213 protein-coding genes, 3 tRNA genes, 2 pseudogenes and 1 riboswitch (1 of these 219 only partly in view) are annotated in these 230,102 nt (G+C 59.2%); of the genes and pseudogenes, 123 read left to right on the top strand and 95 right to left on the bottom strand.

Annotation, left to right across the window (positions count from 1 at the left end; genetic code table 11):
• A partial coding sequence (locus tag C8265_RS19500; protein WP_108484163.1) for a metallophosphoesterase family protein occupies positions 1–776 on the top strand: 776 nt, incomplete at its 5' end.
• 12 nt (positions 777–788) lie between these two features.
• Here the strand turns inward: C8265_RS19500 and C8265_RS20050 are convergent.
• Both C8265_RS20050 and C8265_RS19750 read right to left on the bottom strand, forming a co-directional pair.
• Entirely contained in the window at positions 789–1,181 is a 393-nt protein-coding gene (locus C8265_RS20050; RefSeq protein ID WP_164512317.1) for a hypothetical protein, read from the bottom strand.
• A 62-nt stretch (positions 1,182–1,243) separates the two neighbouring features.
• Positions 1,244–1,474: pseudogene (locus C8265_RS19750) on the bottom strand (DNA methylase); the annotation flags it as partial.
• A gap of 20 nt (positions 1,475–1,494) precedes the next feature.
• Between C8265_RS19750 and C8265_RS11600 the strand changes: the two are divergent.
• The gene (locus tag C8265_RS11600; RefSeq protein ID WP_108484160.1) at positions 1,495–2,172 is read left to right on the top strand and encodes an ankyrin repeat domain-containing protein; all 678 of its coding nucleotides are present in this window, start codon (positions 1,495–1,497) and stop codon (positions 2,170–2,172) included.
• A 104-nt stretch (positions 2,173–2,276) separates the two neighbouring features.
• On the opposite strand, the gene C8265_RS11595 is transcribed toward C8265_RS11600, so the two are convergent.
• The 3 genes from C8265_RS11595 to C8265_RS11585 are packed head-to-tail and all read right to left on the bottom strand — an operon-like array spanning position 2,277 to position 4,648.
• Complete coding sequence (locus C8265_RS11595; RefSeq protein ID WP_108484159.1) at positions 2,277–3,482, bottom strand: cyanate transporter; 1,206 nt, start codon at positions 3,480–3,482, stop codon at positions 2,277–2,279.
• Between the two features lie 6 nt (positions 3,483–3,488).
• Complete coding sequence (locus tag C8265_RS11590; RefSeq protein WP_108484158.1) at positions 3,489–3,962, bottom strand: nucleoside deaminase; 474 nt, start codon at positions 3,960–3,962, stop codon at positions 3,489–3,491.
• On the bottom strand, positions 3,959–4,648 hold the full coding sequence (locus tag C8265_RS11585; protein WP_108484157.1) for an ankyrin repeat domain-containing protein: 690 nt from the start codon (positions 4,646–4,648) through the stop codon (positions 3,959–3,961). Before C8265_RS11585 ends, C8265_RS11590 begins: the two co-directional genes overlap by 4 nt.
• A gap of 383 nt (positions 4,649–5,031) precedes the next feature.
• Between C8265_RS11585 and C8265_RS11580 the strand changes: the two genes are divergently transcribed.
• Positions 5,032–5,979 (top strand): cation diffusion facilitator family transporter, encoded by a 948-nt coding sequence (locus C8265_RS11580; RefSeq protein WP_338065785.1) that lies wholly within the window; start codon positions 5,032–5,034, stop codon positions 5,977–5,979.
• Between the two features lie 289 nt (positions 5,980–6,268).
• Here the strand turns inward: C8265_RS11580 and C8265_RS11575 are convergent, their stop codons facing one another.
• Genes C8265_RS11575 through thiD form a run of 10 tightly spaced genes read right to left on the bottom strand, consistent with a single transcriptional unit; the run spans position 6,269 to position 13,692 of the window.
• Entirely contained in the window at positions 6,269–7,024 is a 756-nt protein-coding gene (locus tag C8265_RS11575; RefSeq protein ID WP_108484192.1) for an ABC transporter permease, read from the bottom strand.
• The gene (locus C8265_RS11570; protein WP_240611052.1) at positions 7,024–7,740 is read right to left on the bottom strand and encodes an ABC transporter ATP-binding protein; all 717 of its coding nucleotides are present in this window, start codon (positions 7,738–7,740) and stop codon (positions 7,024–7,026) included. The genes C8265_RS11575 and C8265_RS11570 overlap by 1 nt, the downstream gene beginning before the upstream one ends.
• Positions 7,741–7,757: 17 nt before the next feature.
• Entirely contained in the window at positions 7,758–8,441 is a 684-nt protein-coding gene (locus tag C8265_RS11565; protein WP_108484155.1) for a TenA family protein, read from the bottom strand.
• The gene (locus tag C8265_RS11560; protein WP_108484154.1) at positions 8,438–9,385 is read right to left on the bottom strand and encodes an ABC transporter substrate-binding protein; all 948 of its coding nucleotides are present in this window, start codon (positions 9,383–9,385) and stop codon (positions 8,438–8,440) included. The genes C8265_RS11565 and C8265_RS11560 overlap by 4 nt, the downstream gene beginning before the upstream one ends.
• Positions 9,386–9,410: 25 nt before the next feature.
• Positions 9,411–10,373 carry a HesA/MoeB/ThiF family protein gene (locus tag C8265_RS11555; RefSeq protein WP_108484153.1) on the bottom strand — a complete coding sequence of 321 codons (963 nt, stop codon included), beginning with the start codon at positions 10,371–10,373 and terminating at the stop codon, positions 9,411–9,413.
• Complete coding sequence (locus C8265_RS11550; protein ID WP_108484152.1) at positions 10,370–10,966, bottom strand: thiamine phosphate synthase; 597 nt, start codon at positions 10,964–10,966, stop codon at positions 10,370–10,372. Before C8265_RS11550 ends, C8265_RS11555 begins: the two co-directional genes overlap by 4 nt.
• On the bottom strand, positions 10,963–11,724 hold the full coding sequence (locus C8265_RS11545) for a thiazole synthase (RefSeq protein WP_108484151.1): 762 nt from the start codon (positions 11,722–11,724) through the stop codon (positions 10,963–10,965). The genes C8265_RS11550 and C8265_RS11545 overlap by 4 nt, the downstream gene beginning before the upstream one ends.
• 3 nt (positions 11,725–11,727) lie before the next feature.
• On the bottom strand, positions 11,728–11,925 hold the full coding sequence (thiS, locus tag C8265_RS11540) for a sulfur carrier protein ThiS (RefSeq protein ID WP_108484150.1): 198 nt from the start codon (positions 11,923–11,925) through the stop codon (positions 11,728–11,730).
• Entirely contained in the window at positions 11,922–12,896 is a 975-nt protein-coding gene (locus tag C8265_RS11535; RefSeq protein ID WP_108484191.1) for an FAD-dependent oxidoreductase, read from the bottom strand. The genes thiS and C8265_RS11535 overlap by 4 nt, the downstream gene beginning before the upstream one ends.
• On the bottom strand, positions 12,889–13,692 hold the full coding sequence (gene thiD, locus C8265_RS11530) for a bifunctional hydroxymethylpyrimidine kinase/phosphomethylpyrimidine kinase (RefSeq protein WP_108484149.1): 804 nt from the start codon (positions 13,690–13,692) through the stop codon (positions 12,889–12,891). The genes C8265_RS11535 and thiD overlap by 8 nt, the downstream gene beginning before the upstream one ends.
• A 66-nt stretch (positions 13,693–13,758) precedes the next feature.
• Positions 13,759–13,856: riboswitch (TPP riboswitch) on the bottom strand.
• A gap of 1,012 nt (positions 13,857–14,868) precedes the next feature.
• Here thiD and C8265_RS11525 point away from each other — a divergent pair.
• Positions 14,869–15,051: pseudogene (locus C8265_RS11525) on the top strand (YcbK family protein); the annotation flags it as partial.
• Between the two features lie 181 nt (positions 15,052–15,232).
• Positions 15,233–16,657, top strand: a complete 1,425-nt coding sequence (locus C8265_RS11520; RefSeq protein WP_108484148.1) for a mannose-1-phosphate guanylyltransferase/mannose-6-phosphate isomerase — start codon at positions 15,233–15,235, stop codon at positions 16,655–16,657.
• 82 nt (positions 16,658–16,739) lie between these two features.
• On the opposite strand, the gene C8265_RS11515 is transcribed toward C8265_RS11520, so the two are convergent.
• Both C8265_RS11515 and C8265_RS11510 read right to left on the bottom strand, forming a co-directional pair.
• Entirely contained in the window at positions 16,740–17,387 is a 648-nt protein-coding gene (locus tag C8265_RS11515; protein ID WP_108484147.1) for a LuxR C-terminal-related transcriptional regulator, read from the bottom strand.
• Positions 17,384–19,603 carry a sensor histidine kinase gene (locus C8265_RS11510; protein WP_206050330.1) on the bottom strand — a complete coding sequence of 740 codons (2,220 nt, stop codon included), beginning with the start codon at positions 19,601–19,603 and terminating at the stop codon, positions 17,384–17,386. Before C8265_RS11510 ends, C8265_RS11515 begins: the two co-directional genes overlap by 4 nt.
• A 260-nt stretch (positions 19,604–19,863) precedes the next feature.
• On the opposite strand from C8265_RS11510, the gene C8265_RS11500 reads away from it, so the two are divergent.
• The 7 genes from C8265_RS11500 (at position 19,864) to C8265_RS11470 (ending at position 26,769) form a co-directional block, all read left to right on the top strand.
• Positions 19,864–20,550, top strand: a complete 687-nt coding sequence (locus C8265_RS11500; protein WP_108484145.1) for a hypothetical protein — start codon at positions 19,864–19,866, stop codon at positions 20,548–20,550.
• A gap of 78 nt (positions 20,551–20,628) precedes the next feature.
• Positions 20,629–21,927, top strand: a complete 1,299-nt coding sequence (locus tag C8265_RS11495) for a surface lipoprotein assembly modifier (protein WP_108484144.1) — start codon at positions 20,629–20,631, stop codon at positions 21,925–21,927.
• Positions 21,928–22,099: 172 nt separating this feature from the next.
• Positions 22,100–22,849, top strand: a complete 750-nt coding sequence (locus tag C8265_RS11490; RefSeq protein WP_108484143.1) for an ABC transporter ATP-binding protein — start codon at positions 22,100–22,102, stop codon at positions 22,847–22,849.
• The gene (locus C8265_RS11485) at positions 22,842–23,546 is read left to right on the top strand and encodes an ABC transporter ATP-binding protein (RefSeq protein WP_108484142.1); all 705 of its coding nucleotides are present in this window, start codon (positions 22,842–22,844) and stop codon (positions 23,544–23,546) included. The genes C8265_RS11490 and C8265_RS11485 overlap by 8 nt, the downstream gene beginning before the upstream one ends.
• 71 nt (positions 23,547–23,617) lie before the next feature.
• The gene (locus C8265_RS11480; protein WP_108484141.1) at positions 23,618–24,826 is read left to right on the top strand and encodes an ABC transporter substrate-binding protein; all 1,209 of its coding nucleotides are present in this window, start codon (positions 23,618–23,620) and stop codon (positions 24,824–24,826) included.
• A gap of 102 nt (positions 24,827–24,928) precedes the next feature.
• Complete coding sequence (locus C8265_RS11475) at positions 24,929–25,816, top strand: branched-chain amino acid ABC transporter permease (protein ID WP_108484190.1); 888 nt, start codon at positions 24,929–24,931, stop codon at positions 25,814–25,816.
• The gene (locus tag C8265_RS11470) at positions 25,816–26,769 is read left to right on the top strand and encodes a branched-chain amino acid ABC transporter permease (protein ID WP_108484140.1); all 954 of its coding nucleotides are present in this window, start codon (positions 25,816–25,818) and stop codon (positions 26,767–26,769) included. Before C8265_RS11475 ends, C8265_RS11470 begins: the two co-directional genes overlap by 1 nt.
• Before the next feature lie 51 nt (positions 26,770–26,820).
• Here C8265_RS11470 and C8265_RS11465 read toward each other — a convergent pair whose 3' ends face one another.
• Positions 26,821–27,558 (bottom strand): GntR family transcriptional regulator, encoded by a 738-nt coding sequence (locus C8265_RS11465; protein WP_164512316.1) that lies wholly within the window; start codon positions 27,556–27,558, stop codon positions 26,821–26,823.
• A gap of 202 nt (positions 27,559–27,760) precedes the next feature.
• Between C8265_RS11465 and C8265_RS11460 the strand changes: the two genes are divergently transcribed.
• The 7 genes from C8265_RS11460 (at position 27,761) to C8265_RS11430 (ending at position 35,805) form a co-directional block, all read left to right on the top strand.
• Positions 27,761–28,705, top strand: coding sequence for an ABC transporter permease (locus C8265_RS11460; protein WP_108484138.1), 945 nt, complete (start codon positions 27,761–27,763; stop codon positions 28,703–28,705).
• 3 nt (positions 28,706–28,708) lie between these two features.
• On the top strand, positions 28,709–29,590 hold the full coding sequence (locus C8265_RS11455) for an ABC transporter permease (RefSeq protein WP_108484137.1): 882 nt from the start codon (positions 28,709–28,711) through the stop codon (positions 29,588–29,590).
• On the top strand, positions 29,587–30,561 hold the full coding sequence (locus C8265_RS11450; protein ID WP_108484136.1) for an ABC transporter ATP-binding protein: 975 nt from the start codon (positions 29,587–29,589) through the stop codon (positions 30,559–30,561). The genes C8265_RS11455 and C8265_RS11450 overlap by 4 nt, the downstream gene beginning before the upstream one ends.
• On the top strand, positions 30,558–31,568 hold the full coding sequence (locus C8265_RS11445; RefSeq protein WP_108484135.1) for an ABC transporter ATP-binding protein: 1,011 nt from the start codon (positions 30,558–30,560) through the stop codon (positions 31,566–31,568). Before C8265_RS11450 ends, C8265_RS11445 begins: the two co-directional genes overlap by 4 nt.
• Positions 31,565–33,121, top strand: a complete 1,557-nt coding sequence (locus C8265_RS11440) for an ABC transporter substrate-binding protein (RefSeq protein ID WP_108484134.1) — start codon at positions 31,565–31,567, stop codon at positions 33,119–33,121. Before C8265_RS11445 ends, C8265_RS11440 begins: the two co-directional genes overlap by 4 nt.
• A gap of 64 nt (positions 33,122–33,185) precedes the next feature.
• Complete coding sequence (locus C8265_RS11435) at positions 33,186–35,180, top strand: CocE/NonD family hydrolase (protein WP_108484133.1); 1,995 nt, start codon at positions 33,186–33,188, stop codon at positions 35,178–35,180.
• Positions 35,181–35,190: 10 nt separating this feature from the next.
• Positions 35,191–35,805 (top strand): DUF1989 domain-containing protein, encoded by a 615-nt coding sequence (locus C8265_RS11430; RefSeq protein WP_108484132.1) that lies wholly within the window; start codon positions 35,191–35,193, stop codon positions 35,803–35,805.
• 12 nt (positions 35,806–35,817) lie between these two features.
• Here the strand turns inward: C8265_RS11430 and mnhG are convergent, their stop codons facing one another.
• From mnhG to C8265_RS11400, 6 genes are read right to left on the bottom strand one after another with little or no spacing between them, the layout of a single operon-like run.
• A complete protein-coding gene (gene mnhG / locus C8265_RS11425) occupies positions 35,818–36,183 on the bottom strand; it encodes a monovalent cation/H(+) antiporter subunit G (protein WP_108484131.1) in 366 nt (121 codons plus the stop codon).
• Positions 36,180–36,467 carry a K+/H+ antiporter subunit F gene (locus C8265_RS11420; protein WP_108484130.1) on the bottom strand — a complete coding sequence of 96 codons (288 nt, stop codon included), beginning with the start codon at positions 36,465–36,467 and terminating at the stop codon, positions 36,180–36,182. The genes mnhG and C8265_RS11420 overlap by 4 nt, the downstream gene beginning before the upstream one ends.
• The gene (locus C8265_RS11415; RefSeq protein ID WP_108484129.1) at positions 36,464–36,964 is read right to left on the bottom strand and encodes a Na+/H+ antiporter subunit E; all 501 of its coding nucleotides are present in this window, start codon (positions 36,962–36,964) and stop codon (positions 36,464–36,466) included. Before C8265_RS11415 ends, C8265_RS11420 begins: the two co-directional genes overlap by 4 nt.
• A gap of 1 nt (position 36,965) precedes the next feature.
• On the bottom strand, positions 36,966–38,507 hold the full coding sequence (locus C8265_RS11410; RefSeq protein ID WP_108484128.1) for a monovalent cation/H+ antiporter subunit D: 1,542 nt from the start codon (positions 38,505–38,507) through the stop codon (positions 36,966–36,968).
• Entirely contained in the window at positions 38,504–38,851 is a 348-nt protein-coding gene (locus C8265_RS11405; RefSeq protein WP_108484127.1) for a Na+/H+ antiporter subunit C, read from the bottom strand. The genes C8265_RS11410 and C8265_RS11405 overlap by 4 nt, the downstream gene beginning before the upstream one ends.
• A gap of 1 nt (position 38,852) precedes the next feature.
• Positions 38,853–41,732: a monovalent cation/H+ antiporter subunit A gene (locus tag C8265_RS11400; RefSeq protein ID WP_108484126.1), complete on the bottom strand. Its 2,880-nt coding sequence runs from the start codon at positions 41,730–41,732 to the stop codon at positions 38,853–38,855.
• Positions 41,733–42,018: 286 nt separating this feature from the next.
• On the opposite strand from C8265_RS11400, the gene alaS reads away from it, so the two are divergent.
• The gene (gene alaS, locus C8265_RS11395; protein ID WP_108484125.1) at positions 42,019–44,679 is read left to right on the top strand and encodes an alanine--tRNA ligase; all 2,661 of its coding nucleotides are present in this window, start codon (positions 42,019–42,021) and stop codon (positions 44,677–44,679) included.
• Between the two features lie 3 nt (positions 44,680–44,682).
• The gene (locus tag C8265_RS11390) at positions 44,683–44,973 is read left to right on the top strand and encodes a DUF1330 domain-containing protein (protein ID WP_108484124.1); all 291 of its coding nucleotides are present in this window, start codon (positions 44,683–44,685) and stop codon (positions 44,971–44,973) included.
• Between the two features lie 136 nt (positions 44,974–45,109).
• On the opposite strand, the gene typA is transcribed toward C8265_RS11390, so the two are convergent.
• The 4 genes from typA to C8265_RS11370 form a co-directional block, all read right to left on the bottom strand.
• Entirely contained in the window at positions 45,110–46,930 is a 1,821-nt protein-coding gene (typA, locus tag C8265_RS11385) for a translational GTPase TypA (protein ID WP_108484123.1), read from the bottom strand.
• A 75-nt stretch (positions 46,931–47,005) separates the two neighbouring features.
• On the bottom strand, positions 47,006–47,911 hold the full coding sequence (locus C8265_RS11380; protein WP_108484122.1) for a mechanosensitive ion channel family protein: 906 nt from the start codon (positions 47,909–47,911) through the stop codon (positions 47,006–47,008).
• A gap of 32 nt (positions 47,912–47,943) precedes the next feature.
• Positions 47,944–48,279, bottom strand: a complete 336-nt coding sequence (locus C8265_RS11375; RefSeq protein ID WP_108484121.1) for a DMT family transporter — start codon at positions 48,277–48,279, stop codon at positions 47,944–47,946.
• Between the two features lie 665 nt (positions 48,280–48,944).
• The gene (locus tag C8265_RS11370; RefSeq protein WP_108484120.1) at positions 48,945–49,598 is read right to left on the bottom strand and encodes an alpha/beta hydrolase; all 654 of its coding nucleotides are present in this window, start codon (positions 49,596–49,598) and stop codon (positions 48,945–48,947) included.
• Positions 49,599–49,763: 165 nt separating this feature from the next.
• On the opposite strand from C8265_RS11370, the gene iscR reads away from it, so the two are divergent.
• The 9 genes from iscR (at position 49,764) to C8265_RS11325 (ending at position 57,675) form a co-directional block, all read left to right on the top strand.
• The gene (gene iscR / locus C8265_RS11365; protein WP_108484119.1) at positions 49,764–50,225 is read left to right on the top strand and encodes a Fe-S cluster assembly transcriptional regulator IscR; all 462 of its coding nucleotides are present in this window, start codon (positions 49,764–49,766) and stop codon (positions 50,223–50,225) included.
• On the top strand, positions 50,222–51,265 hold the full coding sequence (locus C8265_RS11360) for a cysteine desulfurase family protein (RefSeq protein ID WP_108484118.1): 1,044 nt from the start codon (positions 50,222–50,224) through the stop codon (positions 51,263–51,265). The genes iscR and C8265_RS11360 overlap by 4 nt, the downstream gene beginning before the upstream one ends.
• A 12-nt stretch (positions 51,266–51,277) precedes the next feature.
• Complete coding sequence (sufB, locus tag C8265_RS11355; RefSeq protein ID WP_108484117.1) at positions 51,278–52,795, top strand: Fe-S cluster assembly protein SufB; 1,518 nt, start codon at positions 51,278–51,280, stop codon at positions 52,793–52,795.
• 108 nt (positions 52,796–52,903) lie between these two features.
• The gene (gene sufC, locus C8265_RS11350; RefSeq protein ID WP_108484189.1) at positions 52,904–53,659 is read left to right on the top strand and encodes a Fe-S cluster assembly ATPase SufC; all 756 of its coding nucleotides are present in this window, start codon (positions 52,904–52,906) and stop codon (positions 53,657–53,659) included.
• Positions 53,659–54,945, top strand: coding sequence for a Fe-S cluster assembly protein SufD (gene sufD, locus C8265_RS11345; RefSeq protein ID WP_108484116.1), 1,287 nt, complete (start codon positions 53,659–53,661; stop codon positions 54,943–54,945). Before sufC ends, sufD begins: the two co-directional genes overlap by 1 nt.
• A 3-nt stretch (positions 54,946–54,948) precedes the next feature.
• Positions 54,949–55,437 (top strand): YIP1 family protein, encoded by a 489-nt coding sequence (locus C8265_RS11340; protein ID WP_108484115.1) that lies wholly within the window; start codon positions 54,949–54,951, stop codon positions 55,435–55,437.
• A gap of 2 nt (positions 55,438–55,439) precedes the next feature.
• The gene (locus tag C8265_RS11335; RefSeq protein ID WP_108484114.1) at positions 55,440–56,036 is read left to right on the top strand and encodes a Yip1 family protein; all 597 of its coding nucleotides are present in this window, start codon (positions 55,440–55,442) and stop codon (positions 56,034–56,036) included.
• A gap of 3 nt (positions 56,037–56,039) precedes the next feature.
• Positions 56,040–57,260, top strand: a complete 1,221-nt coding sequence (locus C8265_RS11330) for a cysteine desulfurase (RefSeq protein ID WP_108484113.1) — start codon at positions 56,040–56,042, stop codon at positions 57,258–57,260.
• A 338-nt stretch (positions 57,261–57,598) separates the two neighbouring features.
• Positions 57,599–57,675 (top strand) — tRNA-Arg (locus tag C8265_RS11325).
• Positions 57,676–57,816: 141 nt separating this feature from the next.
• Here the strand turns inward: C8265_RS11325 and C8265_RS11320 are convergent.
• Together C8265_RS11320 and C8265_RS11315 are read right to left on the bottom strand one after the other, a co-directional pair.
• Positions 57,817–58,116, bottom strand: coding sequence for a hypothetical protein (locus C8265_RS11320; RefSeq protein ID WP_108484112.1), 300 nt, complete (start codon positions 58,114–58,116; stop codon positions 57,817–57,819).
• Between the two features lie 68 nt (positions 58,117–58,184).
• Positions 58,185–58,397 (bottom strand): hypothetical protein, encoded by a 213-nt coding sequence (locus tag C8265_RS11315; RefSeq protein WP_108484111.1) that lies wholly within the window; start codon positions 58,395–58,397, stop codon positions 58,185–58,187.
• A 637-nt stretch (positions 58,398–59,034) separates the two neighbouring features.
• On the opposite strand from C8265_RS11315, the gene C8265_RS11310 reads away from it, so the two are divergent.
• From C8265_RS11310 to C8265_RS11300, 3 genes are all read left to right on the top strand, one after another.
• On the top strand, positions 59,035–59,805 hold the full coding sequence (locus C8265_RS11310) for a restriction endonuclease subunit S (protein ID WP_108484110.1): 771 nt from the start codon (positions 59,035–59,037) through the stop codon (positions 59,803–59,805).
• A 93-nt stretch (positions 59,806–59,898) separates the two neighbouring features.
• The gene (locus C8265_RS11305) at positions 59,899–61,200 is read left to right on the top strand and encodes a hypothetical protein (RefSeq protein WP_108484109.1); all 1,302 of its coding nucleotides are present in this window, start codon (positions 59,899–59,901) and stop codon (positions 61,198–61,200) included.
• Positions 61,197–64,592, top strand: coding sequence for a DEAD/DEAH box helicase family protein (locus C8265_RS11300; protein WP_108484108.1), 3,396 nt, complete (start codon positions 61,197–61,199; stop codon positions 64,590–64,592). Before C8265_RS11305 ends, C8265_RS11300 begins: the two co-directional genes overlap by 4 nt.
• Before the next feature lie 62 nt (positions 64,593–64,654).
• On the opposite strand, the gene C8265_RS11295 is transcribed toward C8265_RS11300, so the two are convergent.
• Positions 64,655–65,032 (bottom strand): DUF6538 domain-containing protein, encoded by a 378-nt coding sequence (locus C8265_RS11295; protein WP_206050332.1) that lies wholly within the window; start codon positions 65,030–65,032, stop codon positions 64,655–64,657.
• A 138-nt stretch (positions 65,033–65,170) separates the two neighbouring features.
• Positions 65,171–65,260, bottom strand: a tRNA-Ser gene (locus tag C8265_RS11290).
• A 169-nt stretch (positions 65,261–65,429) separates the two neighbouring features.
• Between C8265_RS11290 and C8265_RS11285 the strand changes: the two genes are divergently transcribed.
• The 10 genes from C8265_RS11285 (at position 65,430) to C8265_RS11240 (ending at position 74,431) form a co-directional block, all read left to right on the top strand.
• Positions 65,430–66,254, top strand: coding sequence for a DUF2059 domain-containing protein (locus tag C8265_RS11285; protein ID WP_164512315.1), 825 nt, complete (start codon positions 65,430–65,432; stop codon positions 66,252–66,254).
• 53 nt (positions 66,255–66,307) lie between these two features.
• Positions 66,308–67,405, top strand: a complete 1,098-nt coding sequence (locus tag C8265_RS11280; protein WP_108484106.1) for a hypothetical protein — start codon at positions 66,308–66,310, stop codon at positions 67,403–67,405.
• A gap of 165 nt (positions 67,406–67,570) precedes the next feature.
• A complete protein-coding gene (locus tag C8265_RS11275) occupies positions 67,571–68,305 on the top strand; it encodes a 50S ribosomal protein L21 (RefSeq protein ID WP_108484105.1) in 735 nt (244 codons plus the stop codon).
• A 6-nt stretch (positions 68,306–68,311) separates the two neighbouring features.
• Positions 68,312–68,581, top strand: coding sequence for a 50S ribosomal protein L27 (gene rpmA / locus C8265_RS11270; protein ID WP_108484104.1), 270 nt, complete (start codon positions 68,312–68,314; stop codon positions 68,579–68,581).
• 133 nt (positions 68,582–68,714) lie between these two features.
• Positions 68,715–69,320 (top strand): LysE family translocator, encoded by a 606-nt coding sequence (locus tag C8265_RS11265; protein WP_108484188.1) that lies wholly within the window; start codon positions 68,715–68,717, stop codon positions 69,318–69,320.
• Positions 69,317–69,856 (top strand): GNAT family N-acetyltransferase, encoded by a 540-nt coding sequence (locus C8265_RS11260; RefSeq protein ID WP_108484103.1) that lies wholly within the window; start codon positions 69,317–69,319, stop codon positions 69,854–69,856. Before C8265_RS11265 ends, C8265_RS11260 begins: the two co-directional genes overlap by 4 nt.
• A 12-nt stretch (positions 69,857–69,868) precedes the next feature.
• Positions 69,869–70,894 (top strand): GNAT family N-acetyltransferase, encoded by a 1,026-nt coding sequence (locus C8265_RS11255; protein WP_108484102.1) that lies wholly within the window; start codon positions 69,869–69,871, stop codon positions 70,892–70,894.
• A gap of 68 nt (positions 70,895–70,962) precedes the next feature.
• On the top strand, positions 70,963–71,985 hold the full coding sequence (gene obgE / locus C8265_RS11250) for a GTPase ObgE (RefSeq protein WP_108484101.1): 1,023 nt from the start codon (positions 70,963–70,965) through the stop codon (positions 71,983–71,985).
• Complete coding sequence (gene proB / locus C8265_RS11245) at positions 71,973–73,109, top strand: glutamate 5-kinase (protein WP_108484100.1); 1,137 nt, start codon at positions 71,973–71,975, stop codon at positions 73,107–73,109. The genes obgE and proB overlap by 13 nt, the downstream gene beginning before the upstream one ends.
• Positions 73,110–73,165: 56 nt before the next feature.
• Positions 73,166–74,431: a glutamate-5-semialdehyde dehydrogenase gene (locus C8265_RS11240; RefSeq protein ID WP_108484099.1), complete on the top strand. Its 1,266-nt coding sequence runs from the start codon at positions 73,166–73,168 to the stop codon at positions 74,429–74,431.
• Here C8265_RS11240 and C8265_RS11235 read toward each other — a convergent pair.
• A complete protein-coding gene (locus C8265_RS11235; RefSeq protein ID WP_108484098.1) occupies positions 74,421–75,017 on the bottom strand; it encodes a histidine phosphotransferase family protein in 597 nt (198 codons plus the stop codon). The genes C8265_RS11240 and C8265_RS11235 overlap by 11 nt on opposite strands.
• A 39-nt stretch (positions 75,018–75,056) precedes the next feature.
• On the opposite strand from C8265_RS11235, the gene C8265_RS11230 reads away from it, so the two are divergent.
• The 3 genes from C8265_RS11230 to olsA all read left to right on the top strand — a co-directional run bounded on the left by C8265_RS11230 (position 75,057) and on the right by olsA (position 76,964).
• A complete protein-coding gene (locus tag C8265_RS11230) occupies positions 75,057–75,230 on the top strand; it encodes a DUF3553 domain-containing protein (RefSeq protein WP_420818867.1) in 174 nt (57 codons plus the stop codon).
• Positions 75,231–75,375: 145 nt separating this feature from the next.
• Positions 75,376–76,152: an L-ornithine N(alpha)-acyltransferase gene (gene olsB / locus C8265_RS11225; protein WP_108484187.1), complete on the top strand. Its 777-nt coding sequence runs from the start codon at positions 75,376–75,378 to the stop codon at positions 76,150–76,152.
• On the top strand, positions 76,149–76,964 hold the full coding sequence (gene olsA / locus C8265_RS11220; protein ID WP_108484096.1) for a lyso-ornithine lipid O-acyltransferase: 816 nt from the start codon (positions 76,149–76,151) through the stop codon (positions 76,962–76,964). The genes olsB and olsA overlap by 4 nt, the downstream gene beginning before the upstream one ends.
• 13 nt (positions 76,965–76,977) lie before the next feature.
• Here olsA and C8265_RS11215 read toward each other — a convergent pair whose 3' ends face one another.
• Entirely contained in the window at positions 76,978–77,598 is a 621-nt protein-coding gene (locus C8265_RS11215) for a thiamine phosphate synthase (RefSeq protein ID WP_108484095.1), read from the bottom strand.
• Positions 77,599–77,724: 126 nt separating this feature from the next.
• Between C8265_RS11215 and C8265_RS11210 the strand changes: the two genes are divergently transcribed.
• The 3 genes from C8265_RS11210 to C8265_RS11200 are packed head-to-tail and all read left to right on the top strand — an operon-like array spanning position 77,725 to position 81,145.
• Positions 77,725–78,468 (top strand): RNA methyltransferase, encoded by a 744-nt coding sequence (locus tag C8265_RS11210; RefSeq protein ID WP_108484094.1) that lies wholly within the window; start codon positions 77,725–77,727, stop codon positions 78,466–78,468.
• 43 nt (positions 78,469–78,511) lie between these two features.
• On the top strand, positions 78,512–79,651 hold the full coding sequence (gene ctaA / locus C8265_RS11205; protein WP_108484093.1) for a heme A synthase: 1,140 nt from the start codon (positions 78,512–78,514) through the stop codon (positions 79,649–79,651).
• A gap of 42 nt (positions 79,652–79,693) precedes the next feature.
• Complete coding sequence (locus C8265_RS11200) at positions 79,694–81,145, top strand: carboxypeptidase M32 (protein WP_164512319.1); 1,452 nt, start codon at positions 79,694–79,696, stop codon at positions 81,143–81,145.
• 81 nt (positions 81,146–81,226) lie between these two features.
• Here C8265_RS11200 and C8265_RS11195 read toward each other — a convergent pair whose 3' ends face one another.
• From C8265_RS11195 to C8265_RS19490, 4 genes are all read right to left on the bottom strand, one after another.
• Entirely contained in the window at positions 81,227–82,534 is a 1,308-nt protein-coding gene (locus C8265_RS11195) for an HlyC/CorC family transporter (protein WP_108484091.1), read from the bottom strand.
• Between the two features lie 118 nt (positions 82,535–82,652).
• Positions 82,653–83,576, bottom strand: a complete 924-nt coding sequence (locus C8265_RS11190; protein WP_240611050.1) for a site-specific tyrosine recombinase XerD — start codon at positions 83,574–83,576, stop codon at positions 82,653–82,655.
• An 8-nt stretch (positions 83,577–83,584) separates the two neighbouring features.
• The gene (locus tag C8265_RS11185; RefSeq protein WP_126623168.1) at positions 83,585–85,135 is read right to left on the bottom strand and encodes a hypothetical protein; all 1,551 of its coding nucleotides are present in this window, start codon (positions 85,133–85,135) and stop codon (positions 83,585–83,587) included.
• On the bottom strand, positions 85,125–85,262 hold the full coding sequence (locus C8265_RS19490) for a hypothetical protein (RefSeq protein WP_164512314.1): 138 nt from the start codon (positions 85,260–85,262) through the stop codon (positions 85,125–85,127). Before C8265_RS19490 ends, C8265_RS11185 begins: the two co-directional genes overlap by 11 nt.
• 102 nt (positions 85,263–85,364) lie before the next feature.
• Here C8265_RS19490 and C8265_RS11180 point away from each other — a divergent pair, with 102 nt between their 5' ends.
• From C8265_RS11180 to tig, 8 genes are all read left to right on the top strand, one after another.
• A complete protein-coding gene (locus tag C8265_RS11180) occupies positions 85,365–85,940 on the top strand; it encodes a shikimate kinase (RefSeq protein ID WP_108484186.1) in 576 nt (191 codons plus the stop codon).
• Positions 85,937–87,052 (top strand): 3-dehydroquinate synthase, encoded by a 1,116-nt coding sequence (gene aroB / locus C8265_RS11175; protein ID WP_108484088.1) that lies wholly within the window; start codon positions 85,937–85,939, stop codon positions 87,050–87,052. The genes C8265_RS11180 and aroB overlap by 4 nt, the downstream gene beginning before the upstream one ends.
• 315 nt (positions 87,053–87,367) lie before the next feature.
• Positions 87,368–89,182 (top strand): SLC13 family permease, encoded by a 1,815-nt coding sequence (locus C8265_RS11170; protein ID WP_420818866.1) that lies wholly within the window; start codon positions 87,368–87,370, stop codon positions 89,180–89,182.
• A 197-nt stretch (positions 89,183–89,379) separates the two neighbouring features.
• The gene (locus C8265_RS11165; protein ID WP_108484087.1) at positions 89,380–89,871 is read left to right on the top strand and encodes an acyloxyacyl hydrolase; all 492 of its coding nucleotides are present in this window, start codon (positions 89,380–89,382) and stop codon (positions 89,869–89,871) included.
• A gap of 209 nt (positions 89,872–90,080) precedes the next feature.
• Positions 90,081–90,494, top strand: coding sequence for a hypothetical protein (locus tag C8265_RS11160; protein ID WP_126623167.1), 414 nt, complete (start codon positions 90,081–90,083; stop codon positions 90,492–90,494).
• Between the two features lie 9 nt (positions 90,495–90,503).
• Positions 90,504–91,817: a DUF1513 domain-containing protein gene (locus C8265_RS11155; protein WP_108484085.1), complete on the top strand. Its 1,314-nt coding sequence runs from the start codon at positions 90,504–90,506 to the stop codon at positions 91,815–91,817.
• 168 nt (positions 91,818–91,985) lie between these two features.
• Positions 91,986–92,720, top strand: a complete 735-nt coding sequence (locus C8265_RS11150; RefSeq protein WP_108484084.1) for a 16S rRNA pseudouridine(516) synthase — start codon at positions 91,986–91,988, stop codon at positions 92,718–92,720.
• A gap of 231 nt (positions 92,721–92,951) precedes the next feature.
• Positions 92,952–94,292, top strand: coding sequence for a trigger factor (tig, locus tag C8265_RS11145; protein WP_108484184.1), 1,341 nt, complete (start codon positions 92,952–92,954; stop codon positions 94,290–94,292).
• A 158-nt stretch (positions 94,293–94,450) separates the two neighbouring features.
• Here the strand turns inward: tig and rplI are convergent, their stop codons facing one another.
• From rplI to rpsF, 3 genes are read right to left on the bottom strand one after another with little or no spacing between them, the layout of a single operon-like run.
• Entirely contained in the window at positions 94,451–95,068 is a 618-nt protein-coding gene (gene rplI, locus C8265_RS11140) for a 50S ribosomal protein L9 (RefSeq protein ID WP_108484083.1), read from the bottom strand.
• A 10-nt stretch (positions 95,069–95,078) separates the two neighbouring features.
• Positions 95,079–95,306: a 30S ribosomal protein S18 gene (gene rpsR / locus C8265_RS11135; protein ID WP_099823931.1), complete on the bottom strand. Its 228-nt coding sequence runs from the start codon at positions 95,304–95,306 to the stop codon at positions 95,079–95,081.
• Between the two features lie 19 nt (positions 95,307–95,325).
• Positions 95,326–95,685, bottom strand: coding sequence for a 30S ribosomal protein S6 (rpsF, locus tag C8265_RS11130; protein WP_108484183.1), 360 nt, complete (start codon positions 95,683–95,685; stop codon positions 95,326–95,328).
• Between the two features lie 244 nt (positions 95,686–95,929).
• On the opposite strand from rpsF, the gene C8265_RS11125 reads away from it, so the two are divergent.
• The 24 genes from C8265_RS11125 (at position 95,930) to cysE (ending at position 116,848) form a co-directional block, all read left to right on the top strand.
• Positions 95,930–96,547, top strand: a complete 618-nt coding sequence (locus tag C8265_RS11125) for a hypothetical protein (RefSeq protein WP_108484082.1) — start codon at positions 95,930–95,932, stop codon at positions 96,545–96,547.
• Between the two features lie 237 nt (positions 96,548–96,784).
• Positions 96,785–97,711: an ACP S-malonyltransferase gene (gene fabD / locus C8265_RS11120; RefSeq protein WP_108484081.1), complete on the top strand. Its 927-nt coding sequence runs from the start codon at positions 96,785–96,787 to the stop codon at positions 97,709–97,711.
• A 76-nt stretch (positions 97,712–97,787) separates the two neighbouring features.
• Positions 97,788–98,525: a 3-oxoacyl-[acyl-carrier-protein] reductase gene (gene fabG / locus C8265_RS11115; RefSeq protein ID WP_108484080.1), complete on the top strand. Its 738-nt coding sequence runs from the start codon at positions 97,788–97,790 to the stop codon at positions 98,523–98,525.
• 310 nt (positions 98,526–98,835) lie between these two features.
• Positions 98,836–99,072 (top strand): acyl carrier protein, encoded by a 237-nt coding sequence (locus tag C8265_RS11110; protein WP_108484079.1) that lies wholly within the window; start codon positions 98,836–98,838, stop codon positions 99,070–99,072.
• 179 nt (positions 99,073–99,251) lie between these two features.
• Positions 99,252–100,514: a beta-ketoacyl-ACP synthase II gene (gene fabF, locus C8265_RS11105; RefSeq protein WP_108484182.1), complete on the top strand. Its 1,263-nt coding sequence runs from the start codon at positions 99,252–99,254 to the stop codon at positions 100,512–100,514.
• Positions 100,514–101,668: an endolytic transglycosylase MltG gene (gene mltG, locus C8265_RS11100; protein WP_108484078.1), complete on the top strand. Its 1,155-nt coding sequence runs from the start codon at positions 100,514–100,516 to the stop codon at positions 101,666–101,668. The genes fabF and mltG overlap by 1 nt, the downstream gene beginning before the upstream one ends.
• A 190-nt stretch (positions 101,669–101,858) precedes the next feature.
• Entirely contained in the window at positions 101,859–102,209 is a 351-nt protein-coding gene (locus tag C8265_RS19485) for a hypothetical protein (protein ID WP_164512313.1), read from the top strand.
• Positions 102,109–103,482, top strand: a complete 1,374-nt coding sequence (locus C8265_RS11095) for a DNA-packaging protein (RefSeq protein WP_108484077.1) — start codon at positions 102,109–102,111, stop codon at positions 103,480–103,482. The genes C8265_RS19485 and C8265_RS11095 overlap by 101 nt, the downstream gene beginning before the upstream one ends.
• 175 nt (positions 103,483–103,657) lie before the next feature.
• Positions 103,658–104,827, top strand: coding sequence for a phage portal protein (locus C8265_RS11090; protein ID WP_108484076.1), 1,170 nt, complete (start codon positions 103,658–103,660; stop codon positions 104,825–104,827).
• A gap of 2 nt (positions 104,828–104,829) precedes the next feature.
• The gene (locus tag C8265_RS11085) at positions 104,830–105,378 is read left to right on the top strand and encodes an HK97 family phage prohead protease (protein WP_108484075.1); all 549 of its coding nucleotides are present in this window, start codon (positions 104,830–104,832) and stop codon (positions 105,376–105,378) included.
• A gap of 73 nt (positions 105,379–105,451) precedes the next feature.
• Complete coding sequence (locus tag C8265_RS11080) at positions 105,452–106,630, top strand: phage major capsid protein (RefSeq protein WP_108484074.1); 1,179 nt, start codon at positions 105,452–105,454, stop codon at positions 106,628–106,630.
• A gap of 189 nt (positions 106,631–106,819) precedes the next feature.
• Positions 106,820–107,407, top strand: coding sequence for a head-tail connector protein (locus C8265_RS11075; RefSeq protein WP_108484073.1), 588 nt, complete (start codon positions 106,820–106,822; stop codon positions 107,405–107,407).
• Positions 107,404–107,742, top strand: a complete 339-nt coding sequence (locus tag C8265_RS11070) for a head-tail adaptor protein (RefSeq protein WP_108484072.1) — start codon at positions 107,404–107,406, stop codon at positions 107,740–107,742. Before C8265_RS11075 ends, C8265_RS11070 begins: the two co-directional genes overlap by 4 nt.
• Positions 107,739–108,149, top strand: a complete 411-nt coding sequence (locus C8265_RS11065) for a DUF3168 domain-containing protein (protein WP_108484071.1) — start codon at positions 107,739–107,741, stop codon at positions 108,147–108,149. Before C8265_RS11070 ends, C8265_RS11065 begins: the two co-directional genes overlap by 4 nt.
• A gap of 24 nt (positions 108,150–108,173) precedes the next feature.
• Positions 108,174–108,587, top strand: coding sequence for a phage major tail protein, TP901-1 family (locus tag C8265_RS11060; protein ID WP_108484070.1), 414 nt, complete (start codon positions 108,174–108,176; stop codon positions 108,585–108,587).
• Complete coding sequence (locus tag C8265_RS11055) at positions 108,587–108,913, top strand: gene transfer agent family protein (RefSeq protein WP_108484069.1); 327 nt, start codon at positions 108,587–108,589, stop codon at positions 108,911–108,913. Before C8265_RS11060 ends, C8265_RS11055 begins: the two co-directional genes overlap by 1 nt.
• Positions 108,906–109,130 (top strand): rcc01693 family protein, encoded by a 225-nt coding sequence (locus C8265_RS11050; RefSeq protein WP_420818865.1) that lies wholly within the window; start codon positions 108,906–108,908, stop codon positions 109,128–109,130. Before C8265_RS11055 ends, C8265_RS11050 begins: the two co-directional genes overlap by 8 nt.
• Positions 109,111–109,770: a phage tail tape measure protein gene (locus C8265_RS11045; RefSeq protein WP_108484067.1), complete on the top strand. Its 660-nt coding sequence runs from the start codon at positions 109,111–109,113 to the stop codon at positions 109,768–109,770. The genes C8265_RS11050 and C8265_RS11045 overlap by 20 nt, the downstream gene beginning before the upstream one ends.
• 10 nt (positions 109,771–109,780) lie before the next feature.
• Positions 109,781–110,413: a DUF2460 domain-containing protein gene (locus C8265_RS11040; RefSeq protein WP_108484066.1), complete on the top strand. Its 633-nt coding sequence runs from the start codon at positions 109,781–109,783 to the stop codon at positions 110,411–110,413.
• A complete protein-coding gene (locus C8265_RS11035) occupies positions 110,410–111,345 on the top strand; it encodes a DUF2163 domain-containing protein (RefSeq protein WP_108484065.1) in 936 nt (311 codons plus the stop codon). The genes C8265_RS11040 and C8265_RS11035 overlap by 4 nt, the downstream gene beginning before the upstream one ends.
• A complete protein-coding gene (locus tag C8265_RS11030) occupies positions 111,342–111,788 on the top strand; it encodes an NlpC/P60 family protein (RefSeq protein ID WP_108484064.1) in 447 nt (148 codons plus the stop codon). Before C8265_RS11035 ends, C8265_RS11030 begins: the two co-directional genes overlap by 4 nt.
• Complete coding sequence (locus C8265_RS11025; protein WP_108484063.1) at positions 111,788–115,699, top strand: baseplate multidomain protein megatron; 3,912 nt, start codon at positions 111,788–111,790, stop codon at positions 115,697–115,699. The genes C8265_RS11030 and C8265_RS11025 overlap by 1 nt, the downstream gene beginning before the upstream one ends.
• Complete coding sequence (locus C8265_RS11020) at positions 115,687–116,070, top strand: DUF7742 family protein (protein WP_108484062.1); 384 nt, start codon at positions 115,687–115,689, stop codon at positions 116,068–116,070. The genes C8265_RS11025 and C8265_RS11020 overlap by 13 nt, the downstream gene beginning before the upstream one ends.
• Positions 116,036–116,848, top strand: coding sequence for a serine O-acetyltransferase (gene cysE / locus C8265_RS11015; protein ID WP_108484061.1), 813 nt, complete (start codon positions 116,036–116,038; stop codon positions 116,846–116,848). Before C8265_RS11020 ends, cysE begins: the two co-directional genes overlap by 35 nt.
• Here cysE and C8265_RS11010 read toward each other — a convergent pair.
• The 7 genes from C8265_RS11010 to C8265_RS10980 form a co-directional block, all read right to left on the bottom strand.
• Complete coding sequence (locus C8265_RS11010; protein ID WP_108484060.1) at positions 116,845–118,152, bottom strand: pyruvate dehydrogenase complex dihydrolipoamide acetyltransferase; 1,308 nt, start codon at positions 118,150–118,152, stop codon at positions 116,845–116,847. The two genes, cysE and C8265_RS11010, sit on opposite strands and share 4 nt — an antisense overlap.
• 62 nt (positions 118,153–118,214) lie before the next feature.
• On the bottom strand, positions 118,215–119,573 hold the full coding sequence (locus C8265_RS11005) for a pyruvate dehydrogenase complex E1 component subunit beta (protein WP_108484059.1): 1,359 nt from the start codon (positions 119,571–119,573) through the stop codon (positions 118,215–118,217).
• Between the two features lie 3 nt (positions 119,574–119,576).
• A complete protein-coding gene (pdhA, locus tag C8265_RS11000; protein WP_108484058.1) occupies positions 119,577–120,572 on the bottom strand; it encodes a pyruvate dehydrogenase (acetyl-transferring) E1 component subunit alpha in 996 nt (331 codons plus the stop codon).
• Positions 120,573–120,658: 86 nt separating this feature from the next.
• Positions 120,659–120,961 (bottom strand): FtsB family cell division protein, encoded by a 303-nt coding sequence (locus tag C8265_RS10995; RefSeq protein ID WP_108484057.1) that lies wholly within the window; start codon positions 120,959–120,961, stop codon positions 120,659–120,661.
• A gap of 175 nt (positions 120,962–121,136) precedes the next feature.
• Positions 121,137–122,066 (bottom strand): class I fructose-bisphosphate aldolase, encoded by a 930-nt coding sequence (locus C8265_RS10990; protein ID WP_108484056.1) that lies wholly within the window; start codon positions 122,064–122,066, stop codon positions 121,137–121,139.
• A gap of 161 nt (positions 122,067–122,227) precedes the next feature.
• Entirely contained in the window at positions 122,228–123,847 is a 1,620-nt protein-coding gene (locus C8265_RS10985; protein WP_108484055.1) for an SEL1-like repeat protein, read from the bottom strand.
• A gap of 72 nt (positions 123,848–123,919) precedes the next feature.
• Positions 123,920–125,110 carry a phosphoglycerate kinase gene (locus C8265_RS10980; RefSeq protein ID WP_108484054.1) on the bottom strand — a complete coding sequence of 397 codons (1,191 nt, stop codon included), beginning with the start codon at positions 125,108–125,110 and terminating at the stop codon, positions 123,920–123,922.
• Between the two features lie 141 nt (positions 125,111–125,251).
• On the opposite strand from C8265_RS10980, the gene C8265_RS10975 reads away from it, so the two are divergent.
• Positions 125,252–125,758, top strand: a complete 507-nt coding sequence (locus C8265_RS10975; protein WP_108484053.1) for a peptidylprolyl isomerase — start codon at positions 125,252–125,254, stop codon at positions 125,756–125,758.
• Positions 125,751–126,299, top strand: coding sequence for a peptidylprolyl isomerase (locus C8265_RS10970; RefSeq protein WP_108484052.1), 549 nt, complete (start codon positions 125,751–125,753; stop codon positions 126,297–126,299). Before C8265_RS10975 ends, C8265_RS10970 begins: the two co-directional genes overlap by 8 nt.
• Positions 126,300–126,434: 135 nt before the next feature.
• Here C8265_RS10970 and C8265_RS10965 read toward each other — a convergent pair whose 3' ends face one another.
• The 4 genes from C8265_RS10965 to C8265_RS10950 all read right to left on the bottom strand — a co-directional run bounded on the left by C8265_RS10965 (position 126,435) and on the right by C8265_RS10950 (position 130,806).
• Positions 126,435–127,859: a protein adenylyltransferase SelO gene (locus C8265_RS10965; protein ID WP_108484051.1), complete on the bottom strand. Its 1,425-nt coding sequence runs from the start codon at positions 127,857–127,859 to the stop codon at positions 126,435–126,437.
• A 150-nt stretch (positions 127,860–128,009) separates the two neighbouring features.
• Positions 128,010–128,453, bottom strand: coding sequence for a GNAT family N-acetyltransferase (locus C8265_RS10960; protein ID WP_108484050.1), 444 nt, complete (start codon positions 128,451–128,453; stop codon positions 128,010–128,012).
• Complete coding sequence (locus C8265_RS10955; protein WP_108484049.1) at positions 128,450–129,391, bottom strand: nucleoside hydrolase; 942 nt, start codon at positions 129,389–129,391, stop codon at positions 128,450–128,452. Before C8265_RS10955 ends, C8265_RS10960 begins: the two co-directional genes overlap by 4 nt.
• Positions 129,392–129,420: 29 nt before the next feature.
• A complete protein-coding gene (locus C8265_RS10950) occupies positions 129,421–130,806 on the bottom strand; it encodes a M20/M25/M40 family metallo-hydrolase (RefSeq protein WP_108484048.1) in 1,386 nt (461 codons plus the stop codon).
• Positions 130,807–130,942: 136 nt separating this feature from the next.
• Between C8265_RS10950 and C8265_RS10945 the strand changes: the two genes are divergently transcribed.
• The 3 genes from C8265_RS10945 to ispG all read left to right on the top strand — a co-directional run bounded on the left by C8265_RS10945 (position 130,943) and on the right by ispG (position 134,280).
• On the top strand, positions 130,943–131,527 hold the full coding sequence (locus C8265_RS10945) for a 5-aminolevulic acid synthase (protein ID WP_108484047.1): 585 nt from the start codon (positions 130,943–130,945) through the stop codon (positions 131,525–131,527).
• Between the two features lie 317 nt (positions 131,528–131,844).
• Complete coding sequence (locus tag C8265_RS10935; RefSeq protein ID WP_108484045.1) at positions 131,845–133,074, top strand: helix-turn-helix domain-containing protein; 1,230 nt, start codon at positions 131,845–131,847, stop codon at positions 133,072–133,074.
• A gap of 72 nt (positions 133,075–133,146) precedes the next feature.
• Positions 133,147–134,280 carry a flavodoxin-dependent (E)-4-hydroxy-3-methylbut-2-enyl-diphosphate synthase gene (gene ispG, locus C8265_RS10930; RefSeq protein WP_108484044.1) on the top strand — a complete coding sequence of 378 codons (1,134 nt, stop codon included), beginning with the start codon at positions 133,147–133,149 and terminating at the stop codon, positions 134,278–134,280.
• A gap of 104 nt (positions 134,281–134,384) precedes the next feature.
• Here the strand turns inward: ispG and C8265_RS10925 are convergent, their stop codons facing one another.
• Positions 134,385–135,125 (bottom strand): DsbA family protein, encoded by a 741-nt coding sequence (locus C8265_RS10925; protein WP_108484181.1) that lies wholly within the window; start codon positions 135,123–135,125, stop codon positions 134,385–134,387.
• Between the two features lie 146 nt (positions 135,126–135,271).
• Here C8265_RS10925 and C8265_RS10920 point away from each other — a divergent pair, with 146 nt between their 5' ends.
• Positions 135,272–136,414 carry a pyridoxal phosphate-dependent aminotransferase gene (locus tag C8265_RS10920; RefSeq protein ID WP_108484043.1) on the top strand — a complete coding sequence of 381 codons (1,143 nt, stop codon included), beginning with the start codon at positions 135,272–135,274 and terminating at the stop codon, positions 136,412–136,414.
• On the opposite strand, the gene C8265_RS10915 is transcribed toward C8265_RS10920, so the two are convergent.
• Positions 136,408–137,073: a D-lyxose/D-mannose family sugar isomerase gene (locus C8265_RS10915; RefSeq protein ID WP_108484042.1), complete on the bottom strand. Its 666-nt coding sequence runs from the start codon at positions 137,071–137,073 to the stop codon at positions 136,408–136,410. The genes C8265_RS10920 and C8265_RS10915 overlap by 7 nt on opposite strands.
• Positions 137,074–137,601: 528 nt before the next feature.
• Here C8265_RS10915 and C8265_RS10910 point away from each other — a divergent pair.
• The 3 genes from C8265_RS10910 to C8265_RS10900 all read left to right on the top strand — a co-directional run bounded on the left by C8265_RS10910 (position 137,602) and on the right by C8265_RS10900 (position 140,888).
• Entirely contained in the window at positions 137,602–138,384 is a 783-nt protein-coding gene (locus tag C8265_RS10910) for a sugar transferase (protein ID WP_240611048.1), read from the top strand.
• 134 nt (positions 138,385–138,518) lie between these two features.
• The gene (locus tag C8265_RS10905) at positions 138,519–139,484 is read left to right on the top strand and encodes a P-loop NTPase family protein (RefSeq protein WP_108484041.1); all 966 of its coding nucleotides are present in this window, start codon (positions 138,519–138,521) and stop codon (positions 139,482–139,484) included.
• 96 nt (positions 139,485–139,580) lie between these two features.
• Positions 139,581–140,888: a GumC domain-containing protein gene (locus C8265_RS10900; protein ID WP_206050329.1), complete on the top strand. Its 1,308-nt coding sequence runs from the start codon at positions 139,581–139,583 to the stop codon at positions 140,886–140,888.
• Positions 140,889–140,894: 6 nt separating this feature from the next.
• Here C8265_RS10900 and C8265_RS10895 read toward each other — a convergent pair whose 3' ends face one another.
• Positions 140,895–142,256: an oligosaccharide flippase family protein gene (locus C8265_RS10895; protein WP_240611047.1), complete on the bottom strand. Its 1,362-nt coding sequence runs from the start codon at positions 142,254–142,256 to the stop codon at positions 140,895–140,897.
• 187 nt (positions 142,257–142,443) lie between these two features.
• Between C8265_RS10895 and C8265_RS10890 the strand changes: the two genes are divergently transcribed.
• Positions 142,444–143,649: a glycosyltransferase family 4 protein gene (locus tag C8265_RS10890; protein WP_108484040.1), complete on the top strand. Its 1,206-nt coding sequence runs from the start codon at positions 142,444–142,446 to the stop codon at positions 143,647–143,649.
• Here the strand turns inward: C8265_RS10890 and C8265_RS10885 are convergent.
• The 8 genes from C8265_RS10885 to C8265_RS10850 all read right to left on the bottom strand — a co-directional run bounded on the left by C8265_RS10885 (position 143,646) and on the right by C8265_RS10850 (position 162,136).
• Positions 143,646–144,473: a glycosyltransferase family 2 protein gene (locus tag C8265_RS10885; protein WP_108484039.1), complete on the bottom strand. Its 828-nt coding sequence runs from the start codon at positions 144,471–144,473 to the stop codon at positions 143,646–143,648. The genes C8265_RS10890 and C8265_RS10885 overlap by 4 nt on opposite strands.
• Positions 144,470–146,833, bottom strand: coding sequence for a hypothetical protein (locus tag C8265_RS10880; protein WP_108484038.1), 2,364 nt, complete (start codon positions 146,831–146,833; stop codon positions 144,470–144,472). The genes C8265_RS10885 and C8265_RS10880 overlap by 4 nt, the downstream gene beginning before the upstream one ends.
• A complete protein-coding gene (locus C8265_RS10875) occupies positions 146,830–147,798 on the bottom strand; it encodes a hypothetical protein (protein ID WP_108484037.1) in 969 nt (322 codons plus the stop codon). The genes C8265_RS10880 and C8265_RS10875 overlap by 4 nt, the downstream gene beginning before the upstream one ends.
• On the bottom strand, positions 147,798–148,520 hold the full coding sequence (locus tag C8265_RS10870; protein WP_240611046.1) for a 4'-phosphopantetheinyl transferase family protein: 723 nt from the start codon (positions 148,518–148,520) through the stop codon (positions 147,798–147,800). The genes C8265_RS10875 and C8265_RS10870 overlap by 1 nt, the downstream gene beginning before the upstream one ends.
• Positions 148,517–153,022: a MupA/Atu3671 family FMN-dependent luciferase-like monooxygenase gene (locus C8265_RS10865; RefSeq protein WP_108484036.1), complete on the bottom strand. Its 4,506-nt coding sequence runs from the start codon at positions 153,020–153,022 to the stop codon at positions 148,517–148,519. The genes C8265_RS10870 and C8265_RS10865 overlap by 4 nt, the downstream gene beginning before the upstream one ends.
• The gene (locus tag C8265_RS10860) at positions 153,019–154,020 is read right to left on the bottom strand and encodes a glycosyltransferase family 2 protein (RefSeq protein WP_108484035.1); all 1,002 of its coding nucleotides are present in this window, start codon (positions 154,018–154,020) and stop codon (positions 153,019–153,021) included. The genes C8265_RS10865 and C8265_RS10860 overlap by 4 nt, the downstream gene beginning before the upstream one ends.
• Before the next feature lie 3 nt (positions 154,021–154,023).
• Entirely contained in the window at positions 154,024–160,419 is a 6,396-nt protein-coding gene (locus C8265_RS10855; protein WP_108484034.1) for a type I polyketide synthase, read from the bottom strand.
• 268 nt (positions 160,420–160,687) lie between these two features.
• On the bottom strand, positions 160,688–162,136 hold the full coding sequence (locus tag C8265_RS10850; RefSeq protein ID WP_108484033.1) for a hypothetical protein: 1,449 nt from the start codon (positions 162,134–162,136) through the stop codon (positions 160,688–160,690).
• A gap of 190 nt (positions 162,137–162,326) precedes the next feature.
• Between C8265_RS10850 and C8265_RS10845 the strand changes: the two genes are divergently transcribed.
• Complete coding sequence (locus C8265_RS10845; protein WP_420818864.1) at positions 162,327–163,079, top strand: WecB/TagA/CpsF family glycosyltransferase; 753 nt, start codon at positions 162,327–162,329, stop codon at positions 163,077–163,079.
• 5 nt (positions 163,080–163,084) lie between these two features.
• Here C8265_RS10845 and C8265_RS10840 read toward each other — a convergent pair whose 3' ends face one another.
• Both C8265_RS10840 and C8265_RS10835 read right to left on the bottom strand, forming a co-directional pair.
• On the bottom strand, positions 163,085–164,056 hold the full coding sequence (locus C8265_RS10840) for a glycosyltransferase family 2 protein (protein WP_108484031.1): 972 nt from the start codon (positions 164,054–164,056) through the stop codon (positions 163,085–163,087).
• 1 nt (position 164,057) lies between these two features.
• Complete coding sequence (locus tag C8265_RS10835) at positions 164,058–165,107, bottom strand: glycosyltransferase family 2 protein (protein WP_108484030.1); 1,050 nt, start codon at positions 165,105–165,107, stop codon at positions 164,058–164,060.
• Between the two features lie 258 nt (positions 165,108–165,365).
• On the opposite strand from C8265_RS10835, the gene glpD reads away from it, so the two are divergent.
• Both glpD and glpK read left to right on the top strand, forming a co-directional pair.
• The gene (gene glpD / locus C8265_RS10830) at positions 165,366–166,982 is read left to right on the top strand and encodes a glycerol-3-phosphate dehydrogenase (RefSeq protein WP_108484177.1); all 1,617 of its coding nucleotides are present in this window, start codon (positions 165,366–165,368) and stop codon (positions 166,980–166,982) included.
• Between the two features lie 24 nt (positions 166,983–167,006).
• On the top strand, positions 167,007–168,491 hold the full coding sequence (glpK, locus tag C8265_RS10825) for a glycerol kinase GlpK (RefSeq protein ID WP_108484029.1): 1,485 nt from the start codon (positions 167,007–167,009) through the stop codon (positions 168,489–168,491).
• On the opposite strand, the gene C8265_RS10820 is transcribed toward glpK, so the two are convergent.
• Complete coding sequence (locus C8265_RS10820; protein WP_108484028.1) at positions 168,481–169,647, bottom strand: FAD-binding domain-containing protein; 1,167 nt, start codon at positions 169,645–169,647, stop codon at positions 168,481–168,483. The genes glpK and C8265_RS10820 overlap by 11 nt on opposite strands.
• 141 nt (positions 169,648–169,788) lie before the next feature.
• On the opposite strand from C8265_RS10820, the gene C8265_RS10815 reads away from it, so the two are divergent.
• From C8265_RS10815 to C8265_RS10795, 5 genes are all read left to right on the top strand, one after another.
• Positions 169,789–170,418 (top strand): ATP-dependent Clp protease proteolytic subunit, encoded by a 630-nt coding sequence (locus C8265_RS10815; RefSeq protein ID WP_108484027.1) that lies wholly within the window; start codon positions 169,789–169,791, stop codon positions 170,416–170,418.
• Positions 170,419–170,549: 131 nt separating this feature from the next.
• Positions 170,550–171,815 (top strand): ATP-dependent Clp protease ATP-binding subunit ClpX, encoded by a 1,266-nt coding sequence (clpX, locus tag C8265_RS10810; RefSeq protein ID WP_108484026.1) that lies wholly within the window; start codon positions 170,550–170,552, stop codon positions 171,813–171,815.
• A gap of 227 nt (positions 171,816–172,042) precedes the next feature.
• Entirely contained in the window at positions 172,043–172,426 is a 384-nt protein-coding gene (locus C8265_RS10805; protein ID WP_108484025.1) for an NADH:ubiquinone oxidoreductase subunit NDUFA12, read from the top strand.
• Positions 172,427–172,432: 6 nt separating this feature from the next.
• Entirely contained in the window at positions 172,433–172,879 is a 447-nt protein-coding gene (gene mlaD, locus C8265_RS10800) for an outer membrane lipid asymmetry maintenance protein MlaD (RefSeq protein ID WP_108484024.1), read from the top strand.
• The gene (locus C8265_RS10795) at positions 172,879–173,268 is read left to right on the top strand and encodes a DUF2155 domain-containing protein (protein ID WP_108484023.1); all 390 of its coding nucleotides are present in this window, start codon (positions 172,879–172,881) and stop codon (positions 173,266–173,268) included. The genes mlaD and C8265_RS10795 overlap by 1 nt, the downstream gene beginning before the upstream one ends.
• Here C8265_RS10795 and aat read toward each other — a convergent pair.
• The 3 genes from aat to accB are packed head-to-tail and all read right to left on the bottom strand — an operon-like array spanning position 173,235 to position 175,729.
• On the bottom strand, positions 173,235–173,888 hold the full coding sequence (gene aat, locus C8265_RS10790; protein WP_108484022.1) for a leucyl/phenylalanyl-tRNA--protein transferase: 654 nt from the start codon (positions 173,886–173,888) through the stop codon (positions 173,235–173,237). The two genes, C8265_RS10795 and aat, sit on opposite strands and share 34 nt — an antisense overlap.
• Positions 173,889–175,235 (bottom strand): acetyl-CoA carboxylase biotin carboxylase subunit, encoded by a 1,347-nt coding sequence (accC, locus tag C8265_RS10785; RefSeq protein ID WP_108484021.1) that lies wholly within the window; start codon positions 175,233–175,235, stop codon positions 173,889–173,891. It lies immediately after the preceding gene.
• 8 nt (positions 175,236–175,243) lie between these two features.
• On the bottom strand, positions 175,244–175,729 hold the full coding sequence (gene accB, locus C8265_RS10780; RefSeq protein WP_108484020.1) for an acetyl-CoA carboxylase biotin carboxyl carrier protein: 486 nt from the start codon (positions 175,727–175,729) through the stop codon (positions 175,244–175,246).
• A gap of 229 nt (positions 175,730–175,958) precedes the next feature.
• On the opposite strand from accB, the gene C8265_RS10775 reads away from it, so the two are divergent.
• Positions 175,959–177,290 (top strand): NAD(P)-dependent oxidoreductase, encoded by a 1,332-nt coding sequence (locus tag C8265_RS10775; protein WP_108484176.1) that lies wholly within the window; start codon positions 175,959–175,961, stop codon positions 177,288–177,290.
• Complete coding sequence (preA, locus tag C8265_RS10770; protein ID WP_108484019.1) at positions 177,291–178,595, top strand: NAD-dependent dihydropyrimidine dehydrogenase subunit PreA; 1,305 nt, start codon at positions 177,291–177,293, stop codon at positions 178,593–178,595. It begins immediately after the preceding gene.
• Here preA and C8265_RS10765 read toward each other — a convergent pair whose 3' ends face one another.
• From C8265_RS10765 to C8265_RS10735, 7 genes are all read right to left on the bottom strand, one after another.
• The gene (locus tag C8265_RS10765) at positions 178,596–179,150 is read right to left on the bottom strand and encodes a pyridoxamine 5'-phosphate oxidase family protein (protein WP_108484018.1); all 555 of its coding nucleotides are present in this window, start codon (positions 179,148–179,150) and stop codon (positions 178,596–178,598) included.
• Entirely contained in the window at positions 179,143–180,258 is a 1,116-nt protein-coding gene (locus C8265_RS10760; RefSeq protein WP_420818863.1) for a lipocalin-like domain-containing protein, read from the bottom strand. Before C8265_RS10760 ends, C8265_RS10765 begins: the two co-directional genes overlap by 8 nt.
• Positions 180,248–182,653: an ABC transporter permease gene (locus C8265_RS10755; protein ID WP_108484017.1), complete on the bottom strand. Its 2,406-nt coding sequence runs from the start codon at positions 182,651–182,653 to the stop codon at positions 180,248–180,250. Before C8265_RS10755 ends, C8265_RS10760 begins: the two co-directional genes overlap by 11 nt.
• The gene (locus C8265_RS10750) at positions 182,650–183,306 is read right to left on the bottom strand and encodes an ABC transporter ATP-binding protein (protein WP_420818862.1); all 657 of its coding nucleotides are present in this window, start codon (positions 183,304–183,306) and stop codon (positions 182,650–182,652) included. Before C8265_RS10750 ends, C8265_RS10755 begins: the two co-directional genes overlap by 4 nt.
• 79 nt (positions 183,307–183,385) lie before the next feature.
• Positions 183,386–183,880, bottom strand: a complete 495-nt coding sequence (locus C8265_RS10745; protein ID WP_108484015.1) for a flavin reductase family protein — start codon at positions 183,878–183,880, stop codon at positions 183,386–183,388.
• A 3-nt stretch (positions 183,881–183,883) separates the two neighbouring features.
• Positions 183,884–184,777: an aldo/keto reductase gene (locus tag C8265_RS10740; protein WP_108484174.1), complete on the bottom strand. Its 894-nt coding sequence runs from the start codon at positions 184,775–184,777 to the stop codon at positions 183,884–183,886.
• Entirely contained in the window at positions 184,777–185,931 is a 1,155-nt protein-coding gene (locus C8265_RS10735; protein ID WP_108484014.1) for an LLM class flavin-dependent oxidoreductase, read from the bottom strand. Before C8265_RS10735 ends, C8265_RS10740 begins: the two co-directional genes overlap by 1 nt.
• Before the next feature lie 90 nt (positions 185,932–186,021).
• Here C8265_RS10735 and C8265_RS10730 point away from each other — a divergent pair, with 90 nt between their 5' ends.
• Both C8265_RS10730 and C8265_RS10725 read left to right on the top strand, forming a co-directional pair.
• A complete protein-coding gene (locus C8265_RS10730) occupies positions 186,022–186,714 on the top strand; it encodes a GntR family transcriptional regulator (protein ID WP_108484013.1) in 693 nt (230 codons plus the stop codon).
• Positions 186,715–186,721: 7 nt separating this feature from the next.
• The gene (locus C8265_RS10725; protein WP_108484012.1) at positions 186,722–187,813 is read left to right on the top strand and encodes a Gfo/Idh/MocA family protein; all 1,092 of its coding nucleotides are present in this window, start codon (positions 186,722–186,724) and stop codon (positions 187,811–187,813) included.
• 61 nt (positions 187,814–187,874) lie between these two features.
• Here the strand turns inward: C8265_RS10725 and C8265_RS10720 are convergent, their stop codons facing one another.
• From C8265_RS10720 to C8265_RS10705, 4 genes are all read right to left on the bottom strand, one after another.
• Positions 187,875–188,477 (bottom strand): nucleoside/nucleotide kinase family protein, encoded by a 603-nt coding sequence (locus C8265_RS10720; protein ID WP_108484011.1) that lies wholly within the window; start codon positions 188,475–188,477, stop codon positions 187,875–187,877.
• Positions 188,474–189,241: an ATP-binding cassette domain-containing protein gene (locus C8265_RS10715; RefSeq protein ID WP_206050328.1), complete on the bottom strand. Its 768-nt coding sequence runs from the start codon at positions 189,239–189,241 to the stop codon at positions 188,474–188,476. The genes C8265_RS10720 and C8265_RS10715 overlap by 4 nt, the downstream gene beginning before the upstream one ends.
• The gene (locus C8265_RS10710) at positions 189,241–190,314 is read right to left on the bottom strand and encodes an ABC transporter permease (protein ID WP_108484009.1); all 1,074 of its coding nucleotides are present in this window, start codon (positions 190,312–190,314) and stop codon (positions 189,241–189,243) included. The genes C8265_RS10715 and C8265_RS10710 overlap by 1 nt, the downstream gene beginning before the upstream one ends.
• A gap of 146 nt (positions 190,315–190,460) precedes the next feature.
• Positions 190,461–191,480, bottom strand: coding sequence for a sugar ABC transporter substrate-binding protein (locus tag C8265_RS10705; RefSeq protein WP_108484008.1), 1,020 nt, complete (start codon positions 191,478–191,480; stop codon positions 190,461–190,463).
• Between the two features lie 181 nt (positions 191,481–191,661).
• On the opposite strand from C8265_RS10705, the gene C8265_RS10700 reads away from it, so the two are divergent.
• The 5 genes from C8265_RS10700 (at position 191,662) to C8265_RS10680 (ending at position 198,975) form a co-directional block, all read left to right on the top strand.
• Positions 191,662–192,858: an ROK family transcriptional regulator gene (locus C8265_RS10700; protein WP_240611045.1), complete on the top strand. Its 1,197-nt coding sequence runs from the start codon at positions 191,662–191,664 to the stop codon at positions 192,856–192,858.
• A gap of 106 nt (positions 192,859–192,964) precedes the next feature.
• A complete protein-coding gene (locus tag C8265_RS10695) occupies positions 192,965–194,197 on the top strand; it encodes an N-acetylmuramoyl-L-alanine amidase (protein ID WP_108484006.1) in 1,233 nt (410 codons plus the stop codon).
• 118 nt (positions 194,198–194,315) lie between these two features.
• On the top strand, positions 194,316–196,871 hold the full coding sequence (locus tag C8265_RS10690; RefSeq protein WP_108484005.1) for a penicillin-binding protein 1A: 2,556 nt from the start codon (positions 194,316–194,318) through the stop codon (positions 196,869–196,871).
• 71 nt (positions 196,872–196,942) lie between these two features.
• Positions 196,943–198,070: a peptide chain release factor 2 gene (gene prfB / locus C8265_RS10685; protein WP_108484004.1), complete on the top strand. Its 1,128-nt coding sequence runs from the start codon at positions 196,943–196,945 to the stop codon at positions 198,068–198,070.
• A gap of 131 nt (positions 198,071–198,201) precedes the next feature.
• Entirely contained in the window at positions 198,202–198,975 is a 774-nt protein-coding gene (locus tag C8265_RS10680) for a DUF2189 domain-containing protein (protein WP_108484003.1), read from the top strand.
• Between the two features lie 105 nt (positions 198,976–199,080).
• Here C8265_RS10680 and C8265_RS10675 read toward each other — a convergent pair whose 3' ends face one another.
• The 4 genes from C8265_RS10675 to bcp form a co-directional block, all read right to left on the bottom strand.
• Entirely contained in the window at positions 199,081–199,602 is a 522-nt protein-coding gene (locus C8265_RS10675; protein WP_108484002.1) for a bactofilin family protein, read from the bottom strand.
• Complete coding sequence (locus C8265_RS10670) at positions 199,592–200,911, bottom strand: M23 family metallopeptidase (protein ID WP_240611044.1); 1,320 nt, start codon at positions 200,909–200,911, stop codon at positions 199,592–199,594. The genes C8265_RS10675 and C8265_RS10670 overlap by 11 nt, the downstream gene beginning before the upstream one ends.
• Before the next feature lie 169 nt (positions 200,912–201,080).
• A complete protein-coding gene (locus C8265_RS10665; protein WP_108484000.1) occupies positions 201,081–201,914 on the bottom strand; it encodes a ferritin-like domain-containing protein in 834 nt (277 codons plus the stop codon).
• A 70-nt stretch (positions 201,915–201,984) separates the two neighbouring features.
• A complete protein-coding gene (gene bcp, locus C8265_RS10660; RefSeq protein WP_108483999.1) occupies positions 201,985–202,455 on the bottom strand; it encodes a thioredoxin-dependent thiol peroxidase in 471 nt (156 codons plus the stop codon).
• A 69-nt stretch (positions 202,456–202,524) separates the two neighbouring features.
• Between bcp and C8265_RS10655 the strand changes: the two genes are divergently transcribed.
• The 7 genes from C8265_RS10655 to uvrA all read left to right on the top strand — a co-directional run bounded on the left by C8265_RS10655 (position 202,525) and on the right by uvrA (position 214,549).
• On the top strand, positions 202,525–205,845 hold the full coding sequence (locus C8265_RS10655) for a hypothetical protein (RefSeq protein ID WP_108483998.1): 3,321 nt from the start codon (positions 202,525–202,527) through the stop codon (positions 205,843–205,845).
• A 44-nt stretch (positions 205,846–205,889) separates the two neighbouring features.
• Complete coding sequence (gene queA / locus C8265_RS10650) at positions 205,890–206,960, top strand: tRNA preQ1(34) S-adenosylmethionine ribosyltransferase-isomerase QueA (protein WP_108483997.1); 1,071 nt, start codon at positions 205,890–205,892, stop codon at positions 206,958–206,960.
• Positions 206,961–207,029: 69 nt separating this feature from the next.
• Positions 207,030–208,295 carry an MFS transporter gene (locus C8265_RS10645; RefSeq protein ID WP_108483996.1) on the top strand — a complete coding sequence of 422 codons (1,266 nt, stop codon included), beginning with the start codon at positions 207,030–207,032 and terminating at the stop codon, positions 208,293–208,295.
• Between the two features lie 62 nt (positions 208,296–208,357).
• A complete protein-coding gene (locus tag C8265_RS10640) occupies positions 208,358–208,933 on the top strand; it encodes a DUF924 family protein (protein ID WP_108483995.1) in 576 nt (191 codons plus the stop codon).
• Positions 208,934–208,999: 66 nt separating this feature from the next.
• Complete coding sequence (gene lpdA, locus C8265_RS10635; protein WP_108483994.1) at positions 209,000–210,394, top strand: dihydrolipoyl dehydrogenase; 1,395 nt, start codon at positions 209,000–209,002, stop codon at positions 210,392–210,394.
• 37 nt (positions 210,395–210,431) lie between these two features.
• Entirely contained in the window at positions 210,432–211,577 is a 1,146-nt protein-coding gene (locus C8265_RS10630; RefSeq protein ID WP_108483993.1) for an MFS transporter, read from the top strand.
• Positions 211,578–211,690: 113 nt separating this feature from the next.
• Positions 211,691–214,549 (top strand): excinuclease ABC subunit UvrA, encoded by a 2,859-nt coding sequence (gene uvrA, locus C8265_RS10625; RefSeq protein WP_108483992.1) that lies wholly within the window; start codon positions 211,691–211,693, stop codon positions 214,547–214,549.
• Positions 214,550–214,576: 27 nt separating this feature from the next.
• Here uvrA and xth read toward each other — a convergent pair whose 3' ends face one another.
• Positions 214,577–215,356, bottom strand: coding sequence for an exodeoxyribonuclease III (xth, locus tag C8265_RS10620; RefSeq protein WP_108483991.1), 780 nt, complete (start codon positions 215,354–215,356; stop codon positions 214,577–214,579).
• Positions 215,357–215,408: 52 nt separating this feature from the next.
• A complete protein-coding gene (locus C8265_RS10615) occupies positions 215,409–215,735 on the bottom strand; it encodes a HesB/IscA family protein (protein WP_108483990.1) in 327 nt (108 codons plus the stop codon).
• 80 nt (positions 215,736–215,815) lie between these two features.
• On the opposite strand from C8265_RS10615, the gene C8265_RS10610 reads away from it, so the two are divergent.
• Together C8265_RS10610 and C8265_RS10605 are read left to right on the top strand one after the other, a co-directional pair.
• Complete coding sequence (locus C8265_RS10610) at positions 215,816–216,955, top strand: deoxyguanosinetriphosphate triphosphohydrolase (protein WP_108483989.1); 1,140 nt, start codon at positions 215,816–215,818, stop codon at positions 216,953–216,955.
• Positions 216,956–216,973: 18 nt separating this feature from the next.
• Positions 216,974–218,917 carry a cation:proton antiporter gene (locus C8265_RS10605; RefSeq protein WP_108483988.1) on the top strand — a complete coding sequence of 648 codons (1,944 nt, stop codon included), beginning with the start codon at positions 216,974–216,976 and terminating at the stop codon, positions 218,915–218,917.
• A gap of 4 nt (positions 218,918–218,921) precedes the next feature.
• On the opposite strand, the gene C8265_RS10600 is transcribed toward C8265_RS10605, so the two are convergent.
• Positions 218,922–219,578: an HD domain-containing protein gene (locus tag C8265_RS10600; protein ID WP_108483987.1), complete on the bottom strand. Its 657-nt coding sequence runs from the start codon at positions 219,576–219,578 to the stop codon at positions 218,922–218,924.
• 71 nt (positions 219,579–219,649) lie between these two features.
• On the opposite strand from C8265_RS10600, the gene argS reads away from it, so the two are divergent.
• From argS to C8265_RS10570, 6 genes are all read left to right on the top strand, one after another.
• A complete protein-coding gene (gene argS, locus C8265_RS10595; protein WP_108483986.1) occupies positions 219,650–221,371 on the top strand; it encodes an arginine--tRNA ligase in 1,722 nt (573 codons plus the stop codon).
• 96 nt (positions 221,372–221,467) lie between these two features.
• Entirely contained in the window at positions 221,468–222,445 is a 978-nt protein-coding gene (locus C8265_RS10590; protein WP_108483985.1) for an SPOR domain-containing protein, read from the top strand.
• 3 nt (positions 222,446–222,448) lie between these two features.
• The gene (gene nagZ / locus C8265_RS10585) at positions 222,449–223,450 is read left to right on the top strand and encodes a beta-N-acetylhexosaminidase (protein WP_108483984.1); all 1,002 of its coding nucleotides are present in this window, start codon (positions 222,449–222,451) and stop codon (positions 223,448–223,450) included.
• On the top strand, positions 223,443–224,240 hold the full coding sequence (locus C8265_RS10580; protein WP_108484173.1) for a segregation and condensation protein A: 798 nt from the start codon (positions 223,443–223,445) through the stop codon (positions 224,238–224,240). Before nagZ ends, C8265_RS10580 begins: the two co-directional genes overlap by 8 nt.
• Positions 224,233–224,874: an SMC-Scp complex subunit ScpB gene (gene scpB, locus C8265_RS10575; protein WP_108483983.1), complete on the top strand. Its 642-nt coding sequence runs from the start codon at positions 224,233–224,235 to the stop codon at positions 224,872–224,874. Before C8265_RS10580 ends, scpB begins: the two co-directional genes overlap by 8 nt.
• Entirely contained in the window at positions 224,871–225,056 is a 186-nt protein-coding gene (locus C8265_RS10570) for a hypothetical protein (RefSeq protein WP_108483982.1), read from the top strand. Before scpB ends, C8265_RS10570 begins: the two co-directional genes overlap by 4 nt.
• Positions 225,057–225,063: 7 nt before the next feature.
• Here C8265_RS10570 and C8265_RS10565 read toward each other — a convergent pair whose 3' ends face one another.
• From C8265_RS10565 to C8265_RS10530, 8 genes are all read right to left on the bottom strand, one after another.
• Entirely contained in the window at positions 225,064–226,137 is a 1,074-nt protein-coding gene (locus C8265_RS10565) for a 2'-deoxycytidine 5'-triphosphate deaminase (RefSeq protein ID WP_108483981.1), read from the bottom strand.
• 37 nt (positions 226,138–226,174) lie between these two features.
• Positions 226,175–226,251, bottom strand: a tRNA-Pro gene (locus tag C8265_RS10560).
• Positions 226,252–226,322: 71 nt separating this feature from the next.
• On the bottom strand, positions 226,323–227,009 hold the full coding sequence (locus C8265_RS10555) for a MerR family transcriptional regulator (protein ID WP_108483980.1): 687 nt from the start codon (positions 227,007–227,009) through the stop codon (positions 226,323–226,325).
• Between the two features lie 6 nt (positions 227,010–227,015).
• Entirely contained in the window at positions 227,016–227,318 is a 303-nt protein-coding gene (gene ihfA / locus C8265_RS10550) for an integration host factor subunit alpha (RefSeq protein WP_108483979.1), read from the bottom strand.
• Positions 227,319–227,428: 110 nt separating this feature from the next.
• Entirely contained in the window at positions 227,429–228,400 is a 972-nt protein-coding gene (locus C8265_RS10545; protein WP_108483978.1) for a beta-ketoacyl-ACP synthase III, read from the bottom strand.
• Positions 228,397–229,527 carry a phosphate acyltransferase PlsX gene (gene plsX, locus C8265_RS10540; RefSeq protein WP_108483977.1) on the bottom strand — a complete coding sequence of 377 codons (1,131 nt, stop codon included), beginning with the start codon at positions 229,525–229,527 and terminating at the stop codon, positions 228,397–228,399. The genes C8265_RS10545 and plsX overlap by 4 nt, the downstream gene beginning before the upstream one ends.
• 15 nt (positions 229,528–229,542) lie before the next feature.
• Positions 229,543–229,749, bottom strand: a complete 207-nt coding sequence (gene rpmF / locus C8265_RS10535; RefSeq protein ID WP_108483976.1) for a 50S ribosomal protein L32 — start codon at positions 229,747–229,749, stop codon at positions 229,543–229,545.
• 179 nt (positions 229,750–229,928) lie between these two features.
• Positions 229,929–230,102 carry the 3' end of a YceD family protein gene (locus tag C8265_RS10530; RefSeq protein WP_108483975.1) on the bottom strand. 384 nt of this gene lie beyond the right edge of the window, so 174 of the gene's 558 nt are visible here — the last part of the coding sequence; its start codon lies beyond the right edge, outside the window; it ends in the stop codon at positions 229,929–229,931.

Genomic DNA, 230,102 nt, shown 5'->3' with positions numbered 1-230,102 from the left:
CTGTTCTCAAGACCGTCCGCGAACTCGTCGATGCAGGCAAGGCCAAGGCGATCATGGGCAATCACGAACTCAACGCTCTGCACTTCCACACGATGCACCCCGATGATGGCCAGCCGCTTCGTGCGCATTCGCCAAAAAACATCCGGCAGCACCGGACGTTCCTGGACCAGTTCCCGCCCGGTGATCCACAGACGCGCGACGTTCTGGACTGGATGCGCAGCCTGCCCCTGTTTCTGGAGGAGGACGGGTTTCGTGCCGTGCACGCCTGCTGGATTGACGCCTCAGTTGACCGGCTCAAGGCGCTGACCGGGAATGGCGTATTGACCGAGGAACAGCTGATCCGAGCTGCAGATCGCAATGAGGCCGACGAGATGTTCATATTGGCTGAGCAGATTACGAAGGGGCCGGAGCATCGGTTGCCTGATGGCTGGTCGTTCTCGGACAAGGACAGGACGGAGCGGGATCATGTGCGCCTGCAATGGTGGAACGCGGCCGCTCGCACCTGGCGCGACATCGCGATCTCTGTGCCGTCAATTGAGGACCTGCCTGACGAAAACTTGCCGGAGACGCTTTCGGCACAGACCTATCCAGCCACTGCGCGACCGGTGTTCTTCGGGCATTACTGGTTGAGTGGCGAGCCGGTCCTACAGGCACAGAATGCGCTTTGCCTCGACTATTCTGCTGGCAAGGACGGGCCACTGGTCTCTTATGATATGTCCTACCCGGCCGGACCGCTTTCGAAGGACAAGATCCGGGTACACCGGGCGATCAGCTAGAACGGGCGGCCATCAGTCAAACACCTTTTCCGGCTGCTCGACCCACGGAAGCTCCGCCACTCCGCATAGGTCGAAGATCGACAGCACCGTGGGTTCGCGTCGCAGGACCAGCCGCTCCAGCACGGTGGGTGCAAGCCACGCCAGCCGGATCACGCGGCAGACGTAGCGGTCGGAGATGCCTTCCTCTCTGGCGAGATCGGCGATGGTGGTGACGTCGCCGCGCTCCATCGTCGCAGCCCCGACGATGTGAAGCGCGATGGCTGGCAGGAGCAAGGCCTGCTGGCCGTGGCCATCGACGATCACCGCCTGACCTGGCCGGAACGAGAGTTGGTCCGGCAACTCGGCGAGAAGCTGTACGGGCAATGCCCGCGAGATCGGGAGGTGTCGCAATGACAGACTGGACACCCGACCTCGTGGAGGAACGGCTGGCCGAGGCCGCCTTCGTCTTGAAGCGCCTGCCTGAACCGCGCAGGCAGGGTTTCCTCGGCAACCTTTGGCGGGCGGTTGGGTCGACGCCAGCTTATAAAACAGGGCTCGTGCTTCCAGAGGTAGTGGGACCGGGTCAGAACACCGCGGTCCTTTACCCAGATGATCTGCTGGTGGACGAAGGCCCCGGCTTTTTCCCAGCAGGCTTCCAGCATCGCCTGACGCCGCGAGGCGTGCCAGCAATACCAGGCGGCATTCTCGGCGATGGCCGCCCTGAAAGAGGATCGAACCCATGCTGCGCACTCTCCTGTGCCTTTTCCTGCTCGCGCTCGCCACAACGGCGCAGGCACAAACAGCTCCCTCGGCGTCGCAGATCGCGGGGTATGACGGGCTGCATCGTGCCGCGCATGAGGGTGACGTCGAAACCATTCGGCACCTTGCCGCCGCAGGGGCCGATATCGATGCGCGGGACCAGGCGGGCCGGACCCCGGCGCATGTCGCCGCCTTCGCGTCGAACGATGCCGCGATGCGGGCTCTGGCCGAGGCCGGTGCCGACATGAACGCGCTCGAAGGACGGGCTTATGACGTGCTGACCATTGCGGCTGTCGCGGACGATCCGGATATGGTTTCTCTGGCGATTGAGCTGGGCAACCGCGCGGATCTGATCACCAGCGTCTATGACGGCACCGCTCTTATCGCCGCGGCGCATCTGGGCCATGCCGAGGTGGTCCGCCGTCTGATCTCAGGCGGCGCGCCGCTCGATCACGTCAACAATCTGGGCTGGACCGCGCTCATGGAGGCCGTCGTGCTGGGCGATGGTGGTCCCGACCACATCGCCACGGTGCGTGCCTTGGTGGAAGCCGACGCGGACATCGCCATTGCCGACCGCGACGGCGTCACGCCGCTGCAACATGCCAGAGCGCGAGGCTATGATGAGATCGCCGCTATCATCCGGGCAGCGGGCAATTGATGATAGAAGGCTCGTGTACGCCAACCGCAAAGTTGAAATGTTGACCACACGCTTCTGCACCGCTGCATTCACCTCCGGCTTGACGCGTTTCCAAGTCCGTGAGTTTACCCGGCAAGTTCTGGCCCCATGGCCTCCGGATAGTGCTCTGGCGCGAAGCGGTTGACGAGGATGGCAGCCACGGCGATCCAGCCCAGATGCATGAACCAGCCGCCGGCAAAGCTCTCGGTCGCGGCATGAATGCGTGCAAGGATAAGGGGCGGGATGGCCGCAAGGATGAATCCTCCGCCCTGCATGAGCGCGGCCAGCGGACCGGCGCGGGCGGGATCGGGCAGGTGATCGAGCGCCAGGATGAGGCAGAGCGCGAAGCTCCCCGCAAGCCCGACGCTGCAGATCATCACCCAGAACACCGGCGCAAGGGTGGGAGCAAACGACAATCCGGCGAACCCCGTGGCTTGCATTGCCGCGCAGGCCCAGAGCCAGGGGCGGCGGTCAGTGCCGTTACGCGCCAGCAGCGGCAGGATGACGGCGCCGACCGCCTGAGTGACCGCCATGATCGCTATCAGCAGGCCGCTTTCACTGCTGCTCCAGCCGTGCGCCTGATAATAGGGCGCAAGCCAGGCGATCAGCGACGAGTAGCCGCCATTGATCAGGCCGAACACCGCCATCAGGTTCCAGGCTCTGCGCCGGCCAAGAAGTTGGGCGACCAACCCTCGCTCGGGGCGAACAAACCGCGTTTCCGCAAGGAGCCCGGCGGTAGAGACGGCGGCCAGCAGCACCGGCAGAGCGAGAACCGCGAGCGCCACGGTCCAGGACCGGCCAGCCTCCACCAGAACTGGTGTCAATTGCGCGCCCAACGCGCCGCCCGTCATGATCATGGCGGAATAGAGCCCGGTCATGCCTGCAACGCTGGTCGCGAATTTTTCCTTGATCAACCCCGGAATGGCCGATTGGATGAAGGCAACGCTCGCACCGCACAGAACCGCCGTCAGGATCAGGACCGTCCCGTTGTCTGCGAACAGCCGGAGCGCATTGCCGAGCATCAGGAACGCAAGCGCCAGCAGCAGCCCGCGTCTTGTGCCGATTGTCGCCTGGATCGGGGGCGACGCGAAAGCGCCGATCCCCATAAGCATCATCGGCAACAGGGTCAGCAGCGACAGAGTGCCATAGCTCAACCCCGTGTCTTGGGCGATCTGGGCCAGGATCGGCCCCGGCGCTGCCAGGAAGGGCCGCAGGTTGAGCGCGATCACCACGATAAGAATTGTCAGTGCAATCGGACGAGACGCGCGCGCCTTCGCTCCGCGCGTCACCATTCCTGCTTACGCCTTCTTCGCGGATTGCGCGGACCATGCTCGGTAGATTTCGGGCGCGGCAGCGTCGTCGGGCGGAAGATAACGGATCGTTGCCCAGTCTTGTTGATCAAGCGGCTGCGACAATTCCGCCGCGGCGTCAGCCGAGCCCAGACCGTAAGGCGCGCCGTTTTCGTTGCTATAGCCAATGACAATCTCGGAGATCCCGGCGATCCGCATTGCGGCAAGGCACATCGGGCAGGGCTGACCACTGGCGTAGACGGTGCAGCCGTCGAGCCGCGTGGTCGCCAGCGCCGCCCCCGCTTCACGGAGTGCCATCAGTTCCGCATGCGCGGTCGGGTCGTTCTCGGCCTCCATTCGGTTCACCGCCCGCGCGATGACCTTGCCGTCCTTGACCAGCACAGCGCCGAAGGGCTGGCCGCCATCTGCGACGTTTTCGCGGGCGAGCTCGACCGCCTCCTGCATGAATGCGTTGTCACTCATCTTGCACCTGCCTTCTCGAGTATGTCTGCAATTTCAGTATATCTGCGTGCCTTAGCATGTTGAAGTGGTGTAACCCCGTCATTGTCGGCGAGGGTCACATCCGCGCCTGCCTCGACCAGCAGCCTGACAATCGCAACGTGGTTCGGCCCGCCATCGCTGAGAATGATCGCCTCGAGAAGCGCCGTCCATCCCAGGTTGTTGACATGGTCGATTTCCGTCCCGGCCGTGATCAGCGTCCGCACGGTCTCCACATGCCCCCGCTCTGCCGCTGGGATCAGCGCCGTGCCGCCATACCGGTTGGTGCTGGTCAGGTCGGCGCGGTGGGCAAGCGTCATCTTCAGGATTTTCAGATGTCCGCGCGCGCCCGCATAGAGATAGGGGCTATCGTCGATGTCGTCCTTGGCATTCACGTCCGCGCCCGCGTCGATCAACAGCCGTGCGGTCTCGATCTGGTTCGCGTGGGTTGCGGCCAAGAGCGCCGTCCGGCCACGGTCGTCGCGTGCGTCGAGTTGGTCATCGCGGCCGATCAATTTCCGGACACCTGCCGCGTCGCCGCTTTCGGCAGCGTCGATCAGCAAAGGACCGGCTTGGGCCGACGAAATCCGGCCCGGGGCGAAGGGATCGGTCATGATCATGCATCCTGCAAGCGAGATGAGGGCTAAAAGGGTCGGCAAACGGCCGCGCATGGGAAACTCCTGTCTTGCCGGTTCAGATATTCGACAAGCGGGCCTTTGGAAAACCAATTCTTCAGATTGCAGCTGGTGCCCGCGTCGATGGCCCCTGTTTTATCGGCTTGCTGAGCGCGGTCGACACCGGTTTCAGGGATCATATGCTTAGGAAGGCGGGGGAGGGGGCACCGAACTGCATGCCGTTGCGACATTGCCGAACGTTTACGCCATGGAAATCGCGATACATCACGCGGATCCTGACGCTCCTTCCCTAACCGAGAGCGTTCGGATACTTGCGGTTGCGATCGAAGAACAGATCAGACACAGCGGACGGATACTTTTCGGTCGTGGTATAAAGTTCGTCCGTTGATGGCTGATGCCAACCTGGGTTCAGGAAAAGAATGGAGATCATGTTGGAGCAGGCCGAGCATCGAAGTCTCAACAAGAAAGCGGGAATTGCCTCGGTCGGCGTGGCGGGCATTCTCGTGCTTGCCAAACTATGGGCTTTTGCCGCAACCGGCTCTCTCGCGATTGCAGCCTCCGCCGCAGACAGCGCGCTGGATTTGCTCGTTTCCGCCACGGCGTTCATGGCAATTCTCTATGCGGCACGACCGCCTGATGCTGACCATGACTTTGGACACAGTTCCGCTGAAGACCTTGCCGCGCTTGCGCAGGCCGTGGCCATTGCAGTGGCCGGCATTGCCATCGGACTCGCGGCCGTAAATCGGGTCACGAGTGGTGCTGCAACGGGGCTTCGCGCCGAAGGTGCCGGGCTTGTTGTCATGGGTCTTTCCGTCGTTCTGACACTTGCGCTTGTGCTCTTTCAACGACGGGTCGCGCGGCGCACGGGCAACCGCATCGTGGCCGCGGACAGTCTGCACTATCTTGGCGACCTGATCCCAAACCTAGGCGCCATCGTCTCGCTGATCGCGGCGCGGTATTTCGGCTTGGTCATTGTGGATACCCTCGTTGCCATTCTTGCGGCTGCCCTGATGATTGTCGGTGCCTTGCGTATCGGGAAGCAAGCCATCGACTCGTTGATGGACCGAAAGGCGCCCGATTCAGTCGAGGAGATCATCGTTGGTTTGACGCGGGAACATCCCGGCGTGCACGATTTCCACGATCTGAAAACCCGGATGGCGGGCTCGCAGGTCTTCATCGTGCTGCATATCGAACTGGATGGCGATCAGACGCTTCGCGAGGCGCACGATGTGGGCGCGGATCTTCGCAGGCGTATCATTGCTGCCTGTCCAAATGCCGATGTCACCATCCACAAGGATGTGTGGGAGCCTGATGCCGCTCCCTCACGAATACCGCATTCGCAAAAATCGGCCTCGCCCCATCGCTAGGGCGCGGCAAGGGGGAGATGGCGGTCAGCCTCATCGATATTGTTGCTGCTGAGGATCGCGCCCGCCCATGGACTCGCGATTCCGCTGCTTCTGTTCTCGATGTGGCGCGAAGGGCGCAGCGCCGCCCCTCAGAATCAAGACCCCCTTCCCTGCGAGCAGCTTCTGAGATGTGCCGCATATACAGACCTGAAGCAGGGCCGCATTCGATCACTGACTCCAGAATTCAGAGGCACTTACATGTAGGGAGGGAACCACAGAAGTCGCCGAGCGATAGGACTATCAGATCCGGTCAGGCAGACGAAAGCCGCTTCACCGACCACCGGGAAAGCGCCTCTACTATGACCCAGAGTGTGAGGGACAGCGTGGCAAGCACAATCAGTGCAGCAAACATAAGGGCTGTCTGACCCCGGCCATTGGCCATCAACATCAGGTGGCCAAGTCCTTGCGACGAACCAACCCATTCGCCGATCAGAACTGCCAGCGGTCCGTAAACCACCGCCAGCCGCAAGCCCGTGATCAGCCCCGGAAAAGCATGGGGCAGGCGCAACAGGAGTGTTTCACGCCAGCGGCCGGCCCCTGCAAGGCGGGACAGGTCGGCAAGGCCCGTGGGCAGTGCCATCAAACGGTCGAACAAGGCAGAGGTGACGGGGAAATAGGTGACAAGGGCAATGGTCACAATCTTGGATGGCATGCCGTATCCCATCCAGAGCGTGATCACCGGTGCCAGCGCGAACACCGGAACCGCTTGCGCCGCCACCAGTATGGGGCGCAACAGCCACCGCGCGCGTCGCGACAGCGTCAGCAGCAGGGCGGTCTCCACCCCCAACACGATGCCGATGGCAAGCCCAAGCCCGAGATTGCCCGCCGACCACAGAGCATTCTCCCAGATCAGCGCGGCGTTGTCCCAGAGCGCCTGCGCGACAAGACCCGGCCCCGGCAGGATAAAGCGCGGCACGCCGGTCAGACTAACCACGGCCTGCCAAAGGGCGATTGCGAACAGAAAAGCTATCGCGCCACGCCACAATCTGCGACCCACACCTCGCATCAGGCGGCCTTGGGGGCGCAAAACTGGCGCATCCGCTGCAACAGCGCGGCTTGTGCGGACAGGGTCGCTGCAGCTTCGGGTGCGCGCGGCGGGGCATCGTCGGGCAAGCCGCATGGCGCGATGCCGCGGCGCGAGACGATCCATGCCCGGTCAGCCAGCCGGATCGCCTCGGCTGGGTCATGGGTGATCAGAACCACCGTGCGCCCATACAGCAGCCGTGCCGCCATGTCCTGCATCACGTGGCGCGTCAGAACATCCAGCGCCGAAAAGGGTTCGTCCAGCAAAACGACGGCGCGATCTTCGTAAAGCGTACGTGCGAGCGCTATGCGCTGACGCTGACCCGCCGAAAGTTGCGCGGGTTTGCGGGCCGCGTGGTCTCCCAGGCCCACATCGACCAGCAGTCTGTGCGCCAAGTCGCGCTGCGGGCGTTCCCCGCGCAGGCGCGAGCCGATGATCACGTTATTCAAGGCGCTGGCCCAAGGCATAAGCTGATCGTCCTGCGCCATCATTGCCACGCGGGTGGCGAGTGGGGCGCCGTCAGTCGCGGTGATCCGCCCGTCCAGACGGGCCGCGCAGGGTAGCCCGGCGATCAACCGCAGCAAAGATGTCTTACCGACCCCGGACGGGCCCAGAAGCACGCTCCAGCGTTCGGCGGGCAGGGTCAGATCGAACGCGTCGATCAGCCCCGAGCCTCCGACCCACAATGACCCTGACATGTGAATCGCAGGGGCGGTCATCGTGATGCAGGGGCGCTTGCCATGTCCCAGAACCCGATCTCCAGGCGCGTCGCAGTGGCAAACCGAGCCTGAAGCGTATCGGCGCGGGGCAGGTCCGTCCAGTCCGGCCCCAGACGACGCAGCAGCGCCCCATCGATCAGCGCGCCAACCTTGTGGCACAGCGCCTGAAATTCCGGTCCTGCATATATCGCGCACCAATCCGCATAGGGCCCGGTGGTGCCTTCCAGCCGCCGCCCGATCTCGCCATAGCCCAGAACGCAGGGGGCGAGCGCGGCAAGCAGATCGAGGAAATCGCCGGAATAGCCCGCCTCCAGCACATAGCGGGTATAGGCGAGGTTGCCCGGCGCCTCGGGCGTGGCCTCCAGCGCGGCGCGGTCGATGCCGTGGGTTGAACAGGTCTGCACATGCAGCGGCATTTCCACATGCACAAGTGCGTGGACCGTGGCGCTGGCTGCGGCCATTTCGTCCAGCGTATCGGCCTTGGCCGCCGCCAACGCCCAGGCGCGGGCGAAATGGATCAGGAAAACATAATCCTGACGGAGGTAGTGCAGGTAGCTTTGCTGCGGCAGGCTGCCGTCGCGCAGGCCCTCGACGAAGGCGTGATGGGTATAATCGACCCAATCCTGTCCCGTGCCCGCGCGCCACAGGCCAAAGGCGCGTCCATAGTCGGGGCCAGTCATTGCGCCACCTGCGCGGTGACATCGACCACCAGATCGGCTGCGGGAATTGCCGTTTTCACGGCGCCTTGCGCCACCAGAAACGCCTCGAACCGGTCATAGCGCCCTTGATCCACGGCGGCAGGGCGGGTTGCGAAACGCGGCCAGGTATCGCCCCAGGCGCGGGTGTTCAGTTCGTTGCGCAACTCGGCGCTGGTGGCAAAGAACCTCTCGCCTGCCGCCTCGGGATCGTTCAGTATATCGGCCGTCGCGCGTTCAGTGGCCAGCAGGAAGCGCGCGATCGGGTCGCGGTCAAGCCCGTCGGCGCGGGCCACGTAGATCAGTTCGTCATATGATGGCACGCCCTCGGCCTCAGGGTAGAAACAGCGCCCTTCATGGCCTTCGATCTCCATCTGGTTCAGCTCGAAGTTGCGGAAGGCGCCAATCACGCCATCGACCTGCCCGGACATCAGCGCGGGCGAAATCGACCAGCCGATGTTGATCTGTTCCACATCATCGTCAGAAAGGCCATTGTGGTCCAGCATGGCCGTCAGCAGCATTTCCTGCACACCCGCCACGGCAAAGCCCACCTTGCGCCCGGCCAGGTCCCCGAGGGATTGCACGGGCCCGTCGGCACGTACGACAAGGCAGGTCAGCGGCGTCTCGATCAGGGTGCCGACCCGCACCAGATCCAGACCTTCGCGGCGGTTCAGGTGCAGTTCGGGTTGATAAGTCACCGCCAGATCGACGCGCCCCGCCGCCGCCATGCGCGGCGGATCGTTGGGATCGGCAGGGGTGACGATCTCGACCTCCAGGCCGGCATCGGCGAAATAGCCCATCTCCTCGGCCAGGATGATCGGCCCGTGATCGGGATTGACGAACCAATCCAGCATCACTGTCAGCCGGTCCTGGGCCAGGACTGGGGTGGCGATGAGGCCAAAGGCAAGCGTGGTGAGAATGTGTTTCATGGAAAACCTCCAGGTCTGATCGGGTTCAACAGTCGGGGAGCGCGACAAGCGCGATATCACCGTCCCAGCGATGTCGCAGGGCGGTGGCGGCGTGATGGGCGCGCAGACCGGTACGGCATGCCAACACGACGCGCGCGCCGTCAGGGGGCAGTGCCAGCTCGGGAAGTGCGTCGGTCGACAGATGCAGTGCGGTGTCCCGAAACGGGGCCGGGGCCTCGGAGCGCAGATCGATCACGAGATCGCTGGGCGCGATCTGGCTGGCGGCGATAAAGCGGGCGGGTGAGGCCGGTTCTGGTGCCGCGTCGAAGCGAAAGCCGGACATGCGCCAGTTTGCGGCATCCCAGACCATCATCTGACCCAGGGGCGAGGGGGCCATCCTCAGCAGGACCGCCAGCGCCATCTGCGCCTGCACGGCCCCCATTGTCGCCACCACCGGGCCGAGCACACCGGCGGTGGCGCAGGTCGCGGCGCTTTGCGGAAGATCGGGAAACACCGCCCGCAGGGATGGAGCCGTGGCGCAGAAGCCGCCGACATAGCCCGACAGCCCCAGTGCAGAGGCGGACACCAGCGGCTTTTTTGCGGCAAGAGCTATATCTGACAGGGTGAAACTGACTGCGAAGGTATCGGCGCAATCCAGCACGACATCCGCGTGCTCCACCAGGGCAGTTGCATTGGCGGGGGTCAGCCACGCGCACTGCGCGGTCACCGACACTTCGGGGTTCAGCGCGGCCACGGCCTCTGCGGCGGCCTGTACCTTGGGGCTGCCGATATCCTTCATTCCGTAAAGCGGCTGGCGGTGGAGATTGCTTTCGGCCACCGTGTCGCCGTCGATCAGGGTGATCGCGCCCACGCCTGCGCCCGCAAGGTATTGCAGCACCGGCACACCCAGGGCCCCGGCGCCCACCACCAGAACATGCGCCGCGCGAAGCCGTGCCTGCCCGGCATCGCCGACCTGGCGCAGGGTGATCTGGCGGGCATAACGGCTCATGCGGTCACCTTCAGCCAATCGCCGAGGCGGGCCTCAGGATCGGCGTTCAGGGTGATGTCGGTGACCGCCGCCACCATATCGGCCCCCGCCGCAAAGGCCCCCGGCGCACGCGCGACCGACATGCCGCCAATAGCGCACAGCGGGATATCCCCGATCACGCTCTTCCATTCCGTCAGCCGGTCAAGCCCCTGCTCGGTCCATTTCATCTTTTTCAGGATGGTCGGATAGATCGGCCCAAGCGCGATGTAGTCCGGAGCCAGCGCCAATGCGCGGTCCAGCTCGGCGCGGTCATGGGTCGAAACACCCAGTTTCAGTCCCGCGCGGCGGATCGCGGGAATATCGGCAACATCCAGATCCTCCTGGCCCAGATGCAGCCAGTCCGCTCCCAGATCGATCGCCAGTTGCCAGTGATCGTTGACGACGAGCGCGGCGCCGTGACTGCGGCAGAGGTCCAGCGCCGTGGATATTTCGGTGCGCAAGCTCTGCTCTGGCCGGTCCTTGACCCGCAATTGCACGAGGCGCACGCCAAGGGGAACTGCGCGCGCCACCCAATCAGCGCTGTCGAAAATCGGATAGAAACGTGGCAGCGTCATAGCCATGCCTTCCCGATCAGGGGCGTCGATGGGGCGGCCATGTCGCGCACCCCCATCGGGCCGGATGCGGCCGCCAAGGCGCCTGCCTGCGCGCCCAGTGCAAAGGCACGCGCCATGGCTGCGGGGTCGCCGGCCTCGGCCACGGCGGTGTTCAGCAAGACGGCGTCAAACCCCATTTCCATCGCCTTGGCGGCGTGGCTGGGCAGGCCAAGACCCGCGTCGATCACCATGGCCACATCGGGAAAGGCCGCGCGCAGGGTGCGCAAGCCATGGATGTTGTTCAGCCCCATGCCCGACCCGATGGGTGCGCCCCAAGGCATGAGCACGCGGCAACCGGCCTCGACCAACCGCGCGGCCAGCACCTGGTCCTCGGTGGTGTAGGGGAACACCTTGAACCCGTCGGCACACAGCGCCTCTGCCGCCTCCAGCAGGCCGAAGGGATCAGGCTGCAGCGTGTCGGCATGGCCGATCACCTCCAGCTTGATCCAATCGGTCCGGAAATACTCGCGCGCCATCTGCGCCGTCGTGATTGCCTCGCGCGCGGAATGGCAGCCGGCGGTGTTGGGCAGCAGATGTACGCCAAGCCCGCGCACCATGTCCCAGAAGGTCTGGCCCGCGCCCTGTTCGCGGCGCAGGGACACTGTGGCGACTGATGCGCCGCTGCTGCGAAAGGCCGCCTCCATCGTTGCGGGCGAGGGGTAACCCGCAGTGCCCAGCATCATCGGCGTCTGCAGCGTCACGCCATAGAAATCGCGCATCGCTCAGCCCCCTTGCATCGCGGTCAGAACCTCAAGCCTGTCGCCAGGCGCAAGGGGCGTGTCGCCCCGCGCCGCCGCAGGCACGAAAGTGCCGTTCAGCGCTGTGGCCACGCGGAGTTCACTCCAGCCCAGTTCGGCCAGCGCTTTTGCCAGATCCGTGGCGGCGATGTCGCGCTGCTCACCATTCACTTCAATCTTCATGGAAAAGATTCCCCCGTTCTGCCTGTGAAAAGAAATTCAGCCGCCTGTTCGGCCAGCGCCGGAGCCATCAGAAAACCGTGCCGAAATAACCCGTTGAGATGCAGAATGCGCCCGCGCCGAACCACCCGCGGTACATTGTCGGCAAAGGCGGGGCGCAGGTCCGCGCCCATTTCGACGATCTCGGCCTCGGCAAAACGCGGGTCGAGCGCATAGGCCGCCGAAAGCAATTCCAGCGCCGAGCGTGCGGTCACGCCGCCGCGTGCCGCGGTTTCGATCTGGGTCGCGCCCAGCATGAACCGACCGCCCGCGCGCGGCACGACGTAAAGTGGATGGCGCGGATGCAGCAACCGGATGGGGCGCGTCAGCGTGATTTCCTCCGTGCGCAGCACGATCATTTCGCCGCGCACACCGCGCAACCCCGCCAGATCGCGCCGCGCGGCCAGTCCGCGACAGTCGATCACCGGGCCATCCAGCGCGCTCGGATCGACCGTGCCGGTTTCAACCGTGACGCCCGAGGTGGCGAGCGCGTCCACCAGATCGGCCAAAGCCTGCCGCGGATCGAGATGTGCTTCATCGGTAAAGAAAAGCCCGCGCCGATGCCGTCCGCCCAGATCGGGTTCAAGCGCCGCGATGGCATCCGCGTCGCATGTCACATGCCCCTCGGTGCGCGCCGCAAATCGGTCCAGTTCGGCCCTGTCGCGTTCGGGCGCCAGAACAAGCGTGCCCTGTTCGCGAAGTTCCGTCACCTGCCTCCAGAGTGCCGCCGCCTTGCGCCCATGCGTCACGATCAATGGCTCGGCCAAGGCGCCTTCGCATTCGGGCGACAACATACCCCCCGCCCACCAGGAACAGCCATGCGCGCCGGGCGCGCCTGTCCGGTCGATCAGCCGGGGGCGCAGGCCGCGCGCAAGGCAGGACCGCGCCGCCCAGAGCCCCGCGACCCCCGCGCCGATGATCGTGACGTCAGACATTGCGCCAGACCGCATGGAAGTGATGGACCGGGCCATGCCCGGCACCGATGTTCAGGCGGTCAGCGGCGGCGATTGCCGCCTGCAGATAGCTGTGGGCGGCGCGCACGGCTTCCGGCAGGGCGAGGCCCAGCGCCAGTCCCGCCGCGATCGCCGCAGACAGGGTGCAGCCCGTGCCATGGGTGTTGGTTGTGGCAATGCGACGCGCCGACAGTCTTAGAACGTCATCCGGCGTGATCAGCAGGTCAACGCAGTCTACGCCCGAACCATGCCCGCCCTTCATCAACACCGCCCGTGGCCCCAGTGCCAACAACGCGCGGCCCTGCTCCAGCATCGTAGCCTCGTCCCCGGCCTCGGGCGCATCCAGCAGGCGCGCGGATTCGGGCAGGTTGGGGGTCAGGACGTCTGCCAATGGCAGCATCTTCGCGCGCAACACCGCCACCGCGTCATCGGCCAGCAATGCATCGCCGGATTTCGCAATCATGACAGGGTCCAGCACCACGGGCGCCGTGCAGCGCGCCAGCCCCTCGGCCACAGCGTTGATGGTGCCGGGCCCGCCCAACATGCCTATCTTCACCGCCCCGATTTCAAGATCATCGAACACGGCCGCCATCTGGGCACGGATCATTTCCGGGGTGACCGGCTCCACGGCTGTGACGGCGCGGGTGTTTTGTGCTGTGATCGCGGTGAGCACGCTTGCCCCGTAAACACCCAGGGCGCTGAAGGTCTTGAGATCGGCCTGAATCCCGGCCCCGCCACCGCTGTCAGAGCCTGCTATGGTCAACGCTTGAAACGCCATATGCGCCCCCATTTCACAAAAAGGGCCAATGACGTGGAGGGTACAGAAAAGCTTAAGTGGCGCGTGCCAAGCCTGTGTTCCGTTCCCTACGCCGGTATGACCCAGATCAGGTTCGATGGGTCGGCTTTCGCCTCTCAGCCATGACGGCACCCCAACGGATTGGGACATGGCTATTTGCTAGCGAACCACGAGTCAACCAGATTGCCTGCGTGAGCATATCGAGTGACGGAGAAGGTTAGACCGCAGTCCCGTTCCCTCCGCCATTTATCCCTGATAAGTGTTTGTTTTTGTTGGGTAAGTAAAAAGCGCGTCCCCCACTATATCCCCCACCTAGATCAGGACCACCTCTGAATGCGCAGGACTTGGTAACCAAGTACATTCGCCTTGCCGCTTCGCGATTGAATGATAACAAATGATAAGGTCCGGGCGCACATTCGCGCAAATCTCTCATCTCGCTCCCGCTTACTGGTGAGGCAGTCGCGTCGTGCATTTCCTTGAGTATGCCTTGTTTCGACTCTGCATTCCAGTCAGCGGCGGTGGCGTGCTCAAAACGGAGTGTGGGTCAAGCCCACAGTCAACCGCTGATCGCCACCGGAAAACCCACCGTCTTGCATTTCATCGCTGCCACGAGCGCAACCACCGCCTGTGTGAAGCCTTCCCCTCAGCATCAGGACAACCAGTTACAACTGCCTTGCTTAATTTTTTGGCTCAGCGCGACCGCGATGTAACTCCCGTCCCACCTTGAGCGGGAAAGGGTCAGACGGCTGCCGATCCTATCCGTGACGACGAGCATCCAACTGCTCAATCCGCAACCGGCACAGCCAAGGCGGATGTGTCGCTAGTCATATCAGTTCCGTGTTTCGTTACTATTCCTGTTGCGACAACTGCGACTTCCGCGACATTTGGGTGTGCGTTTTTTGCTTCCGGGTCATGACCGTTGCGACACTTGCGACTACTGCGACAAGAGGGCGGGTCAGCGGTGCGCCGCCCTCTTCGATTTTGGCTGACGTTTTTGGATATTAAATTTGGCGCGCACCTTTCACGATCTGCCAAACCTCCTTGCGCGCAGCCCCGCGTATCACCGTTCCGGGGGCGAGCGCTACCAACCAACCATGCCGTTCCAACAGTGCCAGCGCCGCCCTTGCCTTTGGGCTTTCGCGCATTGGGTTCGGCCCAAACCGCACAATGAAAGGTGGCGGGGCGGCGGGTGTCGCGACATTGGGCGCGGCAGGTGTCAAGGTCGCGCAGAACGTCCTGACTGACACGCAGGCCGCTATTCTGCCGCTGGTCCCCTATCTGGATACACTTCGTTGGGTGTTCATTGCTGTGGCGCTCATCGGCATCGCGGTCGCGATCTAGCGCAAGGTTCTTTTCGTACGTAAATCGTGCCTTCATTTGTCTATCTTTTTCCTGGGCGGACTCCGGCACAGGCTTCGAGGAGTTTTGGGGCGCAGGTCGATATTCCCTTCTCTGTAATGACGAATAATGGCAAACCTTGCGAACCGGATACCGAAACCAATTTTCTGCGGAGACATTTGAAATGACCATTACGCCTATTCTTTTGTGTGGCGGTTCGGGTACGCGGCTGTGGCCTTTGTCGCGGAAATCATACCCCAAGCAATTTACCCAACTGATCGGTGAGGAAAGCCTGTTTCAGGCGTCAGCGTGCAGGCTTTCGGGTCCGGAATTTGCCGCGCCCGTAATCGTGACCGCCGATCCGTTTCGGTTTATCGTCACCGAACAGCTGGCGGCGGTGCAGCAGGCCCCCCAAGCCATCCTGATCGAACCCGATGGGCGCAATACCGGGCCTGCGGTTTTGGTGGCGGCGTTGCATTTGGCGGCGACTGATCCGGATGCATTGATGTTGGTGGCGCCTTCGGATCATGTGATTTCTGATGTGGCGGCCTTTCGCGCCGCCATTGCCGCCGCCGTTGCGCGCGCGCGTAAGGGTGATCTGGTAACCTTCGGCATTGCCCCGACCCGCCCCGAAACGGGGTATGGATATCTTGAATTGGCGGATGGTGCGCAGGCCGGGGCCGATACGCCGCAAAATCTGGCGCGATTTGTGGAAAAGCCCGAAAAGGCCGCTGCTGAAACCATGTTGGCCACGGGCGGGTATCTATGGAATGCCGGCATTTTCCTGTTTTCGGCCCAGACCGCGATTGAGGCATTCCAGGCCCATGCCCCCGAGATGATTGCGCCGGTCAAGGAGTCTCTTTCAACTGCTCAGTCAGATCTTGGATTTACCCGTTTGGCCCCCGAACCCTGGGGCAGGGTGGCCGATATTTCGATTGACTATGCGATCATGGAAAAGGCCACGAACCTTGCGGTGATGCCCTATGTCGGGGGCTGGTCCGACCTTGGCGGTTGGGATGCGGTCTGGATGGAAAGCGGGCCTGACGCGGCGGGCAATGTCACGTCCGATCATGCCACCGCGATTGATTGTCAGGATACGCTACTGCGCTCGGAATCTCCGGGGCTTGAGGTGGTGGGAATCGGGCTTGAGGATATCACCGTCGTGGCAATGCCCGATGCGGTTCTGGTGGCGCATAAATCCCAAAGCCAACGGGTGAAAGAGGCGGTGGCCAGCCTGAAGGCGAAAGGCGTCAGCCAGGCGGTGCAACTGCCGCGCGATTATCGCCCCTGGGGGTGGTACGAAAGCCTGATTGTCGGCGGCCGGTTTCAGGTGAAGCGGATTCACGTACACCCCGGCGCGTCGCTGAGCCTGCAGTCGCACCATCACCGTTCGGAACACTGGATCGTGGTCGAGGGCACTGCGCGGGTGACGGTGGATGACACCGTGCGCCTGCTTACCGAAAATCAATCGGTTTATATTCCGCTTGGCGCAGTTCACCGGATGGAAAACCCCGGCAAGGTTGCGATGGTGCTGATCGAGGTGCAAACCGGGGTCTATCTGGGCGAGGATGATATCGTCAGGTATGAGGATCTCTACGCCAGAGACTAGGCGCGATGGACGGCCCCGGATGGGCAGTGTGGATCATCCGGGGCAACTGCCTACCGCCCAAGGCAACAGTTTGGCGCCAGTTTCATTGATCGTCGCGGCCCATCCGCAGGCCAAGGCGGTTGGCGTGCCAGGCCGCTTCGGCCCGTGATCCGATGCCCAGCTTGCGATAGATCACCTTTATGTAGCCCGCCACGGTCGTATCCGCGATTCCCATTTCTTTCGCGACTTCGGAATTGCGCAGCCCGCGCGCAATCAGGCCCAGCACCTGGGTTTCGCGTTCGGTCAGTTGCGCCTCGGCGCTGGCCATCGGGCCGGTGAGGCGAAAATGCGCCATGATCCGGCGCGCAATCGACGGGGCGATGGCCGGGATGCCGATCGACAATTGTGCAAGCTGGCGCGCAAGCACCGCCGGTGTGCTTTCCTTGAGAAGATAACCATCGGCCCCGGCGGAAAGCGCCGCGACGATTGTGGCGTCATCGGCCATTACCGTCGTCACAACCTTGATGGCATCGGGGCTTGCGCTGTTGATCATACGCAAAACATCCAGACCTGAGCCATCAGGCAGCCCCAGATCAATCAATGCCAGATCAAAGGGTTGCCCACGAAACGCCGATGCTGCGCGCACGGAGTCGGCCAGTGAAACCCTGGCGCCCGGAAATGTATCGAGCACGACTTGCTCCAGCCAGCGGCGCGCCTCGGCAATATCCTCGACAATCAAGACCTGTTTCATTCCGCAGCCCTCGTATCGTAAATATTTTCGTTTGGTGTGGCGTCTTGCATCGGGTGCTCCAATGGCAGGCTGGCGGAAATGCGCGTGCCCTCAGGCGTGCTTTGCAGATCGAATGTGCCATGCAGTTGTGCGACCCGCGCCGCGAGGTTTTTGAACCCGTTGCCCGATTGCACGTTTGCCGCCTCAAATCCCCGGCCATCGTCGCACAGCGATACCGCGATGCCGTCTGCGGATGCCGACACGTTGATATGCACCGTGCTTGCGCCGGAATGGCGCACGATGTTGCTTGTGGCTTCGCGCAGGAAACACCGCAATGTGTGCATGATCTGTGGCGTCAGAAACAAATCGGGCAATGCGTGATCATGCCAATGGGCATCAATCTCTGCCGCTTCCAGATGGCCGATAATTTCGGCGCGCATGTCGGCGATCAATTGCGGCAGGGGCAGGCCGGTCTGATCGGGGTTCGAAATGATTTCGCGCAGATCGGCAAGCGTCTGGCGGATCAATAGATCCTTGCGATCAGAGGTTGAGGCATGCAGCGCGCTGAGCAGCAGGACGCCGATATTGTCGTGCATGTCACGGTTGATCCGAAGCCGCTCATCGGCAATGGCTTCGGCATAGTCCCGGTGTTGTTGCAGGCTTCGCGCGATCATTGAATTCAGCGTTTTGGCGCGGATCAAATCCGCCGATGAAAACAACCGCGACCCTTGATAAGCCCACTCCAGCCGCAGCGCGGTCAGCCCCGCAATCGGCGCAAGGATCAGGGACGCGCCATCGCCGACAAGGGTGGTCTGCACAGGATCATCACCCTTGAGTGCGGTTATTTTCAGTGGTTTGAACAAATCGGTCCAGAACGCCTGTAACAGGGCCTGTTGCCGTGTCGGCGGCATCGCCTGCGCGATTTCGGTGATGCGTTCATACAAGACTTCGGCAGGAAGCCTGCGATTGTGGCGCAACAGACGTGCCGCAGCCTCGCGCAGGGGCAAATAAACCACGCCAACCATCGCCAATGCGACCCCCAAGGCCGGCGCGCGATCAAGCGACAGGCCATAGATCAGTGCCGCATCCAAAACCAGCAAAAGCGCCACGCCCAAGCCATAGAACACAATCCCGAACGACCAGGTTGCAAGATCAAACAACCGATAGCGCAGCACCCCCATCGCCACACCGACATGGATCAGCAGAAAAAACAGGAACGCCGTGCTTTGTTCGATGATCGCCGAATATCCCAGAAGCGTCGGAACGACAGACGTCAGAACAAAACCGCCCGCGCCGACCGCGATGGACAGGCCAAGCCAGCCCAGCATCGCGCGTGCCCGTGGATCATGCCGGTTCACAACCACCTGTGCGATGATCGCGACCAACAAAACCGCCATCACAGCCGCGATCGCATTTGGCACCAGCCCAAGATGGCGTGGCCAATCGGCAAGTTGGACGAAGGCCAAGATGCCGCCAATCCCCAGCGGCGCAATCCACAATGCCGCGCGCGGCACGATCTGGCGCGGATAGATCAGGAACAGCGACACCATGCCGATCCCGAAGATCAGCGCGCCAGAGCTGTTGATCCGGCTTGCGGTGGTAAAGATCGGCCCACTCAGAGCAAGTTCGCGTGTGCTGTAAAGCGCCGCCGCACCCGACGACATGGCCAGCCCAAGCCCGGCGATCAGGAACATCCACGCCGCCGCGTCGCGCGGGCGCAAACACACCACCCAGGCACCGATGACAAGCCCGCTCAGCGCGACAAAAACCTGCAGCCAAAATTGCACCGGTATCTCGGCGATCATGCGCGTGGGGGCCGGGCCCACGGTGACCTGCGCGCGCCCGCCATCGCGTTCAATCTCCAATTCTACGGGGCCGCCCCTTAACATTTCGACCAACTGATCCTGGCGCGCAAAAAACCGCTGCAATTCCTCGGCTGATCCAATGCTGTCTGGCTCTTCGATCAAATCGCGCGGCTCAAGGATCACTCGGGTGCCGGGTTCAGATCCGGCATTTACGGATCGGGCCAGACTGACCAACCGTGCACCTGTGATATCCTGTGGCACATCCGCAGCGTGCGAGACTTGCTCAATCACCACATCCCCGTCCGCCCCAACCCCAAGCTTCAGGCCAAGCCAGGGTTGCTCGGTCGCGAGCCAGATCAGCCACAGCACCAACAGCAGGCTGGATATGACCACCACTGCGAAATAGGAACCGGGTGCGAAATATCTACGCAATGCCCCCTCCTGGTGGCCAGATCGGCATCGACATCTTCAGCCTCCGCAGTCTGCCGGGGCTGGCCGCGCAGATGCATCCGGCGCGCCCCTGGCGTGTTATTCCACAGTTTCAACCTGTCACAGGATATGTCTATGCTGAAAATCATATTCTGCCACCCCCCCTGAACAGGGGGGAGACACCGTGCACCGCGTTGAAGATAAATCCTCATACGGGATTGAATTAGTGTGAGGCGAGAATGAAAATCCAAGGTAATTTATTGATGACGGCCGTGTCTGTCGGCATGATGACGGCGCTTTCGGGCTGTTTGTCGGGTGGCGGCGGTGGTGGCGCGGGCGGCGGTGGTGGCGGTGGCGGCGGTTCGGCCGGCTACGAACAGGCGTTTGATGCGGCAACCGCGCGCTTGGCAACCACCGACATGCCAACCAGACTGGAAGCCAATTACAAAGGACAGTTCAAGGTCGGCGTGAATGACGGAACTGCCGAGGTGTTCGGAACGGATATCGATCCGCAGATGGCCGAAATCATCGGCGATCTGGATATCGATGTCGCATGGACAGAGGGGCAAGCCGCCAATCCGTTCTCGGGCACGGCAAGTAACATCGTCGCCACCGAGGCAGGCACAACCAATTCAGTCGCCATCGCGGGCGAATTGACGGTTGATAATTCACTGCCATCGTCGATCAACCGGGTCCATACCCCGGCGACGGATGTTGCGGGCTATACGGTTCCCGAAATGGATACCGGTATATTCATGTTCCACATGACCGGACAGGTGGAGCACGAGGAAAACAAGGGCGATGTCACCCTGCAATTTGGCGGAAATTTCCATGGGCCGGGCGGCAACGCAATGGTTGGTGCCGTGAGTGGCGGCATCAATGATGTGAACAACCCAAGCCCACAGATCTTTGACGCCGGTATCGGTGGCACGTTTTACGCAACGCAATAATCCGCCCGTTTGCGGTGCGGTGGCGGTCGGCGGGTTCCCCCTGCCGGCCGCGTCGACCTTTGCCACAAAGGAAATGCTATGGCGCTGATTTCGCGAACTCTTTTTGCTTTGGTATTCCTGATCCTGTCGGGTCTGGGTTCGCAACAGGCCAGTTTCGCCTTTGATCTGGATACAGCAGAACAGGCCGTGAAGAATGGCCAGTTCACCACGGTTATTCCGGCACTCGAATCCTTTGCGCCGAAAAACGAGACGGAAGAGCTGCGCCGTCTGTGGTTGTTGGGGGTGGCCAATGCCCGTGCCGGGCGCGCCAAGGCCGCAGTTGGGCCGCTGTCAAAACTGGTTGCCAAAGTGCCCGCCAGCCCGGTTTTCAGGCTGGAACTGGCCAGCGCGCTGATGGCGGCGCGCCAGGACACACGCGCGCGCTATCACCTGGAACAGGTGTTGGGTACAAACCTTCCCCCGGCGGTGCGCGCGCGGGTGCAATCACAGATAAACCGCCTGGAAAAACCGAAAAACTGGCAAGGCTACCTTCGCTTTGCGCTGGTTCCCGAAAGCAATGCCGCCCGCCGAACTCAGGCGGAAACCGTGAACTTTGGCGGGCTTGATTTCAATCTCAGCCCCGGTGCCCGCGCGCAGGCCGCAAACGGTGTGGAACTGGGATTTGGCTTTGCCGCCCTGCCGATCATTGGCGAACGCACGCGCGCCCGGTTCGGTGCCGATGTTCAGGCGCGCCTTTTTGACGGACGTGCGCCAGATGATGTCATCGTGCGGGCCAATGCCGCGCTGTTGCATTTCGGCGCACCGGGAAAACAACTCACGGCCGAGGCATTCGCCACCGAGCGCTGGCTTGCCGGTTCGTCCTATAGCCGGTCAAGCGGTGTTGGCTTTGGTTATGGGCGCACACTTGGCAGTCGGACACAGATCAAATTCGCGGCCCAACACGAGTGGATTTCCTATACCCAAGCCAATTATGACGTGCGGCGCACGGCGGCAAATGTACAGCTTGCCTATGCCGCCACGGGGCAGATGCGATTGCGCGCTGGCGCACGGATCGAGAGCCGTTCCAGCGGTTACACGCCCGCTGCCGGGGTTGGCAAAGGGATTTCCGTTGGGGGTGATTATACCTTTGCGGGGGGGCTGCGCATGGGGCTGGATTTATCCTATGATCTGAATGATTACGATGGGATCGATCCGTTGTTCGGTCTGCAACGGTCTGATCGGAAAACCTCGGCCACGGTGCAACTTACCAACCAGAACTGGAATTTTCGCGGTTTCGCGCCCGTGCTGAAAATCGGGATTGAGCGGCAAAGTTCGACGATCATTCTCAACAGTTACCGCAATGTGTCGACGAACATCGGGATTACCCGGTCTTTTTAGCTGCGCAATGACCGGACAAAAGCCTAGGAATTTCGCGGCACCGATGTTTTGGGTTCGCAGACGCAAGGGAAACTGAATTGATCCTTGCAATACGATCAACTTTAGGTGAACCCTGTACGACAAGGTGCCGGATTTAAAGGCATCCATGGGAAAACAGGCAGAATCGAAATCTATGGCGATCGTTCTAGAGGCGACAGGACTGACGAAAGAATTTCTCGGCTTTGTGGCCGTTGATAACGTGAATCTGTCGGTCGAAGAGGGCACGATACATGCACTGATCGGCCCGAACGGGGCGGGCAAGACGACGTGTTTCAACCTGTTGACCAAATTTTTGCAGCCCACGCGCGGCACGATCAAATATCGCGGGCGCGATATCACCAAAATGGCGCCAGCCGACATCGCGCGCCTTGGTCTGGTGCGCTCGTTTCAGATTTCTGCGGTGTTTCCCGATCTTACCGTCTTGGAAAACGTGCGCATCGCGTTGCAGCGCAAGCGCGGTGAAAGCTATGATTTCTGGCGCTCGCAAGGGGTTCTTTCGCGGCTGGATGATGACGCACGCGGCTATGTCGATCAGGTGGGCCTGAGCGATTTTTGCGACACGCGGGCGGCTGAACTTTCCTATGGGCGCAAGCGCGCGTTGGAAATTGCCACCACGCTGGCGCTGGAACCTGACATGTTGTTGCTGGATGAACCGATGGCCGGCATGGCGCAGGCGGATGTAGAGCTGATCAGCGCGCTGATCCGGCGGATCGCCAAGGGGCGCACTGTCTTGATGGTTGAACACAATCTTTCGGTCGTGGCCGATCTGTCAGACAAGATTACCGTTCTGGCGCGCGGCGCGATTCTGGCCGAGGGCGATTATGAAACCGTGTCGAAATCGCCCGAAGTGATCGACGCCTATATCGGAGCGGGCCATGACTGAACCGATCCTGCAGATTGACGGGCTGAACGGCTGGTATGGCGAAAGCCATGTGTTGCACGGCATGGAATTTTTCGTGAACCCCGGCGAGGTTGTCACGCTTTTGGGGCGCAACGGGGCGGGCAAGACATCGACCCTGCTTGCGATCATGGGCATTTTGTCAAAGCGCACCGGTTCGGTGAAATTCAAGGGCGTTGAAACCATCAAGATGGAGCCGCGCCACATTGCGCGCACCGGTCTTGCGATATGCCCCGAAGAGCGCGGCATCTTTGCGTCGCTCAATGTTGAAGAAAACATGATGCTGCCCCCCAAGGTGGCCGAAGGCGGGCTGAGCGTTGAGCGGATTTACGATCTGTTCCCGAATCTGGCAGAGCGGCGTCGCAGTCCGGGCACAAAGCTGTCGGGTGGCGAACAGCAAATGCTGGCGATTGCGCGGATTCTGCGCACCGGTGCCAAGACATTGCTGTTGGACGAACCCACCGAAGGCCTGGCGCCGGTGATCGTGCAACAGATTGGCCGCACGATTGAGGCGCTCAAAAAAGAAGGCTTCACAATTTTACTGGTCGAACAGAACTTTCGGTTCGCCGCATCCGTGGCCGACCGGCATTATGTGGTGGAACAGGGCAGGGTGGCCGACATGATCCCCAATGCCGAACTGGACGCCAACATGGACAAACTGCACGCCTATCTGGGCGTCTGACGATAAGGCGCGTCGAAAGAACGCGTAAGATCAATCGCGCCTTCGGGCGTTCAACAGGAGGAAAACTGGATATGATTCGTAAACTCGCAATGGGCGCAACCGCGCTGACCATGCTGTCCGCCGTGCCGGTGATGGCACAGGACATGATCGATGTGAAACTGGGCGTTCTGAATGACCGGTCGGGCGTTTACGCCGATTTGTCGGGCGAAGGTTCGGTTATCGCGGCGCGCATGGCCGTTGAGGATTTCAAGGCCGCAGAAAACGGTCTGAAGGTTGAAATCATTTCTGCCGATCACCAGAACAAGCCCGACATCGGGTCAAACATCGCCCGTCAGTGGTACGAAGTCGACGGCGTGAATGCCATTGTTGACGTGCCCACATCCTCGGTCGCCTTGGCCGTGGCCGAATTGACCGCGAACATGGGTGGCGTTCTTCTGGATTCCGGGGCCGGATCAACCGAACTGACCCGTGGCCAGTGCCAGCCAACCACCATTCACTGGACATATGACACCGCCGCCCTGGCCAACGGCACCGGCAGCGCGATCACCAAGGATGGCGGCGAAAAGTGGTTCTTCCTCACTGCCGATTACGCCTTTGGCCACTCGCTTGAGGAAAACACCGCCGCCGTGGTCAAGGATTCGGGCGGCGAAGTTGTCGGCACCGTGCGCCATCCATTCCCGGCGACCGATTTCTCGTCGTTCCTGCTTCAAGCGCAGGGATCGGGCGCGGATGTGATCGGGCTGGCCAATGCCGGCGGCGACACAGTCAACGCGATCAAACAAGCCAGCGAATTTGGCATCACCCAGGCCGGGCAATCCTTGGCCGCGCTGTTGTTCTTTATCACCGATGTGCACGCGCTGGGTGTGGAAACGGCGCAGGGTCTGCAACTGACCTCGGCGTTTTATTGGGATCATGACGACAAGACACGCGAATGGTCGGCCCGTTTCGAAGAAATGCACGGCGCAAAACCCACCATGGTGCATGCCGGCGTCTATTCATCCGTGTCCCATTACCTGCGCGCGGTTGCCGAAACCGGCACCACCGAAGGCCCGACCGTTGCCGCAGCCATGAAAGCGACCGAATTTGACGATCCGCTGTTTGGCAAAGGTTATGTGCGCGCCGATGGCCGCGTTATTCACGACATGTACCTGTACGAAGTCAAATCGCCCGATCAATCCGAAGGCGAATGGGATGTGTACAACATGAAGGCAACCGTGTCAGGCGATGACGCGTTCCTGCCCATGATCGATGAGTGCAATTTCACCGCCGACAAAGGCTGATCGTATTTGCATGACGGGGCGCGGCAGCAGTGATTGCCGCGCCTTTCCCTCCCTTTGCGACAGGCCATCTGCGGACCGGCCCCAAACCACACAGGAATGTCCATGTTCGAACTTCTGAACATTTCGCCCCAGGTTTTAATGGGTCAGCTTTTGCTGGGCCTGATCAACGGGTCGTTCTATGCGGTCCTGTCGCTGGGGCTTGCGGTGATCTTTGGATTGCTCAACATCATCAATTTCAGCCATGGCGCGCAATACATGATGGGCGCTTTCGTTGCCTGGATGCTGTTGTCGTATCTTGGCATCGGATACTGGCCCGCGCTGATCCTGGCGCCGCTGATCGTGGGGGCGGTCGGTATCGTTCTTGAACGATTCGCGCTTTCGCGACTGTATCATCTGGATCACCTTTACGGTCTGCTGCTGACCTTTGGCGTCGCGCTGATCATGCAGGGTTTGTTTCGCAACTATTACGGCATTTCGGGGCAGCCCTATAATATTCCCGACGCACTGTCGGGGGGGCGGAACCTGGGTTTCATGTTCCTGCCGAACTATCGCGCCTGGGTAGTTGTTGCATCGGTGATCGTGTGTTTTGGAACCTGGTTCATGATCGAACGCACCCGCCTTGGCGCCTATTTGCGGGCGGCCACCGAAAATCCGGTGTTGGTGGGGGCCTTTGGCATCAATGTGCCGCGGATGATCACGCTGACCTATGGGTTTGGTGTGGCACTGGCCGGGTTTGCCGGTGTGCTGGCCGCGCCGATTTATTCGGTAAATCCGAACATGGGGGCAGATCTTATCATCGTGGTGTTTGCCGTGGTGGTGATTGGCGGCATGGGGTCGATCCTGGGGGCGATCATCACCGGGTATGGTCTGGGCCTGATTGAGGGTTTGACCCGCGTCTTTTACCCCGAGGCTTCATCGGTGGTGATTTTTGTGATCATGGCAATCGTGCTGATGATCAAACCCGAGGGTCTGTTCGGGAGGGCAAACTGATGGCGACGCACGAAAAAAGTGCCGTGGGCATGCCGATGATGCACAAGGCGATCTTTGGCGTTTTGCTGGTGTTCCTGATGGTTCTTCCGTTCATGGTTTACCCGGTGTTCGCAATGAAGGTGATGTGCTTTGCGCTGTTCGCCGCCGCCTTCAATTTGTTGCTGGGGTTTGGCGGGCTGCTTTCGTTCGGGCATGCGGCGTATTTTGGCGGAGCCAGCTATGTTGCCGCCCATGCCGCCAAGGTTTGGGGCCTGACGCCGGAGTTGGCGATTTTGACAGGCACCGCCGCCGCGGCTGTCCTTGGGTTTCTGATCGGCTCGCTGGCGATCAAACGCCAGGGGATCTATTTCGCCATGGTCACCCTTGCCTTTGCGCAGATGGTTTATTTCTTTGCGCTGCAGGCCGAATTTACCGGCGGGGAAGACGGGATTCAGGGCGTGCCGCGCGGCGATCTGTTTGGGCTTGTCTCACTTGAAGACAATATCGCGCTGTATTTCTTTGTGTTGGCGGTGACCTTTGGTGGCATTCTGGCGCTGTATCGCATCGTGCATTCACCCTTTGGTCAGGTATTGAAGGCCATCCGCGAGAATGAACCGCGGGCGGTTTCACTGGGATATCGCGTGAACCGCTACAAGCTGTTGGTCTTTACCCTGTCCGCCGGATTTGCCGGGCTGGCCGGGGCAACCAAAAGCCAGGTGTTTCAATTGGCCTCGTTAACCGATGTGCATTGGTCGATGTCGGGCGAGGTGGTTCTGATGACGCTTCTTGGCGGCATGGGCACCGTGTTTGGCCCGCTTGTCGGGGCGGCGGTTATCGTGAGTTTGCAGAACTATCTGGCGACGTTCGGCGCTTGGGTCACGATCATTCAGGGTGTGATTTTCGTGCTTGGCGTGCTGTTGTTCCGCAAGGGTATCGTGGGGGTTATTGCCGGTTGGCTGCGCCACCCCCTTTGACAGGGGGCCGGTTTTGTCTGCATATTCAATACAGTTTCGCGCCGACCCCGGTCAGATCCATATCGCGCGGGTCGGCGCCGACAATGTGCCCTCGGTAATTGCCTTCAGCAGCACCCGCCGCGAACTTTCGATATGCGCATCCATGACGCCGCGCGCGACTTCGGGATCGCCACCGCGAATGGCATCCAGAACCGCCTGATGGCCGACAAAATCGGCGTCGTAAAACTCTGGCAGGCGCGCTTCGAGATAATAAAACCGCTCAAACTCGCGGATAAGCTGAACCGCGGTGCGGTGCAGGCGCCGGTTTCCCGCCGCCAGCGCCACAGTTTCGTGAAACGCGTTGTTCACAAGGATCATGTTGGCAATGCGGGCCGGATCAGGGTTGGCGCCATCACCGCTTTGATCTGCCGCGATCAGATCGGACATTTCATCGATAAAGTCCGGTTTGGCATCGCGCGCCGCCAGCGCGGCGGCCTCGCCCTCAATCAGGCTGCGAAACGCGAAAATATCGCGAATCTCTGAAATCTGGATCGGGGCCACCACATGGCCCCGACGTGGAATCGCGCGCACAAATCCCTCAACCTGAAGCCGCAACAGCGCCTCGCGCACCGGTGTCTTGCTCATCCCCAGGATGCCGGCAAGGTCGGCCTCGGTAAACGCGGCGCCGGGTTCCAGGGTGCGGCTGACGATCTGATCGCGGATCATCGCATAGGCCCGATCGGTCAGCGTCAGTGGCTTTTGCGGGCCCTGCGCGACGCCTTCGCGCCATGGAAAAACGCGCGCAGTCATCAGATTTTCAGTCATCGGGCACCTTTCACGGGGCAATCAGAACACAGGCGGTTTGCATGACAATCAGAGTCTGTCTCGGCCATCGGGTTGCAATATATACTGTGATATATTACCAAGCATACTTTCAAGGATCAATCCTGCGTCAACGCATTTGCCGCATCTGTCGGCGGCGCAGGGGTCACGACGCTATAAAACGGAAACCATGGCAAACTATCTTTTAAGACGCGTAATCCTGGGGTTGGCCGTTCTTGTGGTTGCCATGTTGCTGCTGTTTTTGTTGATTTACGCAGTGCCCGGCGATCCGGCGACGATTGCCTTGGGCCCCCGCGCCAGCGAGGCGCAAAAGGCGTTCTTTCGCGAACAGATGGGGCTGGACGACCCATTGCCGGTGCAGGCGCTGACGTTTCTGTGGAATCTCATGCACGGCGATTTCGGCACCGATATCCTGAGCCAACGTCCAGTCGCCGATCTTGTGTTTGCGGCCCTGCCCAAAACGATTCTGTTGGCCGTGGTCGGGGTGCTTTGGGCGGCTGTGATCGGGGTGCCCTTGGGGATCTGGGCGGCCATGCGGCCCAACACCTGGACCGATTGGGTGATCGGGATCATTTCGACCAGCGTTGTTGCCTTGCCCGCGTTCCTGACAGCAATTTACGCGCTGATCCTTTTCGCCGTTCAACTGAGCTGGTTTCCGGCCATCGGTGCGGGCGAACCGGGCAATTACGGCGATCAGGCGCATCATCTTGTGCTACCGGCCTTTGCCATTGGCGTGGCATGGGTGGGATACATTGCGCGCCTTGTCCGGGTTGCGATGCTGGAAACCTTGGCCCAGCCCCATGTGCGCACTTATCGCTCTTTCGGGGTCAGCGATCTGCGGATCGCGCTGCGGTTTGTTTTGCCGATTGCGGTGGTGCCGGTCATTTCGGTTTTGGGCGTGGGCATGGGCAATCTGTTGTCGGGTGCGGTGTTGGTCGAGGTGGTGTTTTCACGCCCTGGCCTTGGCTCCATGGCCTATGACGCGGTGATCAGCCGCAATTTCCCGGTGCTGTTGGGGTCGGTGGTGGTGACGACGGCGCTGTATGTCGTGGCGAATTTCATTGCCGATGCGGCCATCGCTTACCTTGATCCGCGCCTGGCCGAGAAAGGGTAAACCATGGCTGACAGCACTGTATCGCCTCCCGTTGCCGTGCGTGCCGAACGCTTTGGCGTGCTGCGCCGTTTGTTTGGCGCGCCGCTGGGGGCCATCGCGGCAATCGTGGTGATGGCCTTTGCGCTGGCCGCGATTGCGGCACCTTGGCTGGCGCCGTACGACCCCAACGCCATTGCGCCGGTCAACCGAATGCAGGGGCCAAGCGGCGCCCATTGGCTGGGCACCGATCAGTTGGGGCGCGATCTGTTATCGCGCATCATCCATGGCACGCGCACCGCACTGTATGTGGCTTTCGCCGGCACCGGTGGCGCGTTGGCTGTCGGCATGGCCATGGGCATGGCGGCGGGGCTGGGTGGTAAGGTTTTGGACAGTGTGTTGGTTTTATTCAACGATTCGATCAAGGCACTGCCTTTGGTTTTGTTCGCGCTGGCGCTGGTCACGATATATGGCGCATCGATGGTCACACTGATTTCGGTGATCGCGGTATCGATGGCGCCGGGGTATTTCCGCGTTGTCCGCAATCAGGTGATGGTGCTGAACAACGCCGATTTTATCGTTGCCGCACAATCCATGGGCGCGTCGCGCCTGCGGCTTGCGGTGACGCATATGTTGCCCAATCTGATCGGGCCGATTTTGGTGTTGATTGCCATGGATATTCCCGCCGTCATCGGCATTGAATCCGGGCTCAGCTTTCTGGGGCAGGGGATTCAGCCGCCGCAATCCAGCTGGGGCAACATGCTGGCCGAGGGATACACTTATGTGCGCCAAGCGCCCCATATTGCGGTGGCGGCGGGGCTGCCGATTGTCGTGTCGACGATCGCCTTCACCTTTCTGGGCGAAGCGCTGCGCGATGCGCTCGATCCGCGCAGCGGGGGGCGGTCATGAATAATTTGGTGCGCGAACCGATCCTGTCGCTTGACGATGTTTCCATCACCTATCCCGGCGCACCGGCCCCGGCGGTGCGCGGTGTCACGCTGGACGTGGCGCAGGGCGAAACCCTTGGCCTTGTCGGCGAAAGCGGGTCGGGAAAATCCAGCCTGGCCGCCGCGATCATCGGCCTGTTGCCCGATGGATCGCAGATTGGCGGCACTGTGCGGTTTGAGGGGCGCGATCTGGCGCATATGCCGGCCCGCACCCTGCGCGCCCTGCGCGGCACCGAAATTGCCACCATTGCGCAGGATCCGTTTACCGCCCTGAACCCGATCATGCGGATCGGGCGGCAGTTGGATGAGTTTCAGCATTGGCGCGGGGATCTGAACCGCGCTGAACGTCGTGCACGCGCCACGGATATGTTGGCGCAGGTCGGGCTGTCTGACCCCGAGGTGCGGATGACGCAATACCCCCATCAGATGTCAGGCGGCATTTTGCAACGCATCGCCATCGCCGCCGCCCTGTTGGCCGAGCCGAAATTGTTGATCGCGGACGAGCCGACAACGGCGCTCGATGCCACGACCGAGGCGCAGATCCTCGGGATTATGGCGGATGCCAAGGCGCGGGTGCGCGGTGCCACCGTGTTTATCACCCATGACATCAGCGTGGTTGAACGCCTGTGCGACCGGGTGGCGGTTTTGTATGCCGGTGAGTTAGTGGAATCCGGTACTGTGGCTCAGGTGCTTGAGGCCCCAAAACACCCCTATACACAGGCGCTTCTTGCGTGTGATCCGGCCCGGATTGGCAAACCCACCCGCAGTCTGCCCACGATTCCGGGCACTGTGCCCGCGCCCGACAATCTTCCCCAAGGGTGCGTGTTTGCACCGCGTTGTCCGGTTGCGATTGAGTGTTGCGAAACCATCCGCCCGAAACTTGAATCCGCAGGGCCGGGCCGCCGCGCCGCCTGCCATCTGGTGAACACATGACCCGCCCGCTTTTGGAAATTACAGATCTTGAGGTGCGCTATCCCTCGGCCGGTTATATCGCCCGGCTGCGCGGTGCGCCCGCCCATGTGACCGTGTTGCCCGACATATCACTGGCCATTGATACGGGCCAGACCGTTGGCCTGATTGGCGAAAGCGGCAGTGGAAAAACCACGCTGGGCCGGGCCGCCATGGGGCTGGCTCCGATCACGGCGGGGTCGGTGCGGGTGGATGATATTACCGTTACGTCGCAGGATGCGCCGGAATGGCGCCAGATCAGATTGCGCACCGCGATGATGTTTCAGGATGCGGTGGCGTCACTTGATCCGCGGATGACTTTGGGCACATCTGTCACCGAACCCCTTGCCATACAGGGCGCGATGAACGGCAGGCGGCGGGATCGTGCGGTTGAACTGTTGGATCTGGTCGGCCTGACCCCGGATTTCGCCGACCGTTATCCCCATCAGATTTCCGGCGGTCAGGCGCGGCGCGTGACCGTGGCGCGTGCCCTGGCACTTGAACCCAGTCTGGTGATCGCCGATGAGCCGACAGCGGGCCTTGATCTGTCGGTGCAGGGCGAACTTTTGAACCTGCTGAACGATCTTCAGGCGCGTCTTGGGGTGAGCTTTCTTTTGATCACCCACAACCTTGCCGTGGCGCGCCATGTCACTGATCGCATTGCGATCATGTATCTGGGCCGCATCGTCGAGGAAGCCACGAGCGAGCAGATTTTTCGCGCCCCCGCCCACCCCTATACCCGCGCCCTGATCGGGGCCAAGGATGCCACCGGCGGCGAAGGGTTGATCGCCGGTGATGTGCCCAGCCTGACCGACCGGCCCACCGGATGTGAATTTCGCACCCGATGCCCGTTGGCCACCGATCTTTGCGCGCAAAAGGCGCCCGCGCTTGAAACCATCGGCGCCGGCCATGTGGCAAGCTGCCATTACGCCAGGCCGCAAGAGATGCCTGTGGCCACACCAGACCCTTTAACCGACAGGAGCGAGATATGACTGAATTCAAACTGACACGCCGCCAGGCAATGCAACGTGTGGGCGGCGGCGGATTGGCCTTGGCCATTGGGGGCATGGTCGGCCCGAAGACCGCGTTTTCGCAAGACAACAAAACCCTGCGCATCCGCAATGACCGCGATATCGAACGCCTTGATCCGGCGTTGCGCGGCGGGTGGTACGATGAAACCGTGATGTTTGCGATCTTTTCCGGCCTCGTGCGCTATGCGCCGGGCGATGAATGGACTTGGGAAAAAGACGCCGCCGCGATGATCGACGACAGTGATCCGCAGCACGTGAAATTTGAATTGCGTCAGGGCATCATGTTCACCGACGATTTTGGCGAAATGACCGCCGAAGATGTGAAATTCTCCTATGAACGCTTTGCCGATCCCGAAGTGAACGCCGTCTATGCCTCGGATTGGGCGGCACTGGACAATGTCGAGGTGACCGGAAAATACACCGGCATCATTCATCTGAAAAACCCGTTTGCGCCGCTGTTTACATCAACGCTGCCCCATGCCTCGGGGCTTATCCTGAGCAAAAAGGCGTTGGAGGCATCGGGGCAGAAAAGCTTTACCGCGCAGGTTCCGGCCTGTTCCGGCCCCTATCAACTGGCCGAATGGCGCCCGCGCGAGGTGATCCGCCTGACGCGCAATCCCGGCTGGACCGGCCCCGAACCATACTATGACACGATTGAGTTGTTGCCGATTGGCGATGTCACATCGGCCGAAACCGCCTTTGCGGCAGGTGATATCGATTGCACCCAGATCGCGGTGAACTCGATCCCGTCCTATGAGGGCAGCCGTGCCGATCTGGTGGTGAAACCCGCGCTTGGGTATTCCTGGATCGGGATGAATGCGGACAACCCCAAACTGTCCGATCCCAAAGTGCGCCGCGCGATCCAACATGCGGTGGACGTGAAACAGATCGTTGATGCCACATTTGGCGGCGCGGTCAATCAGGCCGAAGGTCTGGTGCCACCGCCGCTGTTGGGCGCGCGCGACAACGTGCTGTATGGCCATGATCCGCAAAAGGCCAAGGATCTGTTGGCCGAGGCGGGTGTGTCGGATCTGTCGATCTCGCTGACCTTTGGCACCAACCCCGATATTCTGATCGTTGCTCAGGTGCTTCAGGTGCAACTGGCCGCTGTGGGCATTTCGCTGACTATCCGGCAGATGGACAGCAACACCATGATCGCCGAGGCACAAGACCCCGAAGGCCAGAAGAACATCGAGCTGATCATCGAACCGTTCACCACCGCGCCCGACCCCAGCTGGGTGACCGAATGGTTCACCTGTGATCAGATCGGAAACTGGAATTTTCAGCGCACCTGTTCGCAAAGCTGGGATGAGAAAAACGCCGCCGCCGTGGCCGAAACCGACCCCGACAAGCGCGCACAGATGTATGTCGAGCTGCAGAATGAGTTGGAGGAAACCGGCGCCTATGTGTTCCTGTATCACGGGGTGAATGCCTGGGTGTCCAAACCCGAGGTGAACGCCGTGTTCAGTGCCGATGCCCAATGGGCGCTGCTGCGCGATTTCTCTGCCGTTTGACACAACGCCGCCCGCCCGGGGATGACACCGGGCGGGCCACACCACGTTTACCGGGTTTTCGACCATGCAGAATTTCTCATTCGCCACAACAAATGATCACCCCGCGCCGTTTCGCCAAATCGCCATTCCGCTAAGTGATGGCACGCAACTGACTGCGCGTTTGTGGCTGCCGCAAACACCCGCAGCGGCCAAGGTGCCGGTGGTTTTGGAGTGGATTCCCTATCGCCAATCCGATGGCACCGCCCTGGCCGACAGCATGATGCATGGGTATTTCGCCGAAAGCGGGATCGCCGCCTGCCGGGTCGATATTCGCGGATCGGGCAATTCCGGCGGGCTTTTGCATGATGAATACCTGAAACAGGAACAGGATGACGCGCTTGAGGTCATCGCATGGCTGGCTGCGCAGGATTGGTGCAACGGCAATGTCGGGATGATCGGCATTTCATGGGGCGGGTTTGCGGGGTTGCAGATTGCCGCGCGGCGTCCCCCCGCGCTCAAGGCAATCATAACCGCCTGTTCCACCGATGACCGGTATCGAGACGATGTGCATTTCATGGGCGGGGCGCTGTTGATCGACGGGATGCAATGGGGCGCGGGGCTGTTTACCCAACTGGGCCGTCCGCCCGATCCGGCCCATGTGGGCGATACATGGCGCGATATGTGGAAGGCCCGCCTTGATGGCATCAGGCCGCCATTGGCCCGCTGGATGGCCCATATGGAGCGGGATGCGTTCTGGCGGCACGGTTCGGTCTGTGAAAACTATGCCGATATCGACTGTGCGGTCTATGCCGTGGGCGGTTGGGTTGATGGCTATACCGATCCGATCCTGCGCCTGATGGAGCATTTGCCCGGCCCGCGAAAGGCGTTGATCGGGCCGTGGACACATATGTACCCGACATGGGGGCAGCCGGGGCCGCGGATCGGATTCTTGCAAGAGTGCATGCGCTGGTGGCGTCATTGGCTGATGGATGAAGACACCGGCATGATGGAGGAGCCGATGCTGCGCCTCTGGGTTGGGCGCGATCCGCACCCCGACACCTGTGCGCCCGAAATAGATGGTGATTGGATTGGCGTCGATACCTGGCCCGCCACCGCCCCGAGCACAACATTTTTTGCCGATGACCAGCGTTTGTCGCCCACACCCGGCAGGGCGGGTGATGAAATCGTGCTGAACAGCCCGCTGACCGTTGGCGCGGCGGGGGGCGAATGGTGCCCGCTTGATGGTGGCGGCAACGGGCCGGAATTTGCCGCTGATGCGGCACTGGACGATGGGCCATCCCTGTGTTTTGCAACCCCACCGTTAACGGAACCGCTGCATCTGGTGGGGATCGCCACGCTGACGCTGCGCCTGTCGTTTGACGGGCCGCGCGCCCTGTTGGCGATTCGCCTGAACGAGGTGAAACCCGACGGCACCGTGGCGCGCATCACTTTTGGATTGCACCGCCTGAAACGCCCCGAAGGCGTGGCACCCGGTGAGATGTTTGAAATCGCCCTGCCGATCAAGAGTGTTGCCCATGAATTTGCGCCCGGCAGCCGCCTGCGCCTGGCCCTGTCGACCAGTTATTGGCCGATGGTTTGGCCCGAGGCGGACAATAACGCAATCCGGTTCGCGCCCGGATCCCTGCGGCTGGATTTGCCGGGAATGCCGACAGAGGCCGATCACGATCTGCCCGATTTCGCGTCGGCGATCCACGCCATGCCAGTTCCGTCAACCGTGATTGCGGCGGGGGAGGTCAGCCGTGATGTACATTGGAATCAGGCCACCGGGGCGGTTGCGCTTAGCACAGAAAACTCACCGTCAACCTATGAGATTGACGGTCTTCGCATCACATCCAGCGGCGCGCAGGACTATTTTATTCAACGCCGCGATGGCGGAGCGGCCGAGGCGGGTTTTCAGTTCTGCGAAACCTATCAGCGGGGCGATTGGTGCGTCAGCATTGCAACCGACACCCGGGTGGTGCGCCGGGGTACAACCCTTGTTCTGACGTCGCGGTTTACGGCGAAAGAGGGCGACGACGAGGTGTTCGCACGCGACTGGACCGATGAATTCGAATACTGAGGAGAGTGCGATGAGCGACGGTTACGAAACGGTCAAAGTCCCCGCGCGACAGGCGCGGATGATCGAACTGGCCGCCGGGGATAGCGTGGATGTGGTTAACACCCACGGTGGTCAGGTGGTTGATACCTGGGCCTTTCCCCTGGATGCGCCCGACGAATACATGTCGATGGAACACAGCCGGATCTTGCATTACCGGATGACGTTTCGCCCCGGTGATGCCCTGTGCACCGACAGTTGGCGCACGATCCTGACCTTTGTCGAAGATACATCGCCCGGCATTCACGACACCCTGTGCCCGGCCTGTTGTGAACCCAGCTACCGGATATTTTACGGCCACAAAGGGTATCACGACAATTGCGCCGACAACCTGCGCGCTGCGTTCGCGCGGATCGGGCGCACCCCGCCGCGTATCCCGACGCCATGGAACCTGTTCATGGAAACGGTGATCCGTGACAATGACGTGCTTGAGGATAATCCCAGCCGCACCGCGCCCGGACAATATGTGCGGCTGCGCGCCGAAATGGATTGCCTGTTTGCCGTTTCGGCCTGCCCGCAAGACCTGATCGTGATTAACGGCACTGATGGTGTGCCACGCGACGTGGCACTGCGAATCCGGCGCCGATAACGCCGGATTTCGTTAAAGATCGCCCTCGGGGGTGTTGAGCGTTGACCAGGTGTCATCGCGCGGCGGTGGCGGCGGTGTTTCGCAATTTGCGCCGTGAATGGCGACCTTTGCGATGAAATGGGCCGAAATCGGCGCGGTGACGAACAGGAATGCCATGATCAGCAATTCATGCATCGACGCATCGCCCAGCATGAAAGAATGGATCATCGACGCCAAAAGCAGCATCCCGATGCCCATGGTGCCCACTTTGGTGGGGGCGTGCAGGCGTGTCATCGGATCGTTGAATTTCAACAGGCCGATCACGCCGACGATCACAAATCCCGAACCCGCCAAGAGGCAAAAGGCGACGATATATGTTCCAACAATCTCGGCGGTCATTCGATGATGTCTCCTCTGAGAAGAAAGCGGGCCAGGGCAACAGTGGACACAAACCCAAGCATTGCGATCAACAGCGCAATCTCGAAATAAATCTGAATGCCCAGATAAATACCCAGCATGACCACAAGGCCCAAGGCGTTAATCACCATGGTATCAAGCGCAAGTATCCGGTCGCCCGGCGTCGGCCCCAGAACCAGCCGCACCATTGACAGAATCTGTCCCAGTGCCAGTGCGACAAAGGTGATGATCATGGCGATATCCATGAGAGCGGAAGCTGTCGTCATGAGAAGATCTCCTTGAGGCGATGTTCATACCGGTTTTTGATATCGTCGCGGATGGCGTCGGGGTCATCGGTGTGCAGCACATGAACCAACAGGCTGTGACCGGAATCCGACAGATCGGCCGAAACGGTTCCCGGGGTAAGGGTGATGGTGCCGGCAAGAACGGTGATTGCTTCGGGCTGGCGCAGGTCCAGCGGAATGATGATCCAGGCTGGGTTCAGTTTTGCGTTCGGGACGCTGAGAACGATCCAGGCCACCTGTATGTTGGCCACCAGAATATCCCACAAAACCATCAGGCTATAGGTGGTCATCTTGCCAAGGCTGAATCCCTTGGGGGTGTCGGGCCACCAGATTGCCGTGGCACGGGGGATGATGATGCCAAGGATGATCCCAAACACAACCATCCCTGCGGATACTTCGTTTTGCAAAATCACCCAGACCACCGTCAGAAGCAGTGTCAGATAAGGGTGCGGCATCAGCCAGTAGAACGCGCGTGTCATGTCAATTGTTCTCCTTCGGCGGGCTGAGTTTGCCTGGGGTGTCCAACACTTTTGCGATATAGGGCGCAGGCGCGAACAATTGCGCGGCGATGGTTGTGGTATAGCTGTGGATCGGTCCGGCGAACACTGTATTGGCCACCAACACCGAAATCAGCCCGCCCACCGCAACATACGATAACGCGGCGGGTTGTGGCAGCGGCTCGTCGCTCTCGGGGGTGGGGATGCTGTGGGATTTCCAGAACAGAACACTGCCCGCGCGGGCGAATCCCGCCAAGCTGATCAGGCTGGAAATCAACACCACGGCCCAGATCCAGATCACCAGATCGGTGCCATAGGCGGCATCAAGCAACAGCAGTTTGCCCAGAAAACCCGACAGCGGCGGCAGACCGGCCATGGCGATGGCGCCGATGAAAAAGAACGCGGCAGTCAGGGATGTTCCGGCGATCGGGGGCTGTGGTGTCAGATCAAGATTGCCGCGTCCGGTGCGCACCAGATCCGAAATCAGAAACAGCACCGCACCGGCAAGCGTGGAGTGCACAACATAATATAGGGCCGCCGCAATCCCGGCGGGCGTGAACAGCGCGACGGCCACCAACACCATGCCCATCGACCCGATAACCGAAAACGCCACCAACCGATCCAGGCGTTGCGCGGCAAGCACACCAACCATGCCAATGGCCAGCGACACCAGCGCAGCGGGCAACAACCACAAATCGTGCAGGCCCGATGTGACCGCAAGATCGGTTGGAAAGATCAGGGTATAGACCCGGATGATCGCATATCCCCCCACCTTGGTCATGATCGCAAACAGCGCGGCAACCGGCGCCGGTGCCTCGGCGTAACTGGACGGAAGCCAGAAATGCAGCGGCACGACCGCCGCCTTGATTGCAAAGACCAACAGTAACAGAACCGACGCCACGCGAATGCCAACCGTCGCCTCGGGGCCGATCTGGGCAACGCGGTTTGCCAAGTCGGCCATGTTCAACGTGCCTGTCTCGGCATAGATCGACCCAAGCGCGAACAAAAACAACGTCGAGCCGATGAGATTGAACAGTACATACTGAACGCCCGCGCGAATACGGGCGTTGCCACCAGCGTGAATCATCAACCCATAAGAGGCGATCAGCAGGACTTCGAAGAAAACGAAAAGGTTGAACAGGTCACCGGTGAGGAAGGCGCCCATCAGGCCCATCAACTGAAACTGGAACAGGGCGTGAAAATGCCGCCCACGCTCATCCCAGCCCGAACCGATGGCATAAAGCAGCACAAACAGTGCCAACACCACCGTGAGCAGCACCATCAGCGTCGAAAGACGGTCAGCCACCAGAACGATGCCGAATGGCGCGGCCCAGTCGCCCATCTGATACAACAGAATCGACCCGTCAGACACCTGAAATGCCAACCCAAGGGCAATACCGATCATGGCCAGCACACCGGCCACGGAAAACGCACGCTGAATCCCGATGTGATACCGGGCTGCCAACACGATGAATGGTGCCATCAACGCGGGCAAAACGACGGGGGCGATGATCCAGTGGTTCATGATCCGTCCTCCGCATCGGTTTCGGGCTGGTCGTCGACATGGTCGTCATCCGACCCAAGAAACGCCCCAAGGCCCATCATCACCACAACCGCCGTCATCCCGAAGGAAATCACAATCGCAGTCAGCACAAGGGCCTGTGGCAATGCATCGGTATAGACGGTCACGCCATCGCGCAGGATCGGCGGCGCACCGACGGTCAGCCGCCCAGAGGTGAACAGAAACACGTTGACTGCATAGGTCAGCAGCGACATCCCAAGGATCACAGGAAAGGTGCGCAACCGCAGCACAAGGTAAATTCCACCGGCGGTCATGATGCCAATGGCCGAAGCGACAAGCAATTCCATGTCACACGTCCTCCTTCGCGAACGCGGCCGGGTCGGGCGGCGGAACAGGTCTTGACGGGTCGATATCCATCGGGTGTTCGCTGTCGGGCACATGGGCGCGGCGCGCCAGCCGCGAAAAGCTTTCCAGCGAAAGCATCACGGCGCCCAGAACTGCAAGAAACACACCCAGATCGAAAAGCGCGGCGGTGGCCAGTTCGAATTTTTGAAACGGTGGAATGCGCACATAGGTAAAGTCCGAGGTCAAAAATGGTTTGCCCACAAACCACGCGCCGATGCCCGTCAGCCCGGCAATCAGAACACCCGCGCCGATCACCCCATGATAGGGATATCTCAGCCGCGCCGAGGTCCAGGAGAAACCGCTGGCCATATATTGCATCACCACGCCGATCGACACGATCAGCCCGGCAATGAATCCGCCGCCCGGTTCGTTGTGACCGCGCAAGAACACGTAAAAGCCAACCAGAAGAACCAGCGGCAAAAGCACCCGCGTCAGCACGACCATCATCATCGGGTGCACATCGCCCGCGCGCGGCTGGTCGGGTTTACGGTTCAACAGGCGTGCACGCACCGGCCCGTTCAACAAGGTTTCCGTGAGCGCGTAAATCAGCAGCGCGGCAATGCCCAGAACAATGATTTCACCATAGGTATCAAACCCGCGGAAATCGACCAGGATCACGTTAACCACATTGTTGCCACCGCCACCCTTGTAGGAATTGGCAAGGTGAAATTCGGAAATCGGCGTCGCCACCGGACCGCGCAGCATATAGTGATAGGCCAGCGTAAAGGCCGCCAGACCGCCCAGAATGGCCACCCCGGAATCGCGCACACGGCGCAATGTCGTGCTTTCTACGGGGGTGCGGTTGGGGAGGAAATTAAGCGCCAGAAGCATCAGGATGATCGTCACCACTTCAACGGTGAATTGGGTCATCGCCAGATCCGGCGCGCTGAAAAAAACAAAGCCGACCGAAACCATAAGGCCGACAATCCCGATCAGGATCAGGGACAGGAACCGGTTGCGGTGCAACACCACCATCCCGGCGGTTGCCGCCACCAGCATGGCCCAACCGGCAATCACCACGGGGCCCGCCGACTGCGCCGCGCGGGTGGGCGCGCCGACTGTTCCGGTGGTCCAGGCATGAAAACCGGCGCCGATGATCACGATGAAACCGACGGCCGCGTAACGCGTGAATGCGCCATCATGCAACGGCAGGATCAACCGCTGCGACATCCGCGCCACCGCCTCGACGATGGCTTCGAAAATCAACTTGGCCTCGGGGCGGGGGGCGGCATCCCACAGGCGCAGGGCAGGGTTGAAAATGGCGATCATCAGCAAACCACCAACAACCGCGATGACCGACAGGAAAAGCGCGGGCACCAACCCGTGCCAAATCTTGAAATGGGCATCGGGCACCGCCACGGTATCACCCAGCACCGCCGCTGTTACCAATTTGACAAAGGGCTCGGCCAGAAACGGCGCAACGCCAATCACCACAACCAGCACCACCAGGATGGCAGGCGGCAACCACATGCCGGCACCCGGATCATGGGGTTTGGCCGGATAATCATCCCGCACCGGGCCCAGAAACACATGGCCGATTAGGCGGAAACAATAGGCCGCCGAAAACAACGCGCCAAAGGTCGCCAGCGCCGGAACCAGCCACGGGGTTGAAAACAGAACTGTGCGTGTCGCTTCCTCCAGCATCATTTCCTTTGACAGGAACCCATTCAGCAGGGGAATACCCGCCATCGACAGGGCGGCCAGTGACGCAATGCCAAAAGTCACCGGCATCAAATGGCGCAACCCGCCCAGACGCCGGATATCGCGGGTGTGCGTTTCGTGATCGATGATGCCGGCCGACATGAACAGCGCGGCCTTGAACGTTGCGTGGTTGAGAATGTGAAACACCGCCGCCATCGCCCCAAACGCCGTACCGGTGCCCAAAAGCATCGTGATCAGGCCCAGATGGCTGACGGTGGAAAAAGCCAAAAGCGCCTTGAGGTCATGTTTGAACAGCGCAATCACCGCGCCCAGAACCATCGTGATCAGCCCGGCGGTGGTGACGATGACAAACCATTCCGGCGTGCCTGACAGCACCGGCCACATCCGCGCCATCAGGAAAATACCCGCCTTCACCATCGTGGCCGAGTGCAGATAGGCCGAAACCGGTGTCGGTGCGGCCATGGCGTGGGGCAACCAGAAATGAAACGGGAACTGTGCCGACTTGGTAAAACAGCCCAGCAAGATCAGGATCAACGCCACCAGATACAGCGGATCGCCCTGGATCATTTCGCGGCTTTGCAAAATCACGCTTAGATCATAACTGCCTACGATCTGACCCAGGATCAGCATGCCACCGATCATCGCAAGGCCCCCCATCCCGGTGACAATCAGCGCCATTCGCGCGCCTTGCCGACCTTCGGGCAGATGTTTCCAGAACCCGATCAACAGGAACGATGACAGCGACGTAAGCTCCCAGAACACAAGCAAAAGCAGGATGTTATCACTTAAGACAATCCCGACCATCGCGCCCTGAAACAACAACAGATAGGTAAAGAACTGGCCCATGTTGTCATCGCGGCTAAGGTAACGGCGCGCATAGGCAATGATCAAAAGCCCGATCCCAAGGATCAACAGGGCAAAGAAAAAGCCCAGACCATCCAGCATCAGCGTGAAGTTCAGCCCCAGCGATGGCATCCAATCAACCCGCGCGGTGACAACGTTGCCGGCAAGAACTGCGGGAAGATGACTGAGCAGGCCAATGAATGCCGTCAGCGAAACGGTAAACGTCACCCCCGCTGTGGCAGAGCGGCCAGCCGAGTTCATCAAACCAGGAAGAAGAGCACCAAGGAAGGGCAGGGCGACGAGAATAAATAGGGACACGGAAGCTCCTGATTCAATGGCACAGATACCTTTCTCACAAATTTAACCGAAATCACAACCGTGCAGCGGTAAAATTTAGTCTTTTGCGGTGATTACCCGTGATAAACCAATCATTGCACAGCGCGCAGGGCATTGAAATCATCCTGCCACCGTTACAGGGCGGCGAAGCGCCTGTGTGACGGGTTTGGTTTTTACATCTCAAACCGACGAAATGCATTGCCCCTGTGGACAGACAAGTGGGACAGGGATAGATCGAAATGGCCCTTTGAACCACCAGGATCGCCCAATGCCCAGCCTGAATGAAATCCGCACGACATTTCTTGAATATTTTGCACGCAACGGTCACGAAATCGTCGAAAGCTCGCCTTTGGTGCCGCGCAATGATCCGACGCTGATGTTTACCGCGGCCGGCATGGTGCAATTCAAGAACCTGTTCACCGGGGTTGAGCATCGCGATTACACCCGCGCCACGACCGCGCAGAAATGTGTGCGCGCCGGGGGCAAACATAACGATCTCGATAATGTCGGCTATACCGCGCGCCACCACACGTTTTTTGAAATGCTGGGCAACTTCAGCTTTGGCGATTATTTCAAATCCGAGGCGATTCCGCTGGCCTGGGATCTTTTGACCAAGGAATTCGGCATCGATGCGTCGCGCCTGTTGGTCACGGTGTATCATACCGATGATGAGGCGGTGGAGATTTGGAAAAAACACGCCGGGCTGCCTGATGATCGGATCATCCGCATCGCCACCGATGATAATTTCTGGTCTGCCGGCCCCACCGGCCCGTGCGGCCCCTGCACCGAGATTTTCTACGATCACGGCGATCATATTCCCGGTGGCCCTCCGGGCAGCCCCGATGAAGACGGCGATCGTTTTATCGAAATCTGGAACCTGGTGTTCATGCAATATGAACAGATGGAGGATGGCACCCGGCGCGATCTGCCCAACCAAAGCATCGATACCGGCATGGGGCTGGAACGGATTGGCGCGCTGTTGCAGGGCAAGCATGACAATTACGACACCGACATCCTGCGCGCCCTGATCGAGGCCAGCGCACAGGCCACCGGCACCGATCCCGATGGCCCGCAGAATATCCACCACCGGGTGATTGCCGATCATTTGCGTTCAACGTCGTTCCTGATGGCTGATGGGGTCATGCCCAGCAATGAAGGGCGCGGATATGTGTTGCGCCGGATCATGCGCCGCGCCATGCGCCACGCGCATCTGTTGGGCGCAAAGGATCCGCTGATGCATCGGCTTGTGCCTGCACTGGTGGCGCAAATGGGTCAGCCCTATCCCGAACTTGGCCGCGCCCAAAGCATGATACAGGAAACTCTGTTAAGCGAAGAAACCCGGTTTCGCCAAACCTTGGATCGGGGGCTGCGCCTGTTGGATGACGAGGTGGCGAATTTGCCCGAAGGCGGCGCATTGTCCGGGGCGGCGGCATTCAAACTGTATGACACCTTTGGCTTTCCTCTCGATTTGACTCAGGATGCCTTGCGCGAACAGGGGCGCGGCGTGGACATTGCCGGGTTCGATGCCGCCATGGCCGAACAAAAGGCCAAGGCGCGCGCCGCCTGGGCGGGGTCGGGCGAAACGGCAGATGCGGCGATCTGGTTTGATCTGGCCGAACGCCACGGCACCACCGAATTTCTGGGCCATGATACCGAACAGGCCGAAGGCCAGATTTTGGCCGTGGTCGATGGCAACGCCCCCGTGGCCGAGGCAAAGCCGGGCCAGACGGTGCAGATCGTTGTCAACCAAACCCCGTTTTACGCGGAATCCGGCGGCCAGGTGGGCGACAGCGGCACCCTGACCACCGCCGAAGGGCGCGCGCGCATCACCGACACCCGCAAATCCGTCGGCGTTTTCATCCACTTTGCCGAAATCACCGAAGGCGTGGTGAAAACCGGGGCCGGTGCAGTGCTGAGCGTTGATCACGACCGGCGCAGCCTGATCCGCGCCAACCATTCGGCCACCCACCTGTTGAACGAGGCATTGCGCGAAGTGTTGGGCGATCACGTGGCACAGCGTGGCTCATTGAACGCACCCGACAGGCTGCGCTTTGATTTCAGCCATAACAAGGCGCTGACCCTCGACGAGATCGCGGAAATCGAAACGCGGGTGAACAACTTTGTGCGCCAGAACGCGGCGGTCACAACCCGGATCATGACGCCCGATGACGCGCGTGGCCTGGGCGCACAGGCGCTGTTCGGTGAAAAGTATGGCGACGAGGTGCGCGTCGTGTCCATGGGCCAGGCCGATACCGGCAAGGGCAGTGATGGCAAAACCTGGTCAATCGAACTGTGCGGCGGCACCCATGTTGCGCGCACCGGCGACATCGGCCTGTTCGTCACCCTTGGCGACAGCGCATCAAGCGCGGGTGTGCGCCGGATCGAGGCCCTGACCGGGGCCGCCGCATTCGATTATCTCAGCGGTCAGGATCATCGCCTTGCACAGGCCGCACTGATGCTGAAATCCGGTGCCGCCGATGTGCCCGACCGCCTGCGCGGCCTGCTTGACGAACGCAAGGCCCTGCAAAACGAAGTGGCGCAGTTACGCCGTGAACTGGCCATGGCAGGCGGGGCGGGCCAGTCCGAACAACCGGGTGCCGACACAATCAACGGCGTGCCATTGTTGGCTCAGGTGCTGAATGGCGTGACCGGAAAAGATCTGCCCGGCCTCGTCGATGCCCACAAGGAACGACTGGGCAGTGGCGCAATCTTGCTGATCGCGGATGCAGGCGGCAAGGTGGCCGTGGCTGCCGGCGTCACACCGGATCTGACCGAAACCGTCTCGGCTGTTGATATGGTGCGCGTCGCTGTCGCGCCGATGGGCGGCAAAGGCGGCGGTGGTCGCGCCGATATGGCCCAGGGCGGTGCAAAAGATGCCTCCGCGGCCCAAGCCGCCATTGATGCCGTAAAAACCCTGCTGAAAGGATAAGTCATGACCGCTCTCTGGATCGCCCATGTCAAAGTAACCGATGAGGCCGCCTACGGCGAATACGCAAAACGCGCCACCAGCGTGATCGCGGAACATGGCGGCGTTTTCCTGGCACGTGGCGGTGCCTATGAAACCCTCGAAGGCCCGGATCGCCCGCGCAACGTGGTCGCCCGCTTTCCGTCCATGCAGGCGGCACATGATTGCTATCACTCGCCGGGCTACCAAGAGGCGCTCGGCTTTGCCAAGGGTGCCGCACAGCGCGAACTCTCGATTGTCGAAGAATGCGCGCCCTGATTTTCCGTTTCTGAAAATATCCCCGCCGGAGGCTCCCGAAAGCTCCAAACGTGACACCATAAAAAATGGCGCGGGCCGTGACAGCCCGCGCCAAACCAAAACATCATGTGGCCCCCCATGGGGGGCCTCCGTCAGATCACGGTTTGCTTTTCGCGTTGCGCTTGCGTTCGTGCGGATCAAGAAACCGCTTGCGCAAACGAATGGCGTTCGGCGTCACTTCGACCAGCTCATCATCATCGATATAGGCGATGGCCTGTTCCAGGCTCAGGGTGATCGGCGTGGTCAGGCGCACGGCCTCATCCGTACCGCTGGCGCGTACGTTGGTCAGCTGTTTGCCTTTCAGCGGATTCACCTCAAGATCGTTCTCGCGGCTGTGCTCGCCAATGATCATCCCGGTGTAAACCGGCACCTGCGCGCCGATAAAGAATTTGCCGCGGTCTTCCAGTTTCCACAGCGCATAGGACACCGAAACGCCCGTTTCCATCGAAATCAGAACCCCGGCCCGGCGTCCGGGAATCGTGCCCTTGTGCGGCGCCCATTCGTGAAACACACGGTTCAACACGCCCGTACCGCGTGTGTCGGTCAGGAATTCACCGTGATACCCGATCAAACCGCGCGATGGCACATGGGCGACAATGCGGGTCTTACCGGCACCTGCCGGTTTCATCTCAACCAATTCGCCTTTGCGCGATCCGGTGATTTTCTCGATCACCGCGCCGGAATACTCATCATCGACATCGATGGTGGCTTCTTCGATCGGCTCGTGGGTGACGCCATCAATTTCGCGCAACAATACCTGAGGCCGCGACACTGACAGTTCGAATCCCTCACGGCGCATGTTTTCAATCAACACGCCCATTTGCAGCTCACCACGCCCGGCCACTTCGAATGCTTCGCCGCCGGGTGTGTCAGTAACCTTGATCGCGACGTTCGATTCGGCCTCTTTCATCAGACGTTCGCGAATGACCCGCGACTGAACCTTTTTGCCGTCCTTGCCGGCCAGTGGGCTGTCGTTGATGCCAAAGGTCACGGTGATTGTGGGCGGATCGATCGGTTGCGCGGGCAGGGCGGTTTCCACCGCCAAGGCACAGATCGTATCGGCCACGGTGGCCTTGGTCATGCCTGCAATTGACACGATATCACCGGCGCTTGCCTCTTCGATATCCAAAGAAATCGGGCCGCGAAACGCCGAAATCTTGGTTACGCGAAACTGTTCAATCTTTTGCCCGATCCGTGAAAGCGCCTGAACGGTCGCCCCCACTTTCAATGTCCCGGTTTCCACACGACCGGTCAGAATACGGCCCACAAACGGATCCGAGCCAAGAGTGGTGGCCAGCATGCTGAACGGTTCGTCCTTGTGCTTCATCTGTGCCGGAGGGGGCACATGGCGCATCACCAGATTGAACAGCGCGTCCAGATTCTTGCGCGGCCCGTCCAGTTCAGCATCACACCACCCCGAACGCCCGCTGGCGTAAAGATGCGGGAAATCCAGTTGATCGTCGTCTGCCTCAAGATTGGCAAACAAATCGAACACTTCGTTCAGGGCGCGGTCCGGCTCGGCATCGGTCTTGTCAACCTTGTTCAACACAACAATCGGGCGCAACCCAAGGGCAAGCGCCTTGGAGGTGACGAATTTGGTTTGTGGCATCGGGCCTTCGGCGGCATCCACCAACAGAACCACACCATCAACCATCGACAGGATCCGCTCAACCTCGCCACCGAAATCGGCGTGGCCGGGGGTGTCAACGATGTTGATCCGCGCGCCTTTCCATTCCAGCGATGTGGCCTTGGCCAAGATCGTGATCCCGCGCTCGCGCTCCAGATCGTTGCTGTCCATCATGCGTTCGGCAACGGCCTGATTGGCGCGAAAGGCGCCGGATTGTTTCAACAGCTCATCCACCAACGTGGTTTTGCCGTGGTCAACGTGTGCGATGATCGCGATATTGCGAAGGTCCATATGTCTTACCTTTTTCGGAGTTGCGCGGGCAATACCGTGCAGCCGCAGAAAACACCACCCTTTGCGCGCATCGGATCAGTCTTTTGTGTCGTTTTCATCCTTGGTGATCACGGTCAGCGGTTCATTGAACGTCATCGTCCGATAGGGAAACGGTATTTCGATCCCGGCCTCATCCAGCGCGCGCTTGACCGCGGATACCACATGATCGCGCGATTGGCGAATGTCGATGGGGCGCGATCCGGTCCACCATGTGACCTCGAAATTGATTGAACTGTCGGCAAATTCCTGTGCGAATATCTCAACATCGCGCACGTCGTCGCGCACCAGATTGACGTTTCGCACCGCGTTTTCGATCACCTCGCGTGCGGCGTCCACGTCCTCGCCATAGGCAACGCCGCAGATCACCGTGGTCCGGCGCACATCGCGCGACGTGCGGATTGTGACCGGATTCTTGAAAAACATCGCATTGGGCGCCACCACAAGTTGCCCGTCGGTCTGGCGCACATGGGTATCGCGAATCGTGATCCGTTCAACCTGGCCCTCAATCCCCTCGCAATCAATGTAATCGTCGACGGAAAACGGCTCGCGGATCAATAAAAGAACCCCCGCTAGAAAATTCTCAAACACGTCCTTGAAGGCAAACCCGATTGCGACCCCGCCAATCCCCAGCGCGGTCAGCGCGCGCCCCGGCGTAATGGTGGGAAAGGCGATGGTCACGGCAATCAGCCCGGCCATCAGCCACAGGCCAACAGTGATCAGCATCATCACCACATCAACCAACGACCGGCGCATGCCCGTGCGGCGCAGGGCGCGCGGCACTGTCCACTGTACGGCTTTTATCACCAGCCAGATGAAGACAATGAAAACGACCGACAAAACCAGCCGGGGCAGAACCTCCCAAAACCCGGTGGCGTAGCCTTGCAATTGATCACGAAGCGGGGCGGGGAAAACGGACCAAAGGCCGGAAAACAAATTCTGCATACAGGCAAACGCCCTTTCTGCGCTCTGGGTTCCTAATGGGTGGCGCTATTTGAGAACAAATGTATCACCAGAATACCCGCCAGAATCAGCGCCATCCCAAAAACGGCTGCCGGATCCAACCGTTGCCCAAACACAAAGAACCCGATGGCAGCGATAAAAACGATGCCAAGACCCGACCAGATTGCATAAACGATGCCCACTGGCATGGTCTTCAGCGCCAAGGCCATCAACCAGAATGAGAGGCCATACCCGATCACCACAACAACCGAAGGCCAGAAACGGCTGAATTGCTGACTGGCTTGCAATGCAGTGGTGCCAACGGTTTCGGCCAGAATGGCAAAGAACAGATATATATAATGGGCGGGCATGGCGGCTTTCGGCTTGACTGGAATAGGTGCAGGCCTGCTGATGACTGACGTGTGCAACACCATCCTGCCCCAGATGGCATAATCATCACACGCGGCATTCACAACCATAACGCGCGACCAAACAGCGGGACGCCGCCCAAATCGGATCATGTGTTGTGTGGCATCGCGCCATCACAGACCGCGTACCAATTCGCATGGCGGCTCAGCTTGTCACCAAGGCTTCGATGCCGACAACGATTGTAATCGTGATGATCAGGATCATGGCATTGCTCCCTCGTGTTCGCCCCCCAACGGTATGCCGATTAAGGCGCGAATAAGGCAAGAGTTGCCTGAAATCAGCCACGAATTTGCTTGATTTGCCCAATTTGATTCAAATTTAAAGAAACAATTGCCCGGTCTGCGTGGCATTGTCTGCATCTTCGGGGGCTTGAAGGCGCTCAGCTTCGGGAATCAATCTGCAATCGGGCAAATTAAGGCCAGATTGGGGCGCGGCATAAATTACAAAGCAGGTTAAAAAACTGGCCTGCGGCGCACCCCGTTATTCAAGGTGCGCCGTATCAATGCTGGCTCCCGCCGGGTAATATCACATCCTGCAGCACAGTTTTTTCTTGCCGCAAATATCCCGGGGGTTTGGGGGCTGGCCCCCAATCCGCCCAACGCCACAATTACCGCGTGTTTTCAGTCAGCCGCCGCCGCACATAGGTTTGAACGTCACCGATCATATGTTCCATATGCGGATCTTCAAAGAAATGGCCGGCGCCTTCGATCTCGGTGTGGGTGATGGTAATGCCCTTTTGTTCGTGCAGCTTGTCCACCAGAGCCACCGTATCACGGGGCGGCGCGACACGGTCAGCCGTGCCGTTGATCACAAGACCCGAGGCCGGGCAGGGCGCAAGAAAGCTGAAATCATACATGTTGGCGGGGGGTGACACGCTGATGAAACCGGTGATTTCCGGACGGCGCATCAACAACTGCATCCCGATCCACGCGCCAAAGCTGAATCCGGCAACCCAGCAATGTTTGGCGTTCTGGTTCATCGACTGCAAATAATCCAGCGCGCTGGCCGCATCGGACAATTCGCCGATGCCCTGATCGTATTCGCCTTGCGAACGGCCAACGCCGCGGAAATTGAACCGCAACACGGTAAAGCCCATGGCGTGAAACGCATAGTGCAGGTTATACACGACACGGTTGTTCATGGTGCCGCCAAATTGTGGATGCGGATGCAGGATGATCGCGATCGGGGCGTCATGTTTTTTCTGCGGATGATACCGCCCCTCAAGCCGACCTTCCGGTCCGGGAAAAATAACCTCGGGCATATGTCTCCCTGACGTGACTGCGGTGCGCCGCTTATTCTTGACGAAAACGCACGGGCACCTTAGAATGGTTCTAATCTGCGATAAAGGCACAGGATGAATGGCTCAGGTAATTGCCCCAAGCCTTGACGTCAACTGTTCACCGTAATCAAACAAGGGGAATGCCACGTGAAACTTAGCACAAAAGGCCGATATGCCATGGTTGCCCTGACGGATCTGGCTCTGACCGGTTCGGATCGGTTGGTGACGCTGGGCGAACTCAGCAAGCGGCAGGATATTTCCCTGCCATATCTTGAGCAGTTGTTCGTCAAATTGCGGCGTGCCAATCTGGTTGAATCCGTGCGCGGCCCCGGTGGCGGCTATCGTCTGGCACGTCCGGCCACAGAGATTCGTGTGGCCGAAGTGATGGTTGCGGTGGATGAAACGGTCAGCGCCATGCACACAGGTGCCGGTGCCCAGGGTGCCGTTTCGGGAAGTCGTGCACAATCGTTGAACAACCGGCTGTGGGAAGGGCTGAGCGCCCATGTCTATGTGTTCTTGCATCAGACCCGACTGTCGGATGTTGTGGGCAATGAACTGGCGCCATGCCCGGCGGTGCCGACCCTGTTCACCGTGGTGGATGAGGCATGAATCGCGCCTATCTTGATTGGAACGCGACCACGCCGTTGCGCCCTGCGGCGCGCGCGGCAATGGTGGCGGCAATGGATGTGGTCGGCAATCCGTCATCCGTGCATGGCGAAGGACGCGCCGCCAAGGCGCTGATTGAACGCGCCCGTGGCCAGGTGGCGGCGGCCTGCGGGGCCGAGGCATCGGATATCGTATTCGTATCATCGGCCACAGAAGGCTGCGCCATGGCTTTGTCGGGGCGGGGATTGACCTGTGCGCCGGTTGAACACGAGGCGGTGCTGGCCTGGTGCGACCGGGCATTGGCTGTCGATGCGAACGGCGCAATCACGGTCGCCGATCCGGGGGCAAGTGCGGTGCAATTGGCGAACTCGGAAACCGGGGTGGTTCAGGCGCTGCCAGAGGGGGTGGCGTTTTGCGATGCGACTCAGGGATTCGGTAAAATACCTTTCGCTTTTGAATGGTCGGGGGCCGATGTGGCGGTGATTTCTGCCCATAAATTCGGCGGACCCAAAGGTGTGGCTGCGGTTTTATTGCGCCGCGGGCTGGATTTGCCCGTCCTGATCAAAGGCGGCGGGCAGGAAATGGGCCGCCGCTCGGGAACCGAAAACATCATTGGAATCGCGGGGTTGGGCGCCGCAGCTCAAGCTGCGTCTGAAGATTTGGCCAATGGAATCTGGGATGGGGTTGCAGAACTTAGAAATATTCTAGAAACAGCTCTGGAAGCTTCTGAGAAAGTGACTATTTTAGTCGGGAAAGACTCATTGAGGTTGCCCAACACCTCATGCATTCTCGCCCCCGGTTGGAAGGGCGAAACCCAGGTGATGCAGATGGATTTGGGTGGTTTTGCAATATCGGCCGGATCGGCCTGTTCCAGCGGCAAGGTGCGCGCCAGCGCAGTGTTGCGCGCCATGGGATATGACGAAGATCAGGCCGCAAGTGCGATCCGCGTATCGCTGGGGCCGCAGACGACGCGGGATGAGATTGAACGCTTTGCCGACCGCTGGTTGGCGCAAGAACGGAAATATAGGGCGAAAGCCGTCTGAAAGGGGATCGAGATGACTGCATTTGATGTAGACGTAAAAGAGGGCGTAGACCAGGAAACCGTGGATGCGGTGAAATCCCTTTCGGGCACGTACAAACACGGCTGGTCCACCGACATCGAGATGGATTATGCGCCCAAGGGCCTGAACGAAGATATCGTGCGCCTGATTTCGGAAAAGAACAACGAACCCCAGTGGATGCTGGATTGGCGGCTGGCCGCCTTTGCCCGTTGGCAGCAGATGGAAGAGCCCGAGTGGGCGATGGTGCATTACCCGAAAATCGATTTTCAGGATCAGTATTATTATGCCCGCCCCAAAAGCATGGCGGAAAAGCCCAAATCGCTGGATGATGTCGATCCCAAGCTTTTGGAAACCTACAAGAAACTGGGCATTCCGCTGAAGGAGCAGATGATCTTGGCCGGGGTTGAGGGCGCGGAAAACGCCGACGAAAACCGCAAGGTCGCGGTGGATGCGGTGTTTGATTCTGTTTCCGTTGGCACCACATTTCAGGCCGAGTTGAAAAAGGCTGGCGTGATCTTCTGTTCGATCTCTGACGCGATTCAGGACCACCCTGAATTGGTCAGGAAATATCTGGGTTCGGTCGTTCCGCAATCTGACAACTTTTACGCGACGCTGAACAGCGCGGTGTTTTCTGACGGATCGTTCGTTTATGTGCCGCCCGGCGTGCGGTGTCCGATGGAATTGTCGACCTATTTCCGCATCAACGCCGAAAACACCGGCCAGTTTGAGCGCACGCTGATCATTTGCGACAAAGAGGCCTATGTGTCGTATCTGGAAGGCTGCACCGCGCCGATGCGCGACACGATTCAGTTGCACGCGGCGGTGGTCGAACTTGTCCTGCTGGACGATGCCGAGATTAAATATTCGACTGTGCAAAACTGGTTTCCGGGCGATGATGAGGGCAAAGGCGGAATTTACAACTTTGTCACCAAACGCGCCGATTGTCGTGGTGATCGCTCCAAGGTCATGTGGACCCAGGTTGAAACGGGGTCGGCGGTGACGTGGAAATATCCGTCTTGCATCTTGCGCGGCGATGACAGCCAGGGCGAGTTTTACTCGATCGCCATCGCCAACAACTATCAGCAGGCCGATACCGGTACGAAGATGGTGCATTTGGGAAAGAACACCAAATCGCGCATCGTGAGCAAAGGCATTTCGGCGGGCAAAGCGCAGAACACCTATCGCGGGTTGGTATCCATGCACCCCAAGGCCAAGAATTCGCGCAACTTTACCCAGTGTGACAGCCTGCTGATCGGGGATAAGTGCGGCGCGCATACGGTGCCCTATATCGAAGTGCGCAACAACTCATCGCGGGTTGAGCATGAGGCGACCACATCCAAGGTGGACGATGATCAACTGTTCTATTGCCGCTCGCGCGGGATGGACGAGGAAGAGGCGGTCGCCCTGGTGGTGAACGGGTTCTGCAAGGAAGTGTTGCAGGCCCTGCCGATGGAATTCGCCATGGAGGCGCAGCAGTTGGTTGCGATCAGCCTGGAAGGGTCTGTCGGCTAGGCCGAAGATTTTCAGCACGAAAAAGATTCAGGTGGGCCTGCACCCAAGGTGGTGCGGGTCACTTTTAAAATAAATGGCCAGGGGCCAAGCGAACCGAAGGGGAAAGATATGCTTGAGATCAAGAACTTGCACGTCAAACTTGAAGAAGAAGATAAACAGATCCTCAAGGGTGTGGATTTGTCGATTGGCGCCGGTGAGGTGCATGCAATCATGGGCCCCAACGGATCGGGCAAATCAACGTTGTCGTATGTTTTGTCGGGGCGTGACGGGTACGAAGTGACCGAAGGAACAGCCCAACTGGAAGATGCCGATATTCTGGACATGGAGCCCGAAGAGCGCGCCGCCGCCGGTCTTTTTCTGGCGTTTCAGTATCCCATTGAAATTCCCGGTGTTGGCAACATGACATTCCTGCGCACCGCGGTGAACGCACAGCGCAAGGCGCGCGGCCAGGACGAGATGAGCGCGACCGAATTTCTGAAGGAAATTCGCGCCCGTGCGAAAGATCTGAAAATCGACGCTGACATGCTGAAACGTCCGGTCAATGTGGGCTTTTCCGGCGGTGAGAAAAAGCGCAACGAGATTCTTCAGATGGCGATGCTTGAGCCGAAAATGTGCATTCTGGATGAAACCGATTCCGGGCTGGATGTGGATGCGATGAAACTGGTCAGTGACGGGGTGAATGCCCTGCGCAATGAGGGCCGGTCGTTTCTGGTGATCACCCACTATCAGCGCCTTTTGGACCATATCAAACCGGATTTCGTGCATATCATGGCCGATGGCAAAATCATCAAATCCGGCGGCCCCGAGTTGGCGATTGAGGTTGAAACCAACGGCTATGCCGATCTTTTGGCGGAGGCAGTGTAATGGCTTTGCCCAAATTGAAATCCGATGTCACGGCGGCCCGGATTGCCGCCCTGACAATGCCGGACGGCGCCGCATGGGCGCAAGAGGCGCGCAAGGATGCGTTGAACCGGTTGCAGACCATTGGTCTGCCCCATCGGCGCGATGAATACTGGCGTTATACCACGCCTGACACCCTGAACACGCCAGACGCGGCGGATGCGGCGGTGTTTCACAGCGATGAATCGCCGGTATTCGGTGAGATCGACCAATTGAAAATCGTGTTTGTGGATGGTGTGTTTGATGCTGATGCCTCGGATGACCTGACGCTGGCCGGGGTTGAGATTGAGCGTTTGGAAACCGCTGCGCAGGCCGATATCCATTGGGCGCGCGATCTGTATGGCGTGCTTGAATCCCGTGGCCAAACCCCTGTGGCGCGGCCTTTGGCGGCCTTGAACACCGCCTTTTCCACCGATGGGATCGTGATCCGGGTGACGGGGCAGGCGGCACGGCCGGTTTCGTTGGTGTATCTGCACGAAGACACATCTTCGGACGCGATCTTGCATCATCTGGTCAAAGTAGAGCAGGGCGCAAACCTGACCCTGCTGGAAAACGGCCCGGCGGCATCGCGGTTCAACAACGTGCTTGAGGTTGAGGTGGCCGATACCGGCACGTTCAACCATGTGCGCGTGCAGGGGCGCGATCATGAACGCCGCGCGGCGACGCATATCTTCACCCGTCTGGGCCGCGAAAGCACGTTCAAATCGTTCACTCTGACGGTGAATGGCGTGCTGACCCGCAATGAATGCGTCATTGAGCTGACCGGCGATGATGCCGTGGCCCATGTGGCCGGCGCGGCCTTGGGTGATGGTGATTTTCACCATGATGACACGGTGTTCGTCACCCATGACGCGGTGAATTGCGAAAGCCGTCAGGTGTTTAAAAAGGTGCTGCGCAACGGTGCGACAGGCGTGTTTCAGGGCAAAATCCTGGTGAAAAACCCCGCCCAGAAAACCGACGGCTATCAAATCTCGCAAGCATTGCTTCTGGATGATGATGCACAGTTTCTGGCCAAGCCCGAGCTGGAGATTTATGCCGATGACGTCGTGTGTTCGCACGGGTCGACCACCGGTTCGATCGACGACACCGCGCTGTTTTATCTGCGGTCGCGCGGATTGCCAAAGGACGAGGCCCGCGATCTGCTTGTCTTGTCCTTCCTCGCCGAAGCGCTGGAAGAAATCGACGATCCGGCCCTGACCGAGGATATGACAACCCGGCTTGAGGCGTGGCTGGCCCGGCATCGCCGCTAGGATATGTCAGTCACCAAAGACATTTTGGCGTCCTATCGGCGCCCCGGCAAAGTGGTTTTGCGCCGCTCGGCCGGGGCGCCGCGCGAAGACCGGGCATTGGTGATTGTCATGGTCGCCTGTGTGCTTATTTTCGTGGCCCAATGGCCGCGTTTGTCACGCGAAGCGTTCGTGACCGATCAGGATTTCGATATGCTGCTTGGCGCGTCTCTTTTGGCGTGGTTGTTTCTGATGCCGCTGATCCTTTACGGTGTCGCCGCGATCAGCCATATGGTGGCAAAGATCATGGGCGGGCGGGCAACCTGGTATGAGGCGCGGATTGCGCTTTTCTGGGCTTTGCTGGCTGCATCACCCTTGTGGTTGTTATGGGGGCTGGTCGCCGGGTTTATCGGTGCCGGGCCTGCCATGGACATCGTGGGCGTGATTGCAGTGGGCGCCTTTTTGGCGATATGGATATCGGGCCTTTGGGCTGTTGAGCGGCAAGCGGAGCCATAATAATGCTGAACCTGTCGACTTTGCTGCCTTTGGCCATTGAAACGCTGAAACAGCCCCGCGCGGTGACCGAACGCCTGATCGCGCTGAACCTGGGTCGTCAAACCCTATGGCAGGCGCTGGCGCTGGTTGTGATCCTGTCGATCCTGCTGACCGAAATCACCGGCATGGTCTTGTTGGGCCTGTCGGGCCAAAGTGCCGAGCAGTTGTATTTCCTGCCGCCTCTGCAAATGGGCCTGTTCCAGTTCTGTCTGCTGGTGATCATGGTGTTCATCATCTTCTGGTTGGGCCGGGCCTGTGGCGGGACGGGGCGGTTTCAGGACGGGTTGGTGATGGTGATCTGGCTGCAGTTCATCATGGTGTGTTTGCAGTTGGTTCAGACTGTTCTGATGTTTGTTTTACCGGCGCTTGGCGGCGTGGTTGCGATGCTGTCGGTGGTGATTTTCATGTGGCTTCTGACGCATTTTCTTGTGGCGATCCACGGGTTTGAGTCACTTGCGAAAACCTTTGGCATGATCGTTGTGGCAAGTTTTGGATTTGCCTTTGGATTGTCGATTATTTTAGCCCTGATCGGGGTCGGTGTGCCAGGAATGGAGCAATAGATCATGTATGATGTTCAAAAGGTGCGTGCCGATTTTCCGATCCTGTCGCGGCAGGTGAATGGCAAGCCGTTGATATACCTTGATAATGGTGCATCAGCGCAAAAACCCCAGGTTGTGATTGATGCAATCACACAGGCCTATGGCCATGAATACGCGAATGTTCACCGTGGGCTGCATTATTTATCCAACCTCGCGACCGACAAATACGAGGCCGTGCGCGGCACGTTGGCGCGGTTTCTGAACGCCGGGTCGGAAGACGAAATCATCATGAACACCGGCACCACCGAAGGCATCAACATGGTTGCCTATGGCTGGGCAGCGCCGCGTATGCAGGCGGGCGATGAGATCGTGCTGAGCGTGATGGAGCATCACGCCAACATCGTGCCTTGGCATTTTCTGCGCGAACGTCAGGGTGTCGTGCTGAAATGGGTCGATGTCGACGCCACCGGCGCGTTGGATCCGCAGGCGGTCATCGATGCCATCGGTCCGCGCACCAAACTGGTGGCGATCACCCATATGTCGAACGTTTTGGGCACCCGGGTGGATGTGAAAACCATTTGCGCGGCGGCGCGGGAAAAGGGTGTGGCGGTATTGGTCGATGGATCACAGGCCGCCGTCCACGGTCCGGTGGACGTGCAGGATATGGGTTGTGATTTTTATCCGGTCACGGGTCACAAATTGTATGGTCCGTCCGGGTCTGGCGCGATCTATGTGCGCGCCGAACGTATGGCCGAAATGCGTCCGTTCATGGGCGGCGGCGATATGATTCGCGAAGTGCGCAAAGACGCCATTGAATATAACGACGCCCCAATGAAATTTGAGGCCGGCACACCGGGCATCGTGCAACAGATCGGTTTGGGTGTCGCGCTGGAGTACATGATGGGCTTGGGGATGGAGAACATCGCCGCCCACGAGGCCAAGTTGCGCGATTATACAGTCGAAAAATTGTCGGGCCTGAATTGGGTGCAGGTGCAAGGCACGACGCCGGACAAAGGCGCGATCTTCTCCTTCACGCTTGATGGACCGGGCCACGCCCATGACATTTCAACCGTGCTGGACAAACGCGGAATCGCCGTGCGGGCCGGGCAACATTGCGTCGGCCCTTTGATGGAGCATATGGGCCTGAATGCCACCTGCCGCGCGTCTTTCGGTCTGTATAACACCACGCAAGAGGTTGACGCGCTGATCGACGCCCTCGAACTGTGTCACGATTTGTTTGCGTGACCTGACGGAGGTGCCTTGCGGCACCAAGACATGTTTTGTTTGCCTCCTTTGGGGCGCCACAGCGCGATTTACAGCCGTTTTTCCACGCTGCTGGGGCAGGAGCCTCCGGCGGGGATATTTGAAGCAAGAAAAACTCTCGTGTGTTATTGGCAATTCGGCGTTGCGAAGGGGCTTTGACGGCAGTATAGAGGGAAAAGTAGACTCATAGCTCAGCTGGATAGAGTGTCGCCCTCCGAAGGCTTGGTTGTGTGGTTGCAAGGTGTTGAAAGTTAAAGTGGAAATCAGATCGGTTGTAGCGGTATCGTACAGAAACCGCACAGATACACCGCTGAAAATGCGGTCCCATAGCTCAGCTGGATAGAGCGCTACCCTCCGAAGGTAGAGGTCTCAGGTTCGAATCCTGATGGGATCGCCATACTTTTAAATCACATGAATACGGGATTCTTCGGATCAATCCTCTTCAGTCGCCACACTGCGAACCTCAGCAACAGGTCAGGGCGACGCATGCCGCGGGCATGATGTGCAGCGGCAACCAGGCGGCCGTAGGTTCTTGAGGTCATACTGGCAGCTCGCCGCGTATTGCCGCTTCTGTGAGGCGTGCGTGGTTTGAGAGATTGAAGCGACGAACCTTCTCCGCCATCAGCTCGTCGCGGCGTTCCTCAGCAGCGATAGCCTTCTCATAGAGAGCCTTGATCTCTGCATCATATACGCCAGAGTCGTAGTGAAGCATCGAGATATCTTCGTCGCGCTCTTCACAACGCATCTCGAAAAGTTCTCGATAGTGCCAATGCTCATCATCCGCCGCGCGGATCGCCTCGTTCAGTTCTGCCGCCTTCATCATCATTACGTTCATCATGCCCGACCTCCATTTCTGAAGGGGAATTAGTCACCTGACGCGTGGGGCAAAATTGAATCTCTGCAAACTCAGTTCAGCGGCCCTGAGTTTGCCGCGTCGACCATCGCTCGCAGCAACTCCTCCTCTTCTGCTTCGCGCTCCGCAGACGTCATCCCATTTTGTTCAAGGTCGTATATCCGCTGCAGCAGCATCGAATATGCCCGCGCTGAGATCAAAACGAAATCTTCCTTTCCCGGCCTTTCGATGTGCAGAGGGTGTCCGTCAAGATCGTCGCCGATCATGGGGGGCTTCGCCAACACGCCTTTTGAGAGCTGACATGGTTCCCTTGCGAATGGTGTGTGCGAGAAATTTCCCGCCCTGATATGTGGCAGTCAGCACAACCAGAGTGCCAGACAGCTCATAGGCTGCCACGGTCTCCCGGTATCCGTCGGCTTCAGTTTCGCTCGAGGGCGGCAGGATGATCTTTGTTCTCATGTTCTTTCCTTTCTGCTTATCGGCTGTTGCGTCAACCGATACAGAGGAATTAGGCATGAGATCAGGATTCAAAAACGAATTCGCTTGAAGCACGAAGAAATTTTAGAAGTCATTGATATATCGGGAAACTTTATGACCTGCGAATAGGCGTCGGCTCCGTAGTTTTGCGAACTACACCGCCCCTGAAGATTGTCGTCGTCCTGACAGTCTCCGCTCCACGGTGCGCGACCTCGATGCCTACGCTATTGACCTCAGCATCTTCACCGCCAAAGCAGCGATGCATCGCGTCCAGAATACCGACATCGCCCAGCTGATTTACTCGCGGGTTTGCATTATTGCGCACGCTGGGAACAGTGGCTGGGAAGAGGTAGATACAAGGCGGCGGTAGGCGGTAAACTACGTTCGACCACAGCGCGGCGGCGGTCCTTGGATCGAACTTCATTTATGGAATTGCCCATCCCCCTCCCGCCGCTGGAGGAGCAGAAGCGGATTGCGGGGATATTGGATCAGGCGGACGCGCTCCGCCGCCTCCGCACCCGCGCCCTCGACAAACTGAACACCCTCGGACAGGCGATCTTTCATGAGATGTTTGGGGATGTCTTTCACAACTCAATGGGCTGGGCGGACAACGAACACTTAGAAGATGTTGCGGATATTGCTTCCGGCATCACAAAAGGCCGCAAGACCGGAAATGTGCCTTTGCGTGCGGTTCCATACATGGCGGTGTCGAATGTTCAGGACCAACGCCTGAAGATGGACGTTGTTAAAGAGATAGAAGCAACCGAGGCGGAAATTGGTAGATATCTGCTCCGGCAGGGTGACCTACTCTTAACGGAAGGAGGTGATCCCGACAAATTAGGCAGGGGATGCCTGTGGAGCGACGAAATTCCAGAGTGCATACATCAAAACCATGTTTTCCGCGTCCGTATCAATGATGAGCGTATCATCCCAATTTTCTTGCAGTGGCTCGTCGGTAGCCAACGAGGGAAACGCTATTTCTTGAGTGTTGCAAAGCAAACCACTGGAATTGCCTCAATAAACAAAACCCAGTTGAAAAAGCTTCCGCTTTTGTTGCCACCTTTGGAAAGGCAAATAGAATTTGAAGCCAGCATCGCGGAATTGAAAAACTCAGTGGCACGACAAAATACCGCGAAGTTGAGAGAGCAATCCCTCTTCGCCTCCCTCCAACACCGCGCCTTTCGCGGCGAACTCTGACCTCCTCGCACTCAATGGTTGAGAAAGCGAAAACACCAATCTAACCTGAGCGAAACCAGTATTCTCCAGTTTATCAGAGTTTTAGGGCATAGTATGACGCAAACATTCACCGGAGCCTCTGATGATCACATAATCGACCTGATCCGGTTTGCAGAGCAACGGTTGATCGTGGCGGCGCCTGCCTTCTCAATTGCAGTGGCTGACGCCTTGGCTGAAAGGATGTCAGACCTTCCCGATCTGTCGTTGACCGTCATCCTCGACGCAGATCCCGAAGTGTATCGCATGGGATATGGCGAGGTCGCCGCGTTAGAGCGCATTCGTGCGGCAGCCGCAAAAGAGAGCTTTCGCCTACAGGAACAGGCAGGCATCAGGATCGGCCTGGTCATCTCTGATGAATGCACATTGATATACGCCCCGTTATCGTCAAACATAGAGGCGGGATCCACCTCTGACGCCAAGCCAAACGGGATCTATCTGGACGGGGCCGTGACCGAGATGCTGACTGAAAAAACAGCAGGGGTCGATGCGCAGGGCCAGCCAGTGAAAGCCGAAATCGGCAATGACAGCCTGAGCGCGGCACGTGTTGCGGCCACCCAGCAGGACCTGACGGAAACGCCGCCGCTTCCCGTTGACCTCACCCGCAAGCTGAATGTTTTCATCACAAGGGTTCAATATGTAGAGTTGAAGGCGAAAGGGTATCAAATCAGCCGCAGACGCGCCGAGTTGCCGAAAGATTTTTTTGGAATGGATAGTGACGATCTGAAGGAAAGGATCACCGGACGGATCGGCACACCGCTTGAGGGTATCGGGAAGCTGGATGTTGAAATCACTATCGGCGAAAAGACCGAAAAACTGAATGTGGACGAGAAGTTTCTTCAGAAAGAGCGTGGTGAAATAGAAAAAGCCCTGACACACGTTATGGCCAAACGCGGACGTGTCATTCTGCGGAAAGACCGTGCCTCATTCGATTATCAGATCGACCGTTTCAAGGCAATCATAGCAGCATACCAGGAAGCGCTGGCTTCTCGACTCGAGGATGCACGTGAGCAGTTTCGAATGTCATTCGTTGACGAATTCCTCGAACGCTGGAGAGCCAATCCACCGGCGAGGTTTGCGAGACGCATAGAAGGTGCAACCGAGGACGAGCTGCGGGCTGGCATCATTTCTGAGGCGGATAAACTGTTCGATCGCATCGTAAAGCTGGATGGCCCTGATGTTACCATTGTCTATAAAGATATCGCTATTGAGGATTTGAAAGACGAGAGCTTTATGACTGCATTGCGTGATGTCATGGCAAGGGGCGGGATGAAGAAGGAGGATCTGGCCAAACTCTTCGAGCAAGGCGAAGCTGCCGCATCACAAGGTAGTTTCAACTTGGACAGTGGTCCGAAATGACCCAATTCGCCTTTCTCGCCGCCGATTTCCCCGACCTTCTTAAACATGCGGAAAAGGCGGAAAAGCTGGCCCTGTCCGATCCGCGCGGCGCGTGTTTCTGGGCGCGTCTAACATTGGAAACGGCGCTGAAATGGCTTTATCGTCGTGATCCGGTATTGCGGAACCCTTACGATCAAACCTTGGCGGCCTTGATCGCAGAACCCAGCCTGACCGAACTCACCGGCCCCGCCATCACCACCAAGGCGAAATATATCAAGGATCAGGGCAACCGCGCCGCCCATGACAGCGGCAAACCCCTTACACCGCAAGACGCCGCTGCCACCGTGCGTGAGCTGTTCCATGTCTGCTATTGGATCTCGCGGACCTATGCGACAGGGGCCAAGCCCGATCCCGCGTTATCTTTCGACATTGCCAAGTTGGAAAAGTCTCTCACCATCACGGCCAGCACAGTCGCGCAAATCCAGAAGATCGAGGGCGATGTCAAAGCCGCCAACAAACGTGCTGAAGAGGCTGAGGAGGCACGCAAAGCTTCGGAAGCAGGGCGGCAGGCGCTCGAAGACGAACTGGCCAGACTGCGCGCCGAGGTTGCCGAAGCCCGCCGTGCCAACCAAGCCGTCCCCGACGATCACGACTATGACGAAGCCACCACACGCGATGCCTTCATCGATCTGCTGCTGACGGAATCCGGCTGGCCTCTGGATCAATCCCGTGATCGCGAGTTTCCCGTCACCGGCATGCCGAACCAGCAGGGGAACGGCTTTGTCGACTATGTGCTTTGGGGGGATGACGGCAAGCCGCTCGCCGTGGTGGAGGCCAAGCGCACCAAGAAAGATCCGCGCACCGGCCAGAACCAAGCGCGGCTCTATGCCGATTGTCTTGAGACGAAGTATGGGCGGCGCCCCGTGATCTTTACCACTAACGGCTACGAGCATTGGCTGTGGGATGATCAGATGTATCCTCCGCGTCCGGTCTCTGGCTTCTTGAAGAAGGATGAGTTGGTCCTGTTGCACCAACGCAGACAAACCCGGAAGGCCCTGAGCGAGGTTAGCATCGACGAGGCTATTGCCGGGCGGTTTTACCAGCAGCGCGCAATTCGGCGCGTTGGCGAGGCATTTGAAAAGGACCGGCTGCGCAAATCGCTGCTGGTCATGGCGACCGGCAGCGGCAAGACGCGGACCGTGATCGCGCTGATCGACCAGCTCCAACGTGCAAACTGGGTGAGGAGGGTGCTGTTCCTCGCTGATCGGATCGCATTGGTGAAGCAGGCGCATGGTGCCTTCAAGACCCATCTGCCATCAACCCCCTCTGCAAACCTCTTGGAGCGCAACGACCCTCGCAAGAATGACCATTCGGGTGCAAGGGTTCTGCTGTCGACCTATCCGACTATGATGGGGATGATCGATAATGTCAGGGACGGAGAAAAACGCTTCGGCCCTGGACATTTCGACTTGATCGTCGTCGATGAGGCCCACCGCTCGATCTACCGCAAATACCGCGCGATCTTTGATTACTTCGATGGAATGCTGGTCGGTTTGACCGCCACGCCGCGTGACGAAATAGACCGCGACACCTATTCCCTCTTTGAGTTGGAGCGGGGTGTCCCTACCGACGCCTATGATCTGGATGACGCAGTGGCCGATGGCTTTCTGGTGCCGCCGAGATCAATCTCGGTGCCACTCAAATTCCAGCGCGATGGCATCGTTTACGACCAACTTTCTGATGAGGAAAAGGCGGAATGGGACGCGCTCGAATGGGATGAAGTGGGCAATGTGCCCGATCGGGTCGAATCCGCGGATCTAAACAAATGGCTGTTCAATATGGACACCGTGGACAAAGTCCTCGAACACGTCATGCGCAACGGCATCAAGGTGGCCGGTGGTGACCGCTTGGGAAAAACCATTATTTTTGCCAAAAACAGTGCCCATGCACATTTCATCGTCGAGCGATTCAACGCCAACTATCCGCACTACCAAGGCAAATTCGCGCAACTTATCGACTATAGCGTCACCTATGCACAGTCGCTGATCGATGACTTTTGTGAAGCCGAAAAAGCACCGCATATCGCTGTTTCAGTGGACATGCTGGACACTGGGATCGATATCCCCGAGGTGGTCAATCTGGTGTTCTTCAAGATCGTGAGGTCGAAAACCAAGTTCTGGCAGATGGTGGGGCGCGGCACACGTCTGCGTCAGGATCTCTTTGGGCCTGATGAAGATAAAGAAGAATTCCTGATCTTCGACTTCTGTCAGAGCCTTGAGTTCTTTCGAGAAAACCCGAAGGCGATTGATGGGCCACTGGCACGTCCAATGGGTGTGCGCCTCTTTACCACGCGTGTCGAATTGATCGGTGAACTTCAAGATGCGGGAGAGGGCCATGATGACTTACTGTCCGGTTTGAAGGACCGCTTGCTGGATGAAGTCAGAGGGATGAATCTCGACAATTTCATCGTCCGCGGCAAAAGACGGGCAGTTGAGAGATTCAAGGATGAAGCAAATTGGGCCACATTGGATCTCGATGCACGTATCTCACTCGAGAATGACGTGGCTGGACTTCCATCGGCCTTTCAAGATGACGGTTTGGCGGCGAAGCAATTCGACCTTCTCCTGCTCAACTCGCAGCTTTGTTTGCTACGGGAAGAAACCGGCTTTGCCTCGCTTCAAGCTCGGATCATCAAATTCGCATCGGCACTGGAAAGCCTGTCAAATGTCCCGGCAGTTGCACTTGAACTGGAATTGATCCTCGACATCCAAACGGACGAATTCTGGAAGGATATTACTGTCGAGAGCCTCGAGTTGATCCGCAAGCACCTTAGAAACTTGGCGGATCTGATCAAGCCGATAGACCGGAAAATCGTGATCACTGACTTTGAGGACGAAATCGGGGCAGGCGATACTATCGATCTCCCTGACGTTGGCGGTGGCATCGATAAAGCGCGCTTCAAAATGAAGATGCGCAGGTTCATCGATGAGCATACTGATCACATCGCCCTGCAAAAAATCAAACGGGCGGTGCCGGTAACGTTAAAGGATATCGCTGAACTCGAGGGGATGATTTTGGGCGCCGGTGTCATCGATACCGAAAGCCTCACAGCCCTTCAAAATGAGGGTGGGCTTGGCCTATTTCTTCGGCAGTTGATTGGCCTCGATCGCGCCGCAGCAAAGGACGCGTTCTCGGAGATCGTGGTGTCACAGAATTTGAATGCGGACCAAACCGAATTCATTAACACGATAATCGACTATCTGACGGAAACCGGCACTGTCGAGCCTCGCTTGTTCTACGAAAGCCCTTTTACGGATATCAACGATCTCGGACTGGCGGGCCTATTCTCCAAAGAGCAGAGTGCCGAGATTATTCGAGTGGTGGAACAGCTGAACCAAGTTGCAGCGGCTTAGGCTCTGATTCAACGTTGCGCATGTTGCTGCCACTTATCCGGCGTGCGCTCTGTCTCCGTCGCTCAGCGGATGCAGAAGCTCGAAGTAAGATCCCGATCCTTGAACCCGGATATCGCCGCAAACCTATCGCGCAGTTCTTCAAATGGCAGCTCGGCGACTTTCTCGACAGGGAGGTATCGAAACCCACGCGCTTCTGCGAGGTCACGCGCCGCATGGAAGCGCTGCTCGGCATCGCTTGTATCTCCGGCCAGCTTGGCCTCCCAAGCTGACACCATCTGATCCCATGTAGAGGTTTCTTTGGATTTCGCTTCGGATGGGGAATCTGTGTGCAGGCTTAGCCACACAAACGTGCGCGGCTCCACCGAGGCATAGCGTTTAGGGACGCGTTTATAGAGATAAAGGGTTCCCTTTCTCGAGCCTTTGCGTGTCGTGATCGCCATAGATGTCCCCATGCATGCTTGGGAAAATGTATTGCAGATTGTATAGCAAAATGTATAGCAGAAAACTCACCGAGACGCAGCCATTTCTCCCGTATCATTGAAAAACAGTGACTTACGTTTGAAAGTGGATGGGCTTATTGGCGGAGAGACAGGGATTCGAACCCTGGGAAGGCTTGCACCCTCAACGGTTTTCGAGACCGCCCCGTTCGACCACTCCGGCACCTCTCCGTGATCGCTGAGGGGGGCATAATGCGGTGTGGCGGCGGGTGCAACAGGTTTGTGATCGAAAATGTGCCAATGTGGTGTGGTTTATTGATTTTGCGCGGCGTCGGCCCTTGGCAGCGGGGCGGGGCGGGCATAGTTTTGGGCTATGCCTCGCTTTTATCTGGAGAGTTCCATGCGCCCGATGCTGTACGCCCTTGCCCTGACGGTTGTGTCCCTGTCGCCCGTCCAGGGCGAAACCCGCAGCGAGGTGCGGGCGCTGTATGATGCGATGCTGATGGAAGATGTCATATCGATCATGCAAAGCGAAGGTGTGGCTTATGGCGAAGAGTTGCGCTCCGAACTGTTTCCGGGGCGCGGCGGCGCGGCCTGGCCTGCGCTGGTCACGCGGCTGTATGACAAGGAAGCGATGCATGACGTTGTGATCGACCGGTTCGATGCCTTGTTGGGCGACACCGAGCTGGACCCGCTATTGACGTTTTTCCAATCGGACCGGGGCGCGCGCATCGTGCGTCTGGAATTGGAGGCGCGCCGCGCCATGATGGCCAAGGATGTCGAGGACGCCGCAAAGGAACGGTTGAACGACATGCGCCAGGAGGGCGATCATCGGCTTGAGGTTCTGGGCACATTCATCGCTGCCAATGATCTGATCGAATCCAATGTGGTGGGGGCGATGAACGCCAATTACGCGTTCTACATTGGGTTGATGGATGGCGGGGCGTTCCCGCAAGAGATGACCGAAGATTCGATATTGAATGATGTCTGGGCGCAAGAGCCTGATATCCGGGCCGATACGATTGATTGGGTCTATTCCTATCTTGGGCTGGCCTATCAACCGCTGAGCGATGATGACATTGCCGTGTACAGCGCCCTGTCAGAAACCGAAGAGGGCAAGGCGTTGAACCGGGCGATTTTCGGTGCGTTCGATACGATGTATACGACGATTTCCCAAGGGTTGGGGCAGGGCGCGGCGCAATTCATCATCGGTGAGGATCTGTAAGCGGTCTGACATTGCCGGGAACGACCGCTGAAACCAAGATGAGTTGAATTTTGATGCCTGACAAACCCGTGGTTCTGACGATTTTGCCCCATCTTGCGGGCTTTGATTCATGTTTTCCGTTGATTGAGCGGTTGCATCAACGGGGGCGGGTTGGCACCGAAACGTGGTTGGGGCCACGGCTGCGGCAGACTGAACCGCGGGTGGTTCAAGCGTTTGATCGGGCGGGAATGGCGCACCGTGATGTGTCGGTGCTGCGGCTGGAACTGGGCGCGCGCCGCGCGATCCGGGCAGCCGATGCGGTGCTGACCCATTCCGACCCGATTGCCTATGGCAAACGGACACGTCCGCGCGATCGGTGGATGATCAAGGGCCCGGCGTCGATCCTGTTTGTTCAGCACGGGATGAAACAGCACGGGCTGAACTATGCACATGACGGCAAGGTGTTTCAATTTGCCGCCGATCTGATGTTGGTGTGGGATCAGCGGGCAAAGCAAGGGCAGGGCACGCTTTATAACACCGCGCCCGGCGCCATCGTGTCATTGTGCGGACCGACCAAAACCAATCGCCTGGCGGCACGCCCCTTGCCCGATCCGTTGGTTAAACAGTTTTCATCCTATCGCCAGCGGGTGCTGATCTGTCACAATTACGGGTTTGAGGCGTTGAATTATGATGACGCTGCCATGCGCCGTTCATTCGCCCAATGGCGGCAGGTGTTCGAGGCGCGCGCCGATACATTGTTCGTGCTGCGCAGTCATCGGGGCAAAGGGCTGACTGCGCTTGGCGATGCGACTGAAACTCTTGTTCAGGGATTGGAGAATGTCATCGTCTCCAAACGCCATGACGGGTTCATGAAATTTGCCGGTATCCACGATATATTGCCCTATATGGACCGGGTGATCAGCCATCCATCAACGGTGGTTTGGGATGCCCTTAGCGTTGAACGGCCGGTGGCGATGATTGACAATACCTGGCCCGATCTGGCGGATCTGCGGCAAATCAGAACGATTGACGATTTTCTTGCCTATCTCGATTGTGCCGATCCGATGGCCGAGGCAGCATCATTGTTGACGGAACTGGGCTCGATTGACGCCAACCTTGACTGTGCCGCCGATCAGGTCGAGCGGTTTTTGGGTGTCGCAAACGTGGGTTGACTCGGGGGCTGTATGGTATAAATCGAACCCACGCTGACAGCCCGGGTGGCCGTTTGGCGTAATTTTATTTGGAATCGTCCCAATGGGGCGCGCTGTCCGAGGCGGGAAACCCCGCAAACGCCCAGAAATGGGGGCCATAGGGCGCGAAACATGAAGGAATAAGCGATGTTCGCGGTACTGAAAACCGGCGGCAAACAATATCGGGTTCAAAGCGGCGATGTGCTGCGCCTGGAGCGTTTGGCGGCAGAAGCGGGTGAAACCATCCAATTCAACGAAGTTCTGATGGTCAATGGCACTGTTGGCACCCCCCTGATCGAGGGCGCGGGCGTACAGGCCGAAGTGATCGACCAGATCAAAGGCGAAAAGCTGATTCACTTTGTGAAACGTCGTCGTAAGCACGGCAGCCAGCGCACCAAGGGGCACCGTCAAAAGCTGACTTTGGTACGGATTGGTGATATCCTAGAATCAGGCGCCGATAAATCCGGCGTCAAGGCCGCCATCGGCACCGGTTCTTTGTCGGCCGCCGCACTTGTCGCGTTGAGCCCGGCCAAGAACAAGCCCGCCAAGCCCGAGCAGGATCGCACCGCGAAACCCGCAAAGGCAAAAGCCGCCAAGGTTGCAAAGCCTGCCAAGGCCGACACAGAAGTTGCAGGTTCAAAGCCCGCAAACCTGTTGGACGCGGCCCGTGATGGCGGCGCTGACGATCTGAAGAAGATTTCGGGCGTCGGACCGAAGCTGGAAGAGTTGCTGAACGAAAACGGCGTGTTCCACTTTGATCAGATTGCAGCTTGGAACACCGAAGAAATCGCCTATATGGATGAGCAGCTGTCATTCAAAGGCCGCATCGAACGCGATGGTTGGTTGGCTCAGGCCACCGAATTCGCCGCTGAAAAGGAGTAAGACCCCATGGCACACAAAAAAGCAGGTGGTTCATCCCGCAACGGCCGCGACTCCGCGGGACGTCGTTTGGGTGTAAAGAAATTTGGTGGCGAATCTGTCATTCCCGGTAACATCATCATGCGTCAGCGCGGCACGAAAATGTGGCCCGGCGAAGGTGTTGGCATGGGGCGCGATCACACGATCTTTGCAACTGCCGAGGGCAAAGTGACCTTTCACAAAGGTCTGAAACAGCGCACCTTTATTTCGGTTCTGCCCGTGGCAGAGGCCGCTGAATAGACCGAACGCCCAAGCGTAGATATCAGGGGGATCGGCACAGCGCCGGTCCCCTTTTCATTTGCGCCCCGATCAACAGACCCTTTGGGAGGAGACCGTCTGTGACACGATCAACCATTCCCCGGCGGTGGCCCGGGTGAGCGTGGCCGTTGTGCCATTTCTTGCCTTTGCGGTCAGTCAGGTGGGCACACCCGGCCCGGCCAACATGGCGCTGATGACCACGGGGGCCGGATTTGGCCTGCGCGCGGCGGTGCCATTTGTGGCCGGCGTGGTGTTGGGCAAACAGTTGATCATCTGGCCCATCGGTTTCGGGCTGATGTCGGTGGCGGCGGTGTATCCTTTGGCGTTTGTGGTGCTGAAATATATCAGCGCCGGCTATATCTGTTGGTTGGCGTGGCGGGTTGCAAACATGCGTCTGAACACGCCAGAGGCGGGCGCGAAGGTGCCCGGTTTTGGCGCTGGTCTGATCGTGCATCCGTTGAATCCGAAAGCGTGGGGAATGATCGCCACCGGGTTCACGGCATTCACGACACCCGGCACGCAGACCTTGCAAGCGACTGCTTTAATTGCCATCTGCCTTCTTGTGGTCCAGATTCTGTTACATCCTTTGTGGACACTCGGGGGTGCGATGATTGCACGTTGGATTGCCGGCACGCCAGCAGAGCGTGTGTTAATGTGGACCCTGGCCGCCCTGACGGTGCTCAGCGTCCTGTTTGTGTTGTTCGGAGGAGGGGCAATATGAAAATGGAAACGATACCCGAACAGGTGGTGATTGCCGCCGAAACCTGTGTTCTGCGGCCCCTGCGCCGGTCGGATGCCGGGCTTTTGGCGATGTATGAGGGCGACGAGCGCGTGGCGCGCGGATCGCGCACCATTCCCCATCCCTTGCCCCCCGGCGCGACCGAGGCGTTCATCGCCCGCGCCCAGGATCCAAAGCGTACAACCGACACCTGGGCGCTGGACGGCAGCGCGTCGGGCCTGCCCGAAGTTGTGGGCATCGTTTCGCTTGAGCGGTTGGAGCGGGATCAGTCGGAAATCACCTATTGGATTGCCCCGGCCTTCTGGAACACGGGCCTTGCCTCGGAAGCGGTGCGCGCCCTGATCGCGGCCCGCCCCCAAGGCGCGCGTACGCTGTTTGGATCGGTGTTTCAGGATAATCCAGCCTCGGCGCGGGTGCTGACCAACTGTGGGTTTACCTATCTGGGCGATGCTGAAACCTTTTGCGTGGCACGGGGCGGCACGGTGCCCACCTGGACCTATACGCTGAAACTGGACTGATCCCGCCACCCCATGTTTGCCACCCTGACCACCGCGCGCATGACCTTGCGCGCGCCACGCCCCGATGATGCAACGGCACTGACCGATGCCATTGGCAATTACGATGTGGTGCGGTGGCTGGGGCGGGTGCCATACCCTTACGGGGTGGCCGATGCGCGGGCGTTTATCGACAGGGCGCAGCCGGGCAAAACCTGGCTTATGTGGGAAAACGACGTATTGATCGGCGGTATTTCCGTGGGTGATGAGCTGGGCTTTTGGCTGGCGCGCGGGGCCTGGGGGCGGGGCCTGGCAACCGAAGCCTGCGATGCGGTGATCGATACCTATTTCGCTGACCCGGCGGCGGGGCCTCTTGAGGCGGGCCATTACGATGGCAACGACCGATCGGCGCGGGTGCTGATCAAACAGGGGTTTCGGTATGTGGGCACGAAACAGGTAACGGCCAAGGCGTTGCATCAACCTCTCTTGTCGCGGGTGATGGAGCTGCGCCGTGACGAATGGCACGCGCGCCGCACCTATCGCCTGACCACGCCGCGCCTGACGATCCGTGAATTGGGTCTGGGCGATGTGCCCTCGCTGATACGGATCGCGGGACAGCCCCGTGTCGCGCAGATGATGTTCAACATCACCGTGCCCTGGCCGGAATCGGCGGCACAACGTTGGGTGCTGGCGGCGCGCTATCGTGGGCGGCTGGGCTTTCGCGCGGCGATTTGCCGACAGGGCGTCCTGATCGGGGTGATCGGCATTGGGCAGGTGCCAGGGCGCAGCACAGTCACCTGTATGTATTTCATCGACCCTGCCCATTGGGGCCAAGGGTATGCAAAAGAGGCGTTGGTGCATTTTCTGAACGACACCATGGCGCGGTTTCACGTTGAAACCATCTGGGCCGACCATTTTGATGACAACCCCGCCAGCGGCGCGGTGTTGCGCCATGCCGGGTTTACCCCGCAACGGGCCAGCACCGGCACATCCGTGGTGCGCGATGGTCCATGTGCAACCACGATCTATTGCCTGAACCGCTCTGATCTGCGCGCTGTCTGACGCGCCCCTCTTGAGCCAGAGGTCGAAACCCTATATCGCCTGCGCCAACCCAAGCGAAAGCAAATCCAATGAAATTCCTCGATCTGTGCAAAGTCTATATCCGCTCCGGCAGCGGCGGCGGCGGCGCGATCAGTTTTCGCCGTGAAAAATATATCGAATATGGCGGCCCCGACGGCGGCGATGGCGGCGATGGCGGCGATGTGGTTGTGGAAGCGGTCGAAGGGTTGAACACCCTGATCGATTTTCGCTATCAACAGCATTTCTTCGCACAATCGGGTCAGCATGGCATGGGGCGACAACGCACCGGCCGTTCGGGCGATGATATCGTTCTGCGTGTTCCCGTTGGCACCGAAATTCTGGACGAAGACGAAGAAACCGTGATTGCCGATCTCACCGAGGTGGGTCAGCGCGTTGTTCTTGCGCGGGGCGGCAATGGCGGTTTTGGCAACCTGCATTTCAAATCGGCCACCAATCAGGCGCCGCGCCGGGCCAATCCGGGGCAAGAGGGGATTGAGCGCACGATCTGGTTGCGCCTGAAACTGATCGCCGATGCCGGGCTGTTGGGGATGCCCAATGCAGGCAAATCCACGTTTCTCGCGGCCAGTTCGAACGCGCGGCCCAAAATCGCCGATTACCCGTTCACCACCTTGGTGCCCAACCTTGGTGTTGTCGGGGTGGACGGGGCCGAATTTGTCATGGCCGACATTCCCGGCCTGATCGAGGGCGCCCACGAAGGCCGGGGCCTTGGAGTCACATTTCTGGGCCATGTCGAGCGGTGCTCGGTCCTGCTGCATCTGGTGGACGGCACATCGGAAGATGTGGCAGATGATTGGAAAATCATCATTGATGAACTTGAGGCATATGGCGGCGCGCTGGCCGACAAACCGCGCATCACCGCGCTGAACAAGATCGACGCGCTGGATGACGAAGAACGCGCCGAGGCCAAAGCCGCGCTAGAGGCTGTGGCAGGCCCGGTGATGATGCTGTCGGGCGTCAGCCGTGAAGGGCTGACCGAAGTGTTGCGGGCTGTGCGGGGCAAAATTGTCGTGGGCAGCGCGGCCGGGGATGAGGATGCGCCATGGCGTCCCTGACCCAAACGCGCCGGATCGATGCATCGTTGAAAGATGCGCATCGGATCGTCGTCAAGATCGGGTCGGCCCTGCTTGTGGATCGCTCCACCGGTGCGTTGCGGGGCGATTGGCTGCATGCGCTGGCGCTGGATGTGATGGCGTTAAAAACGCAGGGCGCGGATGTGATCCTTGTCTCGTCCGGCTCAATCGCGTTGGGGCGCGGTGTGCTGGGGCTTGGCAACGGGTCTTTGCCACTTGAACAATCACAGGCGGCGGCGGCGGTCGGGCAAATCCGCCTGGCCCGCGCCTACGAAGAAGTGCTGCACCCTCACGGCCAGATCACCGCACAGATTTTGGTGACATTGGAAGATACCATGGATCGCCGCCGCTATCTGAACACCCGCGCGACGCTTGAACAGCTTTTGGCGCTGGGGGCGGTGCCAATCGTGAATGAAAACGATACTGTCGCGACCGATGAAATTCGCTTTGGCGACAATGACCGATTGGCGGCGCAAATTGCCGTGACGGTGGGCGCAGATCGGTTGATCCTGCTGTCTGATGTCGATGGGTTTTATTCCGCCAATCCGCAAACCGACGCAACCGCGCGCCGCTTTGACGTGATCGAAAAAATAACCCCTGACATCGAAGCGATGGCAGGCGATGCCGGATCGGGCCTGTCCAAGGGCGGCATGAAAACCAAACTATTGGCCGCACGCACCGCCACAAGCGGCGGATGTGCCATGGCGATCACCGACGGGTTTGCGCATCGCCCGCTGCACGCGATGGCCCAGGGCGCAAATGCCACGTGGTTTTTGGCGCAGGACGATCCGCAAATTGCCCGCAAACGTTGGATTGCCGCCATGAAGCCCCGCGGAACCCTCACCGTTGATTCCGGCGCCGCCGGTGCGTTGAGCCGGGGCAAATCGCTGTTGCCCGCGGGCGTGGTTGACGTTTTGGGCCAGTTTGGGCGCGGTGATCCGGTTTCGATCATCTTGCCCGATGGCGCGGCAATCGGCACCGGTCTTACCCGCTATACCGCCGATGAGGCGCGCGCGATCATGGGTCGGCACAGCCGTGATATTGAACCGGTGCTTGGGTATCCGGGCCGTTCGGTTCTTATTCACCGCGATGATATGGCGCTCTGACTTCTGGTTTTTCTTGCTATAAATATCCAAACCCGACCTCACCAAAGGTGCCACCGATGAAAGATCACACCGACATTCCCGCTTTGATGCAGGATATGGGCCGCCGCGCCCGGGCCGCCTCGGCGGTCTTGGCGTTTGCCACCCCCGCCGCAAAGAACAAGGCACTTGTGGCGGCCGCCGATTCCGTCTGGGCCAACCGCGCCGCGATCATTTCGGCCAATGCCGACGATCTGGACTTTGGCCGCGAAAAAGGACTGTCGCCAGCGATGATGGACCGGCTGATGTTGAACGAGGCCCGGGTGAAAGGCATCGCTGACGGATTGCGCGCGGTTGCGGGCCAGGATGATCCGGTGGGCACCGTGATGGAGGAATGGGATCGGCCCAGCGGGTTGCATATCCGCCGGGTGCGCACGCCGATTGGCGTGATCGGTGTGATCTACGAAAGCCGCCCCAATGTGACGGCGGATGCCGGTGCGCTGTGCCTGAAGGCCGGGAATGCGGTGATTTTGCGCGGCGGGTCAGAAAGCTTTCACTCATCGCGGGCCATTCACGCCTGTCTGGTCGACGGGCTGCGCGCGGCCGATTTGCCCGAAGACGCGGTGCAACTTGTCCCGACCCGTGATCGCGCTGCGGTAAGCGAAATTCTGACCATGACCGATTACATTGATGTCATCGTGCCGCGTGGGGGCAAAGGGTTGGTGGGGCTGGTACAGGAACAGGCGCGCGTCCCGGTTTTTGCCCATCTCGAAGGCATCGTGCATGTCTATATCGATGCGGCTGCCGACCCTGAAAAGGCGCTCAAGGTGGTGATGAATGCCAAAACCCGTCGCACCGGCATTTGTGGCGCGGCAGAATGCCTGTTGATCCACCGCGACGTGGTCGAAACCATTGGTCAGGGTGTGTTGCGGGCGTTGATCGATGCCGGGGTTCAGGTGCGCGGCGATGCGACCCTGGCCGGGATCGAAGGTGTCGATTTCGCCGATGACGATGATTGGGGCCGTGAATATCTTGATATGATCCTCGCCGCGCGGGTGGTGGATGATGTCGATGGCGCCATCGCGCATATTCAGAAATACGGCAGCAATCACACCGATTGCATCATCACCGAAGACGCCGCCGCCGTTCAGCGGTTTTTTGAGAGGCTGGATACTGCCATCCTCATGCACAATGTATCGACTCAGTTCGCGGATGGGGGTGAATTTGGGATGGGCGGCGAAATCGGTATTGCCACGGGCAAACTACATGCGCGCGGCCCGGTTGGCGCGATGCAGTTGACCAGTTTCAAATATCTTGTCACCGGCGATGGTGCCGTCAGAAGCTGAGGGTGATCGCGCCCGCGTCCTCTTCCATGATTACGCGGCGGCCCAGATCGGCCGCTGCTTTGTCGGCAAGGGGGAATTGTACGTGATTTGCCCCAACACCATTGGGCGGGTTGTGCCGGGTCGCCACCGACCATAGATCGGGCAGCGGCCTTAACCGCTCGGCCAGTCCTTCGATACGCCAACCTGTTTCGTTTTGCGATACGGTGATCGTGCCGCCCCAGGGCATTGCGCTTTCCAAGCATTGAATCAGCAGGAACGCCAGTTTCGTTTCAACCCGCAACGGGTGATTTTGCAATTGCCAATCAATGTTCAGCTTTCCCGCCGAAAGCGGCCCGAGGATTGACAGAATTTCGGCCCTGCCAATTTCCTGCTCCGGATTTGCCGCGCCAAAAGCCACGCGAAAAAACCGGATTCGCGCATTCGCATTTTCAACGCTTTCACTGATCAGGCTCATCTCGGGGCTGTCGACGACACCGGACATCGCCAGCAATTCCAACCCATTGCTGATTGCGCCCAGCGGACTAATTAGATCATGGCAGATGCGCGACCCAAGCAACGCGTTCAAATCACACGGGGGTGCCGTCATACGGGGCCTCGTTTCATAAGGGGAAATTTCATGGGCGACATGGCCTCACTGCTGGAGCCGGGGATGATCGTGCGCCACCCCGGCCAACCCGAATGGGGTTTGGGGCAGGTGCAATCGAACATAAATGGCAAGGTCACCGTTATGTTTCGCCAAGCCGGGCGCGTGGTGATTGATGGCACGCGTGTTGATCTCATTCCGGTTTACGATTCCTAAATAGGGTCAAAAAACGCTGACTGCCTTTGTGGTTACGACAGCAATGGTTAATAATGTGTCAACATCGGCGTTTTTGCCACCCCGCTTGTGAGTTTGGACGCCGCACCTTAAAACGCCATCCATGATTGAGGTGGGAACAGATGATATGGGCCGCACTGCGCCACAGTTTTGTTGCCGCCTGGCGCAAACGTCTGCGGATCTGGCGGCGGCACATCGGTTGCGTTATGCTGTTTTTGTTGAAGAACTGGGCGCAGACGGCCCAATGGTCGATCACGCCGCCCGCCACGAGGCCGATCGGTTCGACCCGTTTGCCGACCATCTGATCCTGGTCGATCAACGGCGCGCTGCGGCGGGGCTTGACCATGTTGTTGGGGTGTATCGCCTGTTGACCGGCGAAGGCGCACGGCAGGCCGGGCAGTTTTATTCCGAAGACGAATACGACCTTGCGCCGTTGCACCGTTCGGGGCGACGGTTGTTGGAATTGGGCCGGTCGTGTCTGCATCGCGATTATCGCGGTGGCATGGCAATGATGCACCTATGGGCGGCTTTGGCCGATTATATAAAGACCCATGATATCGGGATTCTATTCGGCGTCGCGTCGTTTCATGGCACCGATGTGCAGGCGCTGGCACAGCCTCTTTCGGCACTGCATCACCGCCATCTGGCGCCCGCTGAATTGCGGGTGCGCCCCCGTCCGCCCCATGGCCATTCAATGGATATCCTGCCTGTCGATCAGGTTGATCGCCCCGCCGCCATGCGCGCGACACCGGCGTTGATCAAGGCGTATCTGCGTTTGGGCGGCGTTGTGGGCGAAGGCGCGTATGTGGATCATGATTTCAATACCACGGACGTGTGCCTGATCCTGGATACAGCGCAAATGAGCCCGCAGCAGCGCAATTTATATATCCGAGATCGCGGATGAGCGTGACCTGGCAAGGCCCGCCGCCACCGCAATCGCCACGCATCGGCCCGGGCGGTTGGCTGCGCGTGGCGGTGCGCGGCCCTGTTTTGGCGATGGTGGTGTTTGGCGGTCTGGTGCTGCTCCTGCTGCTGCGATTGGTCGAGCGGCCCCTGTGTGGCCTCAATCGCCCTGTGACGCCGCATATCACCCGCTGGGTGTGCCGCGGGTCATTCGTCATCATGGGTATGACATGGCGCGTGACAGGCCGCCCGATGGCACGGCGCGGCGCGGTGGTGGCAAATCATTCGTCATGGTTGGATATTTTCGCGCTGAACGCGGCGGATACGGTGTATTTCGTCTCCAAGGCCGAAGTGGCAAAATGGCCCGGCATTGGATGGCTGGCGCGGGCCACCGGTACATTATTCATCCGCCGCAACCGGCATGAGGCGGCGCTGCATCGCGATATGTTTCAACAGCGGTTGAAGGCCGGTCATCACCTGGTGTTCTTCCCCGAGGGAACATCCACCGATGGCTCGCAAGTTTTACCTTTTAAATCAACGCTTTTCGAGGCGTTCCTCACAGATGACCTGAAGCGTATCCTGCATATACAACCGGTGTCGATCCTGTATACCGATCCTGTCGGGAATGGCCCGCGCTACTATGGCTGGTGGGGGGATATGGAATTTGGCGCGCATCTGTTGAAAATCCTCGCAACAGCGCCCCAAGGTGGTGTTGAGCTGATATATCACCCGCCTGTCGCGGTTGCCGATTTCAGCAACCGCCGCGAAATCGCCCAGTATTTGGGCGATCAGGTTCGATCATCTTTTTGTTAATGAATGCAGGAAATTACGACATCAGATTGATGTAGTGCTTTAACTTATCAACCGGCGCGTCATCGGCCCAGATTTCATCACCAATACCGAAAAAGTCGGTCACGGGGGCCAGTGCGGAAATGGTGCCATCGTCCAGCCCGCCTTCTGCGACCACCGGCACTTCGATCATCTCGGACCACCAGGCAAACAAATCGGGTTCGGCGATGGTGCCATCGCCCAGCGGTGTCGGTGTCACCGGGCCAAAGCTGACGTAATCCGCGCCGCTTTCTCCGGCGCTCATCCCATCATGGCGCGACGCGGCGCAATATGCACCAATTATCGCGTCAGCGCCCAGATCCTTGCGCACCTTGCGCAGATTGCGCGCGCCTTCGACCAAATGCACACCGTCCAGGCCCAACCGTTCGACCAGTAACAGATGATCCTGAATAACGATGGCCACGTCACGGTCGTGCACAACACCGCGCAAGGCATCTGCGGTGCGGGCGATCAGATCTTCGTCACGGCTGGCCAGATGAAGGCGCACACAGGCCACATCAACGGCGTCCAGCACTTGCGCCAGTTGATCGGGAAAGGTGTTGATATCCAATGTGGGGGGTGTGATCAGATAAATCTGCGGGCGTTCGGATTGGGCCATGGTGCCTCTCGTGAAATGCGATTTTGATGCCTTTTAGACCGGATTGCCTGGCTTGACCATTGGCTGTGCGCGGCTTGATCCCGGCGGGTTTGCGCCGTATGACGCGGCAACCGAATTGGGGGCATAATGGCCGCAGAGATCAAGGCGCAACCGCTGTTTGTATTGGTACGTCCGCAAATGGGCGAAAACATCGGCGCGGCGGCGCGGGCGATGTATAATTTCGGCCTGACCGACATGGCGATGGTCGCCCCGCGCGATGGCTGGCCCAACAGCCGTGCCGTGGCCTTGGCCAGTGGTGCAGGCCGGGTGTTGGACGGCGCACAGATCCATGATCACACCGCCGATGCCGTGGCCAATTGCGCCTTTGTCTTTGCCACCACCGCGCGCAGCCGTGACATGACCAATCCGGTGTTCACCCCCGAAGCGGCAATGGCGAAAGCAGCCCAGATTATCGCGACAGGCCAAAGGGTTGCCGTGTTGTTCGGCCCTGAACGCGCCGGTTTGGAAAATGATGATGTGGCCCGCGCCAATGCGATTATCAACGTGCCGGTCAACCCGGATTTCGCATCGCTGAACCTGGCGCAATGCGTATTGCTCACCGCCTATGAATGGCGGCGTCAATCCGAAACGGTCGCGCCGGAAACCGTGCATTGGGCGGGCCAGGAACCTGCGACATTGATTGAGGTTGAAAAACTGGCGCAACATTATGAACAACGGCTGGATGAGGCCGGGTTCTTTTTTCCGCTGCACAAGGCCGAGTCGATGAAGCTGGCCTTGCGCAATATGTGGTCGCGGTTGCCGCTGACCTCGGCCGATGTGCGCACGCTGCATGGCATGGTGCGACAATTGCTGCGTGGCCGACAGGGTTGATGGGGCCGTGGCCCGGCGCTAGGTTCCGCGCAAAGGGGATGACATGACTGGTAAACGCGCAATTTTCGAAGAGGTCGGGGCCGAACAACCCCGCAACGCCCCCCCCAAAGGTGGCATGATCGATGCCAAGCCCAAAGGCGCACGCCGTGCGATCCGGGCGTGGCTGATGGTGCTGTTTGCCTTGGTCGTGGTGATGATCGCGGTGGGCGGTCTGACCCGGCTTACCGACTCGGGGCTTTCGATCACCGAATGGCGCCCGATCACCGGTGCCTGGCCCCCCATTGGCGCCGAGGCATGGCAGGCCGAGTTCGACAAATACCGTGAAATTCCACAATACCAGTTGCAAAACAAAGGGATGAGCCTGGGCGAGTTTCAGTTCATCTATTGGTGGGAATGGGGCCATCGCCAGTTGGGTCGGGTGATTGGCCTGGTCTGGGCGCTGGGGTTCTTTGGCTTTCTGCTCACGCGCACGATCCCCACGGGATGGACGATGCGCCTGTTGGGGCTGGGTGTTCTGGGCGGCGCACAGGGTGCAATCGGTTGGTGGATGGTGACATCCGGGCTGACGGGCACGGCGGTGTTTGTGGCGTCCTACCGATTGGCCATTCATCTGGGCCTGGCGTTTGTGATCCTTGGCTTCATCGCCTGGTATGTGTTCCAACTGGGCCGCAGCGAGGCACAATTGATGCAGGCGCGGCGCAACCGCGAAGCGCGGCTGGTAAGCGCCGCCACGGTTTTGATCGCCTTTGCAGCTGTGCAAATCCTGTTGGGCGCACTGGTCGCGGGGATTGATGCGGGCCGGTCCTATCCTGATTGGCCGTTGATGGCGGGCGGGGTTTTCCCACCCGAACCCTTTGGGCTGACACCGATCTGGCGCAACTTCTTTGAAGATCCGGGCCTTGTGCAATTCATGCACCGCACCGCCGGTTACATCCTGTTTTTGTTGACGCTTGCGATCTGGTGGCGCGCGCGCCGCTCGCCCAACCGGGCGACACGGTTCGGGTTCAACGCGGTTCTCGCGATGCTGAGCGTTCAGATGGTGCTGGGCATTGCGGCGGTAATTTATCAGGCGCCGTGGCACATTGCCATTGTGCATCAATTCGGGGCGGTCATCTTGTGGGTGCTCATGTTGCGCGCCCGCCATCAGGCCCGCTATCCGGTCGCGCAATCGGTGCGCGGCTGATCACATCACAGGAGTCTGCCCGTGTCCGCCTTTGAAAACCTCATGGCCCATCAGCGCGAAACCGAGGCATTGGCCCAAATCGCGGGTCGCCTCGGATGGGATCAGGAAACCATGATGCCGCCCGGCTCTGCCACCCAACGGGGCGAAGAAATGGCCGCGATCGAGGGCGTGCTGCATGCCCGGCGAACCGATCCGCGTGTCGGTGAATGGCTGGAAACAGCCGAGGCGCCCGATGAAATGGGGCAGGCCGCGCTGCGCCTTATCCGCCACAGTTACGAGCGCACAACCAAACTGCCCGCCCGCCTCGCCGCCGAACTGGCGCGCGTCACCAGCCTCAGTCAGGGCACCTGGGCCAAGGCCCGCGCCGCCAATGATGTCGCGGCGTTCCTGCCGACGTTCCGAAACGTGGTGGCGTTGAAACGGGAACAGGCCGCCGCCCTGGCCGATGGCGGTGATTTATACGATGCGCTGCTGGATGATTACGAACCGGGCACAACGGGCCGCGACCTGGCCGATATGTTTGGTGCGCTGCGCCCCCGGTTGGTGGCCTTGCGCGACCGCGTGCTGGGGGCAAGCCATCAACCAATCACACTGGCGGGGGATTTCAACGAGGCCGGGCAGCTGAAAATCAGCGATGCTTTGGCCCATGCCTTTGGCTATGATTTCAATCGCGGCCGGATCGACAAAGCGGTGCATCCGTTTTCGTCGGGGTCGGGGAGCGACGTGCGCATCACCACCCGAACCAGCCCGACTGATCCGTTCAACTGCTTTTACTCCACGATCCACGAAGTCGGCCACGCCGCCTATGAACAGGGAATCGATCAGGCCTATCTGCTCACCCCGCTGGGGCAGGGTGTATCCATGGGCGTGCATGAAAGCCAAAGCCGGATTTACGAAAATCAACTGGGCCGTTCGGCGCCGTTCACCGGCTATCTCTTTGACTTGATGAAAGACACGTTCGGCGATTTCGGCGTGGCCGATGCCGCGGCGTTTCATGGCGCGGTCAACCGGGTCACCCCCGGTTTTATCCGCACCGAGGCAGATGAGGTGCAATATAATCTGCACGTTTTGCTGCGCTTTGATCTTGAACGTCAGCTGATCGCTGGAACCTTGTCGCCCGATGATCTGGAAGAGGCGTGGAACACCCGGTTTGCCGCCGATTTCGGCGTTGCCGTCGATTGTCCGGCCAATGGAATCCTGCAGGATGTGCATTGGCCCGTGGGCCTTTTCGGATATTTCCCGACTTATACGTTGGGCAATGTCTATGCCGGGTGCCTCAATCAGGCGATGCGCGCCGCGGTGCCCGATCTTGACGATCATCTGGCCCAGGGCAAGACCGCGCAGGCAACCGCGTGGTTGCGTGAAAATCTGCAAACCCACGGCGGGTTGCGCACACCACGCGATACGATCAAACACGCCTGCGGCTTTGACCCCCACGAAGGCCCGCTTCTGGACTATCTCGAAACCAAATTCACCGCCCTTTACCGCCTTTAAACCGCCGCTTGGTCTTTTCATTGCCGGAAATATCCCGGGGGGTCTGGGGGGCTGGCCCCCCAGGAGGCGGGACGCAACGCCCTAGAGGGCGCGAATTTTAAGCCGTGTAATCCGGTTATCCTTGCGCTGCGCAACTTCGAACCGGTAACCGTGAAACGAAAACACTTGGCCCTGGGTCGGGATCGTCTGGGCCTCGTGAATGACCAGGCCGGCAACGGTATTGGCCTCATCATCGGGCAGGGACCATTCCGTGGCGCGGTTGAAATCCCGGATTGTCATCGCACCATCGACCAGAAAATCGCCATTATCCGCCTTGCGCAGGGGGTTTTCGGAATCGACATCGAATTCATCGGTGATTTCCCCGACGATTTCTTCCAGAATATCCTCAAGCGTGATCAAACCCTGCAGCGCCCCGTATTCATCGACCACCAGCGCGAAATGCGTGTGCCGACGCAAGAATTGGCGCATTTGATCATCAAGCGTGGTGGTTTCGGGCACGAAATATGGCTTCATCGCCACATCCATGATGTCGAAATCCTCTAACGGGTCGCTTTTTTCTTCGTTGGCCTGCCGTTTGGTGTACATCGCGCGCAACAGATCCTTGGCGTGGATCACGCCGACGATTTCCTCTTGGGTGCCGCGATAGATCGGCAGGCGCGTGTGGGGCGAAATCAGGCATTGCTCCAACATTTCCTGCGGTGGAACCGACACGTCGATCATCTTGATTTTTGACCGGTGCAACATGATTTCCTCGACTGTGCGCTCGGCCAGGTCGAGCGCGCCCAAAATCCGGTCGCGATCTTCCTTTTCCACCACCCCTTCGGAGTGGCCAAGGTTCAGCGCCCCGGCGATTTCCTCGCGCACGGCCAGAACATTACTGTTGGGATCAATCCGCACCCCAACCAGCCGCAGTGACGCGCGCACGACAAATTGCACGCCCGTCACAAGGGGCGACAGAATGCGGATGACCCAAATCACGATTGGCGCTGCAAAGGAGGATGCAATATCGGGGCGGGTGATGGCGAATGTCTTTGGCAACACCTCGGCAAAAATCAGGATCAGCGCGGTCATCACCAGCGACGCATAGACCACGCCATTGACACCGAACAGTTTCGTCAACACCGCCGTGGCCAGCGATGTGGCCACCACGTTGGCGATATTGTTGCCCATGAGAATGGCGCCGATAAACCGTTCGTCGTCTTCCTTGATTTTCAACGCGATCACCGCGCCCTTGTCACCCCGGTCAGCGTTTGATCGCAACCGCCCGCGCGATGCCGCGGTCAATGCGGTTTCGGTGCCCGAGAAAAAGGCAGAGGTAAGCAGAAGGAAAAAGATGATACCGCACGTTACCCAAAAGGTGACATCCAGAACGGTGGTGGCGGTTTCCATTATAGCGGTCTTTCCTGATACTGATTTTAGGGAGTTATGGGCATTCACGGCCAGGCGTTCAAGGCTTGGGCGATGGTCGGGGGTGGGGGCGCGTCATGGGGTTATGGTGTGGGCCGGGTCATTCATCATTGGCCATCGGGTGATGTTCCAACACCAGTTCGCGCAGCCGTTCATCCAATACATGGGTGTAAATCTCGGTTGTTGATACATCGGCATGGCCCAAAAGCGTCTGGATTGATCGCAGATCGGCCCCCCCCGCCAACAGGTGTGTGGCAAAGGCATGGCGCAGGGTGTGGGGTGTCACCTTGTCGGGCGAAACGCCGCCCGCAACTGCGAGTTCCTTGATCAGGGTATAAAACCGATGGCGTGTCAGATGGCCTTGCTTGCTGTGGGTGGGAAACAGGAATTTCGAAGGCTGGGCGCGCTTTGCGATGCGCTCTTCATTGATCTCATCCCAGGTTTGCAACCAGACGGTCAGCGCGTCCCGCGCCGAGGGTGACAGTGGCACCATGCGTTCCTTGCCGCCCTTGCCACGCACCAGCAACATGCGCGGATCGCCCCGCGCCGCACTGACCGGCAGCGACACAAGCTCGCTCACCCGCATTCCGGTGGCATAGAGGATCTCCATCAGGCAGGTGTTGCGCAGCCGATCCTGGCGCGATGTTCCGGCGGTTTGCGCCGCCCCGATCAGGCGGTCCACTTCATCTACACTCAGGGTTTTGGGCAGACGTTTGGCGCGCCCCGGGCCTTTGATCTGGATCGCCGGATTATCGGCGCGCCAGCCTTCTTCGAAGCCGAACCGGTACAGTTGTTTGATAGCCGACAGGCGCCGCGCGCGGGTGGATTGCGCCAGCCCTTCGGCGTCGCAGGACACCATGTAGGCTTCGATATCTTCGCGCTGTGCGGTGTCGAAATCCATTCCGTGATAGCCCAGCCAATCGGCGAAATTGGTCAGATCGCGCGCATAGGCCAGGCGGGTGTTTTCAGCGGCGTCCAGTTCGGCGGCCTGCGCCTCAAGAAAGGTTTGGATGCGGCGGGGCATTGAAACAGTCATTGCGCGGGATCCAAGATCAACAACTGCAACGCGGCGCGCTGTGCGGCATCGTTCAGCCCGACGGCGCGCAGGGTTGCAACCGCCTGTTGCAGCTCATCAAAATTACCCGAGGCGCCCGTGGCAAACATGTCGATGGCGCGCAAAATCGCTTCGCCCCGGCGATTTTGATCAATCAGGGTTTGCATCGGGTCAGACAGGGTTTCGGTGCCAAACCCATCGCGCAGCGCCCCGGCGAGGGGGTCAGTGGGGGTGGCGCGGGCGGTTTCATCCTGGGCCAGGGCCAGCCAGAAGGCGTGCTGTGGCATGCGGCCTTTGGTGCGGGCGGCCGCGCTGCGGTAATCGGGCGACAGCAGGCCGACCTTTAGTTGGATATCCTGCGCGCCACCGCTCAGGGGCAGATGCTCCAACGGTTCTGCCACCGCTTCGGCGAACGGCACTTCAAGCCCGGCTGCCACCATTGCGGCCCAGGCGGCGGGCAGGGCGGCCGATACGGCGGTGGGGTCGGACCGGTTCAGCCCGACGGCAAATTCCTGAACCGCATCAATACGATCCCACACCCCGCCCGACGCGGCGGGCAAACGTTCGCTGTAGATTTCGATCAACCGGTGTCCATCAATCGCGCCGGCCCGCGCCAGACGTTCGGCGGCGGCGATCCGCGCCTTCCATCCTGTCACGGGGCGCAAATCGGCATGGGCAAACGCCAACGGCAGGTTGGGCGTGGCCAAAGGTTCGCCCACGGCGGCATACATCGAAAACACCAAAGGCGATGGCGCGCGTTGGGGCGGCAAAGGCTCTGCATCTTCGGACAGTTCGGCCAACAGGAATCGCGCCAACAATGCGTCCTCTTGTGGATCAAGCAGGCCAAGGATTTCGGCGGTTTCCAACGTGACGGCAGCGGCCTGCCAATCGCCGCCCCGCGCCAGACAGAAAATCCGCGCGCCATAGGTGGGCGAAATCTGTGGCAGGGCGCGCATGCGTTCACAGGCGCGGTTTTCGGTGCCGATCAACAGCGAAATATCAAACCAGCGCACGAAATACATCGGCTCGGTACGGCCCGCACGATCCAGCAATTCAGCGGCGTCAGTCAAGGCACCCATCGCCAGTAACGCATCGATCCGGGCGAGAAACAGCGTTTTATCGCCGTTGGAATCCAGTGGCGGATCCAATTCCGCCACCAGCAACGCCTTGTAAAGATCGCGCAGTGCCGGAATATCGCTGGGTCGATGGGTGGCCAGCAGGCGGGCAAGCTGCGCAGAGGACGACGCGCCCCAGATATCACCGGGCAGGCCCAATCGGCGCGCCGATACAAGGCCAACCGTGTCGGGGGTGGGCGCATCCAGCGGGCGCACGGTGATCGATTCGGGCAGGGCCGATGTGACGATGTCTTTTTCACGGGGCGCACGCGGTTTTGCAACGGGCGCGGGCAGAATCACACTGTCCGATAACCAGTCGATCGCCGAAAGCGGAGCCTGTGCAAACCCCGGCGTGCCAAAGCCAGTCGCCAGGGCCAGCCCGGCCATGGCGATAATTCCGTTCTTAATTTGCATTCAACCGCACCGGTTCGGTAATCTGCGTGCGTTCCGGGCTGAGATCGCCGAAATAGGCATAGACCGAAAGGCCCGCAAACCCGATCAATGCCAAGACGACCAGCAACTTGAATATTCGAATCTTCATCTGTCTTGTCCCGTTCCTGCCTTGGCGGGCTCTTCTGGCCCGATTGTTACGTTTATATATGGTCTTTTCGGCAAGATCACGCCATTCAGGAAAAGAAACCCAATCAATAAGCGAGACGTCGCCCGCGTGCCCTATCGACTGAAGAAAACTGTTGTCTTGGTTGGCATGATGGGGGCTGGGAAAACCGCGGTGGGCACGGCGTTGGCACGGCGGTTGAATGTGGCGTTTCGCGATTCGGATCAAGCGCTTGAGGCGGCAGCCAACCGGACCATCGCCGAAATATTCTCTCGCGATGGCGAGGCATTCTTTCGCGCCAAGGAATCCCAGGTGATCGAGCGGTTGTTGCAGATCGAACCGGGAATCTTATCAACCGGGGGTGGGGCATTTATGACGAGGGGCAACCGGGAGTTGATTTCGCAGTATGGCGTGTCGGTCTGGTTGAACGCCGATGTGAAACTGTTGTGGTCGCGGGTGCGCCACAAGGACACACGCCCGTTGTTGCGCACCGTTGATCCATTCGCCACGTTGCAAGAGATTTTCGCGACCCGCGTGCCGTATTACGCCCTGGCCGATCTGACTGTCGAGAGTCAGCCGGGATATACGATCGAAGATATGGCCGATCAGGTGATCGCGGCCTTGGCCAGCCGCCCGGATGTATTGGCAAAGGGTAAGACATGACAACGACTGTACGGGTGGAATTGGGGGCGCGCGCCTATGACGTGATGATCGGTGCGGGGCTGATCGGGCAGGCGGGTCGGCATATTGCGCCGCTGTTGCACCGGCCCCGTGTTGCCGTTCTGACCGATGAAAATGTGGCCAAGGCGCAGTTGGAAACGCTGCGCGCCGGGTTGCAGGATGCGGGGATCGACATGGTGTCGCTGGCGCTGCCTGCGGGCGAAGGCACCAAAGGCTGGCCGCAGTTCACCCGCGCGGTTGAATGGCTGCTGGCGCAGAAAATCGAACGCCGCGATGTGGTGATCGCATTGGGCGGCGGCGTGATTGGCGATTTGGCCGGGTTCGCGGCGGCCGTGTTGCGCCGGGGCGTGCGGTTTGTGCAAATTCCGACGTCGCTGCTGGCGCAGGTTGACAGCTCGGTTGGGGGCAAAACCGGGATCAACGCGCCCCAAGGGAAAAACCTGATCGGGGCGTTTCACCAACCCTCATTGGTTCTGGCCGATATTACCGCACTTGAAACGCTGCCGGGGCGCGAGTTTTTGTCGGGCTACGGCGAGGTGGTGAAATATGGTTTGCTGGGGGATGACGCGTTTTTCACCTGGTTAGAGGAAAACGGCCCCGCTTTGGCCGCCGGTGATGTCGATTTGCGGATCGAAGCGGTGCGCCGCTCGGTTCAGGCCAAGGCGGATATCGTGGCGCGCGACGAAACCGAACAGGGCGATCGCGCGCTGTTGAATCTGGGCCATACGTTTTGCCACGCCCTGGAATCGGCCACGGGATATTCCGACCGGTTGTTGCACGGTGAAGGCGTCGCCATCGGTTGTGGTCTGGCATTTGAGGTATCGGCGCGTCTGGGCCTGTGCCCGCAAGAAGACCCAAGCCGCGTCCGCGCACATTTGAAATCGATGGGGATGAAAACCGATCTCGCCGATATTCCCGGCGATTTGCCGGATGCCGACACGTTGATTGATCTGATGGGGCAGGATAAGAAGGTGATGGATGGAAAGATCAATTTCATCATGGCCCGCCGGATTGGTCAGGCTTTTGTAACCGATGATGTGCCGGTGACGGTATTGCAAACCGTGCTGGGCGATGCCCTACGCGGGCGGGCGTAGGGTTTTCAAACATTCACGGCCTGCTTTCTGGCGCAGGTTCTTGTGATGACGGTTCGAAGTATATTTGACGCGCAGTCAGTGTGCAGGGTGCGACGACGCTGATCCGTCCTGACCTCGGCGCAAACCTGGCGGGTAACGCAAAACCGATTTCGTAGAACGCGGGGGCCGAACACCCATGGCATTGATGGGATTTGGATTGCAAAAGCCATCCACACAAGGGATTGCTGTGTGTTGACGCAGATCGGCGCGCCATCGCGCGACAGATCTTATGTGGTGTCACAACAAAAGGCTGCAATTTTGAGCACCCCGCAGATCATGATCTTTGCCATTCTTGCCGCGATGATGGGGCTGTTTTTGTGGGGCCGGTTTCGCCATGATGTGGTGGCGTTGGCCGCTTTGATGGCCTGTGTCATTGTCGGTGTGGTTCCGTCGGGCGACGCATTTGCCGGGTTCGGCCACCCTGCGGTGATCACCGTTGCCTGTGTTCTGGTGTTAAGCCAGGGGTTGCGCAATACCGGCGCGGTGGATTGGCTGGCCCGCAGGATTCTGCCGCGCGATGCCGGTCAGACGGTGACGCTTCTGGCGCTGATCGGGTTGGGCGCGGCGCTGTCGGGATTCATGAACAATGTCGGCGCGATGGCGCTTTTGATGCCGATTGCGGTTCAGGTTTCGGGGCGGTTGAACCTTGCACCGGGACAGATTTTGATGCCGCTGGCCTTTGGCACAATCCTGGGCGGTATGACGACATTGGTGGGAACGCCGCCCAACCTGATCGTTTCGGGGTTTCGCCAAGAGGCGGGATTGGGCCAGTTCGAGATGTTTGATTTCGCCCCGGTGGGGGTTGCGGTGGCGGGACTGGGGGTGATTTTTATCGCGCTGATCGGTTGGCGGCTGGTGCCCGCGCGCAAATCGGCCGCCGCAGATGGATTTGACACCGGCGCCTATCTGACCGAAGTGCGCGTACCGGAAAAGGGCAAGGCCGTCGGCCTGACGCTGCGCGGTTTTGAGGCCGAAATTGAAGACAGCGGTGCCCAGATCGTCGGGTTGGTGCGCAATGATGTGGCCATTACCGCGCCCCATGGCGGGAGGCGTATTTTTGCCGGCGATATTCTGGTTTTGCAGGCCGATGTTGACGCTCTGGCCGAGGCGCTTTCGGTTTTTGATATCAAACTGGAAGAAGAGAAGGCACCGTCAGACGACAATGAAGACGCGGCGATAGCACCCTTTCAGGCTGATGAAATCACCGATGCCGATGACGCCGACGACGTGAGCGAGGAAATCGTGCTGAGGGAGCTGGCGGTTTTGCCGGGATCGACGATCGTGGGCCGGTCGGCCAGTGATCTGCGATTGCGCACGCGATATGGGGTCAATCTTCTTGCCGTTTCGCGCGAAGGGCGGCCACCGCAGGCGCGGCTGCGTCATCTGAGGCTGAGATCGGGCGATCTGTTGCTGATGCAGGGCCCGGCCGAGGCGGTGGCGGAATTCATCAACGATACCGGTTGCGTGCCGTTGGGCGAACGTGAATTGCGCATTCCCGACAAAAAGATGGCGATCATTGCAGGTGCCATCATGGTGGGCGCGATCGGCGTTGTCACGTTGGGCCTGTTGCCTGCGCCTGTTGGTTTTGCGCTTGGTGTTCTGGCGTCGATGGTGCTGCGTACGGTTCCGTTGCGCAAGATTTACACCTCTATCGACTGGCCGGTTATCGTGCTGTTGGCGGCGCTGATTCCGGTTGCGGGCGCGATGCTGACCACGGGCGCCGCCGATCTGCTGGCCCGGTTTCTGGTCGACACCATCGCGCAAAGCAATCCGATTGCCGCGCTGGCCGTGGTTTTGATCACCACGATGTTTCTGTCGGATGTGATGAACAACGCCGCCACTGCCGCCATTCTGTGCCCTATTGCGCTGGGCATTGCATCCACCTTGGGTGTCAATCCTGACAGTTTTCTGATGGCAGTTGCGATTGGCGCCTCTTGTGCCTTTCTCACACCTATCGGCCATCAGAACAACACTCTGATCCTTGGCCCCGGTGGGTTCAGGTTTAGTGATTATTGGAAACTGGGCCTGCTGGTCGAGATCCTTGTCGTCATGGTCAGTCTGCCACTTTTGCTGATCATCTGGCCCCTTTAATTCCAATCAAGAGGGCGCAACTGGGCGATTTTTCCGGTGGTCGTTGATGCGGGGCGATCACAAAGTGACTTTTCAGACACTGAAACACCAAGAGCGCAGTTTGCCGTTACCAAACACTTGTGGGGAAAATCGGATTGTAAATAAAAGAAACGAAGGCTCGATTTTCAGCATATCATAAAATTTGAAACAGGTAATGAATGACTAAATTCTGCAAGTTGCGCGTCATACGGGCGGCATTGGCCGCCGCGATCCTTGTTGGCTTTTCTGGCGCTGGCGCGGCGCAAAGTATCGATTTTGGCCTCACAAGTGACCTTGAGTCCGGTGATGCGGGGCTGATCGCTGAATACCACGCCGTGCCGTTTTTTCAGCGGGGCGCATTCAGCTTTGGTTGGGGTGTGGCCGGCAGGATTGACGCGGATGGCGATGCCTGGGTCGGGGTTGGCGTGGTCGGCGATCTGGACATTACCAATGGCATCTTTGCCGAAGTCAGCTTTATGCCCGGCATTTATAACCCCGATGAAACGATATTGGGCGGCAACCTTCAGTTTCGATCATTGATTGGGCTGGGCGCGCGGATTTCCGACAGTGCAGATTTGATTTTATCTGTCGATCACATTTCAAATGGCGATACGAATCCGTTTAATCCCGGCATGAATTCCGCCTCCCTCAGGGTGCGCACCCGATTCTGAAACGCCACGCTTCACATCCTTTTGCTGCTGTCTGGTTGGGCGATTGGTGATGTTGAAATGCCCGTATCCATGGGCATTTCCTCTATTTCAGAATGTCGGGAACAGTTTTGTTCCTAAAAAACGAAACCAGATTGATCCAGATTAATGAGTGATAACCGCATCCAAAATTTAATGGCCTGACACATATTGTTAAAAACAAAGGGCCAAACATGACCAGAAATTTTCGCGCATCCACTCTTATCACGGCAGTCTGCTTTTCCAGCCTTCTTGCGGCGGGCACATGTACCTTACCCGGCGATGGCGATAAGATTTCGACAGTTGACGCCATGAAAAGCATGGCCGAGTCCGCCAGTTACGAGGCACTTGGCCCTGCAGGAACCGCAGCAGAATTGCTGTTGAAGGCTGATGATCTTACAACGGCAGCCCTGACCGCCTTTTATCAGCGCAAGGGCAAAGAGGCCGCCCTTGAGGGCGATTTTGACGCCGCCGATCGCTGGCAGGCCCATATCGATTGTCTGGTCAGCAAGAATTGTGCTGAATTCAACGAGATCGAGAAAAAGCGGCGGCTTCGGGATGAATTGATGCAGCAGGCTGCCAAAAGCAGCGGCGGCGGCAGCCACTAGGAGAGCGTGATGAAACGCAGAACATTCCTGTCTGCGGCCGCGGGGGCGGGGGTGACCGCCCCCCTGATGGGCTGCACCCCTTCGGCCCAGCCATCACAACAAACACCAACACCGGTTGAATTGACGCGGGCCCAATCCGATATTTCGGTCTATGTTCCGGGTTATATGACCGATGACGCCCGGGCGCGGGGCAAACCAGTGACCGACCATCGCCGCCTTGCTCGCGCGCTTGGCCAGAATGACGGGCCCGCGCGCCTGCTGACCCGGATCGGATTGGACGGTGCCCTGACCCAGGCGGTGTTGCCGGTGATGGCACATCAGGTGGCGGTCGCGCCGGACCGCAGCGTTGGTATTTTGTGTGGGTTTGAGGCCCGCGATCAGGTGGCTTTTGACCCTGTCACGCTGGATATGGTGGCCCAAAGCCCGGCCTTTGCCGAAGGGTGGCGCGGCGGCGGCCATGCCGTGTTTATCGACAATGGGCGCACCACGCTGGTATCCGAGCGCGCCCCAAGGCGCAGCGTCAGGGGCGGAAATCTGGCCGCGCAATATGGCCGCATCACCATCCGCGACAGCGACACGCTCAAGCTGCGCGGCAGCTATTCAACCCACGGCATTGACCCCCACGATATTCGCCTGATCGAAGACGACCGGTATCTGGTCGTGGCCAATTATGGCTCACTTCCGGACGCTGGCGGTTATCTGTCAGTGCCGCGCCAGGTTTCCGAAGCCTGCGTCACGGTGATCGAAGTGGCGAGCGGAAAACTGGTCGACAAATGGGTAACAGGGCGCGGCGACACGGAATTGCGCCATCTGGCGGCAGGCGGGCGTGACCGGATTTTTGCGATTCAGGCGCGGTTGGGCGACGAAACCGCCGAAATACAGGCAATGCGCGGCCATACCGCCGTGTATGGGCCAGATATCACATCGGAACCCGGCATTACCTATCTGTCTGCGCAGACGTTGAAAATTGCGAAAGGACAACGGCCAAAGGCAATGGGCAGCGCGGCAGAAACAGCGCAGATGCGCCACGGTCTTTCCATTGCTTATGATGCAACCCATGATCAGGCCATTGCAACCTATCCCAGCGCGCACCGTCTGATGGTATTTGACGGCGCCAGCGGGGCGGTTTTACAGGATATCGACACACGTGCCAGCGGCCTGCGCTATCCCTGTGGTGTGACCCTGTTGCCCGATGGGCGGCACTATGCGGTAACCGGCTATTGGGAAAATCTGTTCGTGTATGAACGAAACACGCACCGCTTGGTTCGCGAGCTTTGCCTGTATCCCGTTTTCTTCGGCCACAGCCACATCACAGCAGCGTAAGGTTCTGCAACGGATCGTGGTCGCACGCGCATTTTACAATAAAGGTCTGATCACCTCCATACCAGATGGCACAAGGATTGGCACTGATACGAGGGGGCTTTACAGATACATTCGGGCACCGAACTGTTGCCATCATAAAATGCAGTGTACCCCGAGAAAGCAGAGGCAATGGCCAAAGTTCAAACTGTGCGGATTGACCGGCTTTTGTCCTCGATGGGCTATGGGTCGCGCAGCGAAATTGCGCAGATGGCGAAATCTGGCGGTATTCGTCTGGATGGCGCAAAGCTGTTGAATGTCGCCGAACGCATCCCCGTTACAACCGATTTACCCGACCGCATGGAGATCAGGGGCGAAGCGCTTGATCCTCTTGCGGGGATGGTTGTGTTGTTGAACAAACCACTGGGCCTGACCTGTTCGCACAAAGATGATGGCGCGCTTGTCTATGATATTCTGCCGGGGCGCTGGAAGTTGCGAAAGCCGGCAATTTCGACGATTGGCCGTTTGGATAAAAATACGTCGGGTCTTTTGTTATTGACTGATGATGGCGCGCTGCTGCACCGCGTGATCAGCCCCAAACGCGATGTCAAAAAGACATATCGCGTCACCTTGGCCCGCCCGCTTGACGGGAGCGAGGGCGAACAGTTTGCCTCGGGGCTTTTGATGCTGAACGGTGAGAGCAAGCCATTGGCCCCTGCCGACCTGCAGGTGATTTCGGAAACCGACGCGCGGCTGACAATCACCGAAGGCCGATACCATCAGGTGCGCCGCATGTTTGCGGCCACCGGCAACCACGTTGAGGCCTTGCATCGTGAACGGCTGGGCGATTTGTCGTTGCCTGCGGCCATGGCACCGGGGCAATGGACGCTGCTAAGGGAAGATGAGATTGCCTTGGTTTTTCAATAAGCCAAAAATGAATTGGTTGCAGGTGAGGGGCAACAAGTGCCGAATGTGTGAAGGTCGCGGCCTTTCAGGGGGCAGGGCGCATTTTGTCCTAGAACACCCTATTTTCTTTTGTTACGAGGGCGCGAGTTGCGCCCGCACTGTTTGCTGGCGCCTAAGGTTTGTCTCTGGTCGCCCGGGTTGGTTGCGCGAGGTCGCAAGTTTTTTGGGGGTTGACCCATGAAAGGAATGAAGATGCAGGTTACCGAAACCCTGAACGAGGGGCTGAAGCGCGCCTATCAGATCACTGTTCCCGCGTCGGATTTGGACGCGAAAGTGAACGAAAAGCTCGCCGAGGCGCAGCCAGACGTGGAAATGAAGGGGTTTCGCAAGGGCAAGGTGCCCATGGCGCTGCTCAAGAAACAGTTCGGACCGCGTCTTTTGGGCGAAGCCATGCAGGAAACCGTTGACGGTGCCATGTCCCAGCATTTCAAGGACAGCGGCGACCGCCCCGCGATGCAGCCCGAGGTCAAGATGACCAACGAAGACTGGAAAGAGGGCGATGATATCCAGGTGGACATGTCCTATGAGGCGCTGCCCGAGATCCCCGATCTGGATGCCTCCACTCTGAACCTGGAAAAAATGGTGGTCAGCGCCGAAGATGAAGCCGTCGATGAGGCGCTGAAATCCCTGGCCGACAGCCGCAAATCCTATGAGACGAAAAAGGGCAAAGCCAAGAACGACGACCAGATCGTGATCGATTTCGTCGGTTCGATCGACGGCGAGAAATTCGAAGGCGGCGCCGCCGAGGATTATCCGCTGGTTTTGGGATCGGGTTCGTTCATTCCGGGCTTTGAAGAGCAGTTGGTGGGCCTGAAGGCCGAAGACGAAGCCGAAGTGAAAGTCAACTTTCCCGATGATTATCAGGCCGAGCATCTGAAGGGCAAGGAAGCCGTTTTCGCCGTGACAGTGAAAGAGGTGAAAAAGCCGGTTGATACCGTGATCGACGATGAGTTGGCCAAGGGATTTGGCGCCGAGGATCTGGACGCGCTGAAAGGTCAGATTCGCGAACGTCTTGAGGCGGAATATGCCGGTGCTTCGCGCGCTATCATGAAACGCGCCTTGCTGGATCAGCTTGATACTGCGGTAAAATTCGATTTGCCACCTTCATTGGTCAAGGCAGAAGCCGATCAGATTGCACACCAGTTGTGGCACGAGGAAAACCCCGACGTTCAGGGCCACGATCACCCCGAAATCGAGCCGACCGAAGAACACAATGTACTGGCCGAACGCCGTGTGCGTTTGGGGCTGTTGCTGGCCGAGTTGGGTCGCAAGAATGAAATCACCGTCACCGACGCTGAAATGACCCAGGCCGTGATGAACCAGGCGCGCCAGTACCCCGGCCAGGAACGCCAGTTCTTTGAATTCGTTCAGCAAAACCCGCAAATGCGCCAGCAGTTGCAGGCGCCGATCTTTGAAGACAAGGTCGTGGACTATGTGTTCGGTTTGGCGACAGTGACCGAAAAGCCGGCCACGAAAGACGAGCTTCAGGCCGCGGTTGAAGCATTGGAAGAAGAAGAAGCGCCAGACGCGTAATCACACACGTGACGCCGGTATTTGCGGGCCGCCCAGTGTTGGGCGGCCCGTTTGCATTTCGCACCGTGTGACGTTTGGAAATGTGTGCCAAGCGATCCATCAAACAAAAAAGCCGCGCAATTTCTTGCGCGGCTTTAATTTTTCCGAATGGTTGACGATCAGTCGTCGTCGCCATCCGATGTGGGCCGTGCCGGAGCATCGTCACCGAAATCTTCGTTCGCAGCGCCGCCGATATCATCGAACAGCTCTTGAATTTCAAATTCGGCGGCGGCCTCTTCTTCGGCGGCCAGTTCCTGAATCGATTTGCCCGACGCTTGCAATTCTGCCTCTTCAGGCGAACGTGCGACGTTCAATTCAACCTTGGCTTCAACCTCGGGGTGCAGGGTGACAAGCACCGTATGCAGGCCCAGATATTTGATCGGCGCGGTCAGGGCGACCTGCTTGCGATCAACGGTAAACCCGGCCTCGGTGGCCGCATCGGCGGCATCGCGGGTTGTTACCGAACCATAAAGTGCACCACCGTCCGACGCCGAGCGAATCACGACGAACTGTTGTCCATCAAGCTTGGCGGCCATCGATTCGGCCTCTTTTTTGGTTTCGAGGTTGTGCGCCTCAAGCTGTGCTTTCTGCTCTTCGAAGGCGGCGATATTGGCGGCGCTGGCCGACATTGCCTTTTTCTGGGGCAGCAGAAAGTTGCGGGCATACCCGGACTTTACTTCGACGACTTCGCCCATCTGGCCCAATTTGGCCACGCGTTCCAAAAGGATAACTTGCATGTCGCTCTCCTTAATTTACGGCATAGGGCAGCAGGGCGAGAAAGCGGGCGCGTTTGATGGCGCGGGCCAGCTCACGCTGCTTTTTCGCCGATACGGCGGTGATGCGGGACGGCACGATCTTGCCACGCTCAGAGATGTAGCGTTGCAAAAGACGTGTGTCTTTATAATCGATCTTGGGTGCGTTGTCGCCCGAGAAGGGGCACACCTTGCGACGGCGGAAAAACGGTTTGGTTGCCATGACTTAGCGCTCCTTTTACTTAGCGACGTTCGCGGCGTTCGCCACGGTCACGCTCATCGCGTTTTTGCATTTGAACGGACGGGCCTTCGGGCAATTCGTCCATCTTGATGGTCAATACGCGCATCACATCGTCATGCAAACGCATCAGGCGTTCCATTTCCTGAACTGCGGCGGCCGGTGCATCGGTGCGCAGATAGGCATAGTGGCCCTTGCGGTTTTTGTTGATTTTATAGGCCATCGTCTTGACGCCCCAATATTCATTCTCAACAACTTTGCCGCCATTATCGGTCAGCACCGCAGTAAAATGTTCGATCAATCCCTCGGCCTGAGTGTTGCTCAGATCCTGGCGGGAGATGAAAACATGCTCATAAAACGGCATGCGTTCTCCTGTTCTGGTCAAGCGCACTTCAAAGACTGGCGGCGATCCGGCCCCGTTGCCAATCACGAGAGGGTGCGCAGTTTCATGCGTACGGGCGGATGGTGGCTTTTATGAAGGGGGCGGCGGCAATGCAACCCCTTTGATGGGGTAAGACCACACGATCCCGGTTTTAGCATCGGGTCGCCGCATTTTCGCCCGGATTGCATCTTAACACTTTTACAACGCGCTTTTGGTAGTGAGAGTTATGACAAAAGATTCCGCACATCCCGCCGCAGTTCAGCCCAGTCTGTCGATGTTCGATGTATATAGTGGCTATGTTCTGACCCAGGGGCATAATGCCCTGCAATATGTCGTGATGTGGGAACGGGTGATGCGCGCCATCGCGATTCTGGCGCTGTTGGCCGTCGCCGCCTTTTGGCTGGCGCCGGGCGGGGCGACGGATGCGCAGGTTTTGCCGCTAAAACTGGTGTTAAGCGTGGTTTTGGCCGGCATGGCGGCGACCCTGTTCTGGGCGGCGCGCAGCCAGCCGCAGTACGAAAGCCAGATTGATTTGATCCACGGTGAAATCCGGCAGGTCATGCGCGCCGCCAGCGGGATCGAGCGGCAAATGCTGCGTATCGGGTTTGGCGACGTCAAGGGCCTGTATATAAAGCGCAATCGCGCCCACCCCGAATCGGCGTGCTTGATGCTGGAAATCAGTGGCGTGGAGACACCGGTGGTGATGGGCATTGGCACCGAAGACGCATTGGGCATTGTTCACGGGCGGCTGACCGCAGATCTGGCAAAGGCGCGCAGAGCTTACAATCTTGCCCCGGCCAACCATGGAAAGCGCCGTGCCACTGCCGGGATGCAGGCCGCCTAGGCGATTTTTGCGGATATATTCTGAGATTTGAGTTTTTATCCTTTCGTTTGCGAATTGCAAATTTGAAAGACTGGCGGCGCCCTATGGTTGAGCAATGCTCCTGTCGCGGGCTGTTATACCCTCATTCCAACCTCTTATGATCGGCACGCAATTGTTGCGTTTGGTTGCGCCCTGTTGTTCATCGGGTTAACCAATGGAACGCCCTGATTGGCGGGCGAAAGTTCAGGAGAGTTTGCAATGACCCGCGCATTCGTATTTCCGGGCCAGGGGGCCCAGACCGTTGGCATGGGCCGTGCCTTGGCCGATGCCTATCCCGCGGCCCGCGCCGTGTTTGACGAGGTCGACGATGCGTTGGGCGAAAACCTGTCGGCGCTGATCTGGGACGGAACAGCCGAGGATCTGACCCTGACGGCGAATGCGCAACCGGCGCTGATGGCAACATCGATGGCGGCCATGCGCGCATTGGAGGCCGAAGGCATTTCAGTCAGCGATGCGGCCTTTGTGGCAGGGCATTCTTTGGGCGAATATTCTGCGTTGGCGGCGGCGGGCGCGATTTCAGTGGCCGATACGGCGCGGTTGCTGCGGGCCCGCGGTCAGGCGATGCAGGCTGCGGTTCCTGTGGGGCAGGGCGCGATGGCGGCGATTTTGGGGTTAGATCTGGCGGCGGTCACGGCCCTGGCGGCCGAGGCGGCAGAGGGCCAGGTGTGCCAGGCGGCCAATGATAACGACCCGGCGCAGGTGGTGATTTCGGGCGATGCGGCAGCGGTTCAGCGTGCGGTGGATATGGCCAAGGGCAAAGGTGCAAAGCGGGCGCTGTTGTTGCCCGTGTCAGCCCCGTTTCACTGTACCCTGATGCAACCCGCTGCCGAGGCGATGGCGGGTGCGTTGCGTACGGTAGAAATCAAATCACCGCAGGTGCCCGTGGTTTGCAACGTGACAGCCGGGCCGGCGACCGATCCGGAATTGATTCGTGATTTGCTGGTGCAGCAGATCACCGGTGCGGTGCGGTGGCGTGAAAGCGTGATGATGATGGTCGACGCCGGGGTAGATTCGTTCTGGGAAATCGGCGCGGGCAAGGCATTGTCGGGAATGATTCGGCGAATCGCGCGCGATGCCGAGGTGGCGAATATTGCCACGCCGGACGATGTGAAGGCGCGGACCTAAGCGGTTTGCATGCGGGCAATGGGTGTGGCCCGTGACCGATGATGGTATGTAGAAAAATTTGGAAATGGGGGGGTAGATGTTTGATTTAACAGGAAAAACGGCCTTGATCACTGGGGCGTCCGGCGGGCTGGGCGGTGCGATTGCGCGGGCATTGCATGGTGCGGGGGCGACGGTTGCATTGTCAGGCACGCGTGAGGCTCCGTTACAGGAATTGGCCGCGTCATTGGGCGACCGGGCCCATGTGGTGCCTTGCAACCTGTCGGATCGCGCGGCGGTTGAGGCGCTGCCGGGCCGGGCGGCAGAGGCTATGGGATCGGTCGATATTCTGGTCAACAATGCGGGAATCACCGCCGATGGTTTGATGTTGCGCATGAGCGATGATCAATGGGATCGGGTTCTTGAGGTTAATCTGACGGCGACGATGAAATTATCCAAAGGCGTGTTGCGCGGCATGATGAAGGCGCGCTGGGGCCGGATCATCAACATATCTTCGATTGTCGGGGCCACGGGGAATCCGGGCCAGGCAAATTATGCGGCCAGCAAGGCGGGCATGATCGGCTTTGCCAAATCATTGGCGCAAGAGGTGGCCAGCCGGGGAATTACCGTAAATGCGGTGGCGCCTGGATTTATCACCACCGACATGACTGCGGTTTTGACCGAAGATCAGAAGAATTCGCTGCTGACACAGGTGCCCGCCGGACGCATGGGCGACCCCGAAGAAATTGCCGCAGCGGTCCTGTATCTGGCGAGTGTCGAGGCGGGCTATGTGACCGGCGCGACGCTGCATGTAAATGGCGGGATGTCGATGTTTTGAACGCCGATCAGGGGCTGAATCAACAGGTTGCGCCAATTTGACGAACTTTTTTCTACGACCGGTGAGATGGCGGATTTATCTGGCCCGATGACGTGCGGTGCATGTAAATAACGGTGTAACCTTGGTTATTTTGCCCTTTCCAGCGATCAGCGAAAGCGTTTGCCTTATCCAACCTATATGATATAGGCGGCGCACGGAAATTGAGGGGGGCCTTGGCGAACCCTCGTAAGACTGCCATATGGCAGAGGTGAGCGGCTCCAGGGCCAAACAATGTACGGGGCCTTTCCCGAGGATCATAAGAGGAAATGACATGAGCGACAGCATCGCAGATCGCGTGAAAAAGATCGTCGTCGAGCATTTGGGCGTAGAAGAAGACAAGGTAACCGAGAACGCGTCGTTCATCGATGACCTGGGCGCTGACAGCTTGGACACGGTCGAGTTGGTCATGGCTTTCGAAGAGGAATTCGGCATCGAAATTCCCGACGATGCGGCAGAAACCATTCAGACGTTTGGCGATGCGGTGAAATTCATCACCGAAGCCTCCTGATTGGGTGCGGCCCTGGCCCGGTTGGGCGGGGCGTGTAAGAGACAAAGCGGTGTTTCCCATTGGGATGCGCCGCTTTTCCATTTCTGGGCGATGGATTGCCACAAGACATGCGCGCCCCCTTTTCGTGGGGGGCGACGGCGTGTATTACCCAGGTTGAAGTTACAAATGAGGGCATTCAGATGCGGCGTGTTGTAGTCACCGGTTTAGGTATGGTCAGCCCCTTGGCCGACGGGGTTGAGGCGACCTGGCGTCGTTTGTTGGCAGGAGAATCAGGCGCCGGAACCATCCAGCGGTTTGATGCCAGCCACCTGGCCACCGGATATGCCTGTGAAGTGCCGGTTGGCGATGGCAGCAACGACACGTTTGACGCGGCCCGGTATTTGGAGCCGAAAGAGCAGCGCAAAGTTGATGATTTCATCCTGTACGGCATGGCCGCAGCGCAGCAGGCAATTGAAAATTCGGGCTGGATGCCCGAAGACGAGGAAGACCGGGTTCGCACCGGTGTGATGATCGGCAGTGGCATTGGCGGGCTGCAAAGCATTGCCGAAACGGCAGTGTTGTTGAAAGAACGTGGCCCACGCCGGGTTTCGCCATTTTTCATTCCCGGCGCCTTGATCAATCTGGTCAGTGGTCAGGTTTCGATTCGCTATGGGTTCAAGGGGCCGAACCATGCGGTTGTGACGGCCTGTTCCACGGGCGCCCATGCGATTGGCGATGCGGCGCGTTTGATTCAGTGGGGCGATGCTGATGTCATGGTCGCAGGTGGCGCCGAAAGCCCGATTTCGGAAATCGGGATTGCCGGGTTCAATGCCTGTAAGGCGCTGAGCACTGGGCGGGGCGATGCGCCGACCAAGGCATCGCGCCCGTGGGACAAGGACCGTGATGGGTTTGTCATGGGCGAAGGTGCCGGCGTTGTCGTATTGGAAGAGTACGAACATGCCGTGGCGCGTGGGGCGAAAATTTATGCCGAGGTGATCGGTTATGGCCTGTCGGGCGATGCGCATCACATCACCGCGCCGCCCCCCAATCACGAGGGTGCAGAACGCGCCATGCGCGCGGCGGTGGCCCGTGCCGGAATTGACGCTTCGGAGATTGATTATGTCAACGCGCACGGCACCAGCACCATGGCCGACACCATCGAACTGGGCGCGGTTGAGCGGCTGGTGGGGGCGGCGGCAGGCGGTTTGACGATGTCCTCGACGAAATCATCGATCGGGCATTTGTTGGGCGCCGCGGGTGCTGTTGAGGCGATATTCTGTATTCTGGCGATACGTGATCAGGTGGCGCCGCCAACCCTGAACCTGGACGATCCTGCAGCGGAAACCGAGATCGACCTGGCCGCAAATGCCAAGGTCGAGCGCGATATCGATGTGATCCTGTCGAACTCATTCGGGTTTGGCGGCACCAATGCGGCCTTGATCATGCGGCGGGTAACCGGCTGATGTGGCGGCACATTGCGTCAAATTTCCTGACGGTTTTCATTGTTTTGCTTGCGGCGGCCGGCGCATTGGTGGCTTGGGGGCAATCGCAATACAACACGCCCGGTCCATTGGCCCAGGCGATCTGTTTGCGGGTTGAAAGCGGATCGAACATCAGCCGGGTGTCGCAGGATTTACAGGCGCAAGGTGCCGTTTCCAGCGCGTCGATCTTTCGGATCGGGGCGGATTATACCGATAAGGCATCCGAGTTGAAGGCCGGCAGCTTTTTGGTGCCGGAAGGCGCGTCGATGGCGCAGATTACCGATATCATCACGCGCGGCGGGGCGTCGACCTGTGGCGTGGCCGTGGTGTTGAACGTGGGCGTGACAGCCATTGAAATGCGGGTGCGGGAATTGGACCCGGCGACAAACCGGTATGTGAACAAGGTAGAATTTGACCCGGCCACCGGTGTGGTGCCCGAGGAATACACCACCGTGCGCGATCAGGCGGATGTGCGTTTCTCCATCGCATTGGCCGAAGGCGTGACCAGCTGGCAAATTGTCGAAGGGTTGAAGGCGGCCGAGTTCTTGACCGGCGAAGTGTCTGAAATTCCACCCGAAGGCAGCCTTGCGCCAGACAGTTACGAGGTGCGGCCAGGCGCGGATCGCAATGCGCTGTTGGCGCAAATGAGTGCCGCACAGACCGAACGGTTGGCCGAGGTATGGCGTAACCGCGATGAGGATATTCCGATTTCATCGCCGGAAGAGGCGTTGATTTTGGCATCGCTGATCGAAAAGGAAACCGGTGTGCCGGAAGAGCGGCCCGAGGTGGCGGCGGTGTTTGTGAACCGTTTGCGTCAGGGGATGCGATTGCAGACCGACCCGACGGTGATTTATGGCATCACCAACGGTCAGGGCGTGTTGGGCCGGGGATTGCGGCGCAGCGAGTTGGACCGTGAAACGCCCTATAACACCTATCGGATTGATGGCTTGCCGCCGACGCCGATTGCCAATCCGGGATTGGCCAGTTTGCAAGCGGCGGTAAATCCGGGAGAGAGCGATTTTCTGTACTTTGTCGCCGATGGCACGGGCGGTCATGCCTTTGCTGTGACCTTGGCCGAGCATAACGCCAATGTTGCCAAGTGGCGCCAGATCGAGGCCGAGCGTGCAAATCAGTGACCGTTAGGATTTTGTTAATCCCAGCGTACGCCAAGCCGTTGGTAAATATGGAATAATCTTGACTTTCCCCGTAATTTCGGGCATCTTGGTTAAGCAGCGAACAGACACGATGAGAGCGACCTTGGGCAAAGCCCTGGTCGCTTTTTTCGTTTCTGACAGACGGGTTCCTAAAACAGTGGGTGCCCATTGAATGGCGAATGTTGAGCAGAGCGAAGAGAGTGCATCGTCCCAGCTTTTGCTGCGCGAAGCAGAGGAACATTACGCAGGGGCGTTGGGTGAAATCCTGACGCTGCGCCGCGCGCTGAGGGAGCGTGTGGATGTTTCGGAAACCGAGGTGAAGCGTGTGACGGGTAATTATACCCGTGCCACGCAAACCCTTTTTGACGAAAGGAAAAAGGTTGAAGAGATCGGCAGGCGCAATCGCGGAATCGTCAACGACTATGCAATCGACTTTGACGCCATCAGGGGTGAGATCGGGGGCCAGCTTGATCGCCTCCGCGCCCATATCGGTCCAAACGGGGTTTCTGAATGGGCTGAGTGAACAGGCGCTGTTGGGGTTGCCCTATCTGTTTGAATTTTGGGCGATGGAGCATCAATTGCCCCCGCCCGGCGATTGGCGATCTTGGGTGATCATGGGCGGGCGCGGGGCAGGCAAAACCCGCGCCGGGGCCGAATGGGTGCGCGCCCAGGTTGAAGGCAATATGCCGCTGGATCCAGGGCGATGTTCGCGCGTGGCACTGATTGGGGAAACCCAGGATCAGGTGCGCGAGGTGATGATTTTTGGCGATTCGGGGATTTTGGCCTGTTGCCCGCCCGACCGCAAACCGGTGTGGGAGGCAGGGCGCAAACGACTGGTCTGGCCCAATGGCGCCACGGCCCAAGTATTTTCGGCGCACGAACCCGAGGGGCTGCGCGGCCCACAATTTGACGCCGCTTGGGTGGATGAATTGGCCAAGTGGAAGAAGGGCCAGGAAACCTGGGATATGTTGCAATTTGCGCTGCGGCTGGGGGATGATCCGCGGTCATGCGTCACCACAACGCCGCGCAATGTGGCGGTGTTAAAGGGGATTTTGGGAAATCCATCGACGGTGATGACCCATGCGCCGACCAGCGCCAACCGAGCCAATCTGGCGCGCTCGTTCCTTGAGGAGGTCGTGGCGCGGTATCATGATACCCGGCTGGGACGGCAGGAATTGGAAGGGCAGCTGTTGGAAGATGCCGAAGGGGCGCTGTGGAATATGCGCGCGCTTGAGGCGTGTCGTGTGGCCGAAGAACCGGTGACATCGCGCATTGTCGTGGCGGTTGACCCGCCCGTGACCGGCGGCAAGGCCAGTGACGATTGCGGCATTGTGGTGGTTGGTGCGGTGATGGACGGCCCGCCGAACCAGTGGCGCGCGATAGTGTTGGAGGATGCCAGCGTTTCGGCCTCGTCACCCAATGCCTGGGCCACGGCGGCGGTGGCGGCGGCGCACCGATGGGGCGCAGACCGGATGGTGGCCGAGGTAAATCAGGGCGGCGATTTGGTTGAGGCGGTGGTGCGCCAAGTCGATCCGCTGATCGCGTACAAATCGGTTCATGCAACACGGGGCAAGGTGGCCCGCGCCGAGCCTGTGGCGGCATTGTATGAGCAGGGCCGGGTTTCCCACCTGCCGGGGTTGGGCGCGTTGGAGGAACAGATGTGCCAGATGACCACGGCGGGATTTGACGGCGCGGGCAGCCCCGACCGGGTGGATGCGTTGGTGTGGGCGCTGCATGATTTGATCCTGGCGCCCAGTGTTGCGCGCATGGCCCCGAAGGTGCGTACGCTGCGTTAGCGATATGGTTAAAGGTTTATGGGAAAGTGTTTTCATAGGCCTGAGATGCCCCCCCGGCCAAGGGCGCCGGGGGGCGGGGCGAAACAGACAAGAATTCAGCATGAGAACCGGTTGCGTCCATTACGGGCTGTGGCGCGGTTTTCTGTGGCCAGATGGCCGGACCTGAGGAGTGGATATGGTGTTTGATTTTCTGAAACGGTCGGCCACGGTGCCAGAGGCCAAGGCATCGGCGACGGGGCCGGTTGTGGCCTATGGATCATCCGGGCGCGTGGCCTGGAGCGCGCGGGACACGGTTTCACTGACCCGCAGTGGGTTTGTGGGCAATCCGGTTGGATTTCGCTGTGTCAGGTTGATTTCCGAGGCGGCGGCGGCCCTGCCGTTGACCTTGCAAGATGGCGATACGCGCTTTGCGACGCACCCGGTTTTATCGCTGATTTCCCGGCCCAATGGGGGGCAGGGGCGGGCCGAGTTGTTCGAGGCACTGTATGGGCAGATTTTGCTGTCGGGCAATGGGTATCTTGAGGCTGTGGGGAATGGCGGTGTGCCGCTGGAGCTGCATGTTTTACGCTCGGACCGGATGAAATTGATCCCTGGGGCGGATGGGTGGCCGGTGGGGTATGAATATTCGGTTGGCGGTAAAGCACACCGTTTTGCGGTGGAGGATGCCGTTTCGCCGATCTGCCATATCAAATCGTTCCACCCCCAAGATGACCATTACGGGTTATCGCCAATGCAGGCGGCGGCGCAGGCGTTGGATGTGCACACGGCGGCATCGCGGTGGAGCAAGGCGTTATTGGATAATGCGGCGCGGCCATCGGGGGCGATTGTGTATCGCGGCACCGATGGGCAGGGCACGTTGGGCGCGGATCAATATGACCGGTTGGTTAATGAGATGGAGGCGCACCACCAGGGCGCGCGCAATGCGGGGCGCCCGATGTTGCTTGAGGGTGGGTTGGATTGGAAGCCGATGGGGTTTTCGCCCAGCGACATGGAATTTCAGAAAACCAAAGAGGCGGCAGCGCGTGAGATTGCGTTGGCCTTTGGGGTGCCGCCGATGCTTTTGGGCATTCCGGGCGATGCGACCTATGCCAATTACGCCGAGGCGCACCGGGCGTTTTATCGCCTCACGGTGTTGCCCTTGGCGGCGCGGGTTTGCGGCGCGGTGTCACACTGGATGGCGGGGTTCACCGGTGAGGCGGTGCAACTGTCCTATGATCTGGACCAGGTTCACGCGCTGAGTGGCGAGCGCGATGCCCAATGGGCGCGGGTTTCGGCCGCGTCTTTCCTGAGTGATGGGGAAAAGCGGGCGTTATTGGGATTACCGGCGTTGGAAGTTGAGGAGTGAGCATGGGTTTCGATTTAGAACGCAAGTTTTGCCGCATTGGCGACGCGGTTTCCGTCACCGATGGCACGGTGATTGAGGGATACGCCAGCCTGTTTGGCGCCTGTGATCAGGGCGGCGATGTGGTGGCGCCGGGGGCCTATGGCGCGTCACTGGCCGGGCTAAGCGCCAAGGGTGGCAAGGTCAAAATGCTGTGGCAGCATGACCCGGCCCAACCCATCGGTGTGTGGGACGAGGTGCGCGAGGATGCGCGCGGCCTGTATGTGAAGGGCCGGATATTGCCCGATGTGGACAAGGGGCGCGAGGCGATCGCGCTGATCGGCGCGGGGGCGATTGACGGATTGTCGATTGGATACCGCACCAAGAAGGCCAGCAAAGACAGTGCCGGCAAGCGGCATTTGCATGAATTGGAGCTGTGGGAGGTGTCATTGGTCACCTTCCCCATGCTTCCCGAGGCGCGGGTGGGGGCAAAGGGCGATGCGCCTGGTGCCGATACCCTGCGCAGTTTGGCGGCGGCCCTTGAGGACGCGCGCGGGCTGCTGTTGCGGGGCTGACCCCCCGCGCAATCAGAAAGTGGGGGGCTGACCCCGCTTAATCAGAAGGCCAGCTTTCAAAGAAGGAATGCCGATGAGCAAGACCGAGACGAAGTCTGGGGTCAGAGAAGATCTGCCCGAAGAAAATGTGGCCCGGGCGCTGAGCGGGCTGGTGGGCGACCTGAAGCAATTTCAGGCGGGCATCGAGACGAAACTGAAACAAACCGAAGAGCGAGTGAACATGCTGGATCGTAAAACCATGATCGCGGGCCGCCCCGCATTGTCGCGCAGTGCCGAGGCCGAAGCGCCGCACCAAAAGGCGTTTGAAGCCTATGTGCGGTCGGGCGATGACGATGCGCTGCGCGGATTGCAGTTGGAAGGCAAGGCGCTGAGCACGGCTGTGGCGGGGGATGGCGGATATTTGGTTGACCCGGTGACCAGCGAAACCGTGCAGTCGGTTCTGAAATCGACCGCCAGCATTCGGGCCGTGGCCAATGTGGTGAATGTTGAGGCGACATCTTACGATGTGTTGATTGATACCACCGATATTGGCGCGGGTTGGGCCAGCGAAACCGGATCGCAGACCGAAACCGGCACACCGACGATTGATCGGATCGTTATTCCGCTGCATGAACTGTCGGCCTTGCCCAAGGCATCGCAACGTTTGTTGGATGATGCGGCGTTTGACATCGAAGGTTGGTTGGCGGGCCGTATTGCCGATAAATTTGCCCGTGCCGAGGCGTCAGCGTTTATCAATGGCGATGGCGTGGACAAGCCGAAGGGGTTTTTGACCCATAGCATCGTTGATGATGCGGCTTGGGCCTGGGATACGTTGGGTTATGTCGCGACAGGGGCCAATGGTGCGTTTGACGGGGCCGATGCGCTGGTCGATCTGGTTTATGCGCTGGGCGCGCAGTACCGCGCCAACGGATCGTTCGTGATGAACAGCAAAACCGCCGGTGTGGTGCGCAAGCTGAAGGATGCCGACGGCCGGTTCCTGTGGTCCGATGGTTTGGCCGCCGGTGAGCCTGCGCGCCTGCTTGGATATCGGGTGCTGATTGCCGAAGATATGCCCGATATTGCCAGTGGTGCCCATGCGATTGCCTTTGGTGACTTTTCCGCCGGTTATACCATTGCCGAACGCCCCGATCTGCGGATTTTGCGCGATCCGTTCAGCGCCAAGCCCCATGTGTTGTTCTATGCGACCAAGCGTGTGGGCGGCGATGTGTCTGACTTTGCCGCGATCAAACTGCTGAAGTTCTCGACCTCGTAAGGGGTTGGGCGGCCTGGCGGCGCTCTGCGGCTGCCAGGCCTGATTTGGGCGCGCGTTATCCCAAACCTGTGTTGTTAGCTGCTTCCCTCCGTCTGAGCGATGCGGGGATGTGCGCCCAACTTTTCGACCGTTTCGGGCCAAGGCGGCCTTTGCGGTTTGGCAAGGGTTCGAAGTTTCGGAGTGAGGTTTATGAATACAGTCGAAGTGACCCCAGTGGCATCCGCCGCCCTGCCCATGGCGCAGTTTCGCGACCATCTGCGCCTGGGCACCGGGTTTGGCGACGATAGTTTGCAAAATGGTGTGCTTGAGGCGTGTTTGCGCGCCGCCCTGGCCCGGGTCGAGGGATATTGCGGCAAGGCGGTGTTGGCGCGCGATTTTGTGCTGACCGTGGGGGAATGGCGCGAATTGTCGCGCCAGGTGTTGCCGATGGCCCCTGTGTCGGCGGTATCGCGGTTTGCGATTACCGATCGGGCGGGGGCGGAAACGGTGATTGAACCGGCGCAGTACCGTCTGATCCGCGATGCCACCGCGCCGATGGTGATTTCGGCGGGCTATGCGTTGCCGCGCATTCCGCTGGCGGGACACGCGGCGTTTACCTTTACCGCCGGGTTTGGTGACTGGGATGCGGTGCCGGGCGATATGGCGCAAGCGGTGCTGATCCTGGCGGCGTCTTTATATGAGGGGCGGGGCGGCGATGGCGGCGCGATGCCGGTCGCTGTGAGCGGGCTGTTATCGCAGTTTCGCACGCTGCGCCTGTTGGGCGGGGGCCGGGCATGAGCGGCGTGCAATTGAGCCGCAAGTTGGTGTTGGAACATCAGGTTGAAGTGCCGGACGGGGCCGGTGGATTTTCGCGCAACTGGACCGCGCTGGGCACGTTATGGGCCGATCTGCGCGTTGGATCGGGGCGGGCGCGAAGTGGCCAAGAGGTGGCATTGTCGCGCGTGACCTATCGCATCACCGTACGGGGGGCCGCCCAAGGCGCGCCATCGCGGCCCGCACCGGGGCAACGGTTTGTCGATGGCACGCGGGTGTTCTCCATTGATGCGGTGACCGAAGTGGTGCCGCGCGGCGCGTATCTGATTTGTTATGCACATGAGGAGGTTGCGCTGTGAGTTACGCAGTATCCGGCCCTTTGCAGGCCGCTGTTTATCAACATCTTTTGGCCGATGCCGCATTGGGCGCGATTGTCGGAACGGCGATATACGATGCGGTGCCATCGGGCGCGGTGCCCGCCACATACATCACCTTGGGCGAAGAAGACGCCGTGGACCGATCTGACAAAACCGGCGGCGGTGCGGTGCATACGTTGATGATTAGCGTGATCAGTGATGGCGCGGGCTTTGCCACGGCCAAGGCGGCGGCGGGCGCGGTTTCTGACGCCTTGCTGGACACCACGCCAACCCTAAGCCGGGGGCGGATTGTGGGGCTGTGGTTTGTGAAAGCCCAGGCGCGCCGCGTCGGCACCGGCGATCAACGCCGCATCGACCTGCGGTTTCGCGCGCAGACAGAAGACATTTAATTCAACCCAAACGGAGTGACGAATATGGTAGCCCAAAATGGCAAAGACCTGTTGATCAAGCTGGACCTGACCGGGGCCGGTCAGTTTGAAACCATCGCCGGACTGCGCGCGACGCGGGTGTCGTTCAACGCCGAAAGCGTTGATGTGACATCGCTGGAATCCCAAGGGGGCTGGCGCGAATTATTGTCGGGGGCGGGGGTGAAATCAGCCTCGATTTCGGGATCGGGCGTGTTCAAGGACACCGATACAGATGAGCGCGCGCGCCAGATCTTCTTTGATGGGATCACCCCCGCGTTTCAGGTGATCATCCCCGATTTCGGCATTGTCGAGGGCGCGTTTCAGGTGACATCGCTGGAATATGCCGGATCGCACAATGGCGAGGCGACTTATGAAATGTCGCTGTCATCGGCCGGCGCCTTGGACTTTACGCCGCTGTGATGGGCAACCCCTGGGCCGGAGAGGTGACCCTGGTGGTGGATGGCGTGCCGATGGTGGCCAAGCTGACCCTGGGGGCCTTGGCCGAGTTGGAGGCCGCGTTGCAGACCGGCACCTTGGTGGAAATGGTCGAGCGGTTTGAGAGCGGTCAGTTTTCAACCCGCGATGTGTTGGCCTTGGTCGTGGCCGGTTTGCGCGGCGGCGGGTGGCGCGGAACAACCGCCGATCTGCTGAGCGTGGAAATTGGCGGTGGCCCGGTTGAGGCCGCGCGCGTGGCGGGGGCGTTATTGGCGCGGGCCTTTGCCATGCCGGGGGATGGCGATGCCTAGCGCGGCGGGGTTTGATTGGCCGGGGTTGATGCGCGCCGGGATTGTTGGGCGCGGTCTGACGCCGCGCGAATTCTGGGCGCTGACCCCGGCAGAATTGATGATGATGTTGGGGCGCGGCGGTGCGGCCGCCCCCCTAAGCCGGGCCGGATTAAATGCGCTTGCCGCGCTCTACCCGGACAATGACGGAGGGAATTGTGATGGACTCGACACAGATTGACGATCTGGAGGATCAGATCATCGCGCTTGAGGCGACCTTGGGCGGGGCAAGCACCATGGCGGCGGCGTTTGATGGTGAGTTGAAGCGGATGCAATCGACGATTGCTAACACGGGCCGCGAGGTGAGCGTTTTGTCGAGCGGGATTTCGCGCGGGCTGCGCAAATCTTTCGACGGGCTGATTTTTGATGGCATGAAGCTTTCGGATGCGTTGAACGGATTGGCGCAATCAATGATCAACGCGGCCTACAATGCGGCGATGCGCCCGGTGACAAACCATTTCGGTGGGCTGTTTGCAACGGGAATCGAGGGGATCATCAACGGCTTTAGCGGCTTTGCCAATGGCGGCAGCTTTGCGCAGGGGCGGGTGATGCCGTTTGCCCAGGGTGGGATTGTATCATCGCCCACCACCTTTCCCATGCGCGGGGGCACCGGATTGATGGGCGAAGCCGGCCCCGAGGCGATCATGCCCCTGTCACGCGGGGCTGATGGCCGATTGGGCGTGCGCAGCGCAGGTGGCCAGGCGCCCGTCACCGTGGTGATGAACATTTCAACCCCGGATGTGCAGGGATTTCAACGCAGCCAAAGCCAGATTGCCGCCCGGATGGGGCGCGCATTGGGACAGGGCCAGCGCAACCGCTGAGGAGGAACAGATGTCATTTCACGAAATACGGTTTCCGGCCAATCTGTCGTTTGGATCCATCGGTGGGCCAGAGCGGCGCACCGAGGTTGTGACCTTGGCCAATGGTTATGAAGAGCGCAACACGCCTTGGGCGCATTCGCGGCGGCGTTATGACGCCGGATTGGGGATGCGATCATTGGACGATGTTGAACTGATGCTGGCGTTTTTTGAGGCGCGGCGCGGGCAGTTGCATGGGTTTCGCTGGAAAGACTGGGCCGATTATAAAACCTGCCCCGTCTCGCGCGAACCCGAATTTGACGATCAGATCATCGGCTACGGCGATGGGCAAAGCGCGGAATTTCAACTTTCCAAAACCTATCAGGCAGGGGCAAACCCGTATTTGCGCCCGGTGGTGAAACCGGTGGCGGGCACCGTGACCCTGGGCATGGAAGGCGATTTGCTGCGCGAGGCGGTGCATTTCGATCTGGATGTGACCACGGGCAAGGTGACGTTATACAACGTGCCCGCCGCCGGTGTGGAAATCACCGCAGGGTTTGAATTTGACGTGCCGGTGCGGTTTGATACCGATCTTATTCAGGTGTCGGTGGCCAGTTTCAAGGCCGGGAATGTGCCCAACGTGCCGGTGATCGAGGTGCGGTTATGACCGGGTTTCCCACCGCGTTGCAGGCGCATCTGGAAACCGGCATCACGTCGGTATGCCGCTGTTGGCAAGTGGTGCGCCGTGATGGCGTGCGGTTTGGGTTTACCGATCACGATAGCACGCTTGCCTTTGATGGTCAGGTGTTTGTCGCCTCCGAAGGGATGTCGGCCCGCGCGTTTGAACAGACGACTGGTTTGGCTGTCGATAACTCTGAGGCGCTGGGCGTGTTAAGCGATGTGTCGGTCAGCGAAGAGGATATTTTGGCCGGGCTGTTTGACGGGGCCGAGGTTTTGGCCTGGCTGGTGAACTGGGCCGATCCGGCGCAACGGGTGCTGCAGTTTCGCGGCGCGATGGGCGAGATTCAGCGCGCCGCCGGGGCGTTTCGCGCCGAATTGCGGGGTCTGACCGAGGCGTTGAACCAACCGCAGGGGCGTGTGTATCAGGCGCCCTGTGCCGCCGTGCTGGGCGATAGCCTGTGCCGGTTTGATCTGAACACACCCGGATATGTTGAGACCCGCGCGGTCGAGGCTGTGGAGGGGCGAAAATTCTTTCGCTTTGCCGCCTTGGACGGGTTCGATGATCGGTGGTTTGAACGCGGTCGGTTGATCGTGCAAAGCGGCGCGGCCAAAGGCATTGTCGCCATCATCAAGAATGATCGGTTGATGGGCACCGGTCGCACGATTGAGGTATGGGAGGCGCTGCGCCTTGAGATCGCGCCCGGTGATATCGTGCGTCTTGAGGCGGGATGTGACAAGCGCGTCGAATCTTGCCGATTGAAATTCAACAATATCAACAATTTTCGCGGATTTCCCGATATCCCGGGTGAGGATTGGCTGATGGCATATCCGCGCAGCGGTGATGATACGGGCGGTGGGTCATTGACGCCGCGCCGCCAGGTTCGCGCATTGCCACGAGCGAGCGGAGGCGATTCATGAGGGGGCCGGGCGCTGACGCGGCGGCCCATGCGCGCGAATGGATCGGCACGCCGTACCGGCATCAGGCCTCGTGTCTGGGCGCGGGCGTGGATTGTTTGGGGTTGGTGCGCGGCGTATGGCGCGCGCTCTATGGGCGCGAACCTGCACAGGTGCCGCCCTATACGCCCGATTGGTCAGAACCCCAGCAGGATGAACGCCTGTGGCGTGCCGCGGCACTGTATCTGGTGGCACAGCCTTTGGGTGATTTATCGGTCGGCGATGTGGTGCTGTTTCGGATGCGCCAGGGCAGCGTGGCCAAACATCTGGGCATCATCGGGCAAACCGGCCCGGAGCCCACATTCATTCACGCCTATACGGGGCATGGCGTGGTTGAAAGCCCGCTCAGCGCCCCCTGGCGCCGCCGCATCGTGGCGCGCTTTGAATTTCCTGACAGGAGGCACTGATGGCCACAATCGTTCTTTCCGCCCTTGGGGCGGCTGCAGGGGCCTCTTTGGGGGGCGGGGTTTTGGGCCTGTCATCGGTGGTGATTGGCCGGGCCATCGGGGCGACGCTGGGTCGGGTGATTGACCAGTCGATCCTTGGTGCCGGATCGCAAGCGGTGGAAACCGGCAAGGTTGAGCGGTTTCGCCTGACCGGAGCGAGCGAAGGCACGCCGATCAATCAGATATTTGGCCGCACGCGCGTTTCGGGCCAGGTGATATGGTCAACCCAGTTTCAGGAAAAAACCACGACAAGTGGTTCGGGCAAGGGCATGCCTTCGGGGCCATCGACCACCGCCTATAGCTATTCCATATCGGTGGCGATTGCCCTGTGCGAAGGTGAAATTTCGCGCATTGGCCGGGTCTGGGTGGATGGCGCCGAGGCCAGTCTGGATGATTTCAACATTCGGATTTACCCCGGTTCAGAAGATCAATTGCCCGATCCAAAGATCGAGGCGGTTGAAGGCACGGGAAACGTGCCCGCCTATCGTGGCATCGCCTATGTGGTGTTCGAGGATCTTGAATTGGGCGCTTATGGAAACCGCGTGCCGCAGTTCAGTTTCGAAGTGGTGCGCCCGGAACCGGCGGCGCAATCACAGGTGGGCGCGGCGGATTTGGCAGGCGGCATCCAGGGTGTGGCGATGATGCCGGGCACCGGGGAATATGCCCTGGCCACCACGCCGGTCCGGTTTGAAAAAGAGCCGGGCGTGTCGACCTTTGCCAATGTCAATTCGCCGTTGGGAAAAACCGATTTTGCCGCCTCTGTCGATGCATTGCAGGGTGAATTGCCCAATTGCCAGACAACATCATTGATCGTGTCGTGGTTTGGCAATGATCTGCGCTGCGGTGAATGTGACATCGCGCCCAAGGTGGAACAGGTTGAATTTGACGGTGTCGAAATGCCTTGGACCGTATCAGGCATTTCCCGCAGCAACGCGCAGGCTTTGGCCAAGGTTGACGGGAATGTGGTGTATGGCGGGACACCGTCGGATCAATCGATCAAAGAGGCAATCATTGCCCTGCGCGATGCGGGGCAGGATGTGATGTTTTACCCGTTTATCCTGATGGAGCAACTGGGCGGTAATGGCTTGGCCGATCCGTATTCAGATGCAGACGATCAGCCTGTTTTGCCGTGGCGTGGGCGGATCACCACATCGGTCGCGCCGGGGCGGGCAGGCACCCCTGACAAGACCGCGCAGGCGGCTGCCGAAGTTGCGGCGTTTTTCGGTCAGGCGCAGCCGGGCGATTTTACCGTAACGGATCAGGGTGTGGATTACACCGGCCCGTCAGAGTTTTCCTATCGCCGGTTCATCCTGCATTATGCGCATTTGTGCGCCTCGGTTCCCGGTGGTGTGCATTCGTTCTGCATCGGGTCGGAAATGCGTGGGCTGACACAAATTCGTGGGGCGGCAAACAGCTTTCCTGCTGTCGCGGCGATGGTGCAACTGGCGGGCGAAGTGCGCGCCATTCTGGGGCCCGATTGCAAGATCGGTTATGCCTCGGATTGGTCCGAATATTTCGGCTATCACCCGCAGGATGGATCGGGCGAGGTGTTCTTTCACCTTGATCCTTTGTGGGCCGATCCGGCGATCGATTTTATCGGTATCGACAATTACATGCCATTGGCCGATTGGCGCGATGGGTTTGATCATGCCGATGCGGATTGGGGATCAATCTATCGGTTGGATTACCTGCAATCCAATATTGCGGGCGGTGAAGGGTATGATTGGTATTACCACGCCCCCGACGCCGAAGCGATTCAACGCCGCACGCCGATCACCGATGGGGCCTATAACGAACCATGGGTGTTTCGTTATAAAGACCTGCGCAATTGGTGGAGCCGCGATCATTATGACCGCCCCGGTGGCGTGCGCAGCGCAACGCCAACCGCGTGGGTGCCCGGCAGCAAACCGATCTGGTTTACCGAATACGGCTGTGCGGTGATTGATAAGGGCGCGAACCAGCCGAACAAATTTCTTGATCCGAAATCCAGCGAAAGCAGCCTGCCGAAATTTTCGACCGGGCGGCGCGATGATCTGATGCAGATGCAATATCTGCGGGCCATGGCCGATTATTGGGCGACGCCGGCGAACAACCCGGTGTCCGATGAGTTTGGCGTGCAGATGGTGGATATGACCCGTGGCATGGTCTGGGCCTGGGATGCGCGGCCGTTTCCGTATTTTCCGGGCAACAGCACGTTGTGGGATGATGCTGATAACTATGCGCGCGGCCATTGGATTACCGGGCGGGCGACATCGCGGGCGCTGTCATCCGTGGTGCGCGAAATCTGTGCATTGTCGGGCGTGCATGATGTGGATGTCAGCCGGTTGTTTGACGTGGTGCGTGGCTATGTCATTGGCGATTCCAGCGGTGCGCGCCAACGGTTGCAACCGTTGATGTTGGCCTATGGGTTTGATGCGGTGGAGCGCAACGGCACGCTGATTTTTCAATCCCGTGATGGGCGTGAAATTGCACAGATTGATCCGGCAACCGTGGCCGTTAGCGAGGATGTGGAGGGCGACATCGACGCCATTCGCAACCCCGAGGCCGATAGCGTCGGGAGGTTGCGGCTGAATTTTGTCTCGGCCGAGGGGAATTTCGATGTGCAAGCCGCCGAGGCGATTTTCCCTGACGAGCGCAGCTTTGCCGTGTCGCAATCGGAAATTCCGCTGGTGCTGACCAGGGCCGAGGCGACGGGCATCGTCGAACGCTGGCTGGCTGAATCGCGGGTGGCGCGCGATCGGCTTAAATTCTCCCTGCCGATGTCGAAATTGCATCTGGGCGCGGGCGATGTGGTGCGGGTTAAAAACGGGCTTTACCGGGTTGATCACGTGGAACAGGCCGGTCAGCAAATTCTTGAGGCAGTACGGATCGAACCCGAACTTTATCAGCCCAGCGATTCTGTCGATGCAACCGTGCGCCTGGCCCCGTTTGTGGCGCCGGTGCCGGTGTTGCCCGTGTTCCTTGATCTGCCGCTGATAACCGGCAGCGAGGTGGCGCATGCGCCCCATATTGCGGTTATGGGGCGGCCTTGGCCCGGATCGGTGGCGGTGTATGATTCCGCGCTGGAAGATGGCTTTGTGCTGAATAAACTGATTTCGGCGCAGGCGACTGTGGGGGTGACGCAAAGCACTTTGTTTTCGGCCCCGGCGGGCCTGATCGACAATGGCGCGCCGGTCAGGGTGCGACTGTTGGGCGGGGCGTTGGATTCTGTCACCATGGCGCGGCTGTTGGCGGGGGCCAATGCCATGGCCATCGGCACCGGATATGATGACATATGGGAGGTGTTTCAATTCGGTCAGGCCAATCTGGTGGGCGAACGCACCTATGATCTGACACAGCGGTTGCGCGGGCAGTTGGGCACCGATGCCCTGATGCCACAGGAATGGCCCATCGGCAGCCGCGTGGTGTTATTGAACAACGCGATTGAACAGATCGGGCTTGACGCGTCAAACCGTGGATTGGCCCGGTATTACCGGATTGGCCCCGCGGGGCGGCCCTTGGACGATCCGATTTACAGCGAACAACAGCGCGCGTTCGATGGCATCGGCTTGCGGCCCTATGCGCCGGTGCATCTGCGGTTAAATCAGCAGGGGGGTGGCATACAGGCAAGCTGGATACGCCGAACCCGGTATGAGGGCGATGCCTGGGGTGACACCGATGTGCCGCTGAATGAAACCACTGAATCCTATGTCGTGCGTGTGGTAAAAAACGGCGGGGTTGTGCGTACACACACCGTGACCAGCCCATCCTGGACCTATAGCGCGCAACAGCAAACATCCGATGGCATCACCGCCCCCTTTGCGATTGAGGTTGCGCAAATCTCGGATCGGTTTGGGCCAGGCTTGTATCGGCGCGCCGCATGGCTGGGGTAATCTGGCTGGGCGATGCCAGTGCGCTGGCGCGGGTGCTGCGGGGGTGCGCGCCCGCGCGCCGGGCATGGGTGTTGCACCGCATGGTGCAAGAGGCGGCGCGCGCGGCCGCCCATCTGCGCGCCACCGGGCGGGCGCATCCGCGCTGGGGCGATGGCAGTTTTCTGTCGGTCGCCCTGCGCCGCCGCCCCATGGCCGAACCGCCGCTGTCGGACACAGAGTTTTGTTTTTGCCTGTCGTCGGTGTTATGGCACCTTTCATGCGCCAACGAACAGCGTCTTTCACATTGGCACGATAGACCGATGTGGTATGGGGTGAGCGCCGCAAAAGGAAAACGTGATGCCAAAACGTCAGAAACACCTGTCCGAGATTGACCCAGTTTGGAGCCAGATCACCCAAGAGGCCCAAAGCGCCATATCGGATGAACCGCTCTTGGGCGGTTTGATCCATTCCAGCATTCTGCACCATCGCAGCCTGGAACGGGCTTTGGCCTATCGGATTTCGCTGAAGCTGGCCTCGGGCGAAATGTCAGAACAGATTTTGCGCGAAATTGCCGATGATGGGTATCTGCGCGACCCATGGTTGGGCGAGGCGGCGCGTGCCGATCTGGTCGCGATCCTTGATCGTGATCCGGCGTGCCATCGGTTGATCCAACCTTTGCTGTATTTCAAGGGGTATCAGGCGGTGCAGGCTTACCGTCTGGGCCATTGGCTGTGGCAACAGGGGCGCCATGACCTTGCGTATTTCCTGCAAATGCGGGTGAGCGAGGTTTTCGGAATCGATATTCACCCGGGGGCACGGATCGGACGGGGCATCATGATTGACCATGGCCATTCCATCGTCATCGGCGAAACGGCGGTCGTGGGTAACGATGTTTCCATGCTCCATGCCGTGACGTTGGGCGGAACCGGCAAAGAGGAACAGGACCGCCACCCAAAGATTGGCGACGGTGTGTTGATCGGCGCAGGGGCCAAGGTTTTGGGCAATATCCGCGTTGGCCATTGCTCCCGCATCGCGGCGGGGTCGGTGGTGTTAGAGGATATTCCACCGATGAAAACCGTGGCCGGTGTGCCCGCCCGCATTGTGGGCGAGGCGGGCTGTTCACAACCATCGGCCAGCATGAACCATTTACTGGAAAAGTTCAGCGGTTAAGCCAGCATCACCATCGGGCTTTCCAGATTTTCCTTGATCGCGTTGAGCAATTCTGCCCCCAACGCACCGTCAATCACCCGGTGATCGACCGACAGGGTCACCGACATTATGGTTGCGACTTCAATCTGGCCATCCTCGCCCACCACCGGTTTTTTCGCCCCGGCCCCCACGGCCAAGATCGCGCCATGGGGTGGGTTGATCACCGCGTCAAAGTTATCAATCCCGAACATGCCCAGGTTTGAAACCGCAAAGCTGCCGCCCTGATATTCATGGGGCGCAAGTTTGCGATCCCGCGCACGGCTTGCCAGATCCTTCATTTCTGCCGACAGCGCGCTGAGCGATTTAACCTCGGCATCTTTCAACACCGGAGTGAACAACCCGCCTTCAATCGCCACGGCCACGGCCACATCGGACGGGGTCAGTTGCAACACCCGATCCCCGGCCCAAACCGCATTGGCGGCCGGCACTTGTTGCAGCGCCAGCGCGCAGGCCTTAATCACAAAATCATTGACCGACAGTTTCACGCCCCGCGCGGCCAATTGGCCATTCAACTCACTGCGAAATTTCAGCAGTGCGTCAAGGCGAATATCACGGCGCAGATAAAAATGCGGGATGGTTTGTTTGGCTTCGGTAAGGCGCGCGGCGATGGTTTTGCGCATTCCATCAAGCGGCACCTCGACATGGGGACGGTCGGCATAGATCGCGGCGATCTTGCTGGCCGAAACGGGCGCGGCGGTTGGCGCGGGGGCCGGTGCGGCGGCGGGTTTGGGTGCGGGCGCTGTGGCCTTGGCATCGATCACATCGGCCTTGATGATCCGTCCGCGCGGCCCGCTGCCATTGATCGTCGACAGGTCGATCCCCCGATCCGCAGCAATGCGCCGGGCCAAAGGCGTGGCAAACAAACGCTCACCCTTATCGGCGCTGGGCGCTGGTGTCTTGGCCGCAGCGGGGGCCTCTTTCTTAGGCGTGGTGGGGGCCGCGCCAGCAGCCGGCGTGGCGGGTGCTGCCTCCTCTTTGGGCTTTTCTGGCGCGTTCGGGGCAGGGGCATCGTCCATGCTTTCCCCTTCGGCCAACAGCACCGCAATCGGGCTGTTCACCTTTACCGCTTCGCTGCCCTCGGCCACCAACAGCTTGCCAATCACGCCTTCATCGACGGCCTCAAACTCCATCGTTGCCTTGTCGGTTTCGATCTCGGCCAACAGATCGCCCGACGACACGGTGTCGCCCTCTTTGACCAACCATTTGGCCAGCGTGCCTTCCTCCATGGTGGGCGACAGGGCGGGCATCAGGATTTCGGTTGGCATATCAGTCTCCCTGTTGCGGGCGCGGCCCGCTGAATTTTGTCGTATCGCGCATCATCGGCATCCTAACGATAGGTCACATCGCGCACGGCCTGCACCACCTCATCGGTCGTGACCAACGCCAGCTTTTCCAGATTCGCGGCATAGGGCATCGGCACATCCTTACCGGTGCAATTGATCACCGGTGCGTCAAGATAATCAAACGCCTCGTGCATCAAAACCGAACTGATATAGTTGCCGACCGACCCTTGCGGGAACCCTTCTTCGACGGTCACACAGCGGTTGGTTTTCTTGACCGATTCGATGATCGCGCCCGTGTCCATGGGGCGCAGCGTGCGCAGATCGATCACCTCGGCCTCGATCCCATCTTCGGCCAACCGTTCGGCCGCTTCCAACGCATAAGTCATGCCGATGCCAAAGCTGACGATGGTCACGTCGCTGCCTTCGCGCCAAATGCGCGCTTTGCCGAAAGGAACGGTGTAATCCTCCACATCCGGTACATCGAAACTGCGCCCATAGAGGATTTCATTCTCTAAAAAGATCACCGGATTGGGATCGCGGATCGCCGATTTCAACAACCCCTTAGCGTCATCGGCGGCATAGGGCATGACCACTTTCAACCCCGGAATCTGACTATACCAGGCGGCGAAATCCTGGCTGTGCTGCGCGGCCACCCGTGCCGCCGCGCCATTGGGACCGCGAAACACAATGGGGCAGCCCATTTGCCCGCCCGACATATACAATGTCTTTGCGGCGGAATTCACAATCTGATCCATGGCTTGCATGGAGAAGTTGAAGGTCATGAATTCAACAATCGGGTTCAACCCGGCAAACGCCGCGCCCACACCGATCCCGGCAAAGCCATGTTCGGTGATCGGCGTGTCGATCACCCGGCGCGCACCGAATTCATCCAGCAACCCTTGGGAAATCTTGTAGGCGCCCTGATATTCGGCCACCTCCTCGCCCATCAAAAACACCTTGTCGTCGCGGCGCATTTCTTCGGCCATGGCATCGCGCAACGCTTCGCGCACGGTGGTTTTTTTCATCTTTGTTCCGGCTGGCAAATCGGCCTGAACGGGCGCGGGCGCCGCGGCCGGGGCAGGATGCTGACGTGTTTCTGCCGGAATATCCTCGGAACTGGGCGGCGTTTTCACTGGTGCGGGTTGTTGGGACACGGCTTCTTCGCCCTCAACCTCCAACGTGGCGATGGGGGTGTTCACCGGCACCGCCTCGCTGCCCTCAGGCACCAAAATCTTGCCGATCACGCCTTCATCGACCGCCTCAAATTCCATCGTGGCCTTGTCGGTTTCGATCTCGGCCAGAATATCCCCGGCATTTACCGTATCGCCTTCTTTCACCATCCATTTGGCCAATGTGCCTTCTTCCATGGTGGGCGACAGGGCGGGCATCAAAATATCGACCATGGCTTAACCCTCCGCCAAAATATCGGTGTACAATTCATCGACCGACGGTTCGGGGCTTTCCTTGGCGAACTCGGCACTGTCATTCACGATTGTCTTGATTTCCTTGTCGATCGCTTTCAACTCATCCTCAGAGGCGTGTTTGCCCGTCAGCAACATCTGGCGCACATGTTCGATTGCATCGCGTTCCTCGCGCATTTTCTGCACCTCGTCGCGGGTGCGGTATTTGGCCGGGTCCGACATGGAATGGCCCCGATACCGGTATGTTTTCACTTCCAGAATATAGGGCCCCTTGCCCGCACGGCAGTGCGCCACGGCCTTCTCTCCCGCCGCTTTCACGGCCAGAACATCCATGCCGTCTACCTCTTCGCCCGGAATGCCATAGGCGGCACCGCGTTCCCAATAGCTGGGCGATTTGGTGGATCGTTTGGTGGATGTGCCCATGGCGTACTGGTTGTTTTCAATCACGAACACCACCGGCAAATCCCACAGCTCGGCCATGTTATAGGTTTCATAAACCTGACCCTGGTTCGCCGCGCCATCACCGAAATAGGTAAACGTCACCCGGTCATTCCCCAGATATTTATCGGCAAAGGCCAGCCCGGCGCCAATTGGCACCTGAGCGGCAACAATCCCGTGACCGCCGTAAAAATGTTTCTCTTTCGAAAACATATGCATACTGCCGCCCTTGCCGCGCGAATATCCACCTTCGCGCCCGGTCAGTTCGGCCATCACACCTTTGGGGTCCATGCCGCAGGCCAACATATGCCCGTGATCGCGGTAGGACGTGACCCGCTTGTCGCCTTCTTCCGCGGCGGCCTCCAATCCAACGACGACCGCCTCCTGACCAATGTAAAGATGGCAAAACCCACCAATCAGTCCCATGCCGTATAACTGGCCGGCCTTTTCCTCAAACCGCCGAATCAAAAGCATTTCACGGTAAAAATGCAGCAATTCATCCTTGCTTACATTGGGTTTGGCGGCGGATTTCTTGGTGGCCATAACGGCGGCTCCTCCCCGGGGCGTGTGGGTAGTTCAGTGTTAAACTATTCCACGATACACCGGATAACAACATCCGCAAGGGGGGGTCAGCGCAGAACAACCTCATTTGCGCGCACAACGCCCAATACATCGCGCGCCTGTTCATCGAGAAGATCAAGATCAAGATACTTGTCCGACATCCGCCGCGTCCGGTTTTCAAGGGCGCTCAGTTCGGCATCCAACAGCTCAAGCTCGGCGCGCAGGCCCTTGGCCTCGGCATTGATCTGCACGCGCTGAAACAGGCCATAATCGCCCTGTACGCTGGCAAAGGTAAAATAGGTGCCCAAAACAAAAGTCAGGGTGAAATAAATCGCCACGCCAATGGCGGGCCGTCTGCGATTATGTGTCATGTTCTGCCTCATGGCGCCTCTTGCGGGCGCGGTTGTTATTTTATGCCACACAATTGCGCCGCTGTGAATCCCCCGGTAACGCAAAGCGCAAAAAGGGCGGCCCAATTGAACCGCCCTGTTTTTTCTTGCTAAAAATATCCAAATTCAACGCCTGCAAAATCCACAGGCGTTTGGATTATTCAGCGCCTTTGTAAATATTGATCAACTTGTCCAGCATCGCCAAGGCATCGTCGCGATCACGCTGGAACGAATTGCGCCCGATGATCGAACCGTTGCCACCACCATCGCGGATCGCGCGGGCATCTTCATAGACCGAATCGGCGCCTTTTTTGGCTCCACCCGAAAATACGATCAACCGGCGACCGTCGAATGCAGACTGCACACAGTGTTTTACGCGCGCGGCTTGGGTTGATACGTCGATGCCTTGCTCTTCATACACCTTTTTCGCTTCGGGCAGCATCAGATGATCGGTGCCCAGTTTGATCTTGATGATATGCGCGCCCAAAAGTGCGGCCATATGCGCGGCATAGGCGGCCACGTCGATGGCGGTTTCACCGTCTTTCGTCACGGCCTCACCGCGGGGGTATGACCAGATCACGGTCGCCACGCCCTTGGCGGCGGCCTCTTTGCGCATCTCGGTGATTTCTTCCATCATGTCGATGGCCATGTCCGAGCCTGGATAAATAGTGAACCCGATCGCCGAACAACCAAGGCGCAGTGCGTCATCAACCGATGCTGTGACCGCTTGGTTTTTGCCTGCCGTGCCAGACATCAAGGAATTGGCGCTGTTCACTTTCAGGATTGTCGGGATTTGCCCGGCAAATGTGTCGGCACCTGCCTCAAGCGGGCCCAGCGGCGCGGCATAGGCATTCAGGCCCGCATCAATCGCCAATTGGTAATGATAATGCGGATCATACGCAGGCGGATTGGGCGCAAAGCTGCGCGCCGGGCCATGTTCAAATCCCTGATCGACAGGCAGGATGATCATCTTGCCGGTGCCCTTCAGCTTGCCATGCATCAGCATCTGGCACAGCTTGGCTTTCACGCCGGGGGTTTCGCCTTCGTAATTGGCAAGAATATTTCGGACGGCGCGCGAGGCTTTCATGGGATCGCTCCTGTATCAATTGAATTCTATGACAGTGCCATAGGGCGGCGATCACAGCGGCGCAACGTTGATGGCGCTAACACCATGCTGCACCATCATTTTTTCAGGCCAAATGTTGGTTTCGTGCGAAAAACCGCACGAAACCACTCGGGGGTGCGCAATCAGTTTTGGCCAAACCGCGCGGGCAGATCCTGACCCAGCCATGCCTGCATCGCCAGATCGGCGGCGGCGGCTTCGATCTCGGCCCAGGCGGCCTGACCGGCGGCATCGGCCATGCGTGCCCGTTCGTCGATCTGTTTCAGAATGTCGCGGCTTTCGCTGTCACCGGCCGCCGCGCCCATCAACGCCCATAGCGTGGCCACCGAATAGGACCGGACGCGCCCGATGCCCGACAACCGCCCGATGGCTTCATCCCGCATCAACGCCACCGATTGCAGCGCCTCAAGCGGGTGTTCGACATCGCCCAGCACTTGGGTCTGGATATCCAACACCTGATCAAATGGCAGCACGCCTTCCAACCGGTCCAACCGCGCGGCAGCACCGATGCGGTTGCCTTCGCCCGCCACCAAGGCCCAGCGATAGGAGGCCGCCGGATCACGATGTTCCAATGCGGCCGACAATTCCAATGCGGCGTCGTCATCGCCGGATTCGGCCAGACGTTGCAAAATTGCAGCCCCCGCGCCGATATTGCGCGGCGCCCCGATGCCGCTGGTCAACGCCACTCCGACGCGCAACAGATCGTCATCGTCCAATTCTGCCGGTGCCTCGTCAAACGCCTGTTGTAACAGGGCCGCAGGCACCGTGCCGCGCGCTGGCGCGGCGGCCAGGGTCAGGCGGGGTTGCAGATCGGTAAAAGCCTGGGCCGGATCGCTTTCATATGTCTTGAAATCCACGAACACGTCATCGGTGGTTGGCCAACCGGTTTCCAACACCAATTTGGCCGGGTTTTCCAGAAATAGCGGCAGATTGGTTTTGATTGAATCAATAAAGGCCACCTGTGCGTCGTTCAATTTGCTGGTATCGTCGGGCGCATCCGTGGGCGCGGCGGCGCGGTTCATCCCGGCCAGGATCTGGCCAATCATCCCCTCAATCACCATCGGCGCCTGGGCCGGATCGACAAAGGGTGGCGGGATCAATGGTTTGGCGGCTTCGTACCCGCCCAGATTTTCAACCGTAACCGCAGCATGGCGCAGGTAAACGACCGGTTCGGGGTCTTCCATGTCTTCATGGCCCCGGAACCAAAGATAGGATAGATCGGCGGTGATATCGACCGCCGCAACCCCATCAATCTGCGTATAGGCGTGAAGATCGGCCTCGGCTTGGGCGATGTCGTATTGCATGTCGATGGTCAGACGGGGCACGCGCACATCCTCCAGTCCGATCATCGCCACCATACCCCGTTGATCCGGCGGCAAACAGTCAGACGCCACATTCATGCCTTGGGCCTGTGCCTTCAACCTCATCAGATCGGGGCGGTTCAACGGTGCGGCGCGGATGGTCACGCGATCAAATTCAATCGCGCAGGAACCGTCTGCATCCCAATCCAGCGTTGGCCAAAGGGTCAGATCGCTGAGCGTTACCTGACCCACGCGCAAATCCACCGCCATCGCGCCATATTTTAAATCAATCTGGGTGCGCAGGGCCATGATGCCGGTCTGCACCACCCGTTGCACCAGATATTCAGGTTTCAACAGATCCCACAGGCTGGGCGCGCCCTGGGCCGTGGCCGCCAGCGGAGCAAGGGTAAAGACAGCGACGGTAGAAAAATGAAAAATACGCATGGTGCAAATCCTTTCAAATATCTCTGAAAGGATTTGACCGTGTGCCCGGTTTAAAATCAAGTCTGACGGGCCTTACCCGCCCAATGCGGCAACCCCGGGCAGGGTTTTGCCCTCCATCCACTCCAGAAACGCGCCGCCCGCGGTCGAGATATAGGTAAATCTGTCGGCGGCGCCTGCCTTGTTCAGGGCGGACACGGTGTCACCGCCCCCAGCCACGGAAATCAACGCCCCATTGGCCGACAATTCTGCAGCGCGCGCAGCGGCGGCATTGGTGGCACTGTCAAACGGCGCAATTTCAAAGGCGCCAAGGGGGCCATTCCAGATCAGGGTTTTGCAATTTCCAAAGGTGGCGTTGATTTTCGCCACCGTATCTGGCCCTGCATCCAGGATCATCGCATCCGCCGGACAGGCATCAGCAGGCAGGGTTTCATTTTCCGCTCCGGCCTTGAATTCACGTGCCACGACGATGTCGGTGGGCAGAATGATCTCGCACCCGGCGGTTTCCGCCTTGGTCAGAATATCGCGGGCCGTGTCGGTCATGTCATGTTCGGCCAGCGATTTGCCAACATTGATGCCTTGCGCGGCCAGAAATGTATTGGCCATGCCGCCCCCGATCACCAGATGATCAACCTTGGTGACAAGATTGCCCAACAGATCCAGCTTGGTTGAAACCTTGGCGCCGCCCACCACGGCGACAACCGGGCGTTTGGGTTGGCCCAATGCCGCCTCAAGCGCACCAAGCTCGGCCGCCATGCCGCGCCCCGCGCAAGACGGCAGCAAACGCGCAATACCTTCGGTGCTGGCATGGGCGCGGTGGGCGGCGGAAAACGCATCGTTGCAATAAATTTCGCCCAACGCAGCCAACGACGCGGCGAATTTTGCGTCGTTTTGTTCTTCGCCGGGGTGAAAGCGGGTGTTTTCCAACAACAAAACCGCGCCTTCGGGCAAACCCGACACCGCCTTTTTCGCCGGGGCGCCAATGCAATCACTGGCAAAATGCACCGGCACGCCAAACGCTTCGGCCAAGGCGGGCACCAGCGGTTCAAGCGACATTTCGGGCACGACCTGCCCCTTGGGGCGGCCATAATGGGCCATCAATACTGGTTTGCCACCTTTGGCCAGAATATCGCGCACCGTGGGGATGATCCGGTCAATCCGGGTGCTGTCGGTCACCACGCCGTCTTTCATCGGCACGTTGATATCCACCCGGGTCAGCACGATCTTGCCGGTCAGGTCCTTGTCGTCGAGTGTTTTCCAGCCCATGGCGCACGCTCCTTGTTCATATTTGATACTGTTGTCGCGCCCCGTCTCGGTAACGTCAACAGCTATGCCCCGGTTTCGGCTTTTCACAGCGCCTGTCGCGCATTAGACAGGCAGCAACGTTATGCTGAAGAGGAGCCTGATATGGCCGAGATCAAAGACCCCGAAAATACGATCCTGATCGAACTGAAGAATGGCACCGTCACTGTCGAGCTTTTGCCCGATGTCGCGCCAAAGCATGTCGAGCGGATGAAAGAACTGGCCCGCAGCGGTGCCTATGACAATGTTGCCTTTCACCGGGTGATCAGCGGTTTCATGGCGCAAACCGGCGATGTGGCCAATGGCAACATGGAAAAGAACTTCAACCTGCGCAGTGCGGGCACAGGTGGGTCGGACAAGCCCGATCTGCCGGCCGAGTTTTCGAAACTGCCCCATGATCGCGGCACCATCGGCGCGGCGCGCAGTTCAAACCCGAACAGCGCCAATTCGCAGTTCTTCATCAACTTTTCCGACAATAACTTTCTCAATGGTCAATATACCGTCTATGGCCGGGTTATTGAGGGGATGGAGCATGTCGATGCCATCGCCAAAGGGGAACCACCCGCATCCCCCGACCGGATGATCAGCGTGAAAGTGGCAGCAGATGCTTAAATCAGCGCTCGTTCTGGCCCTTTTGGCCGCCAGCCCGGCGGCAGCGACCGGCCTGAAAATCGAAGTCTCAGGTCAGGCCAATGGCACCGTGACCATTGATCTGTTCGAAGATGTGGCGCCCGCCCATGTGGCGCGGATCACCCAACTGGCCCGCGATGGGGCCTATGACAACGTGGTGTTTCACCGCGTGATCGAAGGGTTCATGGCCCAGACCGGCGATGTGCAGTTTGGCAAGGTCGATGGCGAATTGCGCAAGGCCGGCACCGGCGGGTCGGACAAGCCCGATCTGGCGGCCGAATTTTCGGACCGTAATTTTGACCGGGGGGCCATCGGAATGGCCCGGGCCGCCAGCCCGAACAGCGCCAATTCGCAGTTCTTCATCATGTTCGCACCAGCCCCGCATTTGAACGGCCAATATACGGTTGTGGGTCAGGTGACCGATGGCATGGATGTTGTGGATCAGATCAAACGCGGCGCCGGGCAATCGGGTGCCGTTGCCTCGAACCCTGATGTTATGACATCTGTAACAGTCACCAACTGAAATCGCTCTGGCCCGTTCCTTTTGGAGCGGGCCAGAGCCGGGTTTGACCAAACGGAGCGGGCAAGCCCGCATTTGATTATTTGATTGGCACCCGTGGCGGGCAGCGGGGCATGCAATACCCGGCCCGCCCTTGGGTCAGGTTCCGCAAAACGTCTGGGTGACCGCTTCGTCCTTGCCCGGGGGGGCTGCGAACCCGGGGTGGTCGGCAAAGGGCGTTTGCAGCGCTTCGGTCAGGGTATGGAACGCCACCAGATCGCCGTTCAGCCCGGCGGCAATCGCCTGTTCCACCCGATGATTGCGCGCAATGATCGCGGGGTTGACCCGCGCGATCAGGGTCAGGGCGTCATCAACGCTGCGCCCTTCACGCGCCAGGCGCGTCTGCCATACCTCGGCCCAGGTGTCATAGGCGGTGGGATCGGTGAACTGATCGCGCGCCTCTGGCTTGCCCAATGCGCGGAATGTATTGGTGAAATCCGCCTGACCGTGGGCCATGCGATCCAGCAGCGATTGAATAAGCTCGGGGTCGTCCTGTTCCGGGGTGGTCAGGCCCAGCTTGGCGCGAAATGTATCCTGCCAGGCTGTGGCGAACAGCGCCGGAAAACGATGCACCGCCTCGGTGGCGCGTTCAATGGCGGCCTCACGTTCGCCAAGCAGCGGCAAAAGCGCGGTGGCCAGTTGCGCAAGGTTCCAAACCGCAACGTCGGGCTGCCGGGCATAAGCATAGCGGCCATTGTGATCGATCGACGAAAACACGGTTTCGGGGTGATAGGTATCCATGAACGCGCAGGGGCCGTAATCGATGGTTTCGCCAGCAATGCTCATGTTATCGGTGTTCATCACCCCGTGGATAAATCCAACGGCCATCCATTTGGCAATCAGCATGGCCTGTGCCTCGATCACCGCATTCAACAGGCCCAGTGGCCCGTCGGCCTTTGGGTAGTGGCGGGCGATCACGTGATCGCACAGGGTTTGCAATGCTTCGACATCCTGCTTTGCCGCGAAATACTGAAACGTTCCCACACGAATATGGCTGCGTGCGATACGTGTCAGCACAGCGCCGGGATAACGGCGTTCGCGCATCACAACCTCGCCCGTGGTAACAGCGGCCAAAGCGCGGGTGGTGGGGATGGACAGCGCGTGCATCGCCTCGCTGACGATATATTCGCGCATCACCGGGCCAAGCCAGGCGCGCCCGTCGCCCATGCGGGAATAGGGGGTTTGCCCCGACCCTTTCAGTTGCAGATCAAACCGCCCTTTGGGTGTCATCAACTCGCCCAGCAATACGGCGCGCCCATCGCCCAGTTGTGGCGACCAGCCGCCAAACTGATGCCCGGCATAAACCTGTGCCAAAGGCTCGGCCCCCTCGGGCACCGCGTTCCCGGCCAGAATGGCCAGACCATCGGGGGCAATCAATTCCGCCGGATCAAGGCCCAGCTCCAACGCCAGTTTGGTGTTCACCCGCATGATCCCGGGTTTGGCCACCGGGCTGGGCGCCTGACGGGTGTAAAACCGTGCCGGCAACCGGGCATAACTGTTGTCAAAGTTGAACTGTGGCGTCATCGCAATATCCCCCGTTGAACGATACCTAGGCCGGGCCGCCCCCGGTTTCCACCCCGGCGCGGCGCAACACCGCGGGCAGCGGGCCTGTGCAACCGCGCCAACAAGCGCCAGACAAAATATCGTGTGCAGGCCTTGGCCCGCTCCGCGTGGTCACAACAGGCGGGTCATGATCGTGTGGCTGGTGCGGGCTGCAAACCCGAGGCGGCGGCAGAACACCAGGGCGCGGGGGTTGGCGTGTGCCGCATCCATATGCAACGCCCGCACCCCGTGCTTGGCCAGCACGGATGCCAGCGCGCTGACCGCCTCGCCGCCCATGCCGCGCCCGCGCACGGCAGGGCGGATGTAAAGCTCGGCAATGGTGCCGGTCGGCCCGCCCAGATCCAAGGCATAGCCAAAGGAAACCAGCGTATAACCGACCGGCGCGCGGGGCGGGCCGATGAAATAGAACACAGCCGCCGGCAGGCCCTCCAACAGGGCGGGCAGGGCCGTGGCCACCGCGTCGGTGCTGTTGCCCACCTCTTCGTGAAAGGCGGTGGCCATGTTCAGCGCGCGATCATGGTCCTCTTGGGTGGCGATCCGCAGGGTGACGCTCACAAACGGGCCAGCCGCGTGGTCAGCAGATCGAAAAACCCGCCCGCATCAATATCGCCGATGAACAGGGCGTTTTTGGGGCGGTCGGTGATGCCCCACCAATCGGCCACGGTCATCCCCATGGTCAGTTCGGATGTGGTTTCAATCTCGACGTTGATGTGGCGCCCGCGAAACAGGTCGGGCTGGATGAGATAGGCCGTGACACAGGGGTCGTGCAGTGGCGCGCCTTCGCTGCCGTATTTCTCTTTGTCGAAGCGTTCGAAAAAGTCGGTCATCTCGGCCACGGCATCGCCCACGGGCGTGGCGATGTCGCGAAACGCGGCGGTGCGCGCCGGTGTCACCAAGGCCTTGTGCGTCACATCCAGTGGCATCACCACCAGCGGCACGCCCGATTGAAACACGATTTTTGCAGCGTCAGGATCAACATAGATGTTGAATTCAGCTGTTGGGGTGATGTTGCCCACTTCGAAATAGGCCCCGCCCATCAGGATGATTTCGGCGATCTTTTCGGCAATTTCGGGGGCGCGGGTCAGCGCGGTGGCAAGGTTGGTCAGCGGCCCCAGCGCGCACAGGGTCACGGTGCCGGCCGGTTCGCGGCGCAGGGTATCGATGATGAAATCGACGCCGTGCTGATCTTGGAGCGTCATCGTCGGGTCGGGCAGGGTGGGGCCATCCAGCCCGGTTTTTCCATGCACATGTTCGGCGGTGACCAAGGGGCGGTTCAGGGGTCTGTCACAGCCCGCAAACACCGCCACATCGCGCCGCCCGGCCAATTCACAGACGATGCGCGCGTTCTTTTGGGTCAGCGCCAGCGGCACGTTTCCGGCCACGGCGGTGATGCCCAACAGGTCAATCTCATCCGGGCTGGCCAAGGCCAGCAGAATCGCGACGGCATCGTCCTGGCCGGGGTCGGTATCGATAATTATCTTGCGTGGGGCCATGTCGCTGGCGTCCTTATATTGAGGTGTCGTTATTGGCTCAGCGCGTCCAGCACCCGCGCCCAACTGCGAATGCCATGGTGAAAGCTGCGCAGATCATATTTTTCGTTGGGCGAATGGATGGCGTCGTCATCTTTGCCAAATCCGATCAGCATGGAATCCATTCCCAGGATTGATTTGAAATGGCCCGCAATCGGGATCGAACCGCCGCCGCCGATATAGGCCGCCTCGTTTGGCCATTCCGGCGACAGGGCGTGACGGGCCAGATCAAAGGCGGGGTCATCAATGCTCATCTGGCTGGCCTGGGATGCGCCGTGGTCTTTCCAGGTCGCGGTGCAATCGGGCGGCAGTTGGTCTTCGACCATCTGGCGAAATGCCTTGCGGATCGCGAGCGGGTCCTGGGTGCCGACGAGGCGGAAACTGATCTTTGCATGGGCCTGTGACGGCAGCACGGTTTTGAACCCGTCGCCCTGATACCCGCCCCAGATGCCGTTCACCTCGCACGTGGGGCGCGCCCATATTTGCTCTAACGCTGTGCGATCCTGTTCGCCTGCGGGTGTTGAAAGGTCCACGGCGCCCAAAAAGGCATCGGCGTCAAATCCCAATTGTTCCCACTGGCCGCGCAATTGCCCCGGCAATTCGGGCACGCCATCGTAAAACCCGGGAATCGTGATCCGGCCTGTGTCATCGTGCAATCCGGCGATGATGCGCGACAGGACGCGGATCGGGTTGATCGCCGGGCCGCCGTAATATCCCGAATGCAGATCACGGTCTGGCCCGGTGATGGTTAGCCCTTCGCCCAGCATTCCACGCAACATGGTGACGATGGCCGGTGTGTTGTCGTCAAACATGGCCGTGTCACAGATCAACGCAAGATCGGCGGTCAGCTCGTCCTTGTTTTCCTCCATGAATGGCACCAGCGAGGGCGATCCGCTTTCCTCTTCGCCCTCAAAGAAAAATGTGATGTTTCCGGGCAATTCGCCATGCACGGCCTTCCAGGCGCGGCAGGCTTCGACAAATGTCATCAACTGGCCTTTGTCATCTGCAGTCCCGCGGCCGCGAATGACCTTGCCCTTTTCAGTGTCTTCGATCCGGGGATCGAACGGATCGTTGTCCCACAGGTTCAGGGGGTCAACGGGCTGTACATCATAATGACCATAAAACAGCAGATGCCGCCCGCTGCCTTTGGTGTGGCCCACCACCATGGGGTGACCGGGTGTTGTGCGTTTTTCGGCGCTTACACCCAAGCTGCGCAGATCATTAACCAACCAATCGGCAGCGCGGTCACAATCGGCGTTATAGGCCGGGTCGGTCGAAATCGACGGAATGCGCAACAGATCCATCAACCGGTCCAGAGATTGCGGCAGATCGGCATCGATTTGGTTCAGAACAGCGTCAAGCGAATTGGCAGAAGGCATGGGAACTCCAGATTGAAGGGTTGCGCCGACAGTAACAATTGCGCGCGCACTGTCCAGCGGTGCCGCCGCCGGGGTGGTTTTTTTGATTGGGTGGCGTTAAAAGTCAGGCAAATTTTTCGTAACCGGAGCCCTTGTGATGCGTCGTTTTGCCTGTGCCGCTGCTATTTTTTCCGCTTTTGCAATGCCTGCCGCTGCGCAGACTGTCGATGGTGCCACGGCAAAGCGGGCGCTGTTTTCGGAGCGGGGTGTCACGATCACGCTGTTCAACCTGCCGCAACTGTCGCAGAAAGATAAACTGGTGCTGGCCGAAGTGGCCAAGCAACAGAAATATTATGGCGCGGTCGCCATTTCCCCCGACGAAGGTTTGATGGCCGAGGCGACATTGGCCGCGGCAAATTATCATTCGATCAAACCTGCCGAACGCGCCGCAAAGGCCGCCTGTGACAAGGCCCGCAAGCCCGGCAGCGCCCGCTGTGTAATCGCGGCGCATATCCTGCCCAACAAGCACACGGCACGGGCGCTGCAACTGTCGGTGGATGCGACCGAAGGGTTCAACAAGAACTGGGCCGGGGGTGGGCCGAAGGCGTTGGCGATTTCGCCGGCAACCGGAGAATGGGCCATGGCCAAGGGGCCGGGTGCGGCGGATGCTGCGAAAAACGATTGTAACCGGACCGCCAAATCGCGCGGCGCAAGCGACTGTGTCGTGGTGATTGCGGAATAAATCCTGCTCGGTGCTTCGGGTGGTACATAAAGAACCCACTGCAGGGATTTGATTTGAAAGAATAAAGTTTTTATTTGGTCTGATCGCCCCTGCGGTGCAGGGCGCAAATCCCGCCCGCCGGGGTTCGATAAACGAAATGTTGCAACTCAGGAAACCGGCTTAACGCGCTGCGATTGCGCGAAAAAACGCCAAAAAATGCGGTGGATACGATTTCTGCGTATGCATTGCCGGGAACACTGTGATAACAAGTTCGAAACAGGCGCGCGAACGAATCGCGCGAAGCGGCGGTAAACGGGGCAGTAAATTTGGTGGGCAAGATGATCCGACGTTTTCGGACGCCAGTAGTCGTAGAAGAAGAAAAGCCTAAGGGTTTTGATGATTTCGATCTGCGGCTGGGCGATGTGATGCGTGGCGAACGGGCCACGTTGGGCAAATCATTGCTGGATGTCCAACGCGAGCTGAAAATCAAGGCGACATACATTGCGGCCATCGAAAATGCCGATCCCGATGCGTTTGAAACGCCCGGATTCATCGCCGGTTATGTGCGGTCCTATGCCCGCTATCTGGGGTTGGACCCCGAGTGGGCTTACAAGGCGTTCTGTGCCGAAGGCGGGTTTGAAACCGCCCATGGCATGTCGCATGCGGCGTCATCCAAACGCACCGAAACCCGCACCGCCGACAGCCCGCGCCGCGATCCGTTTGCGGAATCCACCGTGCTGTTTTCGCAGGAGCGGCACAGCTTTTTGTCGCGGATCGAACCCGGCGCAATCGGGTCCAGCGCGGTGTTGCTCGCGCTGATCTGTGGCATTGGCTATGGCGGTTATTCCTTTTTGACCGAGGTTCAGAAGGTTGAATTTGTTCCCGTTGATCAGGCCCCCGGCGTTGTGTCCGAACTTGACCCGTTGATCGGTGTGGGGGCTGTGATGCCCGTGGGGAACGATGCCGTCGCCGGTGTGACCTCGGGCGAGGATAACGGATTTGACCGGCTGTATCGTCCACAGGCGTTGGATGTGCCGGTGATGGTGTCGCGCGATGCGCCGATCTCAACCCTTGATCCGCGTGCGGGTGGGGCGATTGCATCTGATACCGTCCTGTCGCGTCGCGACAGCGAAGTGGCCGCCCTGACCGTGTCGGATCTGGTCAGCACACCGGGATTTGGCGCGGTCGATCTGGCCGTTGAAACGCCCCAGGTCGTGGCCGACAACGTGCCCGAAGTCGTGCTGTTTGCCGTGCGCGAAAGCTGGGTACGGGTGCGGGCCGCCGATGGGACCGTTATCTATGAAAACATCATGAACAAGGGCGACCGTTTCGTGATGCCCCAAACCGAAGAGGCGGCCACGTTGCTGACCGGCGAATCCGGTGCGATATACTTTGCCGTCAACGGTGATGCGTATGGCCCGGCCGGGCGCAATGGCCAGGTGACAAGGAATCTGAAATTGGCAGCCGATAGCCTGCGCAACCAATATCAGCTTGCCGATTTGGAAAAAGACGGCGATCTGGCGACGGTGGTGGCGGATGCCTCGCTTTTGGCGCCGGTCGAAGAATAACTGCAAACCGTTGCGCTGCGCCGCGCTGTCACCTATTTGTAATTGCAAACCAGACTGACAAAGGGCCATCCCATGTCGTTGAATCAAGTTCGCCCCTGGCGGAATATATACCGCCGGACATCCCGTCAGATCATGGTGGGAAATGTGCCCGTGGGGGGCGACGCGCCGATCACGGTGCAGACGATGACAAACACCCCAACCACCGATGCCCGCGCTACCATCGCCCAGATTCAGGCCTCGGCCGAGGCGGGGGCAGATATCGTGCGGGTTTCCGTTCCCGATCAGGACAGCGCCAAAGCGATGCGCGAAATCGTGCGCGAAAGCCCGGTGCCTTTGGTGGCCGATATCCATTTTCATTACAAACGCGGGATTGAGGCGGCCGAGGCGGGCGCAGCCTGTTTGCGGATCAATCCGGGCAATATTGGCGATGAAAAGCGGGTAAAAGAGGTTATTCGCGCCGCGCGTGACAACAATTGTTCCATACGGATCGGCGTGAATGCCGGCTCGCTTGAGCGGCATTTGTTGGAAAAATATGGCGAACCGTGCCCCGATGCCATGGTTGAATCGGGGCTGGATCATATCAAGATCCTGCAAGACAATGATTTTCACGAGTTCAAGATCAGCTGCAAAGCGTCTGATGTGTTCATGGCGGCCGCCGCATATCAGCAATTGGCCGATGTGACCGACGCGCCGATCCATCTGGGCATCACCGAAGCGGGCGGTTTGACCAGTGGCACGATCAAATCCGCCATCGGGCTGGGCAATCTGTTGTGGATGGGCATTGGCGATACGATTCGTGTGTCCCTGTCTGCCGATCCGGTGGAAGAGGTGAAAGTAGGGTTCGAGATCCTCAAGTCCCTTGGCTTGCGGCACCGCGGGGTGAATATCATTTCCTGTCCGTCCTGTGCGCGCCAGGGGTTTGATGTGATCAAAACCGTCGAGATTCTGGAACAGCGTCTGGAACATATCAAAACGCCGATGTCGCTTTCGATTATCGGCTGTGTGGTCAATGGCCCCGGTGAGGCATTGATGACCGATGTGGGCTTTACCGGTGGCGGCGCCGGATCGGGCATGGTGTATCTGGCCGGTAGTCAGAGCCACAAGTTGAACAACGATCAGATGATTGATCACATTGTCGAACAGGTCGAAAAACGGGCCGAAGTGCTGGAAGCCGAGAAAGTTGAAGCCGACCGCGCCGCGGGATAACCGCCCGGATCGTCAGGTATTTCAGCGCGCTATTTGTATGGCGCGCGATCTGGGTCTTTCACAAAGGCCGGGTGTGATTCCGACCTTTGCGAACATGTGATGTCTCAGCTTTCCTCGCGCAGGGCGGCGACGATTTCTTCCATGTTTTCCAATGGGACATACCCGCGCACCATCTGATCGCCAAACACAAAGCTTGGCGTGCCGTTGATGTTCAATCTTTGGCCCAAGGCGCGGTTGGCCTGAATGATCTGGGTGATTTCAGGGTCCGACATTTCGGTGATGATCGCATCGGTATCCAGCCCCGCATCATCGGCCAACGCGCGCAGGCTTTCGGTGGTGACATCGCCGCGCATTGTCATCAGGGCGTCTTTCATTTCGCCATATGCCTCATCTCCGGCAATGCGACGGGTCGCGATGGCAAATTGTGACGCGGTAAGTGATTGATCGCCCAGGATCGGAAATTCCTTTACGATCAGGCGAATGTTGCCATCACGGGCCAACAGTTCCGACACCTCTGGGTGGGCGCGTTTGCAATAGCCGCATTTGTAATCCATGAATTCGACGACGGTGATATCGCCCTCCGGATTGCCACCGACCCAAGAATTTTCATCGTTGAACAGCGCCTGTGCATTGTTGATCAACAGCTGTTGGTCGTTCATCGTTTCGGCCTGTGCCTGGCGTTTTTCCAGAACGGCGATGGCTTCCATCAACACCTCTGGATTTTCCAACAGATAAGACCGCACTTCGGCGCGAAATTCCTGCCGTTCGGGTTCGGACATTTCGGCGTGGGCGGGCAAAACCAACGCCGTGGAAAGAGTGAGGGCAGCAAGGGCAGGGCGGATCATCAACGTCTCCTTTAAAATGTTGCCTGTAACATCGCAGAGCGGTGCGCGGTGGCAAGGGGGCTGGCGCGTTCTCACACAGGTTTGTTTGACATCTGCCATTGACGGCAGGTTTTTGCGCGGCCACCAAGGGCAAAAGAGGATACGACATGAGACACAGCAACCGCAGCAATGTAGACCCGTTCATCGTGATGGATGTGATGGAACAGGCCCGCGCCGCCGAAGAGGCCGGCCGCCACATCATTCACATGGAAGTGGGCCAGCCCAGCACACCAGCCCCCGCCGCCGCCCGCGCCGAATTGAGCCGCGCAATGGAACAGGGCGCGTTGGGATACACCGTGTCCCTTGGCCTGCCGGAACTGCGCGCCCGGATCGCGCGCCTGTATCATGATTGGTATGGCGTCGATCTGGCGCCCGAACGGGTGGTGGTGACATCCGGATCATCCGCCGGATTCCTGTTGGCATTTACCGCGCTGTTTGATGCCGGTGAACGGGTTGCCCTTGGCAACCCCGGCTATCCGTCCTATCGCCAGATCCTCAAGGCGCTGAGCCTGGAACCCGTGGGCATCGAAACCACCCCCGAGGCGCGGTATCAACCCACCCCCGACAGCCTGCCCGATGATATCGCCGGGCTGATCGTGGCATCCCCCGCCAACCCGTCGGGCACGATGTTGAACAAATCCGATCTGACCGCCCTGATCCACGCGGCGCAGGCGCGCGGTGCGGCGTTTGTGTCGGATGAAATCTATCACGGGGTTGAATACGAACAGCGCGCGGTCAGTGCGTTGGAGATCAGCGATGATGTGTATGTCATCAATTCGTTCTCAAAATATTTCTCGATGACCGGCTGGCGCGTTGGCTGGATGGTGGTGCCGCCCGATCATGTGCGCCGGATCGAACGTCTGGCGCAAAACATGTTCATCTGCGCCCCCCATGCCAGCCAGATCGCCGCCCTGGCCGCGATGGAATGTGACGATGAATTACAGGCAAATCTGGCGGTTTACGCCAAGAACCGGCAATTATTGATTGATGGGTTGCCCAAGGCGGGGTTTGCCACCTTTGCCCCGCCCGATGGCGCGTTTTATATCTATGCCGATGTGTCGGATATCACCGATGACAGTCTGGCCTTTGCTGCCGAGATTTTGGAGCAAGCCGGGGTCGCCGTGACCCCGGGGTTGGATTTTGATCCGGCGCGTGGGGCAACCATGCTGCGGTTTTCCTATGCCCGGTCGACGGCGGATATCACCGAAGGGCTGGCGCGGCTGACCGCCTTCATGGCCGCGCGTCAGTAATCGGATACCAAAAGGTGCAGGGGGGCCACGTCTTCCTCGATGGTGGCAAACCTGCCGATGGGGTGTTCGAACACATTGTCGGTCTTGTCATCGTTGACGGTTGAGACTTCACCAATCAGGCAATCACCCTTTTCGGCCCAGAATGCGTGCCAGATGCCCGGCATCAATGTCACGCTTTCGCCGGGTTTCAGGCGCAATTTACCCCCGGCGGGCAGGGTGACAGGCAGGCCATCGCACGGCACTGTGACCGCGGACTGGCGATCAATGCCGCCTGTCGCATCGGGGGCGAACAATTCGATGATCAAATCGCCACCGCCGCGATTGATGATATCTTCGGCCTTCAGGTTGTGACGGTGCATCGGTGAAAGCTGATTTTCCCGGCTGATCATGATCTTTTCGGCATACAGCATCCCCTTGCCCCTGGCCAAATCGCGATTGTCGCCGTTTCGTGTGGTAAACAGAAACAGGCCCATCTCATCAAATTTGCCAGCGCCATAATCGGTGATGTCCCATCCCAGACCGCGGGTGTGAATATCGCTGTCTGTTGCCGCGCGCATCTTTTCCGGCGTCCAATAGGCAAACGGCGGCAGGATAAACCCGCAGGAGCGGATAAAGGCATCGCCCTGTTGCAGTATGTCGTTGACGGTTGAGCGTTTCATCGTCGCCTCCTGTTTCAAAATCGAAACGTGTCGTGGCGCAGGCTTGGTCAGTGCTGCCGGGTCGGCAAATCCGGGCGGCCAACCTTTGCAAACGGTGCCGTGCCGTAACGTAACTTTGGCCAGACCGCTTTGATCACTGGCCCCATGTCTGAGCGATAGTTATATAAAGTTTGGCGCAATTGGTATGGTCATTTTGCTGGACACGCTATTCGACTGCCGGGAAATGTTTCGGGATTTTACCCTGACAATTGTTGCTGGTTCGGGGATAGAACCCCCGGAAACTAGAGGACTGTTTTGAATTTTCGAAGCATTTTGTTGGAAACAATCTGTTTTTAGCGAAATACCTAAAATTCTGTTCAAAGCGGTGTATCTGAGTTGGATGGCGCGTGGGGTGCCGTTCATATTGCTGCTGCCGTCAGGGTGTTGCCTGACACGCTGTTCGCGCCCGCGCCTGGTACGCCGTGGGCTGGTTTGGTTTCGTACTGTGCTGTCGTCAAAGTTTGCCGATCAGCAAGAGGAGGGCCTGGGGTGAAAGATTATTCAAACGAGACCATCGCGCTTGGTCCGTCAGGCGGCGATATCGCCCAGAATAATTCTGCTGTTCTTGCAATGTTTGCACCGGCCAAACCCCGCACACCTGTGCGTGTTCCTGCGGGTACCGATCTTTTGCGCCCCAATGAACCGGCCCCGTTGCCGGGCTCTTTTGCCTACCGTGCCTTGGGCAAACGGATCCTTGATATCTTGCTGGTTCTGATGACGGCACCTCTGACCCTGAGTGTGGTTTTGATCTGTGCGCTGGCGTTGTGGATCGAGGGCGGCAATCCGTTTTACCGTCAGGATAGACTGGGCGTTGGTGGGCGGCGGTTTTCAATTCTGAAACTGCGCACCATGGTGCGCGATGCCGATACCATTCTGGCGCGCTATCTTGAGGCCGATCCCGCCCTTGCAGAAGAATGGCGAACAACCCAAAAGCTGAAAAATGATCCCCGTATCACCCGTATCGGCAGCATTTTGCGCAAGACATCGCTGGATGAGCTGCCGCAATTCTGGAACGTGCTGCTGGGCGAGATGAGTCTGGTTGGCCCGCGCCCGATGATGCCCGACCAATTGGAAATGTACGGTGATCCGTTTGTCTATTTCGCGATGCGCCCGGGCATAACCGGATTTTGGCAGGTGTCCGCGCGCAATGAAAACCATTTCTCGTTCCGGGCCGAGATTGACGCGCAGTACCACAGGAAAATGTCGCCGCTGTGTGATCTGGGTGTGATGCTGCGCACGGTTGGGGTGATGATGCGCCGCACCGGATATTAGGCGATTTCCGCTTGCCAAAGCGTGGTCGCAGGGGCGCCACAGGATCGCCTTTTTACCCCGCCATAGTGCAAGTGAAACCGGGGGTGTAAAGCGCGCCGACCTTGCCTTATATATTATTACGTATTGGCCACGCGATGAATGAGATGTCTTCAAAGCCCGACCCACTGGATAGCCTGTTTGCCCCTGAGGATTGGGAAGATTACGAAGGTGATCGGATAATGGGCGCAACGCGGAAATCCAGGGCGCGCCTGCCACGCGATAGCGGTTGGGCGCTGCGGCTGAACGAAGTTGTGGCGCGGGCCAACAAATCTGTTTTCACGCCAGCCCCTTCGCCTGACGGGCGCAAAACTTTGTTTGCCGCCGAGGGTGACATCGATACAGCGCCGCGCGCCGAAACCTGGGCCGGCCTGCGGGTTATTCAGCCACGGGCGCGGAAATATGAATTGGGCGGTGCGCCTTTGGCCCATCATTACCGCGACAGCGCGGTATCGCGGGCGTTTGATTTGTTGCGCACCCGGCTGATGCACACGCTGCGCCAAAACGGCTGGACCCGCATTGCCATCGCCGCCCCGACGCGGGGATGCGGGGCAACATTCACATCGGTTAATCTGGCGATGTCATTGTCGCGGGTGCCCAATTCGCGGTCGATCCTGATGGATATGGATCAGCGTAATCCCGGCGTGGCAGATGCGCTGGATGTGCATGGTGTGGGTGAAATTCGCCATTTTCTCAGTGGGCAGGTGCCGATGTCGCAACATATCGTGCGGCTTTCCGACACCTTGGCGCTGGGGCTGAATACGCTGCCGTTTCAAGACAGCGCCGATATTCTGCACGACCGCACCACGACCCGCGTTTTGGATGATATGCACACCGCCCTGACGCCGGATGTGGTGCTTTATGACATGCCGGCGGTTTTGGCCTATGATGATCTGGGCGCGTTCTTGCCTCAGGTTGATGGCGTTTTGCTGATCTCGGATGCAACAAAAACCACCGCGCGCGACATTGCCGAATGTGAACGGGTGCTGGCCGGTCAGGCGCCGCTTTTGGGTGTCATCCTCAATCGCGCGCGGGCGTCTTCGGTGCAAAAATACAGCCAATAGCGGCGGCTTATGCCACAGTTTGGCCCAGTTAACCTGTTTATGTCGGTTCGGGCGCGGTATCAAACGTTGGCCAGGGCGACAGTGGGATAAAATGTGATGGGTCCGATTTATTCGGTTGATGATTTTCTTGATATGGTGCGGCGGCACCTGCGCCTGATTGTCGGGCTTGTACTGTTGGGCAGTCTGATTTCACTGATGATGGCGGCCAATCAACAACACATGTATCGCAGCGCCGAAGTGCTTCAGATCGAGCGCCCGAAAATTGCCAATGAACTGGCACCCTCAACCGTGGCCGGATCATCGGCGCGCCGGTTGCAATTGATTGAACAGCAAATCATGGCGCGCGGCAGCCTGGCCGAAATCATCGAAGAACTCGGGCTGTTTTCCGACATTCCCGACCTGAACCAAAGTGAAAAAATCAACCGTTTGCGCCAATCGGTAACGATCGAAGGTCTGGCAGCGGTGCGCGAAGGCTTTGCCGATGATGGCACAATCTCGGTTTTGACAATCACCGCCAACATGCCCACCGCCGAACAGGCACAGGCGGTGGCACGGGAATTATCGGCGCGCACCATCGCCCTTAGCGCGGCGTCGCGCAGTCAACAAACCCAAGCGACACTTGAATTTTTTACCCGTCAGGAACAGCAACTTCTGGCACAGATCAAACAGTTGGAAGATAAAACTTCGGCCTTTCGGGCGGAAAATGAACTTGCCATTCCCGGATCGCTTGAGTTTCGCCGGAGCGAGATTCAAACCCTGAACACCGCCATTCTGGATGTCGAAAGCACCCTGATTTCCGTGCGTCGCCAGTTGGATCAGGTCGATCCCAACGCCCGCCGCGCCACCCGTGATCGCCAGATCGCCGAATTCGAAGCCGAAATCGCCAGCCTGACCCAACGGCGCGATTTGTTGCGCGACCGGGTTGATGCCCTGTATGCCAGCATCGAAACCAGCCCCGAGGTTGAACGGACACTGGCCGAATACCAACGCCAGATGGTGCAACTTCAAGGACAGCTTGATGTCATTTCAACCCGCCGCGCCGAGGCGGAAGTGGGCGCGCGACTTGAGGCGCGCAGCAACGCCGAACAACTCACCGTACTCGAGGCGGCACCTTACCCCGATTATCCCTATACCGCGTCGAAAAAGCGAACAGCGATGATTGGTGGCGTGGCATCGGTCTTTGTCGCACTGGCGGCGGCATTTCTGTTGGATCTGCGCACGCCTGTCTTGCGCAGCGCCGCGCAAATGAAACGTGAAACCGGGTTGATGCCGGTTGTTTCCATTCCCTATCTTGAGGCGAAGCCGATCAAGGTGTCGCGCCTGACCAGATTGCGCCGTTGGCTGCAAGAGCGGCGCGAGGCACACGGCACCAAGGCACTGAAAACCCCGATTGACCGCACCTGATACCCATCAGGTGGCCGCGATCATCGCCTGAATTTCAGGCCAGTGCAGGGTCAGCGATGCCGCCGCAACCGCCAACCCCATGATGAACAACAACGCATCGTGCACCGGATCCCACACTTTGTGATGACGCGCCAACCAGATTAAAACCGGGTGTGTGCACAGACTGGACAGTGCCAATGCGCACAGGGCCCCAATCAGGCCAAAAAGGCTGACTCCGACGATCAGAAAACCCACCTGAAACAGGGCGCGAAAACAGGTAAATACAAAAAACCGCCGTGAATCCCCGGCCGCCAGCGCCGCCTGATCATAAGACAGGCCGATCACCTGTGGAATTTGCCCCACGGCCAATATCACCAATATCGCCCCGGCATGTATATAACGTTCGTCATACAAAACATTCACAACGGCGGGGCCAAAAAACGCCATCACCACCACCAACACCATGATCGGCACACCCAGCGCATAGCGCATCTTGCGCAATTTGCGCGCGTTTTCGGGTGCGGCGTCAGGCGGTGTGTCGCGGTAAATCGGGATCAGCACCTTGCCCGTTACGGCCTGACCCAAGGCCAAGGGAAATGCCGCCAGAAAAAACCCGATATTGTAAACGCCAAGAACGTCAAGCGACAGGAATTTACCCAATATCGCCTTGTCCCCCTGCGATGATAAAAACCACGCTGCGGTCGACAGGAATATCCATTTGCCAAAAATAACAAGTTCGTGGGCGGCGGATTTTTCCCAACGCAAGGTGTTGCGCAAACCGGGCAGGCCAAAATGGGTCAGCAGAAGTTTCGCCAACGCCGCAATCACGCCGCCAATGACCAGCGCCATCACCGATTGCAACCACCACGCCAACAATACCATGGCGATCACGCCAATCGCCTGTGCCGTCAGATCAAGCAGCGTCAATCGCCCAACCAGCAGATGGCGATGTGCGGTTTCGATCCGTGTCGGGTTGAACCCGGCAATGGCCAGCGAAACACCGGCAATCGGCAAATACAGCGCCAGATCCGGCGCGCCATAAAACAGCGCAAATGGATAGGCCAACAGCGCCGCCGCCAGCCATAAACAGAACCCCCTGATCACCTGTATCGTCCAGGCGGTGTTCAGGAAATCAGGGTCGTCACCGCGTTTGGATTGCGAAATTGACGGGCTGATGCCGACGTCTGAAAACATCGCCAGACCGGCCGTGACAACCCCGACCAGCGCCATCATCCCGAACGCTTCGGGAAACAACAGCCGCGTCAGGATCAGGTTCGCGGCCAGGCGCATCGCCTGACTGCCGCCATATCCGATCACGATCAAAGACGAACTGCGCATGGCCCGGGCCATGAGCCGATTGTCCTGCAACGCCCCCCAAAGCCGTGTCATCAGATCCCTTTCTATCCCGCCCAAGTTTCGTTTATGAAGGTTAATTTTCCCTTGGCCATAGGTAATCCTTTGAATTTTCCCGGTTTGTGACACAGTTCAGCCCTGAATTGCGCACTGTGCGATATTACGCCAAACCCAACCTGAGCATTCGCACGGACGGGTGCACTTGGGTCAAGGAGGGCCTGCCGTGAAATTTGCCTATTTGATGAACACCTATCCGCAACCCTCGCAAAGCTTTATCCGCCGAGAGATTCACGCGCTGGAACGGCAGGGGTTTGATGTTTTGCGTCTGGCGACACGGCGGTTTGATGACCCCCTGGTTGATCCCGCGAATGAGGACGAGCGGCAGCGCACCGAATATATCCTGCGCCAAGGTATGGGTAAGTTGGTCATGACGTTTCTGCGCCGCTGTGGCGCCAACCCTTCGGGCGCCTGGACGGCGTTCAAACTGGCCATGACACTGGCGCGCAATGGCGGGGGCAATCCGGCCCGCCCGCTCGCGTATTTATTAGAGGCGGGATATGTCGCGCAACGCTGCATTGATGGCGGCGCGCGGCATCTGCATTGCCACTTCGGAACCAACGCCCCGGCCATCGCCATGCTGGCCCATGCCCTGGGCGGCCCGGTATTCAGTTTCACGGTGCACGGCCCCGAAGAATTTGACCGCCCCGAGGCGTTGTCACTGGGCCTGAAAATAAACCGCGCGGCGTTTGCGGTGGGCGTGTCGGAATTTGGCCGATCACAGCTGTACCGCTGGGCGGGGTTCTCTGATTGGCCAAAGCTGAAGGTGGTGCATTGCGGGATCGAACCCACAAGGTTTCCCGCCACCAAACCGTTTCCCGCACGCTCACCGCTGCGGGTGGTGTCGATTGGCCGATTTGCCGAACAAAAAGGCCAGATGATACTGATCCACGCGTTCGCGCGGCTGCGCGACACCCACCCAGATATGCATCTGACCCTGGTGGGCGATGGCCCGATGCGCGCTGATATCGAAAGGGCCATCGGTCAGGCGGGCATCGGCCCTATGATCACGCTGACCGGGTGGCTGGACGAAACCGGCGTGAACGACGAACTGGCCAACTCCCATGCCCTGATCATGCCCAGCTTTGCCGAAGGTCTGCCCGTGGTGACGATGGAGGCGATGGCATCCGGTCGGCCGGTAATTTCAACCTATATCGCCGGAATCCCCGAATTGGTAACCTCAGAATGCGGCTGGCTGGTGCCAGCGGGCGACGCCGATGCCTTGGCCGATGCGCTGATCGCGCTAAATGATCTGAGCGTGGACGAAATGCGCGCCATGGGCGAGCGGTGTCGCACCCGCGCGATGGCACGCCATAACGTCGATATCGAGGCGGCGAAACTGGCCGATCATATTCGCGCGGTTGTCGATTAGCGGCCTCTGGCCCAGCGGTTTTTACTGCGAAACAGGGGGGTTTTTACCGCCAGCGACACGGCGGCGTAAACGCCAAACCCGACCGGGTCGCGCACCGCCCGTTTGACCGCGCCCGACAGTCCGACACCCGGCGTGTCATCATGGGCCAACAGCGCGGGAAATTTCGCGCCGATTTCGTGAACGCCCTGATTCTGCCGCCGCCGCACCCGTACCAGATTGGCAAACCCTTCGACCATCGGCCATTCATAGCTGCCGCTCACGCGGACCCGTTCACCGGGCGCGAAGTTCAGACGCGCAAAAGTATCGTCAGAAATGATATCGGGCCAGTCGCCCCATCGTGCCCGGCCCGGCGCGTTCATCGCAAACAGGCCAAAACCCGGCGTGCCGTGGGTGATAAACGGCAGGGTTTGCCAAAACCGTGCATAGGCCCGCGTTACCGCCGATTGCGCGCGCGCCACCTTTGGCGCGCCACTGGCATAACGGGGCATTGGTGTGGCAAGGGCGGTTGCGATTTGCGCGATGACCTTGGGCGATACAATCACATCGGCGTCCAGATACACCCTGATATCGCCCGTTGCCGCCCCATCCCCCATGGTCAGCGCGTTCAGCTTGCCGCCCACCGGGGTTTCGATGACCGAAAGGGTGTGCCCCAGATCGCGCGCCTGTCGCGCAAATCCGCGCGCCACATCGCCGGTGTTGTCGGTACAGCCATTGGCGACGACGATCACCTGCATGGGCGGGCACTCGGATGCCAAGAGCGCCGCCAGACAGGGGCCGATATACCCGGCCTCATTATGGGCGGGCAAAATCACGCTAAGGGTCATTGGGCCGCCTTTATTGCGCCCCAACGGGGGTTATCATCGCCCAGATGACGCCGTGCGCCCCAAGCCCCCCATTTGGTAGGATTATATACATCGTTGAAGACGTTGAATAATTCGCCACCTAATGCCTGCCAACCGTTCAGCAATTGGGTATAAAGTGCGCCCATTTCGGGCGTGTAATTGAAATGGGTGAAAAACGCCGTCAGCTCGGCATCATCGGCAATCGGGCCGATTCCGGTCAAATGGGTGCCGCCCTCATACATGATCATGCGCAGATTGTGGGTATCGGCGACGCCCTTGTGATAAGGCAGAACCCGGCCCAACAGATCGGCCAGCGTATCGGTGTCATCGCCGGTGATGGATCCATCGCGCAACTCTTGCGCCGCCAATGCGGTTGCGTGATCGTGCCCTTGGGTCAACCAACCGCGCACCAGTTCGGCGCGCTGTTCGGTTCCCAAAATCCCGCCGAAATATCCGGTGACGGCATAGGCATCAAAGGCTTGTGCCGGGGGCGCGTGGCCCTCGGCCACGGCCAGTGGTGCGGCCAAAATGCTGTCTTCCAACCCCACCCATCCGGTTTGCGTTGAAATGACATTCACCAATCGATCCCGCGGCATGACATCTGACCAGATCAGGGCGATTTCGGCGGCGCGCATACCGTAAAACTGTGCGCCCGCATCGCGGGCATCCCACCGTTCGCGGGCCTGTGCATCGGCCCATTTGGTTTGATCAAATTGCCAATTCCACACTTCGTTTGAGTATTCCACATAGGCGCGGCGATCCTTGGCCAGACCATCGCGCACCGTTTCGGCAAACCGGCGCACATAGGTATCGTCGGCCATATGGGGCAGGGTGAACCACGGATCCACGCCCAACGCGTTGGCCAGCGCAATCATGTATTCCAACGCGATGCCGTTTTCGGCAAAAGTGTAATCACCGGGTTTCGGGCGGTTTTCCCAACGGGACTGACTTGAATTATTGGTGGCCATCCAATCCATGAACCGCAGCACGGCAAAGCCATCCATCAGCGTGATCCAATCGGGGTTGAACCGCGCGCCTTGGTCAAAGGCGGCGATGCGGTCTTCGCGCACCACGGTGATATCGCGCACCGGATCGGCCGGATCTGTGCGTTGAATGCGAATGTCCACCGGGCCGGGGCCAGGCGTGTAATCGAACGTCACACGGTTTTCGCCGTAGCGCACATTGGTCGCGCGCCCGGCGACCTCGACAATTCCGCGCCCGGCAAAGCGCAGCACATAGCGCCCGGCGGCGCCTGCGGCATTTTCCGGCAGATCGGTCAGGATCAGCGTGCCGATGCTGGACAGGGTGCCCGGCTTTTCCAAAGGCCAGCCATTGTCGTCGAGCATCCCTGCGGCGCGCAATTCGCCCACCTCAACCCCGCCCCATTGGCCGGGACGGTGCCCGATCCAGGGACGCGCGGTTTTCATCAGGTCAAGAAACGGCAATTGCACCCCCCAGTCGGTGAGCGGCGCAAGGTTGACCGCCACGCCCGATGCGGCCTTTTGCGGCGTGATAACCGGCGCGGTGGCGGGGGGTGCGGCGGGCTGAACCGGCGCGCGGTCGGCTTTGCGAACCGGCCCGATATCGGCCACGGTTTGGGCGGCAATCCTTTGCATCGTGGCGATGGTGGCGGGATCAGCGCGTTTCAGCGCGCCGTCAAACCGCCCGCGCAGATCATGGGGCAGGCCGGTTGGGTCGGCCCCGCTCAACATGGTATAGGTGATCAAGGCCACGAAATAATGCCCCAGATCGGATGGATGAATATCATCGGCAAACAAGGGCGACATATCCGCAAGGCCCGGAATATCGCCCGTGTCAACCGCATCGGCCAGCCGCGCCATGGCTTGCCCCGCCGGGATCAACCGCGCACCGGCTGCATCGGCGATGCCCTGCCAAACCGGCAGATCATTGGCAATTCGGTCGCGCCATGCGACGGAATCGCCGTCGTCATCGGGCACGGCCTTTCCTGTTCCGCTATCACGGGAATGCCATGTTTCAAGCAGATAAACCTGTACATCGGGGTTTCCCTGCCGTGCCAGATCGGCCCAGCGGGCGGCGTAACCGGCGCTGTCGCTCCATTTTACGTGGTTGGCCAATGGGATTGCTTCGGTCAGGATCAGGGCATCAATACCCGTGGGCAAAACCTGTCGCGCGTTCACGCCTTGCGCGTCTGCGGCATGATCCCAGTTCCATTTCAGCGGCGCGCCGTTGATGATTTGCGCCTGCACACGGGGGGTGGCCCCGGTGGTGCGCAGCAATTGTTCCACCATGCCCGGTTGATCCGGCCCGATCAGCGAATGACCGATCATCAAGACCGTGCCAAGGGTGGATAACACGCTCATCCCGCCACGCCGGTTTTTGGATAGGTGGTAACAACATCCCAGGCCAGCCGTTGAATTAACTCGGCCGCCGGGGCGCTGGGGGCAAGGGCCGGGGTGCCATCGGCGCGGTTCACCTGCGTCGGCAGGCCAACGGGTGATTGGTGGTAGAGCACGGCAAAATGGGTCACCGCCACCAGATACGCGCCGATATCGTTCAAGTGAATCGGGTCTTGATCGCCCTCGGGCGTTTTGGCGAACAGGTCTTCGCGCCGCGCCAAACCGGGCAGGGGGGCTGCCTCAGCCGCGCGCGCGACCCGCGCCATGACCTGGCCCGCGGGGATGATATGTATCGGGCGGGGTTGTGGGCCGCGCAGATCGCTGGCCAACAGTTTGCCTTCCCACAAGGTGGGCAAATCGGCATCAATACGGTGCAAAAATCCGCCCGGATCGTCCAATCCGTGCCAGGTTTCATACAGATACACTTGGGTATTGGGGTTGGCATTTCGCGCCAGATCGGCCCATTTGACCAGATAATCGCCGCTGTCATGGTATTTCAGCGCATCGATCAGTTCGATCATTTCGGTCACGATCACGGCATCGTAATCGCCCGATCCGACAGCCGCCAACGCCGGGCGATACCGGTCATGGGCGTTTTCGGTTTCATACCCCTGAATCGGCAGATCAGGATACCAATGTTCGCGCAATGACGTGCCCCAGCCCAGTTGGCTGTGATACCGGTGATCCACCCCCCGGGCCCGGGCCAGTTGCGCCAGCATCGCGGGCATATCGCGCCCGACCAACGAATGGCCCAGATGAAACACGTTCAGCGGCCCACCCGGCGCGGGAAGAGAGGTGGTATAAAAGCTGTCGATCTGCGCGCGGTCGGGCAGGCGCGCGCGCCACCAATTCACCGCGCCGCCCGTGGCCGCAACGGCCAATGCCCCGCCGCCCATCGCCAACGCCGTGCGCCGCGAAAGGCGGGCCATTACGCCGCCCCCTGGGGCCTGAGTGTGAGGCCGGTCAAAATCAGATCATGCGCCCGCGCCATCCTGCCTTGCAGGGTTGATCCGCTGGCAAATGGGCCGACAGCGCGGGTAAATGTGGCGGTGAACCGACCCTGCGCCAGATCGGGCAAAATGGCGATGGCGCCAAAATCCAACACTTCGCGCGTCATCGGATATTGCGCCTTGTAAGCGGTTTCCTTGGCCGAGAAGATCAGTTTGGCCAACCGCCCGGCCTCGTCTTCGGGTTGGCGCGCCATCCAGGCGCGTTCGGGCGGTGTAAGGATGGTTTCGATCATCTCAGGGTCTAACGCGGTGTCTTCTTCCACATCCACGCCCAGGCTGCGCACCGGTCCGGTCGGGGCCATCACGCAAACACACAGCGAATCGCAGTGCGACAATGACCCGACCAAGCCATCGGGCCAGATTGGCGCGCGGTCGGGGCCGGGAATGACCGGTTGGCGCGGTCGCCCCAGCGCCGCCATGGCCCGGTGTGCGGCAATGCGCCCGGCGGTAAATTCCAACTGCCGTTTGGCCACCATACGGCCCATCCCCTGGCGTTCGGGCGACAAGAGGCTGCCCATCGGCGCGCGCGGATCACACAGGGCCACGGCAATATCGCCATCAAACAGGCCGCGCACATGGGGCTGAACCATCGCGCCCGATATGGCATCATCAGAGATTGGAAAATCAGAAATCGCGTTCATCCTGTTTTTGCGCCCCGGCCCGCCCGCATGGCGCGCCGCTTGCTCATGGTTTCGGCGCGTGCGGGGCTGGGGTCAACCGCTAATTCCGGCTGTTGTGGTGTGGTGCCTTTGGTCAGATGTGCCGCAAGCCCGGCCAAAGTGGGAAAGCGGAAAATGTCGGTGATCGACAATTTCGGCGCGTTCAGCGCGGTGCGGATTTCACGATGCGCCTGAACCGCCAACAGGGAATGACCGCCAAGAGCGAAAAAGTTGTCTTCGCTGCGAATGTCACTTACGCCCAGAATACGCGCCCAGACGGCGGCGATTTCGGTTTCCACCGGGTTGGCCGGTGCTGCGCCCAGATTGGCCGGGGCTGCGGCGCGTTCTGGTTTCGGCTCGGGCAATGCCTTGCGATCGATCTTTTTGTTCGGGGTCAGCGGGAAGTGATCCAGCGTCACCAAATGCGCCGGGATCATGATGTCGGGCAGGGTGGCCAGATGGGCGCGCATTTGCGCGCCGTTCAGCGGCGCATCGGCGATGATATAGGCCACCAGCCGGGTATCGCCCTGAATAACGCGCGCCACGACAACCGCCTGTTTTACCGCCGGGTGTTCGGCCAGGCGCGCCTCGATCTCGCCCAGTTCGATCCGATGACCGCGAATTTTTACCTGATGGTCGGTGCGACCCAGAAAATCCAGGGTGCCATCCATGCGCCAGCGCACCAGATCACCCGTGCGATACATCCGGCCGCCATGAAACGGGTCGGGCGGAAAGGTGTCGGCGGTCAGATCGTCGCGCTGCCAATAGCCCCGCGCGACGCCCTCGCCTGCGATATACAGCTCTCCGGCGACGCCGATTGGTGCAGGATTGCCCGTAGGATCAAGGACATAGACCTTGGTATTGGCGATGGGTGCGCCGATGGGTTGGATATCGGGCGCATCATCGGTAACCGTCTGCACGGTGGACCAAACGGTGGTTTCGGTTGGCCCGTACATATTCAGGATCGTCGCCGAGGTGCAGCCGCGCAAAGACGCGACCAGATCGCCCGACAATGCCTCACCGCCGATCAACAGGGTTTTGATGCGGCTCAGCGCCATACGCGCATCGTCGTTCATCGCAATCATCCGCGCCATCGACGGGGTGCATTGCAGATGCGTTACCCCGTGGCGGCGGATTTGTGCGGCGATGGAAAAATCATCCTCGGCCGGGGCGGTGGTGGTGTTGGCGCGTTTCAACGCCTCGGCCAGGGGTTTCAGCCCCTCCATCACCAATTCGGGCGCGATGCCATAATCGATCAGACAGGCGATTTCATCAACGCCAATACGTTTAAGTTGTTCGGCCCGCGCCACGGCATCATCAACCGTGCCAAACAGGCCGGAATCCTCAAAATACCGCAGGAAGGCAAAATCAAGGATCGCCTCAAGCTCGTCTTCCGACAGGCCGTTCAGATCCATATCAAAGGCATTGTCCACGCCCTTGGGCCGTTTGAACGCCGGAAAGGCCCAGGCAAATTGTTTGATCAAGCCCGCCGCGCTGCGCAGGTAATCCTTCATCGGGCCGCGGGCGGTTTCCATCGCATGTTCGCGGCTGTCCGACAGATAAGTGTGCAACATCAGCGTGACCGTTCGCGTGGCCGGATCAAACCCGGCGCGGCGCAACGCATCGTGATAGATTTTGATCTTTTCACCAACCTCATCAATGCTTTGGCCCAGCAGATGGGTCAGCACGTTGGCGCCAATCTCACCCGCTTCGCGCCAGGTATCGGGGTTTCCGGCGGTGGTGATCCACAGGGGCAGATCGGGCGAAACGGGGCGGGGTTGGGTGATGACCGCGTGCATCGTGCCATCACGTTTGGGAAATTCCACCGCCTCGCCGCGCCACAGCCGTTTCAGGGTGTGAAAGGCGTCATACATCGCCGCCTTGTTATCGGGGGGCGAATTTTCGGGGCGCAGCACAAAATCATCGGGCTGCCACCCGCTGGCCAGGCCAAGGCCCGCGCGCCCGTTGGTCAGGTTGTCGATCACCGCCCATTCTTCGGCAATCCGTGCCGGATGGTGCAGGGGGGCCACGCAAGACCCGGCGCGCACGGCCAGATTTTTGGTCACCGCCGCCACCGCCGCGCCGGTCACCGATGGGTTCGGGTACGGCCCGCCAAAGGCGTGAAAGTGCCGCTCGGGCGTCCAGACCGCGTTAAACCCATGGGCATCGGCAAATTTCGCACCCTCAAGCAACAGGTGATATTTTTTCGGGCCAACGCCATCGTCATTGCCCCAATAAAACAGGTTGAAATCAATGTGCCGGTCCGATTGCGCCGGTGTGTCGCCGGCAATCAATGCGCGGTTTTCATCGGATGACAGCACCACCTTGAACCCCCGTGACAGGGTCCAAAACAGCTCAAGCACCGAAATATCGAACGACAGCGAGGTAACCGCCAGCCAGACCGCATTTTCATCATGGTCGATCTTTTGGTCCATGCCGGTAAAGAAATTGGCGACGTTGCGGTGTTCGATCATCACGCCTTTGGGGCGGCCGGTCGAGCCAGAGGTGTAAATGAGATAGGCCAGATCTTCGGGCGTCGCACCGCCGGTTGGGTTGGTTTCATCGCCCCCGGCAATGCGCGGATCATCGGTGGGCAGAATTTGCGCGCTGGTTTCGGGCAGATCGGCCACCAAATCGGGCTGGGCCACGATCACGCTGGCCTGACTGTCACTGACATAAAGGGCGATCCGATCGGCAGGATAGGCCGGATCCAGCGGAACATAGGCCCCGCCCGCCTTTAATATCCCCAAGGTGCCAATCAGCAAATCGGGCGAACGGGCCACGCACAGGCCCACATTGGCCCCCGGCCCAACCCCCAAACCGCGTAGGGCATGGGCCATCCGGTTGGCCGCCGCGTTCAGCGCGCCATAGGTCAGGGCCTCGCCCTCAAACACCAGCGCGGTTGCGTCGGGGGATTTGGCCACCTGCGCCTCAAACGCGGCGTGAATGGTCAGGGCGCGGTCATGATCGGTTTCGGTGGTGTTCAGCGTCGTGATCAGGCGGGTCTGTTCGGGTTCGGGCAATGAAATATCGCCGCTTTGGGCGATATGGGTCAGCCGTTCCAGCAACAGATCAACCGCCGCGTCAGACTGCCGGTTCGCATCGTAATGCAGTGTTAATGGCTCAAGCGTGACGGTGATCGCGGTGCCAAACACCGTGCCGGATTCGGAAATCGCCATACCGGGCCGGGCAAGGGTGATGTCGGGATCGCGGGTAAACAGGTCGCGCAGGAAACCGGGGTGTTTGGCGATTTTATCAAGCTGTCGCGCGATGTGTTGCGCGGTTTCGGCCACGCTGCCCTGTTCAACATGCAAGAACGCGGTGGTGGCCACCAGGCCCGGCGCGTCGTTAACCATCTGTGCCAAGGCGGCGCTGGTATAGCCGACATCGCCCGAGACCTCACCGCTGGACAGGCGCGCCCATTGCGCGAGGGTGGCGATTAACGTGGCCCGGTCGGATATGGGCAAGGACAGGGCGCGCGACTGCCAATCCTGGGTTTTGGCAAGCTTTCCCGCCAACGGCAGGGGCAGGGGGTTGGCGGTTTTCAGGCGGGCGCGCCAGTGGGGTTCGCCCTTGATCAATTCAGCCTGCCTGGAAATATCGGGTTGGCACAGCACGCTGCCGACTGGCAAAAGTTTTGCCACATCAACGGCTTGGCCCAAAGGATTGGTCAGGCCCGACAGTTTTACCGCGCCATCAAGGGTGGCAATCGTGGCATGGTCGCGCCCGCTGGCAAGAACGGTGCCGGGGGTGGCGTCGCCCTCGGCGGGGTCAACTGTGCCCACCAACAGCGGCATGTCGCCATGGGCGATTTTTGCCCGGCTGAGCGGGTTTTTATAGCCGTTGAAATCCAACCCACGCACCAAGGCAATCACCCGGTCGGTGGGTTGGGTAAAATCAATCGCCCCGGCATTTGCGGGCCGCTCATCACGGGCGAAATAGCGCCGCTTGCTTAAATCCTGCGCTATCCGGGTCAGCCCGGTTTCAAGCTGCATCATCACGGCGGGAAAGCTGTCCATCGCCGCCGCGTAACATTTGGAGTTGAGCGAAAACGCGGTATCTTCGGGCGTTATGTCAAACAGGCGTTGTTCCAGAATATCGCCTTCGTCAATTCCACCCTCGATCACATGCCAGGTGATGCCGTGGCTGTCATGGCCCAGCATCCGTGCCCAGGCGGGCGTGTTCAGCCCGGCCATGGCGGGCAGGGGGCCATCGTGAAAATTTACCGCGCCCTTTGCCGCGCGGGCAATTACCGCGTCGGGAATGACCGACAGGTTGGCGATGGACAGCAGCCAATCAAACGCCACATCGGGCAGATCAACGGCGCGCGCCGCCAACGGCAGACCTTTTTTATTGGCCCAGGCAGCGATATCGGGGTCGCGCGATACAACGGCAGAAATGCGATGGCCGCGCTCAAGCAGCATGTCGCCGCAGCCGATCAAAAGTGATTCATTGCCGATAAGAACAGATGAAAACTGAGTCATTTCGAATCCTCGCTCAGGGCGGTCATCGGTTTGGCCGATGTGGAAGGCCTGCCCAAAGGCAGGCCAAGGGAAAAGGTGATGAGATCGCGTAAAAACCCCTTTGGGTCTTGGGTTTTTCGCCCGGTCAGCGCACAGCGCAGCCGCCACAGCGCCGCGCCCTTGATCAGGGAAAGTGTGGCCAAAGCGGCATAGGTGCGCCCGTGATTTTTGCGAAAATAATGGCGGCGCGATTGAAACCAGTATTCCGGCATCCGAGCCCAGGTTTTCATGCCCGTGCTGACCGATCCGATATGCACCACCCGGCTGTGCGGCACATACCAGGTTTGCCAATCGGCCTTGGCGGCGCGGCGCGCCAGATCGGTTTCTTCAAAATACAGGAAAAAGGTTTCATCAAACAGGCCGATATCCTCCAACGCCTTGCGCCGGATCATCAAACTGGCCCCGGCGACCCAATCAACCTGGGTGGCGGTGTCGGGAATGGGCAAGGCCACGATGGAGTTTTTGAGCAGGCGGGAAAATATGCCGGTGCGCACTGCGCCTTCGAATTCGCCAAGGATGGATGGAAATCGAAACGCCGTGCAATGGGGCACGCCGTCTTCGCCGCGCACATGGCTGCCTGCAAATCCGGCCTTTGGCGTGGCTTGCAGAAATTCGATCAGGGCGGGAATACAACCGGGATCGGGGAAGGCGTCAGAGTTGAGGATATAGTAGAAATCCGGCGCGCTGCCGTCCGAAAAACCTGCGCGCAAACCCACGTTATTGCCCGCGCCAAACCCGCCGTTTTGCCCGGCCTGAATGACGCGCACGCGGTTATTGGCGGTCCATCCGCGGGTCTCGGCCGCATCGCGCAGCAGTTCGAAACTGCCATCGCCTGAGTCGTTGTCGACGATGATCAGCTCGCCTTCGATCCCCGTCATATCCGCCAATGCGGCCTTGGCCGCGCGCAGGGTCATCGGCGCGGTTTTGTAATTCAACAATATAGTGAGAAGCGTCGCCATGGGTTATTCTGCCGCCTCTAATCGGTGGGTGCGCGGGGTGCGATTGCGCCGCTCGGCGGTGCGGATCACCTGTTTCAGGCGCGCCGTCAAAACGTTGACATTGGGCACCAATACCATGCTGTCATGGTCGCCCGGCACCTCGATCACCTGAATATTGGGGGCAAATTGGGTGAGTTGATTGTCCTCAAACACATATTCGCGCGCGGCACTGACCCAGTTGCCATTCGAAACCTGCCAATGCCGGTCAAGCGGTGGGCGGAACAGGGTAAGTGGCCCATTCCAGCGCTGCATGTCATAGCGTTCGACCGCGCCGCGAAACGCCGCCTCAATCTTTGCATTGTCAAAGGCGGTGCTGTTGCCGGGCGTGTCGGGCGCGCGGCGCTTTTCAATTTCCCACGCGATGCGGTTTTTTGCCCATTCACCGACATACCGCCAGCCCTTGCGTCGGATTTCATCGGCTTTGATCAGCGCCTTATCCCGCTTGCTCAAGGCGGGGCGCACCGGCAGCGGTGTATCAAGCAGAGCCAGAACAGACACGTCTTCGCCCATCTGTTGTAAACGCCCGGCCATGTCATAGGCGGTGATGCCGCCGCCGGAAAACCCGCCCAAAAGATACGGGCCTTGGGGCTGCACTTGCTGGATTTCAGCGATATAAGCTTGGGCTGCGTCGCCAATCGTGTGGTGCGGTTCGGCATCGCCGATCAGACCGCGCGCCTGCAACCCGTAAACCGGACGGTCCTGCCCCAGAGACAGGCCCAGATGGCGCAGGTTCATCACATTGCCAAACATGCCGGCCACGATAAACATCGGCGTTTTCTGTCCACCCGCGCCCTGATGAAGCGCAACGAGGTGTTCAAATTTCTCAGCCTTGGGTGCGGGGCTGTTGGCGTCGGCGCTGGCCCCGGTCACATGCCCGACCCGCGCCGCGATCATTTCGGCGCAGGCGGCGATTGTGGGGGCCTCAAACAGCACCGAAATCGGGAATTGCACGCCGTAGGCCTTGTTGATCTGGGCAAACAGGCGCACGGCAATCAACGAATGACCGCCAAGATCGAAAAAACTGTCTTCGACGCCGACCTGACCGATGCCCAACAGGGTTTGCCACATCTGGGCCAGGGTTTGTTCGATTTCGTTGCGCGGCGCGATGAAATCACTGTCGATCTGCGGGCGCTCAAATGTCTGACCGCTGGTAACCGTGTCACGGTTGGGTTCGGCGGCCTGTTTTATCAATGCGTTCAAGTCGATCGATGAAACGGTGATCTGCGCCAGATCCTGTGCCGTGGCCAATCCAAGGGCCCTGCGCAGGGCTTCGGGGCCGTCGGCGGGGCGAATGCCCAATGCAACGGTTTCGGCCAAGCGTTCTTCGGCGCCAGATTGGGGGCGTGGCCCGGTTTCGGAAAATTCAACCTCGGACGCGCGAACGGTAGCCTTGCCAAAAGACGTGGCGGTGGCCAGTCTTTTCATCGCAAAATCATAGACTTCGATCAGGATGTTACCATCGGTATCGGTAAGGGTTATATCGAAACTGGCAAAGCCATCGATCTGATCCACGCCGGGCGTCAGGCGCATCCAACTGACGATTTCGGGTGTCAGCGGATGATAAACCCGGATCGCACCATAAGACAGCGGCACCCATAAATGTTGCGCGCTATAGCCGGGGACCAGTTCAATTGCCCACCCTGTCGCCAAATCCATCAGACCCGGATGAAGCGTGAAATGTTCAAGATCGCCTTGAAATTCGGGTGCCAGGGCAAGCCGCGCCATGCCTTCGCCATCGCCAAGCGCCATGGAGCGCAAAACATGCCAGCGCGGCCCGAATTTCAGCTGGGTTTCTTGCGGAGAGCGGAGCCGCCCATCACTGGCGCGCTGATCGCTCATTCTGGTGCGAATACTGTCGAGATCCAGTTGGCCGGGCGTATCATCAAGGGGCAACAGCGTGCCCTGCGCGTTCAGCTGGTGGCCGGTGCGATCCTCCAGCGTGACAGCGCTGCGCACCTCAAACAATGTGCCGTCGTCACCGGGGCTAAGGCGCACACGCATTTCGCGGTCAGATCCGCCCACATCCAGCGCGGTGAAAAACGTCAGATCCGCCAATTCAAACGGTCCGGATTGTTCTTGCGCTGCAAGGGCTTGCGCCGCGATTTCAATGTATCCGGTGCCGGGCAATATCGCATCACCCGCCTGTGTGCGGTGGTCGTTCAGAACCCACTGATCGGTGGTCAGATTGGTCAGAAACACGCGGTTGCCATCGGCATCAAATGTGGCCCGTTGCAATAACGGCTGGTCCGTAGGGATCTCGGGCGCAGCCAGTTCTGATGCGGTGGCGTTTGCGGCCATGCCGACATCGGCCCAGACGCCCCAATTCACGGAAATCACTTTTGTTTTTGCATGTTTGCGTGATTGTGCAAAGGCATTGAGATACGCGTTTGCCGCCACATAATCCACCTGACCCGCCGCGCGGATCGACGTGGAAGACGACGAAAACAGCACCAGAAGGTCCAGCGTTCCATCGGGAAATACATCATCAATGACCCGCAAGCCATTGACCTTGGGTGCAAAAACAGACTCGGCCTCAAGTTGTGTTTTTGTCAGAAGGGGGCCATCATCGACAACACCGGCGGCATGGATCACGCCCGATATGGCGCCAAAACGTGCGGTTGCCTCCCGGGCCGCTGTGCGCATCTGATCGACATCGCAAACATCGGCCGTACACACCATGACGTTGCCGCCTATGGCCTCAAGGTCGCGCAAGGCATTGATTGCACAAGATACCTTATCCTGCGGCGCATGGGTGCGCAGATGTTTATCCCACGCGTCAGACGTGGGCAACGGGGTGCGCGACAACAGTACGATATTGGCCTGATGACGTTTGATCAGGTCGGCGGCGACGGTCAAGCCGATGCCGCCAAACCCGCCAGTGATCAGATATGTACCGCCATCGCGAAACGCCTCGGAGTCAGGTTGCGGAAGTTTGACAGGGCGGATTGAGGGCGCGAAACGTTTGTTGTCGCGCCACGCAGCCGTTGTGTTTTCAGGTTCGGCAAGCAGATCTTCGAGCAGGTTTTGTGAAATTGTTTCAATATCTTGCGTCTTGGGGCGACGCGGCAGTTCAATGTCGATATGCGCCGTGGTCAGACCCGGCAATTCCCGCGGGATGACGCCCAACGGGCCGGACACCATTGATTTTTCCGGATATGGCAAAGGTTCGGTTGTGGTTTGAATGGCGCCGTTGGTTATGCAGGTAATGTGTGCATCTTCGATTTCAGCATCTGCCAGAGCTTGGGCCAAATACAGCAGGGAATAGAAACCATGCTCTTGGTTTCTATCGAAAAAGCTGCTGCCCGGGCGGCAGGTTTCCTTGTTTGTCAGCAGCCAGAAATGCGCAATGCGGGTTGGCAATATGTCCCGTTCTTGCAAATCTTGCAGCAAATTGTCATATCCATCGCGGCCCTGTTCGGGTGCGATACTATATGTTGTGTCAGACAGACGGGCAAAAGTATCGCCCGACGTAATGGTGATCACGGTATGGCCAGCATCGGTTAATCGCGCGGAAATGGCATTGGAAACCCCTGTTTCGTCAGCGAATATGATCCAATTACAAGGGGTTGTGATCGCTTCTTCAATATCTACATCAAGTGCGCTGAGCGTGTGGCGCCAGCTTTCGCGATATCCCCAATCCGACAGGTCATCATGGCGTGAAGGCAGCGCAACATCTTCCATTGCAACGGTTTTTCCCGGTTCGATGAAATACCGCGTGCGTTGGAACGGATATGTCGGCAGGGAAACGCGATTGCGCCGGGCCCCGCCCCAGATCTGGTGCCAATCTGCCTCAACCCCCACAGCCCAGAGGCGGCCGATGGTTTGAAAGAAATAGGCATCGTCGGCCATATCCTGATCGGGGTGGCGCAGAGAGGACAACACCTGATTGGGCGACACGCCTTGGGCCATTTGCGCAAGAGATGACAGGGCCTTGCCCGGACCCACCTCAAGGTACACGTTGCGCGGGTTTTGCGCAAAATGCGCCATTCCGGCGCTAAACTGCACTGTGTTGCGCAGTTGACTCACCCAATACTCTGGATCGGTGGCCTGTTCGCGTGTGAGTGGCGTGCCGGTCCGGTTTGAGATTACCGGGATTGCAGGTGGCGACAAATCAAGCTTTGTCAGGAACGCGCGGTACTCTGCCAGGATCGGATCAAGCATTCTGGAGTGGGCGGCAATGTCAATCGGGATGCGTTGCCATTCAACGTCTTGCGCGCTCAGGTCCGCCTGTAATTCATCAAGCGCGGTCTGTGGGCCGGACACTGCCGTGAGCGATGGCGCATTGACGCTGGCGATGTCAATTTCGGGGCCAAGCAGCGGTTCAAGTTCAGCCAACGGCAGAGAGACAGACAGCATACCGCCCGGTGCAACCGTATCAAACAGGCGGCCGCGCAGCAAAACAAGGTCGATACACTCTTCAAAATCAAGCACACCGGCGAGGCAGGCCGCGGTGTTTTCGCCCATCGAATGGCCAATCAAAGCGCGGGGTTTTACCCCCCAAGACAACCAGAGTTGCGCAAGGGCGTATTCGACAATCATGATCAGCGGCAATTGTACCGATGGTTTTTGCAGCGCCTTTGCAGCCGCATCACGATCTGCCGGCTCAGGAAGCCACAGCGCGCGAATGTCATAATCAAGCTGGGGTTGCAGGTGGTCTAACCCCCGGTCCATCCATTCGGCAAAGACCGGTTCGGTTTCATAAAGATCGCGCGCCATATCGGGGTATTGCGCGCCCCCGCCGGGAAACATGAACACGATATCGGGCGCGTCGGCGATTTTGTCATGGGTGAACACACGGCGCGGATCATTCGATTGCAAAAGCGCGATCGCGTCGGCGTGGGTTTCGGCCACCAGCGTGCGGCGTTTTTCAAACCCGTGCCGCCCGGCTTTCAGGGTAAAGGCAATATCGGCCAAAGCCTGATCGGGGTTGTTTGTGAGGTGGGCGGCAAGATTGGCGGATTGCGCTTCAAGTGATGCTTTAGATTTTGCTGATAGCGTGATGATTTGAAATGGGAAATCGGATTCTTCTGATGTGGCGCGCGCCGGGGCCTGTTCGATGATCGCATGGGCATTGGTGCCACCAACGCCAAGCGCGTTGATGGCGGCGCGACGCGGGCCTTTGTGGCTGTGCCACGGGATCAGGCGGTCGGCGACCTGAAAGGGCGAGGTGTCGAAATCAATCGCCGGGTTGGGTTTTTCATACCCCAGGGACGGCGGAATTTCACCGTGATACAGCCCAAGCGTGGCCTTGATCAAACCGGCAACACCGGCCGCGGTATCGAGGTGGCCGATGTTTGTTTTCACACTGCCGATATGGGCGAACCCGGTGGCGTCGGTCTGGGTGCGATACGCCTCGGTCAGGGCGGTTACTTCGATCGGGTCACCGAGATAGGTGCCGGTGCCGTGACATTCGACATAGTCGATGGTTTCGGCGGGCACATCGGCGGCGGCCAGCGCCTTGACGATGGCGGCGGCCTGGCCATCGACCGAGGGGGCCAGATATCCGGCCTTGGCCGCGCCGTCGTTGTTGATCGCGCTGCCTTTGATCACGGCATAAATATGATCGCCATCGGCAATGGCATCGGACAGGCGGCGCAACGCAACCGTGCCGGACCCCGAACCAAACACGGTGCCTTCGGCGCGGTGATCGAAGGCATGGCAATGGCCATCGGGCGACAGGATTTCGTTTTCCTTAAACTCATACCCGCGCCCCTGGGGCAATTCGATGGTAACACCCCCAGCCAGGGCCATATCACATTCACCATCGTTCAGCGCCTTGCAAGCGTAATGCACCGCGACCAATGACGTGGAACAGGCGGTTTGCAGGTTGATCGACGGGCCTTTCAGATCAAACACATGGGACACACGGGTCGACAGGAAATCCTTGTCATTGCCGGTGTGGCGCAGCAGGAACATGCCGGTATCTTCGACCAGATCGGGATTTGAGCAGATGTTGAAGTAAAAATAGCTGCCCATGCCGCACCCGGCATAAACCCCAACCTGACCGCCCAGAGATGCGGGCGTGTGACCGGCGTCTTCCATTGCCTGCCACGCGGTTTCCAGAAACTTGCGGTGCTGTGGATCAAGGATTGCCGCCTCTTTCGGGGAGAACCCGAAAAAATCGGCATCAAACATGTCGAATCCGTCAAGAACAGCGGCGGCAGGCACGTAGTTCTTTCGGCGCATCATGGACTCGGATTCGCCGTTGGCCAACAGTTCTTCTTCGTTGAGGCGGCGAATTGATTCGGTGCCGGTGCGCAGGTTTTGCCAAAACTGCCCGGGCGTATCGGCCCCCGGCACGGTCAGGGCCATGCCGACGATGGCGATATCTTCGCCTTTGGGGTTCGTTTTGTCGTTCATGCCTGGCCCTCTTGTCGGAATGCCTGATCTTGTCGGTCATGGTTTGCAGTTGTGGATGCAAACCCTTTGTAAATCATTGTCTGCGTTTGATTTGGACAGACTTTGCCCACGCTCGGTTCTTCCTTGGATAAGAACGGAAAGGGGCAATTTTATGGAGTGCGCGGGACAATCCAGCCATGAACCCAAGTTTGTTTTGTTTCCTTGGGGGCAACAATACCCCTTAGCGGCCTATCATAACAAGCGCGCTAGGCTGCCACGCGCCGTAACGTCACAAAATGCTGCGCGGGCCGGGGGCGGCGCGGGTCATCACCGGGCCATCGGGAAACAACACCGGTTTGGGTTTTGCCGCGCGCACCTGTTCCAAATGCCCCAGTATCGCGCCACAGGTCAGCCAGGTGAGCGGAATAAGTGTGGCGTTAAGCAGCATATCAACCAAAGTGATCGACAGGATTAGCACCAAAGGCACCACATAGGGTGACAATTCGTTGATCCGCTGGCCGCGCATCTGCCACCCGGTCAAAAAGATTGGCAAAGCCAACAGGCCAAATTCGGCGATATAACCCGTTCGCCCCCATGTGCCGAACACGATGATCCAGCGCCCATCGGGAATCGACAGGATCTGCCCGGTTTCACCATCCCGGATCAGATTGCGCCCCCATCCGCCCCAGCCAAACCAAGGTTTGTCAGACGCGCGCCACAGCAGCCACTGTTCGTTATCGAAACGATATTCCAGAGATTGGGCCCGGTCGGGATTGAACGCCGTCGCCTTGGCAATAATCGCATCCAGCGGAATCAGCTGACCATTGCGCAGCACGGGGTAGATAACGGCAATCAACGCAAAGATGATTGCCACGCGCACCTGGGTTTTCGGGCTGGTAAACAGGATCAGCGGTGTCAAAGCCACGCCATAGGCCAAAGAGGCAAGCGATTTGCACAGCACCAAAAGCACAGCCAGATACCCGACCACCATCATCATGCGAAACCGCTGATCGACAGGCGCATCTTTATATAACGCTGCCGCCGCCAACAGCGCGGTGACAACAAAGAAGGCCAACCATAATCCATGGGGCAAGAAAACAATCGGGCGAAAGCCGCCGCCGCGCATCATTTGCTCAAAGCTGTGCTGGAAAAATCCATACACCCAGACGTTCATCTGTGGCGAAAACCGGATTTCGATCAGTGACGGGATCGAATAGATCAGCGCGCCCACCATCAGCGCGATCAGAATTTCGCGCATGCCCAATGCCGTGCCCAGAAACTGCCGCCCCAACAGGAACGGCAACAATGTCAGCACCTGAGAGATCAGCACCGACAGGGTATCGCGCAAGGACAGGCCGGGCAAAATGCCGGTCACATAACGGATCGGATCGCTGTTCTCCAACACCTCGAAAATGATCGGATCGGGATTGGTCAAAACCGTGGGGATGGCCATTAAAACGAACAGCAATGTCAGCGCCTTTGCAGGCAGATATTCGGGCAACACCTTAAACCGTTTGCCCAGAACAAAGAAAATGATCAGCGCCGCCGACAAAGCGGGGATCGATGTTTTGTCCATCGACGGCACCAGCGGCAGATTGAATTCGGCCAGGGGCGGCAGAATCAGATAGCCGCCCAGAATGCTCCAGATCAGGGCGCGTTCCAGAGGCATCTTGCGAAACATCACAAGACAGACGATCGGCCAAATGGCCAGCATCAGGTATGCGATCGGGTTAGGCATCGGGGCGGGGGCCTTGGTATTTCGTGAAAAAGGGTTGTGATCTGGCAACACTAACAGGTTTGGCGCGCGATGTCGCGCCCACGGCACTTTGCGCCCTGCCTTTGGTGTTGCAAGGTGCCAACGCTGCTGGTGCATCTCTGTCAGACCCGATGTCGGTGTTGCGGGATGCGCCGAAAACTGGGGATGTCTGGTGGATTTTGCGTTCGGCTCTCGTCGGGTGACGATAAACATGGCGACACGGGCGGTGTTGTTTGACACCGTGCGCGCGCGGTTTCGCGATGGCGTGGGGTTTGCCCTGGCCACGATCAATCTGGATCACATTGCCAAAATGCGGCGGATGCCGGAATTTATCGATGCGTATTGCCGTCAGGATCTGGTGGTGGCCGATGGCAACCCGATCGTGTGGTTGTCGCGTCTGGCCGCGCGACCGGTTGAATTGATGCCCGGATCGGAACTGGTGGTGCCGCTGTGTGAACTGGCCGCGCGGGAAAACGTGCCAATCGCCCTGGTTGGCAGCACGCAAGAGGTGCTGGACCGGGCCGGTGCCGTTTTGCAGGCGCAGGTTCCGGGATTGACGATTGCCATGCGGCACGCGCCGTCGGGGGTGTTTGAACCAAGTGGCGCCGAGGCTGCGCGCATTCTGTCCGATCTGAACGCCAGCGGCGCGCGCCTGTGTTTTCTGGCCCTGGGCGCCCCCAAGCAAGAGATGTTCGCCGCGCGCGGTCGGCGCGACGCACCCACCGTGGGGTTTGCCAGTATTGGCGCGGGCCTGGATTTTTTGTCGGGCCATCAGGTGCGTGCGCCAAAATGGGTGCGGGCCATCGCGATGGAATGGTTGTGGCGCACCCTGCAAAATCCGGCGCGGATGGTGCCGCGCTATGCCGCGTCCTTTGCCATTCTGCCGGGGCAGATGGTGGCGGCACTGCGCAAAAGAATGGCCTAGGGCGGTCATTTGTATTCAACGATTCTGCGGCGGTGCCCGGTCAGCCGGTCACGGTAAAACCCGAGTGCGCCCAAAGCTTCGGGCAGTTTTCCCAGCACGGTGAATGCTGCCCGAACCAGCCCCATGCGGGGGGTCAGGCGGGCGAGTTGCGCCGGATAGGCCAACAGCAGGAAAAGCGCCCAAGGCGTGATCAGCGCGCCGATCAGCGCGGCAACCGGCAATCCCGCGCCCCAGATCAGCGCGCGGCGGGTTTCGGTGACCCAGTGGCGTTCGGGCGTGGCGCCGTGGCGCGCGGCCCCTTGGGCAAAGGCATAACCGGCGCGCCGGGTTCGGTTCCACCATTGGGAAAACCGGGTGATGGCGGCGTCATGCCATGTCATTTCCGCATCAAGCCGATGAATTTTCCATCCCGTCTGGCGCAGGCGCAGGCACAGATCCGGCTCTTCGCCCGCAATCAGCGTGGGATCAAACCCGCCCACCTGGCGTACCGCATCCAGCCGCATCAACGCATCGCCGCCACAGGATTTGGCGGGGCCAATGAGTGTATCCCATTCGGCATCGATCAGCGCGTTATAAGGCGAGGCATCGGGCGCACGTTCACGCCGCCGCCCACAGACCACTGCAGTATCGGGTTGGCCCGCCAGAAACGCGGTTGCGGTGGGCAACCACCCATCGCGCAATTCGCAATCGCCATCCAGCAGTTGCACCAGCGGCGTTTGTGCCGTGTCCAGCACCGCCAGACCGGCGTTGCGCGCGCGCGCGGCGGTAAACGGTTGCGCCATGTCCAGGCTGACAACCTCGGCACCGCGATCACGGGCGGCAGCGCGGCTGCCATCGGTCGAGCCGGAATCGACATAGACAATCCGCGCCACCCGACCTTGCAGGGCATCAAGGCTGGCAATCAGCCGCGCGCCTTCGTTGCGGCCAATCACAACGGCGGCCACATCGGTGAATTGAACCGGGGGTTGGGGTGCCATTTTACACCTGTGCGCGGCGCTTGGCCACGAATTGCGTAAACGTTGGGGAAGAGACAAGAAAACCGTCACCATACAGTGCCTCGGCCGAGGTATAGGGTTGGGCATCGTCGGAATACAGCGACAGATCGGGGTGATCGCGCACGGTTTCCAATCGCAGTTTGTCCTCTCCGTGGGGCAGAACGCCGTCGCGCAGGGTTTGCATATCGCGCTGAAACGGATCGTTGGTGAATTTGTAATGTTTCACCACGCCGGTCACATCGGCAACCCGCACATGGGCCGCCGTGTGCGGGTGCGGGCAGGGCCACACCGTATCGTCGATAAACACCAAGGGGTGTTTCGTCAGACAACAGAGTTCGCCAAACACCTTGTGCCGCACGCCGCCAAACATGAATTCAAGCTGGTCAGTGGCGGGCGTATTGGTGCGCATGTAATACGAGAACGAAATGCTATCGTAGTCGGTGTAATCATAGCGCCGAATGTGGCTCAGATCGTAGTATCGAAAATCGGCAAGCACGGTTTCATAGGGCGTATGGGCATAGGATTGGATGCTGCCTCTGGGAAACAGATCCAGCATTTGCGCCATCATCGCGGTATAGGAATGTGCCGTCATATACTGTGCCAATCCCGAAAGGCCCAGAATATCGCGGCCTTGAAAATCGAACATCTCGTCAGAATCGGCAAACAGCACCCAATGATTGCGCGCATAGGTCTGCGCGGCATGGCGGCGAAATTCGCCCTCGTAAATGCCCATGGGCAGGGTTGAATGTAACACCACGCAGTCGGGGTGCGATTTCAGCCGTTCAACCGTGTCATCGGTGGACCCATTGTCGATAAATACGAAATGGCGCGCGCCCAGATTGCGATAATGTTCGAAATATCCATCCATGTAATAGCTGAAGTTCTTGATCAACGTCACAACCACAACATCATCCGCCGCCAAATCAAACGCGGCAGGGCCATGCACCCGTTTCAGCGATGTCTTGAGCCGGGCCAGTTGGCCCAGTTTTTTGCCCTTACGCAACAGACGCGCAATAAGGCCGTGATCGGACATGCCTGAATGATCCTTGTCGGTTTGTCTGGTTTTACGGTGTCGCACCCTGCCGGGGCAATGTGGTTTTAATTTGACGGTTTGCGCCCGGCCATTGGTTTTGTGGCGCTGATCCGTTCAAACACACGGGCCGCGGGGTTGCACATCCTTTCGCGCGCCTTACCATTATGCGCAACATTTTGGCCTGCGCAGGGTGGGCTGTGGATAACGCAACGGCGCGCGCCCTCCGGGTATCGGTGCGCCGGTGCAGGAAGGCAAGAAATGAACGATCAAGGCAACGCGCCGTATGACGTTTTCGTCATCGGCGGCGGGATCAACGGCACCGGTATCGCGCGTGATTTGCAAGGGCGTGGGTTGACCGTGGGTCTGGCAGAAATGAATGATCTGGCCAGCGCCACATCATCATCCAGCACGAAATTGTTTCACGGCGGGCTGCGGTATCTTGAGTTTTTTGAGGTCGGGCTGGTGAGAAAAGCCCTGATTGAGCGTGAGACACTGCTGAAAGCCATGCCTCATATCAGTTGGCCGATGCGGTTCGTTTTGCCCTATTCCCCCGATATGCGGTTTGAGGGTGAGACACCGACATCGAAACTCCTTAATATCTTCATGCCCTGGATGAAGGGGCGGCGCCCGGCCTGGTTGATCCGGCTTGGCCTGTTCTTATACGACAATCTGGGGGGGCGCGAATATTTGCCCGGCACCAAGACTGTTGATCTGACCCGCGGCGTTGAGGGCGCGGTGTTGGAAGACCGGTTCAGAAAGGCCTATGAGTATTCCGATTGCTGGGTCGAAGATGCGCGGCTCGTGGTTTTGAACGCCCGCGACGCACAGGCGCGCGGCGCGAAAATCATGGTGCGCACCAAGGTGGTATCGGCGCAGCGCGATGAAGGGCTGTGGCAGATCACTCTGGAAGACTGCGAAACCACCCGACAAACCGTGGTGCAGGCGCGCGGTCTGGTCAATGCTGGGGGGCCGTGGGTGGAGAACGTGATCCGCAATGCCGTGCGCATCAACTCATCCGAAGGGGTGCGCCTGGTGCGTGGCAGTCATATTGTGACCAAACGTTTGTTTGACCATGACAAGGCATATTTCTTTCAGGGCGAAGACGGGCGGATCGTGTTTGCGATTCCCTATGAAACCGATTTCACGCTGATCGGCACCACTGACAAGGATCATGGCGATGATCCCAACAAACCCGCCCGCTGCACCGATGAAGAGGCCGATTATCTGTGCGCTTTTGTATCGAATTATTTCAAAAAACCGATCAGCCGCGCCGATGTGGTCTGGTCTTATGCGGGCGTGCGGCCGCTGTATGACGATGGCGCAAAATCGGCCACAGCGGCCACGCGCGATTATGTTTTGTCGTTGGATGCCGGGCCCGCCACCGATGGCGGCGTCGGGAGTGAACCGCCGTTGTTGAACGTGTTTGGCGGAAAGATCACGACATATCGCAAACTGGCGGAACAAAGCTTTGCCAAATTGCGCCCGTTTTTTCCCCGCGCGACAGGGGATTGGACAGCGGGCGTGGCCCTGCCGGGGGGGGATTTTCCGGTGCGCGGGGTGCAGGATCTGATCAACAGGCTGAAATCATCCTATGGGTTTCTTGATGATTACTGGGCCGGGCGATTGGTGCGCGCCTATGGCACCGAAGCGGCGGACATGCTGACCGGAGCCACAAGCGCCGATGATTTGGGCCAGGCGTTCGGCGCAACATTGACAGCGCGCGAAGTGGAGTGGTTGATGGCGCGGGAATACGCCCGAACCGCCGAAGATGTGGTATGGCGGCGCAGCAAGCTGGGCCTGCGGATGACCAAAGATGAAATCGCCACCCTGGATCAATGGATGCAGGCGCAGCGTAGACAGAAAAAAGCGGCCTGAACGGCCCAAAAGGGAGGAGTTTCAATGACCTATGTGATGGCGATTGACCAAGGCACCACATCGACACGGGCGATTCTATTCGATGCGAAGATGAACGTCGCCGGCACAGCGCAGGAAGAGTTTGAACAGCATTATCCCAAAAGTGGATGGGTTGAACATGAAGTATCGGATCTGTGGGCAACGGCGGCGGCCACCTGCCGCGCCGTGATTGAAAAAACCGGCATCGCGGTGTCTGACATTGCCGCCATCGGCATCACCAATCAGCGCGAAACCGTGGTGGTGTGGGATAAGGACACCGGCCAACCGGTGCACAGGGCCATCGTGTGGCAGGATCGGCGCACATCGGAAATGTGCCAGAAGCTGAAGGCCGACGGCCACGAGGATATGGTCACAAAACGCACTGGCCTGTTGCTTGACCCATATTTTTCAGGAACCAAACTGAAATGGGTGTTGGATAACGTCGATGGGGCGCGCGAAAAGGCGCGCGCGGGAAAATTGCTGTTTGGGACGGTTGATACATTTCTGATCTGGAAGCTGACCGGCGGCGCGTCGCATATGACCGATGCCACCAATGCCTGTCGCACCATGCTGTATGACATTCACAAGGGGCGGTGGTCATCGACGATTTGCGAAATGCTGGACATCCCGATGGAGATGCTGCCCGAGGTTAAAGATTGCGCTGCCGATTTCGGCGTCACCCGGTCCGATCTGTTTGGCCGTGAAATTCCGATCATGGGGGTGGCGGGCGATCAGCAGGCGGCGACCGTGGGACAGGCGTGTTTTGAACCGGGAATGTTGAAATCAACCTATGGCACCGGGTGTTTTGCGCTGTTGAACACCGGGTCGGATGCGGTGACATCGCAAAACCGGTTGCTGACCACTGTGGCCTATCAGTTTGATGGCAAACCCACCTATGCCCTTGAAGGGTCGATATTTATCGCGGGTGCCGTGGTGCAATGGTTGCGCGATGGGTTGAAGATCATCCGCGAGGCAAAAGAAACCCATCCGCTGGCGGCAGGGGCCGATCCATCGCAGGATGTGATACTTGTGCCGGCCTTTGTGGGCCTTGGCGCGCCCTATTGGAACGCCGATTGTCGCGGTGCGATTTACGGGCTGACGCGCAATTCGGGGCCTGCGGAATTTGCCCAGGCGGCGTTGGAATCCGTGGGCTATCAAACCCGCGATCTGCTAGAGGCGATGCAGGCCGATTGGTCGGCGCCCGGTGCGGCCATCCTGCGCGTTGATGGCGGGATGAGCGCAAGTGATTGGGCCATGCAATTCCTGTCAGACATCATCGGCGCGCCGGTTGATCGCCCTTCGGTTTTGGAAACCACCGCGTTGGGTGCGGCGTGGCTGGCGGGAATGCGCGCCGGGGTTTACCCCGATCAGGCCGGGTTTGCCGCCGAATGGGCGTTAGAGCGGCGGTTTGAACCCGAAATGGCAGAAGATGTGCGCGCGGCGAAATACAGCCGTTGGAAAAATGCGGTACAGGCCACGCTTATGGTGTGATCAACCGATCAATCAGCGCCGGTATCTGTTTTTTGAACCGGAAAAATCCGTGGGTGGCATGGGGCCAGCAGGCGCTGTCCCATTCCCGGCGGATTTGGGCCAACGTGAGGTGGGGCGCAATGTTGACCAGTTCATCAAGCGTATCGCGCACCGGGCCGGTGGGCGCATAGGGCAGGGCGATCTGGGTCAGATCGTGGGTGGCGGCCCAATCCGCGATCTGTTGCGCGCTGCTCAGCGGTGTAACCGGCACCCCCATGGTGGCATCGGCCAAGACCGCGGTGGCGAATGCATCAACATGAGCGGCGGTTTGCAGGGGCGAGCGTGCGCTTGTCGCGTTCAGGGTTGCGATGTGTTGCGCGGTGTCCAACGGTGCGCCGGTCACATCATCGTCATGGATCAACAGGCCAGTGTTGGCGCCCGGTTGCAGGGGCGCCAGAGGCCGCAATGGGGTGGGCGCGGGACGATCCGGGCCTTGCAAGGGTTCAGCACTTTCAACCAGTTGGCCGATGGGGTTAAACCGCCCTTCGGTAAATTTTGCGATGTTTTCCGCCGTTGCCAGATAATTTTTGCCCCGCGTCTGCACCCCGGCCACCCAGCGCCAGGAAAGTATATTACTGGCCGCGTCGCCATCCAAAAGCGAGCGTAAAAACAGATCGGCCCCCAATACCCAGGGCAGGCGCAGGGTGAATATCCAGATCGAGGCAAACCACATCCGCGCGTGATTGTGCAGATATCCGGTATCGGCCAATTCCTGCGCCCAATGATCGAAACATTCGATCCCGGTCTGCCCCTTACAGGCCGATTGAAAATCGGCGCGCAGGCCAGATTCGGTTTGCACCCGATTGTGCGCTGCGCAAAGGTCGCGGCGATAGTCCTGCCAGATTGACGGGCGCAGTTCCAACCAGCCTTTCCAATAGCTGCGCCAGAATACCTCCTGAATGAATTTCTCGGCGCTGCGCGCATCGTGTTGCGCCAAAACGGCGCTGACAACTTCGTGTTCGGTGATCACGCGATGCCGGATATAGGGCGACAGCCGCGCCGTGGCATCGGCGCGGTCAAAATTGCGGCTGCGCGCGTAATCCCACCCGGCATGGGGGATGAACGCGGCCAGGCGGGCCAGGGCGGCGGTGCGGGTTGGCGGGAATTGATTTTTCATGACTAGGTTTTAAGTCGTGGCCAGTGTTGTTCAAGGGCGGCGAATATCGGCCCGGCCCTTGCAGCCCCCCGACCGCGATACTAAGACTTGGGAAACGGTTTTACGGTATTCCCGAAAACCACAGGCAACAGGCAGGCACATATGCAAGATCCAGTGAACTATTTTACCAACAACCTGGTTCCCATGGTTGTAGAACAAACCAGCCGGGGCGAGCGCGCCTATGATATCTTTTCGCGCCTGTTGAAAGAACGGATCATTTTCGTCAACGGCCCGGTGCACGACGGGATGAGCCAACTGGTCGTGGCGCAATTGCTGCATCTTGAGGCGGAAAACCCCACCAAAGACATCAGCATGTACATCAACAGCCCCGGTGGCGTGGTGACGGCGGGCCTTTCGATTTACGACACGATGCAGTATATCAAACCCAAGGTATCCACACTTGTCGTTGGTCAAGCGGCCAGCATGGGATCGGTTCTGTCAGCGGCGGGGGCAAAAGGCATGCGCTTTGCGCTGCCCAATGCGCGGATCATGGTGCACCAGCCCAGCGGCGGATATCAGGGGCAGGCCAGTGATATCATGATTCACGCGGCTGAAACCCAGAAAGTGCGCGAACAGCTTTATAAAATCTACGTAAAACACACCGGCCAAACCTATAAGGCGGTTGAAAAAGCGTTGGAGCGTGACAAATTCATGTCACCCGAAGAAGCAAAAGAATGGGGTCACATCGACGAGATCGTTGAAAATCGTGAAAAAAGCGATGTGTCGGTGTAAGCGGCATTGTGACAATCGCGCGCCACTTTGGCGTTGCGGCCCAAAATTGTCTGTCCTAGGCTAAGGCACAGGGCAGACCGACCGGCACAAGTCGGCGGAATACGGCGGAACACAGGCCCAGAGGTTAAGCGATGGCGAACAATTCAGGCGATAGCAAAAACACCCTTTACTGCTCATTCTGCGGTAAAAGTCAGCACGAAGTGCGCAAACTTATTGCCGGGCCGACGGTGTTCATCTGCGATGAATGTGTCGAACTGTGCATGGATATCATCCGCGAGGAAACGAAATCAGCCTCGTTGAAATCCAGCGACGGGGTGCCAACCCCGAAAGAGATTTGCCAAGTGCTGGATGATTATGTGATCGGCCAGGTGCACGCCAAACGTGTGCTGTCGGTGGCGGTTCACAACCATTACAAACGTCTGAACAATGCCGGAAAATCGGATATTGAACTGGCGAAATCCAATATTTTGCTGATCGGCCCCACCGGGTGCGGCAAGACATTGCTGGCACAAACGCTGGCGCGCATTCTTGATGTGCCCTTTACCATGGCCGATGCCACCACATTGACCGAGGCCGGGTATGTCGGCGAAGATGTTGAAAACATTATCCTGAAACTGTTGCAGGCATCGGAATACAACGTTGAACGCGCGCAACGCGGCATCGTTTATATTGACGAGGTCGACAAGATCACCCGCAAATCCGACAATCCCAGCATAACACGCGATGTGTCGGGCGAGGGTGTGCAGCAGGCGTTGTTGAAAATCATGGAAGGCACGGTTGCCTCGGTGCCGCCCCAGGGTGGGCGCAAACATCCCCAGCAAGAGTTCCTTCAGGTGGATACCACCAATATCCTGTTCATCTGTGGCGGGGCGTTTGCCGGTCTTGAAAAGATCATTTCGGCCCGCGGCAAAGGCAGCGCGATGGGCTTTGGCGCCGATGTGAAAGACAATGAAAGCCGCGGTGTTGGCGAAGTCTTTACCGAGCTTGAGCCTGAAGATCTGTTGAAATTCGGCCTGATTCCCGAATTTGTTGGCCGTTTGCCGGTGATCGCCACGCTCACCGATCTGGACGAAGACGCGTTGGTCACGATTCTGACGCAGCCAAAGAACGCCTTGGTCAAACAGTATCAGCGCCTGTTCGAACTGGAAGATGCGCAACTGACGTTCACGGATGACGCGTTGCAATCCATTGCCAAACGGGCGGTACAGCGTAAAACCGGGGCGCGGGGGCTGCGCTCGATCATGGAGGATATCCTGCTTGATACCATGTTCGATCTGCCCGGTATGGACAGTGTGGAAGAGGTTGTGGTGAACGAAGAGGCGGTTAATTCCGACGCTTCGCCGCTGATGATCCATTCGGATACCAAGAAAAAGGCCGAATCTGCCTCGGCAAGTTAACGCATCGCGCCGCATTTCATTGGCGGGCGCGTTGGGGTGAAAATCCGGTCGTGATTTAGGGGTGGTGCATGTTTCATGCACCACCTTCGTTTTTTCCGGCGTTTCCTTGCTCAAAACACGCACGTTCACGGCTTGGCCCGCGATGGAACTGCCGCGAAATGGCAACTGCCCCTAGACCTTGGCGCGCGCATGGTCCATATCTGGGCACAACGATTTCGGAGACCATAATGAGCGTTTTTTCCAAAATTATGCGGGCTTTCACCTGGTGGAATGGTCCGACTCTGAACACCCAGTTGTGGTCAAACCGCAAAGGCGTGAAGGTGGGCGAAGATGCCCAGGGTAACGTGTTTTTTCAAACCGCTGACAAAAGTCGCCGCTGGGTGATGTATAATGGCGAACCCGAAGCATCGCGCGTATCGCCCGAATGGCATGGCTGGTTGCACCACACCTGGGCCGAACCGCCGACGACCGCGCCTTTGGTGCACCGCGCGTGGGAAAAGCCACATCTGCCCAATATGACCGGCACGCCCGAAGCTTATGCGCCGGCCGGTTCATTGCGCCGGACCGATCCGAAAAAGCGCAGCGATTACGAGGCCTGGAGCCCGGAGTAAACCGCAATGGCGGATCACATGACCGAAGTTGTGACCGGCGGCGTTGTTCTGGCCGCGGCGTTGGGCTTTGGCCTTTATGCGGCGCAAGTGGCAGGGTTGGGGCAGGGCGGTGATACCTATCCGCTGACGGCCAGTTTTCGTTCAGTCGAAGGCGTGTCTGTCGGAAGTGATGTGCGGTTGGGCGGCGTGCGGGTTGGCACGGTGACGGCGTTGAACCTGAATGCCGAAACCTTTCGCGCCGATGCGGTGTTTGCGATTCGCAAGGATCTGGAACTGCCCGAAGACACCGCCGTGATCGTGGCCTCCGAAGGGTTGTTGGGCGGCAATTTCATCGAAATACTCCCGGGCGGATCGCCATTTAATCTGGAACAGGGTTCCGAGATCGAGGATACACAAAGTGCAGTCAGCCTTTTGAATCTATTGCTTAAATATGTCTCAGGCGGATCAGATTGATGATCGCGCGGATGATTTTCTGTGCCGCCCTTGGGCTGGCATCGCCGGTGTTTGCGCAAATCGGTGAAACCGAAAGCGAAACACAAACCGCCCGTGTATCCAGCGCGCCGGGGGCGTTTTTGCGCGGCCTTGATAAAATATCTGGGATCGTGGCCGAGATTGATATTTCGGTTGGACAAACCGTTGCCTTGGGAAATTTACAGATCACCTTGGGCGATTGCCGGTATCCGCGCAACAACCCGACTGGCGAAGCCTATGTATGGTTGGTGATTCGCGATGCAGGTGTGGATGTGCCGCATTTTCAGGGATGGATGATCGCCTCAAGCCCGGCATTAAACGCGTTGGAGCATCCGCGTTACGATGTTTGGGTCATTCGCTGCAACATCTGATCCGGGGTCGGGACCGGGCCCGCACGGTGAAAATCTGCCCGTGTTTCCAAGGCTTTGGTCAAACGGCGGTGATATCGCAGGCGGCTGATTTCAACCGCACCCAGACTGGCCAGATGCGCGGTGATGAATTGTGTGTCAAACAATTTGAACCCGCCTTGGCGCAGCCGATCAATCAGATAGGCAAGCGCGATTTTTGACGCATCGGTTTGTGTGGAAAACATGCTTTCGCCAAAGAACGCCGCACCAATGGCCAGCCCGTACACCCCGCCAACAAGGGTGTCATCCTTCCACACCTCAATCGAATGGGCAAAACCGGCGCGGAAAAGTTGGGTATAAAGATCAAAGATCGTGGCGTTGATCCATGTTTCATCGCGTGCGGCACAGCCGGTAACAACGCCTGCAAAATCCTGATCGAACGAAATTTCAAACGGCGCGCGGCGAATGCGGCGGCGCAGACGGCGCGAAATATGAAACCCGTCTAACGGGAAAACGCCCCGCTGTTGCGGATCGATCCAATGGATCTCATCGGAGTCGCGGCTGTCGGCCATCGGAAAGATGCCCGCAGCATAGGCCCGAACAATCAGTTCGGGCGTCAAAGGGTGCGGCGCGCCGTGCTGCATTCAGCCCAGATTGGTTTCCAACCAATGCTCCAGCCAATGGATATTGTAACGCCCGGTTTGCACGGCTTCTTCGCGCAACAGCGCGTGAAACAATGGCACGGTGGTATCGACGCCATCAATGATCAGCTCACCCAAGGCACGCGACAATCGCGCCAGGGCCTCGGGGCGATCACGGCCATGAACGATCAGCTTTCCGATCAGCGAATCGTAATAGGGCGGAATACGATATCCGTCATACAGCGCCGAATCCATGCGCACCCCCAACCCGCCGGGCGCGTGATACTGGCTGATTGTGCCGGGGGACGGCGCGAAATTCGGCAGTTTTTCTGCGTTGATCCGCACCTCGATCGCATGGCCATTCATGCGCAGCGTATCCTGGTTCAGATCCATCGGCAAACCGGCAGCCACACGGATTTGTTCGCGCACCAGATCAACGCCAAACACAGCCTCGGTCACCGGATGTTCAACCTGAAGACGGGTGTTCATTTCGATGAAATAGAATTCATCGTTTTCGTAAAGAAACTCGATTGTACCCGCACCGGAATATCCGATCTTGGCCACGGCATCGGCGCAAACCTTGCCAATACGCGCGCGCTGTTCGGCGCTGATGGCGGGGCCGGGGGCCTCTTCCAACACTTTTTGGTGGCGGCGTTGCAGCGAACAATCGCGTTCGCCCAGATGCACGGCGCGCCCTTTGCCATCGCCAAACACCTGAATTTCGATGTGGCGCGGTGTGGTCAGATATTTTTCGATATAGACTTCGTCATTGCCGAACGCCGCTTTGGATTCGCTGCGCGCAGTGCGAAATGCGTTTTCCAGATCGGATTCGGTTTTGGCCAGTTTCATGCCACGGCCACCCCCACCGGCGGTGGCTTTGATGATGACGGGATAGCCGATATCCTTTGCCACCACCTTGGCGGTTTCCAGATCGGGCACGCCACCTTCGCTGCCGGGCACACAGGGCACACCCAGTTTGCGCATGGTTTCCTTGGCCGAAATCTTGTCGCCCATGATGCGGATATGTTCCGCCGAGGGGCCGATGAATGTCAGCTGGTGATCTTCAACAATCTGCACAAAATTCGCGTTTTCCGACAGAAAACCATAGCCCGGATGAATTGCCTGAGCCCCGGTGATTTCACAGGCCGAAATGATCGCCGGCACGCTGAGATAACTTTGGGTGCCCGGCGGGGGGCCGATGCAAATGCTTTCGTCGGCCATCCGCACATGCATCGCATCACTATCGGCCGTGGAATGTACCGCCACCGATGCAATGCCCATTTCGCGGCACGCCCGAATGACACGCAAAGCGATTTCGCCGCGATTGGCGATCAAAATCTTGTCGAACATAACCAGTCCTATTCGATGATCATCAGGGGTGCGCCAAATTCGACGGGCGAGGCATCTTCGATCAGAATGCGTTTGATCGTGCCGGATTTCGGGCTGGGAATCTGATTCATCGTTTTCATTGCTTCGACGATCAACAGGGTGTCGCCCTCTTGCACCGTGTCGCCGACTTTTACGAAATTTCCGGCACCCGGTTCTGGCGCCATGTAAACGGTGCCGACCATGGGCGAGGTGACAGCGCCAGGGTGATCGGCGGGATCAGCGCCGCCTGCGGCCTGGGCCGGTGCGGTTGTCGGGGCGGGCGCGGCCAATGGCGTGGCCAGAGGGGCGGGAACAGGCGGCGGCGCTGCTATCATCGAACGTGACACGCGCACATTCAAACTGTCGTCTTCGCCATACTCACGTTTGACGCTCAGTTCGGTCAGGTCATTCTCCCGCAGGAGTTTGGCCAGCGCCTCGATGAACGCAACGTCGGAGTTATGCCTATTTTCTGTCATGCCATCCTCATTCTCATGTGACTCTTTGGCCCGTGCGACCCAGCGGTCGGATTTTCATCGGTATATGGCAGCACAGCCTGGGTTGAAAGACGTAAAACCGGGCGTCTGGCAAGGATCCGCGCCTTGCGCCGGGTCAAAGTGAAATTAACTGCCCGGTGTGAAATTTTACCAGTTGATAAAATTTCATCCTGTGGCAGTCTGTTTTGAACAGCAACCTGAAAGGGCAGCCATGCGCAACAGTCAAATGACACCCGGTATTGTCGGGGGCCGACTGACCCCCGAAACCTATGGTGAGAATTTCCAGGATCTGCACGCCCCCCTGGATCATCACGAAGCGGCAGTGGCCGCAGACCGATGTTATTTCTGCCATGATGCGCCCTGTATCACCGCCTGTCCGACGGAAATTGATATTCCGCTGTTCATTCGCCAAATCGCCACCGGCACCCCCGAAGCGGCGGCGCGCACGATTTTTGATCAAAATATTCTGGGCGGCATGTGTGCCCGGGTCTGCCCGACCGAACAATTGTGCGAACAGGCCTGTGTGCGCGAAGCGGCCGAAGGCAAGCCGGTTTTGATTGGCCAATTGCAACGCTATGCCACCGATACAATGCTGGATCAGCCCCACCCTTATACCCGCGCACCCGATACCGGCAAACGGGTGGCGGTGGTGGGCGCGGGGCCTGCGGGCCTGTCTTGTGCACATCGTCTGGCGATGCTGGGCCACGGCGTGACAATCTATGAGGCGCGCCAAAAACCCGGCGGTCTGAATGAATTTGGCATCGCCAGCTATAAATCAACCAATGATTTCGCCCAGGCCGAGGTTGAATGGCTGCTGCAAATCGGCGGGATCACGATTGAATATGGCCGCACCCTGGGCGGTGAATTGACCTTGGGCGAGCTGAGTAGTGATTTTGACGCCGTGTTCCTCGGCTTTGGTCTGGGTGGTGTGCGCGCCTTGCAGATTGATGGCGGTGACAAGGACGGGGTGCGTGATGCCGTTGATTTCATTGCCGATCTGCGCCAGGCTGATGATCTGTCGGCGCTGCCCGTGGGGCGCAACGTGGTGGTGATTGGCGGCGGGATGACGGCGGTGGATGCCGCTGTGCAATCAAAACTGCTGGGCGCTGAAAACGTCACCATGGTCTATCGGCGCGGCAAAGAGGCGATGTCGGCCTCGCAATACGAACAGGATCTGGCGGCCTCCAAAGGCGTGCGCATCCTCTATAACGCGGCCCCCGCTGCGATCATTGGCAATGGCGCGGTGCGCGAGATCGAATTCGCCTATACCGACAGCAGCGGCAAACCGATGGGCGAAACCTTCCGTCTGCCCGCCGATCAGGTGTTGCGCGCCATCGGTCAGGTGATGAACACCCGGCCCGACACATTGGAAATGGACGGCGCGCGCCTGACGGTTTCGCACACCATGCGCACTTCGCAACCGGGCGTCTGGGCCGGTGGCGATTGTGTGGCCGCGGGCGACGATCTGACCGTGACCGCCGTGGCCCAGGGGCGCGATGCGGCGATGGATATGCACAACACTCTTACAGGGAAGGGCGCGTAAATGGCCGATCTTTCAAGCAATTTCGTTGGCATCAAATCGCCCAATCCCTTCTGGCTGGCCAGTGCGCCGCCGACGGACAAGGAATATAACGTCGTGCGCGCGTTCAAGGCGGGCTGGGGCGGGGTGGTGTGGAAAACCCTTGGCGAACAAGGCCCACCCGTGGTCAACGTCAACGGCCCGCGCTATGGCGCGATCTGGGGCGCGGATCGCCGGTTGTTGGGGTTGAACAACATCGAACTGATCACCGATCGCCCGCTTGAGGTGAATCTGCGCGAGATCAAGCAGGTCAAGCGCGACTGGCCCGACCGGGCCATGGTCGTATCCATCATGGTGCCCTGCGAAGAGGCGGCATGGAAGGCGATCCTGCCCCATGTCGAGGAAACCGGTGCCGATGGAATCGAGCTGAACTTTGGCTGCCCCCACGGGATGAGCGAGCGTGGCATGGGCAGCGCCGTGGGCCAGGTGCCGGAATATGTGGAAATGGTTGCGCGCTGGTGCAAACAAAACACCCGGATGCCGGTGATTGTGAAACTGACCCCCAACATCACCGATGTGCGCAGCTCGGCGCGCGCGGCGGTGCGTGGCGGGGCCGATGCGGTGTCATTGATCAACACGATCAATTCCATCACCTCGGTCGATCTGGATACGATGGCCCCCGAGCCCAGCATTGACGGCAAGGGCACCCATGGCGGCTATTGCGGCCCGGCGGTGAAACCCATCGCGTTGCATATGGTGGCCGACATCGCGCGCGACCCCGAATGCAACGCCATCCCGATTTCGGGCATTGGCGGCGTCACCACCTGGCGCGATGCGGCAGAGTTTTTGGCGCTTGGCGCGGGCAATGTTCAGGTCTGCACAGCGGCCATGACCTATGGCTTTAAAATCGTTGAAGAAATGAAATCGGGCCTGTCGCAGTGGATGGATGAAAAGGGCTATACCTCAGTCGATCAGGTCAGCCGCCGCGCCGTGCCAAACGTGACCGATTGGCAATATCTGAACCTGAATGCCGTGTCCAAGGCGGTGATCGATCAGGATTTGTGCATCAAATGCGGCCGCTGCTTTGCTGCCTGCGAAGACACCAGCCATCAGGCCATCGCCATGTCGCCCGACCGCACATTCACCGTGATCGACGAAGAATGCGTGGCCTGCAACCTGTGCGTCAATGTCTGCCCCGTGGAAAACTGCATCACGATGGAGCGGATGGATACAGGCGCCACCGATCCGCGCACCGGCAAGGTGGTCGAGGATGAGTATGCCAACTGGACAACCCACCCCAACAATCCCGGTGCTGTGGCGGCAGAATAATCACGGCGCAATCCACTCTGGGCGAAATCCATCCTCGCCCAGGGTGAACCGCGCGCGCCGATGGACCGCGCCCAGATGCAGCGTTTCAATCTCTTTAACCGCGCCGCGCAACACCGCAAAGTTATCGCGGCTTGATGTTGTCCTGTGCTGTTCGGGGCTTTCAATCGGCGTGGCTGGCGCGGGCTGGCCGCCATAGGCCCGCCGCCCCCCATCGCCCAGGCGCTGCCACTGCGGCTCCGCCTCGTCGACGGTCAAAACACTGAACCGGCCGCGCAATCGGATCTGAAACCCGGCCTCTGGCAACCAGAATAACAGCGTTGCGCGTGGATCGGCGCGCAATTGCGCCACCTTTGCGGCCCGGGTATCGCTGTAAATGTCCACACATCGCCGGCGCTCATCGGCATCGCGCAACACCACCATCCGCGCCTCGGGCCATGGTCCATTGGTCGCCAGCGTGGCCAGACGACAGGGCGCATCGCGGTCGTGTTTGACCCGTGCCAATTCCTCCCAAACATGGTTTAATGTTCCCGAAAGGGACGTCAGCGCCTCACTCATATCCCGTCATCTCCAAATATCCCCGTCCCGCGTGGCTGCCCGCAATCGTCACCGGCCCCTCCCAATAGGGCACCGATGTTTCCATCCATGCATCGCGATTCAGCGCCGCGATGGTCACATCCAGCCCCCGATCGGGCAGGTTCACCCGCCACACCACCGGCACGTCGCGCCCGGCGACCCGGTGCCATTCCAGCGGTGTCAGCCGCAGCGCGCCATCGCCGTATGGCGTCGGCGTGCCATCCGCCGCAATCCAGGTGGCCGAAGTAAACCCATCCCCCTGATCACGCAGCAAGAACCCCATCAGCTTTTCGCCCGTATCAAAGCTGAGCGATACCCAATCCCATCCGCTTTGATCCGCATCCAGAAGTTGCGTCGACCATTCCCGATCCAGCCATGCCTGACCCGTCACCGCAACAGACCCCGAGGGCAGCGTCACCATCCCCTCAACCCCATAAAACGGTTGCGAATAATACCGGCTGGCCTGCCCCGAGGCGGATTTAACAGAATATCCCCCATCGCCTTGGGCCACAATCGGGCCTTGCGCCGAAAGCTCTAAATCATAAGAAAAATCATGGCCTTGCGCGCTCAGCCTGACATCATCAAACGTTGGGCCAACCATGCCCCACTCATCAATCCAGGCGGCAAAACCATCGTCCAGCGACACGCCGGCCTGTCCGGTGCCGCCCCGGGCAATGCGCTCGGTCACAAAATGCTGATCCGATGTGGTCACGGCGGCATGGCCCATCCACGCCTGACGGCTGTTCCACCCCGTCTGCGTGCCCGTACCGGCCGTTCGGGCGGATCGAAACAGGGTCCACTGCACGCCCAAGGGGGCGCCATCTGCCGTTTCAAGATTGGCGGTGATATACCACCATTCAATACGAAAATCCGGATGTGCCCCGTGATCGGCCGGAAAATCAAACGCACCGGGCCGGACCTCGGCATATCCATCTTCGGCCGCGCCAAGCCCGGCAAAGCCCTGCGCCAACCCCGGCAGCGCCAAACACAGCCAGAACATGATCGCGCACACCGCCACCATTTCTGTTTTAAAAATATCCCCGCCGGAGGCTCCCGCATGCCGCAAAAGGCGCAATCGTTTAGCGTTCATGGGCAAACACCTGCAACAAACGCGCCGGCGGCATCCGCGCAATGCGCACCGCCGGAAACAGCGCCGCCGCCGCTGCCGCGATCAGGGCCAGAACCGCAAGGATCGCCCAATCCATGGGAAAGATGAACAGCGGCAATCGCCATCCAAACGCCTCGACGTTGATCACCCCCAGCAGCACCCAAGCCAGCAAAAGCCCGACAGGCAGGGCGCAAATCAATGTCAGCCCGGCCAGAACCAGTGCACGCGCCAGCTCCAACCGCGCCAATCCCGCCCGGCTGACCCCCGATGCCCACACCGGCGCCAGTTGCGGCAGGCGCATGGCGGCCAATGTCAGCAGGCTGGTCAATATCGCAAATCCGGCCACCGAAAGGGTCAGCACATTCAAGGCGCGTGAAACGGTAAATGTGCGTTCAAACACCGACAGGGAAAACGCCTTGATCTCGCTTTGGTTAATCAGATTGTCGGTGTCCAAGCCAAATTCATCGACCAAGGCGGCGCTGACGGCATCCACCTGCGCCGGGTTCACGCGCAACCCGTAACTTAGCCGCTCAACAGCCGGAAACCGGTCAGTCAACGCGCCGATCCCGATCAATGCCTGGCCTAGAGGGTTGCCATAATCACTATACACCCCCAGAATCTGCGCCTGCCAGCCGGGCAGGGATACCGTGTCGCCCGACCAGATATCGCTGCGCCGGGCCAGTTGTTCGTTGATCAACACACCTTCCCCTGCCGCGATCCGATCCCAGACATCGGGCAGCGCATCGAGCAGCGGCCAGTTGTCGCGATAGGTGGGGTGATCGGCAACGCCGTAAATCTCTCCGGGCAGGCCATTCAAATCGCCCTCAACATGCCAGAGCGGCAGAATTGCATCTGCGCGCGGTTCAAGAAATGCGATCATCGCTTCGGCCTGTGCATCGGTTTCGGCGGTGACATACAATTCAGACGCCAATCGTTGATCCAGCCACCCGGTAAAAGTCAGCCGGAAACTCGACACCATCGTGCCAACCCCGATATTGGCCGCCAAGGCCAGCAAAAGCGCCATCAGGGCAAGCGACAAACCCGGCAATTGTTGCCGCGTATCGGCCCAGAACCATTGTGCCAACGGGCCCTTGGCCAAACGCCCGCCCAGCCACATTGCGCCATACAATATCACCGGCAGGGCAAGTGCCGCCGCGATCAAAAGCGCACCCAACATGACAAAACCGGCGATCAGTCCGCTGGCGAATGTCAGCGTCAGATAAGCCATGACCGCCAGGGAAATCGCCGCCGCGCCTTGCCAGATCAGCGCCGCCTCGGATGCACGCGCCCAGGCACGGGGTTGCGCCGGCGCCAAAAGCGGCAGACGCGCAACCTGCCACAACGAAGAAATGGCCGCCAATCCAGTGCCCAAAACCGCGATGGCCAATCCCGAAACCCACCAGATCGGCTGAATCGATAATGTGCCTTCCACCGAGGCCCCGTAAAGCCCGCGCAGCGTGGCCGCCACATCGGGAATCAAGGCCGATGCGATAAGATACCCCAAGGCGATGCCGGCCGCGCCGGAGACCAATGCCAATGCCAGCAATTCAACCAGCAACAACCACAACAATGTGCGCGCCGGCAGGCCCAATGCCCGCAGGGTGCGAAACACCGGACGACGCTGTTCAAACGCCAGACCGATCGTTCCGCGCACGATAAACAGCCCGACGGCAAAAGACAGTAACCCGAACGCCGTCAGGTTAAGATGAAAACTGTCGGTCAACCCCGCCATATCATTGCGCGATTGAGGTTGATCAAGGGTTAACGTCGGAACGATTTCTTTTAAAGGCGGGCGGTTCAGGGGCTGGGCGTCAAGCACGATCAGGCGCGATATCCGCCCCTCTAACCCCAATAAAGACTGAGCCACCGCCATGTCGGCATAGGCGACGCCGGGGGCGACGCCGTCTTGCACGATCCTGCGCGGCAAATCGGCATTGGCCAGTCGTGCGGCGGTTTCGGGGGAAACGATCAACGGGCCGTCGGCGCCGATGAACGCCGTATCAAACGCGGTCTCGCCGGTTTGGTCGGGCAAATCATCCAAGGGCAGGGTAAAGGGATCAATGCCCAAAATTCGCAAAGGCCCGGCGCCGGTGCTGATCGTGCCTTCGACAACCGGGGTCACCAGCCATCCGGCGCGGCGCAGCGCCACAAAATGCGACTCGGGCATTGGTGCGCCGTCGGGGGCGATGATGCTGGCGCGCGGTGTCGGGCCAAGCGCGGTGGCGGCGCGATCGTAACTGTTGCGCGCTTCGGCATTGATCGCCTGCACGCCCGACCACAGGGCCGTGGCGGTGGCCAGTCCCAACAGCAGCGCCACCAATTGAAAGGGTCGCCGCCACCAATGCGACAGCAGCGCCAAAAGGGCCGCGCGCCTCATGGGGTGATGCGCCCGCGTTCCAGATGTGCGCGCCGATCCAACAGATCGGCCAAACGCCCAGAGTGGGTGACCATCAACAGGGTGGTGCCGGTTTCGCGCACCAGTTCCAACATCAGATCCAAAACCCGCGTGCCGGTGTCTTCGTCAAGATTGCCGGTGGGTTCATCGGCGAGAATGAGTTTCGGTCGGGCGGCAAGGGTGCGGCCAATCGCGACGCGCTGTTGTTGGCCGCCTGACAACTGTTCGGGATATTTCCTCAAATGCTCCGACAGGCCCAAACGCCGGGCCAGCGCATCGGCCCAGGCCGGATCGGCGCGATTGGCAAGGCGGGCCTGAAACGCGATATTGGCCGCCACATTCAAAGACGGTATCAGATTGAATTGCTGGAAAATCACGCCCACCGTCGTGCGGCGCAGGGCGGCGCGCCCGGCATCGTTCAGTGCGGTCACATCTTGCCCGTCCAGAATGATCGTGCCGGATTCGGCATCATCCAGCCCCGCCGCCAGATGCAACAGCGTGCTTTTGCCTGACCCGCTTTCGCCGGTCAGGGCACAGGATTGGCCCGCTGCCAGTTTGAAATCGATGCCGCGCAACACCTGTTGGCGCGCATCGCCCTGACCCCAGGATTTTGTGATGTTTGTCAGCGTTAACACACCAACCCCCTTGCCGATCATTGTTCCCTGCACTTAGCATGGTTGGCGCGGGGGAACAGGGGTGGCCAGTTGGACTACCCTAGGTAAATGCCCCGAAACGCCCGCCACTGAACACCAAAGGCGTGCCTTGCCCCAGGGTGGCCGATAAAACCCGCCCCACGATGATCGCATGATCGCCGCCATCGTGAACGGCGTGACGTTCGCATTCAAACCGCGCCAGACAGCCATCGATCAGCGGTGCGCCGGTGGCGCCCGGTGCCCAGTTCAGGCCGGGAAACGCGGCGCCGTCTTTTACAAAGGCCTGGCACATTTCGCTTTGTTCGGCGCCAATGATATGAATGGCGAAATGCTGTGCCGCCTCAAATATGGGAAACCTGTTGGCGCTGCGTGCGGGCGACCACAACACCAGCGGCGGGTCAATCGACACACTGGCAAAGCTGTTTGCCGTAATTCCCAATGGGCCGTTGTCGGTGGCACATGTCACCACAGTGACCCCGGTGGCAAACTGCCCCAAAGCATCGCGAAACTCCCGCGCCGTATCCGGGCCGGGAATGAATGTGACAGGTGCAGGCATGGTCTATGGTACCTCGTCGCCCAAGGCATAGGTGTATAATTCAAACCAAGTCTGGCGATCAATCGTTACTTTAAGTGCGTCATGCAACGCATTGATCCGAGACAGGTTGTTCGTACCCATGACCGGCATGATCCGCGCCGGATGCGCCAAAAGCCAGGCAATCGCAACCGCCGCCATATCAACCCCCTGTTCCTTGGCCAATGCGGCCAGGGCGGTGCGCAGTTTGCCATGCCCGCCCTTGCCGGTCATCAAGCTTCCGCCACCAAGGGGCGACCATGCCATTGGCGCAATCTTGCGTTCCTGCAGGAATGCCAGATCACCGTTGGTGAACGGCGCGATATGGCCCAGGGACATTTCGATCTGGTTGGTCAAAAGCGGCGTCTTCATTGCCGATTGCAGCAGGGTCCAATCGTGGAGTTTGAAATTGCTCACCCCGACGGCGCGCACTTTGCCGGACCTGACCAGATCGTCCAGCGTCGCGCCGGTTTCATCGGCGTCCATAAACGGATCGGGCCGGTGAATCAGCAGCATATCGATATGATCAATCCCCATCAGCCGCAGGGAATGATCGACCGAAGCGGTGATATGGGCGCGCGATGTGTCGTAATGTTTCACCCGGCGATCACCGTACCGCCCGACGGGCGCGACGATATCGCATTTGGTGACAATCTCGATACGGTTGCGCAAGGCAGGGGTAAGGGCCGCACCCATGATTTCCTCGGCCTGATACCCGCCATAGATATCGGCCTGATCCATCGTGGTAATGCCCTGATCCAGACAGGCCGAAATTTTGGCGCGCACGTGATCAACGCTGGTGTTCTGGTCATCGCTCAGGCGCCACATGCCGTAAATGATCCGGCTGAACGACAAATCGGAGGATAGTGAAATACGGTCGATCAACGGCGGTCTCCTATGCCAAGCGGCGTTTTTGGTGTTTCGGCGGGTACGCGACCATAAACATGGGGCAGCGATACGGTTTTCAAGTGCGGTAATACACGTTGGCCAAAAGATTTGCATTCATCGATATGGGGATAACCCGAAAAGATAAAGGCGCGGATGCCAAGTTTTTGATATTGCTCAATCTTGCTAAGCACCTGATCGGTCGATCCGACCAAGGCCGCGCCACAGCCCGACCGGGCCCGCCCCACGCCTGTCCAAAGGTTGGGTTCGACATAACCGAATGTATCGGCCAATTCCCGCGCCTTGGCCTGATGCGCCACACCCAGTGAGATACTGTCATGGGCGCGGTCGCGGATCAGTTTGCCATATTCATCATCCAGTTGGCTGACCAGATGATCGGCGTATTCGCGCGCCTCGGTTTCTGTGTCGCGCACAATCACATGCACGCGCAAACCGTAATCCAGAGTTCTGTTATATTTTTCAGCTGCTTGATTGGCATCCTTCATGCGTTGGATGATGTTTTCTTCCGGCTCGGGCCACATCAGATACACATCGCAATGCTCCCCGCACAAATCCAGTGCCGCAGGGGAATATCCACCGAAATACAAAAGCGGACCGCCGGTTTGATAGGGGCGCGCGGGATCGGTGGATATACCTTTGAATTGATACACTTCGCCGTCAAAGTTGATCTCATCCTGGGTCCAGGCCTGTTTCAAAATCTCGACCACTTCGCGCGAGCGTTGATAGCGATACGCGCTATCGGCAACCTCGCCGGGAAAATCCGAACTGATCACATTCAGGGTCAGCCGACCCTTGAGCATATGATCCAGCGTCGCCACCGTGCGCGCCAACATGATCGGCTGCATTTCACCACAGCGGATCGCGGCCAGCATATTGATTGAACTGGTAATCGGGGCACAGCCCGCCACGAACGAAAGGGTATCCTGACCCACCTGATAGGACGATGGGCACAGGATATTGCGAAATCCCTGATGCTCGGCCTCCTGCAATATCGCGCTGCAATGCTCCCAACTTGAGCGCAGCGCACCGTCAGGCACGCCCAGATATGCGTAATCGTCAGAACACAGCGCCGAAAACCAGGATATTTCGGCGCCATTGAGATCGGCGGATGTTACGGGAACCACTGTCATCGTATCTTTCCTTGCGATATGCATTTCCTATTGCCTAGCACCCGGTAGGGCGTGCATCAATAGTGTATCAATTTTCGTGGCTCCGACAATATGACCGATCCGAACGCCCTGCCTTTGTATCTGCAACTCAGTGATCTGGTGTTGCGCGAAATCGCCATGGGGCGGTTGGTGGAAGGCCAACGTTTGCAGCCCGAACGCGACATGGCTGCCGCCTATGGCGTTTCGGTGGGAACCTTGCGCAAGGCATTGGCGGATCTGACCCAAAAAGGCCATCTGGAACGGCGGCAGGGGTCGGGCAACTATGTGCGCAGCACCCGCAAAGCGGGGGGCGTTTATGGGTTTTTTCGCCTTGAACTGATCGGCGGCGGTGGACAGCCATCGCCCAAAGGGATCAGCGTGGATTTGATGGACAAACCCGCCGCCGCGCCCGATTTCGGCCCCTCGGCCCAAGGATTCCGGATGCGGCGCCAGCGCGCTTTGGGTGATGTGCCGGCGGTTGCCGAAGAAATCTGGATTGATGCGCAGTGGGCCACCGAGATCGCATTGGGTGATCTGGATGGCGCATTGTATCACTATTATCAGACCCGGCTTGGCCTGCGGATCACCCGCGCCGAAGATCACGTTGGCGTGGGTGCGATGCCAGATTGGGGTGGGCTGATGACGCCCGGCGCGCCTTGCGGATTTATCGAACGGGTGGCGTGGGATCAGAATGGCAATCGCGCCGAATATTCGCGCAATTGGTTCGACCCGACCGTCGCGGTTTATGTCTCACACATGAAATAGGAACCCCATGAGCAACACGGTAAATTATGGCCTCATCGGCTGTGGCATGATGGGCCAGGAGCATTTGCGCAACATTGCGTTGATCCCGGGTGCGCGGGTGGCGGCGATTTTTGAACCCGACGCCGCAATGGCCACTGCGGCACAGGTAATCGCGCCCCAGGCCACCCTTTGCGCCACGCTTGACGATCTGTTGGCGTTTGAGCCGCTGGATTGCCTGGTGGTTGTGGCGCCCAACCACACCCACGCCGATATCCTGGAGCAGATCGCCGCCAAACGGCCGCTGCCGTTGCTGATGGAAAAGCCCTTGTTCACCGATCCGGCCGATGGGGCGCGGGTGCTGGCGATTGGCGAAAACTACGCCGCGCCGATCTGGGTGGCGATGGAATATCGATATATGCCGCCGGTGCAAACGTTTCTGTCGCAGATGCAAGCGGCGACGGGCGGTATCAAAATGCTCACCATCCGCGAACACCGGTTTCCGTTTTTGGAAAAGGTCGGCAACTGGAACCGGTTCAACCGCAATTCCGGTGGGACGTTGGTGGAAAAATGCTGTCATTTCTTTGATTTGATGCGGTTTATTCTGCAATCCGAACCGGTGCGCGTCATGGCCAGTGGCGGGCAGGTCGTGAACCATCTGGACGAAACCTATGACGGCGAAGCGTCGGATATCTGGGATACTGCCTATGTAATCGTTGATTTCGCCAGCGGCGCGCGCGCGATGTTGGAACTGTGCATGTATGCCGAAGGCGCGCGGTTTCAGGAAGAAATCAGCGCCGTTGGCCCCTTGGGAAAGATTCAGGCATTGGTGCCCGGGCCGGGGCGGTTTTGGCCACCCCATCTGGGTGATCCGCCCGTGCCGCAGGTGGTGATTTCACCGCGCCACCCCAAAGGGCCGCAGATTGTGGAAATTCCGGTGGATCCGGCGTTATTGACGGCGGGCGATCACAATGGATCGACGTTTTACCAACACCACCGGTTTAACGCCGCCGTGCGCGGGGCCGGGCCGGTTGACGTAACCCTGCGCGATGGTGAGCGGGCCGTGGCCATGGGCATGGCGGCGCAACAATCGGCGTTGGAAAAGCGCGTGATCGAGATCTAGCGGCGGTGTTCCGCGCTGAACCGTGAACAGGTGTGTGATGCCGACAGATCGCGCGCACGATTTATTGTGTCAGGGTCATGTCGGCGGGCAGGGCGCGCGCCGCGATTTCAACCGCATTGGGCAGATCGTTTTGCCGAACCTTGGCCGTGGCGGTTTTGTCATCGAACCCGTGATCGCGCCAGCGTTGCATCAGGCGCGCGGTCAGCACCGCCTCTGGCACGTCAAACCAGATCGAAAGTGACCAAAGCTTGGCCAGACCACGCCAATCGGGATGGTCATACAGAAGGTAATTGCCCTCGACGATCACCAGATCGGTGTCAGGTTCCAAAATTTCGGCCCCGGCGATGGACATATCAAGCGCGCGATCAAACACCGGATAGACGACGCTGCCGCCCGATTTCATATCCTGCATCAGCCGGTGAAATCCGCGATGATCGAACGTGTATGGCGCGCCTTTGCGGGCAATGTCGCCGCGCGCCGCCAATATGCGATTGTCCAGATGAAACCCATCCATCGGCACCACCTGCGCCTTGCGCCCCTTGGCATTCAGATCCTCGGCCAGACGCACGGCATAGGTTGATTTACCGCTTGCGGGGGCACCGGCCACGGCAATCAGGTGCCGCCCGGCAGGCAGGCGCAGCGCGGCGGCGCAGGGGTCGCTCATGCGGCCATCTCGGGTTCTTTGGCGCCGGTCATGAACGCCACGGCGTCGGACATGGTGTAATCACCCGGTTTGATCACCGTCAGCCGTTTGCCCAAACGGTGAATGTGAATGCGATCTGCCACCTCGAACACATGGGGCATATTGTGCGAAATCAGCACAATTGGCACGCCGCGCGCACGCACATCCTGTATCAGCTCCAACACCTTGCGCGATTCTTTCACACCCAGGGCGGCGGTGGGTTCATCCAGGATAATCACCTTGCTGCCAAAGGCGGCGGCGCGGGCCACGGCGATGCCTTGGCGTTGACCGCCCGAAAGGGTTTCAACCGCCTGATTGATGTTTTGAATCGTCATCAACCCCAATTCCGACAGTTTATCGCGGGCGAATTTCTCCATCGCCGGTTTGTCGAGCTGGCGCAGCCATTTGCCGCGAAATCCGGGTTTGCGCAGCTCGCGCCCCATGAACATATTGTCGGCAATCGACAGGGCGGGCGACAGGGCCAATTGCTGATACACCGTGGCAATTCCATGTTCGCGCGCATCCAGTGGCGACGAGAAATTGACCCGCTTGCCCTCAAGATACACCTCACCTGAATCCGGGATGGTGGCGCCTGAAACGGCTTTGATCAGGCTGGATTTTCCGGCGCCATTGTCGCCGATCACGGCGAGGATTTCACCGGGATAAAGCTCAAAATCGCAATGATCCAGCGCGGTTACCTTGCCATAGCGTTTGACCAGGTTCTTGCCTTGTAAAATCGGTTCCATCAGACGGATGCCTTTCTGATCCACTGGTCCACGGCGACGGCGGCAATGATCAGCACGCCGATCAAAAGATATGTCCATTGGGCATCGGCCCCGAGCAGGCGCAGGCCCAGGGTGAACACCCCCACGATCAGCGCGCCAAACATCATCCCCGCGATTGATCCGCGCCCACCAAACAGGGAAATGCCGCCAATCACCACGGCGGTGATCGATTCGATATTGCCCAATTGGCCGGATGTTGGTGACACGGACCCGATGCGCCCGATCAACGCCCAACCGGCAAAAGCACAAATCAGACCTGACAGGGCATAGACGGAAATCAACACTTTGTTCACCTGAACGCCGGATAATTCCGCCGCTTCGGGGTCATCGCCCACCGCATAAACATGCCGCCCCCAGGCCGTTTGGCGCAACACATAGGCGAGGAAAAACACCAGCAGCACCATGAACACCACGCCAACGGTCAGGCGTGCGCCGCCCACCTCGATCGTGGTGCCAAAGAATTGCAAAAGCGGGGCCTGTTCCTGTATTTCCTGACTTCGGATTGTCTCATTCGCGGAATACAGGAAATTCGCCGCCAACACGATTTGCCACATGCCCAGCGTCACGATGAACGGCGGCAATTTCACCCGTGCCACCAGATAGCCGTTCAGCGCGCCAATTGCTGTGCCCACGGCCAGCCCACACAGCACCGCCAATTCCACCGGCAGATTATAGCGAAAGGTGAATTGCCCCATGATGACCGAACTGAACACCATGATCGCGCCAACGCTCAGATCGATCCCGGCGGTCAGAATAACCAGCGCCTGTGCTGCGCCCAGAATGCCAACAATCTGAACCTGTTGCAGGATCAGTGTCATGGCGAAGGGCGAAAAGAATTTCGATCCCAGAAGAACCCCGAAAATCAGGATTGATAAAACCAGAACAATCAGCGGCACAAGGGATGGGGTTTTATGCAACGCATGCTGAAACTTTGGAATCCAGCCGCGCCGTTCATCCGCGAACTGTGCAATTGCACCCGGCCCGGTTGCGGCAATGGCTTCGTAATCCTGGCCTTTTCGGTCAGTTTCTGGCATAAAATCCCCCGGTTATGGCTTTGAGTCCTGATCATCTGGCCGCGTGTGCCAATCGTTTTGGGCAAGGGGCATCGGAAATTCCGCGCCCTGCCCAAAAGGTGGAAAGGGGCGAGGGTGCCGCCCGCTTTCCGGTTCACGATCCTCGATCAGCCCCAGCAGAGCTCCATGCCTTCCTTGACGGAAATACTGTCGACACCCTCGGCCGGTTGATCGGTGACAAGCGCAACGCCGGTATCAAAGAAGTCTTTTCCATCGGTTGCCGAGGGCAGGGTGCCATCCTTGGCAAAGGCGGCAATCGCTTCGATCCCCTTTGAGGCCATGAGCAGCGGATATTGCTGACTGGTGGCGCCGATCACGCCATCGGCCACGTTCTGCACGCCCGGACAGCCGCCATCGACCGATACAACCAACACATCGCCTTCGCGCCCAATCGCCTTGAGCGCCTCATAGGCACCGGCGGCGGCGGGTTCGTTGATGGTATAAACCACGTTGATTTCCGGGTCGGTGGCCAACAGGTTTTCCATGGCGCGACGGCCGCCTTCTTCGTTGCCTGCGGTCACGTCATGGCCCACGATGCGCGGATCATCCTCATCGCCCCATTTTCCGGGGTCTTTGATATCAATGCCGAAACCGGTCATGAACCCCTGATCGCGCAGCACGCCGACGGTTGGCTGACTGACACCCAGATCCAGCATTGCAATCTTGGCGTTTGCGGCCTCATCGCCCAAGGTGGCGGCAGCCCATTTGCCAATCAGTTCGCCGGCCAAAAAGTTGTCGGTGGCAAATGTCATGTCGGCGGCATCAATCGGTGACAGGGGCGTATCCAGCGCGATCACAACCAACCCGGCATCGCGGGCCTGTTGTACGGCGCTGACGATTGACGATGTGTCGGACGCGGTCAGCAGAATGCCCTTTGCGCCATCCAGAATACAGGTTTCAATTGCTGCCACCTGGGTTTCATGATCGCCGTCAATCTTGCCGGCAAAGGATTTCAGGGTCATGCCCAATTCATCGGCCTTGGCTTGTGCGCCTTCTTTCATTTTCACGAAAAACGGATTGGTGTCGGTTTTTGTAATCAAACACGCGGTAACCGAATGACTTTCGGCAAAGGCGGCGCCGGTGGTGGCGGCCAATGCAATCGCAGTTCCGGCAAGTAGTTTATTCATCTGGTTTCCTCCCAAGAAACGTGAATTCGGCATGTTGTGATGCCTTTTTTGGCGGGGCCTTGGCGGAATCAAATCGCAAGGCGCGCCCCCTTTTTAACCTGAATTACCGGGCATGCGTCAATAAATAAATAAACTTGATTTATTAATGGACGTGGGCCAATTTCCCGCCAAGGAGAGCGATGTGACACACCCGATTTTTGAACCAGGCGAACCCACCAGCGGTGTCAATCAGGCGCGGGTGCGCGACCATAATGAACGCCTGGTTCTGTCGCTGATTCAGCGCCACGGTGGTTTGCCCGGCAGCGAGATCGCGCGCCGTTCAGGGCTGTCACCGCAAACGGTTTCGGTGATCCTGCGCAGTCTTGAACGTGACGGTTTTGTGCAAAAGGGCAAACCGCAACGGGGCCGGGTGGGCAAACCCGGTGTTCCGATGCTGTTAAGTCCTGATGGCGTTTTGTCGGTGGGGCTGAAAATCGGACGTCGCAGTGCAGAATTAACCGTGATGGATTTTCTTGGCCGGGTGCGCGTGCACTCCCAGATAAATTATGCCGCACCGGTGCCGGATTGTGTGTTTGGTTTTCTGAAGGATGGGCTGGATCGGTTCGCCCAAAGTCTGACCCCAAAGCAACGCCAGCGTATTCTGGGCATCGGCATCGCCGCACCGTATGAAATATGGAACTGGCACGAAAGCATGGGAGCGCCGCGCGAAGATTTGGAGGTGTGGCGCGATCTGTCATTTGCCAATGAAATCGCCAAATTCTCGGCCCTTCCGGTGCATGTAGAAAATGATGCAACCGCCGCCTGTCGGGCGGAACATGTGTTTGGGGTGGGGCCGCAATTGGGGGATTTCGGGTATTTTTTCGTCGGCTCCTTTATTGGAGGCGGGATTGTTCTGAACCGTTCGGTTTATGATGGGCCGGGCCGCAATGCCGGTGCGTTCGGATCGTTGCCGATTGCCGGACCGGACGGGCGGCGACAATTGATTGATCTGGCATCGATTTATCTTTTGGAAAAACAGATGCGCGCCATGGGGTTGGACCCGGTGCAGTTGTGGAACGTCCCGCAGGATTGGTCGGGGTTTGAACCTGCCGTTGCCCCATGGATCAAAAAAAGCGCATGCGCGATTGCACAGGGGATCGTGGCGGTGTCTGGCGTGATTGATTTCAGGGATTTCGTCATCGATGGCGCGTTTCCTCCACAGGTGCGCGCGCGCCTTGTCAGCGCGATCAGGGCCGATCTGGCCCGGCAGGATTTGCGCGGCCTGACCCTGCCACGGGTGCATGAGGGCGCAGTGGGGGCCAACGCCCGCGCCATCGGCGCGGCGGCGGTGCCGATCTATGCACAGTTCTTACTGAACAGCCACGCCGCCTGGGCCTAGGGTGGGAAAGTCGTAAAATGGTTCAATTTGGCGTTCCGCCACGGGGGCCTTTGCGGTAAGATGCAAAAAACGGACCGAAAACAGGTTCGATAGAGCAGAGCAGTCGATGACCATATACCGATCCATCACAGTGGCCCTGATGGGGCTGTTGCCGTTTGCGCCCATTGCACAGGCGCAGGAAACGCTGGGCGCGTTGGCCCGGCCTGATCTTGAGGCATCGTCGATAACCGATATGGGTGGCAGTCTGCGCATCACTTTGGCGTTGTCACAACCGGTGCCCTGGCGCATTTTCACGCTGGATGCGCCGCCGCGTCTGGTGGTGGATTTTTCCAAGGTTGATTGGGGCGGGCAAGACATGTCATTGATCCTGCGCAGTGATCATGTGTCAGACGTGATCACCGGGCCGTTTTTGAACGATTGGTCGCGCATGGTGTTGACCCTGAACCGCCCGATGCTGTTGGAAACCGCCGGTCTGCTGACCGGTCAGGACAATGGCGGTGCCACGCTCAAGGTGCAGATGGCCAGGACCGACGCCGAAACCTTTGCCGATCAGGCCGGCGCGCCCGACGGGGCGATTGTGGGCGCGGCCCCGGTGCCCAATCTGCCCGAACCGCGTGCGCGCCAAACCGGGGATCGCCCGCTGATCGTGGTGCTTGATCCGGGTCACGGCGGCATTGATCCGGGGGCCGAGGCCGAGGGCCTGATCGAGGCCGATCTGATGCTGCGCTTTGCGCTTGATTTGCGCGACGTGTTGAATGCAACGGGACGGTTTCAGGTGGTCATGACCCGCGACGCCGATGTGTTCGTGCCGCTGGAAACCCGCGTGTCAGTGGCGCGGCAGGCGGGGGCGGATGTGTTTTTGTCGCTTCACGCCGATGCCTTGGCCGAAGGGCGCGCATCGGGCTCTACGGTTTACACCCTCTCGGTTGAGGCCAGCGACGAAGCCTCGCGCCTGTTGGCCGAACGCCATGACCGCGCCGATTTGCTGGCGGGTATTGATCTGGCCGATCAGGATGATGTGATCGCGGGCGTTTTGATGGATATGGCGCGCCTGAACACCACCCCAAGGGCCGAACGTCTGGCGCAAACCCTTGTGGCGGGGCTGGCCGAACGCACGGGTGATTTGCACAAACGGCCAAGATTGCGCGCGGGATTTTCAGTTTTGAAAGCGCCCGATATTCCATCGGCCCTGATCGAACTTGGGTTTATCTCGTCCGAGCGGGACAGGCGCCGATTGCAAAGTGAGACGTGGCGCCAAAAGGCGGCCATGGGAATCCGCGATGGATTGGTCCGCTGGGCCGAGGATGACGCCGCCGAGGCAAAGCTGTTGCGCCAATAACCTACACCGGCCAGTGACGCGTTTGTGACGCCGGGTTGGGCGGCAAATTGCCCGGCTTGTTTTGACCCCGGTTTGGCGACCCTATATAACAATGACAGTGATTTGGGAGTTTTGGTGAATGATCCGCTTTGTGCTGTCATTTTTTGGCGCGATTTTCAGTTGGGTAACCATCGGGGTGATGTTTGCCGCGCTGACCATCGGTGCGATTTTCTGGATGTATTCCCGTGACTTGCCCAACACCGATCAGTTGGCCCAATACACGCCGCCGACGATTTCGCGGATTTATTCGCGCGAAGGGCGCATCATTGATGAATTTGCCGAAGAACGCCGCCTGTTTACCCCGGCGGACGAAATCCCCGATCTTGTAAAAGGCGCGTTTATTTCTGCAGAAGACAAGAATTTTTATACCCACAAGGGGTATGATCCGCGCGGCATGGTTGCGGCGGCGATTGATGCAGCACGGGGCGGCGCGCTGCGCGGGGCGTCAACGATCACGCAGCAGGTGATGAAGAACTTTCTGTTGGGCGGTGAGCGCAGCGCCGAGCGCAAGATCAAGGAATTGATCCTGGCCAGCCGGATCGAAACCACCCTGAGCAAGGACAAGATTCTTGAGTTGTATCTGAACGAAATTTTCCTGGGGCAAAACAGTTTTGGTGTGACCGCTGCGGCGCAAACCTATTTCAACAAGCCATTGAGCGAGCTGAACCCCGAAGAGGCCGCATATCTGGCGGTGTTGCCCAAGGCGCCGTCGCGCTATCACCCGGTGCGCGACAAGGAACGCGCCATCACTCGGCGCAATTTTGTGCTGCGGGAAATGTGGGAAAACGGTTATATCAGCGAAGAACAATACCGCACATCGCGCCTGGCCCCTTTGCAATCGGTGCAGAACGACGATTTTGAATCGTTCAAATCGGCCTTGCCGCCGCGCGACTATTTCACCGATGAAATCCGCCGCCAACTGAGCAACGATTTTGGCGAGGGTGAGTTTTTCTCAGGTGGGATGAGTGTGCGCGCCACGATTGACCCGCAATTGCAAAAGGTCGCAGCCGAAGCGTTGCAACAGCAGTTGGAAAGTTTCGACCGCTCGACCGGGATTTGGCGGGGGACGGGCAAAACCATTCCTGCCGATCAACTGACCACCGAAGAAAGCTGGCGCGCCGCGCTGTCGAATGTTGCGGTGTCGCGCGACGTTGAACTTGAAAATCCCTGGTATCCGGCGGTGGTGTTGGAAGTGGGCCAGACCAGCGCCCGCCTGGGCATCGAAAGCGTTGCGGATGAGGGCAATGGCCACTGGATTGAACCGGCCGATGTGGGCTGGGCGCGCAAGCGGCGGCGCGATGGATCGCTTGGTAATCGGGCCAAGGTCGCGGGCGATCTGCTGGAGGTTGGCGAGGTGGTTCTGGTGCGCCGCATGACCAGCGACAGCGACGGCAGTTTCATCCGCTGGACATTGCGCCAGGTGCCAGAAGTGCAGGGCGCGTTCATGGCGATGGATGTAAACACCGGCCGGGTTCTGGCGATGCAGGGCGGGTTCAGTTACCAACATTCCGTGTTCAACCGTGCCACCCAGGCCACGCGCCAGCCGGGATCGTCGTTCAAACCCTTTGTGTATGCTGCCGCACTGGACAGTGGATTCAGCCCGGCAACGGTGGTGGTCGATGCCCCGATCGAGGTGAACACACCCCAGGGCATCTGGCGGCCCAAAAACTATTCCAACCGGTATTACGGCCCCACCCCCCTGCGCACCGGGATTGAGCAATCGCGCAACCTGATGACGGTGCGATTGGCCGAAGAGGTGGGCATGGATACGGTTGGCCGCTATGCCGAACGCTTTGGCGTTTATGATAACATGGGCCGCTATCTGGCCGGGGCACTGGGATCGGAAGAAACCACGCTGTTCAAGATGGTCGCCGCCTATTCCATGTTTGCTAATGGTGGCGAACGGGTTGAACCCACGCTGGTTGACCGCGTGCAAGACCGCTATGGCGCGACCGTGTACAAACACGATCAGCGCGCCTGCCCCGAATGTCAGATCGCATCGATTGATCCCGGGGCCGCCCCCGCAATCACCAGCAACCGGGAGCGGGTGATGGATGCAATCACCGCCTATCAGCTGACCTCGATGATGCAGGGCGTGGTTGAGCGCGGCACCGCCCGCGGCAAAGTTAATCTGGGCGTGCCGACCGCAGGCAAGACCGGCACCACCAATGATGAAAAAGACGCGTGGTTCGTGGGCTTTACCAGCACAATCGCGGCAGGCTGTTACATCGGTTATGACCGGCCCCGCCCGATGGGCAAATCCGGATCCGGCGGCGGATTGTGCGCCCCGGTGTTCAACCGCTTCATGCAAGAGGCCGTAAAGAAATACGGCGGCGGCCCATTCGAAGTGCCCCCCGGTGGCCAGTTCATCAAGATCAACCGCCACACAGGGGCGCGTCTGTCCGATGATGCCAGCGGTCCCGATGTGGTTGCCGAATATTTCCGTCTGGGCGAAGAGCCGATTTTTGGCGTTGCCTTTGATGGGGGCTGGTCCATGGGCAGCGATCTGTCGTTGTTCCAGGAGGGGCAGTCGGATGACGGCGGCGCGCAGGTGCGCACATCAACCGGTGATGTCGTGGTCATTCCGAAGAAAAAAGCGACCTTTGGGTCGCTGTCATCGGGCGGATTGTACTAGGCGCGCTTGCCCTGTCGGCGCCCCGTTGGTATCAGCGGGGGCCGAAGATCCACCTTGCGAATTGGAAGACTATGCGCGCCGAAGCACAAAATATGGTCGAAGCGATCGAGAAATCCATCACCCTGATCGGGCAGCGGATGAACCGCGACACCGCCGATCACCGCCTTGAAGAATTCAACGCCATGGTGGAAACCCCCGATCTTTGGGATGATCCGGACAAGGCGCAAAAGCTGATGCGCGACCGGCAGACATTGGTTGATGCCATCGCGCTTCATGATGGTATGGCGCAAGAGCTTTCCGATAACGTCGAACTGATCGAGATGGGTGAGATCGAGGAAGACGATGAGATCGTCAACGAGGCAGTGGCCGCGTTGAAAAAGCTTGTCGAACGGGCGGCCAAGGCCGAGATCGAGGCGCTGCTGAACGGCGAGGCGGACGGCAACGATACGTTCCTGGAAATCAACAGTGGTGCGGGGGGCACCGAAAGTTGCGATTGGGCGTCGATGTTGGCGCGAATGTATGTGCGGTGGGCCGAAAAGAAAGGTTATACCGTTGAATTGCAATCGGAAACACCGGGCGAAGAGGCGGGCATCAAATCCGCCGCTTACAAGATTTCAGGCCCCAATGCCTATGGCTGGTTGAAATCGGAATCGGGTGTGCACCGCCTGGTGCGCATTTCACCCTATGACAGCGCGGCGCGGCGGCATACGTCGTTTTCATCGGTCTGGGTGTATCCGGTGGTGGATGATGACATCGAAATCGAGGTCAATCCAAGCGATATCAGGCTCGACACGTACCGCTCATCCGGGGCCGGTGGACAGCACGTGAACACCACCGATTCGGCGGTGCGCATCACCCACATTCCGACCGGCATCGTTGTGACCAGTTCGGAAAAATCACAGCATCAGAACCGCGATATTGCGATGAAGGCGCTGAAATCTCGCCTGTATCAATTAGAGCTGGACCGGCGCAACGAAGCGATCAACGAGGCCCATGATGCCAAGGGTGCGGCGGGTTGGGGTAACCAAATTCGCAGTTATGTTTTACAGCCGTATCAAATGGTCAAAGATTTGCGCACCAATTTTGAAACGTCAGACACCCAAGGCGTTTTGGACGGTGATCTGGATCGGCTGATGGCGGCGACTCTGGCGATGGATCTGACCGGCAAATCCCGCGCCGAGGCAAACGCCGACGATTGACCAAACGGAGCGGGCATGCGCCCGCATTCGATTATTTGTTTGGTCTTGGGGCGCGCGGTGTTGATTTGAATCAACGTGGGTATTTTGTGCATCGTTCAGGCTGAACTCCATCACACTGCCGGAGGTTTTGAATGACGGATGTAACAACAGCGCCCGCCACGCGGCCCGAAATTGTCAAACTCGACCTTGGCGATCTTTGGGCGGCTTTGGCCCTGGGGTGGCGGGATTTTCGCGCAGCACCGGGATTTGGCCTGTTCTTTGGCGGGTTTTATGCCGTGGCCGGGATTGCCATGATCGTTCTGGGCGCTGGCACGGTATCCTGGACATTGGCGACATCTCTGGGCTTTCCCTTGGTCGCGCCGTTTGCCGCCGTCGGATTATACGACGTCAGTCGCCGATTGGAGCAGGGAAGGCCATTGGATTGGCGCGCGGTTCTGGGAGTGGTCTGGTCAGAACGCAGTCGGCAGATCCCTTGGATTGGCGGATTGATCGTTATTTATTTTCTGTTCTGGACGTTTCTGGCGCACATGATTTTTGCCTTGTTTCTTGGGCTTAACCCGATGGCCAAAGTTGGCAACGTCTTTGAATTGTTGCTGTCTTCCAACGGTTTGACCATGTTGGCGGTTGAATTTGTGGTGGGGGGCGTGTTGGCATTTTTGTTGTTTGCCCTGACCTGCATGAGCCTGCCAATGTTGTTGGAACGGGAATTGGATTTCGTCACCGCGATGATTCTGAGCGTGCAATGCGTTGTGAAAAACACCGCCGTTTTGTTTGCTTGGGGGGTGATTGTTGCCACGCTTAGCCTGATTGGAATGGTGCCTTTGTTTCTGGGGCTTTGCGTTGTCTTGCCGGTTCTGGGCCATGCGACCTGGCATTTGTATCGGCGAACTTTGATTTGGGCATAACGGCCCAGATGCGAAAGACGATTCTGTAATTCACATGACCCCGACAAAAAACAGGCCCCGCAGCAAAACTGCGGGGCCTGTTTTTAATTGAATATCAAGGTGTTATCAGCCTTTGGGCGGTGCATCCGCGGCGGCGCCGGGGCGGGGGGCGTTGCCTTGGCCTGACGGGTTCAGCGGATCATCGCGGCGCTGCACGGAGCCTTCAAAATGGGCACCGGATTCGATGGCGATGGTCTTGTGAATGATGTCGCCTTCGACCTTTGCGGTTGATGTCAGACGTACCTTCAATCCACGGACCCGGCCCACGACTTTGCCGTTCACGATCACATCGTCGGCCATGACTTCGCCTTTGACGGTGGCACCTTCGCCGACAGTCAACAGATGGGCGCGAATGTCACCTTCGACGGTGCCTTCGATCTGAATGTCGCCAGTGGTTTTGAGGTTGCCCTTGATCACCAGATCAGCCGAAAGGATTGACGCTGGCGGCTTTGCCTTGGGCGCCGACGGCGAGAAATCAGTTGACGTACGGGGGGATGCGCTGCCGTCTTTGGACGGGGCATTTGATGGTTGCACAGATTCGCCTCCCTGTTTTGGTCCCGGCTCGTTGATTTTGCTTTTAGAAAACATCTTTCGCTGCCTTGATATAGGTCATCGGATTGACGGCTCGTCCGCCCACGCGCACCTCATAATGAAGATGGGTTCCGGTAGAACGCCCGGTGTTCCCCATATCACCAATACGGTCCCCGCGCGAGACCCTTTGGCCCACTTTCACGTGAATCTTGGACATATGCGCATAGCGGGTTTCAATTCCAAATTCATGCTGGATTTTGACCAGACGGCCATAGCCCGATTGCCAGCCCGCATGGATAATCACACCATCAGCGGTGGAATGGATCGGAGTGCCATGGGCCGCGGCGAAATCTGTTCCGCTGTGCATCCGGCCCCAACGGGGACCAAACCCGCTGGTAAAGCGGAACGCCGATTTGATCGGCAGGGCAAACGGAGCCTTTTGCGCCGCGATGCGGTACATGTTCATCCGGTCGAGTTTATCCAGAATTCCATTGGCGCGCAGGGAGTCGGCATCGGGTCCTTCGCCTTTGGTCGAGAATGTGATCGGGGTCAGCGGGCCGCCTTGGCCCGAGTATCCCTTGCGCACCGAGTTCAGCAGCGAATCGGTATCCAGACCGGCAGCGCGAAACATCTTGTCGAGCGGCGCGATCGAGATCGTTACCGCGTCTTCCAGCTGGGTGAAAATCCGGTCATTGCGCATTTCGACCAGCTTGCGATCATTGATGACCGCTTCGGCAAAGGCTTCGGCCTCGGCGGCCTCGTGGGCCATATGATCACGCTCGGCGGCGGTGTTGTTCAACGCCGAGGCGAGCAGATCCATGGTTGCTTCGGCATCGACCATGCGGCCTTTTTCGCGGCTATTCAGGCCAGTGTCTTCTAATTTCTGGGTCAGTTCGGCGGTTTCGATCCGGGCCTCGTCACGCTCTTTGATGGTGCGGCGCAGGGTGTCTTGGGTCAGGGCGATGCCGGTTTCAAATTCGGTGCGCCGCGCCTCGGATTCCAACAGGGTGGATTGCATCATCGAAACGCGTTTCAGGGCAGAATTGAACCGTTCCTGTGCATTGCGCGCGGCCTGGGCACTGGCGTCGCGTTCAATCGACAGGGCGTTCAGACGCTTTTCATAGGTCGCTTGTTCACGGATTGCCTGATCACGAATGTTTCCCGCCCCAATGGAGTCCATCAGCAGAATGGCGGTGGCGATGATTGACCATCCGACGACAACCGCGCTTCCGGATACGGCCAGAAATTGTGTACCCGATGAAAGACGAATAAACCGCGTTTCCGTATCCGAGCGAAGGAACAAACGTTGTTCCGGAAAAGCCCGCTCTAGCGCGGCCTTGATAAAGTTGTTTGTCTTACCTGTCACGTATTCCGTCCCGTCCTATGGCCATTCCCCATGGCAGCCTTCGGTCCCCAACCCCGGCTGTGAAGTGGTTATCGCGCCAGACCACTGGTCGCAACAATTTTGCACGATCTTGATGGGGTGGGCGGGGGTTCGCGCCTGTGTTCGGCGGATTTTTGCCGAAATGCGGCGCTCAGGTGGCTGAATCGGGGTCGTCTTGGGTCAGGGGCCAGTAGAAATCCGGAGGTAGGCCCGCTTCGGCCCTTTTTTCTTCATTAAATGGGGGCTTTAGCGTGCTGTGGAAATATCGGCGCACCAAAGTGTGAAACACTTCTTTTGGGTCCAGATCATGGCGACCGCACAAAAAGTGAAACCATTTACTGCCATAGGCGACATGCGCGACCTCTTCGCCATAGATGGTTTCAAGGGCGGCGACGGCGTTCTTATCACCGGCCTTGCGGAAAATTTCGATCATCCCGGGGGTCACATCAAGGCCCCGCGCCTCAAGAACCATTGGCACAACGGCCAGCCGGCCCATGTGATCTTGTGCCGTGTCTTCGGCGGCGCGCCACATTCCGGCATGGGCAGGCAGGGCGCCATAATGGCTGCCCAGGGATTCAAGGCAATCGCACATCAGATTGAAGTGTTTTGATTCCTCATCGGCGGCCTTTACCCAATCGTCATAATATCCGATCGGCATTTTGACATCGGCAAAGCGCGCGATGATATCCCAGTGCAGATCGACCGCGTTCAATTCGATATGCGCCACGGCGTGCAACAATGCGATGCGGCCTTCGGGGGAACCGGGGCGGCGGCGCGGCACATCGCGCGGCGACAGCAATTCAGGCCGAACCGGCCGTGCGGGGCGCAGGGGCGGGTTGGCCAGGCCAATTTCGGGTGGCGTGCCGGCCGCCCGTGCGTCCCGCCATTGCGCCGCATAACGGTGTGAAAGCGCGGTTTTGGCGCGGCCATCCGCGGTTGTCAGTACATCAATGGCCATGTCTGACAGGGTTTTGTGATCGGTCATGAAAGGGGGCAATCCGTTTGGCGTGTCAGCGAAATTTGCGGCATAGTATATAGTGTCATTCTGATCTGCCTCAGGTTGTGGTGGCCTGGTGCGCCTGCACGGCCTTCAACACCTCATCCACATGGCCGGGCACCTTGACCTTGCGCCATTCGCGCACGATCTGACCGTTGCCATCAATCAGGAATGTTGATCGTTCGATCCCCATGAAGGTTTTGCCATACATGGATTTTTCGACCCAGACACCGTAGGCCTCGCACACCTGATCGTTCTCGTCAGAGAGCAAGGCGAAGGTCAGCCCGTGCTTGTCGCGGAATTTGTCATGTTTTTTCACGCTGTCCTTGCTGACACCCAAGACCACGGCGCCTGCGGCGGCAAAAGCATCGGCGCGTTCACTGAACCCCTGGGCCTGTTTGGTGCATCCGGGCGTGTCATCGCGGGGGTAGAAATACAAAACCACCATCTTGCCTGCGAAATCCGCCAAAGACACCGTATCACCGCCATCGCGGGGCAGGGTAAAGGCGGGGGCAATTTGGCTACTCATGGTAAATTGATCCTTGATGTGGGTTTTGTAGGTTTCGTTTTAGACCGTGGCGCGCAAAGATAAACCCCGATGACGCATCACCAACCGCCCCCCCTTGATCCGACCCTGCCTGCGCCGCGCCGACGGCGCGCGGTGCGCGTGGCCCGTGGCATGGGGTATCTGACCGGTTGGTTGCTGTTTTCGGCGTTTGTGATGGCGGTGTTTGCCGGCATTGCCGCGCTGGCCCTGACCGAGCGGAATTTGATCGTGCCCGAATGGGTGACCGTGCGAATTGAACGCCGGATCAATGCGGAACTGCAACAGGGAAAGGTGGATTTGGGCGAAATCGGGATGATTGTTGACCGGCGGGGCGTGCCGCGACTGACACTTTATGATGTCGGTGTGTTTGATGGCAACGGTTCTGCGCTGGCGCAACTGAACCAGGTGCGCGCCGTTTTTGAGCCAAAGGCGCTGATCACAGGGCGGATCGTGCCGCGCTCGCTGACTTTGGATGGCGCGCAGATCACCCTGCGTCGGGCGGTGGATGGGACATTTTCACTGTCGTTTGGGCCCGGTGGCGCGGCCTTTCCGGGCATGTCGGCAGTGCTGGCGCAGGTTGAAACCATTCTGGAACAACCGCTGTTTGCCAATATGCGCATGGCGGCGGTGCGCGATCTGACCTTGTCGGTCGAAGATGCCCGCACGGCCCGGGTCTGGCAGATTGTCGGTGGGCAGGCGCGCCTGATGCAGACGCCAGACAGCCTTGATCTGACGCTGCTGGCCGATGTGTTCAACGGCACCGATAATCTGGCCCAATTGCAACTGTCCGCGCGTCATCAGCGCCGCGGCGGGGGGGCCGCGATCACTGCCAATATCACAGATGTGGCGGCGCAGGATATCGCGCTGCAATCCCCGGCTTTGGCATTTCTGGGGGTGTTGGATGCGCCAATTTCCGGCGCATTGCGCGCCACGTTGAATGCTGACGGCACGCTGGATGAATTGGCCGGCACGTTGGATATTGCCGCTGGCGCCGTGCAACCCCGCCCCGAAACCGCCCCCATCGCGTTTGACACGGCGCGCAGCTATTTCACCTATCGCCCCGCCGATCAAAAGATCACATTCAGCGAAATCGAGGTGGAAAGTGCCGATTTGACGGCGTCGATCACCGGTCATGCCTATTTGCGCGATCTGTCAGAACAGGGGTTCCCGCGCGCCTTGGTGGCGCAACTGCGCCTGGATCAATTGCGTCTGGCGCCCTTGGGGGTGTTTGAGGACACGCTGGAATTTCGTCAAGGCGCGGCGGATTTGCGGCTGCGGTTGAACCCTTTTACCCTCGACATCGGACAGTTGGTGTTGACCGAGCCGGGCACGGGCGACAGCCCCCGAAAATACAGCGCAACAGGCAGGATCAGCGCCGATCCCGAGGGGTGGAACGTGGCGCTGGATCTGGACGTGCCGGAAATTCCCACTGCCCGCGCGCTGACGCTGTGGCCTGTCCCGGTGGCCGCAAAAACCCGCGCCTGGTTGGGAAAAAACGTATCATCCGGTACGTTATTCAACATCACCGGCGCGCTTAGAAAACGCCCGACGCAAAGGCCCGATCTGGCCGCCAGTTTTGCGTTTCGTGATGGCTCATTGTCATTCCTGCCGGAAATGCTGCCGATGGAAAATGCGTCTGGATATGCGTCGATCCATCGGGGGCGCTTTGCAATTACAATGGACAGCGGCGTCGTGGTCGCGCCCGAAGGTGGTGAAATCGACGTGGGCGGATCGGTGTTGGTGGTGCCCAACACCCGTGAAAAACCGGCTTTGGGCGAATTTTCCTTGAAATCCGACAGCACGCTTACCGCTGTTTTATCGCTGTTGAATCAACCGCCTTTGCGGATCTTGCGCAACTCGCCGCGCGGCCCCGATTTGGCCGACGCACGGGCGCAAATGACCACCGACCTCGCGCTGCGGTTTCAAAAGGGCAACACACTGGCCGATATCGACTATGCCAGCAGTGGCACCCTGACCGATTTTCGCGCCGATGGATTGGTTGCGAACCGCACACTGGCGGCGGATCGCCTGACGGTGGATGTATCGCCCGCGGCGGTGGTGGTCAGCGGCACGGCAAGTATCGACAAGGTGCCGTTGACCGGGCGGTGGCGCATGGGGTTGGCCCCCGAAGACCGGGGCACAAGCCGGGTGCAGGGCCGGGTCGAGCTGTCTTCAGATACGATCACGCGGTTGGGAATCGGCCTGCCGAACGGCATGGTGACCGGGCGTGGGCAAGGCGATATCACGGTTGATCTGGTCACCGGACAGCCGCCGAAACTGCGCCTTTCCAGTGATTTGGCGGGTGTCGGGTTGGCCTTGGGCGCGCTGAGCTGGGCAAAACCGGCGGGCGCAAAGGGGGATTTGACCCTTAACGTGACGTTGGGCGCACCACCTGTGGTAAACAACCTGACGGTGAATGCGGGCGGATTGCAGGCGGCAGGCCGCGTGTCTCTGGCCCCAGGCGGCGGATTGGACGCGGCGGTGTTTGACCGCGTGCGCCTGTCGGGGTGGTTTGATGCGCCGGTCACAATCAGCGGGCGGGGCAAGGGCGCGCCACCTGCCATCGCGGTGCGCGGTGGCACGCTGGATTTTCGCCGTGCCGGTTTTGCCAAAGGCGGGGGCGGCAGCGGTGGCGCGCGCGGCCCGATTTCCATTGCATTGGATCAATTGGTCATGACCGAAGGCATCACGCTGACCGATTTCACCGGGCGTCTGGATGCCGGACGCGCCACCAACGGCAGTTTTGTGGCGCGGGTCAATGGCGGCACGGCGGTCAAGGGCGAACTGGTCAGCACCGCCCAAGGGATCAGCCTGCGTTTGATATCGGCGGATGCCGGCGGGGTCATGCGCGATGCCGGGTTGGTGAAAAACGGCTATGATGGCCCGCTTGAGGTGATATTGCGCCCCACCGGTGCGCGCGGCACCTATGATGGCACGCTTAACATCGGCCGGTTGCGGATACGGGGCGCGCCGGCGATTGCCGATCTGCTCGGCGCGATTTCCGTGGTGGGATTGTTAGAACAGTTGAACGGCGACGGTCTGGTGTTTGAACAAACCCAGGCTGCGTTCCGCCTGACGCCGTCGCAGGTGATCGTCTATCAATCCAGCGCCACAGGCGCGTCGCTTGGGATTTCGATGGATGGCATTTACGATCTGGCCAGCAAACAGATCAACATGCAGGGGGTGATTTCGCCGATCTACCTGCTTAACCGGATCGGATCAATTTTCACCCGCCAGGGCGAAGGATTGTTTGGATTCAACTTTGGTCTGACCGGGCCTGTGGCCAAACCCGCCGTCAGCGTCAATCCCTTGTCCATTCTGACGCCGGGCATGTTTCGGGATATTTTTCGCCGTCCGGCCCCACAACGTTAGGGTCGGGTTGACGTTTTGTTCATACCTGCGCCATAGGCTGACGTATGAAACTGAGTGATTTTGATTTTGATCTGCCTGACGGTCTGATCGCCACCCGGCCCGCCAAACCGCGGTCTTCGGCGCGTATGCTGGTGGCCGATGGTGATACGCTGACCGATCGAACCGCCATCGATCTGGCGCAACTTTTGCACCCCGGTGACCGGTTGGTGCTGAATGACACCCGGGTTATTCCGGCGCGTCTGTTCGGGCAGCGGTTTCGCCATGGTGACACCGGCCAAACCGCCGCGCGGATTGAAGTGACATTGCTGGAACCCCAGGCCAGTGGTACATGGCGCGCGCTGATCAAACCCTTGAAAAAGCTGCGCGATGGCGAAACCGTGGTGTTTTCCGATGCACTGTCGGCGCGGTTGGTGGGGCGCGTGGATGGCACGGGCCTGTTGGAATTCAACCTGACCGGTGATGATTTTGACACCGCATTGGCCGAGGCCGGTCATATGCCATTGCCGCCCTATATCGCCGCCAAACGCGCCGCCGATGCGCAGGATCATGAAGATTACCAAACCGTTTGGGCGGCCCATTCAGGCGCGGTTGCGGCCCCCACGGCATCGCTGCACTTTGATGATGCCCTGCTTAACAGTCTGCGCGCGCGCGGCGTCATGTTTACCCATGTGACTTTGCATGTGGGCGCGGGCACATTTCTGCCGGTCAAGGTGGATGATATCGCCGATCACAAAATGCACGCCGAATGGGGCGAGGTGCGCGCCCAGGCGGCCGATGAAATCAACGCCACAATCAAGGCAGGCGGGCGGATCATTCCGGTGGGCACAACCGCCCTGCGCCTGATCGAAAGTGCCGCCGTGGCACCAGGCACCATCGCGCCCTGGACCGGGCCCACCGATATATTCATCACACCGGGATTTCGGTTTCAAATTGCCGATGCACTGATGACCAATTTTCACCTGCCTAAATCGACATTGATGATGCTCGTGTCGGCGTTGATGGGGGTTGATCGGGTGCGCGCGATTTATTCCCATGCGATTGCGCAGAAATATCGGTTCTTCTCTTACGGAGATGCATCGCTTTTGATACCGCCGCACAGGGCGCGGCAAAGCTAGGTCGCCAACAGGCAAGACGCGGCGCATCCGCTACGGTATGGTGTGCGCCAAGAAGGATTGGACAGACAGATGGTACAAGTGCTGCGCAATTCCTGGGCATTGCTGCTCGGGATGGGGCTTTTGATGCTGGGCAACGGGCTTCAGGGTACTTTGCTGGGGATTCGGGGCGGCATCGAAGGGTTTTCGACCTTTTCGATGTCGATTGTCATGTCGGCCTATTTTGTTGGCTTCTTGGGTGGCTCGCGGATGGCGCCGGAGATGATCCGCCGGGTGGGGCATATTCGGGTGTTTGCCGCGCTGGGGTCGTTTATTTCGGCGATCTTGATTCTGTTTCCCGCAATCACCGATCCTATCGCCTGGACCTTGCTGCGCGTGGCGATCGGGTTTTGTTTTTCGGCGGTCTATGTCACGGCCGAAAGTTGGCTGAACAACGCCGCCACCAACGAAACCCGAGGGCAAAGCCTGTCGTTATACATGATTGTTCAAATGAGTGGGATCATCGGCGCACAAGGGATCATCGCGTTTGGTGATCCGTCGGGCTTTATCCTGTTCATCATCCCATCGGTTTTGGTGTCGCTCAGCTTTGCGCCGATTCTGTTGTCGGTCAGCCCGACACCGCCCTTCGAAACCACCAAACCCATGAGCCTTTTGTCACTTTACCGCATTTCGCCCTTGGGCTGTGTTGGCATGTTCTTGTTGGGTGGCGTGTTTTCGGCGCAATTTGGCATGGCCGCCGTTTATGGCACCCAGGCCGGCCTGAGCGTGGCAGAGATTTCGATATTCATCGCGGTGATCTATGTGGGTGGATTGCTGTGCCAATACCCCATCGGTTGGGTGTCTGACCGGATGGACCGGCGCATTCTGATCTGTGGCGTGGCATTTGTGGGCGGCGTGGCCTGTGTGGCAGGCGCGATGTTGGGCGAAGTTTTCATCGTGCTGCTTGGGGTGTCATTCGTGATTGGCGGCATGTCAAACCCGCTTTATGCGCTTCTTTTGGCCTATACCAACGACTATCTTGAGGTCGAGGATATGGCCGCCGCATCGGGCGGCATGTTGTTTATCAACGGTGTCGGTGCGATTGCCGGGCCGTTGATTACCGGTTGGATGATGGGTGTTTTCGGCCCCTCGGGGTTCTGGATGTTCATCGCGGTTCTCATGTTGTTGCTTGGCACATATGCCCTGTACCGGATGACACAGCGCGCGGCGCCCGATTCAACCGATACCACCGCCTATGTCGGTGTGTTGCCGACGGCATCGGCCGTTGCGGTTGAGGCGGCCCAGGAGTGGGCCGTTGAACACACAGATGACAGCGCGGAATCGCCCAGCCCCGCCTAAGCCTTGGTTTCTTCACGATTGTATGCGACGATTCGTCGAAGGTGGTGGTGAGGAGACACAACATGGCAAGTCCAGAAGACGTAGCGGCCTTTTGGCTGGACGAAGTCGGCCCGAAAGGGTGGTACGCCGGCGGCGCCAAACTGGATCGTGACGTGCGCGACCGGTTTGAGGAAACTTGGGAAAAGGCGCGCGATGGCGCGCTTTCGCAGTGGTTGACATATCCATCGGGCACGTTGGCGTATATCATTCTGACCGATCAATTTCCGCGCAACATGTTTCGCGATACGGCACAGGCTTTTGAAACCGATTCCCTGGCCATGGCTGCGGCAAAAATGGCCATCACCCAAGGGTGGGACATGCGAATCGATGGCGCGGCGCGCCAATTCTTTTACATGCCGCTGATGCATTCCGAAAACCTGTGCGATCAGGATCGGTGCGTGCGGTTGTTTTTGACCCGGATGCCTGATTCCGGCGCATCGAACCTGTTGCATGCCCGGGTGCATCGCGAAATCATCCGTAAATTCGGCCGGTTTCCATACCGCAACGCCGCCCTTGGGCGCGCCAATCAACAAGGCGAAGCAGAGTTTCTGAGTGACGGTGGGTATGCAGAAATTATGCGTGCCATGGAGCCCGCATAGCGACCTGTGATTGATGCCCTGCGCAAGATGGTTTAGCGTTGAACCATTCTTTGGTGAGGTGCAGGCATGACACAGCAGAACTATGATGTAATCGTCATTGGTGCGGGGCCGGGCGGCTATGTTGCCGCAATTCGGGCGGCGCAGCTTGGGCTGAAGGTGTGCATCGTCGAGCGCGATCATTTGGGCGGCATTTGCCTGAATTGGGGCTGTATCCCGACCAAAGCGATGCTGCGCAGCGCCGAAGTGTTTCATCTGATCCACCGGGCCAAGGAATTTGGCCTGTCTGCCGATGGCGTCGGTTTTGATCTGAACGCTGTTGTGAAACGATCCCGCGGTGTCGCCAAACAGCTGAGTTCTGGCGTTGGCCATTTGATGAAAAAGAACAAGATCACGGTGATCATGGGTGCGGCCAAAGTGACCGCACCGGGGGCCGTGAGTGTGACAACTGACAAGGGCGAACAATCCCTTGCCGCCGATAATATTATTCTGGCCACTGGCGCGCGGGCGCGCGAATTGCCCGGGCTTGAGGCGGATGGCGATCTGGTTTGGACATACAAACACGCGTTGCAACCGCCGCGCATGCCGAAACGGCTGTTGGTTATTGGATCGGGTGCCATTGGCATTGAATTTGCAAGCTTTTTCAACACTTTGGGCGCCGACACGACAGTGGTTGAGGTTATGGATCGGATTCTGCCGGTAGAAGACGAAGAAATTGCCAAATTCGCCAAAAAGCAATTCGTCAAACAGGGCATGAAGATTCTGGAAAAAGCCAGCGTAACCAAATTGGACCGTAGCGACGGAAAAGTCACAGCCACGATTGAAACAAATGGCAAAGCCGAACAGCAGACCTTTGATGCCGTTATTTCCGCGGTCGGCATCGTCGGCAACACCGAAGGTCTGGGCCTTGAGGCGCTTGGCATCACCGTTGATCGCACCCACGTCATCACCGATGAATATTGTCGCACCGGTGCCAAAGGTATCTATGCCATCGGCGATTTGGCGGGGGCCCCGTGGTTGGCGCACAAGGCCAGCCATGAAGGCGTGATGGTGGCTGAATTGATCGCAGGCGGGCATCCCCACCCGATCAAACCCGGCTCGATCGCCGGATGCACCTATTGTCAGCCGCAGATCGCCAGCGTCGGCATGACCGAAGCCAAGGCAAAAGAGGCCGGGCACGATATTCGTGTTGGCCGTTTTCCGTTTATTGGCAACGGCAAAGCCATCGCATTGGGCGAGGCGGAAGGCATGGTCAAAACCGTGTTCGATGCGGCCACTGGTGAATTGCTGGGCGCGCATATGGTTGGCGCCGAGGTGACAGAATTGATCCAGGGCTATGTTGTGGGCCGCCAGTTGGAGACCACCGAAGAAGATCTGATGAACACGATTTTCCCCCATCCCACGCTCAGCGAAATGATGCACGAATCCGTGCTTGATGCGTACGGTCGGGCGATTCACTTCTGACCTTGTCGTAGGGGTGCGGGCGGCGTAAGCCAGCTTTATGGAATCTGCCCGCACGCCATGGCCTTTGATCGCTTTGCTTTATGGCGCGGGCCTGTTGGCCGCGGCGCAATTTGCCAAGATATCTCTCGGATTGGGGATATTCGCGCAAACCTTTGATCGTACGATTGCACAGGTTTCGGTACTGGTTTCTGCGGTTGGAACCGTTGGCATTGTTCTGGGTGTTGTTGCAGGCATGATCGTGGCGCGGTTTGGTGCGCGCAGAATGCTGTTGATTGCCTTAGCCCTGGGGGGCATCGTGTCTGTGTTTCAGGCATTTTTACCTCCTTTCCCAGTGTTCACGCTCAGTCGCGTTGTTGAGGGCATGTCACATCTCCTTATTGTCGTGGCGGCACCAACCTTGATGGCCCGTGTGACACACGCCAAAGACCAATCCGTTGTCATGGCGCTTTGGGGTACATTCTTTGGCGTCAGCTTTGCATTGGTCGCCATGCTGCTGCCACTGACCCTTGGACTTGCGGGCCTGCCGGGTGTTCTGTTGGCTCATGGGGCCGCTTTATGGGGTGTTGCAGCGGCGCTTGCCTTTGCATTGCCCCAAAACCTGCAGGCCGTCAGGCCGCCCCCAACTTCCTTGTGGCGCACCCATTACGACATATATAAATCGCCCCGCCTGATGGCGCCGGGGTTGGGATTTGTGTGGCACACATTGATCTTTGTGGCCCTTCTAACCTTTGTTCCGATGATTCCGGGCGCGCCGTCTGCGGTGATTTTACCGCTGCTATCGTTGCTGGGTACGTTGGCCGCGGGGGTGATTGCGCGCCACTATCGGCCGTATCGCATTGCGCAGTTTGGGTTTGCATTCACAATCATTTTTTCTTTCCTTCTTCTCGTGGCATCAAAAGATGCGATTTACATTCTGACCTGTCTTCTTTTCGTGATTATCGGGCTGGTTCCCGGCGCAAGTTTTGCCGCTATCCCCGCCTTGAATGCGGCACAGGCGGATCGTGCCCGTTCGAACGGGGCGTTGGCACAGTTGGGCAACGTCGGAACCACACTGGGCACGCCGCTGTTTGCAACTGTGTTGTGGGCCGGGTTAGAGGGGTTGTTGATCTTGGCTATAGTCCTGGCGTTTTGCGGTCTGTCTTGTCTGTGGTGGGTATACAGAAAGATTGGACCAAATCCGTAAAGAAATGGTAAATGTTCCGCGAATGTTCTAATGCTGCACTGGTACATCCGCCGTTGACACCTATCTAAGCCCAAACCGCCCCGCGAACGGGCACCAAAACACCGAGGTGGGCCATGCCCGAGCAAAAGATGATCGAAGTGCGCGGCGCGCGCGAACACAATCTGAAATCCATTGATGTGGATATTCCGCGCGACAAATTGGTGGTGATTACCGGCCTTTCAGGCAGTGGAAAATCAAGCCTTGCCTTTGATACGATCTATGCCGAAGGGCAGCGCCGTTATGTCGAATCCTTGTCGGCTTACGCCCGGCAATTCCTTGATATGATGCAGAAACCCGATGTTGATCATATTACCGGCCTATCGCCTGCGATTTCGATCGAGCAAAAAACCACATCGAAAAATCCGCGCTCGACCGTCGGAACAGTAACTGAAATTTACGATTATATGCGCCTGTTGTTTGCCCGGGTCGGCACGCCATATTCCCCCGCCACCGGCCTGCCGATCGAAGCGCAGCAGGTGCAGGACATGGTCGACCGCGTAATGGCGATGGAGGAGGGCACGCGCGGCTATCTTCTGGCGCCGATCATTCGGGATCGAAAAGGCGAATATCGTAAGGAATTCGCAGAGTTACGCAAACAGGGCTTTCAACGCGTCAAGGTTAACGGCGCGTTTTACGAGTTGGACGAACCGCCAACACTCGACAAGAAATTTCGCCATGACATTGATGTGGTGGTTGACCGGCTGGTGGTTCGCGAAGGGCTTGAAACCCGTCTTGCCGATTCGTTTCGCACGGCTCTGGATCTGGCCGATGGAATTGCCGTTTTGGAAACCGCGCCTGGTGAGGGCGAACCCGAGCGTTATACGTTTTCGGAAAAATTTGCCTGTCCGGTCAGTGGGTTCACCATTCCCGAAATTGAACCACGATTGTTTTCATTCAACGCGCCGTTTGGGGCCTGTCCCGTGTGCGACGGTCTTGGGGTTGAACTGTTTTTCGATGAACGTCTGGTGGTGCCAGATCAGAACCTGAAGATTTCAGACGGAGCTTTGGCACCTTGGCGGAAGGGGAAGTCGCCGTATTTTCTTCAGACTATTCAAGCAATTGCAAAGCATTATTCATTCAATCAGAACGACAAATGGAAGGATCTTTCGCCCGAGATTCAAAACGTGTTTCTGCGCGGCTCCGGTGATGAGGAAATCGCGTTCCGGTATGATGAGGGCGGGCGGGTTTATAACGTCAGCCGCCCGTTCGAAGGCGTGATTCCGAATATGGAACGTCGCTATCGCGAGACTGATTCAAGCTGGATTCGCGAGGAATTTGAGCGTTATCAAAACAATCGCCCCTGTGGCGCCTGCGAGGGTTATCGGCTGCGCCCCGAAGCGTTGGCCGTTAAGATCAATCACTTGCATGCCGGTCAGGTGGTGCAGATGTCAATCCGAGAGGCCTATGATTGGACACTGACAGTGCCAGAGCATCTGACCGCTCAACGCAATGAAATTGCCCGTGCGATTTTGAAAGAAATCCGCGAACGGCTGGGCTTTCTGAACAACGTCGGGTTGGAATACCTGACGCTCAGCCGCAATGCCGGAACTTTGTCGGGCGGCGAATCACAGCGTATCCGTCTGGCCAGCCAGATTGGCAGTGGTTTGACCGGGGTGTTGTATGTGTTGGACGAACCTTCGATTGGTTTGCATCAACGCGACAATGACCGATTGCTGGGCACGCTGAAAAACCTGCGTGATCAGGGCAATACCGTGATTGTTGTAGAACACGATGAAGAGGCGATTCGCGAGGCGGATTATGTGTTCGATATCGGCCCCGGCGCGGGCGTGCATGGTGGACAGGTGGTGGCAAAGGGCACGCCAGCGGAAATCATGGCTAACGAAGGGTCACTGACAGGGCAATATCTTGTTGGAAAACGGGAAATTTCGGTTCCCGCGAAACGGCGCAAAGGAAACAAAAAGAAATTAACGGTTGTGAAAGCAACCGGGAATAACCTGCAAAATATTACGGTGGATTTCCCACTTGGCAAATTTGTATGTGTGACGGGCGTTTCGGGCGGGGGAAAATCGACTCTTACGATTGAGACGCTGTTTAAGACTGCATCGATGCGGTTGAACGGCGCGCGCCAGACACCGGCCCCTTGTGAAACGATCAAGGGGTTGGAGCATTTGGACAAGGTGATCGATATTGACCAGCGCGCCATCGGGCGGACTCCGCGGTCAAACCCGGCAACTTATACCGGGGCGTTCACTCCAATCCGCGATTGGTTTGCCAACCTGCCCGAATCCAAAGCCCGCGGTTACAAACCGGGCCGGTTCAGTTTCAACGTAAAAGGGGGACGATGTGAGGCCTGTCAAGGCGATGGGGTGATCAAGATCGAGATGCACTTTTTGCCGGATGTTTATGTCGAATGTGAAACCTGCAAGGGTGCCCGTTACAATCGTGAAACTTTGGAAATCCGGTTTAAAGGCAAGAGTATAGCCGACGTTCTTGATATGACGGTTGAAGATGCGCAGGAGTTTTTCAAAGCGGTGCCAAGCATTCGTGAGAAGATGGATGCCTTGGTGCGTGTCGGGCTTGGGTATATCAAGGTGGGTCAACAGGCTACAACCCTGTCGGGAGGTGAGGCGCAGCGCGTCAAGCTTTCAAAGGAATTGGCAAAGCGTTCGACCGGCCGCACCCTGTATATTCTGGATGAACCGACCACGGGCCTGCACTTTGAAGACGTGCGCAAGCTGTTGGAAGTATTGCATGAATTAGTGGATCAGGGAAATTCTGTGTTGGTGATCGAACACAATCTTGACGTCATCAAAACCGCGGATTGGCTGATTGATATTGGGCCCGAAGGGGGCGATGGCGGTGGTCAGGTTGTGGCCAAAGGCACGCCCGAGGATGTCGTCAAGATTGATGAAAGCTATACCGGGCGATACCTTAAACCACTGTTAGAGCCGCGAAAATTGGCGGCGGAATAGCCAGATGAAACGGAATTGGCCGCGCTGCTATGCGGCCAAATCCACCCAGACCGGTACGTGATCTGACGGCTTTTCCCGCCCCCTCACATCACTTTCGATCCAGGAATCATTAAGTAAATCAGCGCATTGCGGGGTGAGGAGGAAGTGGTCGATCCGAATACCGTCATTGCGGTTCCATGCCCCTGCCTGATAATCCCAAAATGAATAATCCCCGCCACCCTGCGTGCGGGCACGGAACGCTTCGGTAAATCCGAGGTTGAGAATGCGCCGATACGCATCGCGCGATTCTGGCCGCGCCAGTGCGTCGTCGCGCCAGGCATCGGGGCGCGCGGCGTCTTCGTCTTGGGGGATTATGTTGTAATCTCCGGCCATTAGCGCGGGTTCTTCAGACGCCAGAAGAAGTTTCGCGCGCTCCTGTAGCCGCTGCATCCAGGCGAGTTTGTAATCATATTTCGGCCCCGGTGCCGGATTGCCGTTGGGCAGGTACAAGCCACAGATTTTGATGGCTTTTTCCCCCATCACTGTGGCTTCGATCCAACGGGCCTGTTCGTCGTCGTCATCGCCAGGCAATCCGGTTGTGATATCTTCAAGTGGGAGTTTTGAAAGAATTGCCACGCCGTTGAATGATTTCTGGCCATGGGTGTGAACAGAATATCCTTTGTCTTCAAAGTGTTCCCGAGGAAAGTTCTCATCAACCGATTTGATCTCCTGCAAGATCGCAACGTCTGGCGCGCTTTCGTCGAGCCAATCAGAAAACGCCTGAAATCGCGCCTTGATGCCATTGATGTTGAAGGTCGCGATTTTCATGAAAGCTCCGGGAAATTGTGCAGACGTTTGATTTGACAGGGAAGTCGGCGGATTACATCGAAAATGAAGTGCCGCAACCGCAAGACGATGTGGCATTGGGGTTTTCAATCACAAACCGGGCGCCGATCAATTCGTCTGAAAAATCGATCACCGCGTCTGCCAGAAATGGCAATGATACGGAATCGACCAAAACCTTTTGGCCATTCTTTTCCAGCACCAGATCATCTGATTCAGGTTGATCCAGTTTGATCTCGTACTGAAACCCTGAGCATCCGCCGCCATCAACCGCGACGCGCAACGCCTGAGGGATATCGGTGGTTTCATTGATTTCGGCCAATCGGGCATAGGCGCGGTCGGTCACTTTGGGGGGCAAAAGCATGGGCGAGCCTTTCGCGTTTCATCTGCAGTTGGCATACAATATATGGAAGGTAGGACAGGCTCACAAGAACTGGCAAAAATATGGCATCATTTGCATCGGATCCTGCGGATAGTCGGGGGCGGTTGTTTGCTGAGGATGAATCGACCTTTCGCAGTTGTTTCCAGCGGGATCGTGACCGGATCATTCATGCCAGCGCGTTTCGACGGCTAAAGCACAAGACTCAGGTTTTTATCGAACATGAGGGGGATTACTTTCGCACCCGGCTGACCCACTCGATCGAGGTGGCGCAGGTGGCGCGCACGATTTCCGGTGTGCTGGGCCTGAACCCCGAGTTGACCGAGGCAATCGCACTGGCCCACGATCTGGGGCATCCGCCGTTTGGCCACACCGGCGAGGATGCATTGCAGGCGTTGATGGCGCCCTATGGCGGCTTTGATCACAACGCCCAAGCCATTAAAATCGTTACATCCCTTGAACGCCACTATGCCGAATTTGACGGTTTGAACCTGACCTGGGAAACATTGGAGGGGCTGGCCAAACATAACGGGCCGGTGACCGGCCACATTCCATTCGCTCTGGCCGATTACAATGCGCGCCATGATCTGGAATTGCACAGTTTTGCCAGCGCCGAAGCGCAGGTTGCCGCGCTGGCCGATGATATTGCCTATAACAATCATGATTTGCACGACGGGTTGCGCGCCGAACTGTTCGACACGGACGAGCTGGCCGAAATGCCGCTGCTTGATCGGTGTTTTGCCCGGGTCGATGCTAAATATCCTAGGCTGAATTATTATCGGCGGCGGCACGAGGCGTTGCGTCGGTTTTTCGGGCTTCTGGTCGAAGATGTGATCAGTCAGGCGCGTGCGGCGTTGCATGATCTGCAACCACAAAGCGCGCAGGATGTGCGCGATGCCGGGCGCGGTATTGTGCGGTTTTCCGATCCGGTCTGGGCCGATCTTAACGTGATCCGTGAATTTTTATTCCACCGCATGTACCGCGCCCCGAAAGTTGTGGAGATGCGTGCGCAAGTCACCGAAATGATTGAGGAATTGTTTCCCTTGTTCTTGGCCGAACCGGGCCTTTTGCCCAAGCAATGGCGCAAGGATGTGGAACAGGCAACAGGAGAGGTGGAACTGGCCCGCATCGTTGCGGATTACATTGCAGGTATGACCGACCGGTTTGCCATTCAGGAACATGGCCGCCTTTGCGGCAAGGGCTGATTTTTAGTTAGGGGATTTATGGCGACTGGTGTTGAAGGGGCGATCAGCCCGGTACAGGCTTTTGCCTTGGTGGGCGCCCTTGGCGTTGGGTCGCAATGGCTGGCATGGAAATTGCGGATGCCGGCCATTGTGCTGATGCTGTTGGCTGGCGTTTTGGCCGGGCCGGTATTCGGAATTTTCGATCCTGAACGCGACATCGGGCCATTGACCGCGCCGATGATTTCATTGGCGGTGGCGGTGATCCTGTTTGAGGGCGGGCTGACCCTCAACTTGCGCTCTTTGCGCGATGCCGCCGAAGGGGTCAGGCGGCTGGTGTTTATCGGCGCGCCCTTGGGGTGGTTGATGAGCGCGCTTGCGCTGCGCTATGGCGCGGGGCTGAGTTGGGAAAGCTCGGCCGTGTTTGGTGGCATCATGATCGTCACCGGGCCAACCGTGATCGCGCCGCTGCTGCGCACCGCGCGTCTGTCACGCAGGCCCGCCGCGTTGCTGCAATGGGAGGCGATCATCAACGATGCCATCGGCGCCTTGGCTGCGGTTTTGGCCTTTACCGTGGTTTTGGTGTTGAACACTGCCACCTCACCGGGGGGCGCGATTGGCGAATTTTTCTTTGGACTTGGCTTTGCGGGGCTTTTGGGCGGTGCGGCGGGCTGGGGAACAGCGCGGGCATTCAAACGCGCGCTGGTGCCTGAATTCATGAAAATCCCGGCGCTGTTCTGCACATTGTTGGCGGTGTTTGCCTTGTCTGACACGGTGCTGCACGAAAGCGGGCTGTTGGCGGTAACGGTAATGGGTATCGTGATCGCAAATTCGAAACTGGCCAGTTACGAAGAATTGCACCGGTTCAAAGAACACGCCACGATCCTGTTGGTCAGCGGTGTGTTCATCCTGCTGGCGGCGTCTCTGGATTTCAGCCAGCTGGGACAGTTGAACTGGCGCGCTGGTGTGTTTGTGGCCTTGGTTGTGCTGGTGGCGCGGCCGCTGACCGTGATGATATCCTTGGCAGGCACGGCAATTCCGATGAAAGAACGGCTGCTTGTGGCGCTGACGGGGCCGCGCGGTGTGGTTTTGGTGGCGGTGGCTGGGTTGTTTGGCGAACGTTTGGCGGGTTTGGGCGTGGCCGATGGTGCGCTGATCGGGCCGCTGTCATTTGTGTTGGTGGCGGTGACCGTGGTTTTGCACGGCTTTACCCTGGCGCCGATGGCGCGGCGGCTGGGGCTGGTTGCGGCGGAATCGCCCGGCGTGCTGGTGGTCGGCGGATCCCGGTGGAGCGTCGGTCTGGCCGAAGTTCTGGCGCGTCACGATGTGCCGGTGATGATCGCCGATCCCAACCGCAGCCGCCTGCGCCGCGCCCGCGCTGCCGATGTGCCAACGTTTTTTGGGGATGTCCTGTCTGAGGTCGCCGAGCACCGGGTGGAATTCAACCAGTTTTCAACCGTTATAACGGCAACAGATAATGACGCATACAATACCCTTGTCGCCACCGATCTGGGCCCCGAATTTGGCCGCGATAACGTGTATCAACTGACCCGTGACAAATCGGAATACACCCGCAATCAGCTTCCGGCGTCATTGGGGGGGCGCGATTTTGGCGATGGGTCCACCTATAGCGAAATGAACGCGCGCATGTGGGAAGGGTGGACGTTCCGTTCTACCCGGCTGAGCGATGTGTTTGGGTTGGAAGAGTTGCGCGCCCAACGCCCTGACGCTGTTTTGTTGGGATATCTGACACCTGATGGGGAATTCAGCCTGCTGCACCCCGACGACATCGAAGCGTTCACCGGCGAACCTGAAATGCGTCTGATTACCCTCGTGCCGCCGGGCACTGACAGCCTGACCGACAGCGACCGTGGCGAAGATGAGGCCGTGGCCGATGGCACCCCCGAAGACGCCGAAGTGGCCGCCGATATCGATCAGACAGAGGCCGACGCCCCGCACCCCAGCGGCGCAAAGGGGGCCGTTTGACCCCCTAACGCGGGGCGAGTTCGGCCAGCAATTGATCGCGAAACGCCCGCATCATCGCCAACCGCGGCGCGGCAAGGGTGCGGGCGGTTTCTGTATGTAAGTTTTCTGCAATCGGAAACAGTTTCAGGGGCCAATGATCCAGCGCATAAGCGGTATCATCCAGCGGGCGATGTTCGCCCAACGGATCGGTTGGATGGCAGATTTGCGCACCGATCTGACCAGCCACAATCATGTTACGGGCAATTCCCAAGGCGCCTAATGCCTCAAGCCGGTCAGCGTCTTGCAGAATTTTCGCGGTACGGGTGCGCGGCGTGATACTGGCCGAAAAGCTGTGTGCGCGGATCGCATGGGCAACCTGTGACACCAGGGAATCAGGATAGGGCAGGGTGCCCAGAAACCGCACCGCATGATCCGCCGAAAGATGCGCCGCCCGGGCGCGATCGGGGCTGTTTTTTGGTAAATTGACGATATCGTGCAAAACCGCTGCAGGCGCGAGAATTTGCAGATCGGTCTGGGTGCCACCCTCACCTTGCAAAATCACCTGACACAGATTCCAGACGCGATAGAGGTGCGCCAGATCATGGGCACCGTCATCGGCATCGCCCCAAATGCGACGCACTTCGTTTTCGCAAGCGGCAATCAGATCGGGAATTGGCAACATCGCGCGCCCTTGTGCAATTGAACAATTTGTTCAGCATGATAAACCCGCCCCAAACCTCTAGGAAACCTGAAATGAACCTGTTTGCCGATATCCGTGCGTTTGTTGTGGCCCAATTGGATGGGATGATGGCCGATGGGGCGTTGCCCGCCGGTCTGGACCTGTCGAATGTTACGGTGGAACCACCGCGTGACCCGGCCCATGGCGATATGGCCACAAATGCCGCGATGGTGCTGGCCAAACCTGCCAAAATGAAACCCCGTGACATTGCCGATGCCCTGGCCGTGCGCCTGCTGGCCGATGGCCGGGTTGCCAGCGCCGATGTGGCGGGACCGGGTTTTTTGAACCTGCGGTTGGACACGGGCATTTGGGCCGGTGTCGTTAAATCGGCGTTAACCGATCCGGTCTATGGTCGGTCTGACATGGGGGCGGGGCGGCGCGTTTTGGTCGAATACGTGTCGGCCAACCCCACCGGGCCGCTGCATGTGGGCCACACCCGGGGCGCGGTGTTTGGCGATGCGTTGGCGGCGCTGTTGGATTACGCGGGTTGGGATGTGACGCGCGAATATTATATCAACGACGGCGGTGCGCAGGTCGATGTTTTGGCGCGCTCGGTCTATCTGCGCTATCTTGAGGCACACGGTCAGGCCGTCGCGTTTGAGGATGGCACATACCCCGGTGATTACCTGATCGAAGTGGGTCAGGCGCTGAAGGAAAAGGTTGGCGATGCTTTTGTGGGCCAGGACGAACAGGTATGGCTGGACGAGGTGCGCAATTACGCCACCGCGGCGATGATGGAGATGATCCGTACCGATCTGGCCAGCCTTGGCGTGAAGATGGATAGCTTTTACAGTGAAAAATCGCTGTATGGCACCGGATTGATTGAGGCGGCGATTGATAATCTGGATGCCAAGGGCCTGATTTATGAGGGCACGTTAGAACCCCCCAAGGGCAAATTGCCCGATGATTGGGAGGCGCGCGAACAAACCCTGTTTCGCAGCACGGCCCATGGCGATGATGTGGATCGCCCGGTCAAGAAGTCCGATGGGTCGTGGACCTATTTCGCGCCCGATATCGCCTATCATTACGACAAGGTGCAGCGCGGGTTTGACGCGCTGATTGATGTGTTTGGCGCCGATCATGGTGGTTATGTCAAACGGATGAAAGCGGCGGTTTCGGCGCTTTCCGATGGCTCTGTGCCGCTGGATATCAAACTGTGCAATCTGGTGAAACTCTACAAAGACGGCGAACCGTTCAAGATGAGCAAGCGCGCCGGCACATTCGTGACCTTGGCGGATGTGGTTGAACAGGTTGGCGCCGATGTAACCCGGTTTGTCATGCTGACCCGCAAAAATGACGCGCCGCTGGATTTCGATTTCGCCAAAGCGGTGGAGCAATCCAAAGATAACCCCGTATTTTACGTGCAATACGCCAATGCGCGGGTGCATTCGGTGTTGCGCAAGTTTGACGAGGCCGACATTGCCCTGTCGGATCAGCCGGTTCTTGAGGATGAGGCAGAATTTGCCGTGGCGCGCAAACTGGCCGAGTGGCCGCGCCTGGTGGAGATTGCCGCGCGCAACCATGAACCCCACCGGATTGCATTTTACCTGTATGAATTGGCGTCGGATTTTCACGCGCTGTGGAACCGGGGCAATGACAAACCGGAACTGCGCTTCCTGCAAGACGGCAACACTTCCGGCTCGACCGGTAAAATTGCCCTGCCGCGCGCCGTATCCGTTGTCATTTCCGCAGGTTTGCGTATTCTTGGCGTGACTCCGCTTGAGGAAATGCGCTGAGACAAGCGCCCCGGCGGATCGTGAGGCAGGCAAGATAAGGATATCGGTGGAGCAGGCCAAAGGCCGCCGCGCGATATGCGAGCAGTGAGGCGTGGTATGGCGGACGTTTACGACGACGCGAAAGGCGATATGGCAGCGGGCCATGGCGCAAAGGTAAGCAAAGCGGTGAACATTGCCGGTGGGCTGATGTCGCTTGGGTTGATTTTGGGCGCTGGGGTCTGGGGCTATAAATTGCTGGTGCGCGATGTGACCGGCGTGCCAGTCGTGCGCGCGCTTGAGGGGCCCATTCGCGTTGCCCCCGACAACCCCGGCGGCACCAATGCGGCCCATCAGGGGTTGGCGGTGAACCAGGTCGCCGCCGCCGGATCGGCCGCAGGCCCCGCAAACGAGGTTATTCTGGCCCCCGCGCCCCTGAATCTGGCCGCCGAGGATTTGCCCGCGCCGCGCCTTCCCCGCCCGGTGCTGGATGAGGCGCCCGCGCCACAAACCGCGCGGATCGAAGACGCCCCCGAAGATGCATTGGCCACTGATATGGCCGTGGCCGAAGCATTGAGTGACACGGCTGATATCGTGTTGCCCGAAATGACCGGGGACGGGGCGGCTGATGCCCTGGCCTTGGCCGAAGCGTTGTCAGCGGGTGTTGAACCGTTGACCGGCGTCACCGAAACGTCATCCTCGGGCGCGTTGCGCGATGAGCAGGGGTTGGCCCGTTCGCCCCGCCCACCATCGCGCCCCGGCGGATTGTCGCGCCCGGTCATGGCGGCCTCCGAACCGGCGACGGAATCGGGTGGATCATTGGAAGTGGCGGCCGATGAAATCCCGTCTGGCACCCGTCTTGTGCAACTGGGCGCATTTGAGTCGGCAGAGGTGGCGCGCGAACAATGGGCCAAGATCGGCGATCAGTTTGAGAATTATTTTTCAGGCAAACAACGTGTTGTCCAGCGCGCCCAGTCGGGCGGAAAAACATTTTACCGGCTACGGGCCATGGGCTTTGCCGATCTCAGCGATGCGCGGCGGTTCTGTTCGGCTTTGATGGCGGAAAAGGCCGATTGTATCCCGGTTGTGGTACGATAAGGCGTGGTTTCGGCGTTTACGGTCGGGGTCGATGGCCCGACCCTGTCATCGGATGAGGTGGGGTTTTTAACCGATGCACGCCCTTGGGGCGTGATCCTGTTTGCCCGCAATATCGAAACACCCGATCAGGTGCGCGCGCTGACCGGCCATATCCGGGCGATCTTGGGCGATACCACTCCGATTCTGATTGATCAGGAAGGGGGCCGGGTGCAGCGTATGTTTGCCCCGACGTGGCGGCAATGGCTCCCACCTTTGAATCATGTAACACAATCAGGCGGCAGCGCGCGCGCGATGTATCTGCGCGGCCTGCTGATTGGGCATGAGTTGGCCGATCTTGGAATCGATGTGAATTGCGCGCCCACCTGCGATGTGGCGAATGCCGATACGCATCCGTTCCTGCGCAATCGGTGTTTCGGCGAAACCGTTGAAATTGTGACTAAAATGGCCCGCGCCATGGCCGATGGCCTGTTGGATGCGGGGGTGTTGCCGGTGATGAAACACATGCCGGGCCATGGCCGGGGCAGGGTGGACAGCCATTTTAACCTGCCGGTGTCCGATGCCGAATGGTCGGATCTGCAAGCGGTGGATTTTGCCCCGTTTCATGCGTTGCGCGATCTGCCCATGGGCATGACGGCGCATATGCTGTTTCCGAAAATTGATGATTTGCCTGTCACCGTGTCGTCGCGGCTGATCAAAGATGTGATCCGGGGCGCCATCGGGTTCAAAGGGCTGTTGATGTCGGATGATATCGGGATGGAGGCATTGGGCGGCACGGTGGTTGAGCGCGCCCTTGCGGCGCAGGCGGCAGGCTGTGATCTGGTGCTGCATTGCAACGGCGACCTGGTCGAACGCCGCGCACTGGCCGCCGCATTGCCGCCCATGTCAGAGGTGGCGCAAACCCGCGCAAGCGCCGCAATGGCCCACCGCCGCACCCCTGTAAACATTGACATTCCCGCCCATGAGGCCGAACTTGCCGCCCTTATGGGGGGGCATGTATATGGCTGAAACCAACAGTCCAGACCCGGTTTTTGACCCGGTCGCCGACCGTCTGGCCGCTGAGGCGCTGATCATTGATGTGGATGGGTTTGAGGGGCCGCTTGACGTGCTTTTGACCCTGTCGCGCACCCAAAAGGTGGACCTGCGGCAGATTTCGGTGCTGGCACTGGCGCGGCAATATCTGGCGTTTGTTGAGGCGGCGAAAGAGCTGCGGATTGAACTGGCGGCTGATTATCTGGTGATGGCGGCGTGGCTTGCATTTCTGAAATCACGCCTGCTGTTGCCCCCTGATCCCAAGGATGAAGGCCCGTCAGGCGAAGATCTGGCCGCGCATCTGGCGTTTCAGCTTGAGCGTTTGCAGGCCATGCGCGATTGCGCGGCGCGTTTGATGGGGCGTGATCAATTGGGGCGCGATTTCTTTGCGCGCGGGCAGGGCGAAGGGGTGCAGCGGATACGCCGCGTGCAATATACCGCGACCTTGCTGGATCTGATGCAGGGCTATGCGCGGATCAGAACCAAGGATGATTTCCGCCCGTTCGTCATGGACCGCACCAACATCATGACCATGGAAGAGGCGTTGGATCGAATGCGCGGTCTGATCGGTTTCGCCGGGGATTGGACCGATCTTTCATCGTATCTGCCCGACGGCTGGCAGGCCAATCCGGCCCGTCGCCGCAGCGCCACCGCCAGCCATTTCGCCGCGTCGCTTGAACTGGTCAAAGCGGGGCGGATCTCAATCCGGCAGTCAGGATTGTTTGAACCGATTCAAATTCGCAGCAACAGTGCCGCCGATGGATAAGCCCGAAAATACCACCCAAAGCCTGTTTGAGGCCCCACCGTTGGCCGAGCAGGAACGCATGGTCGAAGCGGTGCTGTTTGCCAGCCCCGATCCCGTCAGCGTCGCCGATTTGAACGCGCGCATGCCCCATGGGGCCGATGCGGCACAGGCCTTGGCCCTGTTGGCGCGCCGCTATGAGGGGCGCGGTGTGCGGGTCGTCCGGGTTGGCGATGCCTGGGCGATGCGTACGGCCCCCGATCTGGGGTTTCTGATGCAAAAAGAAACGGTTGAGCTGCGCAAGCTGAGCCGTGCAGCAATCGAAACCCTGGCGATCGTGGCCTATCATCAGCCCGTTACCCGCGCCGAGATTGAAGAAATTCGCGGCGTTTCGGTTTCACGCGGAACCATCGATCAGTTGATGGAATTGGAATGGATACGGCTGGGGCGCCGTCGCATGACGCCCGGTCGCCCGGTTACATTTGTGGTCACACAAGGGTTTCTTGACCATTTCGCGCTAGAATCAGCGCGGGATTTGCCGGGATTGAAAGAACTGCGCGCCGCCGGGTTGCTGGAAAACCGCCCGCCGCCCGACGTAGAAACCGCGCCGGATGCCGATGAGGGGCAAAGCGATATGTTTGAAAAGGATACGCCGTGAGCCAGATCGTAAACATGATTATGCGCGTCGTTTTGCGGAAACTGATCAATAAAGGTGTCAACGCGGGCATCAACCGCATGGCCAACCCATCGGTGTACAAAGCCCAAGGTCAGGCGGCAAAGCAGCAAAGCAAACGCGCGCGACAGGCGATTCGTGTGGTGCGCAAGATTGGGCGATTTTAATCGCGCCTCAGGCGATAAAATGCTTGGCCAGTTTCAGGCCCTGACCCTGATAGTTTGATTTCAGATCGGCGCCGTATAATTGGTCGGGAATCTCGGCCATTTTTTCATAAATCAGCCGACCAACGATTTGCCCGTGTTCCAGAACAAATGGCGCCTCGTGGCAACGAACCTCAAGCACGCCGCGCGACCCTAATCCGCCGGCTTGTGCCCAGCCAAAGCCGGGATCGAAAAAACCGGCGTAATGCACGCGAAATTCGCCGGCCATGGCAAGAAATGGCGCCATTTCCGCCGCGTGGGTGGGTGGAATCACCACAGATTCACGACTGACCAGAATATAGAACGCGCCGGGATCAAGGATGATCCTGCCGTTGTCTGAATGCAGTTCTTCCCAATATTCCGCCGGAGGATAATGTGCGATCTTGTCCAGATCGATCACGCCGGTGTGGGGTTTGGCGCGGTATCCCACCAAGGTGCCGCTGCGTGGCTCCAGATCGACAGAAAAGCCCAGCCCATCGTCAATCACCGGCGGCACATCGACCAACGGCGTTTGCGCGTGCAGCGCGGTAAGGGCGGCGTCATCAAGCCGTGCAAGACCATCGCGAAACCGAATTTGATTCAGCCGCATGCCGGGGCGAACCAGAACCGAAAACGACCGTGGGCAGATTTCGGCATAAAGCGGCCCGGCGTAACCATCGGGAATACGGTCAAATTCGGTGCCGCCATCGGTAATCGTGCGGGTCAACAGATCAAGACGCCCTGTCGAGCTTTTGGCATTGGCGGCCGCTTGAATCCCCGCGGGCAGGGCAAGGTTTTCCATCAACGGAACAAGGTACACACAGCCCTTTTCCAGAACCGCGCCGCCGGTCAGATCAACGGTGTGCATGGCAAAATCATCCAGCCGCTGTGCCACTGTTGCATCCGCCCCGGTCAGGAAGGATGCGCGTACGCGATGTGCGATCTTTCCAAGGCGGAGATCAAGCGATGCAGGTTGAATTTGGGCGGGAGTGATCGGCGGATTGGCGGCAATCGCCCCGGTTTCGATCAAGGCGCGCAAGCGTTGGCTGGGCAAGACGCCTGTCATATCGAATATCCGATTTTGGCAAAAGTGGTAGTGCTGTTGGTCGGGCTAGCAGGACTCGAACCTGCGACCTTCCGTCCCCCAGACGGACGCGCTACCAGACTGCGCCATAGCCCGACTGAGGGTGCTTTTACCAACCTTTTGGCTGGGGGCAAGGGGGTATTGCAGGAAACTGACATAAGGATCGCTCAATCGGCCTCGGCCATCCGATTGTGCAGTGCCGCCATCCGTTCGATCAACGGACGCAGCGTATCGGCCCGGGGTTTTAACCGCTCAGGCGGGGTTGCGCGCAGCAGGGTGATCACATCGGGCTTTGATGCGGCCTGCTGGGTTGAATCGGGCGTAATGTCGGGTTTGGTATCGGCCTGTGATGTTTTGGCCGGGTCTGGTGCGGGCTCTTCGGGATCATCGATAAATGGCCATCGGTTCAGCGATTCTTCAGAGGTGTCAGGGGCGATTTTTGGCGCCGGTTCGGTATCGGGCGCAAAATTGACCACCTCGCCAAGTTGGGGAATCACGGGTACATCAACGGCCATCGGCCCTTCGGGGGCATGTACCGTGTTTGCCGCTGCTTTTGTTGCGGGGGCTGCGCTGCCATCGATGCCGGGCGAAAGGGACGCGACGTGTTTCACACCCTCTTCGCGCAGCAATTTTTGCACACCGCGAATCGTCAGCCCATCATCATGAAGCAACCGTTTGATTCCGCCCAACAATTCCATATCGGCGGGGCGATAATACCGCCGCCCGCCCGCGCGTTTCACCGGCTTTACCTGGGTGAACCGGCTTTCCCAAAAGCGCAGAACATGGGTTGGTACATCCAGCCATTCGGCGACTTCGGAAATAGTGCGGAAGGCGTCGGGCGATTTAGTGTCCATTCAGATTTACCGTTTATTGCCTTCGGCCACGCGGTCGCGCATCAGGTGCGATGGGCGAAAGGTAAGCACATGGCGCGGGTGAATTGGCACCTCTTCGCCGGTCTTGGGATTGCGCCCGACGCGGGCTGATTTCGCGCGCACGGAAAATGTGCCGAAAGATGAAATTTTCACTGAATCGCCCGAGGCGAGCGCATCTGACATATGGGCCAGGACGGATTCAACCAGTTGCGCAGATTCATTCCGGCTTAGCCCGACTTCGCGAAATACGGCTTCGCTCAGGTCCATCCGGGTTAGTGTTTTATCGCTCATATCGCCCCCCAAGGAATGTAGGGCAACATTGCCGTGATCGGTTTTCAAAGTCAATCTCAATGACTTGGGGGGCAGAGCACAGGTAACACGTGAAATCAGGCCCCTTGCCGTTACCAGCGCAGGATCGCCGACCCCCAGGCCAGACCGCCGCCAATCGCTTCGGTCACGATCAGATCGCCCTGTTTGATCTGGCCGCGTTGTTTGCCCACCGACAGGGCCAGGGGAATGGATGCCGCCGAGGTGTTGCCATGATCCTGCACGGTCAGAATGACCTTTTCCAGCGGCAGGCCCATTTTCGTGGCGGTTGATTTGATGATCCGCAGATTGGCCTGATGGGGCACCATCCAATCAATGTCAGCGCCATTCAAACCCACCTTGGCCAGGGATGCGTGGGCGGTTTGTGCAAGCTTTTCAACGGCATGGCGGAACACTTCTTTGCCCTGCATCCGCAAGAAACCGGTTTTGCCGGTGGACACGCCGCCATCGACATACAGCGCGTCTTTGTATTGCCCGTCAGAATGAAGATCGGTCGACAGAATGCCACGATCGGCATTCTCACCGGTGCCTGTCTGCGCCTCAAGGATCAGCGCGCCCGCGCCATCACCGAACAAAACACAGGTGCTGCGGTCTGTCCAATCCATGATCCGGCTGAATGTTTCGGAACCAATCACCATCACCCGGTTTGCCTGACCCGACAGGATCAGGGCATTGGCATTGGCCAAGGCAAAAACGAATCCTGCACAAACCGCTTGTACATCAAAGGCGAATCCACGGGTCATGCCCAGATTGGCCTGAACCATCGTCGCCGCCGATGGAAAAGTGAAATCGGCGGTCGAGGTGGCAAGGATGATCGCATCGACATCATCGGCGCGCAATCCGGCATCATCCAATGCCGCCAAAGCCGCGCGTGTGGCCAGATCAGAGGTGCCTTGGCCATCGGCGGCAAAATGGCGCCGCTCGATTCCGCTGCGGCTGCGAATCCATTCATCCGAGGTATCGACCCAGTCCATGAATTCGGCGTTTTCAACAATGCGTTCGGGAAGGTAGTGTCCAACCCCGCGAACAACGGCGCGTATAGTCATGGTGTGGGTTCGCTTTGTTCAAGATCGTGATCTGTGCGCTCGGCCAGACCTGCGGCGATGCGCGCCGCCAGTTTTTCGTTAAAGCCCGATTGGGCCAATCGGAATGACAATTTGATCGCCGCCGAAATGCCTGTGGCATCTGCGCCGCCGTGCGATTTTACAACCGTACCGTTCAGCCCCAGAAAGATACCGCCATTTACCCGGCGCGGATCGATTCGTTTTTGGAACCGCTTCAATGCGCCAAGGGCAAGCATTGCGCCAAAGCGCGACAGCATGTTGTGGGTCAGGGCAGCGCGCAATTGATCGCTGATCAGTTTCGCGGTGCCTTCGCCGGTTTTCAGGGCAACATTGCCGGTAAACCCATCGGTGACAATGACGTCAACGCGGTCTGACGGGATATCGCCACCCTCAACAAAACCGACAAAATCGAAATATGAGTCATCTGCCGCACTGGCAATCAGATCATGGGCCGCCTTCAATTCGGCGCGGCCCTTATGCTCTTCGGTGCCGACATTCAGCAATCCGATGCGCGGACGTTCCAGCCCCAAACCGTTGCGGGCATAGGATGTGCCCATCAGCGCGTATTTCAGCAAATCATCGGCGTCGGCGCGAATATCCGCGCCCACATCCAACATCACGTTGAACCCGACCTTGTTGCGCGATGGCCAAAGACAGGCAATGGCAGGGCGATTGACGCCCTCAACCTTGCGCAGGCGCAGCATGCTGATTGCCATCAGCGCGCCCGTGTTGCCGCAAGACACGGCCACGGCTGCTTCGCCGTCGCGCACCGATTCGATACACGACCACATCGATGTATCCTTGCCATTGCGCATTACATGGCTGGGCTTGTCTTCCATCGAAACAACACCGGCACAGTCGCGGATGTCGACACGATCACTCAAACCGGCCTGTTGCACCAACGGCGCCAAGGTTGCCTTTGGCCCGTGCAGGATAAAACCGATGTCATTGTTTTTATGTGCAGAAATCGCCAAGCCTTTGACGACGGCCTGTGGCCCCTGATCGCCGCCCATGGCATCGACCGATATGATCGTGCGGCCGGTGCCCGAAATTGCCCCGCCACTGGGGGCGGGGGCATCATCGCTGGAGGCGGAAGGGGCTTTGGACATCGGATAAGGCGACGGTTAAGCCGCGTCGTCGTCCAGTTCGATGTCGTCTGCAGGTGCCACGACTTCGCGTTCGGCATAGTGACCGCAAGCGCCACACACATGGTGGGGGCGTTTCAGTTCGCCGCAGTTGGGGCATTCAGCAGGGTTGCCTGCTGTCAGGGAATCGTGTGCGCGGCGCATGTTGCGGCGGGACTTGGTGATTTTATTCTGTGGGACGGCCATGTCTCAACCTCGGGGTTCGCGGGGCCAAATGGCCCGGTGTTTCATTCGTTTGCGCCCATCGTTGGACAGTGACGCATATCCTGCAGGGCCTTACGCCGATTGGCGCCACGGTTCAAGCCCCGTTGCATCGCCTTGCAAAGAGCGCGAAACATACCGTCGTTTCGCGTCAGGGCAAGGGGTTATTCGTCTTTTGGTGGTTCCAACGCCTCGCGCAGCCCTGCAAGGCCGGCAAAGGGGCGGGTATCTTCGTCGCGCATCGGGGTTTTTCCGGCTTCGGTAAACACCGCTTCGCCCAATTCCACACCTTGTGCGCGCGGAAAATCAGGCAGCGCCAGCGCCAATGCCTCGGCCAG

Origin of the sequence: Oceaniglobus ichthyenteri (assembly GCF_003057885.1) — a bacterium.
GTDB lineage: Bacteria > Pseudomonadota > Alphaproteobacteria > Rhodobacterales > Rhodobacteraceae > Oceaniglobus > Oceaniglobus ichthyenteri.
The sequence above is the reverse complement of the archived record's forward strand: the minus strand, read 5'-3'. Positions and strand labels throughout refer to the sequence as shown.

Coding starts and splice junctions, on each gene's coding strand:
- C8265_RS10955 (WP_108484049.1), bottom strand. CDS start 129,391: ATGGCCCCACGCAAGATAATTATCGATACCGACCCCGGCCAGGACGAT.
- C8265_RS10730 (WP_108484013.1), top strand. CDS start 186,022: ATGACCGATCCGAACGCCCTGCCTTTGTATCTGCAACTCAGTGATCTG.
- C8265_RS11475 (WP_108484190.1), top strand. CDS start 24,929: ATGTTCGAACTTCTGAACATTTCGCCCCAGGTTTTAATGGGTCAGCTT.
- C8265_RS11310 (WP_108484110.1), top strand. CDS start 59,035: ATGGAATTGCCCATCCCCCTCCCGCCGCTGGAGGAGCAGAAGCGGATT.
- C8265_RS11025 (WP_108484063.1), top strand. CDS start 111,788: ATGGCCACAATCGTTCTTTCCGCCCTTGGGGCGGCTGCAGGGGCCTCT.
- C8265_RS11020 (WP_108484062.1), top strand. CDS start 115,687: ATGGCTGGGGTAATCTGGCTGGGCGATGCCAGTGCGCTGGCGCGGGTG.
- C8265_RS10720 (WP_108484011.1), bottom strand. CDS start 188,477: ATGAGCGACCCCTGCGCCGCCGCGCTGCGCCTGCCTGCCGGGCGGCAC.
- C8265_RS11480 (WP_108484141.1), top strand. CDS start 23,618: ATGATTCGTAAACTCGCAATGGGCGCAACCGCGCTGACCATGCTGTCC.
- C8265_RS10985 (WP_108484055.1), bottom strand. CDS start 123,847: ATGCGTATTTTTCATTTTTCTACCGTCGCTGTCTTTACCCTTGCTCCG.
- C8265_RS10645 (WP_108483996.1), top strand. CDS start 207,030: ATGGTACAAGTGCTGCGCAATTCCTGGGCATTGCTGCTCGGGATGGGG.
- C8265_RS10735 (WP_108484014.1), bottom strand. CDS start 185,931: ATGACAGTGGTTCCCGTAACATCCGCCGATCTCAATGGCGCCGAAATA.
- C8265_RS10655 (WP_108483998.1), top strand. CDS start 202,525: ATGACGCATCACCAACCGCCCCCCCTTGATCCGACCCTGCCTGCGCCG.
- alaS (WP_108484125.1), top strand. CDS start 42,019: ATGCCCAGCCTGAATGAAATCCGCACGACATTTCTTGAATATTTTGCA.
- C8265_RS11060 (WP_108484070.1), top strand. CDS start 108,174: ATGGTAGCCCAAAATGGCAAAGACCTGTTGATCAAGCTGGACCTGACC.
- C8265_RS10950 (WP_108484048.1), bottom strand. CDS start 130,806: ATGCCTTCTGCCAATTCGCTTGACGCTGTTCTGAACCAAATCGATGCC.
- C8265_RS10895 (WP_240611047.1), bottom strand. CDS start 142,256: ATGACACGGCTTTGGGGGGCGTTGCAGGACAATCGGCTCATGGCCCGG.
- C8265_RS10875 (WP_108484037.1), bottom strand. CDS start 147,798: ATGGCCCGCCTTTCGCGGCGCACGGCGTTGGCGATGGGCGGCGGGGCA.
- C8265_RS10580 (WP_108484173.1), top strand. CDS start 223,443: ATGGCTGAAACCAACAGTCCAGACCCGGTTTTTGACCCGGTCGCCGAC.
- C8265_RS11360 (WP_108484118.1), top strand. CDS start 50,222: ATGAATCGCGCCTATCTTGATTGGAACGCGACCACGCCGTTGCGCCCT.
- C8265_RS11330 (WP_108484113.1), top strand. CDS start 56,040: ATGTATGATGTTCAAAAGGTGCGTGCCGATTTTCCGATCCTGTCGCGG.
- C8265_RS11005 (WP_108484059.1), bottom strand. CDS start 119,573: ATGGTCGATATTTTGATGCCCGCCCTGTCGCCCACCATGGAAGAAGGC.
- C8265_RS11035 (WP_108484065.1), top strand. CDS start 110,410: ATGACCGGGTTTCCCACCGCGTTGCAGGCGCATCTGGAAACCGGCATC.
- olsA (WP_108484096.1), top strand. CDS start 76,149: ATGAGCGTGACCTGGCAAGGCCCGCCGCCACCGCAATCGCCACGCATC.
- sufD (WP_108484116.1), top strand. CDS start 53,659: ATGGCTTTGCCCAAATTGAAATCCGATGTCACGGCGGCCCGGATTGCC.
- lpdA (WP_108483994.1), top strand. CDS start 209,000: ATGACACAGCAGAACTATGATGTAATCGTCATTGGTGCGGGGCCGGGC.
- sufC (WP_108484189.1), top strand. CDS start 52,904: ATGCTTGAGATCAAGAACTTGCACGTCAAACTTGAAGAAGAAGATAAA.
- C8265_RS10565 (WP_108483981.1), bottom strand. CDS start 226,137: ATGACAGGCGTCTTGCCCAGCCAACGCTTGCGCGCCTTGATCGAAACC.
- queA (WP_108483997.1), top strand. CDS start 205,890: ATGAAACTGAGTGATTTTGATTTTGATCTGCCTGACGGTCTGATCGCC.
- C8265_RS11380 (WP_108484122.1), bottom strand. CDS start 47,911: ATGCAGAATTTGTTTTCCGGCCTTTGGTCCGTTTTCCCCGCCCCGCTT.
- C8265_RS11490 (WP_108484143.1), top strand. CDS start 22,100: ATGGCGATCGTTCTAGAGGCGACAGGACTGACGAAAGAATTTCTCGGC.
- C8265_RS10675 (WP_108484002.1), bottom strand. CDS start 199,602: ATGTTTTCTAAAAGCAAAATCAACGAGCCGGGACCAAAACAGGGAGGC.
- pdhA (WP_108484058.1), bottom strand. CDS start 120,572: ATGGCCACCAAGAAATCCGCCGCCAAACCCAATGTAAGCAAGGATGAA.
- C8265_RS10855 (WP_108484034.1), bottom strand. CDS start 160,419: ATGAACGACAAAACGAACCCCAAAGGCGAAGATATCGCCATCGTCGGC.
- ihfA (WP_108483979.1), bottom strand. CDS start 227,318: ATGAGCGATAAAACACTAACCCGGATGGACCTGAGCGAAGCCGTATTT.
- C8265_RS11280 (WP_108484106.1), top strand. CDS start 66,308: ATGCCTGACAAACCCGTGGTTCTGACGATTTTGCCCCATCTTGCGGGC.
- C8265_RS11520 (WP_108484148.1), top strand. CDS start 15,233: ATGACCATTACGCCTATTCTTTTGTGTGGCGGTTCGGGTACGCGGCTG.
- C8265_RS10695 (WP_108484006.1), top strand. CDS start 192,965: ATGACCATATACCGATCCATCACAGTGGCCCTGATGGGGCTGTTGCCG.
- C8265_RS10590 (WP_108483985.1), top strand. CDS start 221,468: ATGGCGGACGTTTACGACGACGCGAAAGGCGATATGGCAGCGGGCCAT.
- mnhG (WP_108484131.1), bottom strand. CDS start 36,183: ATGACCGCCGAGATTGTTGGAACATATATCGTCGCCTTTTGCCTCTTG.
- accB (WP_108484020.1), bottom strand. CDS start 175,729: ATGACAGAAAATAGGCATAACTCCGACGTTGCGTTCATCGAGGCGCTG.
- C8265_RS11415 (WP_108484129.1), bottom strand. CDS start 36,964: ATGACACGCGCGTTCTACTGGCTGATGCCGCACCCTTATCTGACACTG.
- C8265_RS10900 (WP_206050329.1), top strand. CDS start 139,581: ATGGGTCCGATTTATTCGGTTGATGATTTTCTTGATATGGTGCGGCGG.
- C8265_RS11455 (WP_108484137.1), top strand. CDS start 28,709: ATGGCTGACAGCACTGTATCGCCTCCCGTTGCCGTGCGTGCCGAACGC.
- C8265_RS11285 (WP_164512315.1), top strand. CDS start 65,430: ATGCGCCCGATGCTGTACGCCCTTGCCCTGACGGTTGTGTCCCTGTCG.
- plsX (WP_108483977.1), bottom strand. CDS start 229,527: ATGTCCAAAGCCCCTTCCGCCTCCAGCGATGATGCCCCCGCCCCCAGT.
- C8265_RS19485 (WP_164512313.1), top strand. CDS start 101,859: ATGGCGAATGTTGAGCAGAGCGAAGAGAGTGCATCGTCCCAGCTTTTG.
- olsB (WP_108484187.1), top strand. CDS start 75,376: ATGGGCCGCACTGCGCCACAGTTTTGTTGCCGCCTGGCGCAAACGTCT.
- thiS (WP_108484150.1), bottom strand. CDS start 11,925: ATGAAGATTGAAGTGAATGGTGAGCAGCGCGACATCGCCGCCACGGAT.
- C8265_RS11085 (WP_108484075.1), top strand. CDS start 104,830: ATGGGTTTCGATTTAGAACGCAAGTTTTGCCGCATTGGCGACGCGGTT.
- fabG (WP_108484080.1), top strand. CDS start 97,788: ATGTTTGATTTAACAGGAAAAACGGCCTTGATCACTGGGGCGTCCGGC.
- C8265_RS11110 (WP_108484079.1), top strand. CDS start 98,836: ATGAGCGACAGCATCGCAGATCGCGTGAAAAAGATCGTCGTCGAGCAT.
- typA (WP_108484123.1), bottom strand. CDS start 46,930: ATGGACCTTCGCAATATCGCGATCATCGCACACGTTGACCACGGCAAA.
- C8265_RS11275 (WP_108484105.1), top strand. CDS start 67,571: ATGTTCGCGGTACTGAAAACCGGCGGCAAACAATATCGGGTTCAAAGC.
- clpX (WP_108484026.1), top strand. CDS start 170,550: ATGGCGAACAATTCAGGCGATAGCAAAAACACCCTTTACTGCTCATTC.
- C8265_RS10765 (WP_108484018.1), bottom strand. CDS start 179,150: ATGAGTGAGGCGCTGACGTCCCTTTCGGGAACATTAAACCATGTTTGG.
- C8265_RS11160 (WP_126623167.1), top strand. CDS start 90,081: ATGACCAGAAATTTTCGCGCATCCACTCTTATCACGGCAGTCTGCTTT.
- C8265_RS11030 (WP_108484064.1), top strand. CDS start 111,342: ATGAGGGGGCCGGGCGCTGACGCGGCGGCCCATGCGCGCGAATGGATC.
- C8265_RS10600 (WP_108483987.1), bottom strand. CDS start 219,578: ATGTTGCCAATTCCCGATCTGATTGCCGCTTGCGAAAACGAAGTGCGT.
- C8265_RS10775 (WP_108484176.1), top strand. CDS start 175,959: ATGCGCAACAGTCAAATGACACCCGGTATTGTCGGGGGCCGACTGACC.
- C8265_RS11150 (WP_108484084.1), top strand. CDS start 91,986: ATGGCCAAAGTTCAAACTGTGCGGATTGACCGGCTTTTGTCCTCGATG.
- C8265_RS10990 (WP_108484056.1), bottom strand. CDS start 122,066: ATGAAAGCCTCGCGCGCCGTCCGAAATATTCTTGCCAATTACGAAGGC.
- C8265_RS10840 (WP_108484031.1), bottom strand. CDS start 164,056: ATGGCACCCCAACCCCCGGTTCAATTCACCGATGTGGCCGCCGTTGTG.
- C8265_RS10995 (WP_108484057.1), bottom strand. CDS start 120,961: ATGACACATAATCGCAGACGGCCCGCCATTGGCGTGGCGATTTATTTC.
- C8265_RS11055 (WP_108484069.1), top strand. CDS start 108,587: ATGGGCAACCCCTGGGCCGGAGAGGTGACCCTGGTGGTGGATGGCGTG.
- rpmF (WP_108483976.1), bottom strand. CDS start 229,749: ATGGCCGTCCCACAGAATAAAATCACCAAGTCCCGCCGCAACATGCGC.
- C8265_RS11070 (WP_108484072.1), top strand. CDS start 107,404: ATGAGCGGCGTGCAATTGAGCCGCAAGTTGGTGTTGGAACATCAGGTT.
- C8265_RS11045 (WP_108484067.1), top strand. CDS start 109,111: ATGGACTCGACACAGATTGACGATCTGGAGGATCAGATCATCGCGCTT.
- C8265_RS11430 (WP_108484132.1), top strand. CDS start 35,191: ATGAGCGACGGTTACGAAACGGTCAAAGTCCCCGCGCGACAGGCGCGG.
- C8265_RS10615 (WP_108483990.1), bottom strand. CDS start 215,735: ATGCTTTTGCCCCCCAAAGTGACCGACCGCGCCTATGCCCGATTGGCC.
- C8265_RS11230 (WP_420818867.1), top strand. CDS start 75,057: ATGGCCTCACTGCTGGAGCCGGGGATGATCGTGCGCCACCCCGGCCAA.
- C8265_RS10850 (WP_108484033.1), bottom strand. CDS start 162,136: ATGCCTAACCCGATCGCATACCTGATGCTGGCCATTTGGCCGATCGTC.
- C8265_RS11075 (WP_108484073.1), top strand. CDS start 106,820: ATGAATACAGTCGAAGTGACCCCAGTGGCATCCGCCGCCCTGCCCATG.
- C8265_RS11010 (WP_108484060.1), bottom strand. CDS start 118,152: ATGCCAACCGAAATCCTGATGCCCGCCCTGTCGCCCACCATGGAGGAA.
- bcp (WP_108483999.1), bottom strand. CDS start 202,455: ATGAGTAGCCAAATTGCCCCCGCCTTTACCCTGCCCCGCGATGGCGGT.
- ispG (WP_108484044.1), top strand. CDS start 133,147: ATGTCGTTGAATCAAGTTCGCCCCTGGCGGAATATATACCGCCGGACA.
- C8265_RS11080 (WP_108484074.1), top strand. CDS start 105,452: ATGAGCAAGACCGAGACGAAGTCTGGGGTCAGAGAAGATCTGCCCGAA.
- C8265_RS11445 (WP_108484135.1), top strand. CDS start 30,558: ATGACCCGCCCGCTTTTGGAAATTACAGATCTTGAGGTGCGCTATCCC.
- argS (WP_108483986.1), top strand. CDS start 219,650: ATGAACCTGTTTGCCGATATCCGTGCGTTTGTTGTGGCCCAATTGGAT.
- C8265_RS11090 (WP_108484076.1), top strand. CDS start 103,658: ATGGTGTTTGATTTTCTGAAACGGTCGGCCACGGTGCCAGAGGCCAAG.
- C8265_RS10630 (WP_108483993.1), top strand. CDS start 210,432: ATGGAATCTGCCCGCACGCCATGGCCTTTGATCGCTTTGCTTTATGGC.
- C8265_RS11535 (WP_108484191.1), bottom strand. CDS start 12,896: ATGTCTGACGTCACGATCATCGGCGCGGGGGTCGCGGGGCTCTGGGCG.
- xth (WP_108483991.1), bottom strand. CDS start 215,356: ATGAAAATCGCGACCTTCAACATCAATGGCATCAAGGCGCGATTTCAG.
- C8265_RS10760 (WP_420818863.1), bottom strand. CDS start 180,258: ATGAACGCTAAACGATTGCGCCTTTTGCGGCATGCGGGAGCCTCCGGC.
- prfB (WP_108484004.1), top strand. CDS start 196,943: ATGCGCGCCGAAGCACAAAATATGGTCGAAGCGATCGAGAAATCCATC.
- C8265_RS11420 (WP_108484130.1), bottom strand. CDS start 36,467: ATGACGACAGCTTCCGCTCTCATGGATATCGCCATGATCATCACCTTT.
- C8265_RS11410 (WP_108484128.1), bottom strand. CDS start 38,507: ATGAACCACTGGATCATCGCCCCCGTCGTTTTGCCCGCGTTGATGGCA.
- rpsF (WP_108484183.1), bottom strand. CDS start 95,685: ATGCCGTTTTATGAGCATGTTTTCATCTCCCGCCAGGATCTGAGCAAC.
- C8265_RS11565 (WP_108484155.1), bottom strand. CDS start 8,441: ATGACTGGCCCCGACTATGGACGCGCCTTTGGCCTGTGGCGCGCGGGC.
- C8265_RS11260 (WP_108484103.1), top strand. CDS start 69,317: ATGAAAATGGAAACGATACCCGAACAGGTGGTGATTGCCGCCGAAACC.
- C8265_RS10705 (WP_108484008.1), bottom strand. CDS start 191,480: ATGAATAAACTACTTGCCGGAACTGCGATTGCATTGGCCGCCACCACC.
- C8265_RS10935 (WP_108484045.1), top strand. CDS start 131,845: ATGATCCGACGTTTTCGGACGCCAGTAGTCGTAGAAGAAGAAAAGCCT.
- C8265_RS11210 (WP_108484094.1), top strand. CDS start 77,725: ATGGCCGCAGAGATCAAGGCGCAACCGCTGTTTGTATTGGTACGTCCG.
- C8265_RS11560 (WP_108484154.1), bottom strand. CDS start 9,385: ATGAAACACATTCTCACCACGCTTGCCTTTGGCCTCATCGCCACCCCA.
- C8265_RS10965 (WP_108484051.1), bottom strand. CDS start 127,859: ATGACGCCACAGTTCAACTTTGACAACAGTTATGCCCGGTTGCCGGCA.
- C8265_RS10865 (WP_108484036.1), bottom strand. CDS start 153,022: ATGACTCAGTTTTCATCTGTTCTTATCGGCAATGAATCACTTTTGATC.
- C8265_RS11515 (WP_108484147.1), bottom strand. CDS start 17,387: ATGAAACAGGTCTTGATTGTCGAGGATATTGCCGAGGCGCGCCGCTGG.
- accC (WP_108484021.1), bottom strand. CDS start 175,235: ATGTTCGACAAGATTTTGATCGCCAATCGCGGCGAAATCGCTTTGCGT.
- tig (WP_108484184.1), top strand. CDS start 92,952: ATGCAGGTTACCGAAACCCTGAACGAGGGGCTGAAGCGCGCCTATCAG.
- C8265_RS11315 (WP_108484111.1), bottom strand. CDS start 58,397: ATGATCGGCGACGATCTTGACGGACACCCTCTGCACATCGAAAGGCCG.
- C8265_RS11555 (WP_108484153.1), bottom strand. CDS start 10,373: ATGAGCCGTTATGCCCGCCAGATCACCCTGCGCCAGGTCGGCGATGCC.
- C8265_RS10805 (WP_108484025.1), top strand. CDS start 172,043: ATGAGCGTTTTTTCCAAAATTATGCGGGCTTTCACCTGGTGGAATGGT.
- C8265_RS11585 (WP_108484157.1), bottom strand. CDS start 4,648: ATGCGCGGCCGTTTGCCGACCCTTTTAGCCCTCATCTCGCTTGCAGGA.
- C8265_RS11215 (WP_108484095.1), bottom strand. CDS start 77,598: ATGGCCCAATCCGAACGCCCGCAGATTTATCTGATCACACCCCCCACA.
- C8265_RS10690 (WP_108484005.1), top strand. CDS start 194,316: ATGATCCGCTTTGTGCTGTCATTTTTTGGCGCGATTTTCAGTTGGGTA.
- C8265_RS10870 (WP_240611046.1), bottom strand. CDS start 148,520: ATGAACGCGATTTCTGATTTTCCAATCTCTGATGATGCCATATCGGGC.
- C8265_RS11200 (WP_164512319.1), top strand. CDS start 79,694: ATGGCCCATCAGCGCGAAACCGAGGCATTGGCCCAAATCGCGGGTCGC.
- C8265_RS11305 (WP_108484109.1), top strand. CDS start 59,899: ATGACGCAAACATTCACCGGAGCCTCTGATGATCACATAATCGACCTG.
- obgE (WP_108484101.1), top strand. CDS start 70,963: ATGAAATTCCTCGATCTGTGCAAAGTCTATATCCGCTCCGGCAGCGGC.
- C8265_RS11190 (WP_240611050.1), bottom strand. CDS start 83,576: ATGCCCCGCCGCATCCAAACCTTTCTTGAGGCGCAGGCCGCCGAACTG.
- C8265_RS10640 (WP_108483995.1), top strand. CDS start 208,358: ATGGCAAGTCCAGAAGACGTAGCGGCCTTTTGGCTGGACGAAGTCGGC.
- thiD (WP_108484149.1), bottom strand. CDS start 13,692: ATGGCGTTTCAAGCGTTGACCATAGCAGGCTCTGACAGCGGTGGCGGG.
- C8265_RS11340 (WP_108484115.1), top strand. CDS start 54,949: ATGTCAGTCACCAAAGACATTTTGGCGTCCTATCGGCGCCCCGGCAAA.
- C8265_RS11440 (WP_108484134.1), top strand. CDS start 31,565: ATGACTGAATTCAAACTGACACGCCGCCAGGCAATGCAACGTGTGGGC.
- C8265_RS10925 (WP_108484181.1), bottom strand. CDS start 135,125: ATGATCCGCCCTGCCCTTGCTGCCCTCACTCTTTCCACGGCGTTGGTT.
- C8265_RS10820 (WP_108484028.1), bottom strand. CDS start 169,647: ATGAAAAATCAATTCCCGCCAACCCGCACCGCCGCCCTGGCCCGCCTG.
- C8265_RS11590 (WP_108484158.1), bottom strand. CDS start 3,962: ATGAGTGACAACGCATTCATGCAGGAGGCGGTCGAGCTCGCCCGCGAA.
- C8265_RS11390 (WP_108484124.1), top strand. CDS start 44,683: ATGACCGCTCTCTGGATCGCCCATGTCAAAGTAACCGATGAGGCCGCC.
- C8265_RS11095 (WP_108484077.1), top strand. CDS start 102,109: ATGCAATCGACTTTGACGCCATCAGGGGTGAGATCGGGGGCCAGCTTG.
- C8265_RS11240 (WP_108484099.1), top strand. CDS start 73,166: ATGAAAGATCACACCGACATTCCCGCTTTGATGCAGGATATGGGCCGC.
- C8265_RS11575 (WP_108484192.1), bottom strand. CDS start 7,024: ATGCGAGGTGTGGGTCGCAGATTGTGGCGTGGCGCGATAGCTTTTCTG.
- C8265_RS11580 (WP_338065785.1), top strand. CDS start 5,032: ATGGAGATCATGTTGGAGCAGGCCGAGCATCGAAGTCTCAACAAGAAA.
- C8265_RS10860 (WP_108484035.1), bottom strand. CDS start 154,020: ATGGCGACGCTTCTCACTATATTGTTGAATTACAAAACCGCGCCGATG.
- C8265_RS11450 (WP_108484136.1), top strand. CDS start 29,587: ATGAATAATTTGGTGCGCGAACCGATCCTGTCGCTTGACGATGTTTCC.
- C8265_RS10755 (WP_108484017.1), bottom strand. CDS start 182,653: ATGAGGCGCGCGGCCCTTTTGGCGCTGCTGTCGCATTGGTGGCGGCGA.
- C8265_RS11165 (WP_108484087.1), top strand. CDS start 89,380: ATGACTAAATTCTGCAAGTTGCGCGTCATACGGGCGGCATTGGCCGCC.
- C8265_RS10885 (WP_108484039.1), bottom strand. CDS start 144,473: ATGACCCTTAGCGTGATTTTGCCCGCCCATAATGAGGCCGGGTATATC.
- C8265_RS10980 (WP_108484054.1), bottom strand. CDS start 125,110: ATGGGCTGGAAAACACTCGACGACAAGGACCTGACCGGCAAGATCGTG.
- C8265_RS11185 (WP_126623168.1), bottom strand. CDS start 85,135: ATGCAAATTAAGAACGGAATTATCGCCATGGCCGGGCTGGCCCTGGCG.
- C8265_RS11295 (WP_206050332.1), bottom strand. CDS start 65,032: ATGGCGATCACGACACGCAAAGGCTCGAGAAAGGGAACCCTTTATCTC.
- fabF (WP_108484182.1), top strand. CDS start 99,252: ATGCGGCGTGTTGTAGTCACCGGTTTAGGTATGGTCAGCCCCTTGGCC.
- C8265_RS10920 (WP_108484043.1), top strand. CDS start 135,272: ATGAGACACAGCAACCGCAGCAATGTAGACCCGTTCATCGTGATGGAT.
- C8265_RS11465 (WP_164512316.1), bottom strand. CDS start 27,558: ATGACTGCGCGCGTTTTTCCATGGCGCGAAGGCGTCGCGCAGGGCCCG.
- C8265_RS10835 (WP_108484030.1), bottom strand. CDS start 165,107: ATGTCCGATCACGGCCTTATTGCGCGTCTGTTGCGTAAGGGCAAAAAA.
- rplI (WP_108484083.1), bottom strand. CDS start 95,068: ATGCAAGTTATCCTTTTGGAACGCGTGGCCAAATTGGGCCAGATGGGC.
- C8265_RS10745 (WP_108484015.1), bottom strand. CDS start 183,880: ATGCCTGCACCTGTCACATTCATTCCCGGCCCGGATACGGCGCGGGAG.
- ctaA (WP_108484093.1), top strand. CDS start 78,512: ATGACTGGTAAACGCGCAATTTTCGAAGAGGTCGGGGCCGAACAACCC.
- C8265_RS10725 (WP_108484012.1), top strand. CDS start 186,722: ATGAGCAACACGGTAAATTATGGCCTCATCGGCTGTGGCATGATGGGC.
- mltG (WP_108484078.1), top strand. CDS start 100,514: ATGTGGCGGCACATTGCGTCAAATTTCCTGACGGTTTTCATTGTTTTG.
- C8265_RS10880 (WP_108484038.1), bottom strand. CDS start 146,833: ATGAGCGTGTTATCCACCCTTGGCACGGTCTTGATGATCGGTCATTCG.
- C8265_RS11320 (WP_108484112.1), bottom strand. CDS start 58,116: ATGATGAACGTAATGATGATGAAGGCGGCAGAACTGAACGAGGCGATC.
- C8265_RS11495 (WP_108484144.1), top strand. CDS start 20,629: ATGGCGCTGATTTCGCGAACTCTTTTTGCTTTGGTATTCCTGATCCTG.
- C8265_RS11545 (WP_108484151.1), bottom strand. CDS start 11,724: ATGCGCGATTTCTATGGCGTGACGCTGCAGACGCCGATGATGCTGGGC.
- mlaD (WP_108484024.1), top strand. CDS start 172,433: ATGGCGGATCACATGACCGAAGTTGTGACCGGCGGCGTTGTTCTGGCC.
- C8265_RS10815 (WP_108484027.1), top strand. CDS start 169,789: ATGCAAGATCCAGTGAACTATTTTACCAACAACCTGGTTCCCATGGTT.
- C8265_RS11550 (WP_108484152.1), bottom strand. CDS start 10,966: ATGACGCTGCCACGTTTCTATCCGATTTTCGACAGCGCTGATTGGGTG.
- C8265_RS10905 (WP_108484041.1), top strand. CDS start 138,519: ATGAATGAGATGTCTTCAAAGCCCGACCCACTGGATAGCCTGTTTGCC.
- scpB (WP_108483983.1), top strand. CDS start 224,233: ATGGATAAGCCCGAAAATACCACCCAAAGCCTGTTTGAGGCCCCACCG.
- C8265_RS10795 (WP_108484023.1), top strand. CDS start 172,879: ATGATCGCGCGGATGATTTTCTGTGCCGCCCTTGGGCTGGCATCGCCG.
- C8265_RS11040 (WP_108484066.1), top strand. CDS start 109,781: ATGTCATTTCACGAAATACGGTTTCCGGCCAATCTGTCGTTTGGATCC.
- C8265_RS11370 (WP_108484120.1), bottom strand. CDS start 49,598: ATGCCCGAGGTTATTTTTCCCGGACCGGAAGGTCGGCTTGAGGGGCGG.
- preA (WP_108484019.1), top strand. CDS start 177,291: ATGGCCGATCTTTCAAGCAATTTCGTTGGCATCAAATCGCCCAATCCC.
- sufB (WP_108484117.1), top strand. CDS start 51,278: ATGACTGCATTTGATGTAGACGTAAAAGAGGGCGTAGACCAGGAAACC.
- fabD (WP_108484081.1), top strand. CDS start 96,785: ATGACCCGCGCATTCGTATTTCCGGGCCAGGGGGCCCAGACCGTTGGC.
- C8265_RS11470 (WP_108484140.1), top strand. CDS start 25,816: ATGGCGACGCACGAAAAAAGTGCCGTGGGCATGCCGATGATGCACAAG.
- C8265_RS10975 (WP_108484053.1), top strand. CDS start 125,252: ATGGCCGAGATCAAAGACCCCGAAAATACGATCCTGATCGAACTGAAG.
- C8265_RS11435 (WP_108484133.1), top strand. CDS start 33,186: ATGCAGAATTTCTCATTCGCCACAACAAATGATCACCCCGCGCCGTTT.
- proB (WP_108484100.1), top strand. CDS start 71,973: ATGGCGTCCCTGACCCAAACGCGCCGGATCGATGCATCGTTGAAAGAT.
- C8265_RS10610 (WP_108483989.1), top strand. CDS start 215,816: ATGGCATCATTTGCATCGGATCCTGCGGATAGTCGGGGGCGGTTGTTT.
- C8265_RS11155 (WP_108484085.1), top strand. CDS start 90,504: ATGAAACGCAGAACATTCCTGTCTGCGGCCGCGGGGGCGGGGGTGACC.
- C8265_RS11255 (WP_108484102.1), top strand. CDS start 69,869: ATGTTTGCCACCCTGACCACCGCGCGCATGACCTTGCGCGCGCCACGC.
- C8265_RS19490 (WP_164512314.1), bottom strand. CDS start 85,262: ATGAAGATTCGAATATTCAAGTTGCTGGTCGTCTTGGCATTGATCGGG.
- aroB (WP_108484088.1), top strand. CDS start 85,937: ATGACAACGACTGTACGGGTGGAATTGGGGGCGCGCGCCTATGACGTG.
- aat (WP_108484022.1), bottom strand. CDS start 173,888: ATGCAGCACGGCGCGCCGCACCCTTTGACGCCCGAACTGATTGTTCGG.
- C8265_RS10945 (WP_108484047.1), top strand. CDS start 130,943: ATGCGTCGTTTTGCCTGTGCCGCTGCTATTTTTTCCGCTTTTGCAATG.
- C8265_RS11125 (WP_108484082.1), top strand. CDS start 95,930: ATGACAAAAGATTCCGCACATCCCGCCGCAGTTCAGCCCAGTCTGTCG.
- C8265_RS11050 (WP_420818865.1), top strand. CDS start 108,906: ATGCCTAGCGCGGCGGGGTTTGATTGGCCGGGGTTGATGCGCGCCGGG.
- C8265_RS11460 (WP_108484138.1), top strand. CDS start 27,761: ATGGCAAACTATCTTTTAAGACGCGTAATCCTGGGGTTGGCCGTTCTT.
- C8265_RS10710 (WP_108484009.1), bottom strand. CDS start 190,314: ATGCCAGAAACTGACCGAAAAGGCCAGGATTACGAAGCCATTGCCGCA.
- C8265_RS11405 (WP_108484127.1), bottom strand. CDS start 38,851: ATGGAATTGCTTGTCGCTTCGGCCATTGGCATCATGACCGCCGGTGGA.
- cysE (WP_108484061.1), top strand. CDS start 116,036: ATGCCAAAACGTCAGAAACACCTGTCCGAGATTGACCCAGTTTGGAGC.
- C8265_RS11570 (WP_240611052.1), bottom strand. CDS start 7,740: ATGTCAGGGTCATTGTGGGTCGGAGGCTCGGGGCTGATCGACGCGTTC.
- C8265_RS11600 (WP_108484160.1), top strand. CDS start 1,495: ATGCTGCGCACTCTCCTGTGCCTTTTCCTGCTCGCGCTCGCCACAACG.
- C8265_RS10545 (WP_108483978.1), bottom strand. CDS start 228,400: ATGACTATACGCGCCGTTGTTCGCGGGGTTGGACACTACCTTCCCGAA.
- glpD (WP_108484177.1), top strand. CDS start 165,366: ATGAACGATCAAGGCAACGCGCCGTATGACGTTTTCGTCATCGGCGGC.
- rpmA (WP_108484104.1), top strand. CDS start 68,312: ATGGCACACAAAAAAGCAGGTGGTTCATCCCGCAACGGCCGCGACTCC.
- C8265_RS11195 (WP_108484091.1), bottom strand. CDS start 82,534: ATGGAAACCGCCACCACCGTTCTGGATGTCACCTTTTGGGTAACGTGC.
- C8265_RS10715 (WP_206050328.1), bottom strand. CDS start 189,241: ATGGAACCGATTTTACAAGGCAAGAACCTGGTCAAACGCTATGGCAAG.
- C8265_RS11500 (WP_108484145.1), top strand. CDS start 19,864: ATGACGGCCGTGTCTGTCGGCATGATGACGGCGCTTTCGGGCTGTTTG.
- C8265_RS10605 (WP_108483988.1), top strand. CDS start 216,974: ATGGCGACTGGTGTTGAAGGGGCGATCAGCCCGGTACAGGCTTTTGCC.
- C8265_RS11170 (WP_420818866.1), top strand. CDS start 87,368: ATGATCTTTGCCATTCTTGCCGCGATGATGGGGCTGTTTTTGTGGGGC.
- C8265_RS11595 (WP_108484159.1), bottom strand. CDS start 3,482: ATGGTGACGCGCGGAGCGAAGGCGCGCGCGTCTCGTCCGATTGCACTG.
- C8265_RS10970 (WP_108484052.1), top strand. CDS start 125,751: ATGCTTAAATCAGCGCTCGTTCTGGCCCTTTTGGCCGCCAGCCCGGCG.
- C8265_RS11375 (WP_108484121.1), bottom strand. CDS start 48,279: ATGCCCGCCCATTATATATATCTGTTCTTTGCCATTCTGGCCGAAACC.
- C8265_RS10915 (WP_108484042.1), bottom strand. CDS start 137,073: ATGAAACGCTCAACCGTCAACGACATACTGCAACAGGGCGATGCCTTT.
- C8265_RS10555 (WP_108483980.1), bottom strand. CDS start 227,009: ATGGACACTAAATCGCCCGACGCCTTCCGCACTATTTCCGAAGTCGCC.
- C8265_RS10665 (WP_108484000.1), bottom strand. CDS start 201,914: ATGACCGATCACAAAACCCTGTCAGACATGGCCATTGATGTACTGACA.
- rpsR (WP_099823931.1), bottom strand. CDS start 95,306: ATGGCAACCAAACCGTTTTTCCGCCGTCGCAAGGTGTGCCCCTTCTCG.
- C8265_RS11300 (WP_108484108.1), top strand. CDS start 61,197: ATGACCCAATTCGCCTTTCTCGCCGCCGATTTCCCCGACCTTCTTAAA.
- C8265_RS11335 (WP_108484114.1), top strand. CDS start 55,440: ATGCTGAACCTGTCGACTTTGCTGCCTTTGGCCATTGAAACGCTGAAA.
- uvrA (WP_108483992.1), top strand. CDS start 211,691: ATGCCCGAGCAAAAGATGATCGAAGTGCGCGGCGCGCGCGAACACAAT.
- C8265_RS11235 (WP_108484098.1), bottom strand. CDS start 75,017: ATGACGGCACCCCCGTGTGATTTGAACGCGTTGCTTGGGTCGCGCATC.
- C8265_RS11485 (WP_108484142.1), top strand. CDS start 22,842: ATGACTGAACCGATCCTGCAGATTGACGGGCTGAACGGCTGGTATGGC.
- glpK (WP_108484029.1), top strand. CDS start 167,007: ATGACCTATGTGATGGCGATTGACCAAGGCACCACATCGACACGGGCG.
- C8265_RS10680 (WP_108484003.1), top strand. CDS start 198,202: ATGACGGATGTAACAACAGCGCCCGCCACGCGGCCCGAAATTGTCAAA.